The organism is Lachnotalea glycerini (assembly GCF_003201285.1).
In the GTDB taxonomy this organism is placed as follows: domain Bacteria; phylum Bacillota; class Clostridia; order Lachnospirales; family Lachnospiraceae; genus Lachnotalea; species Lachnotalea glycerini.
In genome coordinates this window covers 24678-255363 of record NZ_QICS01000001.1, presented here as the reverse complement: position 1 = coordinate 255363, position 230686 = coordinate 24678, and the positions used below count along the sequence as shown (strand labels likewise).

211 protein-coding genes (1 of these 211 running past the window's edge) are annotated in these 230686 nt (G+C 34.1%); 19 read left to right on the top strand and 192 right to left on the bottom strand.

The features are described 5' to 3' along the window. The 45 genes from C8E03_RS01160 to C8E03_RS00940 all read right to left on the bottom strand — a co-directional run. A protein-coding gene (locus C8E03_RS01160) for a hypothetical protein (protein WP_110290051.1) crosses the window boundary here: on the bottom strand, positions 1-196 show its 5' portion. Its footprint begins 59 nt before the window's first position; the window shows 196 of its 255 coding nt (coding positions 1-196); its start codon is at positions 194-196; its stop codon lies beyond the left edge, outside the window. A 146-nt stretch (positions 197-342) separates the two neighbouring features. Continuing rightward, complete coding sequence (locus C8E03_RS01155) at positions 343-1395, bottom strand: hypothetical protein (RefSeq protein ID WP_146212293.1); 1053 nt, start codon at positions 1393-1395, stop codon at positions 343-345. A gap of 121 nt (positions 1396-1516) precedes the next feature. After that, a complete protein-coding gene (locus C8E03_RS01150; RefSeq protein ID WP_110290049.1) occupies positions 1517-2245 on the bottom strand; it encodes a nitroreductase family protein in 729 nt (242 codons plus the stop codon). A gap of 135 nt (positions 2246-2380) precedes the next feature. Next, positions 2381-3694 (bottom strand): B12-binding domain-containing radical SAM protein, encoded by a 1314-nt coding sequence (locus C8E03_RS01145; RefSeq protein ID WP_110290048.1) that lies wholly within the window; start codon positions 3692-3694, stop codon positions 2381-2383. Positions 3695-3864: 170 nt separating this feature from the next. Next, positions 3865-5178, bottom strand: coding sequence for a coproporphyrinogen-III oxidase family protein (locus C8E03_RS01140; protein ID WP_170122854.1), 1314 nt, complete (start codon positions 5176-5178; stop codon positions 3865-3867). 5 nt (positions 5179-5183) lie between these two features. Beyond that, complete coding sequence (locus tag C8E03_RS01135) at positions 5184-6356, bottom strand: thiolase family protein (protein WP_170122853.1); 1173 nt, start codon at positions 6354-6356, stop codon at positions 5184-5186. A gap of 170 nt (positions 6357-6526) precedes the next feature. Beyond that, positions 6527-7426 (bottom strand): NHL repeat-containing protein, encoded by a 900-nt coding sequence (locus C8E03_RS01130; RefSeq protein WP_110290045.1) that lies wholly within the window; start codon positions 7424-7426, stop codon positions 6527-6529. After that, positions 7413-8318: an SDR family NAD(P)-dependent oxidoreductase gene (locus C8E03_RS01125; RefSeq protein WP_110290044.1), complete on the bottom strand. Its 906-nt coding sequence runs from the start codon at positions 8316-8318 to the stop codon at positions 7413-7415. Before C8E03_RS01125 ends, C8E03_RS01130 begins: the two co-directional genes overlap by 14 nt. Before the next feature lie 18 nt (positions 8319-8336). Continuing rightward, entirely contained in the window at positions 8337-8591 is a 255-nt protein-coding gene (locus tag C8E03_RS01120) for an acyl carrier protein (protein WP_110290043.1), read from the bottom strand. Between the two features lie 2 nt (positions 8592-8593). Next, positions 8594-10126, bottom strand: a complete 1533-nt coding sequence (locus C8E03_RS01115) for an NHL domain-containing protein (RefSeq protein WP_110290042.1) — start codon at positions 10124-10126, stop codon at positions 8594-8596. Beyond that, the gene (locus C8E03_RS01110) at positions 10083-11486 is read right to left on the bottom strand and encodes a B12-binding domain-containing radical SAM protein (protein ID WP_110290041.1); all 1404 of its coding nucleotides are present in this window, start codon (positions 11484-11486) and stop codon (positions 10083-10085) included. Before C8E03_RS01110 ends, C8E03_RS01115 begins: the two co-directional genes overlap by 44 nt. Positions 11487-11495: 9 nt before the next feature. Then, positions 11496-12083 (bottom strand): hypothetical protein, encoded by a 588-nt coding sequence (locus C8E03_RS01105; RefSeq protein ID WP_110290040.1) that lies wholly within the window; start codon positions 12081-12083, stop codon positions 11496-11498. Continuing rightward, entirely contained in the window at positions 12067-13383 is a 1317-nt protein-coding gene (locus C8E03_RS01100) for a B12-binding domain-containing radical SAM protein (protein WP_110290039.1), read from the bottom strand. The genes C8E03_RS01105 and C8E03_RS01100 overlap by 17 nt, the downstream gene beginning before the upstream one ends. After that, positions 13346-15796 carry a PEP/pyruvate-binding domain-containing protein gene (locus C8E03_RS01095; RefSeq protein ID WP_110290038.1) on the bottom strand — a complete coding sequence of 817 codons (2451 nt, stop codon included), beginning with the start codon at positions 15794-15796 and terminating at the stop codon, positions 13346-13348. Before C8E03_RS01095 ends, C8E03_RS01100 begins: the two co-directional genes overlap by 38 nt. Continuing rightward, positions 15797-16474: an HAD family hydrolase gene (locus tag C8E03_RS01090; protein ID WP_110290037.1), complete on the bottom strand. Its 678-nt coding sequence runs from the start codon at positions 16472-16474 to the stop codon at positions 15797-15799. A 16-nt stretch (positions 16475-16490) separates the two neighbouring features. Further along, positions 16491-17312 carry a DNA-formamidopyrimidine glycosylase family protein gene (locus C8E03_RS01085; protein ID WP_110290036.1) on the bottom strand — a complete coding sequence of 274 codons (822 nt, stop codon included), beginning with the start codon at positions 17310-17312 and terminating at the stop codon, positions 16491-16493. Positions 17313-17335: 23 nt separating this feature from the next. Further along, complete coding sequence (locus C8E03_RS01080; RefSeq protein WP_207657774.1) at positions 17336-17947, bottom strand: uracil-DNA glycosylase family protein; 612 nt, start codon at positions 17945-17947, stop codon at positions 17336-17338. A gap of 20 nt (positions 17948-17967) precedes the next feature. Next, positions 17968-19755, bottom strand: a complete 1788-nt coding sequence (locus C8E03_RS01075) for an ABC transporter ATP-binding protein (protein ID WP_110290035.1) — start codon at positions 19753-19755, stop codon at positions 17968-17970. Positions 19756-19776: 21 nt separating this feature from the next. After that, positions 19777-21549 carry an ABC transporter ATP-binding protein gene (locus tag C8E03_RS01070; protein ID WP_110290034.1) on the bottom strand — a complete coding sequence of 591 codons (1773 nt, stop codon included), beginning with the start codon at positions 21547-21549 and terminating at the stop codon, positions 19777-19779. 641 nt (positions 21550-22190) lie between these two features. Beyond that, positions 22191-22436 (bottom strand): phosphopantetheine-binding protein, encoded by a 246-nt coding sequence (locus tag C8E03_RS01065; RefSeq protein ID WP_110290033.1) that lies wholly within the window; start codon positions 22434-22436, stop codon positions 22191-22193. After that, the gene (locus C8E03_RS01060; RefSeq protein ID WP_110290032.1) at positions 22436-23395 is read right to left on the bottom strand and encodes an ACP S-malonyltransferase; all 960 of its coding nucleotides are present in this window, start codon (positions 23393-23395) and stop codon (positions 22436-22438) included. The genes C8E03_RS01065 and C8E03_RS01060 overlap by 1 nt, the downstream gene beginning before the upstream one ends. Before the next feature lie 22 nt (positions 23396-23417). Then, positions 23418-24737: a B12-binding domain-containing radical SAM protein gene (locus tag C8E03_RS01055; RefSeq protein WP_110290031.1), complete on the bottom strand. Its 1320-nt coding sequence runs from the start codon at positions 24735-24737 to the stop codon at positions 23418-23420. Between the two features lie 31 nt (positions 24738-24768). Beyond that, entirely contained in the window at positions 24769-25671 is a 903-nt protein-coding gene (locus C8E03_RS01050; RefSeq protein WP_110290030.1) for an alpha/beta hydrolase, read from the bottom strand. Continuing rightward, the gene (locus C8E03_RS01045) at positions 25668-27188 is read right to left on the bottom strand and encodes a diguanylate cyclase (protein WP_110290029.1); all 1521 of its coding nucleotides are present in this window, start codon (positions 27186-27188) and stop codon (positions 25668-25670) included. The genes C8E03_RS01050 and C8E03_RS01045 overlap by 4 nt, the downstream gene beginning before the upstream one ends. After that, complete coding sequence (gene fabG / locus C8E03_RS01040; RefSeq protein ID WP_094376755.1) at positions 27185-27922, bottom strand: 3-oxoacyl-ACP reductase FabG; 738 nt, start codon at positions 27920-27922, stop codon at positions 27185-27187. Before fabG ends, C8E03_RS01045 begins: the two co-directional genes overlap by 4 nt. 100 nt (positions 27923-28022) lie before the next feature. Beyond that, entirely contained in the window at positions 28023-28766 is a 744-nt protein-coding gene (locus C8E03_RS01035; RefSeq protein WP_170122852.1) for an enoyl-CoA hydratase/isomerase family protein, read from the bottom strand. Beyond that, the gene (locus C8E03_RS01030) at positions 28756-29940 is read right to left on the bottom strand and encodes a 2-hydroxyacyl-CoA dehydratase family protein (protein ID WP_170122851.1); all 1185 of its coding nucleotides are present in this window, start codon (positions 29938-29940) and stop codon (positions 28756-28758) included. Before C8E03_RS01030 ends, C8E03_RS01035 begins: the two co-directional genes overlap by 11 nt. 57 nt (positions 29941-29997) lie before the next feature. After that, positions 29998-30777 carry an acyl-CoA dehydratase activase gene (locus C8E03_RS01025; RefSeq protein ID WP_094376752.1) on the bottom strand — a complete coding sequence of 260 codons (780 nt, stop codon included), beginning with the start codon at positions 30775-30777 and terminating at the stop codon, positions 29998-30000. A gap of 2 nt (positions 30778-30779) precedes the next feature. Next, positions 30780-32942 carry a 2-hydroxyacyl-CoA dehydratase family protein gene (locus C8E03_RS01020; RefSeq protein WP_094376751.1) on the bottom strand — a complete coding sequence of 721 codons (2163 nt, stop codon included), beginning with the start codon at positions 32940-32942 and terminating at the stop codon, positions 30780-30782. A 10-nt stretch (positions 32943-32952) separates the two neighbouring features. Then, on the bottom strand, positions 32953-34260 hold the full coding sequence (locus tag C8E03_RS01015; protein WP_094376750.1) for a B12-binding domain-containing radical SAM protein: 1308 nt from the start codon (positions 34258-34260) through the stop codon (positions 32953-32955). Positions 34261-34484: 224 nt separating this feature from the next. Further along, positions 34485-35024 (bottom strand): hypothetical protein, encoded by a 540-nt coding sequence (locus tag C8E03_RS01010; RefSeq protein ID WP_110290027.1) that lies wholly within the window; start codon positions 35022-35024, stop codon positions 34485-34487. Positions 35025-35036: 12 nt separating this feature from the next. After that, positions 35037-36209: a beta-ketoacyl synthase N-terminal-like domain-containing protein gene (locus C8E03_RS01005; protein WP_110290026.1), complete on the bottom strand. Its 1173-nt coding sequence runs from the start codon at positions 36207-36209 to the stop codon at positions 35037-35039. After that, positions 36190-36660: a 3-hydroxyacyl-ACP dehydratase FabZ family protein gene (locus C8E03_RS01000; protein WP_110290025.1), complete on the bottom strand. Its 471-nt coding sequence runs from the start codon at positions 36658-36660 to the stop codon at positions 36190-36192. Before C8E03_RS01000 ends, C8E03_RS01005 begins: the two co-directional genes overlap by 20 nt. Next, positions 36657-36893 carry an acyl carrier protein gene (locus C8E03_RS00995; protein WP_094376746.1) on the bottom strand — a complete coding sequence of 79 codons (237 nt, stop codon included), beginning with the start codon at positions 36891-36893 and terminating at the stop codon, positions 36657-36659. Before C8E03_RS00995 ends, C8E03_RS01000 begins: the two co-directional genes overlap by 4 nt. 54 nt (positions 36894-36947) lie before the next feature. Continuing rightward, positions 36948-37925: a beta-ketoacyl synthase N-terminal-like domain-containing protein gene (locus tag C8E03_RS00990; protein WP_170122850.1), complete on the bottom strand. Its 978-nt coding sequence runs from the start codon at positions 37923-37925 to the stop codon at positions 36948-36950. Between the two features lie 5 nt (positions 37926-37930). Then, positions 37931-39142: a beta-ketoacyl-[acyl-carrier-protein] synthase family protein gene (locus tag C8E03_RS00985; protein ID WP_094376744.1), complete on the bottom strand. Its 1212-nt coding sequence runs from the start codon at positions 39140-39142 to the stop codon at positions 37931-37933. A gap of 79 nt (positions 39143-39221) precedes the next feature. Next, complete coding sequence (locus C8E03_RS00980; protein ID WP_110290023.1) at positions 39222-40541, bottom strand: B12-binding domain-containing radical SAM protein; 1320 nt, start codon at positions 40539-40541, stop codon at positions 39222-39224. A gap of 651 nt (positions 40542-41192) precedes the next feature. Next, positions 41193-42536 carry an amidohydrolase gene (locus tag C8E03_RS00975; protein ID WP_170122849.1) on the bottom strand — a complete coding sequence of 448 codons (1344 nt, stop codon included), beginning with the start codon at positions 42534-42536 and terminating at the stop codon, positions 41193-41195. A gap of 146 nt (positions 42537-42682) precedes the next feature. Next, the gene (locus C8E03_RS00970) at positions 42683-43141 is read right to left on the bottom strand and encodes a MarR family winged helix-turn-helix transcriptional regulator (RefSeq protein ID WP_110290021.1); all 459 of its coding nucleotides are present in this window, start codon (positions 43139-43141) and stop codon (positions 42683-42685) included. 114 nt (positions 43142-43255) lie between these two features. Further along, the gene (locus tag C8E03_RS00965; protein ID WP_110290020.1) at positions 43256-43477 is read right to left on the bottom strand and encodes a hypothetical protein; all 222 of its coding nucleotides are present in this window, start codon (positions 43475-43477) and stop codon (positions 43256-43258) included. 53 nt (positions 43478-43530) lie between these two features. Beyond that, the gene (locus tag C8E03_RS00960) at positions 43531-44409 is read right to left on the bottom strand and encodes an NrtR DNA-binding winged helix domain-containing protein (protein WP_110290384.1); all 879 of its coding nucleotides are present in this window, start codon (positions 44407-44409) and stop codon (positions 43531-43533) included. Between the two features lie 34 nt (positions 44410-44443). Then, positions 44444-46387, bottom strand: a complete 1944-nt coding sequence (locus C8E03_RS00955) for an NAD(+) synthase (protein WP_094376741.1) — start codon at positions 46385-46387, stop codon at positions 44444-44446. Positions 46388-46435: 48 nt separating this feature from the next. Next, positions 46436-47923: a nicotinate phosphoribosyltransferase gene (locus tag C8E03_RS00950; protein WP_110290019.1), complete on the bottom strand. Its 1488-nt coding sequence runs from the start codon at positions 47921-47923 to the stop codon at positions 46436-46438. Between the two features lie 17 nt (positions 47924-47940). Further along, positions 47941-48741, bottom strand: coding sequence for a ribose-phosphate pyrophosphokinase (locus tag C8E03_RS00945; protein ID WP_094376739.1), 801 nt, complete (start codon positions 48739-48741; stop codon positions 47941-47943). Next, positions 48738-49277, bottom strand: a complete 540-nt coding sequence (locus C8E03_RS00940; RefSeq protein WP_110290018.1) for a cysteine hydrolase family protein — start codon at positions 49275-49277, stop codon at positions 48738-48740. Before C8E03_RS00940 ends, C8E03_RS00945 begins: the two co-directional genes overlap by 4 nt. A gap of 261 nt (positions 49278-49538) precedes the next feature. Between C8E03_RS00940 and C8E03_RS00935 the strand changes: the two genes are divergently transcribed. After that, complete coding sequence (locus C8E03_RS00935) at positions 49539-49751, top strand: cold-shock protein (RefSeq protein WP_094376737.1); 213 nt, start codon at positions 49539-49541, stop codon at positions 49749-49751. 650 nt (positions 49752-50401) lie between these two features. Continuing rightward, positions 50402-53122, top strand: coding sequence for a X2-like carbohydrate binding domain-containing protein (locus tag C8E03_RS00930; protein ID WP_110290017.1), 2721 nt, complete (start codon positions 50402-50404; stop codon positions 53120-53122). Positions 53123-53285: 163 nt separating this feature from the next. Here C8E03_RS00930 and C8E03_RS00925 read toward each other — a convergent pair whose 3' ends face one another. The 15 genes from C8E03_RS00925 to C8E03_RS00855 form a co-directional block, all read right to left on the bottom strand. Then, entirely contained in the window at positions 53286-55004 is a 1719-nt protein-coding gene (locus C8E03_RS00925; RefSeq protein ID WP_094380020.1) for a S8 family peptidase, read from the bottom strand. A gap of 60 nt (positions 55005-55064) precedes the next feature. Beyond that, the gene (locus C8E03_RS00920; RefSeq protein ID WP_094380018.1) at positions 55065-56765 is read right to left on the bottom strand and encodes a S8 family peptidase; all 1701 of its coding nucleotides are present in this window, start codon (positions 56763-56765) and stop codon (positions 55065-55067) included. Between the two features lie 21 nt (positions 56766-56786). Continuing rightward, entirely contained in the window at positions 56787-57278 is a 492-nt protein-coding gene (locus tag C8E03_RS00915) for an HIT family protein (RefSeq protein WP_094380016.1), read from the bottom strand. Between the two features lie 52 nt (positions 57279-57330). Then, positions 57331-57669 (bottom strand): LysM peptidoglycan-binding domain-containing protein, encoded by a 339-nt coding sequence (locus C8E03_RS00910; RefSeq protein WP_094380015.1) that lies wholly within the window; start codon positions 57667-57669, stop codon positions 57331-57333. 150 nt (positions 57670-57819) lie between these two features. Continuing rightward, positions 57820-58458: a cytidylate kinase-like family protein gene (locus C8E03_RS00905; protein ID WP_094380013.1), complete on the bottom strand. Its 639-nt coding sequence runs from the start codon at positions 58456-58458 to the stop codon at positions 57820-57822. A 68-nt stretch (positions 58459-58526) separates the two neighbouring features. Next, positions 58527-59408 carry an L-serine ammonia-lyase, iron-sulfur-dependent, subunit alpha gene (sdaAA, locus tag C8E03_RS00900; RefSeq protein WP_110290016.1) on the bottom strand — a complete coding sequence of 294 codons (882 nt, stop codon included), beginning with the start codon at positions 59406-59408 and terminating at the stop codon, positions 58527-58529. Between the two features lies 1 nt (position 59409). Beyond that, on the bottom strand, positions 59410-60075 hold the full coding sequence (gene sdaAB, locus C8E03_RS00895) for an L-serine ammonia-lyase, iron-sulfur-dependent subunit beta (protein WP_110290015.1): 666 nt from the start codon (positions 60073-60075) through the stop codon (positions 59410-59412). A gap of 255 nt (positions 60076-60330) precedes the next feature. Next, entirely contained in the window at positions 60331-61248 is a 918-nt protein-coding gene (locus tag C8E03_RS00890; RefSeq protein WP_110290014.1) for an RluA family pseudouridine synthase, read from the bottom strand. Continuing rightward, positions 61235-61789: a signal peptidase II gene (gene lspA / locus C8E03_RS00885; protein WP_094380005.1), complete on the bottom strand. Its 555-nt coding sequence runs from the start codon at positions 61787-61789 to the stop codon at positions 61235-61237. The genes C8E03_RS00890 and lspA overlap by 14 nt, the downstream gene beginning before the upstream one ends. Then, the gene (gene aroB, locus C8E03_RS00880; protein ID WP_094380003.1) at positions 61782-62894 is read right to left on the bottom strand and encodes a 3-dehydroquinate synthase; all 1113 of its coding nucleotides are present in this window, start codon (positions 62892-62894) and stop codon (positions 61782-61784) included. The genes lspA and aroB overlap by 8 nt, the downstream gene beginning before the upstream one ends. 17 nt (positions 62895-62911) lie before the next feature. Next, positions 62912-63673 (bottom strand): YlmH/Sll1252 family protein, encoded by a 762-nt coding sequence (locus C8E03_RS00875; RefSeq protein ID WP_094380001.1) that lies wholly within the window; start codon positions 63671-63673, stop codon positions 62912-62914. A gap of 5 nt (positions 63674-63678) precedes the next feature. Further along, positions 63679-64194, bottom strand: a complete 516-nt coding sequence (locus C8E03_RS00870) for a cell division protein SepF (RefSeq protein WP_094379999.1) — start codon at positions 64192-64194, stop codon at positions 63679-63681. A 60-nt stretch (positions 64195-64254) separates the two neighbouring features. After that, a complete protein-coding gene (locus C8E03_RS00865) occupies positions 64255-64950 on the bottom strand; it encodes a YggS family pyridoxal phosphate-dependent enzyme (RefSeq protein ID WP_110290013.1) in 696 nt (231 codons plus the stop codon). Positions 64951-64965: 15 nt separating this feature from the next. Further along, positions 64966-66351 carry an HlyD family efflux transporter periplasmic adaptor subunit gene (locus C8E03_RS00860; protein ID WP_110290012.1) on the bottom strand — a complete coding sequence of 462 codons (1386 nt, stop codon included), beginning with the start codon at positions 66349-66351 and terminating at the stop codon, positions 64966-64968. Continuing rightward, the gene (locus tag C8E03_RS00855) at positions 66335-67309 is read right to left on the bottom strand and encodes a TIGR01212 family radical SAM protein (protein WP_242993329.1); all 975 of its coding nucleotides are present in this window, start codon (positions 67307-67309) and stop codon (positions 66335-66337) included. The genes C8E03_RS00860 and C8E03_RS00855 overlap by 17 nt, the downstream gene beginning before the upstream one ends. Before the next feature lie 166 nt (positions 67310-67475). On the opposite strand from C8E03_RS00855, the gene C8E03_RS00850 reads away from it, so the two are divergent. Beyond that, complete coding sequence (locus tag C8E03_RS00850; RefSeq protein ID WP_094379993.1) at positions 67476-67688, top strand: DUF378 domain-containing protein; 213 nt, start codon at positions 67476-67478, stop codon at positions 67686-67688. Between the two features lie 73 nt (positions 67689-67761). Here C8E03_RS00850 and C8E03_RS00845 read toward each other — a convergent pair whose 3' ends face one another. The 38 genes from C8E03_RS00845 to C8E03_RS00665 form a co-directional block, all read right to left on the bottom strand. Next, on the bottom strand, positions 67762-68181 hold the full coding sequence (locus tag C8E03_RS00845; RefSeq protein WP_094379991.1) for a twitching motility protein PilT: 420 nt from the start codon (positions 68179-68181) through the stop codon (positions 67762-67764). Positions 68182-68392: 211 nt separating this feature from the next. Further along, on the bottom strand, positions 68393-69373 hold the full coding sequence (locus C8E03_RS00840) for a D-alanyl-D-alanine carboxypeptidase family protein (RefSeq protein ID WP_242993327.1): 981 nt from the start codon (positions 69371-69373) through the stop codon (positions 68393-68395). After that, complete coding sequence (locus tag C8E03_RS00835; RefSeq protein WP_094379989.1) at positions 69357-69752, bottom strand: methylglyoxal synthase; 396 nt, start codon at positions 69750-69752, stop codon at positions 69357-69359. The genes C8E03_RS00840 and C8E03_RS00835 overlap by 17 nt, the downstream gene beginning before the upstream one ends. A gap of 13 nt (positions 69753-69765) precedes the next feature. Further along, positions 69766-70869 carry an FtsW/RodA/SpoVE family cell cycle protein gene (locus C8E03_RS00830; protein ID WP_110290011.1) on the bottom strand — a complete coding sequence of 368 codons (1104 nt, stop codon included), beginning with the start codon at positions 70867-70869 and terminating at the stop codon, positions 69766-69768. An 18-nt stretch (positions 70870-70887) separates the two neighbouring features. Continuing rightward, positions 70888-71160 carry a cell division topological specificity factor MinE gene (gene minE / locus C8E03_RS00825; protein ID WP_094379985.1) on the bottom strand — a complete coding sequence of 91 codons (273 nt, stop codon included), beginning with the start codon at positions 71158-71160 and terminating at the stop codon, positions 70888-70890. A gap of 14 nt (positions 71161-71174) precedes the next feature. Further along, positions 71175-71966: a septum site-determining protein MinD gene (minD, locus tag C8E03_RS00820; RefSeq protein ID WP_094379983.1), complete on the bottom strand. Its 792-nt coding sequence runs from the start codon at positions 71964-71966 to the stop codon at positions 71175-71177. Positions 71967-71999: 33 nt separating this feature from the next. Then, the gene (gene minC, locus C8E03_RS00815) at positions 72000-72668 is read right to left on the bottom strand and encodes a septum site-determining protein MinC (RefSeq protein ID WP_094379981.1); all 669 of its coding nucleotides are present in this window, start codon (positions 72666-72668) and stop codon (positions 72000-72002) included. A 27-nt stretch (positions 72669-72695) separates the two neighbouring features. Continuing rightward, complete coding sequence (locus C8E03_RS00810) at positions 72696-75545, bottom strand: penicillin-binding transpeptidase domain-containing protein (protein WP_110290010.1); 2850 nt, start codon at positions 75543-75545, stop codon at positions 72696-72698. Further along, a complete protein-coding gene (mreD, locus tag C8E03_RS00805) occupies positions 75538-76056 on the bottom strand; it encodes a rod shape-determining protein MreD (RefSeq protein WP_094379978.1) in 519 nt (172 codons plus the stop codon). The genes C8E03_RS00810 and mreD overlap by 8 nt, the downstream gene beginning before the upstream one ends. Before the next feature lie 21 nt (positions 76057-76077). Next, positions 76078-76920, bottom strand: coding sequence for a rod shape-determining protein MreC (gene mreC, locus C8E03_RS00800; protein WP_094379976.1), 843 nt, complete (start codon positions 76918-76920; stop codon positions 76078-76080). 13 nt (positions 76921-76933) lie between these two features. Continuing rightward, the gene (locus tag C8E03_RS00795; RefSeq protein ID WP_094379974.1) at positions 76934-77953 is read right to left on the bottom strand and encodes a rod shape-determining protein; all 1020 of its coding nucleotides are present in this window, start codon (positions 77951-77953) and stop codon (positions 76934-76936) included. Positions 77954-78026: 73 nt separating this feature from the next. Further along, complete coding sequence (gene radC / locus C8E03_RS00790; RefSeq protein WP_110290009.1) at positions 78027-78740, bottom strand: RadC family protein; 714 nt, start codon at positions 78738-78740, stop codon at positions 78027-78029. Between the two features lie 41 nt (positions 78741-78781). Continuing rightward, entirely contained in the window at positions 78782-79042 is a 261-nt protein-coding gene (locus tag C8E03_RS00785; protein WP_094379970.1) for a DUF4321 domain-containing protein, read from the bottom strand. A gap of 115 nt (positions 79043-79157) precedes the next feature. After that, complete coding sequence (locus tag C8E03_RS00780; RefSeq protein WP_110290008.1) at positions 79158-80444, bottom strand: methionine gamma-lyase family protein; 1287 nt, start codon at positions 80442-80444, stop codon at positions 79158-79160. Positions 80445-80495: 51 nt separating this feature from the next. Further along, the gene (miaA, locus tag C8E03_RS00775) at positions 80496-81443 is read right to left on the bottom strand and encodes a tRNA (adenosine(37)-N6)-dimethylallyltransferase MiaA (protein WP_110290007.1); all 948 of its coding nucleotides are present in this window, start codon (positions 81441-81443) and stop codon (positions 80496-80498) included. Between the two features lie 8 nt (positions 81444-81451). Beyond that, complete coding sequence (gene mutL, locus C8E03_RS00770) at positions 81452-83455, bottom strand: DNA mismatch repair endonuclease MutL (RefSeq protein ID WP_110290006.1); 2004 nt, start codon at positions 83453-83455, stop codon at positions 81452-81454. A 6-nt stretch (positions 83456-83461) separates the two neighbouring features. Further along, complete coding sequence (mutS, locus tag C8E03_RS00765) at positions 83462-86107, bottom strand: DNA mismatch repair protein MutS (protein ID WP_330410650.1); 2646 nt, start codon at positions 86105-86107, stop codon at positions 83462-83464. A 154-nt stretch (positions 86108-86261) separates the two neighbouring features. Continuing rightward, positions 86262-87920 (bottom strand): SulP family inorganic anion transporter, encoded by a 1659-nt coding sequence (locus C8E03_RS00760; protein ID WP_110290005.1) that lies wholly within the window; start codon positions 87918-87920, stop codon positions 86262-86264. A 183-nt stretch (positions 87921-88103) separates the two neighbouring features. Beyond that, positions 88104-88463 carry a YccF domain-containing protein gene (locus C8E03_RS00755; RefSeq protein WP_094379961.1) on the bottom strand — a complete coding sequence of 120 codons (360 nt, stop codon included), beginning with the start codon at positions 88461-88463 and terminating at the stop codon, positions 88104-88106. Positions 88464-88685: 222 nt separating this feature from the next. Continuing rightward, positions 88686-91793 (bottom strand): cellulose binding domain-containing protein, encoded by a 3108-nt coding sequence (locus C8E03_RS00750; RefSeq protein WP_110290004.1) that lies wholly within the window; start codon positions 91791-91793, stop codon positions 88686-88688. A gap of 385 nt (positions 91794-92178) precedes the next feature. Next, positions 92179-92334, bottom strand: a complete 156-nt coding sequence (locus C8E03_RS21820; protein WP_170122848.1) for a hypothetical protein — start codon at positions 92332-92334, stop codon at positions 92179-92181. 146 nt (positions 92335-92480) lie between these two features. Next, positions 92481-93887: a sensor histidine kinase gene (locus C8E03_RS00745; RefSeq protein ID WP_170122847.1), complete on the bottom strand. Its 1407-nt coding sequence runs from the start codon at positions 93885-93887 to the stop codon at positions 92481-92483. 34 nt (positions 93888-93921) lie between these two features. Next, complete coding sequence (locus C8E03_RS00740) at positions 93922-94629, bottom strand: response regulator transcription factor (RefSeq protein ID WP_110290002.1); 708 nt, start codon at positions 94627-94629, stop codon at positions 93922-93924. A 78-nt stretch (positions 94630-94707) separates the two neighbouring features. After that, complete coding sequence (locus C8E03_RS00735) at positions 94708-96132, bottom strand: urease accessory protein UreH domain-containing protein (protein ID WP_110290001.1); 1425 nt, start codon at positions 96130-96132, stop codon at positions 94708-94710. Between the two features lie 280 nt (positions 96133-96412). Next, positions 96413-97438 carry an alpha-hydroxy-acid oxidizing protein gene (locus tag C8E03_RS00730; RefSeq protein WP_110290000.1) on the bottom strand — a complete coding sequence of 342 codons (1026 nt, stop codon included), beginning with the start codon at positions 97436-97438 and terminating at the stop codon, positions 96413-96415. A gap of 433 nt (positions 97439-97871) precedes the next feature. After that, entirely contained in the window at positions 97872-98630 is a 759-nt protein-coding gene (locus tag C8E03_RS00725) for an N-acetyltransferase (RefSeq protein WP_110289999.1), read from the bottom strand. Between the two features lie 166 nt (positions 98631-98796). Continuing rightward, positions 98797-100536 (bottom strand): adenine deaminase, encoded by a 1740-nt coding sequence (ade, locus tag C8E03_RS00720; protein WP_110289998.1) that lies wholly within the window; start codon positions 100534-100536, stop codon positions 98797-98799. Between the two features lie 152 nt (positions 100537-100688). Then, entirely contained in the window at positions 100689-101933 is a 1245-nt protein-coding gene (locus C8E03_RS00715; protein WP_110289997.1) for a [Fe-Fe] hydrogenase large subunit C-terminal domain-containing protein, read from the bottom strand. A 356-nt stretch (positions 101934-102289) separates the two neighbouring features. Then, positions 102290-103270 (bottom strand): non-reducing end alpha-L-arabinofuranosidase family hydrolase, encoded by a 981-nt coding sequence (locus C8E03_RS00710; protein ID WP_110289996.1) that lies wholly within the window; start codon positions 103268-103270, stop codon positions 102290-102292. 357 nt (positions 103271-103627) lie between these two features. After that, positions 103628-104191 carry an alkyl hydroperoxide reductase subunit C gene (gene ahpC, locus C8E03_RS00705; protein ID WP_110289995.1) on the bottom strand — a complete coding sequence of 188 codons (564 nt, stop codon included), beginning with the start codon at positions 104189-104191 and terminating at the stop codon, positions 103628-103630. Between the two features lie 103 nt (positions 104192-104294). After that, positions 104295-105194, bottom strand: a complete 900-nt coding sequence (fba, locus tag C8E03_RS00700) for a class II fructose-1,6-bisphosphate aldolase (protein ID WP_110289994.1) — start codon at positions 105192-105194, stop codon at positions 104295-104297. Positions 105195-105229: 35 nt separating this feature from the next. Continuing rightward, entirely contained in the window at positions 105230-106009 is a 780-nt protein-coding gene (locus tag C8E03_RS00695) for a GolD/DthD family dehydrogenase (RefSeq protein ID WP_110289993.1), read from the bottom strand. A 17-nt stretch (positions 106010-106026) separates the two neighbouring features. Beyond that, positions 106027-107046, bottom strand: a complete 1020-nt coding sequence (locus tag C8E03_RS00690) for a zinc-dependent alcohol dehydrogenase (RefSeq protein ID WP_170122846.1) — start codon at positions 107044-107046, stop codon at positions 106027-106029. Between the two features lie 76 nt (positions 107047-107122). Continuing rightward, complete coding sequence (locus C8E03_RS00685) at positions 107123-108190, bottom strand: sugar ABC transporter substrate-binding protein (protein ID WP_110289991.1); 1068 nt, start codon at positions 108188-108190, stop codon at positions 107123-107125. 31 nt (positions 108191-108221) lie between these two features. Continuing rightward, the gene (locus C8E03_RS00680; RefSeq protein WP_110289990.1) at positions 108222-109202 is read right to left on the bottom strand and encodes an ABC transporter permease; all 981 of its coding nucleotides are present in this window, start codon (positions 109200-109202) and stop codon (positions 108222-108224) included. A gap of 29 nt (positions 109203-109231) precedes the next feature. After that, positions 109232-110725, bottom strand: coding sequence for a sugar ABC transporter ATP-binding protein (locus C8E03_RS00675; protein WP_110289989.1), 1494 nt, complete (start codon positions 110723-110725; stop codon positions 109232-109234). A 23-nt stretch (positions 110726-110748) separates the two neighbouring features. Further along, on the bottom strand, positions 110749-111693 hold the full coding sequence (locus C8E03_RS00670; RefSeq protein ID WP_110289988.1) for a sugar kinase: 945 nt from the start codon (positions 111691-111693) through the stop codon (positions 110749-110751). Between the two features lie 13 nt (positions 111694-111706). Continuing rightward, a complete protein-coding gene (locus C8E03_RS00665) occupies positions 111707-112576 on the bottom strand; it encodes a D-psicose 3-epimerase (protein WP_110289987.1) in 870 nt (289 codons plus the stop codon). 312 nt (positions 112577-112888) lie between these two features. On the opposite strand from C8E03_RS00665, the gene C8E03_RS00660 reads away from it, so the two are divergent. Beyond that, complete coding sequence (locus tag C8E03_RS00660) at positions 112889-113914, top strand: LacI family DNA-binding transcriptional regulator (RefSeq protein WP_110289986.1); 1026 nt, start codon at positions 112889-112891, stop codon at positions 113912-113914. 121 nt (positions 113915-114035) lie between these two features. Here the strand turns inward: C8E03_RS00660 and C8E03_RS00655 are convergent, their stop codons facing one another. Both C8E03_RS00655 and dpsA read right to left on the bottom strand, forming a co-directional pair. Further along, positions 114036-114626, bottom strand: a complete 591-nt coding sequence (locus C8E03_RS00655) for a dipicolinate synthase subunit B (RefSeq protein WP_110289985.1) — start codon at positions 114624-114626, stop codon at positions 114036-114038. Positions 114627-114645: 19 nt separating this feature from the next. Continuing rightward, entirely contained in the window at positions 114646-115509 is an 864-nt protein-coding gene (gene dpsA, locus C8E03_RS00650) for a dipicolinate synthase subunit DpsA (RefSeq protein WP_110289984.1), read from the bottom strand. Positions 115510-115812: 303 nt separating this feature from the next. Here dpsA and C8E03_RS00645 point away from each other — a divergent pair, with 303 nt between their 5' ends. Then, complete coding sequence (locus C8E03_RS00645; protein ID WP_110289983.1) at positions 115813-116016, top strand: cold-shock protein; 204 nt, start codon at positions 115813-115815, stop codon at positions 116014-116016. A gap of 103 nt (positions 116017-116119) precedes the next feature. Here the strand turns inward: C8E03_RS00645 and C8E03_RS00640 are convergent, their stop codons facing one another. The 7 genes from C8E03_RS00640 to C8E03_RS00610 form a co-directional block, all read right to left on the bottom strand. Further along, positions 116120-116767 carry a class II aldolase/adducin family protein gene (locus tag C8E03_RS00640; RefSeq protein WP_110289982.1) on the bottom strand — a complete coding sequence of 216 codons (648 nt, stop codon included), beginning with the start codon at positions 116765-116767 and terminating at the stop codon, positions 116120-116122. A gap of 21 nt (positions 116768-116788) precedes the next feature. Further along, positions 116789-117829 carry a sugar ABC transporter substrate-binding protein gene (locus C8E03_RS00635; RefSeq protein WP_110289981.1) on the bottom strand — a complete coding sequence of 347 codons (1041 nt, stop codon included), beginning with the start codon at positions 117827-117829 and terminating at the stop codon, positions 116789-116791. Positions 117830-117928: 99 nt separating this feature from the next. Further along, a complete protein-coding gene (locus C8E03_RS00630) occupies positions 117929-118891 on the bottom strand; it encodes an ABC transporter permease (RefSeq protein ID WP_110289980.1) in 963 nt (320 codons plus the stop codon). A 1-nt stretch (position 118892) separates the two neighbouring features. Continuing rightward, positions 118893-120386, bottom strand: a complete 1494-nt coding sequence (locus tag C8E03_RS00625; protein WP_110289979.1) for a sugar ABC transporter ATP-binding protein — start codon at positions 120384-120386, stop codon at positions 118893-118895. Continuing rightward, the gene (locus tag C8E03_RS00620; RefSeq protein ID WP_110289978.1) at positions 120383-121876 is read right to left on the bottom strand and encodes a rhamnulokinase; all 1494 of its coding nucleotides are present in this window, start codon (positions 121874-121876) and stop codon (positions 120383-120385) included. Before C8E03_RS00620 ends, C8E03_RS00625 begins: the two co-directional genes overlap by 4 nt. Positions 121877-121889: 13 nt before the next feature. Continuing rightward, positions 121890-122798, bottom strand: coding sequence for a glycyl-radical enzyme activating protein (locus tag C8E03_RS00615; RefSeq protein ID WP_110289977.1), 909 nt, complete (start codon positions 122796-122798; stop codon positions 121890-121892). Between the two features lie 26 nt (positions 122799-122824). Then, complete coding sequence (locus C8E03_RS00610) at positions 122825-125236, bottom strand: glycyl radical protein (RefSeq protein WP_094376923.1); 2412 nt, start codon at positions 125234-125236, stop codon at positions 122825-122827. A gap of 322 nt (positions 125237-125558) precedes the next feature. On the opposite strand from C8E03_RS00610, the gene C8E03_RS00605 reads away from it, so the two are divergent. Beyond that, positions 125559-126575 carry a LacI family DNA-binding transcriptional regulator gene (locus tag C8E03_RS00605; RefSeq protein ID WP_094376922.1) on the top strand — a complete coding sequence of 339 codons (1017 nt, stop codon included), beginning with the start codon at positions 125559-125561 and terminating at the stop codon, positions 126573-126575. 87 nt (positions 126576-126662) lie between these two features. Here C8E03_RS00605 and miaB read toward each other — a convergent pair whose 3' ends face one another. The 10 genes from miaB to C8E03_RS00555 form a co-directional block, all read right to left on the bottom strand. Beyond that, entirely contained in the window at positions 126663-128105 is a 1443-nt protein-coding gene (gene miaB / locus C8E03_RS00600) for a tRNA (N6-isopentenyl adenosine(37)-C2)-methylthiotransferase MiaB (RefSeq protein WP_330410648.1), read from the bottom strand. A 487-nt stretch (positions 128106-128592) separates the two neighbouring features. Beyond that, a complete protein-coding gene (locus tag C8E03_RS00595) occupies positions 128593-130668 on the bottom strand; it encodes a protein-arginine deiminase domain-containing protein (protein ID WP_110289976.1) in 2076 nt (691 codons plus the stop codon). Positions 130669-130737: 69 nt separating this feature from the next. After that, entirely contained in the window at positions 130738-131172 is a 435-nt protein-coding gene (locus C8E03_RS00590; RefSeq protein WP_094376919.1) for a hypothetical protein, read from the bottom strand. Between the two features lie 398 nt (positions 131173-131570). Then, positions 131571-132578 carry a protein-glutamate methylesterase/protein-glutamine glutaminase gene (locus tag C8E03_RS00585; protein ID WP_330410647.1) on the bottom strand — a complete coding sequence of 336 codons (1008 nt, stop codon included), beginning with the start codon at positions 132576-132578 and terminating at the stop codon, positions 131571-131573. Between the two features lie 13 nt (positions 132579-132591). Then, positions 132592-133407, bottom strand: a complete 816-nt coding sequence (locus tag C8E03_RS00580) for a CheR family methyltransferase (protein ID WP_094376917.1) — start codon at positions 133405-133407, stop codon at positions 132592-132594. A 57-nt stretch (positions 133408-133464) separates the two neighbouring features. Beyond that, positions 133465-135153 carry a methyl-accepting chemotaxis protein gene (locus C8E03_RS00575; RefSeq protein ID WP_094376916.1) on the bottom strand — a complete coding sequence of 563 codons (1689 nt, stop codon included), beginning with the start codon at positions 135151-135153 and terminating at the stop codon, positions 133465-133467. A 12-nt stretch (positions 135154-135165) separates the two neighbouring features. Next, the gene (locus tag C8E03_RS00570; protein WP_110289974.1) at positions 135166-135663 is read right to left on the bottom strand and encodes a chemotaxis protein CheW; all 498 of its coding nucleotides are present in this window, start codon (positions 135661-135663) and stop codon (positions 135166-135168) included. Next, positions 135660-137768: a chemotaxis protein CheA gene (locus C8E03_RS00565; protein WP_110289973.1), complete on the bottom strand. Its 2109-nt coding sequence runs from the start codon at positions 137766-137768 to the stop codon at positions 135660-135662. The genes C8E03_RS00570 and C8E03_RS00565 overlap by 4 nt, the downstream gene beginning before the upstream one ends. Positions 137769-137786: 18 nt before the next feature. After that, the gene (locus C8E03_RS00560; RefSeq protein ID WP_110289972.1) at positions 137787-138146 is read right to left on the bottom strand and encodes a response regulator; all 360 of its coding nucleotides are present in this window, start codon (positions 138144-138146) and stop codon (positions 137787-137789) included. Between the two features lie 314 nt (positions 138147-138460). Further along, entirely contained in the window at positions 138461-139759 is a 1299-nt protein-coding gene (locus C8E03_RS00555; RefSeq protein ID WP_110289971.1) for a TMEM198/TM7SF3 family protein, read from the bottom strand. 219 nt (positions 139760-139978) lie between these two features. On the opposite strand from C8E03_RS00555, the gene C8E03_RS00550 reads away from it, so the two are divergent. After that, the gene (locus tag C8E03_RS00550) at positions 139979-140278 is read left to right on the top strand and encodes a DUF6774 domain-containing protein (protein ID WP_094376911.1); all 300 of its coding nucleotides are present in this window, start codon (positions 139979-139981) and stop codon (positions 140276-140278) included. A gap of 103 nt (positions 140279-140381) precedes the next feature. Here C8E03_RS00550 and C8E03_RS00545 read toward each other — a convergent pair whose 3' ends face one another. The 16 genes from C8E03_RS00545 to C8E03_RS00470 form a co-directional block, all read right to left on the bottom strand. After that, positions 140382-142814, bottom strand: coding sequence for a glycoside hydrolase family 31 protein (locus C8E03_RS00545; RefSeq protein WP_094376910.1), 2433 nt, complete (start codon positions 142812-142814; stop codon positions 140382-140384). 232 nt (positions 142815-143046) lie between these two features. Continuing rightward, a complete protein-coding gene (locus tag C8E03_RS00540; protein ID WP_094376925.1) occupies positions 143047-144291 on the bottom strand; it encodes a glutamate-5-semialdehyde dehydrogenase in 1245 nt (414 codons plus the stop codon). 86 nt (positions 144292-144377) lie between these two features. Next, positions 144378-144944 (bottom strand): 5-formyltetrahydrofolate cyclo-ligase, encoded by a 567-nt coding sequence (locus C8E03_RS00535; RefSeq protein ID WP_094376909.1) that lies wholly within the window; start codon positions 144942-144944, stop codon positions 144378-144380. Then, on the bottom strand, positions 144922-145143 hold the full coding sequence (locus C8E03_RS00530; protein WP_094376908.1) for a DUF896 domain-containing protein: 222 nt from the start codon (positions 145141-145143) through the stop codon (positions 144922-144924). Before C8E03_RS00530 ends, C8E03_RS00535 begins: the two co-directional genes overlap by 23 nt. Before the next feature lie 13 nt (positions 145144-145156). Continuing rightward, entirely contained in the window at positions 145157-146008 is an 852-nt protein-coding gene (locus tag C8E03_RS00525) for a patatin-like phospholipase family protein (protein ID WP_110289970.1), read from the bottom strand. Positions 146009-146058: 50 nt separating this feature from the next. Continuing rightward, a complete protein-coding gene (gene proB / locus C8E03_RS00520; RefSeq protein WP_094376906.1) occupies positions 146059-146904 on the bottom strand; it encodes a glutamate 5-kinase in 846 nt (281 codons plus the stop codon). A gap of 65 nt (positions 146905-146969) precedes the next feature. Further along, positions 146970-148559 carry an NAD(P)/FAD-dependent oxidoreductase gene (locus C8E03_RS00515; RefSeq protein WP_110289969.1) on the bottom strand — a complete coding sequence of 530 codons (1590 nt, stop codon included), beginning with the start codon at positions 148557-148559 and terminating at the stop codon, positions 146970-146972. Between the two features lie 11 nt (positions 148560-148570). Beyond that, the gene (locus C8E03_RS00510) at positions 148571-149797 is read right to left on the bottom strand and encodes a BaiN/RdsA family NAD(P)/FAD-dependent oxidoreductase (RefSeq protein WP_094376904.1); all 1227 of its coding nucleotides are present in this window, start codon (positions 149795-149797) and stop codon (positions 148571-148573) included. Between the two features lie 238 nt (positions 149798-150035). Continuing rightward, entirely contained in the window at positions 150036-150641 is a 606-nt protein-coding gene (locus C8E03_RS00505; protein ID WP_094376903.1) for a hypothetical protein, read from the bottom strand. 71 nt (positions 150642-150712) lie between these two features. After that, positions 150713-152362 carry a putative polysaccharide biosynthesis protein gene (locus C8E03_RS00500; protein ID WP_110289968.1) on the bottom strand — a complete coding sequence of 550 codons (1650 nt, stop codon included), beginning with the start codon at positions 152360-152362 and terminating at the stop codon, positions 150713-150715. Positions 152363-152465: 103 nt separating this feature from the next. Next, entirely contained in the window at positions 152466-152963 is a 498-nt protein-coding gene (gene ybeY, locus C8E03_RS00495; RefSeq protein WP_094376901.1) for an rRNA maturation RNase YbeY, read from the bottom strand. Next, on the bottom strand, positions 152953-154146 hold the full coding sequence (locus C8E03_RS00490; protein WP_094376900.1) for an HDIG domain-containing metalloprotein: 1194 nt from the start codon (positions 154144-154146) through the stop codon (positions 152953-152955). The genes ybeY and C8E03_RS00490 overlap by 11 nt, the downstream gene beginning before the upstream one ends. A 2-nt stretch (positions 154147-154148) precedes the next feature. After that, complete coding sequence (locus tag C8E03_RS00485) at positions 154149-155135, bottom strand: PhoH family protein (protein ID WP_094376899.1); 987 nt, start codon at positions 155133-155135, stop codon at positions 154149-154151. Further along, on the bottom strand, positions 155122-156357 hold the full coding sequence (gene yqfD / locus C8E03_RS00480; RefSeq protein WP_094376898.1) for a sporulation protein YqfD: 1236 nt from the start codon (positions 156355-156357) through the stop codon (positions 155122-155124). Before yqfD ends, C8E03_RS00485 begins: the two co-directional genes overlap by 14 nt. An 11-nt stretch (positions 156358-156368) precedes the next feature. After that, positions 156369-156665: a YabP/YqfC family sporulation protein gene (locus C8E03_RS00475; RefSeq protein WP_094376897.1), complete on the bottom strand. Its 297-nt coding sequence runs from the start codon at positions 156663-156665 to the stop codon at positions 156369-156371. Between the two features lie 209 nt (positions 156666-156874). Then, complete coding sequence (locus C8E03_RS00470; protein ID WP_110289967.1) at positions 156875-158179, bottom strand: pyrimidine-nucleoside phosphorylase; 1305 nt, start codon at positions 158177-158179, stop codon at positions 156875-156877. Between the two features lie 271 nt (positions 158180-158450). Here C8E03_RS00470 and lexA point away from each other — a divergent pair, with 271 nt between their 5' ends. Both lexA and C8E03_RS21815 read left to right on the top strand, forming a co-directional pair. Continuing rightward, entirely contained in the window at positions 158451-159068 is a 618-nt protein-coding gene (lexA, locus tag C8E03_RS00465; protein WP_110289966.1) for a transcriptional repressor LexA, read from the top strand. 218 nt (positions 159069-159286) lie between these two features. Next, the gene (locus C8E03_RS21815) at positions 159287-160387 is read left to right on the top strand and encodes a hypothetical protein (RefSeq protein WP_170122845.1); all 1101 of its coding nucleotides are present in this window, start codon (positions 159287-159289) and stop codon (positions 160385-160387) included. A 120-nt stretch (positions 160388-160507) separates the two neighbouring features. On the opposite strand, the gene rsfS is transcribed toward C8E03_RS21815, so the two are convergent. The 30 genes from rsfS to C8E03_RS00300 form a co-directional block, all read right to left on the bottom strand. Continuing rightward, on the bottom strand, positions 160508-160858 hold the full coding sequence (gene rsfS, locus C8E03_RS00445; protein ID WP_110289963.1) for a ribosome silencing factor: 351 nt from the start codon (positions 160856-160858) through the stop codon (positions 160508-160510). Then, positions 160851-161453 (bottom strand): bis(5'-nucleosyl)-tetraphosphatase (symmetrical) YqeK, encoded by a 603-nt coding sequence (gene yqeK, locus C8E03_RS00440; RefSeq protein WP_094377291.1) that lies wholly within the window; start codon positions 161451-161453, stop codon positions 160851-160853. Before yqeK ends, rsfS begins: the two co-directional genes overlap by 8 nt. Positions 161454-161470: 17 nt before the next feature. Beyond that, positions 161471-162091: a nicotinate-nucleotide adenylyltransferase gene (gene nadD, locus C8E03_RS00435; RefSeq protein WP_110289962.1), complete on the bottom strand. Its 621-nt coding sequence runs from the start codon at positions 162089-162091 to the stop codon at positions 161471-161473. Between the two features lie 25 nt (positions 162092-162116). After that, positions 162117-162416, bottom strand: coding sequence for a ribosome assembly RNA-binding protein YhbY (gene yhbY / locus C8E03_RS00430; RefSeq protein ID WP_094377293.1), 300 nt, complete (start codon positions 162414-162416; stop codon positions 162117-162119). Between the two features lie 14 nt (positions 162417-162430). Further along, positions 162431-163714 (bottom strand): GTPase ObgE, encoded by a 1284-nt coding sequence (gene obgE / locus C8E03_RS00425; RefSeq protein WP_110289961.1) that lies wholly within the window; start codon positions 163712-163714, stop codon positions 162431-162433. 440 nt (positions 163715-164154) lie between these two features. Further along, a complete protein-coding gene (gene rpmA, locus C8E03_RS00420) occupies positions 164155-164445 on the bottom strand; it encodes a 50S ribosomal protein L27 (RefSeq protein ID WP_094377295.1) in 291 nt (96 codons plus the stop codon). 3 nt (positions 164446-164448) lie between these two features. Then, on the bottom strand, positions 164449-164778 hold the full coding sequence (locus tag C8E03_RS00415; protein WP_110289960.1) for a ribosomal-processing cysteine protease Prp: 330 nt from the start codon (positions 164776-164778) through the stop codon (positions 164449-164451). A 90-nt stretch (positions 164779-164868) separates the two neighbouring features. Continuing rightward, complete coding sequence (gene rplU, locus C8E03_RS00410; RefSeq protein WP_094377297.1) at positions 164869-165177, bottom strand: 50S ribosomal protein L21; 309 nt, start codon at positions 165175-165177, stop codon at positions 164869-164871. A 187-nt stretch (positions 165178-165364) separates the two neighbouring features. After that, on the bottom strand, positions 165365-166186 hold the full coding sequence (locus C8E03_RS00405; protein ID WP_110289959.1) for a PHP domain-containing protein: 822 nt from the start codon (positions 166184-166186) through the stop codon (positions 165365-165367). Further along, entirely contained in the window at positions 166180-167421 is a 1242-nt protein-coding gene (locus tag C8E03_RS00400; protein WP_094377338.1) for an Rne/Rng family ribonuclease, read from the bottom strand. The genes C8E03_RS00405 and C8E03_RS00400 overlap by 7 nt, the downstream gene beginning before the upstream one ends. Then, positions 167414-168127 carry a TIGR03936 family radical SAM-associated protein gene (locus C8E03_RS00395; protein ID WP_334294023.1) on the bottom strand — a complete coding sequence of 238 codons (714 nt, stop codon included), beginning with the start codon at positions 168125-168127 and terminating at the stop codon, positions 167414-167416. Before C8E03_RS00395 ends, C8E03_RS00400 begins: the two co-directional genes overlap by 8 nt. Continuing rightward, positions 168102-169967, bottom strand: a complete 1866-nt coding sequence (locus C8E03_RS00390; protein WP_110289957.1) for a TIGR03960 family B12-binding radical SAM protein — start codon at positions 169965-169967, stop codon at positions 168102-168104. Before C8E03_RS00390 ends, C8E03_RS00395 begins: the two co-directional genes overlap by 26 nt. Positions 169968-169989: 22 nt before the next feature. Then, on the bottom strand, positions 169990-171672 hold the full coding sequence (locus tag C8E03_RS00385) for a GGDEF domain-containing protein (RefSeq protein ID WP_110289956.1): 1683 nt from the start codon (positions 171670-171672) through the stop codon (positions 169990-169992). A 75-nt stretch (positions 171673-171747) separates the two neighbouring features. Next, a complete protein-coding gene (locus C8E03_RS00380) occupies positions 171748-172089 on the bottom strand; it encodes a hypothetical protein (protein ID WP_094377302.1) in 342 nt (113 codons plus the stop codon). 118 nt (positions 172090-172207) lie between these two features. After that, positions 172208-173488: a bifunctional phosphoribosyl-AMP cyclohydrolase/phosphoribosyl-ATP diphosphatase HisIE gene (gene hisIE, locus C8E03_RS00375; RefSeq protein WP_110289955.1), complete on the bottom strand. Its 1281-nt coding sequence runs from the start codon at positions 173486-173488 to the stop codon at positions 172208-172210. Positions 173489-173503: 15 nt separating this feature from the next. Continuing rightward, on the bottom strand, positions 173504-174094 hold the full coding sequence (gene hisB, locus C8E03_RS00370) for an imidazoleglycerol-phosphate dehydratase HisB (RefSeq protein ID WP_094377304.1): 591 nt from the start codon (positions 174092-174094) through the stop codon (positions 173504-173506). A 12-nt stretch (positions 174095-174106) separates the two neighbouring features. Continuing rightward, complete coding sequence (hisD, locus tag C8E03_RS00365) at positions 174107-175396, bottom strand: histidinol dehydrogenase (protein WP_094377305.1); 1290 nt, start codon at positions 175394-175396, stop codon at positions 174107-174109. A gap of 22 nt (positions 175397-175418) precedes the next feature. Beyond that, entirely contained in the window at positions 175419-176054 is a 636-nt protein-coding gene (hisG, locus tag C8E03_RS00360) for an ATP phosphoribosyltransferase (protein ID WP_094377306.1), read from the bottom strand. 20 nt (positions 176055-176074) lie between these two features. Next, on the bottom strand, positions 176075-177334 hold the full coding sequence (gene hisZ, locus C8E03_RS00355; protein ID WP_094377307.1) for an ATP phosphoribosyltransferase regulatory subunit: 1260 nt from the start codon (positions 177332-177334) through the stop codon (positions 176075-176077). A 122-nt stretch (positions 177335-177456) separates the two neighbouring features. Further along, positions 177457-177990 (bottom strand): Holliday junction resolvase RecU, encoded by a 534-nt coding sequence (locus C8E03_RS00350; protein WP_094377308.1) that lies wholly within the window; start codon positions 177988-177990, stop codon positions 177457-177459. 28 nt (positions 177991-178018) lie between these two features. After that, the gene (locus tag C8E03_RS00345; RefSeq protein ID WP_094377309.1) at positions 178019-178900 is read right to left on the bottom strand and encodes a putative ABC transporter permease; all 882 of its coding nucleotides are present in this window, start codon (positions 178898-178900) and stop codon (positions 178019-178021) included. Positions 178901-178910: 10 nt separating this feature from the next. Continuing rightward, the gene (locus C8E03_RS00340) at positions 178911-179876 is read right to left on the bottom strand and encodes an RluA family pseudouridine synthase (RefSeq protein WP_110289954.1); all 966 of its coding nucleotides are present in this window, start codon (positions 179874-179876) and stop codon (positions 178911-178913) included. A 10-nt stretch (positions 179877-179886) separates the two neighbouring features. After that, complete coding sequence (locus C8E03_RS00335; protein ID WP_146212292.1) at positions 179887-180477, bottom strand: hypothetical protein; 591 nt, start codon at positions 180475-180477, stop codon at positions 179887-179889. Positions 180478-180492: 15 nt separating this feature from the next. Next, the gene (locus tag C8E03_RS00330) at positions 180493-181212 is read right to left on the bottom strand and encodes an SDR family NAD(P)-dependent oxidoreductase (RefSeq protein WP_110289952.1); all 720 of its coding nucleotides are present in this window, start codon (positions 181210-181212) and stop codon (positions 180493-180495) included. A 15-nt stretch (positions 181213-181227) separates the two neighbouring features. Further along, positions 181228-183123 carry a YgiQ family radical SAM protein gene (locus C8E03_RS00325; protein ID WP_094377313.1) on the bottom strand — a complete coding sequence of 632 codons (1896 nt, stop codon included), beginning with the start codon at positions 183121-183123 and terminating at the stop codon, positions 181228-181230. Further along, positions 183116-183790 carry an HAD family hydrolase gene (locus tag C8E03_RS00320; RefSeq protein ID WP_110289951.1) on the bottom strand — a complete coding sequence of 225 codons (675 nt, stop codon included), beginning with the start codon at positions 183788-183790 and terminating at the stop codon, positions 183116-183118. The genes C8E03_RS00325 and C8E03_RS00320 overlap by 8 nt, the downstream gene beginning before the upstream one ends. Then, complete coding sequence (locus C8E03_RS00315; RefSeq protein ID WP_094377315.1) at positions 183784-184497, bottom strand: pseudouridine synthase; 714 nt, start codon at positions 184495-184497, stop codon at positions 183784-183786. Before C8E03_RS00315 ends, C8E03_RS00320 begins: the two co-directional genes overlap by 7 nt. A gap of 12 nt (positions 184498-184509) precedes the next feature. Beyond that, the gene (locus C8E03_RS00310; RefSeq protein ID WP_094377316.1) at positions 184510-185328 is read right to left on the bottom strand and encodes a GTP pyrophosphokinase; all 819 of its coding nucleotides are present in this window, start codon (positions 185326-185328) and stop codon (positions 184510-184512) included. 78 nt (positions 185329-185406) lie between these two features. After that, entirely contained in the window at positions 185407-186306 is a 900-nt protein-coding gene (locus C8E03_RS00305) for a M23 family metallopeptidase (RefSeq protein ID WP_094377317.1), read from the bottom strand. Between the two features lie 52 nt (positions 186307-186358). Continuing rightward, positions 186359-187819 carry an aminoacyl-histidine dipeptidase gene (locus C8E03_RS00300; RefSeq protein WP_110289950.1) on the bottom strand — a complete coding sequence of 487 codons (1461 nt, stop codon included), beginning with the start codon at positions 187817-187819 and terminating at the stop codon, positions 186359-186361. Between the two features lie 169 nt (positions 187820-187988). Between C8E03_RS00300 and C8E03_RS00295 the strand changes: the two genes are divergently transcribed. Beyond that, positions 187989-188831, top strand: a complete 843-nt coding sequence (locus C8E03_RS00295; RefSeq protein WP_110289949.1) for a transporter — start codon at positions 187989-187991, stop codon at positions 188829-188831. A gap of 176 nt (positions 188832-189007) precedes the next feature. Here C8E03_RS00295 and C8E03_RS00290 read toward each other — a convergent pair whose 3' ends face one another. Genes C8E03_RS00290 through C8E03_RS00270 form a run of 5 tightly spaced genes read right to left on the bottom strand, consistent with a single transcriptional unit; the run spans position 189008 to position 192294 of the window. Then, the gene (locus C8E03_RS00290; RefSeq protein ID WP_094377320.1) at positions 189008-189595 is read right to left on the bottom strand and encodes an ATPase; all 588 of its coding nucleotides are present in this window, start codon (positions 189593-189595) and stop codon (positions 189008-189010) included. A gap of 13 nt (positions 189596-189608) precedes the next feature. Continuing rightward, complete coding sequence (gene coaD, locus C8E03_RS00285) at positions 189609-190094, bottom strand: pantetheine-phosphate adenylyltransferase (protein WP_110289948.1); 486 nt, start codon at positions 190092-190094, stop codon at positions 189609-189611. Between the two features lie 20 nt (positions 190095-190114). Then, a complete protein-coding gene (rsmD, locus tag C8E03_RS00280) occupies positions 190115-190699 on the bottom strand; it encodes a 16S rRNA (guanine(966)-N(2))-methyltransferase RsmD (protein WP_330410686.1) in 585 nt (194 codons plus the stop codon). Next, on the bottom strand, positions 190686-191579 hold the full coding sequence (locus tag C8E03_RS00275; RefSeq protein ID WP_170122844.1) for a DUF3298 and DUF4163 domain-containing protein: 894 nt from the start codon (positions 191577-191579) through the stop codon (positions 190686-190688). Before C8E03_RS00275 ends, rsmD begins: the two co-directional genes overlap by 14 nt. Positions 191580-191613: 34 nt before the next feature. Continuing rightward, complete coding sequence (locus C8E03_RS00270) at positions 191614-192294, bottom strand: TraX family protein (protein WP_094377339.1); 681 nt, start codon at positions 192292-192294, stop codon at positions 191614-191616. Between the two features lie 480 nt (positions 192295-192774). On the opposite strand from C8E03_RS00270, the gene C8E03_RS00265 reads away from it, so the two are divergent. After that, the gene (locus C8E03_RS00265; protein WP_094377340.1) at positions 192775-192981 is read left to right on the top strand and encodes an alpha/beta-type small acid-soluble spore protein; all 207 of its coding nucleotides are present in this window, start codon (positions 192775-192777) and stop codon (positions 192979-192981) included. 124 nt (positions 192982-193105) lie between these two features. Here C8E03_RS00265 and C8E03_RS00260 read toward each other — a convergent pair whose 3' ends face one another. The 6 genes from C8E03_RS00260 to C8E03_RS00235 all read right to left on the bottom strand — a co-directional run bounded on the left by C8E03_RS00260 (position 193106) and on the right by C8E03_RS00235 (position 203352). Next, positions 193106-194578: an alpha-L-fucosidase gene (locus C8E03_RS00260; protein ID WP_170122843.1), complete on the bottom strand. Its 1473-nt coding sequence runs from the start codon at positions 194576-194578 to the stop codon at positions 193106-193108. A gap of 235 nt (positions 194579-194813) precedes the next feature. Beyond that, positions 194814-197051 (bottom strand): DNA gyrase/topoisomerase IV subunit A, encoded by a 2238-nt coding sequence (locus tag C8E03_RS00255; protein ID WP_094377325.1) that lies wholly within the window; start codon positions 197049-197051, stop codon positions 194814-194816. Between the two features lie 23 nt (positions 197052-197074). Further along, positions 197075-198997, bottom strand: coding sequence for a DNA gyrase/topoisomerase IV subunit B (locus C8E03_RS00250; RefSeq protein WP_110289945.1), 1923 nt, complete (start codon positions 198995-198997; stop codon positions 197075-197077). 48 nt (positions 198998-199045) lie between these two features. Next, positions 199046-201103 carry an ATP-dependent DNA helicase RecG gene (gene recG, locus C8E03_RS00245; protein WP_110289944.1) on the bottom strand — a complete coding sequence of 686 codons (2058 nt, stop codon included), beginning with the start codon at positions 201101-201103 and terminating at the stop codon, positions 199046-199048. A gap of 209 nt (positions 201104-201312) precedes the next feature. Then, positions 201313-202977: a DAK2 domain-containing protein gene (locus tag C8E03_RS00240; protein WP_110289943.1), complete on the bottom strand. Its 1665-nt coding sequence runs from the start codon at positions 202975-202977 to the stop codon at positions 201313-201315. Between the two features lie 18 nt (positions 202978-202995). Beyond that, positions 202996-203352: an Asp23/Gls24 family envelope stress response protein gene (locus C8E03_RS00235; RefSeq protein WP_094377341.1), complete on the bottom strand. Its 357-nt coding sequence runs from the start codon at positions 203350-203352 to the stop codon at positions 202996-202998. 282 nt (positions 203353-203634) lie between these two features. Here C8E03_RS00235 and rpmB point away from each other — a divergent pair, with 282 nt between their 5' ends. Further along, positions 203635-203823 (top strand): 50S ribosomal protein L28, encoded by a 189-nt coding sequence (rpmB, locus tag C8E03_RS00230; protein WP_094377329.1) that lies wholly within the window; start codon positions 203635-203637, stop codon positions 203821-203823. A gap of 324 nt (positions 203824-204147) precedes the next feature. On the opposite strand, the gene coaBC is transcribed toward rpmB, so the two are convergent. From coaBC to C8E03_RS00190, 7 genes are all read right to left on the bottom strand, one after another. Then, entirely contained in the window at positions 204148-205341 is a 1194-nt protein-coding gene (coaBC, locus tag C8E03_RS00225) for a bifunctional phosphopantothenoylcysteine decarboxylase/phosphopantothenate--cysteine ligase CoaBC (RefSeq protein ID WP_110289942.1), read from the bottom strand. 12 nt (positions 205342-205353) lie between these two features. Beyond that, positions 205354-205746, bottom strand: coding sequence for an aspartate 1-decarboxylase (gene panD / locus C8E03_RS00220; protein WP_094377331.1), 393 nt, complete (start codon positions 205744-205746; stop codon positions 205354-205356). 13 nt (positions 205747-205759) lie between these two features. Beyond that, a complete protein-coding gene (gene panC / locus C8E03_RS00215; protein WP_110289941.1) occupies positions 205760-206605 on the bottom strand; it encodes a pantoate--beta-alanine ligase in 846 nt (281 codons plus the stop codon). A gap of 24 nt (positions 206606-206629) precedes the next feature. Continuing rightward, positions 206630-207457, bottom strand: a complete 828-nt coding sequence (gene panB, locus C8E03_RS00210; RefSeq protein WP_094377333.1) for a 3-methyl-2-oxobutanoate hydroxymethyltransferase — start codon at positions 207455-207457, stop codon at positions 206630-206632. 305 nt (positions 207458-207762) lie between these two features. Further along, positions 207763-208176 (bottom strand): GerW family sporulation protein, encoded by a 414-nt coding sequence (locus tag C8E03_RS00200; protein ID WP_094377335.1) that lies wholly within the window; start codon positions 208174-208176, stop codon positions 207763-207765. A gap of 11 nt (positions 208177-208187) precedes the next feature. After that, complete coding sequence (locus C8E03_RS00195) at positions 208188-209252, bottom strand: DUF2953 domain-containing protein (RefSeq protein WP_110289939.1); 1065 nt, start codon at positions 209250-209252, stop codon at positions 208188-208190. Positions 209253-209261: 9 nt separating this feature from the next. Then, positions 209262-209576, bottom strand: a complete 315-nt coding sequence (locus C8E03_RS00190) for a hypothetical protein (protein ID WP_110289938.1) — start codon at positions 209574-209576, stop codon at positions 209262-209264. Between the two features lie 309 nt (positions 209577-209885). Between C8E03_RS00190 and C8E03_RS00185 the strand changes: the two genes are divergently transcribed. Next, positions 209886-211253: a citrate/2-methylcitrate synthase gene (locus C8E03_RS00185; RefSeq protein WP_110289937.1), complete on the top strand. Its 1368-nt coding sequence runs from the start codon at positions 209886-209888 to the stop codon at positions 211251-211253. A 91-nt stretch (positions 211254-211344) separates the two neighbouring features. Here the strand turns inward: C8E03_RS00185 and C8E03_RS00180 are convergent, their stop codons facing one another. From C8E03_RS00180 to C8E03_RS00165, 4 genes are all read right to left on the bottom strand, one after another. Further along, entirely contained in the window at positions 211345-212955 is a 1611-nt protein-coding gene (locus C8E03_RS00180; RefSeq protein WP_110289936.1) for a HAMP domain-containing sensor histidine kinase, read from the bottom strand. Then, positions 212945-213619: a response regulator transcription factor gene (locus tag C8E03_RS00175; protein WP_110289935.1), complete on the bottom strand. Its 675-nt coding sequence runs from the start codon at positions 213617-213619 to the stop codon at positions 212945-212947. The genes C8E03_RS00180 and C8E03_RS00175 overlap by 11 nt, the downstream gene beginning before the upstream one ends. Before the next feature lie 118 nt (positions 213620-213737). Beyond that, the gene (locus C8E03_RS22555; RefSeq protein WP_110289934.1) at positions 213738-214574 is read right to left on the bottom strand and encodes a methyl-accepting chemotaxis protein; all 837 of its coding nucleotides are present in this window, start codon (positions 214572-214574) and stop codon (positions 213738-213740) included. 99 nt (positions 214575-214673) lie between these two features. Beyond that, on the bottom strand, positions 214674-215021 hold the full coding sequence (locus C8E03_RS00165; RefSeq protein ID WP_110289933.1) for a hypothetical protein: 348 nt from the start codon (positions 215019-215021) through the stop codon (positions 214674-214676). 233 nt (positions 215022-215254) lie between these two features. Here C8E03_RS00165 and C8E03_RS00160 point away from each other — a divergent pair, with 233 nt between their 5' ends. Together C8E03_RS00160 and C8E03_RS00155 are read left to right on the top strand one after the other, a co-directional pair. Continuing rightward, positions 215255-215641 (top strand): response regulator, encoded by a 387-nt coding sequence (locus tag C8E03_RS00160; protein WP_110289932.1) that lies wholly within the window; start codon positions 215255-215257, stop codon positions 215639-215641. Further along, positions 215641-216537: a chemotaxis protein CheX gene (locus C8E03_RS00155; protein ID WP_110289931.1), complete on the top strand. Its 897-nt coding sequence runs from the start codon at positions 215641-215643 to the stop codon at positions 216535-216537. Before C8E03_RS00160 ends, C8E03_RS00155 begins: the two co-directional genes overlap by 1 nt. Positions 216538-216648: 111 nt before the next feature. On the opposite strand, the gene thrC is transcribed toward C8E03_RS00155, so the two are convergent. Both thrC and C8E03_RS22325 read right to left on the bottom strand, forming a co-directional pair. Then, positions 216649-218136 carry a threonine synthase gene (thrC, locus tag C8E03_RS00150; protein ID WP_110290381.1) on the bottom strand — a complete coding sequence of 496 codons (1488 nt, stop codon included), beginning with the start codon at positions 218134-218136 and terminating at the stop codon, positions 216649-216651. A gap of 123 nt (positions 218137-218259) precedes the next feature. Continuing rightward, positions 218260-219030, bottom strand: coding sequence for a cell wall hydrolase (locus C8E03_RS22325; protein WP_242993325.1), 771 nt, complete (start codon positions 219028-219030; stop codon positions 218260-218262). A 394-nt stretch (positions 219031-219424) separates the two neighbouring features. Between C8E03_RS22325 and C8E03_RS00140 the strand changes: the two genes are divergently transcribed. Further along, positions 219425-220222 (top strand): hypothetical protein, encoded by a 798-nt coding sequence (locus C8E03_RS00140; RefSeq protein ID WP_110289930.1) that lies wholly within the window; start codon positions 219425-219427, stop codon positions 220220-220222. Here C8E03_RS00140 and C8E03_RS00135 read toward each other — a convergent pair. The 3 genes from C8E03_RS00135 to C8E03_RS00125 all read right to left on the bottom strand — a co-directional run bounded on the left by C8E03_RS00135 (position 220202) and on the right by C8E03_RS00125 (position 225127). Next, on the bottom strand, positions 220202-220993 hold the full coding sequence (locus C8E03_RS00135; RefSeq protein ID WP_094379155.1) for a carbon-nitrogen family hydrolase: 792 nt from the start codon (positions 220991-220993) through the stop codon (positions 220202-220204). The genes C8E03_RS00140 and C8E03_RS00135 overlap by 21 nt on opposite strands. A 21-nt stretch (positions 220994-221014) precedes the next feature. Beyond that, positions 221015-222799 (bottom strand): aminopeptidase P family protein, encoded by a 1785-nt coding sequence (locus C8E03_RS00130; protein WP_110289929.1) that lies wholly within the window; start codon positions 222797-222799, stop codon positions 221015-221017. A gap of 237 nt (positions 222800-223036) precedes the next feature. Continuing rightward, complete coding sequence (locus tag C8E03_RS00125; RefSeq protein WP_094379159.1) at positions 223037-225127, bottom strand: elongation factor G; 2091 nt, start codon at positions 225125-225127, stop codon at positions 223037-223039. A 380-nt stretch (positions 225128-225507) separates the two neighbouring features. On the opposite strand from C8E03_RS00125, the gene aroF reads away from it, so the two are divergent. The 3 genes from aroF (at position 225508) to aroA (ending at position 228974) form a co-directional block, all read left to right on the top strand. After that, positions 225508-226521 (top strand): 3-deoxy-7-phosphoheptulonate synthase, encoded by a 1014-nt coding sequence (gene aroF, locus C8E03_RS00120; protein ID WP_094379161.1) that lies wholly within the window; start codon positions 225508-225510, stop codon positions 226519-226521. Then, a complete protein-coding gene (locus tag C8E03_RS00115) occupies positions 226521-227618 on the top strand; it encodes a prephenate dehydrogenase (RefSeq protein ID WP_094379163.1) in 1098 nt (365 codons plus the stop codon). The genes aroF and C8E03_RS00115 overlap by 1 nt, the downstream gene beginning before the upstream one ends. Positions 227619-227696: 78 nt before the next feature. After that, the gene (gene aroA / locus C8E03_RS00110) at positions 227697-228974 is read left to right on the top strand and encodes a 3-phosphoshikimate 1-carboxyvinyltransferase (RefSeq protein ID WP_110289928.1); all 1278 of its coding nucleotides are present in this window, start codon (positions 227697-227699) and stop codon (positions 228972-228974) included. A gap of 119 nt (positions 228975-229093) precedes the next feature. On the opposite strand, the gene C8E03_RS00105 is transcribed toward aroA, so the two are convergent. Both C8E03_RS00105 and queA read right to left on the bottom strand, forming a co-directional pair. Further along, a complete protein-coding gene (locus C8E03_RS00105; protein WP_170122842.1) occupies positions 229094-229447 on the bottom strand; it encodes a PilZ domain-containing protein in 354 nt (117 codons plus the stop codon). Positions 229448-229478: 31 nt separating this feature from the next. Next, a complete protein-coding gene (gene queA / locus C8E03_RS00100) occupies positions 229479-230504 on the bottom strand; it encodes a tRNA preQ1(34) S-adenosylmethionine ribosyltransferase-isomerase QueA (protein ID WP_094379170.1) in 1026 nt (341 codons plus the stop codon). Positions 230505-230686 lie beyond the last annotated feature (182 nt).

Here is a 230686-nt window from a genome sequence, read left to right as displayed (position 1 = left end):
ATTTTTCACCTGATCCAATTCTTGGATACATATCAAATAAATATTTATTCATCTTTGACTTATTTAATTGTATATAATTAGATAATACAAAATTCCAATTTTTATTTTCTGCTAATAACATTGCCAGAACTATGGAATGATGCATAAAATACTTTACGGGAGGGTCATAGCATAAGCTTAATGTTTTTTCTTCCATATCATTACTCCTCTTTAATTTAAAACTGGTAAGAAATGTGCGTATAAAACAATAGATTTTGTGATAAATAAGCAAAAAATTAATATAAATACAGATAAACCGAAAATAAATTTATTACACACTTATGAGTTATTATTTATTAAACGCTAAATCATCTTATCATATACCTGTTTAAAAAGTTTTGATTCTTCCTGACTAATTTGTAATATATAATTCAATAATTTAGATAACGTTTGCTCTTTTGGGATAATATTGTGCTTTAAAACAATGAGTCTTGCTTTATCGCAACTATGAATTAATTCATTTGTCTGAATGATTTCCTGTTCACTAATTGGATATTTCAACTCCTCTTTTAAATAAAGAAGTCTATCTGACATCAACTTCTTATGTTCATATAGAACATGAAAAATTCTATAATCAATTTTGTGTGTCCAATTGGTAAAATTGCTAATGTATTCTGTTATGCAATCATACACGCATATTCCGTAAACATTTTGAGGTTGCATATAAAGATCGTAATTTGGGTCATCTGTTACAAAATTGTCAATTGTTCTAATGTTATTTAGATAATCATAGAAAATACTCTTCATATTTTCCGGCTCTATTACATATTTTTTTTCTCTGCTAAAGTTTGGCGCTATTCCAAGGAGATAATTTTTTCCTCCATATTGGTCGTATTCCTTTGATAACAGGATTCCACTTTCAAAGGCTAAACGAAATACACTATATAGTATTGTATATGTAGTATAATTACCTTTCTTATCAAACCCAATCACATGCAGTAACTGCTTTATCTTGTCATAACCATAAATAGAGATGTCATGACAGTAATGCTCTTTTCCTTCAGAAATGGAATAATACTCATCTATATAGGTATAAAGGTAAAATCCGTCACTGATCTTATTTTCTATAAAACAAATTATATCTGTAGTACTTAAAAATTTCCTGTCATATTGTTTGCAATTCAACAATTTTCTTGGCTCTGTCCACCCTCCAAAAAAATCCAAAAAAACTTCGTTCTCATTCGTATTTCTTACTTTCTTCCCACTGGAAAAAAATAATTGAATGTAATTTTCATAAATCCAAGGCAACATATTTGGATAGGCAAGAATCAAGTTTAAAAAATAAGCATCGCTTGAATAGCAATTAATTTTTCTTTGTACGACCACATTCAGTATTTTTTTATTATTATCGTTCATAAGATTCCCCTTCTGTATTCGATACTTCTTTTTTTTATATTCTTCCATATTTCAATCTTCATAAAAATGCACAAACAAAACGTTCCCTTTGGACTTCAATGGCTCTTTGGCGATGAACCAATCATAATTTTTTATTAGCAAAATAAATAATCAATCTCTCTAATAGTTTATTTATCATTTTATGTTGATTGTAACCACTACTAAAATTTAATTGTATGCTTTGCAGTACAAATAATACCTTAGGATACTTAAATGCATCAAGACATTCTTTGTCATTTAATTTGTTTTTGGATAAAACACATTTCACAGAGTATTTTCTAACTCTACTTAGCGCTTGATTCACATCTCCATTGTAATGCTTAACTGTATGCTCAGAAATATAGTCTTTGGGATAACCCATTGCAATGTACCCGATAATATCATAACAGCGAGGAATATCCATGATTTTTTTTAAATAACTGGGTTTAGGCAATTTACATACCCAGCATGTACCTATTCCCATCTCATATGCAGTTAATAACATATTTTGAATAGCTGCTGACGCACTTTGAATATGATCCTTATAAATCAGGCAATTTTTTGATACATCATTACGATATAATACTAATATTCCTGTAGGCGCATTCATAATTAAGTTTTTTCCATATTGGATTCCTCCACCATTGTTATTACATATTTTTTCTTTTAGATCAATATCATCAATTTCAATAAATTTCCATGCTTGTCTGTTTGATGCTGACGGTGCATATGTAGCCATCTGAATCATGAATTCCAATTTTTCTTTTTCTATTTTCTTATCTTCAAAAGAACGTATCGATTTACGGCCAAGTATAGCCTCATATAATTCCATAACAACTCCTTTCCTTATTTCTTCTTTCCGTTAGTGCTCTTGAATTTCAACTGGATGACATGTCTTGTAAGAAACTGAATTGAAGCTTTCTCTTTTCCAAAATAGAATATGATCCATTATCACCAAAAGATTATATTACACATTTTGATTCCTCATAAGATTTGTATAAATTCTCTTAAAGTGGTTCAAACGCTTCATTCTGTTTTCAATCGAATAAACGGATGTCAGCACATATTCAAAACCATTTTCTAGTTCCTTAACTGACATTTTCTTCGGTCTTACAACAACATTCCATAAGGTATAATCACCCCAATACTTTGTTAAAATTCTATCCTCTTCTTCCAAACGCTCGTAAAGCTTAGAACCTGGAAAGGGTGTAGGTACAGAAATCATAGCTCCATATAAATTATTATCTAATGCAAAATCTACAACCTTTTGAAAAATTGAGCGTTCATCACTATCTAAACCAACTATGAAAGTTCCCCAAACACCCACACCATAAGATTGTATTTTGGCAATATACTCCTCATAATGCTTATATTTTTTATATTTCCACCTTTCAAGGTGTTTTAAAGAATTTGGCTCTATGCTCTCAAAGCCAATAACTAATTTACTGCATCCTGATTTATGTAACAATTTTAATATTTCTTCATGCTCTGCAACACCAATGTCTGTATGGCTCATCCAACGAATTTTCCTTTTGCATAGCTCTGTTAACAATTTCTTGGAAAATCGTTCATTTACAAGCATATTATCATCAGTAAAATATATTTGTATGTTTGGTTTTAAGCTAGTTACCAAATCAACCTCTTCTAATATTCTTTCAACACTCTTATGCCTATACTTTGGTCCATAAACCTTTGTAGATGCACAAAACTCACAATTATGTGGACATCCTCTGGAAATTTGAATTGGAATAGTTTTATAAGCATCTAATTTTAGTAAATCAAATCTTGGTACAGGTACTTTCTCCATATCAATTTCGTCTACATTTTGATAGATTTTCTTAGGACTCTGTCTCTTAAAATCTTCCATAAATTCTATCCATGTCACTTCACCTTCTCCAATAAAAACGGTATCAAAATATTTTATTGTCTCATCTGGAGAATTTGTTGGATGCATACCACCTGCACACGTATAGACACCCATTTCTTTATATTTCTTAGCCAGCTCAAATGCTCTAGAAGCCTGCTGTGTCATAAATGACATTGCTACTAAGTCATATGATTCATTAAAGTCGATTGTTTCAACTTCTTCATCAATAAATTTTATCTCTGTAAAATAATCTTGTACAATAGCTGCAATAGTTAACAATGGAGAATTTGGACAACTCATTAATTCTTCAAGTGTTTCCATACCAACTAATTTACTATAAATTTGTTTCGTTCGCCTTTGATTATCATCTGACCCCATGCAGACACCTTTTGGTGATATTAATCCAAGCTTCATACTCTCTCCTCCAATTTGTAAATAGCACTACAGTTCCTTCCTACCTAAAAAAATACCTAAATACTATCCCCTCTTTCCTATTTCTGACTTACAAATAATGTTGTACAACTCCAGTAATAAATACATTATTTATGTTTATCTTCTGTTATGCCTATAACTCAAGTATATTATTATATCTTCTGATTTCCAATTACCATTTTTTTATATAAGCGCGATTTACCCTCTAATATCGATTTCATAAATTTGACTGCAATATCCTCTTGCATATACATTCCCGGTTTCGTAAACTTTATCAGATTCTTCTCCCTATATGCCAATTGCTGATCAATTATTTCCTGCAAAGTCTCTTTATACATCTGCTCATATAGTTCGTTATATTCATCCTCCAGATATTTTGTATCAATTACCTGAGTACGTGACTGCAAGATAATATCTCGTTCCAATTTTTGTAATACCGTTACTTTTTCACTTATAGAATCTAAAGGAACTTTAAATTTTTGTAAATAATTTATATAGGTGTCTACATTGCATACATTTTGATATGTCCGTCCATTTAGGTAGCCATATGCTGACGCACCAAAGGAAAGTCTGTCTAATTGTGGATTGAAATTATCTTTCCAAAATACAGATTCTTTACCATATTTGCTGTATTCTGGTATAACAGTATTATAGAATCCCAATTTTTGTAATGTATCATCGGCCACATTAAACATTGCATATAACATACTCTCATCCGGCTGTACCCAATCAAATTGCTGCATCCTAGAAAATAGCTTTGTGCCTCGGATTACGCATAGTTGATATAACGAAATATGCGATATATTTAAGTCAGATGCTATCTCAATGTCCTGAATAATCTCTTCTTTTTCCTGACACGGTTCTCCATACATTACATCAATAGCCATAACTGGAAATTCATACTGTCCCATCATATTGATGAAATTTAATAAATCCTTTTGTTTTAAAGGTAACCCTAACGTTTCCCTTGTCTTCTCGCTAAATGTCTGAATACCTACACTAATTCGCTTTACCCTAGAATATTTAAACTGTTCTATCTTTTTTTCTGTTGCATTCAGCACATTTACTTCGACTGATATTTCTACATCTGATACAAGATTCAAACATTCCTTGCACACTGATAAAATTCTGTCAAATTGATTTACCGACAACATGCTCGGAGTTCCACCACCAAAATATATGGCTTTAATCGAAAGAGAACGCACATATGATTTTCGACTATACTCTTGAATCTCTCTAATTAATGCATTTGTATATTTTTCTATCTTGTCATTATTAACTACCTGTTCATGGCAGTAAATACAAAAGTCACATATCTCAGCACAGAATGGAATGTGTATATAAACTACAGCCTCTTTTTGTTCATTGCTATCTTGTTCCAATTCCTCTTCTAGCTTCTTTACATCTACTTTTTTATTGCAATATGGATAATTACTAATAGATACCTTGTATTCTCTTCTATACATACTCGTCACCGCCATAAATTCCTTAATAATACGGAATATCCCATACCTCCCCCTGCACACATTGATGCTATTCCATATTCTATATTTTTACGTATCATATTATATAATAATGTTGTGCATATACGTAATCCTGTGCTTCCAAGCGGATGACCGATTGCTAATCCCCCACCACTGATGTTTACTTTATCAATATCCCATTTCAGATATCTTTCACATAACAGCATTTGTGCAGCATATGCTTCATTACATTCTATTAAGCCAATATCCCCTAATTCCATAGAATAATGTGTTAGTAACTTATTAATCGCAACTGCTGCTACTTCACCGATATTCTTTGGATGTCTTCCTATTACTTCCATTCCTATTATTTCTGCTAATGGTTTATATCCTAAAATCATTGACTTTTCTTCTGACATAATTAACATTCCGGCTGCTCCGTCTGTAACAGAAGCTGCATTAAGCTTGCTGATATTACCATCTGCAAATAGAAATGGCTTTTCTTTCTTATACTCTTCCATTGTTGTTTCTGCATGAATATTTTCATCATAGGCAAGCGAGATTGTTCCATCCTCCAATGATACTGGAACAATTTCCCTATCGAAGTACCCTTTTTGCCAAGCCATGCTCGCAAGCTGGTTACTTCTTGCAGCATAATCATCCTGCATCTTTCTGGTAATACCACGTTCAATTGCCATCCATTCTACTGCAACACCTATGTTGTCTACAATTGAATCCATATAGCTTTTATCGCTTGTCAACGGCATTCCATATTTAATAGCTCTTCTTGCCTCTCTAATCAACTGCTTCATTACATGTGGACTTTTGCTCATATTCTCAACTCCGCCTACCATAATCTGTTCCTGATATCCTAACTGAATTCTATATAAAGCAATTGATAATGCTTCAAGAGAAGATGCACACGTACGGTTAATTGTTGCCGCTGGAGTTGCTATATCAAATCCTGCTTCAATTAGAGATTTCTTTGCCAGATTATCCGACTCATTTGGAAAACAGCAGCCTACGAGCACATCTTCCAATCCATCCTTTTTAATGTTTGTACGTTTTTGTATAGCCCGAAACACTTCGGACATCAATTGTACTTCTGTCGCATTTGCCAGTTTTCCATTTGTTTTACCAACGGGAGTTCTACCAGCATCTACAATTACAACTTTATTCATCTTAATTCCCTCCTTGGTCACACTGTAAACATAATTTAAAAACATCTTTAAAATAATTCATATGTATACATACGTTTACTCGAATTAGTCCTTTAATTCAACTCTAAATTTACTTAATCATACTGTTATGTAACTGCGATAGATAGATAAACACCTTTCAAGTAAAACACTCACTCCAACACCATCTCGTAAACCAGCCCTTTGATTGAGTCAACCAAATATATTGTGCCGAATGTCGGCGATACAATTGTGCCTGCATATGTAAGACGTGTATATAAGGAAAATTGACTTAAATATTTTGACCAATTTGTAGAATCAAGCATGAAAAGTAATTGTTCTCCATCACCAGTTATCCCCCATACTCTTCGTGGTTCACAGATAAACAAGTTCCCAGAACTATCGACAGTTAGAGCAATCGGTCTTGATAACATATATTTATTAAGCGGTAATTCTTTGACATGCTTTGTATCTAAATCCATTTTTATTATTTTGCTGCTGTCTGTATCTGTCAAATATAAAGCATCCTTATGGTAGAATAGTCCATAGCATCGCTTAATTGTCTGAAAGCTGCCTGATAGCTCCTCATACCTTGTTAATCCAAAATGAATCAGCTCTTCTACTTGTCCATCTTCATCTATCATACAGATTCGATTGTTTAAAAAATCATTTACATATATATTTTTTTTATTATCCCCTGTAATTCCACCCAGCATTTGGTATTTTTCTCTATGGTTCATTCTCACATATGAAATATCCTTCCATAACTTTTCCTTATCATTCCAAAATAGTATCTTGTCTTCTGCTACATCCGTTATAACCAGCCCATATTCTTCACGCCATGAAATTCCCAATGGTTTTTTCAAACAGGTTACCTTCCCATTTACGACAGCCTTATTTGAAAGAGTGTTTAGAACACCATTCTTTATATCATAACTGTGAACAACTCCATTATGTAAATCAGATAAATACAGCTTATTATCTTTTGCATTATGACATATACCCGATGGAAAGTTGAATTTCTCATTCATTCCAGCAACAATCTTAATACTTTTCCATTTACGATTTATCATACTTTTTTTGCTTTATGGCATCCTTAAAAATTCTTTTCGTCATCTGCATTAAACTTTTTATCGGTTTACCTGATGAACTATGATTAATACTTTCTATTTGTTCTTCAAAATGACCCTGCTCAAGATTAATTGTTTTTCCATCGTTTTGATATATATCAATTAGTGAATAAACACCATTAGATGCTAAGTATATATTTCCGCCTCTCTTTGCCGCATCGGAACATAAAATCAAAACAATATCTGCTACTTTTTCACAAGTAAACTCATCATAAAATGAACTCTGTAAAATTTCTTTTGTTAAATCAGTCTTCGCAAGAGGTGAAATAGCGTTACATATAACATTGTATTGAGCCATTTCTGCATCAATAGACTTAGTTAATCCCCATATTGCCATTTTACTTGCTGCATAAGAACTGCAGTTCACAGCTCCAAACATTCCCATTGATGACGTAACTAAAACAATCCTTCCATAGTTATTCTTAATCATTTCAGGACATATGTTTTGTAATAGATAAAATGTACCATTTAAATGGACATCCATAACGTCTTTCCAGTCTTCTTGTTTATGATCTAAAAATTGCTTGGGTACAATATTTCCTGCATTATGTATAAGAATATCAATTCTTTTATACTTTTTAATAATCTGCTTTGTTATCTCACTTACCGATGTGCTGTCTGCTATAGATTCTGTACAAGCTTCTGCTATGCCTCCCATCTCATTTATTTCTTCTGCGACTTTTTCTGCTTCAAATTCTCCATTATTATTTTGCAAAATGTCATTCACAATAATAGTTGCCCCGGCTCTTGCAAGAAGTTTTGCATATGAATAACCCAATCCCCTAGCTGCACCAGTAATTAGAGCTACCCTATTAGTTAAAATATCATTTCTCATACTTTTAGACTCCTAATTCTATTCTAAATATTCTGCAACTAAACTAGCAAAATTATCTACATTCCGGATTTTATCCATATTTAAATCACCATCATCAATTTCAATATCATAAGTCTCTTCAATCTCAACTAATATTGCTAATGCTAAAATAGAATCAATCCCTAATAATAATAATGGTGTATCATATGAAAATTCTTTTATTTTTTCAGAATTAGTCATTTTAGATGCAATAATATTTTTGATTCCCTCTTTAATTTCTTCCATACCTCTCATGATTATTTCTCTCCTTCATAATTTAATAAACAAATTCTGTTATTGGCTTCATCTACCACATAAAGTTTATTGTCTGCACCTAAACATACTGCATTTGGGTTAGCGAACCGAAAGGTATATGCTTGCTTTACACTTCCAATTCCCCATGATCCATCTCCTGCTAGTGTATAGATTTTGTTAGATTTTCTTTCTAATATTCGAATACAATGATTACCTGATTCAGCAATGATTATATTCTTCTTTCTATCAACACAGACAGCTACAGGTCTCGTTAGCTTTGCTTTTAGTGCATCATCACCATCTCCTTCATATCCTTGTATTCCACAACCAGCAACTGTGCATATCATATGAGTTTGAATGTCAATCATACGAATACAATGATTATGATAATCAGCCAGAAAAATTTCACCGGCCTCTCTGTCTATTCCCATACCATATATTTCACCAAAAGTTGCATTGCATGCATCAGTTCCATCTCCAGCATATCCATATTGACCCGTTCCGGCATATGTAGTAATAACACCATCCAAGCCTACTTTTCTAATTAAATTATTTGCTATATCATTGATATATATATTGTCTTCCTTATCAATAACAATTCCGCCTGGCTTATTTAACTTTGCCTCAATAGCAGGTATTCCATCACCCTCAAAGCCAGGAACACCATTACCTGCTAAAACTGTCATCCTCATAGAATTCATATCTACCTTCCACACAACATCATTTCCAGTATCGGTAATATATAAAAGCGTTCCCTTAACTGTTATACCAGTTGGCTTATTTAAACAAGCCTTATTTACACTATCTTTCGTAAGGTGATTTGAAAATTTTCCATTCCCAACGATACTATATACATGTATTCCATCAAATTTCACAATACTATGATTGTTTTGATCGGCAATATATATGTTTCCACGGCTATCAGCCGCAATACTTTGAGGTTCATCCAGCAAAGCAGCTTCGAGTGTTTTCTTATCGTTACAAAAACCCTTTATTCCACTTTTTCCAAACAAAATTGATAGTTCTAATTTTTTGTTAAAATACACTATATTATTATTTCTTACTGTCTTCTCTGGAAAGCATACAACACAGTTTCTCCTTAAAGCTTTTGCTTGGTTTAATGCTACAAGTGCCTTTTGTCTGGCAAATTTAATACCTCCTTCTTCTTTTTTGCACACAGAAATCCCTGCACTAAATGATAATCTTGCAAACCGATAATTATAATCAACATTCATTAAGAAATGCTGCTTGCGGAAATTATTCTTCAATAACTGTATATAATCTTGTATTTTCTTAAGATTACAGTTCTCATAAAACTCAAACATATATTCATCACCATCTGATTGATATACAAAAGCATCTTTCGTCTTATTTTTAAGAAAAAATTGGTTGATTTCATTAATGATTTTCTCAACTGCTTTCTTATCAAAGCGTTTGCAGTAACGTATAAAAAAATCTAAATCAATTATCACAACAAATTTAGGCAGCTCATTACAATTTGTACTGTTTCCCTCTAGTAGTTTCCAGTGCATCATTCTTTTTTCCCTCGTAGAAATTCTTTAAATTCTCATCTATATCTTTTGTTCCAAAGAATGTGATATATCTCATCATCTTTCTCCTAAGTTTTTTTGATATCCACGGTGTATTACACTTATCATATGTATAGTGAGACCACTCCTCTAATTCTTGTGGAAATTTCATCCCATATTTTTTTGCAACCTCATACATTTTTGTGCCACAATACGGTGTAAAAATAAAAAGTAAAATTTCACTTCTATCATAAATTTTTATAATCTGCTCAATTAGTGATACAGTACAGTTGAAATCCTTTTCCGAATTCCAGGGAAATCCAACCATAAAAGACAAGGATGGCATAATATTATATTTCTTACACTTTTCAATTACTGCAATTACATGCTTATTCTTATGCTTTTTATCTATTTTTTCCAAAACTTCTTCATCACCAGACTCAATTCCTATAATAACCCTATAAAACCCACTTGAAATCATCAGGTTCATAAATTCATCTGAAAACTCAAGAAACTGAAGCACATTACATGTTCCATCCCAACGGATACTAAAGTTTTCTGCCTGCAGTAATTCACAAAACCTTCTTACTCTTTTTGTATCAATAAAAAAGTTATTGTCAAAAAAATGTATTGCATCTACGTTATAATGCTCATATAAATATTTAACATCTACAGTCACCTGTTCTGCCGGCAGCCCACTCCAGTGATGACAATAGAGCGAGCCGATTGAACAATAAAGACAGTTCCAAGGACATCCCCGACTTGATTCATAACCTATAACCCTTTCGTTGTTCCATACCTTATTGACATATTGATTCATATCCAATAAACTATAACTATTTATTATACTTTTAAAACTTGTTATCGGTTCTATAGGCTTTCTAATTGTTTTCTGTATATTTTTATCTTTGTCCTTATAAACTAAATTTGGTATCTGACTAATATCGCGGTTGTTTTGTAAACACTTTATAAGTTCGGGAAATATTCTTTCCCCTTGACCTATAATTATGATATCTACCATATCATTTACAACCGTGGTATCTGGCATTAAGCTTGGATGCCAGCCTCCCCAGACGACATGCATATTAGGATATCTTTTCTTTAGTCTTTTTGCTAATTGTATCCCATCTGTAATCTGATAACTTGTAATGGCACTAATACCAGTTATCAGAATATCATCAGATATCCACTCATCAATTTCTACCTTTGTTTCTTCATAAAACCTGCCATCAACTATCTTTACATCAAATTCGGCTCGGTCTATCTGTGCCGCTATTGCCATTACAGATAGTGGTGCACCAATGTACAAATCACTTGTGTCTTCACTTCCACTAATTCTTGGATAATAAAGCAATACCTTATACATATGTTTCTCCTATTTTTCATTACATTTTATTAAACAACATAGCTGATTTACTATGATTTCCCTATTAATTTCCATATTATCTAATAACGACTGTATATGAATCCCATCAGATAGCACAACCATAAGCCATGCTAGCGAATTATCATCTCTGCTATTACCTTCATTGAAGTATAACTCGTTAAAAAAGGAAACATAATAATTATATATTTCTAATAAGCTTTTCTTTAACCATGCTGTATCAACAGATTGATTATACTTCCGTATTTTTGCCCAAATATCAATATACAATGATAGAGATTGTCCATATTCCTCCGTTCCAAATGCAAATTCTTTTACCACATAACACAGCTTCTCATTTGGATCATTAATAGATTCTGCATGTGAACGTATTTTATTTACCCATAGAAATGCAGCATATTCCATTGCTGACATTTTAAGCTTTAGGTCTGATGGGAATGTCTTTCTTATAAAAGTCTCATCTAATTTAGTCCAGTTTGAAAGTTTAGTAATAGTAACTTCTTCAAACCCATCTTTAACCATTAATGATATTGCCATTTTCAAAATATGTTTTTCCCTATTACTAAACTCTTGCTTCATTTCTATAATAATCCTTAATTCTTTTCTTTATTAATTGTGTCCTTCTTATTACATTTTCCTTTGAATAGAAATTACTATATACCCATGCAACTCCTTTTGATAATTCATCAGAAGTCAGATTATTTGGCTTGTATACAGTATCCCAAAATGTATAACGGCTCCAGTCATAGTCAATAATACGGTTTTGTTCTTTCATGTCATCATACAGTTTGGTTCCAGGCAATGGCGTTAAAATTGTAAAGCTACCAGAATATATACCGTTATCTAAAGCGAAATCTAATGTCTTCTTGAAAGTTTCATTAGTATCATTATCCCCACCAAACATAAAGGATGCCCATATATTTAATCCTGCCTTATGAATTTTTTCAATTGAATCTGTATAAGCCTCTAACTGTTTTGCCTTCCATTGTTTACGATCCAAGAATTTTAGTCCACTTTCTGAAACATTTTCAAACCCTATAAACATCCAATGACACCCCGCTTTATGAATCAGCTTAAGTAGCTCTGTATCATTTGCAACCGATATATCCGTTTGTGTTCCCCATTTAATATTCATTGTAGAAATTTTTTCTAAAAGTTCAAATGAAAAATCTCGATTAATAAACATGTTGTCATCTGCAAAAAATATAAAAGCATCTTTATCAACTTTTTTTATTGCTTTAATTTCATTTACAATTTGTTCAATTGTTTTATGTCTATATGTAGATCCATACATAATCGGCAAGGTACAATAATCACATGAACGTGGACAGCCTCTTGTTGTCTGAATACTGTAAGAAGTATATAACCTCTTATCTACTAAGTCATACCTTGGAACTGGAGATGTCTTTAAATCTATATAACCTTTACTCTCATATATCTCTCTACAGGTTCCGGTATCATAGTCACTTATAAATTCTTTCCAAAGCGCTTCTCCTTCCCCAACCATAACACTATCGGCATGCTGCTTTGCCTCCTTGGGTAATAAAGTTGCATGTATTCCTCCAATAACAACATAAATACCCTGTTCCCTAAATCGATCCGCTATTTCATATGTTCTGTTAATTTGTTGAGTCATACCTGTTAACGCAACAATATCATAAAACTGACTAAAGTCTATTTCCTGACCATGGTCTTCATCAATAAACTGAATGTCATAATTTTCAGGTAATATACCTGCAATAGTAAGCAGACTTAAATTCGGTGTTTCCCACATACCATAGAAATTATAAACAGTATCATTAACCTGTAAAAATTCTTGTAAATAGTTATTTTTTCCATACCTAGAACCTTTTGATACAATTAATGCTATTTTCCTCATAATTTACTCCCTGCTTATTTTTATTCCTTGTAATTCTCCCTGATGTTGCATCTAATACAATTACTTCCCCATCTTGAAAAACATCTGTTGCTAAACCATTAAATACAACTACCGGTATTCCATACTCTCTAGCCATAACCGATCCATGTGAAAGAATATTTCCATAATTCATCAACATGCCCCCCACATTTCGAAGAATCGGCGTCCATGAAGGATGAAATGTTGGTACAATTATGATGTCATTATTCTGTACTTTACACAAATCATTACAAGACCTTACGATTTTCACTCTGCCTTCTACATAGCCTGAACATATTACCGTTCCCTTGTACCTATTAGAATAACTTTCTTTTTGAATTTTAATATGCTTACCCTCCCGAATATAATATGGAGGTGTCATATAAAAATTCCTCTTCAATGCATTCTTCCTTCTTCTTATCAGTTGCTTCGAAACATTAAATGCCCCATCCTTTAAATATTCATTCACTTCACTGATTTGAAGATGAAAAACATCTTCTTTTTCTTTGATGTAATCATCTTGAATCAATAAATTTGCAACTTTTAAAAATATTTTTCGCATTAGAAGCCAGCTTTTGTCAAAATAATACCTTTGATCTTCACGTAAAGTCATATAACATGCAGTAAGATTTATCACCCTTTTTAATTCCTCTTGTTTTTCACTGCTTAGATCCTTATATCCCTCGGTTTCATTAAGCATAGTGTCTAATGATTTTACTGTGTTTTTATTAACAGATTGCTGATCCTTTACAAGCTGGCGTATGATTTCTATTACATTGGATGGATCCTCACTCCAGTGAGGATACATTAAATCATCACTAGATATACCTCTATGCCCATGATTACTTAGAAAGCTGTTAAACTTATTTGAAAGCTCTTTATCAGCCTCCACCCTTTTTAGCACCTCAATGCTATCTTCTATATCAATATATTTTAGTAAATTTGTATTCTGAGCAATCCAGGCTGCTAATTCTGCTAGTTCATGATTTGATTTCTCAGTCATATTTACTCTATTTGCACCCTGAATCAATAAACTTGCTCTACTTTTGGGATTATCAGTAAAATTAAGCATATTTATTAATTGATCATAACAAATATTTGCCATTCCAAGCATCCTATAATGTTCAATTCCAATAAAGCTACAGAAATTATTAAGAACAAGTTCTAGTAGACTTCCTATTTCACTTCTTGATATACATTTATCTAAATTATCTGCATATTTCTTGAGTCTCTCATGATATAATGGGAGCTTTTCGTACCATTGTTCATGTCCGCTTTTTACATAGAACTTCTTTTTCATTTCTTCTCCAAAACCAGCCATACTAAAATATTGGTGTTGATAATTAATGTTCCAGTATACTCTGTTATAGTAAATTAACAGCGGTTTTTCTTGAAAACTGTTTCCTATTTTATCTGACTCAAAGTCCAAGTACACTAATTCCTGCCAATGCTCTAATAAAGATAAGTATAGAATTGAAGCTGGAAGGGCATACCTATCTAGCAGACAACAATTGTTCGCGCTGTCTTTCAATGTTGCATATGGAATTTCACTTTCTTCACTTAACGTAGTAATTTTTCTCAATTGAAGAAATACGATTTCATCATTCTCAATCGTCCATTCCAAATCACATGGTGCTTTTACCAATTCTTCAATCTGTAAAGCCATTTTACATAACTTGTTACGCAAGTTCTCACTAAACACACGCTTAATGTTTGGTTTTACATTATGAGCCTCTTTTACTTCAAAATGATTGTATTCATCGCAGACTTTTTCAATACTATATGTAGATGCCTGCGTAATATTTGAAACAACATTCTCATTTAGTCCTTCTGCTACTTCAATTATCATTTCTTCCTTATTACATACAGGATTTATCGTAAATATAACACCAGAAACATTTCCCTTAGCCATTCTTTGAATAACGATTCCCATACCAGTGGAATTAATATTAAAATCTTTTCGATACTGTATGGCTTCTTTTTGGAAGAATGAATTCCATACTTTAATAACCGCACTTTTAAATTGCTCATATGTATCTACATCTAATATACTTTTGTATATTCCTGCTGCTGACGCTTTATCGGTATCTTCCCCAATAGCAGAAGAGCGCACAGTAATCTTACATGAATATGTATTCTTTATCTCTATCCATGTATCATACAATACGCTATTTATATGACTATTCAAAATATAACATTTTGTTTCATCGAATTTTTCAAATTTTAAATACAATCCGTTATCTACGCTGTACTCTTGAAATAATGAAATGGAAAAAGCATAACCATCTGGAACGCAATATCCCCACTCTATTAATTGATGCAGATTTTTTGCTTTCTCCCCATAATTGCCGTTTAAAACTTGCTTGTTTTTTAAATTAACCACTTCTTTATCCATTTACATTAACTCCCCTATTAAATCTTTTAAATCACTAAGTGTTGTTATAGGCGGAATAATTTCTTCTTTCAATTCCTCTAAATTTCTATTTATCCATATTGTATGTATTCCGGCTCTCCCCCCGGCAAAGATATCATCTACCTGCGAATCCCCTATATGTATAATTTCTTGTTTTTTACATTTTAATAATTGACAGGCATATTCAAATATTTCTGCATCCGGCTTATTACAGCCTACATCCTCAGATGATATAACAAAATCAAATTGAAAACCCTGTTTTTGTATTGACTCCCATAAAATATCATTGTCCGCATTTGTTAAAAGACCAACCTTATACTTCGTTTTAAGCTTTTCTATTGTCCATTTACTATCTTTATATGCCTTCGTATCTGTAAATAATTGAAAAAGAAATAGTTCAAACTCCCCTAACTTATTAACAAGAGCATATTTCACTGTTACTCTTTCTAACGCATCTGCAAGAAGTCTCTTACCTAATATATATTTTCTGGTAGCATAGAGCCTTGCATACTCACGCATAAATTTCTTAAAGATTATTTGATATCCTTGCTCAGTGTCAGAATACGTTCTTCTTATCCATTGCTCAATCTTCTTAAATGGTTTTTCTAGCTCTACAAGTGTCATGAAATAGTCAAAACTAATATATTTATACTCTTTCATTATTTTCCTCCATATATCAGAAAAGCACTTGACATTCCTGGCAAATATAAGAGGATGTACTTCCTGTTTTTACTTTTTGAATCGTACTATTACATTTTGGACATTTACTGTTTTCCTTATACGCAATTTTAAATTCTTTCTCATCATAATTTCCAAACTTACCATAAAAGTCTTTTTCATAATGAAGACCTTTCATACTCTTTATATATTTCATTTGTTCCTTGATTTGCATGTATAGCTGTTGGTATACTTCTTTGGGGATTTGATTACATTGTGTATCCGGATGTATCCTGCTTTCATATAGAATATCATGGATATAAGCATTCCCTATACCACTGACTACTCTCTGATCTAAAATAGCATTCTTTATTCTAGCCTTTCTTTTATACAATCTTTCGTAAAAGTAGTTAAAAGTAAACTCCAAATGATCTGGTAATAACCCGATTTTCTGATACTTCTTTGTTTGACCTAGCTCCTCATCACTTAGTAGGTGAAAATGTCCAAACCACCAAAAACGACATGTAAAACCTATGTTTTTGTCTAACATTAAATTGCATTGATAATTATCCGATGGTAATTTCTCTGTATCGTAATATAAAATGTCAGCTCCCATACCCAAACCAAGCATTATATTATATTCACTGTCTAAATGTAACCGAAGATATTTTCCCCAATTACTTACATAACAAATTTTCCTGTTACATACTTTTTCTCGAAAATCAGATACCTCTACATTCAGACACTTTTCCTGTCTTATATCAATATCTATTATAAGCCGTCCCACCAATTTATCTTGCATCTGGCTGGATAATTGACTTAGTTCAGGATATTCTGCCATGTTATTCCCTCCACTCTTTCTTACTATAGTAACTTTAAAATTCTTAGTCCCTTTTGTACATCTTCAACAATCATATTCATTTTATTTTTTTCAAGAAGAAGATTAGGCCCTGTCATAATATAAGAAGGGATAACTTGTATATCCTTATAAAAAAAATCATTTTGCCTGATCTTATACGTAGCTATAGAAGGAATTACATTTTTTTTCGTATTGCGCTTTGAAATAATGTTCATAGATTTTTTTGCTACATCACCCATTAGCATAATTACTTTCAAATCTCGAAACAACTTAAGCTCTTCTTCTAATAAAAAAGAATATTTTTTTACCATTTCACTAGGAATAATAGCTTCCTCCTTTGACCATTTTACAGCACTTGTTATATAAATACCCATATTTAAAATATCATCTACCCTGCTCACCTCTTCGCCTGCTTTATTGAAAATACTTACTGCTGACGCTGCATATTCTGCATTATTAGCTGAACTATAGAAATAATGATTTATATTATTTGGCATACTCTCATTTATCATTATCATTTTGATTTCATCTACATTCACATTAATATTTGAATGCATAAACTTTGGATGTTCCGGCAAATTATCTACTACTTCATCTAAATATTTATCAATAATCATTTTATTTCCTCCCCTAAACATTACGATACTGTTGTTTCATAATATTGTGCTTGAGTGGTAAATAGCTTACAATATCGCTTACCAAGTTTCATTAATTCATCGTGTGTTCCATATTCAACCACTCTTCCATTTTCAATATACGCAATCTTATCACAAAATTTTGAACTTGCTAACCTATGTGATATAAATATAGCAGTTTTATCACTTGCTATCTTTCCTAAACTCTTATACATTTTATATTCCTCAAACGGATCAAGCATGGAAGTTGGTTCATCCAATATAAGCATTCTCGGATTACGATAGTATGCCCGGATTAATGCAATCTTTTGCTGCATTCCACCAGACAGTTCAATTCCATTTACGTCATAGTCTCTAAGCATATAGGTATCAAGCCCATCTTTTAAAACCGCAACCTTTTCATAAAAATCAACTTTACGAATTGATTTCCATACTTCTTTTTCCTTTTCTTCATCAATAATTCCGTTATCTTCTTCACTCATATCTGACATTAAAATGTTATCTCTGATGCTAAAGGAGTAAATTTTAAAATCTTGAAAAACAGCTGAGAATCTCTTTCTATATTCCTCTAATTTATATTTTCTTATATCTACACCATTTAAGAGAATAGTTCCTTCTTCTAGTTTATATAATCGAAGAATCAGCTTAATTAATGTTGTCTTTCCCGCACCATTTAAGCCCACTATAGACAATTTTTTCCCATAATTGATTTGAAGCGAGAAATTCTTTAAAATATATTCATTTGTATTAGGATATTGAAAAGATATATCCTTAATCTCTAACGTAAAGGTGTCCATATTCTCAGGCATGTCTAAAGTTCCTTCTTCCACATCCTCCTCTCGTAGAAAATTATCATAGTTGTTTATAAACTTCGAATTTTTTAAAGCTGTTTGAAAACTCTTAGCTAATTTTGTCAAGCTATCCGATAACATGTTAACAGCTGTAATATACTGTATAAATTCGCCTATAGAAATTAAATTTAATGCTACTCTATATCCTAAATATAAATATACGATTAATACTTGTACATTTTGGCCAAAAGTATCTCCTATACTAGCCTTTGTTGAAGCCCTATAGTTCTCCTTTATTAGTCTTTCGTTGTCTTCAACAAAAAATCTTATTTTATCAGACAACCAAGTACTCAAATTATAGAGCCTTATCTCTTTACTATTATCTTTATCTCTACAAATATAATTTAAATAATCCCATTTTCTATTTAGAACTACGAAATTTCCCTGTAATCGTTCTTCTACCTTTATTTTTTGGTAGTTCAAAAAGGAGCTGAATAAAACAGTTGCAATTACAAGAAAGACTAATACTAAACTTAAGTGAAAGAGAAGGTAGCAAACATAACCAATTGTAAAGAGACAGGATATTTGAATATTAATATTTTCAACTAAATCAATTATGTTGTCAGCACCAACTTTAGCTCTTTCTTTTTCATCTAACAAACTAGATGTTTCAATCTTTTGATATTCCAAATCCATAAATTTTTTTTTTAATTTTTCATCAAAATGCTTCTTTACATACTCTTTCAGATTATCTACAGTATATGTAATAATTATTTTTATAGCAGCAGTTAGTACATTAAATATTAAAAACAAAATTGCCGTCTCAACTGCTTTATTAAAATCACCAATTATTACATAATCTACTATTTTTCTAGGAAATATAATTACATATATTCCCAATAATGATGTTAAAACACTATTTATTATATTTAAAAAAACATATAGCTTAATATCCTTTAAAATTACATAAGTTCGCATATTCCTTACAAATGTTGTCACTTTTTCAATCCTTCCGTAAGTTTAAGTGTAATATTGTGCTTGTATTAAGTACATATTATAGTACTCTTTTCTACTCTCCATTAATTCCTGATGTGTTCCATACTCGCATATTTCTCCATCCTTAAATACAACTATCTTATCGCAAAACTTTGTACTTGCCATTCTATGCGAAATATAAATTCCAGTCTTCTCATAAAGCATTTCGTTAAACTGCTGATAAGTCCTAAATTCTGCAATTGCATCAAGCGCACTTGTTGGTTCATCCATTATGACTATGCTTCCATCTCTATAAATAGCTCTTGCAATTACTATTTTCTGACATTCACCTCCAGATAATTTAATACCTGTATCTTCAAAATTCTTGTTCACATAGGTATCTAAGCCAAAGTTTGTTTTTTCAATCATAGTTTTTAAATCTACTTTATCCAATATTGTATTTAACCAGCAATCGCTTGATTCAATATTATCTGAAAAAACAATATTATCCTTTATCGTAAATGAAAATAAGCGGTAATCCTGAAATACTATTCCTATCAAATTATAATATTTTTCAAGTGGTATATCTTTAATATTTATATTTCCTAAATAAATATCGCCTTCTATTGGCTCATATAGTCTAATTAGTAATTTTATAAATGTCGACTTTCCTGCTCCATTATTTCCTATAACAGCTAATTTCGTTCTGTACGGTATCTTTATTGATACATTTTTTAAAACATATTCATCCTTTGTTGGATATTTAAAGCTTACATTTCGAAATTCAATGGTATAATCATTAAAGTTACATAAATCATCGCTTAATCTAGCAGTTTCACGTAAGTCACAATTCATTTCCATAAACGTTCGTATATCCCCTATTCTTAATCCCAACTTATTTATATTAATTATGCTTTCTGTAATATTATTTACCGAAGACTTAAACGTCTCCAAAGTAGATATATACATAGAAAAGTTACCTATCTTTATTCCTTTTGCAAAACTTTTCATTATAATATATATATATATTCCACCTTGTTGCAAATAATTTGCCATTTCAATGCAAAACTTGAATCCAGTAGTTTTCTGATTTGCTATTCTTTTCTCCTTTATTATACTTTCTTTATTTCTAGAGTAACGCTTCAGTAATATATCTCTCAAGGAATACAGCCTTATCTCCATTCCATATTCAAAATTATACATAATCTTTTCATAGTAAGCATGTTTTCGATTTTGATTAACTAACTTTTTGTCCAAATCATATGAAATCTTTAGTATCTTGTTTTGTAAGAATGTATTCAATACAACAACCAACAATATTGCAATTGCTACAAACCAATTTAGCGTAAGTAAGATTACCAAGGTTCCAATAACCTGTATTACATTTACCATACATTTTTTCACTGTATCCATGAAGAAACCAGCACCCTGTTCTAACGCCTGATTTGCCATGTAATATTTTTTAAATGTTTCAGGTGACTCCAAATCCTTTAAATCTATCTGCATGTATTTCTTTAATATTTCTCCTGTCAATTGAAAAAGAAAACAAGCTTGATAAACAATATCAAATTCAAATAATATATAAGTAAGAAAGCTTAATACAAACTTTGTCAAGCACATCAACAAAACTGTCATTAGTACATTTTCCCATATATCCTTAGCCACTAGCTGGTTAATTATTTTTGCTGGAAAAAAAATTACAATAAATGGATTAAGTGCCTCTACCAATATAATTAATGGAAATATATATAATTTTTTAGGCTGAAACTCGTACATCATCTTAAAAATAAATTTAAGATTAATTAATAGTCTTTTCATATAATCCCCTCTTAAATCAAAATATTAAAATAGTATATTTCCAAATCACACAATGAGGCGTGGATGATATATATGTTCCCTATTTTAGTTCCTTTAGATTCCCACTAATATAAATCTACCATAATTAATGTAGTCTTTTACGTTAAATAAACAATTCTCTATGTTATCATCTTAATATTTTTATTATTCAACCTTATTATTTCTATTTCATATTGATTTTAAATTAAATAAAAATAATAAAATTATCTGGTATTTATTTATTTTAATTCAATGTATCATATTATTAATTATTTATCAATATTATATTTATTTTTCTATTTATTTTTATTTAATACAACAAACAATACAGTAAACTAATGGTATTTTAAGATTTTTTAATTACAAAAATGCTTACACTAATATAATAATTGCGATTTTTATTAACATTTTTTAATTGTTTGTGCAATTATGGATATAATTTTGATATTTTACTCTGTAAGCCGCTTATTCTCACGATATTGATAATTTCAAAGTTATAATTCCAGCTTTATCACATATTTTAAATCATAGCTCTGTCATTAAAATTACCTCCTCACTAATTGAATACATTTAACGTTAGGAGTACAACCTAATACTATACAAAAATAATTTTTAACAAAGAGTTACTGATTAATAAGGTACAACGTGTAATGGACTAAATCCATTACTGTATTAAAATAGGAAATAGATAGCTTATCATCCTCAAAATTCAAATCAAAATAACTTTCAATTCCTACTATTATCTTGACAAAAGACATAGAGTTTATTCTAATCTCTTCCAAACGATTGTTAAGTTCAATTTCAATATTTGTTTCCATTGCTTGATGAATTATTTTTATAATTACTTCGCCTATTTCCTTATCGTCCATTATATCTCCTTCTTTTTATTTTCAGTTATAGCCTTATACGTCTTCACTACTTCTTCTAAATCACCAGGGCTATTTATCCAAGAATATTTTAACTGAGGATAATTTAATCTCATATTTCCACTTACAGTTGTTCCCGCACCAATTTCAACTATATGCCTTACCCCCGTTTTGTAAACATTATCACACAGCCTTTTCCACTGAATCATATTAACAATTTGATTAGAAATATTTCTTTTTATTATATCTGCTAATCGTGTCGATTCCCCTGTAAAACATGAAAACACATCAATATCGCTGTTTTGAAATTTATGCGAATCAAATTCGTGCTTTGCCATTTTCTGTATATCACTACACATTAAGCAGTGATATACGCTGTCTCCTGTTGGTATAATAAAATGTGCCGATTCCTGCTTTGCCATATTGCAAACACTATCTACCTTATCTTGCTTACCTGCTATAATATTTTGCCTATCTGATATATGTATTGCAATAGAAACCTCATTTCCAACCGGATCAACTCGTTTACAAAGTTCCTGTAACCTTTCATAGGAAAAATCAACTACCCGACACATTTTTCCGGTCAGCTTTTCTTGATTCTGCATTATGATTTTCTCTAATCTATATACCAAGTCCATTGTCACAAAAAAATCCATACCACTGCTTTCAGTAATAGCTGCAAATTCTCCCTGACTATATCCCAGCGTGAACTTTGGAAGACCAATCTGCTCCGTTAATATCTTTGTAATTCCATGACAATACAATAGTAAGCAGAGCATCTGCTGTTCAATTACCTGTGCCCTTTTAAAAGATGCCTTATAAAAGTCAAATTTGAAAAGGTATGATGCTTCCTCATATAACTTTCGAAAAGAATCGAACTGCTCATAAAATTCTATATTAAGACCTTTCTGTACCACCTCACGAGGCGGAAAGCCTATTCCATAACCATTCCAATTTTCCATTTACCCCTCCAACTACATTGCTTTATTTTTCAGCTAAGACTACATTGCGATTTTTAGCTAATTGCTTTAAATGTGCTAGTCTCTTTTTAATATTTTCCTCACTGTTAATTTTCTTATATAGCTGTACTAATCCATCCTCAATTTCCTCTTTAGTAAAATTAGTAAATTTCACAACAACGTCCCATAGTGTATAATAGTCCCATCCGTAATCCAATATTCTGCCTTTCTCTTGCATCTGGGTACGCATCTTTGTACCAGGTAATGGAGTAGGAACTGTTATATTTGCACTATAAAGTTGATTATCAATAATAAATTGTGCCGTATCCTGAAATATATTGATATTATCACAATCCAGACCTATAATAAATGTACCATATATCCCTATTCCAAAACTTTGTATAGAACGAATCAGAGCCGGATAATTTTTTGACTGCTTGTATTTCCAGTTTATATCATCCAATTCATACAAGCTGTTAACATTTACACTTTCAAAACCAATGACAACCCACTGACACCCTGCCTTTGCCATTGCTTTAAGTAATTCTGTTTTATTTGCTATAGAAATATCAACCTGTGCAATAAAACGAATCGATAACTCTTCCAATTGTTTTAATAACTCAATACTCAATGATGTATATACGAATGCATTATCATCTGCAAATAGAATTAGTCTATCTGGAAATAATTTTTTAACAAGTGTAAATTCACGTATAATCTGCTCATTACTCTTTCTTCTATACTTATTCCCAAAAACTTTAGACGCTGCACAAAAGGAACAATTATGAGGACATCCTCTCGTTGTTTGTACAGTAATAAGAGGATAGTTATAGTCCATTAATAAGTCATACCTTGGAATTAATGGTATTTCAAATTGATATACCGTATTTTTCTTCGGTATATAAATTTTCTTACAACTTCCTTTACAATAATCACTATAAAAATCAAACCATACATTCTCAGCCTCACCAGATAAAACTACGTCTACATGATGTTGTGCATCTTCTGGTAAAGTAGATACATGAATTCCACCAATTACTGTAAAAATATTTTTTGCTTTATAATAATCTGCAATTTCATATGCTCTTACAATTTGTTGTGTCATTGCACTTAAAAATACAATATCGTATTCCTTGGTAGAATCAATACTTCTATAATTTTCATCTATATAGGTGCATTCCCAGTCTTCTGGAAATAGCGCGGCTAATGTCAATAATCCAAGATTTGGACCTGACCATAGAAGTTTGAAACTCTCCATGTATTCTGACTCTTGTAAAAAATTTGACATTTTTTCATTTTTTCCAAAAATATTTCCTCTTGGATTAACCAGTAAAATATTTTTCACTCTATCCCTCCTAATATGATGTATTTTACTTTTATACGAACGTATCGTCTTCCCTAATGGCAACAAATACTTCTTTTATCTTCTTTATGTATTCTTCCTTTTTCAAAAAGTATCCAGTCAAATGCCTTGCGCCTTCCATCACCCATAACTCAATGTCATTGGTTTTTAAATATTCGATAGCCTGTTTGGCATCATCAAGACCAATTATATTATCTCGTGTTCCATGAATAAACAAGATATGTCTATCTCTAATCATGGCTAATTCCTTTTTCGTCACTCTCTCCATTTTCCTAAAACCTGCTATATACAGTTGATACCATATAAATAGTTTTCTCTCCAACCAATGATTTATCTTATTCGAATCTAATACATATTGAAAATATTTTTCGGTATTCATCAAAGGTCCACTGTCAATAACACCTGTAATAATTTCTGGGTAGTTTGCCATTCCATGAATAACAAGTGTGCTTCCCATTGAGAATCCAATAATTCCATATTTCATTGAAAGTTTTCGGCTTTGGATATATTTAAAAAACAAATCAAAGTCTTTCATTAATGTATACTTTGTTGAAAGACTATTGCTGCTGGCACCATGGTTTATATAATCATAACTGACGATTTGATATCCTTCTTCTATTAGAGGTTCTAACATAGATACAACTGCTTCTTTATTACCTCCCAGATAGTGACATACAATGATACTACCTTTTATTTGTTTTGGACTTATAATCAGACCTGACAAATCTGTACCATAAGAAGATTTTGTTGTAATTTTTTCAATATGATATTTTTCCTTTACCGTTAGTACTCTTGGATTTCTAACTGGATGGCATATTTTGTAAGAAAACTGAATCGCAGCTTTTCCTTCCAAAATCACATATGTGAATAATTTTAATATAATGATGATTAATACTATAATAAGTGTCTTTATCATAACATCCTTAGATTTACCCTCCTAACTGCATTATTTGCATAATCTGCGACATATAAAACTGCCGCTTCCTCATCCACCGCAACTCCTGCTGGAACATTAAAGCACGGCCACTCCTTTGGTCCGGCAGCATCTTTGTATCCGCCTTCTGTCATTCCCAACACTAATTTAATTGCTTTCTTATCTATATCATAAAAAACAATATGGTTTTTTACTCCATCTGCAATACACAAAATCTGATTTTTCCAAATATCTACCCAATATGGACCACCATATAGTAGCTTTTCATCATAATCGTTGAAATGAAAAACTGTGCTGACATTTTTCCTTTTTGTATCAATACAACGCACACAATAATTTTCATAATCAGGAATATAAACCTTCCTGCCATTCTTGGTAACAGTTACACCATATGGTTTATTAAACCTTATCGAATCAACTCCTTCACCATCCCCTTTATAGCCGAATTCAGAATTTCCATAAGCTTCTATTAACCTTCCAAATTGGTCTATTTTTAAAACACGGTTATTTCCATAATCATTTGTATAAACATAGCCATTAACATCCACCGCAACACCACCTGGTCTGCTTAATCTAACAACATCTGGATTCTTTTCCAATTCGGCTTTTCCTTCACTCCCATCACCTGCTAAAGTAGTAATTATACCGAATTTATCTACTTTTCTAATACAATGATTACCAGTATCTGCTATATAGAAATTTCCTCCTTTTTCATAGGCCACGCCGCTTGGTTTACTAAGAGTCGCTGATATTGCTGCTCCATAATCACCTGTATACCCTATCTTTCCGCAGCCAGCTACAGTTGATATTTTACCTCTTAAATCTACCTTTCGAATGCAATGATTTCCTCGATCTGCAATATATATTTCACCATTTTCTCCAACACTGACTCCATATGGCTCTGCAAGCTGTGCATGATATGCCTCTCCACCATCTCCTGAATATCCACGAAGGCCACTGCCGCACACAGTTGAAACAAAGTTTTTTTTGTCTTTCATAAAATACAATGATAAATCTGATATAACTTCAATTCGGTTTCTTCCTTTTTTCTTAGCCATGGCTAAAGCAATTTCTGCATTTTTTAATGCATAATTGACATTTTCTCCTCTCTTGGCAAAGGTTACACCATAGCTACAAGAAATTGGAACACGACAATACAATTCATTATTTTGAATAAACCTCTGTTTTCTCATCTTTCTTTTCAATTCCCTCATAATCTTTAAAACATTCTCTATTTCCAATTCCGACAAGGCAAAAATAAATTCATCACCGCCATAACGTCCAATTGTTCCCTTGATTTCTTGCTTTAAAAATTTTGAAATATTATAAAGAATACTATTTCCCTCTTCGTCTCCCACCTTTGCATTAATGTTAGCAAAAAAATCTACATCACATATAGCGATAAACATATCTTTATTCCTAAGATTATCCTTTAAATATTCAATCATAGTAAAACGATTGAAAAGCTCAGTTAATTCCTCATCCCTTTCATCTATCACAGTCCAAGTCCTCCGTCTAAAGGTATGGTAACTCCTGTCAGATATTGTGGACAAAGCTTTTGATCAGCTAAAAATACTACTATTTTTGCTACTTCATCCGGCATACAAAGCCTCTCCATTGGCACACCTTCTAATAGTTTCTTTCTCTCTGCCTCACTCATTTTCTGAGTCATATCTGTCTCTACACCACCAGGCGCAATACAGTTTACCGTAACTCCAAAATGCGCCACTTCCTTTGCAAGAGATTTGGTAAAACCTATTATAGCTGCTTTTGAACTTGAATAATTGCATTGTCCCCTCATTCCATTTATCCCGCTGGTAGAACTAATATTAATAATCCGTCCGTCCTTTTGGCGAAGCATTGGATAAATGCATTCCCTTGTCAGATTGTAAACACCATATAAATTCGTCTTAATTACCATATCCCATTCTTCATATGACATCATAGCCAATGATTTATCCTTGGTAATACCGGCATTATTAATCAGAATATCAATGTTACCCCACTCATTATTGATATCCTTTATCAATTGCTTGACTGCATTTTGATTGCAAATATCCACCTGATATCCTTTTGCAACCTGACAATTATCTCTTGCCATTTCATCAATCTGCCTTGCAAGCTCTTTATTTTCCTTATAGGTGTAGGCTACCTGATACCCCTTTTCAAGCAATGATGAAATAATGGCTCGTCCAATTCCTCTAGTTCCGCCTGATATTAGTACATTTTTCATTCTGCATACACTCCTTACTCATTCAAAGCGGATATTTACAATCCTCTTCTCTACACTCTATCTCTATTCAACGTCGACTTCCCAGATTAAAATCGTTCCTCTAATTCTTAATATACTTAGACATCTGTATATAAACATCCTCTGAATCAAAAATCTGATGTAACAGCTCCTCTTGATAGGTAATCCGAATCTGTTGATTTATTATTTTTTTAGTTAAACTCATGGATAATAAAGAAAATTCTTCGATTCTTATAAGTTCCTTTTGTATGTATAATTCCACTTCGTCTGTTTTACAAACCCAGTCAAAAACTCCATTATTCCTTAATTGTGCGGCATTATATCTACTATTTAAAAGACCTATACTATTTGCATCTGCGATTGAACTACGCTGCACTAATAAATCAATTCCACCATCTCCCAGTAATCCTCCATACCTGACATCAGGAAGCCATATCCAGCTATTATTTGTAGCACCCCTTATATCACACGCCAGCATAATAGAAACTGCCGAGCCTATTAATGCACCATTTGCAATAAAGTAATAGATATGTTTTGATCCAAGTATTTTCTGGTTTATCTCAAAAACCATTTTTACTGCTGTCATGATATTTTGTCTTGTTTTCTTACGGTCATCTTTTATAAATAATTCACCTAAATCCAATCCGGATGAACAAATTCCTTTGATAGCAGACTGGATTATAACCAAGCGAATCTCTTTTAATGTTTCAACTTCATCAATGCAGTTTGACAATTCTTTAAGAAATGATAAGTTTAAGGCATTTGCATTTTTTCTATGTAATTTTATATACGCTCTCTTATCATATAAAACGATATCAACATTCAATTTTTTTATCCTCACAAAGTATACGCATCATTGTTTCAATTTGTTCTTTATAATTTTTATCCCAGCTAGCTCTCTCAATTCCATCCCCACATAATTCTATTGCTGGGATACGAATATCAGAAAACGCTTTTTGAATCTTTGGAAACATAGGAGGAAGAAATTTACAGATTCGCTGCGAATAATGTACAATGCCATCTACCTGATAACGCTTAGCAATCTCCATTGTTTTAAAAACCCTCTTTTCCTCGGTAAAAAAAATTGAATCCATAATCCGTTTTACTAAATCTTGACAAAATGTATCGAAATGTATCTCTTTTGCACAAAATAGAAAAAGATCCTCACAAACAAATTTACAAGCATATTGTTCTTCTATCTTATCTATTAAACTCATACATAGCGGCGTTGTGCCAAGCCACATAAGTTTTTTCACACCTGGCTTCCATGAATAATTCTCTGTTTTAGAATGAAGATCATCTCTAAGCATCTGCAAAGCTTCAACAGAACTTTCTTTTCCAAAATCATTATATAAAGTAAAGATATTTAACATATCTTGTGTATCTATGATTCCTAAATACTGATTTCTTATGTCGTCAATTTCTTTCTTAATCAAAATCATCTGGTTTGATATGTTAACTACACTCTGTATACTTTTTTTTACAGAAAAATGGTCTTTTAAATATTGAAATATTTGCTCCATTTGCTTAACATGATCTTGATAAGCTTCTGTGCTTTCCTGCCGCTTCACCTTTAAATCCAGAAATGGTATTTGATACGTTTCAGACAATTCTTTGCAAAATTGATATGCACTATTGCATGGATAGTTCGATGCTACAATTAATTTTGGCAGTGGCAGTATCTTTTTCTTCAACATAGAATTCAAATAAATCTGGTACGAACACCTGGATGTGTATTGATCCGATTTCTTCCACTCTTCTTCCTTAAGCAGATTACAAGCCGCTCCAAAGCCTGCAATTCTATCGCTATAAATCACAGGCAAATCAAATGGTACCAAAAGCTCATTTGGTATGTAATAAGTTGCAAGGACATAATCTTCCCCTCCAAAACATCTGTCTAAGACATTTCGTTGTTCTGTTAAAAATTCGGCTAAATAATTTTTATTTCTTGCTTTTGCTAATCGAACGGATAAATCCAGATAATAGTGATACTGATTCATAACGGCCTCCATCATTTATTGAAAGCAGATATTAAAATCTACTTTTGCTGCTTGACTCTATTCCTTATTACTCTTACTTTTTGCAAATAAAGCTGCCCCCAGCGCCCCTATCATTTGTGGTTCCTCCGGAACAAAGATAGGTTGATTTAGTTTTTGGGAGATATAAAATACCATTCCCTTGTTCTTTGCCACACCACCTGTCATGGCAATCTTACTTTTTATTCCAATATGATAAATCATTCCTAGTATTCTTTCAGAAATAGAGCAATGGATACCTGCAACAATTTCCTCTAATGGTATTCCATCGGAAATTTTAGAAATCACTTCTGATTCTGCAAAAACAGTGCATACGCTGCTTATTGGTTCTTCTCGTTTTGCCCTGATTGCGATATCTCCCATTTCATGAATTGGTATATTTAGTACATGAGCCATGTTTTCTAAAAAACGACCGGTTCCGGCAGCACATTTATCATTCATTGTAAAATTTTCAATCATACCTCTATCACTGATTTGAATTACCTTACTATCCTGTCCTCCAATGTCAATTACCATTTCAATATCCTCTTTCATATAATGAATTCCCATTGCATGGCAAGATATCTCTGTGACACACAGATCTGCTTTTTCTACATTTTTCCTTCCATATCCGGTGGATACGATACACTTTACATCCTGACTTCTAATATTTGCATTCTGACAGCATCTTTCTATAATCTCTTCTACTGTTTCTTTTTGATTATAATTACTACGGATGATTTCTTTTGCTACAATTTCGTTTTTTTCATTCAGGAGTACTGCATCTGTACTCACTGATCCGATATCAATTCCAAGATACATTGTTACACTCCTTCCAAACTTTCCTTAAATGCTTCCAATCTGGTAAAATCCTGCTGGCTCGCATTTCCACGAGGATCGATACAGTCACCATGCAACTCCATATATGGTAAATGCCTTTCTAGCGCAAGCTCACGTATCAACCAGGCTGATCCTCCAATTGTCCTGCATCCTCGGTGCATGTAATGAATAATCCCATCAATCTCATACTCATTTATGATATCGTTAAATATGTTTTTTCTTCTCTTTTCATTTCCTATATAAAAATGTGATAGTAATCGTTTTGATACATCCAATATACCATCTTCCATTTTATATTCATTCCAATAAATGTAACTTACTATATCAGCACTCACTGAAAGTCCAAGATCCTCTTCCATGTATTCTAATAATTCATTTCGATAAAGTGGACTAAAATGAACCCATAAAATTCTTTTTCTTCTCTTCTCACCGGTCTTTTGCTTTTGTAGTCTTTGAATGTCTTTTTTATATTCTTCTACTACCTGAACTCCAATCTTTGAGCCAAACAAAAACGTAGTTCCAAATAAATTTCTAAGTGCCAGTCTTCCCTTAAAATCAGGTGTATCCTTTCGCATTCGGTTGGCCTCAATCCACCCTTTGCGTGACTGATTTGATAATTGCAGCGCCTCTTCAAACTTCTTCTTACTATATTTCATTCCTGTATTTTGCTCCAACCAATAAATAAGAGTTTCATACTGCTTACTAACAAACTGACAAGACTCCTCATTATCCTCATAAGGAACTTCGATAGAAAAGGTATTAGTGCCAAACCTCTGGCTGCAATATTCACCCAAAGCAAAGCCTCCATCACAAATCGTAGACGCAAAAACCATAGTTTTTGGATGAAGACATTCTTCTGAAATCAGCAGGCCTAAGACTGCTTTGTGATAGGAACAAACTGCACTTGCAATTCCCATACTTTCTGCCAGCATAATATAGTGTTTGGACAAGCCAAGTGAGGCAAGCCACCCCGAAATCAATTCAATATGTACCGGTATTAGCCCCATGGAATAAAACAGCTCAACCGGCATCACCATGTTCGTCCAAACTATTTTTTCGCTTTCACCCTTTAATTTATTTATTACCATATCTATTTGGTAAGATATTAATGTTTTCAGGCAATCATATTCCATTTTGCCAACGACTGCTCTTACATATCGAATTTTGGTCAGAAAAGTGATATTTTCTTTCATATCTGCGCGTATGGTTCCACTTTCTTGTAAGGATGAAATCACAGCGTCAAGACGCACATCTTGTTTTTTCGACTTAAACTCTTCGCTCGTTGATTGATACTGATAAATTTTTCTATTCTGTATTCCTTCCATAAAAGCTTCTACTCTGGTTGCCACTTGACCCATACCACTATAGTCAAAGCTGGTTTCCAAACAAATCTCGGGAATATTATATTTTCTCGCTGTTTTCCTTACATAGGGATACATAAATAAGGAAGCATCACAATAAGAGGAGGTTAGAAATATGATTCCATATAGTTTCTCTTGATTCTTCTGAAGTAGTTCTTCTAACCATTTCGCAAATTCAAAGCTGTGAACGCAGGGTTCTCTTTCCAAAACAGACGGATTCTTTTCTTCTTGATCACAAATCATCCTATGACAGCTTTTTATGATAAGTCTGCATGGCTGAATGATATCGTGAAATAGTTTCTCTATATGCGTCGGAATTATGTTTGCTATTACCAAAACTGCTTTTTCATCAAAATCGTTTTTCCACATCGGAATATTCCATCCAGCTTTTATTGTTATATTGTTTAAATTCTTTTGGATAGGAAAGTCATAAGCGATATGTTCTAATAGCTCCCGCACGCAATGGGTGTAGTACTCTTTGTAATCCTCTCTCTGTTTTCGTTCTATTTCAAGGAGGTACACCTTTTTTCCTTTATGGATCAGATAGTCGTATGCCCGTTGCATACTGTTACAGCAATTAGTAAAAATAAAGCCATCTAGATCACAAGCATCTATTACAGCGGTACTTTTTAATGCAAGACTACACAAGGTATTTAACATATCCTTATTTCCTGCTAAATTCTCCAACTCGCGCTCGCTGACTTTTATCATTTCCAATCCGGCCTGTTCCAATAAGCTGGACGGAACATAGGAGCAGGAATAACCGATTCGTATTTTTCTATCCATGTTACCTCTCCTATCCGTTTAGCCTTTTCTTGATTGACTCTTTCATAATATTCTTTCGAGCCATAACAGCTTCCGGTTCATGTATTTTTAACAGTAAGTCAGCATACTGATCTTGAAATACATCGGTTGGCATATTTTTTATACTAATCACAGGCTGAAAAATGGTATACTGACCCCAATCAAATGTTTGAATCCTATTATTTTTCTTCATTGTTTGAAACATTTCAGTCCCTGGAAAGGGCGTATTTACTGTAATGTTGACTCCCGACAAACCAGTGTTTTGTACAAATTCATAAATCTCAGAAAACGTTTCTTCGGTGTCTGCGTCTAAGCCTACGATAAAACTCCCTATTACTCCAATTCCTTGCCCCTGAATATTTTCAATTGCTTCTTCATAACAATCCCTGTGTTTACTTTTAAAATTATGTTGATCCAAATCGATTAAATTCGATCGATTCACACTTTCCAGTCCAATTAAAACTCTCCTGCATCCCGCTTTGGATGCTTTCTTAATTAATTCCTGATCCATACCAAATGACACATCTGTATTGGTAACCCATGATAATTTGTATTCCTGTAACATCTCCATCATGTTTGATGCTCTTTTTTTCACGCAAAACAGATTATCATCTGTAAAATAAATATTCTTAGATTGGTTTACCTGTAGTGTCTTTTCAATTTCCGACTGCACCTGTTTGATTGATTTTCCACGATATGAATTTCCATATAAACTTCTTAAATCACAGAACTGGCAGCCATGTGGACATCCCCTTGCCGTTTGAATCGGAATCATTCCATCATAATTTGATGGAATTGCTTCAAATAGAGGAATCGGTGAATCTTTCAAATTAACAGTTCCTGTTTCCTGCCTATATTCTCTTTGTGGAATTTCTTTTTGAAAGTCATCTAAAAAAGTATTCCATGTATATTCACTTTCCCCAATTAGTATGGTGTCTGCATGCTGCAAGGCTTCATCTGAAAATACAGTAGCATGAACTCCACCTAAGACTACATAGGAGTCAAGTTCTTTATATTTTTGTGCCAACTCATAACAACGGCATACATTTGGTGTAACTGTATACATAGCTACTATATCATAATGGATACTGTAATCTATATTGGTTATTTCCTCATCTACGATATCAACGTGTAAACCACGTTTCTTTGCAATTGCTCCTAATACCAGTACCCCATTCGCTATGGTATACCAATAATTATTCGTTACTATTTCCTCTAATTCCTCAGACCAAGAAGAATTCCACCTTTTTCCCAAAACAGGACCTGGGCTTTTGGGCACCAGCAGAAGTATATTACACATTTTGTTTTCCTCCTAAGATTTGAACAAAGCGGACAAGTCCCTATCAGCTTCATAATCCCTCACAATAACCGACTTGACCGTTTTGCCGCGCCGAATGATGACACGCAGTGACATTTTCCTCTTGCATTCGTGCGTATTGTGTTTTTATTTTATAGGAATCAAAACTTTTATACGTTAACAACAAGGTCTTTCCTATGAAATAAAATACTACAGTTCTTGTTATTCTAAAAATATATCTTTATATGATCTCCTCTTTGAATCGCAGTTTCTTCTCTTTCTGTCCAAATACAATATCCATCTGCTTGATCGTTTAAATAAACTGCAATCATATAATTACAGCGACCACTGTCTAACTGCATGCTCAGATATTCATAAATCTGCTCTTTTTCCTGTTTTTGACTTACCAATAATGTTGTACTGTTTCCATGTGCCCCGCTTTGTCTGGTACACCATGATAATACGGTACTCATCATAATATTAGGAAACAAAGACGGATTGATTTTTCTAAACCCAAGTTGAAGATAATCAGAATATATATTCTGAATCGAATGATAGGCGCCTGTCGATGTAGCAACTAAAACACCAAGATAATTTTTATCGATTTTTGAAGCATCCACCTCAATTAAAACCTTACTAACTCCCGCTATTGCACACTTTGTAAAATTATCTGTTGTTCGATATTGAATACTCTTAAATGTATCTTCATTCCATTCATTTCCTGCTATATTTTTATATACTGTAATTCCTTTTCGTTTCATTTTCATACCTAAATCTTTCTACTTTCCTACCAAAAGGACTACATTGCTTCCTCCAAAGGCAAAGCAATTGATTAAAATATATTTTGCTTCTATTTTCATACTTTCCCTATCAACCAACGGAATTGAAATTTCTTGGTCTTTATTAACGAGACCCGGTATAGCCGGAAGCATATGATATTGAAAAATCCCTATTGCATATAATAAACTAATTGCTCCAGATGCACCGCCAGTATGCCCAAACATTCCCTTTGGAGCTACAACATAAGGTATTTTCCCACAATCACGAAAAAAGCAAGAAATTTGTTTTGCTTCCACTTTATCATTCAATTTCGTTCCGGTTCCATGAGCAATCACCGCTGTTATCTGTTGTTTCTTTATATTTCCCATCGTAACAGCCTGTTCCATTGCACGTATGATTTGAGTACCTTGCGTATCCATTCGTACCACATCAAAAGCATCATTGGTTGAACCATAACCCATGATTCTAGCATAGCTTTTATCAATATTGACATGCATGCTTTCACTTGCTTGCAAGGGTGAAATGACAGTGTTAGAACTTTCAGACTCTAGGATAAAAAAGGCAGCTCCTTCACCAACTGAAATACCTTTTCTGCCTGCATCAAACGGATGGCAGCCTGTCTGATCCAGTGAACAGAGTCTCTCAAATCCTGCTTTTGCGATATTAGAATAAATATCAACTCCGCCAACAATAGCAATCTCTTTTTCCCCATATCCTATTAAGTCCGCTCCATAGCAAACTGCCTGACTGCTCGCAGCACATGCGTTAGAAAAATAATATACACTTCCTATAAACTCATAGGTTTTTTTTAGTTCATCACCAATTTCAGATAAAAAATTACTCCCAGTTAATTTATAACTTTGTTCTCCCAGCGCGTCTGTCAATCCTAATCCGGAACCAAGTATAAGAGGAACATCAAAAAATTTCATCCTGTCTTTTCCCCAGTCTGCAATCGCATTTTCAATTGCGTCCTTACACATACAAAGAAATAATTCTTTACAGGTAACCATAGAATGACTTCTGTTAATTACCATTTTGCTGATGCATTCTTGACCTCCCTCTTGAATTATCTGCAAGTCTAATACCTTTTCAAAAATAGATTCTAAGGAACACCCAAAGGGTGTCACTGCTCCTAATCCGGTAATTAATACATTATTGATATATTTCTTCATATTCTTTTACTCCAAAAGATAACTGCCCCTTTGCTACCAGCCTTTCCTCACAAGTAATCTCAACCTTTGTAATTGCCATTTGATTAATCTCTCTTACCATAAATACATGAACTTCTAAGCAATCACCTGGTGTCACAATATTTAAAAACTGAAACTGCGAAACATTTCCAAGCAAACCAAACTTGTTTTTTTTCTCCTTAATGTCCACCTCTTCATTTGAAAGAAGGAATAGCAATGCAGAGGCTTGTGCCGCTATTTCTATCAGAAATACTCCGGGATAAATAGCACACTCCCCAAAGTGAACATTGGAGAATTCTTCTGTTCCCGTTATATTTTTGTACCCTGCTAAACTTTTATGTACTTCATAATCAATTACTTTATCCAATAATAGAAATGGCGGACGCTGTGGTAATATTTTTCTAATCTGTTCAAAAGTTAATTTGTTTTTCATACATTAATATATTCCTTTGCAATTCTTACAACATTATCAACATTAACCATTTCTGAAAGTTTCTCCGGATCTATCACAATACCAAATTTATTTTCCACAGCTGCCAAAATTTCTAATGCTCGCAAAGAATCCAGACCATAATCATCCTGAAAAGATGCTTTTGTATCGATTTTATCCTCTGCAATGCCTACAATTTCACTAATAATTCCCTTAATTTCTTTTTCAATATTCATAATTTCTTTCTCCTTTTCTAATTGCTGCTTTATATTTTTATATTCAACTCCTCTTTAAGATACAGGGGGATTCCTTGATATGATTAAACAAGATAATATACTCTTGTTTAAATTTAATAATATTTGAAATGAACAATCTAATTTACTTTTTTTATAAATCTTATCAACCTCAACAACACCAGTAGCACCGAAATATATTTTATTGTTAAAATGTAATTCTATATCAAATCCACTTTTCTTGACTGCTTCTTCAAATAGATGTTTTTCATCCGTCTCATCCAGTAAAGAGCTAACAAATATTTCTATTTTTTGTTCATAATCCTTTAAATTTTCTTCTATTTGCTTTCGTAAAACTTCACTTATAATATCTGCCGATAAAATACAATCTTTTTTCACATTCTCCGAAACATAAGAGATAATTTGAATATAAGATTTTTGTCTGGCTTCATCCTGTTTGACCTCTTCAAGCAAAACAAGCCCGACTGCTTCTGCAACTTCTTTTTTACATTGGGTTCCATATGACTGGATTTTTCCCCATTCATCAACCCCTCCTGCAATCGCTATTTCAGTCGCTTTAGATAAGATACTTTCATATGCAATACCAATTGCATCCAAGCTAGCATTTAATCCATTTGATATTGTAAAATTTTCATTTTCCATTTTATACTCAATACTTAACTGGCTGGCCGGTGAATTGATTACCGTATCTGGAAAATGAATTGGGTTTACCGATAGTGGAGAATCATTCAAAGCTTTTGAATCAAAAGTATGAATACTATTACAGGAAGAGTACTGGGTTCCCAAATAAATCCCTGCAGTTTTCAGCTTTTCCATATTCAAGTTGTATTTGTCACAAAGCTTAGACATTCCTGTTAGCAGTATCTTACTTATTCTGTCAAAATGGCGGCTTTTATTTTCTCCTTGATAATATATGTAATAAGATTCGTCAATCACACATGCATGATCTCCTGATTTTTCTTTTCCAACATAACACTCTGACGAAGTAATACAAATCACATTATCTATATTCAAATACATCACTTTCCTTTCAATATAATACTTCCCACCTGTCCACCAAAAGCAAATGAATTTGACATAACATAGGACATCTTATTCTTTTGCGGAGTATTCGGAACACAATTAAACGTTACGCACTCATCTTTTTCTATTAGATTTACAGTCGGCAACATGATTTTCTTTTCCATCATTAGCAATGAAGCAATACATTCCAAAATACTTGCTGCCCCCATTGAATGTCCAAGCATTGATTTGATTGAGCTGGTTGGTGGAATGTTTTCTTCCCCAAACAATTGTTGCAACACATGGGCTTCAATCCTGTCATTAGAACTTGTCCCGGTGCCGTGGGCTGATATATAATCTATATCATCCTTACCTATCTGTGCTGTCTGTATTGCTTCTTTCATAGCTCGATAAGCACCATCTCCATCAGGATGAGGCGATACCATATGATATCGATCTGACTTCACGCCAGCGCCTAACAAGCATCCATGAATATCGGTTCTTTTCTTTGCCTGCTCCTTCTCTTCCATGACTACAAATCCACAACCTTCTCCAATCACCAACCCTCTTCTTTTTTTATCAAAAGGACGACAATAATCCGGTGATAACGTCAGTAACCTATGAAAACCAGTAAATGCGACTCTCGAGAAAACATCCACTCCTCCTGCAATAACAATATCTGCCTTATTTGCTCTTAATAATTTTTCTCCTAATGCGATTGCATAATTTCCACCGGAGCAGGCGGCAGGAATCATATAGTAATTTGCACGGATACCAAGCATATCACAGATTCCTTCTGCAATATTATCACTTGAATATCGATAAGCCATTTTCTTAATGTCTGGTAAATCATTTGCATCATCTTTCACCAGCAATTCTGATATGTTCTCTTCATAATCAACTTCACCCATTGTTGTACCAATACACAAAGCAATACGTGTATCCTTTAAAGACATCCTATCCAAGTTGGCATCTACGAATGCCCGCAACACAGCACTAGCTGCATATTGGCTGGCTCTTCCATATTCAAAAACATTCTCACAATCTGTTAGATTTTCTCTCCACATATTGTCTTTTATAACAGCACCAATATGTACTCGGTAGTTTGGATTATTAAATTCATCTACTACTCCATAGGATATATTTCCACCATATAGATAATTCCAAAAGTCTTCCAGTTCATATCCGGCTGTTGAAACAACTCCCATTCCAGATATTGCAATATCCAATTATTTTACCCCCCATCCCTCAATCTGTATTTGGTTTGTTTTACCAACTGGGAGGTTGACCGCACCTACAAATACAACTTTATTCATCTTGATTTCCTCCTTTGTCACACTGCAAACGTAATTTCAATATATTTTTAAAATAATTCAGCATTACGTACATTCGTTTACTCGAATTAATTCTTTGATTTAGCTCCATATAATTTTTTTCAAATTCCTCTAATGTCATTTGTTTTAAATGATGAGTTAATTCAAATCCGTTAAAACATGACCAATTTTTACTTATAATACGATTTTCTTTCACATATTGCTCATATAAATCAGTTCCTGGAAACGGTGTAAGTATCGTTATGTTAGTCGCATATATTTTGGTCTGTTCTACAAATTCTGCAATATCAACAAACGACTTTTCATTATCATGATCAAATCCCAATACAAAACTGCCTACAACTCCGATTCCAAATGATTGAACTTTTTCAACAGCAGAATAGTATTTGTTTTTTTGTTTCTTTTTCCATTGATTTTCATTAATTTCACAAAGACTGTCATCAGACATACTCTCAAAACCGATTAAAAGCTGACGGCAGCCTGTTTGAGCCAGTTGCTCCAACAATTCATCATCATCTGAAATACGAATATCTGAAAAAGCGTACCACTGCATTTTATACTTTTTCAATATTCTTAACAATCCTATTATGTAATCACGATTTATAAACATATTGTCATCTGTAAAAAATAAAAAAGCATGGTTCCATAAGCTCTGTATTGTTTTAATTTCTTCTTCAACAGAAGACAAATTTTTTTCCCGCCTTCTTCTTCCATAAACCTTTGTCGATGCACAAAATTTGCAAGCATGAGGGCATCCTCTGGACAATTGAACAGGTACCACATGATAGGAATATTTGCCCGCTAAATCATACCTGGGGCATTTTGTATCATCCAAATTTGGTTTTTCTGCACTTTCATAAAATTTCTTCACTGTCCCTACTTCCATGTCCATCAAAAACTGCTTATAAACAGGTTCAAATTCTCCTACAAATACAACATCTGCATGGTTCATAGCCTCCTCCTTACACACAGATGCGTGAATACCTCCGATTGCTACCTTTACTTGCATGTTTTTAAATCCATCAGCAACTTCATAAGCACGATTAATCTGTCCCGTAGAGGCAGAAATAAATACCCAGTCATATTTTTTATACTCTAATGGCTCTTTATTTAAATCAATATATGTGATATCCCATTTTTCCGGAAAATATCCGGCAATTGTCAAAAGTCCCAAGTTAGGACAGTCCCATAACTGTTCCCGCCTTTTATATTCTGCAAGACTTTCGATTATATTACGATAACTTTTTTCCTTTCGTATAATATTATTCTCAACTGACATCAATGCAACCTTCAAGTTAAACCACCTCTTTTAACATCCTCTCGTAAGTCTCTACAATCTATCATGCATCCGTCAGCCTATATTCTTCATGCTAACAGGATACTTTTCCATTTATGACATCCTTATTTGAAAGGCTGTTAATGGCAATTAATAGAAATCAATTATATGACAATTTAAATATAAATATATTGTTTTATTTTAATATTATGCATTTAACTATTTTGTCGTTTTTTTGTTTATATTTTTACTAAATTAAAAATATTTTGTCGTTAATCATTTTATTTTCTTATAATATATCATATTGTCTGTTTTTCATCAATATAAATTATAATTTTTAATTATTTTAATACATCTTTATTATTTATATATGTTGTAAAACTATTTAGATTTGAAGCACTCACTTTCTAGTATCCTAGCAAAGCTTGAATGCATAACCTTAGTGAGGCTCTTATAGATAGTTAGTTTGCTGTTACGCAGTGACATTTTCCACTTGCATTCGTGCGCATTGTGTTTTTATTTCAAAAAAAATGCGAGGCAGCCCCGCATTTTTCAAACAAATGTACTTTATTTTAATTATAAATTTTGCCAAACAGGCAAAATAAAATTCTGATCTTTTTTGCATATATTCTTATAGACATTATATTTATATGTTTAAATCCTCATTAATCATCTTAGTATTACTTTCCGCGGCACAGAATCGGCTCCAATGTTAACCTTATAATGAAGATCTAAATCCTTGAATTCTTTTTTGACCCTTTGCATTAAATTATCATCTGTCATGAGCTCATAACATGCACCCGCTAATGTCTTCGAGGCAAACAGCATACCGTGCATTCCTATACCAGAACCTGTACATGCTGTTGCTTGCCATGTATGCGTAAATACACCGATTGGCCATGTAGCACAGTAAAATGCACCAAACGGATATACCCAACTCAGATCCGCATCGCCAGAGATTGGTAATACCTTAACATTTGCTACTGGCACAACCTCATCCAGTAGATCTTTATCATAATATTCAGGTGGAATCTGGAATGCCTGTGCCCCCATAGATTTTTGTTCTGGTGTAAATTGCTTGTTTATTTCTTTAGCAAAAGAGTAATCCTCATCAGTAAAGGATGGACCATTAAGTTCATTCATGTTTTTTACGAATAGATCTGCCAGTGTTTGGTTCATGACCATATCATTACCTCCACCAAGTACCTCAACATTTTCCAATGTAGTTCCAGTCATCATAGCTGCACCTTTTGCCACATCAACCAGACGTGGGAATGTCTCATCAAGATATGACCGCTTTGGAGCCCTCACCATATACCAAGACTGACATCTGTCAGGTACGGTGTTTGGAGCGATCCCATTACCAAGAATTGAGTAATGGAACATGACCTCACGTGGAAGATGCTCACGCAGATAATTTGCGCCAACATTCATCAGTTCAACCGCGTCAAGAGCGCTGCGACCTAAATGTGCCTGCGGTGCATGGGCGGTTAGTCCCTTGAAGCTAAAAACTATGGAAGTAGACGCTAGACATGGCACACGCCATGGGGTATTGTTTGATGACGGATGCCAATACAGCAGTGCATCACAATGATTGAAATATCCGTCACGCAGCATAAATAGTTTTCCTACAAGCTCTTCCTCCGCCGGGCATCCATAATAACGAATTGTGCCATGAAGTTCTTTGCGTTCAATTGCTTTTTTGATTGCTATGACAGCACCAACACCAGCAGTACCAAGGAGGTTGTGACCGCAGCCATGTCCATGTCCACCTTCTACACGTACCTTTCTTTTCGATATAGAGTCCTGTGACAAACTTTCAAGCGCATCATATTCTCCTAATATGCCGATGACTGGTTTCCCATTTCCATACTCAGCTATAAGCGCCGTTGGTAATCCCTTAAGACCAAGTGTTACCTTTAAGCCAGCATCTTCAAGAACTTTTGCCTGTAGATTTGAAGCATATACCTCTTCAAGCGAGACTTCTGGATTTTCCCAGATATCCCGCGCCATTTTTGTTAACATTTGACTGTTTTTGTCTATACTGTCCCAAATTTCTATCTTTGACATAATACCTCTCCTTTTAAATCAGAGTCCCTTTACTCTATATTAATATGCATTAATATTTAATAACCTTGGAAATAACCGAAAAGCATTTCTTATTTCCTTCTTTCATATTTAGATACGTCACTTAAATTTATGCTTGCAGATTTTTCTGCCATAGTCTCAAGTCCTTTAAAAATCTGGTCTTTTGTTACTATATCCAATCCTTCTGTAGTATAATTCTCCCATCTTTCCAATATTGAATAAAGATACTTTTCATCTTTTTTCGCCAAGTCTGTTAAAAAAAGTTTTTTCGATCTTCTATCTTCTATTGCCACCTCCCGTGATATATAACCCTTTTCTTCTAATGATTTTATTGATCTTGCTATTGCTGCTTTATCAATAAAAAGAATAGACGATATATCCTCCTGATTGATTCCCTCATGGTTATACAGATTCATTAAAAGAATGTATTCTGAAAAGCTAATATTCATGCTGCTAAACGCTGCCGTAATATATGCCTGCGTTTGCCTATTGAATATACCAACATACCTTGCGAAAGATAATAAATTCATGCTCTTGCCCCTTTCGTTGATTGAATCAACTATATTGTAGCCCTAATAGTTGACTGTGTCAACCATTAGGGCATATTATTGTTGTTGATACGTAACCTATGCACAGTTATCATTTTAAATAGTACCACTATTTGAAAAAGCACCCAAAACAAATGCTATTTGTTTCGCACTTTTGCAAGTACAGAAAAAGTCGCTATATGGGTTTATGCAGTAAAAAAGTTGCAGCAACACTTTTCCGATACTTCCTATCAGTGCTAAAACAAGCCAGGGGATACAGTTCGTCATTTCAGCCGTCCCACCAAGCAGCATAATAAAACTCTCTAAGCTGCATTGCATAGAGCATGCCAGCTTCTCTTTTCATATTCATGTTTAAAGCAATTAACGCTTTTTTAATTAAATTGTTCTATATTTCTTTTAAATAGCTTTGAGGGTCTATGACCGGCTCCTTTCGTAATTTCATCTGTTTCAATAACAAAATCCGATATTTTACGTCTAAAATTTGCAGGCAGCAATTCTTCGTCCAATATAGCCTCATACACCTGCTGCAAGTCAGTCAGTGTGAAATATTTTGGCAGCAATTCAAATGCAAGCTTAGAACCGTTTAAATTTTCACGAAGATACTCCATGGCAAAACCAATTATTTTAGCATGATCAAAAGCAATACCTTGTATGTTTGTAATTTCATATTCCGTTCTCTGCTTTTTGGCTGTAAAATAAGTTTTTATATCTATGTTTGCTTCAAGCTTAATGTCAGAATGCATAAGCTGTAATTCAAATCTCTTTACCTTACATTTTCCTTGCATAATCTCTTCTGATTTTTCCTGAATAAGGTCATATTTAATTTGAAACCATTCCGCTGCCGCTGCATCACTGCCTGCCGTAATATGAAATTGCTCCTCTTCGGCCAAAGCCAGGTAAGCACATGAAATAATCCACCCCCTTGGATCTCTTCTTATATCACTAAAAGTTTGAAGCTGCATAAGCGCAATGTCAGAGACTCCTGCCTCCTCATTCAATTCACGGATTGCTGTATCCTCAAGTGTTTCATCTTTTCTGGCAAAGCCTCCTGGTAAAGCCCAGTAATCCTTGAATGGATATTCATTGCGTTTAATCATCAGAACAGATAGCTCCTTTTTTGAAAGCTTTCTATAATCATCTGTCTCTTTATTTTTTATTGTGAAAGCAACTATATCGGCAGCTACGGAAGGTCTATCGTAATTTTCTAAATGGTAATTCGTTAAAAATTCATTTTCCTTTTTTTGATTCATTTTTATACTCCATTTCACTTCATCCTTATTTCTTTCATAAACATTCCATATCCTGCAGTTCAGATACCCACAAATCATAAGCTGCGTCACTTGGCATTCTCCAGTCCCCTCTTGGTGACAAGCAGATAGATCCCACTTTGGGACCATCTGGAAGACAGGAACGCTTGAATTGTTGCTGAAAGAACCGTTTGTAAAAAATGTTCATCCAGTTAAGTATTACTTTCTCGTCATACTTATCTTCAAATGCCATAACTGCTAACATTAAAATCTTCTTAGGTGAATAGCCACAGCGAATCATATGATAAAGGAAAAAATCATGCAATTCGTATGGTCCAACTAAATCTTCTGTTACCTGCCTGATATTATCGTTTTCATCGGGTGGAAGAAGCTCTGGGCTGACAGGTGTATCTAATATATCCATTAAAGCTCTTGATATGTTATGATTACTGGCAGAATCGGCATACCACGAAACAAGATACTTTACTAATGTCTTTGGAATTGAGCAATTTACCGCATACATACTCATATGATCCCCATTATACGTACACCAGCCTAGTGCCAGTTCTGATAAATCCCCTGTGCCTACCACAAATCCTCCCTCTTGATTTGCAATATCCATAAGAATCTGGGTTCTTTCCCTTGCTTGCACATTTTCGTAAGTAACGTCATGTGTTTCTAAATTATGCCCAATATCTTTAAAATGTTGAATGCAGGCAGCTTTTATAGAAACTTCCCTGCTTGTTATTCCGAGTTCTTTCATCAATGTTATTGAGTTATGATAAGTTCTGCCAGTTGTACCAAAGCCTGGCATCGTAACACCAATAATATCCTCTAATGATTTACCGAGTTTTTGATATGCTTCTACCGTAACAAGTAATGCAAGAGTAGAGTCAAGTCCTCCTGAAATACCGATAACCGTCTTTCTGGAACCTGTTTTTTTCAATCTCTGATAAAGTCCTGTCGATTGAATAGCAAATATTTCTTTACAGCGAATTTCACGCTGTTCTTTTGAACCAGGAACAAAGGGATACGCATTATTATAATGCTTCAATGTAGTAATCTCATGTTTTAATTCAAACGTTACTGTAATGTAATCTTGTTTTTCCACTTTTCCCATAAACGTATTTTGTTTTAACCTATCATTCATAAGTTTTTCTATATCAATATCCCGGTAAATGATTTTATCTGTTTCAAACCGTGTTTCCGATACAATAACTCCATTTTCAGCAAGCATGGAATGTCCGCTAAAAACTAGATCTGTTGTAGATTCACTTTGTCCTGCACTGGCATATACATAACCCGATATACATCTTGCTGACTGTTGTGTAACTAGTTGTTTACGATAATCCATTTTTCCAACAATTTCATTGCTTGCAGATAAGTTTAATATGAGATTTGCCCCATACAAGCAATGTTGAGAGCTTGGAGGTATCGGCATCCATAAATCCTCACAAATTTCAGTGCCAATACAAAGTTTTGAATTTTTATCTTTCAATAACAGATTTTCATGAAAAGGAACCGTCTGCCCACACAGAACAATGTTGTTACTGATTCTTGACTGTGAAGACCTGTACCATCTTGTTTCATAGAATTCGTTATAGGATGGCAGATATGTTTTTGGAACTACTCCAAGAATTCTTCCTTGCTGAAAAAGGATTGCACAATTAAATAATTGATTGTCTGCTTCTATTGGCATTCCTACTGCAATTACAATATTTAATAAAGCCGTCTCTTCCATCAGCTTTTTTAAACTGTTTTCTGCCATTTCCCTAAGAATTCTTTGATGAAAAAGATCTGAACATGTATATCCGGTTAAGGATAGTTCCGGAAAAACAAGAACCTGCACTTTTTCTGCTGCTGCTTTAATACAAAGTTTTTTGATTTCTTCTGCATTGTATTCAGGATTTCCTATTGATAATGCCGCAACAGCAGCTCCGACCCTGATATATCCGAATTTATTTAATTCAATTTCCTTCATAATTGATACTCCTTTTTATATGATGACATTCTATTTATTAGTCTGCTATCAAAATCCGCCTGTCTTGGCATGTAATCTGTTTCTGATTTCTGATAAGGAATATTCTTTTACCATCTTTCCGTTTTTAAATACGGTTTCCAAAATATTGACTTTGTCCTTAGGGAAAGTATATTTATCAAATCCATCTTCATAGCTGATTTTACCAGATTCCTCTAAGAAAACGCGGCATAACCCTTGCTGGGATTTCTTGAATTTCGCTGTATCGGTCTTTGGATTTTTAAAAATCATATATGGTGTATTTTCTATTTCCGCATAGGTGGCTTTTACTGCAATACCAAAAGTATCACGGGTGAAAGGATTCAATTTGTCATCCTGCTCCAAACACTGCATGGAAAAACTTCCTACTCCAAGAGCTACATTATTACAGGAAAAACCATGTTGAATCAAAATATCAAAGATTTCTACAGCTCTTTGCGGTGTAATACTGTCACCATAAATGGCTTTAATATGAGGATCCAGTACTTTATAGCCTTTTGAATTCATTGAACCGCCAAAAATATCCCATAAGCGAAATACTGTTTCTGTTATAATTTTCACCGGATCACCACTATCTCCTCTTATAAGCAAAGTGCCATTATGATTGAGAATGTCTTCTTTACACTCTACTAAAATATGATTTACTAAATTCCAGTAATCATAACTGTCACTTACCATAGAAAAAGAATGATTTGGATAAATCTCATTTAATAAACGGCGAAGCATAGTTATTTCATCTCCGTCTACTGCAGTGTTACTGCACATAACAGAATGTTCTGTACTAATTGATCCAAAAGCAACGGGTTCTTTCGTGCAATCACAATTATAATAATGCTCTAGAAATAAAATTGACGGAACCGTAGCAGTATTTAGGAAAGATAAACAAAATGCTGCGCTGCTCCTAGTGGCACTTTCAAGGCTTTCTTGTCCTCGCATGCTAAAATCTCCCAATGCTCTGGCTCTTGAAATATTATCTTCTACACTGATTTGATAATATTTATTAACAATCATTCGATAATTATATCCTACATTAGCAGAAATCATCGAATGCCACAGAGAACAACTCATTAGTGTTTCAATTGTATTAACAAGCCATGCAAACTCTGGATGTGTATTACTAATCTCAATCATAGGTACTTTTACAGGCACTCTGGTTCCTTCTGCGATTGCTTTAATTTCTAAAGGCAAATAACCCAGCTCATACAGCTTGCTGATTTTTTCCTCTTGATAAGTGCCCTCCCCCAAGGTATAAGTAAGTATACGATTGTATTCTTCCAATATATCGTTTTTATCCTTCTGAAAAAAATTTTCATTAAAATATTCAATTAAATACTGCTTAATAAAAGCTTGTACTCCAAATACAATCAGTTTATCCTCGTTTTCAATTCTTGACATTCTTGGTGTAAAGTAAGAAACGAGCTTTGTCACGCCTTTTGGATATTGTTCACTGTGCACTGTTTTGTAAAAATCGCACAATAATAATGGTAATGTAGTATTCATAATATTTTCTCCTTCGTCTATAATATTTCTATTAATTGATGTTCTTTCGTAAAGATAGTTTTTGTGGTGAAAAACTTTTCAATCAAACCACTTCTTATCAACATACCCTTTTCTTCATCCAGTATGCTGTTTTCAATATGACTGGCATAGACATATAAGTTTTTACAGCCCATTTCCTTTAAACGTTTAGCACTGTAATATATAGAACCTCCATAAGCAATAATGTCATCAATAATCAAAAGGTTTTTATCTCTTACATCGGCCTTATCACCTATAATTTCAACACCTAATATCGTTCCGGTTTCCCAATCGCGTTTTTTATGCCCGTATACGGACGGGAGCTGAACCATATCAGAGTATCGCTTTTGTCCTCCTTCATCTACATAGAAAATACTGTCTGCCTGAATTCCTGACTGTTTTATTTTTTTTATGGTTTCATGAATATAAGATTTTGGACTTAAAACTTTAATTCGATTCACCGCGTATTCACTTACACTGGAATGAACATCCAATACGCTCACTTTGCTAAAGTTAAGTGAATTTATAATATCAACAAAATATTTTAACGTGAAAACATCTGTGTCTTGTTTTACTCTGTCCATTCTGGCATGTGGCAGATATGGTAGCAATAAAGAAATTTCTGCATTAGGATTCAGCCGCCTTAAATGGTTTGCCGTACAAATAAGTGCAAATAGTTCAGCATCAGATTCATAAATCCATTGAATTTCAAATGAATTACCTGTCATTGCAAATTTCATAAGTAATGTACCATCCGGATAATTTCCTAGCTCTATTGTTTGATCATTTATGCTTATCATTTTACTTCCTCCTGATCATTTATAATATAAATCTGACACATTTTCATAGCTTCAAGTGCATTTTTATGGCTATCTAAAGTTACACCGGCACAACAAGCTGCATCCACACTTACTTTTGCTTCCGGTAGAAAGGCTTTCAGCATTATAGCATTTGAAATCACGCAAATATCAGTACATAACCCAACTAATTCAAATTCTCTTTCAGGATAAAAATCACTAAGATACTTCATCAGCTCCACAGAACCAAAGGTTGGTTTATCAATAATGACTGCATCTATGGTATTTAATTTAGAAGAAATCTCCCAACCGCTTGTTCCTTTTATACAATGATATACTGGTAAATTTCGTCCTTCTTGAGTTTCTACGTAATTCTCGCCATGTGTATCTCTTGTAAAAATTACAGTATTCCCACCATCATGGTATGTTTTTATTTTTTCCTCTACATTTTTTACAATTGAAACTGCACGTTCACTCCCTAATGCTCCATCAATAAAATCCTTTTGCATATCCACGACTATTAATACTTTATTTTTCATTGCGATTCCTCCCTTGTAATTTTCATATTATCGTATTGTTATTATCAATATGATAATATCATTTTAATATTAAAATGTCAACTGTTCTATGCAAAAATATATTTAAAAAAATTAGTTGACTTATCTGATACAATATGATATTATAGATTTTGTAATCAATTTGTAAATTCGAGCTAGCTTGTATGTAAGTTATTTCAGAATAACTTGCAGATAATGTTAGCTTTTTTATATTTTGATACAAATAAAATTGGAGGTACTAAAATGAATACTGGTACAGTAAAATGGTTTAACTCACAAAAAGGATTTGGATTTTTAACTAATGATAATGGTGGAGAAGATGTATTTGTACATTTCTCAGCAATTATGACTAATGGATTTAAGAGTCTTGAAGAAGGACAAAAAGTTACATTTGACATCGAAACTGATCCTAAGGATAAAAGAAAAAGCAAAGCTGCTAACGTATATATAGCTTAATCCAAATTTTAAAACACAGATTGTTTTGAATTATTAATTTTATTGAAAAGTTTTTTTTCCAATTAATATTTGTATCATTTATAATCTAAATGTTTTAAGGTAGCCACTGGCTACCTTTTTTGTTTCTTTAATACTTTATAATTTTATGGTCTTTTACCTATCTTCTATTTCATTATTCTTTTAAGCAATTCTTTTGTTTCGTTCACTATTACTATACATTTTTTCATTATATTTCATATATTATCAGATAATTGTATTTATTTTCTAAATTATTATTTTATTTATTAATATTATATAGAGTTTTTAAATTATTAATGATATAATGTTATTTGATTGCATTATATCATTAATAATTACACAATAATTTTGTTCCATTTTTCAATATAACCATCATTAGGCTTTTATATGCACAATTCTAGCATAAAAACCAATTACATTTTATATGATGCACTTATCCTAAAATATAAATATTAAGTAAAGAAGAAAGGAGGTACTAGTTTTAGTCATACAGTATTTGGGGAGATTACAAACTATACTTGGGTAACAATATAGTGATGTGTTTTTAAGCTGATAGGTACAGCTTTACTTGAAAAATACAAAAGAAATTATTTTTGTAGTATGCAACATTTTTAGAAGGGAAGGTATAAATAATGAAAAATCGACATTTGTTTTTTACTGTACTTATTGCAATTTTATTTTTATTACTGCCATTTAGACAGGCTATGGCAGCTACTGAAACTGTATATCCTGGCTTTCGGGTGGATGGCCGCTTTCTTTACGACAATCAGGGAGAAAAGGTAATATTATATGGGGTCAATAAGATGATCGTCTGGTTAGATAAAGATGGGGTTCCTTCGTACTCTGAAATAGCAAAAACGGGTGCAAACTGCGTCAGGATTGTATGGTCACTGGATGAATCAGCGGAGGATTTAGATACTACAATACGCAACTGCCGTTTACAGAATATGATTCCTATTATTGAACTTCATAATGCCACAGGTGACTGGTCTAAACTTTCATCGCTAGTTGATTATTGGGTAAGTCCTGACATTGTTAAAGTTATTCAAAAACATCAGGAGTATCTTTTAATTAACATTGGTAACGAAGTCGGAATGCAGGTTTCAGAGACGGATTTTAAGACCGGCTACGAGACTGCTGTAAATAGAATGCGCGATGCAGGTATTCATGTTCCTTTAGTCATTGATGCCAGCAGCTATGGTCAAAACATTGATATCCTACAAAGCTGTGGACCTGATCTCATTGAAGCCGATCCAGATAGTAATCTTATGTTCTCAATACATATGTGGTGGCCTAAAGTATGGGGTTACACAGCACAAAAAGTTATCGATGAGCTAGAGGAATCAGTTGCTCTTAATCTCCCACTCATTGTTGGTGAATTTGGCAATCAGTGGGACGAAACCGAATCAGGACAAATAGCTTATAAAACTATATTAGAACACTGTTACAAAAATCAAATTGGATATCTTCCTTGGGAATGGGGTCCTGGTAATAATCCCCAGACTTTTTTGGATATGACTACGGACGGAACTTATGATACGCTCAATGGTTGGGGATTAGAGGTTGCTGAAACAGATACATACAGCATCCATAACATCGCTGAAAGACCTGTTTCCATGTTATCTAACCTCCCAGCCGTTTTACCAGCAAAACCTCTTTTGGCAGGCAATCTGGCTCTTGGTAAATCAGTTATTGCTTCTTCCTTTGAAAGCAATCTATATTTATCAAACGCTATAACCGATGGAAACCTTGACACAAGATGGGCTTCAAAAGTAACCGACCCAAACTGGGTTAGTATTGATTTAGGCTCAGTAAAAGAAATAAACAGAATACTCATTTATTGGGAAGCGGCTTATGCCACACAATATAAAATTCAAGTTTCCGATGATAATCTTACTTATACAGATATCTATAGCGAATACAATGGAAAAGGCGGTACAGAAGATATCAATCTTCAAGCCTCAGGACGATACATTAGAATATATGGAATGCAAAGATATAATAACAATTGGCCATATTCAATTTATGAAGTTGGAATTTATGGACCTGAATCAGAGCTAAGCGCTTCCATTAGTCCAACCACTGCCGTATTTGATAAGAATACAAATAATCAAGATGATATAGCGGTAACCCTAAGTTCTAAAAACAACACACTACTTGAGGTTAAAAATGGTGAAATCAGCTTAAACTCAGATACAGATTACGCTGTAGAAGATAATATACTGCGCATTAAAAAGGAATATCTTGAAAAACAGCCTGTCGGTACTATTTTGCTAACACTCAATTACAACGAGGGAGTAGCTCCAATGCTTGCCATTGCTGTTGGAGATACTACTTCCAGTCCATACATCCGACCAGGCAGAGCAGAATTTAATGAAACTAATCAAGAAGATATTGTGGTAACTTTAACAGAAAATGGTCATAATTTAATTGAAATTAAAAATGGTACAGACGCATTAATATCAGGTACTGATTACACAATTTCTGACGATCAGGTGACCATCAAAAAGGAGTATCTTGCGAAACAATCAGCAGGTATCACACGCTTGACTTTTGACTATAATTTAAACTTTAATCCTGCTTTAAAAATTAATGTTAGTAAAAATACTTCAAGTAACAACTCAGTCATTTCACCAGCTGCATCTGTTTATGAAAAGAACCTGTCTAAAGACATTACTGTAACCTTAACCTTAAACAGTAATACTTTACTCTCTATTCTTAATGGTTCCAATGCTTTAATTTCTGACAGCGACTATACGATGAGTGATAATGTGGTTACACTGAAAAAAGATTATTTGGACAGTTTACCTGTTGGTAAAAATACGCTTACTTTTATATTTAGTGAAGGGCTTAGTCAGGTGTTAACAATTAAGGTCACTGAACAAAAAGAAACCACCGAAGCTGGACTTTTAATTGAATCCTATCATGGTACGACAACAGATACAACAAATACCATTTCACCTAAGTTCAGAATAACCAATACTGGGGATAAAGCTATTTCACTATCTGATGTTAAGATTCGTTACTATTATACCAAGGATGGAGATCAAGAACAATCTTTCTGGTGTGACTGGTCCAACATAGGAGCCTCAAATGTTACAGGGACTTTCGTTACTATGGATAATAAAACGGAGAATGCTGATAATTACTTTGAGATTGGTTTTTCTTCAGAGGCAAATCAACTTGATGTAAATAAAAGTATTGAAGTACAAATACGTATTGCAAAGACAGACTGGTCAAATTATAATCAATCCAATGATTATTCTTTTCAAGATAACGCTAATAATTATGCTATTTGTGATAAGATAACAGCTTATATATCTGAAAGTTTATGCTATGGAATGGAACCATAGGCTTATCACAAACAACTTTTTATTCTATAAGAATTATTTACTTTATTATTAAAAACAAAGTATTTCCTATAGATTAACAAATGTCCTAAAAGTGAAATACCTAGTATCTCACTTTTAGGGTATTAAGAATTATAAGCTTATTTTTCAATACTACGAAAGCATTTTATATATTCTCTAAATCTGATCTTAGAAGGTTAAAGCTATTGTATACATCTATAATACCATAACCCCATTCTCTAGTTGGATATTTAAGCTGAGGATCCCTGCTAGCTCCACGTATTAAAAATTTCTTAATACCTACAGTATCTATATCAGGGTAATTATCTCTAACAATACTCCACTCAAGTATCATAGCAGTAATTCCAGTTGTATGAGCTGTAGCTGCACTTGTTCCGGTTAAAGTTGTGAATTTGTGATCCAGAGAAGGGCATTGAAGATTAACACCCGGCGCAGCTAAATCCGGATTCACTATATTGGAAGCAGAAAATCCTCTTCCTGCTTCCACATATAATTGACTATTACCAGAATTATAAGCTGTCATTGTAATAGGTACTATACAATTACCAGGTGAAGTCAGTGTAGTATACGGATCAGATTTTAAAAAATAGGTGCCTTTCGTAATAAAATCTCCCGAAGGCAGCCAAATATTTACATTTCCTTGCAAATCCCCACTACCAAATACTTGAAATAACCATATACCGGGCGCCGGACTTTTAAAGTGCAACACAATAACTTGTTTGCCAGATTCTAATTCTACCATAAAGCTATTAATGTTAATTACTGTATTCTCAGATATAAAAGTAATTTCTTGATTTTGTACGAGACTTACATATATCTTTGGTATGTATTCACCAGAAGGAGATAAAATATCTAAAGAATAAATGACAGGAGGATCTCCCCATAACTCCATTGTAAAGCCACTCTCATTTTCACTGACATTTAGTTCTACAGGGACAGGAGGACCAGTTGGATCAATTGTACTATAAAAATGCCGCCTTAATCTTCCTTCATTACCTCCTGACACTGAAATACATACTGAGGGAAAATCAGCAGCCACCGACACAATTGTATTAAGAAATCCGGTTGAATCATGTGCTCCTTGCGAAGTACCTAACCCAATACAAATAGCAACAGGACGCTTCATATTTCTTGCCATATTAACTATGTACTCTATTGCCCATGCAATATCATTTTCTTGATAACAGTCTATATTATTAGGAATGTAATAATAGTCTTTAATAATCTTCTTTGCCTGCTTTAGTTTTACGATGATAAGATCTGAACTCGGAGCAACTCCACTGAAATTATTTTGTACATCCTCAGATCCAGCTGCAATTCCCGCCAACTGCGTACCATGTCCATTCTCATCCATACTAGGAACAATTTGCAACGGATTTTCACTCTCAAGTGCCTGATTAATTTGTTCTCTTGTATATTCTGTACCAAAATACGCTGGAATAATTGTAGGATAACCATTTGCACTATCTATACTTTGATCCCATATAGAAATAATTTTACTTATTCCATCCGCTCGCAAAAAAACCGGATTTGTGTAATCAATACCAGTATCAATAATTCCTACCATAACACCTTCGCCTCTTAGGTTAACCACTGGGATTTCACGTAATTTAAGTACGCCTGAAGCATCAAGACTTTGTTCATCTGTTAAACCATAGCAAAAGGGAATGGCTGAATAGCCAAACCTTGCTGAAATTTCTCTTGTAACCTGACTCGCCGGCATATAGATAATAGCAAAATTATCATCGATAATATGAGGTGAAAATTCATTATACCGTTCCAAATTAGCCGGATTTCCATTGTATCTTACAAGTATATCCAGAAAATTATTGTCTATTATTTTAAATCTTTCTTCCGGGGTCATTCCTCTCTCCTTTCAAACAAATTACTTGAGCTATTTTTTATATTAGCGCAATGTAAGCATTTATTCTTCACCTCGAATGCTTCTAAATGTATTGTATATATCTAATATACCATAGCCCCATTCTTTGTTAGGATATGAAAGGCCTGCTTTTCTTCTCGCTCCGCGAATCATAAAAATTTTCAAATCCTGAGTACTCATTTCAGGATAATTCCTCTTTACAATTCCCCATTCAAAAAACATAGCAGCAACACCAGCTGTATGAGCTGCTGCTGCACTAGTGCCTGACACAGCCCTAAATCCATGTGTTAAAGTTGGGCTTACTATGTTCACTCCAGGTGACGCTATATCAGGCTTAACTATATCTACTCTAGTAAAGCCTTTACCCGCATTAATATAAAGACTTTCATCATCTGAATTGTAAGCAGTGACTGTTAAAGGATTTCGCGCACACGCCAGGGAAAGAAGTGTCGTAAATGGATCCGGTTTAAGAAAGAAAGTATCCTTTGATATAAATTCACTCATTGGCAGCCATATATTAAAACTAATCGGATAAATTCCCTTACTATATACTCGAAATTTCCATATTCCCTGTGATGGCATTGTAAAACGAAGTAACATTAACTGCTCACCACTTTGAGATTCAATCAGTGAGGAGTCAACAAAGATTGTTGTTGGTTCAAAAACAAAATCAATCTTTTTAGTTGTATTTAATCTTAAAGTAAATCTAGGTATGTATTCTCCTGATGGTGACGTAATATCAACCGAAAATAGATTGGGGGTATTTCCCCAAATCTCCATAGAAAATCCACTCTCATCGCTGCCTACTTTAAGCTCTACTTCATTATAGCTTGAAGCCTGCTCAATAAGGCCTAAATAATGTCCTTTCGCATTTCCTTCATTACCAACAGGAATAACGATTCCAATACCGGGCGTAACTGCTTTAATTGACAGCCAATTGCTTGTTGTTCCTCTTCCATCATGTGCATACTGTGCAGTATCAACTGAAATACAAATAACAATTGGCTTACTCACACTTGTAGAATAATCAAGCAAATATTGAATCCCAAATATCAAATCATTTTCCTGATAACAAATCTTGTCTTCCGGTATTCTAAAAAACTGTTTAATATTAGGCTTGGCTGGTTTTAGTTTTACGACTACCAATTGTGATTCAGTTGCAACACCGTAAAAATCATTATCAGGAACTTCATTACCTGCTGCAATTCCTGCAACTATTGTACCATGACCAATCTCGTCTCTGGTAGGAACCACACTAAATGGATTTTCGCTTTTTAAGGCTTCATTAATCTGCTCTTTCGTGTATTCAGTTCCATAAACCACTCCTTCCGGAGTTTGGTCACTTATAATTGTTTGATCCCAAATTCTATCTATTCTAGTAGTCTTATCGGCATTTTGAAATATTGGGTTGGTATAATCAATTCCACTATCTACAAAGCCAAGCAATACTCCCTTTCCTCTTAAATTAAATTCAGGAATATTTCGAATTCGTTGTATTCCCGATGTTTCTATGCTATCCGGATTTGTAAAACCAAATAGAGAAGGCAACACAGAATATCCAACTTTTGATATAACATCTTCTGTCAGAAAATCAGCAGGTAAATGCACTACAGCAAGATAAAAATTAATAATATTAATGCTGCTATTTTCATACTTCTCTAAATTTGAAGGATTTCCACCATAGCTTATTATAAAATCTGCATAATTATTACTATAAATTCTTTCTATATCTTCAGGCGACATGGCAATCTCGAAATAATAGTCTTACTCTATTATATTAATATTCTTCTCATTCATGACACTGTCAATTATCAATTCATTCAATTCATTCTTAAGTTTGCTTACCATTGATTTAAGTTCTTCTTCACTGGGCTTTTGGGACATATGATACATTTCTTCCCTAGGTAACAACCATACAGGTCCTTTCTTAGGCATATCATCAGAAAATCTTGGAAATATATGCCAATGGGAATGAGTATTGTCACAGTTTCCTAATAGCTCACAGTTTAATTTTTCCGCTCTAAAAGCTCTGAAAACAGCCTCAGCAACAACGCTCATTTCCTCAAGATATTTTATTCTGAATTGATAAGGCAACTGATGTAATTCAGCAACATGCTCTTTACAAATAAAAACAGTGTATCCCTTAAAGTGCTGATAATCTCCTATTACAACATAGCCAGTTTCTAATTCCTTAACAAAATAAGGATTTGTTTTCTCCTTAATCATTTTTATTCTTTTGCATGCAAAACATTCCATTTATTTATTCCTTCCATTTTAAAAGTTGTATATATCAATTACATACTACCCTTTAATCCAACCGTTTACTGGAATAATACGGAACAGTCAAATATTGTCCTTCATGAATTTTGTCACTTTCTAACGAATTAATATTTTTAACCTCATCAATATAATCATTATATGAATTATATTCTGATGTAATATAATTATCTGCCAACTCCCACAAAGTATCCCCTTTTTGAATTTGAATACTGGTGTAATACTTATTATATATTAATTCACTTTCCACACGATTCTTTGCTATTGAAATAAAGCTTCCATATGTAATTAGTATTGCTAATATTAGGCATACAGTTATCGTTATTATATAAAACTGTTGACTGTTTAATTGCTTTACTGTTCTATTCATAACCAATTCCCTCCATATCGAACGCATATTCCGAACACTAGTTCTTGTATGGTAATTGTATTATACGAACAGATGTTTGTCAATACCTTTTATATAAAAATCGAACAAATTTTCGATTAAAATTTGTTCGACTAAGCTTATCTTATGTATTTAAATATGTGGAGTATCTTTCTTCATAAATTCCAGATATTCTTTAATTATTTTAACGCTGCCTTCCACTCCGACAAGACTGCTGTCTAATGATAAATGATAACTTGTTGTATCGCCCCACTTTTTACTGGAATAATAGTTATAATAACTTGCACGGCTTTTATCTGTTTTTAGTATTAATTCTTTTGCTTTTGCATCTGTTAAATTATGCTTGAATGCTATTCTCTTAATCCTGTCTTCTAAATTTGCATGAACAAAGACATTCATACAATTTTTATAATCTGCCAGAGCATAATCGGCACACCTGCCGACTATTATACATGATTCCTGTTCTGCAATTTTTTTTATTGCATCAAACTGAGCTAAAAATATTTTGTGATTTAAAGGCATATCAATAAAAGCAGAGGAACTATAACCTAGAGAATACGTATCCATAACTAAGGAATATAAAAAGCTGTTTGAAGGCTTTTCGTCATGATTCTCAAATAGTTCTTCACATAATCCGCTTTCTTTCGCTGCCTTTTTAAGCAGTTCTTTATCATAATAATTAATTCCTAATTCCTTGGCCAGTATCTGACCAATTTCTCTTCCGGCACTTCCATACTGTCTACCAATCGTAATGATAGTGTTATTTGACATAATACCACATCCTTTCGTAATGTTTATGTTCTATTATTATACTATAAGGAAAGTAAAAATTAAAGTTGTTAATGATCGCTTTTATTTAACAATTTACTTACTATTTCTTGTGCTTTTGGTGTTCCGGCAACCCCTCCCTTTCCGGTTTCACGTAAAGATGCATCCATACTGTCGCCAACTTCTTTCATGGCATCAATTACCTGATCGGCTGGAATTTTACTTCTTATTCCTGCTAATGCCATATCAGCGGCAGCGAGTGCATTGACAGCCCCTATTACATTTCTCTTTACACATGGTACTTCAACGAGTCCAGCTACAGGATCACATACTAATCCTAATAGGTTTTTCAGTGCCATTGCAACAGAATTTGCAATTTGATCACTGTCTCCGCCTTTTATATGCACTAAAGCACCTGCCGCCATAGCAGAGGCAGAACCAATTTCTGCCTGACAGCCTCCTAGAGCACCTGCAATATATGCCCTCTGTGCTATAATCTGTCCAATCCCTGCTGCTACATAAAGTGCCTCTATTATTTTTGAAGATAGAATCCCCTTTTCTCTAAATAGTGGCAGCAAAACGGCTGGGAGAACACCACAGGCTCCTGCAGTAGGTGCTGCTACAATTCTTTTCATACAGGCATTTGATTCCCCCATTTGTAATGCCTGTGCAATGGCCTTAGAAATAAAATCGCCGCATAAGCTATCATTTGTCATATAATATTCTTCCATTAAGCCTCCATCTCCCCCTACCAGACCACTGGCCGAATGAGCCTTTTTATCATAGGTACTTCCGGCTAAGAGCATCGCATCCCATAATGACTGCATTTTATTCATAGAGCTTTCCCTTGATATGTTTCTTGAATTAATATCATCTTCCAAAATTGTTTCCCAAAACAAAAGACTTTTATCTTTGCAATTTTGTAATATTTCCTGAATTGAATGATAGCTCATTTTATTCTCCTTTTATGTTTAAATATGATACTTTTATAATTCCCTCTAAATGAGATAACCATGCTACTGATTCTTTTGGAATTTCTTGATCTGTTTCTATCACCATAACGGCATAACCTCCTCGTTTGTCTCGATAAAGCTGCATTGTAGCTATATTAACGGATTTGTGTGATAACGTGGATGTGACCTCTGCTACGTGTCCAGGTTGATCTATATTGTGGACAATTAACGTATGACTTTCTCCTGTAAAATTGACATCAATTCCATCAAGCTTATTTACCATAATTCTTCCTCCACCAAGTGAAGATGCCTGAATTTCCAGTTGTCTATCATCTTCTCCTGTCAGCTTTAATAAAACAGTATTAGGATGTGCATCCTTTAGGTTTATTTGACCGATTTTGAATTGAAGCTTCTTTTTTTCTGCAATTTCAAAGCTCTTTGGAATTAACATATCGTCAGGCTGCATCCCTAGAAGTCCGGCCACAATCGCTTTATTGGTTCCGTGCCCTTCTCCCGTAGCAGCAAAGGAACCATGTAGATAAATTTCTGCTTTCTTCGGCTCAATACCAAGAAGCTTTACTGCGATTAATCCTATTTTAACTGCTCCAGCTGTATGTGAGCTTGATGGCCCAACCATAATTGGTCCAAGTATATCATATATATTCATGATTAATTTCCTTTCTCTCTGAGTATTAAATGAATGATTAATTGATAGATCACCTTTCCCATAATTCTCAAAGTGCCTGTGAATATCACTATTTCCTTTCAATTAAAAGATCACAGGTATATTGTGTGATGAATGCAGTCGCTATGGGCAAATGAAAAGGAATGTACTGTTATGTACATTCCCCTTTGAATTGTATTATTATACTACATTTATAAAATATGATAATCAATACGTTAATATGTTAACTGCTATCTATTACTTTTTTCTTAATATGCTAAGAAGCTTTTCAAAATATTCTGGTAATGGCGCTTCAAATTCGACATATTTTCCTGTTCTAGGATGCAAAAACCCTAATATCATTGCATGAAGTGTTTGTCCTTGCAATTGAAATGGACACTTTGTTGGTCCGTATATACGATCTCCGAGCAGGGGATGATTGATACTGGACATATGAACTCTAATCTGGTGTGTTCTGCCAGTTTCAAGCTGACATTCTATATACGTATAATTACTTAAATGCTCCAATACTTTATAATGTGTGACTGCTTCTTTTCCGTTCTTATAATTAATTGACATTTTCTTACGGTCTGTTGGATGTCTTCCAATGGGTCCTTCGATGCGGCCTTCTTCATCTTTCATACAATTATGAACGATTGCACGGTATTTTCTGGTGATGGAATGTGCCTTTAATTGCTCCGTAAGTGACAGATGAGATGCATCATTTTTACAAACCACCAATATTCCTGTCGTATCCATATCAATTCGATGAACAATTCCAGGTCGAAGTACTCCGTTAATTCCTGATAAATGGTCTTTACAGTGATACATAATTGCATTCACAAGTGTGCCATCGTAATGACCCGCACTGGGATGCACTACCATACCCTTTGGCTTATTAACAATCAGAATATCTTCATCCTCATATAAAATATCAATTACAATATTTTGCGGTTCAATATTTAATACGGTAGCGTCTGGTATGGTAATCTCAACAAGGTCTCCTATACTGATTTTATAATTTGCCTTTACGATTTTACCATTTGCCAATACAAGATTGTCCTTAATCAGTCTTTGAATGTAAGAACGCGTCTGCTTCTCCAAGAGTTCACTTAAGTATTTGTCAATACGCTCGCCGCTATAATTTTCATCGACATAAAATTTATTTTGAATCATCTTTTTCTCCAGATGTCTTAGCAGATTTTCTCTCTATAAATTTAAAATCCTCTTCCTTATAAATAAACAGAATAGAAATAATGAGAAGTGTAGCTGCGATTGTGACATAACAATCAGCTACATTAAAAATCGGAAAATTAATAAGCTCAAAATATAAAAAATCAACTACATAATTATTTATAATACGATCTATCATATTTCCAATGGCACCTGCCGCCATTAATATTGCCAGAATTCTAAGAAGAATATATTTTTTATCTACAGGCATTTTATTGTAGACGTACGCAATTAAAGCCAAAATAATAATACCTGCTATCAGAAAAAATCCTTTTTGATTTTGAAGTATACCAAATGCGGCTCCTCTGTTTTCCAAATATCTTAATTGAAAAACTTCGTTCATAATAATAAATGGTTCTTTGTCCATAAGTTTATTAACAGCAAGTACTTTCGTCCATTGATCCAAAACAATTAAAAGAATCAGTGATGCTAGCCCCACTACATTATATATTACTCTTTGTTTACTCTTGATTAAATTATTCATTTTCTTCCTCATCATAATTTATAAAATTGATTGCTTCTAGTATTTCTTCATCCGAAACTGTATTATCCACTATAGCTTTTCCCATTTTCTTTAGAAGAATAAATTTAATTTGTCCTGATTCCATTTTTTTATCTAACTTTGTAGCTTCTAAAACTTCCTCCAGTGAAATATCCGTAATCGAAATTGGTAAATGAAACGCCACATATATATCTCGAATTTCATAAAATTCTTCTTTGGTCAAATAGTCTCTTTTCCATGAAATATAAGCAGCTGCAATCGAACCTAATGCGACACATTCACCATGCAGCAGTTGAAAGTTCTTCAGCTTTTCTATTGCATGTCCAATTGTATGACCGAAATTAAGAAGCGCCCGCTCTCCCTGTTCCTTAGGATCCTTTTCTACCACTGCACTCTTTATCAGACAGCTTTCGTAGATCATTTCTTCAAGGGTTTCCATATTCTTTTCATATATTTCATACAAATGCTCTATGAGCCAGATATAATAGCCTTCATTCTTGATTAAACCATGCTTTAAGATTTCTCCCATTCCCGAATAAAATTGTGCAGACTCTAGTGTATTTAATACTTGCAGGTTCATATATACAAGCTTCGGTTGATGAAAAGCCCCAACCATATTTTTATAGGAATCAAAATCTACACCTGTTTTTCCGCCAATACTGCTGTCAACTTGTGCTAAAAGACTAGTAGGAATTTGTATAAAACTGATTCCTCTTAAGTAAGTAGCTGCCGCAAAGCCTGTTAAATCCCCTACTACACCGCCTCCAAGAGCAACCAGCATATCTTTTCGATCAAATTTTTCAAGAATCAGCTTTTCATATAATTCACGTACTGTATTTAAATTTTTATTCGACTCTCCTGCCGGAAATGAAAATACAATTACACTGTCTGCAACCTTTAAAAGAATTTCCTCTAACTGTTTTGCATATACAGGATAGACATTACTGTCTGTTACGATACATAACTTTTGCTTAGACAAATTGAATTTTTCCAACTCGTCAGCCAGCCGATCAAAAGAATGTTCAATTACAATATCGTACAATTCTATTTTATTATTGTGTCCATGAATCGTTAAGCGTTTTCCCATAATCTAAATCCTTTCGATTATACAAATTTTTTTATTTCGATGTAAATTTTACCTTTTTTTGTTTCAGACAGCACACCAGAAAAAACAAATTTTCCAATTCCTCTGACGGATATAATATCATTTTCTTTTAATGATTCGCTGTTTGATTCAATTAACTTACCGTTTATAAAGACTTTTTTCGTCATAATATATTCTACCGCCTGACTCCTTGATGTTGCACAGCATATGGTTAATACGCTATCAATACGATTGGTAGCGACAGAACCCTTTAATATCTTATACTGCGGTTCATAATGAAATATACTTTGGCTGGCTAAAGCTGCTCTTACACTTGTATGCTTTATTCTTGTAATTTGTTCAATTAAATAATCCGTCATTCGTTCATGGCAAAACAAAAAGGCTTCATTCTCTTTTACCAAAATATCTCCAATCTTGCTTCGATCAATACCAAGATTGATGATTGCCCCCAAATAGTCTCTATGTATCAGTACATCCGCATATTTTTTATTTAAGGGTTCTATTTTGATGACTCTGATAGGGTATAATGACATCCTATCACAACAAAAAGCATCAGGAATAAATGCAATCATCTGACGCTCTGCTGTTTCATAGCCTCCATAAGCTTCAAACCGGGAAGTATAAAGCTCTTTTGATATGCTATAAAAAATATTTTGTTCATTTAAATTTAAAAAATCAGTAAATGTTGGTACATTTTTATGAAACGCAAGACTGGATAATTCAATAAAGCGTTTCTTCAACAATAATTCTTCTTTTGTCATAAAGCTTAAATCTCAGTATGCAAAGCCGGAACATCAAAGGCTCCACTTAATAAATCCTGAAAATCTCCAGAAATATCTACACTTGGAGGAGTAATGATAAATATATAGTTTGAAATCTTTTGTAAATTACCACTGATTGCAAAACATGAACCTGATGTAAAATCAATAATCCTTTGAGCAATGTCTACATCTAATCCTTCCAGATTAAGTATAACTGCTCGTCCCGTAAGTAATGTTTCTGTTACCTCCCTTGATTCTTCCATCGATGTTGGTTTGATTACGCAAACTTCCATTCCACCCACCTGCTTTCTTGAAGGACGCATTGGTGTTACTTTCGAATTGCCTGATTTAACTGCTTTTGGCTTAAATTTTGTATTAGAGTCAAAATCGTCATCTATGTCTTTCGAAGCAGTCTTCTTCTTTGGTTTTATGTCCTCATAATCATCATCATAAAAATCATCTTCAAAATCATCATCATCATTCAAACGCATGACATCTAAAAATTTATCCATTATTCCCATATCTACCTCCATCCGCATAAATTTTTATCAAAAAATATGCAGAGTATTTGTAATTTATATTTAATCTATATTATAATTTCTTTCACCAAAAATACCTGTTCCAACTCTGACATGTGTTGCGCCTTCTTCAATTGCAACTTCATAATCACCGGTCATTCCCATTGAAAGAACATTCATATTAACATTATCAATGTTTTTTGTTTTTATGTCAACAGATAATTTCTTCAATTCCTTAAAAATTTCTCTGTTTTTTTCTCCATTTTCTACAAATGGTGCAATTGTCATCAGTCCATTTATCTTCAAATTTGGCAGTTTGGAAACTTCTTCTATGAGTGGCAGCACCTCTTTGATACTCACACCGTATTTGCTTTCCTCCATTGCTACATTAACTTCAATCAAGATTGAGGCGGTTATGTTTTTCTTCACGGCTTCCTGACTAATTGCTTGTGCAAGCCGTAATGAATCTACAGAATGAATCATATAAGCCTGATCAATAATATATTTTACCTTATTTCTTTGAAGATGTCCAATCAAATGCCAATGTATTTTCTTTGGCAATATCTCACATTTTAAGGTAAGCTCCTGAACCTTGTTTTCTCCAAATTCTATAATTCCGGCATTCAAAACTTCTTCAATCATTGATATTGGCTTTGTTTTACTAACTGCAATTAATGTTACCTCATCTCTATCTCTGCCTGCTCTTTCACACGCCTTGCATATTTTTTCTTCGACTTCTGCTAAATTTTCTCTAATCATTTAAAACACTCCTCTTTAATATATGATATCGTCTTCATTCACTGAATTTCCATCCAAAACAATATGGTCATATACCGCTATACCATAGGTTGTACCTTCTTCTACAATATCATATTCTTCATTTTGGTATAAAACATTAATTTGCTTAAATACTGCGTACCCTTTATTAATATTATACACACCTGTTAATTTTGCTGTTTTTCCGATTGGATAACGGTCGGTAGAATCGGTTTTAACAATATAATTCCCGACCTCAAATTCATGAGTCTCAACATAGTAGTCATCATCAGTAGAATAATAAATGGTTGGCTCAACAAATTGCGTTGAACTCTTGCCATCTTGATCATATACCTCAAGTAAAAATCCTAATTGATTACTATCTCCGCCCTGCGTTGCATAATCAATAGGTATTGTATAGAAATCTTTCTCTACAACGGAGGAAACAGGTATTTTGAGTCCTTCTATACTACTGACCATTAATTCTATATCAATAAATCGATCTGTTGCGTATCGAATGCATGAATTAGTCAAATCTAATTTGGCATAAGGTTTGCTATTTATTCTTATAATGCTAAAGCCTGCATTGGCTATTACGCCATCTTTCTTGAATTTAATTTTCATGGTTTCTCTATCCGCATATTCGGTAGCTTTCTCTTCATCCAATGGGATGACAATTGACCAAGCCTCATCCGTTATAAGCTTGTAGACAACGTCTCCTGCATTAACTAAATCAGAGGATTTTAATGTTGTCTTTTTATAATTATCATAATTTAACATATCTTCTGTTAAATTGTCAATGGTAGCGTCCTCATAACCATCGGTAGAATATACAACCAAGCCTTCGCTCGGAGCTGTACAAGTGGTAAATAATCCTGCATTTTCACTAGTTAAGTCAGAAATACTGTTTAGCAAATTAATATTGACCAGCTCAAGAACTGTATTTTCAATGTCATATTTAAAATTATAAACACTTTTAAAATTATTGGTATCAAAATCATTCGAGAAACTGGATATTTCTGTTTTTAACGACTTAATATCATCATCAGTAAGTGTACTTTCACTGTTGGTAGAATCCGCCAGAAGATCCGCCAGCTTTCCTGTTTCATCTAATGTATAGACGGTTTGTCCCACTCCAATTTTTTCTCCTTCGCGGGCATAAAAATTGACATAACCGGCTTTGTCTGCTGTTATCTTTGTCTCCTGCCGTAAAATAAGTCCTTGGTATGTATTATTAGTGGATAATGAGCCTTTATTTACTTCATATACTGAGATATGTGGATTTATCATATACAATATGATACTAAATAGAACATAAATAAAAATAATTCCAAATATAATAATCCCAATATTAATATTTAAAGGCCTACGATATTTCGTAACCTTTTTATTTCTTGATGCCAAAACAATATCCTCCTCTAGCTAAAGCAGCACCATTTAAATAATCAAATGCAATTCCCTGATAGCTGTTTTTATTTTTCATAAGAGCAACAAATTCATCCTTTAGTTTCCACCAGCTTGTATTCCAATTTGAAAACTCACTGTCCTGCTCTGGTATTCTGCTGAATAGACGTTCTACCACAATTTCTGGTCTTAAGTGTTCTATAAAAATAATTAGTTTTTCTAAATACTCATCCTTGGTACATAAGGTAATTTTACCGGCTTCATATGCTGTGCACATTACGGTATCCTTAGGTATATAAAGTGAGTGAATCTTGACAGCATGAACCGGCAAGGCAGATATAATTTTTGCTGTTTCTAAAACATCTCTGTTATTATCATAAGGGAGATTTAAGATGACATGTGTACATATTTCGAATCCATATTGGCTGATCTTTAAAACAGCATCAATATATTCAGCAAGGCCGTGTCCTCTGTTTATTTTATCTAAAGTATGGTAATTAACCGTTTGCAATCCAAGCTCTATACTGATTTCAATATGATACTTCCTTTCTATGTTACGCAAAACAGAAAGATATTCATCATTGATGCAATCAGGTCTAGTAGATACAGATATTTCAACTATATTTTCAAGCAACGCCGCCTCGTACATATATTTTTCAAATAAATCAACAGGCATAAATGTATTCGTATAATTTTGAAAATATGCAATAAATTTCTTAGCCTTATATCGTTTACTGATATATTCCATATTTTCTAATATTTGTGATGAAACTGATTTTGTATTTTCTTGTGCTTCAAAGCCAGTTCCTTTCTCTGAGCAAAAGGTACATCCTGATGATTCTATTCTGTTTGGACATGTAATCGGCAGATTAATCGGTAATTTATATACCTTAGCTCCATACTTTCTAACCAAATATTCAGAATAGGAATAATAGATACGATTCATTTTTTCTTCCATGCCAGCTCCTTATATTCAAATTCCATCGCTTTTATTATATACAACTTGTCCTCTTATATCAATAGACCTTGAGAACTAATCGTTTTAAATATTTTTTACATATATTACCACTCATAATAATAAGAAAAAATATCAAACTATTAATATATTAAGGAGGGAATAAAAAATGGATTCACGAGGAATAGATTATACTTTATTGACAATTGCAATTATTGGTGCAATTAATTGGGGACTCATTGGCTTTTTTGGTTTTGACTTAGTTGCTTTTCTATTTGGAGAAATGACTCTATTTACAAGAATCGTTTATGGTATAGTTGGCATTTCGGGTCTATATATCATTAGTCTCTATGGTAGAATAGGCGCAATGAATAAAGCTTAATGAGAATATCTCAATCATCTAAAATGAGCTGTTGCACAAATTAACCAGTGCAACAGCTCCAATTCTTCTTAATTTATAATGAAACAACAATTAATGGTTTTAACTTTTCAGGAAGATTACTTTCATCATCCGATACACTGATTGTAAATGATATATTATATCTTTCACTTATCATAATCAATTTATCTATAGCCGTCTCAATTTGTTTACTGTCAAGATGAGCTATCTTAAAAAAACTATCAAGATATACTTCTTCCAAATCATAATCCTGTGAAATAATTCCGCAAATAAAACCAATAAACTCATCGCAATTTTCAATGGGATAATCCAATACATTTATTAATCTAACTTTATTACTAAGACCGTGAATGTTCTTAGTACTTTTGTCTAAGTAAACTATGTTTCCCGATGTTCCTTTTACTTTTTCATTAACCGAATCGAGTAGATACTTGGTCTTGCCTTTTCCTTTATTCCCTACAATTAAGCTTATCATTGTAATCTCCTCCTTAGACAGATTGTACAAACAATACAAAACACGAATAATGCTTTGTTATTGTTATGATTAGAAGTAACAATATTAAATTTTCAAAACCGTAAGTGAATTAATTTCATTATCTTTCAGTATAGGTACTTATTATAATAATATTTCACATCTCTTACAAGTTCAAGTTAATTATAGCCTAAATAAAGTCAAAAAACAACAATTAGTTGTTAATTTCGCCTAAAAGTTCTGTCATTTGTGTATACAATATACTCCTGTTTTCAGCTTTTAAAATGACAGAAATATATGGCTTACTGGATTCGTTTTGGCTCAACAAAATTAAACATGAACCTGCCGCATTGGTTGTTCCTGTTTTTCCTCCTATTACAGTAATACCATCTGGCGCATTCTCGTCGCCCTTTAAATATAAATTAGTAGTCTTAAAAGTAATATCCTTTGAAGAACCATCACTTAAAGTATATGTCGTAGTCCATGAATCTGTGTTAATGATTTCAAGAAATTTATCATATTTGATAGCTTCTTTAAAAATTAAATATAAATCATATGCCGTTGTGTAATGATCTTCGTCAGAAAGTCCATGAGGATTGACAAAATGTGAATTAGTAGCCCCAAGACTTTTTGCTTTTTCATTCATTAAGTTTGCAAATTCTTCAACACTGCCTGAAATATATTCGGCAATTGCCACAGCAGCATCATTTCCTGAATACATTAGCAAACCATGTAGTGCCTGTTCAAGTGTTATTTGATCTCCTGCTTTAAAGCCGCATAGCTGTGCTCCTGACTCTTTAATCTCTGAATTTGCTGAAACAGTAATGACATCATCTAAGTTACCCTTTTCAAGCGCGATTAATGCTGTTAAAACCTTAGTCAAACTGGCAGGATATAGTTTCTCAGTTGCATTGTTCGCATATAAAACTTCGAGTGAATCAACATCAAAAAGCGCAGCCGCCTCAGATAATGATGAATTAACTTGATCAGATGATACATTATCTGCTACAACACATATGTTAGATGCAAACGGTTTTACCGTCAAATTTTCTGATGAATTTATAATATTATATGCATAGTCACTACTATTTATATCATATTCATTTGTAAAATTTTTATCTTGGCAGCCTGCAAGTAAGAACAAAGCTGCTGTAATTGTAATTAACATGGTAATTACTTTATTTGTACATTTCACGCCACTCTAAGTCTCCTCTATCAAGAGATTTAATTAACAGCTCCGCAGTTGCTAAATTTGTTGCCAACGGAATATTGTGTGTATCACATAAGCGTACAACATTATTGACATCCGGCTCATGTGATTTAGGAGTCAATGGATCACGAAGAAATATAACCAAATCAATTTGATTATGTTCTATTTGTGCACCCAATTGCTGTTCTCCTCCTAAATGACCTGCTAAATATTTATGAATATTTAGATTCGCCACTTCTTCTATTAACCTTCCAGTTGTTCCGGTGGCAAATAGTTCATTTTTACTCAATATTCCTCGATAAGCGATACAAAAATTTTGCATCAATTTTTTCTTTGAATCATGTGCAATTAAACCTATATTCATACGATAACCCTCCTTAATATTTTTTGGGCTGAAGCCCTACATTTAAAACAAACCCCATTCCTATGAACAAACTAAGCAGTGAGGTAAGACCATAGCTTATAAAAGGCAATGGAATACCTGTATTAGGCATAAGCCCTGTTGCAACGCATATATTGACAAAACTTTGGCAGGTTACAAGTGCAGCCATGCCACAGCATATCAAAGTTCCTGATAAATCTTTTGCATTTTTGCCAATTCTAATACACTCCCAAGCGATTAAAGCCAGTAGTACTATTATAACACATCCCCCAATAAAACCAAGTTCTTCTCCTGCAACCGCAAAAATAAAATCAGTCTGAGCTTCTGAGATAAAATTGCCATTTTTAACTGAAGAGATAATATTATTATTTAATCCTTTTCCAAACAGTTGTCCTGAACCAATCGCTATTTTAGAGTTAGTTTGCTGATAAACTAAATCGTAATATAGTTCAGGCTGAAGCCAAGCCAATATCCTTTTCGCCTGATAGCCTTCAATAATTTTCTGTCCTGGCTGCAAAATAATACTAATCAGTAGGGCTGCCATAGGAATAACAATGGCGAATACACTTAATATTATTTTATAACTTAACCCAGCAACAAACAAGAGAATACAAAATATTAATGCTACTACTATACTGGTTGAAAGGTCTGGTTGTTCTTCTATCAAAACCAATGGAATTCCAATTAATATAACGGATGCTGCTAGTATTTTAACAGTATTAATCTGTTCCTGGTATTTCGTAAAAAACTTTGCAAAAAATAAAATTAAAATTATTTTACTAAGCTCTGAAGGTTGAAATCGAATGCCGGCAATCTCTACCCATCTTACTGCTCCACCCGCATCATCGCCAATCAATTGAACCAATAATAAAAGTCCAATATTAATAACGTACAAAATCCAGTAGAAATTAATCACATAAGAATAGTCCATTAATGATATTACTATCATAGCAATAATTCCGAGCACCAAACCCAGAATCTGTTTGCCTTGAACGGATTCTTTTGCACTTCCAATGATTAGTATTCCTAATGAAGATATTGCAATTAGTAAAATACATAATCTAATTTTATAATTTTTTAATTGATACTGTTTTAACATAGTTCTCTCCAGTTTATCTTACTCAGAAGTCTGTTTCAACTTTTTAATAGGTATATTAGCATATAAAGCCGGAACACCTTTGGCTCCATCAATATCAGTTTGTGTTATTTGAATATCCAAACCCTCGGCATCCACTTCTAAATATTTGGAAATGACCTTAATAATATCATTTTTTATCATTTCCATAACTTCAGGTGAGCAATTAGCTCTATCTGAAACTAACACTAGCTTTAAACGATCTTTCGCAACATCGCTTGAATTTTTCTTCCGGAAAAAATCCATAATGTTCATACTAACTGCCTCCTTTAGTTTTTCTTAAACAAACTTGCTATTTTTGCAAAAAAGCCATTTTCTGCTTTTAAATCCATTAAAGGAACTTCCTCTCCGATTACTCTATGACATATATTCATATATGCCTTTCCTGCTAATGTGTCAGAGCCTACAAGAGGTTCACCTTGATTGGTAGATATTACAATTGCTTCGTCATCTGGAACGGCACCAATTAGATTAATAGCTAATATATCAACAACATCATCAATTGACATCATATCTCCTCGTTTTACCATATCCATTCTTAAACGATTAACAATCAAATCAATTTTATCCATATTATTTGCTTCTAACAGCCCAATAATACGATCGGCATCTCGAATTGCAGATACTTCCGGTGTTGTAACAATTAATGCTCTGTCTGCACCTGCAATTGCATTCTTAAAGCCCTGCTCAATACCTGCTGGACAATCAAGAATTATGTAATCAAACTCTTCTTTTAATTCATCAGTAAGCTTTTTCATTTGTTCAGGAGTAACGGAAGTTTTATCTCTTGTCTGAGCGGAAGGTAATAAATAGAGATTGGAATATCTCTTATCTTTAATTAACGCCTGCTTAATTCTACAATTTCCTTCTACTACATCTACTAAATTATAAACAATGCGATTCTCTAAGCCCATTACAACATCAAGATTTCTTAATCCTATATCAGTATCAATCAGAACCACCTTTTTATCTAATTTAGCAAGTCCTGTACCCACATTTGCTGATGTTGTAGTTTTACCAACGCCACCCTTTCCCGATGTTACTACGATTACTTCACTCATACTATGTTTCCCTCCAAATTTTATAAGGTTTTGTTATAAATTTATATCATTTAGTACTGATTTTGAGATTGGTTCGATATAAATATTACCATCCTCCACATATGATATCTTAGGTTCATTACCTATATTTTTTCTTGTTTCATCTGAACTTCTTGCAATAACATCTCCAATTCGGATTTGAACCGGATTCATCTCAAGTGCTACTACAAAGGAAGATGGATTGCCGGTGGCACCAGCATACACATTACCTTTTAAAGCTCCAAGTATAATAACATTACCCTTCGAAATGACCTTGGCTCCAGGATTGACATCACCTAAAATAACTAGGCTTGTCTCTGCTTCTAAAATTTGTCCTGAACGCAAAGTTCCTTTGTAAAACTGTCCATCACGGGAATTAATTTCATTTAACTTTTCTTCTAATGTTTTTCTGAATCTTTGCTCACGCTTTTCATCTTCATCAATGATACAAACTATATGAATTTTAGAATTTTCTGATATAACATCTAAAATATCTCGTTCTTCATCTTCTGTAAGTTTTCTACCTTCAAAGGATAGAACCATTTTTGCATCCTTAAAGAATTTCTCGGATTCTTTAAACTTATTTGCAATTTCTACTAATAACTCATCATATGGAGTAGTTTCATCCAGTCTTACTACAATGCCATATTTATTACTCTTAATAACTACCGAGTTATTACTCATTTCATATTTCCTCCTTTACCAGAGTATCTAATCTCCTGCAACATACGAATCCAATTCCTCTGCTTTTCCTGTTATCACTTCAGAATCATCAGTAAGATTAAAATAATATTTTACTACATCTCTCCCTACTTCGGCAGCACTTGTTGAAGAATAACCGTTTGGTATCTGAACAGTGATAGCCACTTCTGGATTATCATAAGGTGCATAAGAAACAAATAGTGCATGATTGGGCTTTGTTGTAACCTCTTGAGCCGTACCCGTTTTACCTGCAACCGGAAGCTCTATACCTTTAAAAGCACCTAAATTTTCAACCACCATTCGCATACCTTCATGAATTGAAGTCCAAGTTGATGATTTTATATCATCTAAAGTATTATATACTGTTGGCTGATAATCTTCAATAACATTTCCGTTAGAATCTATAAGTTTATCCAAAAGTGTCAAATTATAACAAGTTCCGCTATTTGCAACCGTTGTAACATATTTTGAAAGCTGTACGTTGGTAAAGTTATTTGTACCTTGTCCGATGGATGAACGAATAGAATCTTCATCCGTAATCTGTGGTTCTGATTCAGTTATTTCAATACCACTTGTTTCTGATAAACCATATTTAGTTGCATATTCTCTTAACTTATCAAGCCCTGTCTGACTAGAATACTGATCAGACGAAGTTAAACTAAGCCGCCAGCCTACTTCATAGAAGAAATAGTTGCAGGAATCTCTTAATGCTTCTGAAACATTAATCTTTCCATGCGTCATATGAGATGATGTATATTTCCAACATTTGGGCGCTTTTGGAGGTTGTTCCACTTTCGTAAATACACCTAAATCATCAATCTGTTCCGTCGTACTGATCACGCCCTCTTCTAAGCCTGCTGTTGCAGTCACCATTTTAAAGGTTGAACCCGGTGCCGTTTTTTGCTGTGTTGCACGATTTAATAAAGGATAGGATTTATCATTTAATAATTTATTATAGTAATCTGCATCAATACTGTTCGCGAATTTATTGTTATCGTAGCTAGGATACGTAACGCACGCAAGCACTTCACCTGTATTTACATCCGTTACAACACAGGAGCCGGAGCATGGCCATAAAGCTAATTGGGCTGGTGTAATTTCCAGATCCTCAATTTTACTGACTATAAATTTGTAAGCTCCACCTGCTGCCGAAATAGCTAAACTTGGTGTTGTTGTATCTTCTGCCTTTAATATTCCCTGATCAAAAAGCATGAGACATATTTCCTGACCTGATAATATATTTTCTTTAATCATGTATTTATATAGTTTTTTATCAAATTCAGCATTACTGGTTAAGCTTTTCTCTACATAAGCTATCAAAGAATTAAAGATTTCATTTGTATCCGCATATCGTTTTTCAACATCTATTTTAGTAATATCAATCCAGTTTTTAGATATTGCATAGGATAGATAATCCTTTAAGCTGATTGTTTCATTTTTCCAAGCCTTGTAAGTATCGTCATCTGTGTCAATTGAACTCTTGAGCATAATACCATTATCCGTTAAAAAGGTTACAAGATAAGATACGTATACCTTCATTTCGTCGCTTAAATTTTTGTAAGCTTGTGAATTGCTGCCAGTTAATTGCTCCGCTATACTTGCAATAACAGATGCTTTTTTATTTTCATATTTTGAATAAACTGCACTTTCCGTAGCACTTGCATTTTCATTGGAGAAATGATTAATATCAATTACATTATTGTCAATTAATGCAAAATAAACATCATCAATCGGAATGATGATATCACTTGCAGAAGCATTGGAGGTTGGAACATATTCTTTGATATTTTGTATTTTGGAAACCAGAATACCTGCCAATTTTTGCTCAATAATTTTATAAACTGCTTCTTGTAAATCTTTATCTATAGTAAGCTGTACATTATTACCTGCAATCGGTTCTGTTTTAGAATCCGTTTCAATCACCTTTCCAAGGTTATCTACATATACCTGTTCAGTTCCTTTTGTACCTTGCAGCTGCGTTTCCATATATTTTTCAATACCTGATTTACCAACCACATCCGTTTGCTTATAGCTGTCATTTTCTTTTTTAAGAGAGTCCAGTTCCTCTTGCGAAGCTTTTCCAGTATATCCAATAATATGTGCAAAGTACTCACTATCCACATATCTTCGAATTGATCCTTCCTCTATACTGACCCCTTGTAATACATCTTCATTCTCCATTACCACAGCTACCGTTTCATCGCTTACATCGGTAGCTACTGTTGTTGCCAAATATTTCTGATAGCTATTAGCGGACATTGCAAAGCGAATTGTAATAATCTTAAGTGCTTCCTCGTTTGTATAATTATCACCGATGTCATATTTTTTTTCACCTCGAAGGTATTCTATCACCTCGCTTGCAGAATTATCTGCATTCTCTCCTATATCCTCTACATTCGCCTTACCATAAATATCAGCAAGAAATCTTAATAGTTGAGTATCTGAAACTGTATACGAATAATTTCCAGAACCATCCATTACGATATTAAAATCATTAATAATATCGTCTCCATTTGCTTCAATAATATTGATTAATTGATAAATGATATCATTTAAAGCTTTGTTTTTTTCTTTCGTAGATGAATAGTTACCGTTATCCTCAATCGTGACCGCATATGCTAATTCATTATAAGCCAGAACCTCACCATTTCGGTCATAAATTTTACCACGCGTACTTGGAATAGTTTTCTCTTTCTTTATTTTTAAAGTAAAATTCTCCAAATATGTATTACCATTTACAATTTGTAATTGAAAAATTCTTTGAATCAGAACTGCAAACATAATACCAAAAACAATTGTTAATATAAATAATCTGGAAGAAACTATACTCTTTAAAATTTCCTTTATATTTTTAAACAAACTTGCTTGCACTCCTTTTTTCATGTGATTCTAGTTTGCGGTTGATTGCCCTAATGATTCTGTATAATACAATTGTTACTACAACCGTATAAACAACTTCTGGCAAAATAATATGAACAAAATAATATCCAAAATCAAATCTTGATCGAAGTAAAAATAAAAATACATAAATGATTAATCCATATATCAAATCGCTTATAGTAATAAGGACTATTGGTAGTTTAATATCTTCATCATAAAAGAGTTTATTAAAAAATCCATTTACATATCCAATGTACATATAAATTAAAGCATAAAAACCTAATACATCTCCATAAAATATGTCGATTAGAAATCCACAAAAAAATCCGATTATCAATCCTTCTTTTTTACCTCTCATAAATCCAAACGATGAAGTAACAACTATCAGTAAATTAGGAGTTATATATGCCATAGATAATGCTTTAAATAAGGTGCATTGAAAACAAAAACACACAATCACGAGCAGAGTCACTACTATTTTTCTATTCATTTATCCCCCGCCTTTCATTGCTTATTCTTTTAAATCTGTAATTACCAATACCTCTTGTAAATGCTCAAAATCCACAACCGGAGTAACATATCCAGAGCTTGTAAGATTATTTGCATCGGTAGTTTTTTCACTTATATATCCAATTAATATACCTTGTAAATATTTATCACTAATATTAGAAGTTACGACCTTGTCGCCAACATTCACTAAATTATCCTGGTCATTTAATTGGCTAAATTGAATCATGCCCTGACTCATTAGTTTTAAATCACCAGTAATAATACACCGGTCAGATGTAGATAATATCATAGCACTCACATTACTGGAATCATCAATGATTGCCCTGACCGTTGACCAGTTAGGACCTACCTCTGTAATAATACCAACCAGCCCACTACCCGCAATTACATTGTTATCTACCTTAAATCCTTCATTAGAACCTTTGTCTATTGTAAATGTACTAAACCAATTACCGGGATCTTTTCCTATAATTCGAGCTGCTACCTTATTATAGCTTGGATATGTCTCATCAAGTTTATACAGTTCTCTTAACCGGGCCAATTCATATTTATCCTGCTGTAAGGCACTGTTTTCTATTGTTAATTCGTCAACCATAGCCTGAAGCTTAATGTTTTTATCCATTAAATCCTGAAGGTTTTGTAGCTGTTCTGCTTTACCGGTAAGGCTTGTACCAATATAATTGATGCCATTTTGTATTGGTATAAAAACATAACCTGATATCACTTTAAACGGCCCTGTAGCTAAATCAGTAGTAAACGTAATAAAAATCATGGCTACACAAAAAAAGGTAACAATTAGTAAAAGGTATTTACTTGGTAATGAAAATCTTGCTTTTCTTTTCATAATATACCTCTGATTATCTTACATTGTTTAAATTTTTCGTTGTGTATGCAAGTTTTCTATATTCCGCTTCATTAATCATTTTGCTAAAACCTCTCGCTACACTTTCTGCAGGCTTATCACAGATATTAACCTTAAGCCCTGTTTCTTTATGAAACATTTTATCTAAGCCCTGTATATTAGATGAACCTCCGGTTAAATAAATGCCTGCTCTTATAATATCCGCACCAAGTTCTGGCGGCGTTCTCTCCAAAATCACCTTCACCGCATCCACAATGCTATGAAGCGGTTCACTGATTGATTCGTATATTACTTTTGAACTGATTGCAAGCTCTGAAGGAAGTCCTGTTACAATATCCCTTCCATAAACTCCAGCGCTGGATTCATCAGGAGCTAATGCATTTGCCAATTCTTTCTTAATAACTTCTGCTGTTTTATCACCTATGATAAAATTGAAATTTCTCTTAATGTAATTAATAATTGCTTCATCAAATTTATTACCACCAATTTTAATTAATCTGCTCACTACAATTCCACCTAATGAAACAATTGATATTTCAGTTGTATCAGCTCCTATATTTACAATCATAATACCTTGTGAACTGGTCACATCAATTCCAAGTCCCAATGCATCTACAATTGCTTTTTCGGTAATGTAAACCCGCTTCGCCTTTACATTTGCATTTTCAACCAGATCATAAAAAGCTCTTTTTTCTACTTCTGTTATATCAGTAGGTACTGCGATATAGTAATCTCCATTTTTAAGATTACTCTTAGCTGCTTTCTCAAGCATTTTTTTAAGAATTAATTGCATATTCTTAATATCAGCAATTACTCCGTTACTCATTGGATAAGTAACTTTAATATTGGCAGGTGCTTTCTCATACATTTCAAAAGCCTCATCACCTACCGCAAAGAATACATTTTTATTTAAAATAGCAATAATATTTTTTTCATTTAATATTGTATCCTCATCTTCATTATATATTTTAATGTTACTTGTACCTAAATCGATACCAAAAATATTGCTAGCCAAATCATTGACCCCCTTCTTATTTCTTCGTTTTGTATTTATTAGATATTTTGCACTTATTTTGTTAAAAATATTTTTATAATATTCCCAGTTCTTTCAGACTGACAAATTTTCTATCACCTATAATAATATGATCCAAAAGCATGATTCCTATTAATTCACCAGCTTCCTTAATTCTTCTTGTTGCTAAAACATCTTCCTTGCTTGGAGTTGGATCTCCGCTTGGATGATTATGTATTAAAATAATATGAACAGCTTGATTATTCAGGGATTCAAGGAATATTTCTCTCGGTGATATCAGTGAGGAATTTACCGTTCCTTTTGAAATAACTTTATCATTAAGAAATTGGTTTTTGGTATCAACCATAATAAGTAGTGTAACTTCCTGATTTACAAATCGTAAATCTTCCATATAATAATCTGCTATTGTGTGCGGATTATTCATGCAAAGTTTGCTTTTTGCATTCGTTTTCGAAATTCTTCTGGAAAGTTCAGCTATGCACTTAATCTGAACTGCCTTTACCTGTCCTATTCCTTTTATACGCTGTAATTCCTTTAGCGATAATTTAGTAACAGCAAGCAAATTGTCTTGTGTATTTGATATATTAAGAACCTTTCTCGCTAAATCAATTGATCTTTCATTTTTTGTCCCAGTCCTTATTATAATTGCCAATAATTCTGCATCTGATAATGATTCTGCACCAGATTCTAAAAATTTTTCATAAGGCTGCTCTGATTTAGGCATTTGCTTCATTGTCAAGCTTGTACTCTCTTCAAGATGTTTATACATAGATACTCCTTTTTAACATCTCTCCAAAACTATAACTATCATTATAATGTAAAATATATGATAATAGCAACTATTACCCCAATAATACTTGCCATTGTTATTTTAATATTCAATCCGAAAGTAATAACCAGAATCCCTAAATTTAAAATAATTGGATTTTCTAAACCGAAGCTCTGTCCATAATTCAACCAACTCAGATAAGAAGTTCCCTCACCCAGCGTCCCGATAAATCCGCCTAGAACAATTCCAGTCAGAATTAGTAAAAACAATGCCCAAGAGTTCTTATTTCTACTAAAACTCATATAAACCTCCATACATTTTAGCAAGTAGTTTACGTAATAGTATTATGTAAACTTATTAATAACCATAACAAACAAATTCATTTTATCATAAATCGTTTTTCTTGTATACAAAAATTTATAGTTTCACTATTCCTGCATCCTTTAACTTCTGTAATGACATCATAATACCCATCTTGGCATGTTGCCAAGTAAGTCCACCTTGGAAGTAAACAGCATACGGTGGTTTGATAGGTCCGTCTGCACTTAATTCAATAGAGGAACCTTGTATAAATGCTCCCGCTGCCATAATAACATCACTGTCATAACCTGGCATAGCCCATGGTTCTGGTACAACATGGCTGTCAACTGGTGCGGCTGCCTGTATTCCTTTGCAAAACTCAATAACTCCCTTTGCTGATCCAAAGGTAACCGCTTGTATAATATCATGACGGCTTTGTGTACTATCAGGAACAACAACAAAGCCTAATTTTTGATAGATATTTGCAGCAAAGATGGCGCCCTTTAATGCTCCGCCCACCACCGTTGGTGCTAAAAACAAGCCTTGAAAAAAAGACTGTGTAACACCAAGAGTCGCTCCGACTTCCTTCCCTAGTCCGGGTGATGAAAGACGGTATGCTGCATTTTCAACACATTCCTTTGTACCTACAATATATCCACCAATTGGGGCAAGTCCACCTCCTGGATTTTTGATTAAGGAACCAACAGCCATATCAGCACCTACGTCTGTCGGTTCTATTCTTTCAACAAATTCTCCATAGCAATTATCAACCATACAAATAACATTAGGTTTTATTCCCTTAACAAAAGCAATCAATTCTCCAATTTGTTTAACTGATAACGTTGGTCTGGTTTGATAGCCCTTTGAGCGTTGTATGGTTATCAGCTTTGTTTTGGAATTGATTGCTTTTTTTATATTCTCATAATCAAAGGAACCATCCTCTAATAAATCTACCTGTCGATATGTAACTCCATATTCTTTTAAAGAGCCTTTGGATTCTCTGATTCCAATTACCTCTTCTAATGTATCATACGGCTTTCCCACAGGTGATAATAATTCATCACCTGGTCTTAGATTTGAAGAAAGAGCAACATTGAGTGCATGTGTACCGCATATTAGCTGTGGTCTTACAAGTGCCGCTTCCGTGTGAAAAACACTGGCGTACACTTCCTCTAGGGTATCCCTTCCCAAATCATTATAGCCATAGCCTGTTGTGGCGGCAAAATGTATATCACTTACCTTATTTTTTTGCATTGCACTGATTACCTTTAGCTGATTGTATTCAACTGTTTCATCAATTGCAGCAAAACGTTCCTTTAACGTTTGTACGATCTCTTCGCCAAAGGTATAAACCTCTTCATCTATTCCTAAATTTTGATACATTTTATTGATTTCTAAATTCATTTTCTATCATTACGGTGTTGATGCTGGTAAAAGCACCGCATTCCTTCCTAATTATTTAATTATATTTTTCTCTTGAATAAGGTTTCGCATCTGGGTCAGAACCAATTCCTTATTATATGCAAACTCTGGCAGATTAAGCCAAATTACATCCGACTCTCTTTTAAACCAAGTAAGTTGTCTTTTAGCAAAATGTCTGGTATCTCTTTTCAGAATGTAAATTGCCTCCTCAAAAGAAAGCTCCTCATCAAGATAGCTTAATATTTCCTTATAACCGAGTCCTTGCATGGAAACCATATCCTTTGTATAACCCTTTTCCTTTAATGTCTGTACTTCTTGAATCAGCCCATTAGAAAGCATTTGATCAATTCGTGTGTTTATTCGGTCATATAAAACTAACCTGTCATCATTTAGAACAAAATATGCGAACTGATAGGGTGACTCTTTTGTTCTTTGCTCCTCATTGTGTTTTGATATGCATTGACCTGTTTGCTTGTAATATTCCAAAGCTCTGATTACTCTTTTTATATTATTATAATGAATCTGACAAGCAGATGCTTCATCTACTTCCCTAAGCATATTATGAATATATATTGCTCCTTTTTCTAATGACAACGCCTCAAGTTCTCTTCGGTACGCACTGTCTTCCATGGTGTCTGTAAAATCAATGTCATAAAGGATTGCCTGAATATAAAAGCCTGTACCTCCTACGAGAATAGGAATCTTTCCCTTATCGTAAATTTCTTTCATATACCGTTTGGCATACTGTTGAAATTTTACCACATTGAATTCTTCATCCGGCTCCAATTCATCAATCAGATAGTGCTTTACACCATCCATTTCTTCCTTTGTTACTTTAGCAGAGCCAATATCCATGTATTTATACACCTGCATAGAGTCAGCAGAGATAATTTCTCCATTCACTGCCTTTGCAAGGGATATAGAAAGCTCTGTTTTGCCTACTGCTGTAGGTCCTGTTAATATAATGAGTGGTCTTTTCAAATAATCACCTACACAATACGTTTAAATTTTTTTTCTAATTCTGATTTAGTCATTGATATAATAGTTGGACGTCCATGTGGACAGTTATATGGATTATCCAAGGTTAATAATTCATCTATTAATGCTGTAGCTTCTAAGACAGATAATTTATTATTCCCCTTTACGGCTGCTTTACAAGACATCGAAGCAAGTTTTTCATCTATCATATCAGGATTAGATACGGTCAAATTCTCACTCAGACTGTCTATCATTTCAATCAGCAAATCCTTATGGGCAATGGAAAATAAATTTCCGGGAACGGCTCTTACAGAATATTCCTTACCACCAAATGACTCAATTTCAAAGCCGATTCTTGTAAAGCTGTCCATGTACTTTTTCACCAACTCCTCTTCCTGCATAGAGAGAGTCAATATGATTGGCGGACTGATTAATTGAGATGTATGCTCCTTGCTCTTTAAGGATTTAACCATCCGCTCATATAAAACCTTTTCATGAGCCGCATGTTGGTCAATTAAATACATTTTATCATGATATTGTACAATCCAATAGGTATCAAATACTTGCCCAATCATTTTATGCTCATATTTTGCTTCCTTGGTTAACAGCTTATCTTCAAATAAATCAAGCTGAACCGCTTTTGAAGCGATTGGCTCACCAGCTTCAATATCTGCTCTTATGATTCTTTCTGTTCCCTCTTCATTATTAGTTGATATTAATTCTTTATTGACATCTAGGTTTGCATTTTGGATAAAATCAGTTTTCGTATCCGGATATGGGCTAGCTGCCTCTTTAAACATCATATCTATTTTAGATAAGGGCTTATGAGAGGCTTCTATAACCGTTTTTTGTAAATTTTTGTATTCCTGTTTACTTTCGTTCCTATTTACATTTATATTTATATTTTCATTTTTATTATCATTTTTATAACCAAGTCTGTTTTTTTCAAATGGTTCGGGTGCTGACGTAAGTTTTACAGTTTCATTTGAATTTTCATCATTGCTAAGGCTAACCTTGGGAATCAGTTCACGTCTTGTTAATCCCTCCGAAATGGTGAGGAAAATAAATTGATAGATTTCTTCTTGATTGCTAAATCTCAGCTCCATTTTAGTTGGATGAACATTGACATCTAGTAAATCACCATCGATTGTAAAATGAAGTGCGGTAAAGGGATATTTATGCTGCATCATAAAGGTTTTATAACCTTCTTCAATTGCTTTTGATATAAGATTGCTCTTTACGTATCTTGCATTTACATAATAGTTTTCGTAATTACGATTTCCTCTTGAAATTACAGGTTTACCAATAAATCCAGTAATTTTTACACCTTCCATTTCGGTATTAAGTTCAATTAGATTACCTGCGATCTCTCTGCCATATACATTATAAATAATGTCTTTTAAGTTGGTATTACCTGATGTATGTATTTTGGTTTGATTATTATTAATGAATTTAAAGGAAATATCAGGATGTGATAGCGCCAGTCTTTCAACCAAATCATTAATATAAGAAGCTTCCGTAACCGCTGATTTCAAAAATTTTCTTCTGGCCGGAGTGTTATAAAAGAGCTTTCGAACCAAAAAAGTGGTTCCCTCTGGTGCTCCAATATCTTCTAGTTCTTTTTCTGCTCCACCTTCGATAATATATCGAATTCCCATTAAGCTTTCCTTTGTCTTTGTAATCAATTCTACCTGTGAAACCGCAGCTATACTTGAAAGCGCCTCACCACGAAACCCCAAAGAAGCCACACAAAGTAAATCCTCTACACGCTTAATTTTACTGGTTGAATGTCTTAAAAAAGCAAGTGCTGCTTCCTCCCTTGGAATTCCACAACCATTATCAGTAATTCGGATAAAGCTAATTCCACCTTCCTTTATTTCTACCGTAATCGCAGTTGCATTTGCATCTATCGCATTTTCCACTAATTCCTTAACAACGGAAGATGGCCTTTCTATGACTTCTCCCGCTGCTATTTTATCAATTGTATTTTGATCCAATAGAGCTATATTTGGCATTTTTCATCACCACCTGTTTTTAATCTTATTTTGCAGTTTGTAAAGTGTATTGAGAGCATCAATTGGAGTGAGATTTGAAAGATCTATACCCTTCAATTCCTCTAAGATATCATCATCTTTTACTGTATCAAATAAAGACATTTGTTCCAAATCAACTTCGTCAAGCTTTGTTGACTTAGGCTTTTTCAAATTATTGTCTACGGCGATATTCTTTACCTTTGCGGTGATATCGGCATCATTTAGTTCACTAACAATCTCTTTGGCTCTTGCAATGACACTCTCAGGTACTCCTGCCAGCTTTGCTACCTGAATACCGTAACTGTTATCTGCTCCGCCTTTTACAATTTTGCGAAGAAAGACAATGTCTTCTCCTTGCTCCTTTACTGCAATGCAATAGTTATTTACACTGTCAAGCTTACCCTCTAACTCCGTAAGTTCATGGTAGTGTGTAGCGAAAAGCGTTTTCGCTCCTAAAAGCCTTGGATTACTGATATGTTCTACCACTGCCCATGCGATGCTAAGGCCGTCAAAGGTACTGGTACCTCTTCCTATTTCATCAAGTATCAATAAACTGTTTGAAGTAGCATTTCTTAAAATGTTGGCAACCTCTGTCATTTCTACCATGAAAGTGCTCTGCCCAGATGCCAAATCATCCGATGCGCCGACTCTTGTAAATATCCTATCCACGATTCCAATTTTTGCAGAGCTTGCAGGCACAAAGCTGCCAATTTGAGCCATCAAGACAATTAAAGCTGTCTGTCTCATATAGGTAGATTTACCGGCCATATTGGGACCTGTAATAATGGATATTCGTTTATTGGTATTGTTTAAGTAGGTATCATTTGGAATAAACATATCATTGCTAATCATCTTCTCAACAACGGGGTGACGCCCATTTTTAATATCAATATCCCCCTTGCTGTTAATAGATGGCCGGCAATAATTTCCTCTCTCTGCCACAAGTGCAAGTGAAGTAAATACATCTATCTTAGCGATTGCTTTAGCAGTTGCCTGAATTCGAATTACCTCATTTGCAATTTGATCCCTCAGTTCACTAAATAAATCGTACTCAAGAGAAAACAACTTATCCTCCGCTCCCAGTATAATATCCTCTAATTCCTTTAATTCAGGAGTTATATAACGTTCTGCATTGGCTAATGTTTGTTTTCTGGTATAGTCATCAGGTACTAAATCCTTATAGGAATTTGTAACCTCAAGGTAATAGCCAAATACTTTATTGTATTTAATCTTAAGTCCCTTAATTCCTGTTCGTTCCCGCTCCTTTGCCTCTAAATCAGCAAGCCAGGATTTTCCTTCTGTCTTTGCATGCCGATATTTATCAATTTCCTCATGAAAACCTTCCTTAAAGATTCCGCCTTCCTTGATTGCAATCGGAGGCTCTTCTGCAATTGCACGATCAATGAAAGAGAAGATATCCTCTAAGGTATCTAGTTCCTCATAGATTTCGACTAACAACGGAGTCTTTAGCGTCCCCATAATATATTTTATATAAGGCAGCATAGACAGTGAACTTGAAAAAGCAATTAAGTCTCTTGGATTTGCTGATTTATAGCTTATTTTACTAATGAGACGTTCTAAATCATAAATCGGTTTTAAATATTCTTTAATTTCTTCTCTGGATATCGCATTTTTGTTTAATTCTTCAATTGCATCCAATCTATTTTCAATTTCATCTTTATCAATCAATGGCTGTTCTATGTAGCTTCGAAGCAATCTGGCTCCCATTGCCGTTTCTGTCTTATCAAGCACCCATAAAAGAGAACCTCGTTTATTTTTTTCTCTTAGGGTTTCCACAAGTTCGAGATTTCTTCTTGTAGAGCTGTCAATTAACATAAATTTACCCGTTGAATAAGGTTTAATTGATGTTAAATGTGACAGGGAGGTTTTCTGCGTTTCAAATAAATATTGTAACAGCGCTCCGGCACTTATCACTCCGCAATCGTAATCCTCTAGCCCAATAGCATGTAAGGAGCCTGCTTTGAAATGCTCCATTAATGACTTCTTACATAAATCATCTTCAAAATACCAGGAATCCAGTGAATAAATCGTAATTCCCAGACGGTTCTTCATATCCTCTATGTCAATTCCGCTTACGTAGAAAGAATTGTTGCAGATAATCTCAGAAGGCAAAAATTTATTAATTTCATCAATTAATTTTCGTGACGTATCTACTTCCGTTACAAGATAGTCTCCCGTTGTAACATCTGCTATTGATATGCCATATTGATCTTCCATATAGACAATACACATGATGTAATTATTCTTGGTTTCATCAAGGGCTTGTGTATTTAAGTTAGTTCCCGGTGTTACGATTCGAATTACCTCTCGCTTTACGATTCCCTTTGCAGTCTTTGGATCCTCTACCTGCTCGCCAATTGCCACTTTATAGCCTTTCGATACCAATTTATTTAAATAGCCATCTAATGCATGATGCGGTACCCCACACATCGGTGCACGCTCTTCTAAGCCACAATCCTTACCGGTTAACGTAATCTCAAGTTCTCTTGCTGCTGTAATTGCATCCTCAAAAAACATTTCATAAAAATCACCTAATCTATAAAATAGAATGCAATCCTTATATTGCGATTTCGTCTCTAAATATTGCTTCATCATTGGAGTTAATTCCGCCACTATATCTTCCTCTTTCTATCTAAAATTATATAACCTAACTTTTAAGGGACGCAACGATTAGAATATTCTAATTGTCTACGTCCCTATCCATTTTATCTTAATTCATTTTCACTTGCAAGTAGGTTATAAGAAATAGTACATCTTTCCTCAATCTCTACATATAGCTTTTGCTTAGCATTTCTGCTCTTTTTAATGCGGTATCTATATTTTCACAAAAATTTTCTTGTTGAATTAATTTATCAAAACCCGCTTTAGCCATAACTGACATAGGCTGATTTTGTACATGTGAAAATATTAAAGTAATATTATTTTTGGTACATTTTTTATGTATATCCTGAAGCATTCTAAGCGCTGTGGCATCTAATGCCGGCACACCCTTCATTCGTAAAATAATGGCATTAATCGATTGATCCGTAGGGATGTTTATGAATTTATTTGCTGCCGCAAAAAACATTGGTCCTACAATTTCATATACGAGCGTATTCTTTGGAACTTTTCTCAACTGAATACTATCCGGATCATTTTCTTCTTCTTCGCTGTCCTCGATGTATTTCCAGCTATCAACCATTGTAACCTCTGACATTCTCTTCATAAATAGTAAGGCAGCCAGAACAATTCCAATTTCTATAGCTACTACCAAGTCAAATATAATAGTCAATGCAAAGGTGGTTATTAAAACGATAATATCACTCTTTGGAGCAGTTTTAACTAATTGTGCAAACGTTCTCCATTCACTCATATTATAAGCAACAAGAAATAGTATCGAAGCGATTGCAGGCATTGGTATCAAAGCTGCATAAGGCATTAAAACAACCAAAATAAGAACCAGCGTAACAGCATGTACCATTCCGGCAATTGGAGTACGTCCTCCGTTTTTTACATTTGCCGCTGTTCTTGCTATTGCACCTGTTGCCGGAATACCTCCAAACAACGCCGAAACAATATTTCCTGTACCCTGTGCAATCAGTTCCATATTAGATCGATGCTTACTCCCAATCATGCCATCTGCAACCACGCAAGATAAAAGAGATTCAATCCCTGCCAGCACTGCAATTGTAAATGCATCCGGAAGCACATTCTTAATGGTTGCAAAAGTCATATGAGGTACCATCAAACTTGGCAGCTTATTACTAATTTCATAAAGTGAACCTATGGTATTAACATCCATATTCAATAATTTTACCAATACACTAGATACAATAACTGCTATTAAAGAGCCAGGAATCTTCTGACTTACTTTTGGCCATACAATCAAAATGCAAATACTGATGCATCCAATGATTAAAGCCTGATAATTTACTGTCTTTATGCTTGTTATACAGGCATTTAGCTTATCCATTGTTTCGACCGGCGCAGTTTTAAACTTTAGTCCTAAAAAGTCTTTCACCTGTCCAATGAATATAGTCACTGCTATACCCGATGTAAAACCCGTTGTAATCGTATAAGGTATAAATTTAATCAGACTTCCAAATCTTAATAATCCCATTATGATTAAAATAATACCGGCTAAAATCGTCGCAGCAATGAGTCCCTCCATTCCTGTTCTGGCTACAACTCCTGCCACAATGGTAGCAAATGCCGCAGTTGGTCCTGCAATCTGAACACGGCTTCCTCCCAGAAACGATATTACAAATCCTGCTGTAATCGCAGTATACAATCCTTGTTCAGGCCCTACCCCTGAAGCAAGCGCCAGAGCAATAGATAAAGGTAATGCAATAATGGCAACAATGATACCGGCAATCACATCCTTGACAAACTGCTCCTTTGTATAGGTTTTCATCACTGAAAACAATTTGGGTTTTATTTTTTCCATTTTTAAAATGAACCTCCATTAACTTAAAAATAGACGCCTCAATCCCAAGATTAAAGCATCTATTATCTTATACTATTCCTAAAAATATGTTTTTTCAAGATTATTTGAGTAATTTTGACATTTTTATCTATTATTCCTAATTTAATCGTTTTGTTACCATATTATTTGTGAAGTTTTAAATGTTTAATAAACTCTGGTACCAAAAGGCATTAATGCCAGCTTTGCTATTTTAAAATGCTGTAGCCCAAATGGAATACCAACAATCGTAATACAGCAAATCACACCCCAAAAGGCTGATTCAATGGCAAGAGGCACTCCTGAAAAAACAATCCAAAGTATATTTAATATAAATGATCCAATTCCTCCGCCGTAATCTACTTCTTTCCCAAAGGGGAATAAAACCAATCCTGCAATTTTAAAGCACTGAACCCCAATTGGAATACCAACAATCGTAATACACCATAAAGCACCTGCCAGCAACCAGCTAAGGCAGGTTATAAACCCCCCGCATATACACCAAATAATATTACCTAAACATCCCATTCGATAACCTCCTGTTTCATTGTCTTTTGTTAATATTAAATTTAAATCGGTTATTCTCAATACTCTTTCTCACTAAATTATTTAAACTATTATATAAATAATATGAATTTAAAAATAAATTATTGAAGAAATTGTATCATATATATTCAAGATGAACAAGTAATGTTTAGATAGAAATCCAGCCATACACAATTATGTGTATGGCTGGCAAAATTTTTACTATTATTTTTTTGTAATATTATTTAAAATGAAATTGGTAGGTTCACATGCTTCTTCACGAGAAGACACCGTAAATCCGATAATGATCGCCTGTCCTGGTTCAATATTTTGTTTAAATTCCTCATTTTCCAGAACATAGTGTCCATCCTCTGAGCTTACTAGCTTAGCTCCCCAGACATCATCAATTTTATCCGTAAAATCAAATTCCACTCTCCAATCCTCTATCGTCTCTTCTGTCTTATTAGTTAAAATAACGGAAGCATTATAGCCAGTCGTCCAGTCAGAATCTATCTGATATGTCGCCTGGTATGAATTTATATCTGATGAAGTCAGTTGATTTAACAGATAAAAATATGTGGGTATGTTAATCTTATCCGTAAACGTAGACATGTAAACAAACGATACTGTTTCTCCTGGTTTAATATCCTGATTGTATTTTGCATTTCTTATAACTGTACCGTCCTTGTTCTCATCAATAATACCGTCCCAGATTTTATCAATTTTATCTGTTGAGTCAAATGCTAAAATCCAGTCATGAATTGTCTCATCTGTTTTATTTTTTATAGATGTATTCACATGGTATATATTATCGTATTGATCTGTAATCTCGTATTTCACTTCCATAATATCTGAATTGTATACGTAAGAAGTATCACTTATTTTTTCCATCGTGCCATGACCTAAATAATTTCCTGAACTAAAATCATAGTCCACTATTCCATCGTTATTTTCATCAATATGAAGTGCCATATCAGACTGGTCTGAACCTGTTGTAATAACTGTATCCTCTGTAATAGGTAAATCAGTAAATTTATATTCATTTACCAGTTGATCCTCGCTGTCAAAGTATCTTATGGAATAGTCCATCGTACCCTTGCCGGTTCCATTCATTATGATATTGTAATCAGCAGCATCATCCAGACAAAGCATCTTAATGTCGCCATTTTCACCGATTAAGTCCAATACTCCATATGATGTCTGATTTTGAATATCATTTGAATCAGAGCTTAATGTTTCTCCATTCTTTGTAATATTCACATCTACAGGGCAGGCAATTCGAATAACAAGATGTCCTTTAGGTTTTACTGGATCATTAGCTACTTTACTGCTTCCCGTACTTAAAATATCTAAAATCCAATCAAAAGCTTTCACACTATTTTCGTCAGATGTATTTTTTGCTATTAATCCTGTATGAGATGTTGAAAAATAGGAAACTCGTCCATTAGGGAGGGATTCTAACTGTTTTATCATTGTGCTGGAATCATATGGTACTATGCCATCACCCTTTGTCTCATATACCAAATCATCTACTGAAAGAGAAGACAACGTAGTTGCGCTATTAAATACAATACCAGAAATCGTTTTCTGATTTATTCCGATTGCAAAATAGGAATCATCTAAATCAGCAAGGGCATCATATCCTGCATCATTTTTTATATCCTTATAAAAGGATAATGCTTTATCATAATTATCATTAAAAATAATACGATTAATCGCATGATATGAATCCAAATCTAGCGAATTGAAAATCTTGTTCCACTTTAAGAATCCAACTCGTTCTAGTTTTCCTGAATACTGGGTAAATAAAGTATCATTAGCTTTAAAATAGGACTCTGTTGGAGCCAGCTCCGCAAATGCGGGGAACGAAGCTTTACATGATTTTGTAAGTCCACCCAAAGACACCAATGCTAGATCTGCCAAAAAATTGTCTAATACCTGATAGGTCAGGACACTGGTTTGCCATTTTGGAGCACCTTCAAAAGGTGTACCTGCAGTTATGACTTTTCGAATCTTTTCAGAACCATAGTTTTTTACATAGCTTGATGTAACAAGACCACCCATACTGTGAGCTACAATATCCACCTGCTTAAATTCAGGATTATCGGCCAATATATCACTTATGTACTGGGAGAGTCCCTTGGCACTGTCTGTATTGCCATATCTAAAATCATAAGAATAAAAATATACGTTTCTTATATGATTTCCTTTTGTATCCGTAAATTTATCAATAATACCATCAACAAGATTTTTATACAAGGAAGTTGCACCATATTCACGGCTTCCTTCGCTTAATAACGCTTGATTAACCGGTGTAGCCTGTCCATTGGCATCATAATCGTAGTTATGTACATTTAATACCTTGTTTATTGACAAATAGTCATCTAAACGAAACAAGGGATTTATTACCTGTAGTAAAGATGGATCCCATACTTTCTCTGTATCAGAATACAACTGGCTTCCCATTTCCCCCGGAACAATAATAATTGGACAGTCAGTTTCTGGCTTTGTAATTTCTTCCGCAATATCCCCGAACGTAAACTCCAACTCATCCGCATTCGTTACCTGATAATAACCCTTATTTTGTATGTCTGATAAAAACTGTTTTACAAAGGGAAGATAACTGCTGCTGATGGAATGGAAGAATCCTAGCGCATATACATTATAATTATCCTGTAAATTATCAACATAATATTTGTAAGCATAGTTTGCATATGGGTAACTATATTTTGGCCCTATCGAATTATACTTACCATTTGCCTGTGATAAACCGGATTGTGGCAAACCATCGGTCAAAATAAGCATATTTTTTATTGCATCCGCGCTACTATAACTATCCATTATCGATTTTGCAGCAATTAATGCGCTTGTTATGTTTGTACCTCCAGAAGCCCCAATTGATTCGATAAAGGTAGTTAATTGTGATAAATCACTTGAAAAATTCATTCTTCCTTTAACATCTGATCCATATACAACGATGGCAACCCTATTCGCTCCGCTTGCCTCTAAGACAGTATTACAAAATTTCACAGCTGCGCTTTTCATCGTACTGACTGGTGTTCCATTCATACTGCCCGATGCATCCAAAATCAAAACTGTGTCACGTATTGTATCAGATTCTATATCAGATGATGCAGTTTGTGCAGCTATACTATCATCATCAAATCCGATATTTTCGCATTCGTATTCCTCTTCTCCTAATAGAGCTTCCAGATCTTCTTCTGCTTCTTCTGTTTTTGCATGAACCACTGAATCATTATTTGTCAAACTAAAAGACAATAGCAATGATAACGTAAGAATAAAACTAATAATTTTCTTCATTCCTTTTTTCATTATTATTCCCCTTCCTCATAATTGATAAGTCCACTTTTTCCATTATAAGCAATTTCATTTCATCTTTCGAGTACACCAATTTCACCTCCTTGCTTATTTTCATTTTTACAGCTTTTTGGATTGATTAATGTAAAACAACTGCCTATAATTTATTATATTGTCTCACTATATAGACGGATTGTCAATAGATTTTGTGCAATTTTACTAATATTTTCAATCAAGATGACAATATAATTGTATATATTCCCTAATATTATCTATTTCGACAAGGTCTATCCTATGAAATAATAAGAGCTTATTCAAGATACTTTTCATAAAGCTCTTGAATAAGCTCAAACGATTTATCATTATTATACTTCGCGATTTCTTAACAGAAACATAAAAGTTAGCGATTTTGATTTATCTTAGAAATTCCTTCCTGCCTTACATTATGGGTCTGATTTTGGTTCTCAGGCGTACTCTTTTGCGTTACACTGTTAAATTTATCGTGCTCTTTCTGTTTTTCATTTATTTCATTTTGCATATTATGATTGTTTTCCATCTTTTCTACCTCCAATATCTCATTTTGGTTATATTCATGTGACATTAATAATATGCTCTTTTTTGACCAAATTATGTGCAAATCGCAAAATGCCTGTAAAAAGAAACGCAAAATAAGTCAATCCTTATACTTTGCGTTTCAATACATCATTCACTATAATCACTCTCAATTGGCAGAATAATAGTAAATTTACTGCCCCGTCCCAACACACTTGATACGCTTATCTCGCCTCCATGCGCAGTAACAATCGCTTTAACCACAGATAATCCTATTCCAGAACCGCCCGTGTCACGGTTTCTTGATTGATCCGCCCGATATAAATGTTCAAAAATATTAGGAACATGCTCTTTTGAAATTCCAATACCCGTATCCTCAATCGAAAGGAAAGCATTTTGTTCTTTCATTCCTACCGCTATGCTAATTTTCCCACCATAATTTGTATATTTAATTGCGTTTGTTAGCAAATTAATAATTACCTGAATGATTTTATCCTTGTCTGCTTTGACATTAAACTGATTGAAATTTGTTTCAATCTGAATATTTTTTTCCTGAGCAGACTGCTGAAAATTCAGCAAAATCTCTTCTACAGTTTCAGACATACAAAACGTTGTTTTAGATAAAGCAAAGCCTTCGCTCTCTATTTCAACTAACTTATCAATATCTGCTATCATTCTGGTAAGTCTTAATATTTCTGTACGGCAACTATCTAATCGTTCCTTCGTAGGCTCCCATATTCCATCTATCATTGCTTCTAGATTGGATTGCAATGCGGCAAGGGGAGTTCGAAACTCATGAGCATAATCTCTTGCCATCCTTTTTTTTAGCATTTGCTGCTTCTCTAAGGTCTGTGCCAATGTATTTACGCTATGAATCAACTGGATTATTTCTTCTGTTCTTGATACCTCTGTAATACGGTCGGCATAATTGCCGATTTCGATTTGCTTTGTCTTATCAATCACCTTTTTAATCGGTCTGGCAATTCGATTTGCCATAAAAAAGCCCAGAATAATTGCAATAATAAAAAACAAAACGGCCACAATGATTAGAAACTGATTCAGTACCGTTAGAAATCGAACATCCTCCTCATTATAATAGAAAGGACCATAATAACCTAGCGTTACTGTAGCCACCTTTTTATCATTTTGCATGATATCATAACTTTTCTGAACGTATTCACCATTGAAATTAGGATAGACCCTTTGCATGTGAGACTTCATACTTTCAATCATATTATCACATAAACTACTGTTTAAAGTGCTCATACAAAATAATTCTTTTTCATTTTCATCACTTACCATTAAAATTACACCTTGTGATAGTGCTGTATTACCAATATTTTCAAGAATCGCCATGTTTGGAAGCGTTCCATCCTCGCCATATTGATTTCTTACTAAATTGACAAGATTTTCATTTCTTTTTTCCTGTGTATTAATGATATAATTTTGAAATTTAGATATCAAAAGATAATTGGATACACAAAAAAAAGAACCAATTAAAAAAACTGCCAGCAAAATATAGGACAGCGTAAGCTTTGTTTTAAGAGTTACTTTCATTTCTTTTCTCCCTTTTATCTTGTACTGCCTGGGCTTACAAAGAGCCGCCAAATTTATAACCAATTCCCCAAACGGTAAGAATATAAACCGGATTCGTTGTATCATCCTCTATTTTGCTTCGTAAATTTTTTACATGAGAATCGATAGTTCGTTCAAAGCCGTCAAAATCAATACCAAAGGCAGCCTCAATCAGTTCTTCTCTTGTAAAGGTTTTATTTGGATATTTAGTTAACGTACATAATATTTTAAATTCATTCGGAGTCAGATTAACCACCTCTCCAGCCTTTCTTACCGTATAGGTATTCAAATCCAGCTCTAAATCATCATAATTCCAGCTCATTGTTTGATATAGAGGAGTGCTTTTGTTATCTAGCCGTCTAAATAAGCTGTTGACTCTCGCCATCAATTCACGGGGACTAAATGGCTTAACAACATAATCGTCTGCACCAATATCAAAGCCGTTTATTTTCTCATTTTCTTCTACTTTAGCAGTCAACATAATAATTGGTACTCGAGATATTCTTCTTAATGCCTTGCAGACCTCTTCCCCTGATATCTTAGGAAGCATTAAGTCAAGAATGACTAAATCAGGATTTATTTTATAAAATAAATCAAGCGCTGATTCTCCATCGTAAGCTTGAAAGGCACCGTAACCGCTGTTTTCCAGATATGCCGCCACGACCTCTGCTATCTTCGTTTCATCATCAACAACCAGCACCGTCTTTTTTGCTTCATTCTTCATTATAACCCCTCCAATAAGTGTCTTTCCCTTATCTATAATCCTAATTCTATTGTACTTTATTTTACCACTTTTTATCCATTACCCACAGCAGCCAGATGGTAAGCCTGTATTATCAATATCGGTTTCACTGTTTGGATCGTATAATATATCCGGCTGGCTATCACCCGTCGTAACTGTAATGCTGCTTTTAATCATTCCCATCCAGCAGCTATACCCAAATTTTCCGCTTTCCGTTGGTGTAAATTGAATTACGTTTTCACCTTCTGATAGTTTTTGTCTAATATTATATTTAGGAATAATAATTTCATTGTTACAGCCGTTTAAACTTTGCTTATCGGCTTGAATAGTCCATACTACCGGAATTCCATCTTGTACAGTGATAGCCGGATAGCTTCCAGCTTCCAAAGTTGTATTAATTTCTTGTACGTCATCTTTCACCACACTTATATTTTCCTCTGAAACGGTACCGCTTGCAAGAGTTGTTTCCAGTGATAGCCCTGTAAATGCCACTCCACGGTTCATCATGACAAGTCCCAACAAAACTACAAGTGCAGCACTTACCTTTATCATATTTTTTGTAGATTTTGAGCTAAGCATGGAACCTAATACCCCAAAGGTAAACATAACAGGTACCGTTCCTAAGCTAAATAATAGCATAGATAATGCACCTGCCATAAAACTTCCTTTTCCCAGTGCATATAGCTGCATTGCCTGAAGCGGACCGCATGGCATAAATCCATTTAATAACCCAACTATAAAAGGACCTTTTCCCTTTTTTAATCCATTTACTTTTTTAACTAAACCCTTCGGTAAATGAGGATTTAATTTCCTTAGTCCTGGAAAGGCATTCAACATATTAAGTCCCATGATAATCATAAAAACACCTGCTAATATCGTTATAAGAGCACTTCCCATATTTGACATTTGAAATACAGAGCCAAGAGCTCCTACTAATCCACCAATTATGGTATAGGAAATCACTCTTCCTGCATGATACAAAAAGTTCGGTTTTAACTTAGCTAATTGATTATTCGCCGTATCCTTAGTTTCATATGATATGCAAAGAGACAGATTAATACCTCCGCACATAGCCACGCAATGAAGAGAGGATAAAAGTCCGACTACAAATAAAATACCATAACCCATATTCGCATTTACTTCGGGTATAAATGTAAAGCCTACGGTATTCTTTATAATGAAATAGCCGCTAAGCAAGATAATTCCAATTATAATAAATTGACGCTTCGATGCTTCCTTTATGCCTTCTGACCTTTGCTTTCGCTCCTCCCAAATTGAATATCCCATTTTTTCCAGTACATCCTTTATTTCATCCAAAGTTACCGATTCACTGTCAAATGTAATGAAAAGCTCACCGGTCCGATAACTGACTTGAACCTTATGTATTCCTTCAAGCTTTAATAGTCCGTTCTCAATCCTTGTTTCACAGCCACTACAAGATAGGCCTTCTACTTTAAATATTTTTTTTACTATCTTATCTTCCATAAGCGCCTCCAATCATTTCATCCATCCTTTCGATTGTTCCATCTCATTTTTTATTCATATCTCTTATCCTAAACTTTTTATATGGAGATTATATGGAGAAATTACTCTTCCTAATGCATTCTAGAGAAACCCACGCAAAGTGCTTTTCCTATAGTAGGAAATTTGGATGAATTTCTAAATGCAGCTATTCCTGAGAAAACCCTAGAAGATAATAGTATTTGTAATAATGAATGCTGTGTATTTATATCAATTTTTAATCCCTTGGGATTATGACATGGTGCTATCTAGCATATCTTACCATATCTGAAGTAATTTCCTTGATGCTATGAGCACCACACATTGCCATTGCATCTTCTAATTCACTTGCGATTTTTTCAATGTATATCTTAACGCCTTCCTCACTTCCACCATATAAAGCCGTAACAAATGGTCTTGCAATTAATATGCCATCAGCACCCATTGCCAATGCTTTAAATACATCAACGCCTGTTCGAATTCCTCCATCAACAAGGATTTTAATACCAGTTCCTTTCATAACGTCTACGATTTCAGGTAAAACCTCGGCTGTAGATGGGCATTGATCTAATACTCTTCCACCATGGTTTGATACTACAATCGCTGCTGCCCCTGCTTCTTTTGCTTTAATCGCACCTTTCACTGTAATAATGCCTTTTACAATAAATGGAATGGTACTATTATGAATGATGTCCTTTAATTCCATAATACTTTTACTGCCTGCTGGTGGTTCACAATTTTTTAGAAATGGAAGACCTGCTGCATCAATATCCATTGCCACGGCAAAAGCACCAGATTCTTTTACCATAAGCATTTTCTCCTGAATCACCTCTTTACTCCAAGGTTTTACCGTTGGCACTCCTATTCCATTCACTTCTTTAATCGCTTTTGTCGCACTTTTCATAACCTGTTCATTTGTGCCATCTCCTGTAAAAGCTGTAATTCCATTGTCTGCACATGCCTTTAGTAGTATTTGATTATAGCTTGAATCTTCATATGTCTCACCATAGTGAAGATTCACTGCACCAACTGGTCCTGCAAATACAGGCATACGAAACTTTTGTCCGAATAATTCTGTGGATGTATCTACCTTATCATTCTGACAAATAGTATCCATGTTAACTCGAATACTGCTCCATTTTTCATAGTTTCGTATCGCTGTATCTCCCACTCCTTTTGCTCCTGGTCCTGGAATTTTATTTGAACAGGCGACCCCATTACATATGTTACATGCCTTGCAATAGCTTCCTATTGTTTTTCTTGCTTCAACCAACAATTCTTGATAATTCATTCTTATTCTTTCCTTTCTTGTTCTTATAAATTTTCAATCAATACGTAATACCATTGTTACCTTACAACAGGCACTTTAAATCAATTATCGACTTTTATCTACCGTTTTACAGATATAAAAATTATATCATGTTCATAACTGTTTATAAATATTTTCATAAAAAAGAATACATTATTGAGAATGTCCCCAATAAGTAAGATCAAAAAATCTAACTTATCAATGATGACATCATTTCACAAATAATGTATTCTTTATTTATCATTTTAACAATCAACAGCTCGTTTCAAATAATAACCTGTATCAGAAACTATGAGAAATATATAAAATATTATCTTGTAAGCAAAATACCCGTGACTGGACTTACACCGCTGCTTTCAACTATTTGGGGCTTGACCAGTTTCGAACATTGGTTATAATAATCAATAATATTCTACTAATTTTCATTTACCTTTTCAATCATTTGTTCAAATTTCTTCTCTGAAAAAATTTCATTTGTTACAAAGTCACCGTTATAAAACATGCTATACGTTGTAAAAGGTGCCGGTGCCATCTTTGCCTGTTTGGCGCTATTTAAATGAATTGCCTCGAACTTTAATCCTTTATTCTTAGCTATGGCTTCAATTAAGGGAACATATTTGGCAATAAATGGGCATTGTGAAGAGTAATACAGCACAAAGCCTTCCTTATCGATATGAGGATTTTTTACATGCTTCATAAATTTTGGTGAATCTGAGTTTTTATCAAATTTCAAACATAATAATTCATAGTATGGCATTGCCGTATCCACTACCTCAAATCCCTTATATTTTAAGTATTTTGGATCACTTAGATATGGTCTTTTCTTGTCAGCGGATAGAATAACCAGTCCCTTTTTCCCCTGCTGTTTTGCATCCTCAATGCAAGTATTTAATAATTCGTTGGAATTTCCTTGACCCTTAAATTGACCGGATACCCAAAAACAATTAATGTAAATATAATTGTCAGCCTCAACCGGTGCCCATGCATATTCTGCCGGAATGTATTCAATGAAGCATTTCCCTCTTACATTTCCTTTTAAAAACACAAGTCCCTCTTTCAAACGTTCCTCAAGCCATTTCTTCTTTGAACTCACCTGTGAATCCTTATTATTAGCTATGGCACAGCAAATATGCTCCTGCTCTATGTTGTCTTTTGTTAACCTTACAAATTCCATAATACCTCCTCGTATTCCCCATAATCCACAACGGCTATGCATGCAGCATCTCATGATTGATATAGAATAACATATTAAACATGTCAACTGTATGTCATATTTATAATTTGAAGCAATTTTACATTGATTCAACTATTTCTTTTTCACTATTTGCTCAAAGTTGACCCTATTCTTTTGCTTCAACTGAAATAAAATTGAATTTGGTAACATCAAACAGTCCCATATCAGTAATCTTAATTTCAGGTATTACAGCAAGAGACATAAAACACAAAGTCATAACAGGCTCCACTTCTTTGCTGACTCCAAGCCTTGTACGAGCTATTTCATGTATTTGAGTCAGTCTTTCATTAACCCATTCTCCTGTTTGATCACTCATAATACCTCCTACCACCATAGGCATATGACAGATTATTTCTTTATCTTGAATCAGAATAATACCGCCGCTTTGTTCTACTAATTGTTCTACTGCAAATGCCATATCCTCATCATTGGTTCCTACTACGATAATATTATGAGAGTCATGTGCAATCGACAATGCGATTGCTCCTGCTTTTATTCCATAGCCCTTTAAAAGTGCAACAGAAACATTTCCAGTATTGTTGTGGCGCTCTACAACAGCAATTTTTACAATATCTTTCTCTGGCTGATAAACAAAACAACCTGCTTCATCCAAGGTAACTGTCTCCGTTTCTTTTTCAGTTACAACACCGCCCGGCAAAATATTGATTACATTAACACGATTTGAATTCAGTTGAAGCTTTAGCTTATCTATCGTAAAATTTCCAATTTTAAATCGACCTGCAACATTAGAAATATCAAAGCGTTCCACTTTTGGAAGATAGCAGCCCTCTCTTGCAATCTCTTTGCCTTGAATCCATACACGATTTGCACGAAAGTTTATCAAGTCTTCTATCATTACAATATCAGCCCGAAGTCCCGGTGCAATCGCGCCTCTGTCCTTTAACTCATAGCATTGTGCTGCATTGATAGTAGCCATCTGAATTGCCGTAATTGCATCAATGCCTTCCTCAACACAAATCTGTAGATGATTGTCGATATGTCCTAATTCCAAAATCGTCTTTGGCTGTCGATCATCAGAACATAGAAGACACCAACGGCTGTTTTCTTTGCTGACCCCTTTTAATAAGCTACGTAAATTATGGCAGGCGGAGCCTTCCCGTAAAAGGATATAAAGGCCACAGCGAATTCTTTCCTGCATTTCCTCTATCGTAGAACATTCATGGTCAGTACGGATTCTAGCGGCTGCATATGCATTCAACTTGTGTCCTGTTAAACCCGGACTATGGCCATCTACTATTTTGCCTTCATTTATTGCTACCAATAACTTATTAAGAACTTCCTCTTTAGCTTGTGTTACACCCGGATAATCCATAAATTCTCCAAGACCCAGAATATTATCATTTTTAATTGGTTCTATCATAGCTGTAGAATCAATGACAGCGCCAGAATTTTCAAATGGAGTAGCCGGTACACAAGATGGAAGCATATATTTTATATTAAGCTCGGTCTTTTTGGCTGCCTCCAACATATAATTCAAACCATCCATTCCGCAAACATTTACAATCTCATGTGGATCTGCAATGATAGTAGTTGTACCGTGAGGAACTAAAAGCCTTCCAATTTCTTCCGGTGTTACGTATGCAGATTCAATGTGAATATGTCCGTCAATAAATCCCGGGGAAACATAATTTCCTTTTGCATCAACTTCACGTTTTCCTCGATAATCTCCTATTCCGGCAATGTAGCCATCTACAATTGCAATAGCCTTTCCATCTATGATGGATGAATTATATACATCAACTATTTTGCAATTTTTAATTACTAAGTCAGCATCTTTTCTATTTGCTGCAACATCAATTATATTTTTCAATATCTTTTTGTCCATCGAAAGCTCCTTTGGGTTATCTTTATCGTATTTTCAAAATAATATAAGCCTAATTATAACCGATATGAGAATAAAAATAAATTGGTATTAATAAATAAAGCACCGGCTAAAACAAATATTGATTTATTCGGTACTTATTTCCTTTTATTTTATTAAAAATGTCTTGTGAATATATCTGAATTTTCCAAAAGACTTTCGATTGTGTCAAAACCCAGCCGATGCAATAATTCTATTACATAGGGATTTTCCACAGGATTTTGAAAAGGTGAATCTTCTCCATATTTATTTACCGCTTTCGTTCCTGCTTCCACACTTGTAATAGATCTTGGTCCTCCGACACATCCTCCCCTACACCCCATACCTTCATAAAAATTAGCATCTGATTTACCATCCAAAAGCTCATTTATCATAGCTTTACAAGCTGGCACCCCATCGGAGCGCTTCGTCTTTACGGTTATTTTACGATTCGGATTAATGCTTCTTACTGTGCTTTCAACTGCCTCACTGACCCCACCTGCTCTTGCATAGATTCTACCAGCTTTAGAGGAATGATCTTTATCGCTTTCTTCCAATTGCTCAGGATGAATTCCCAATGCATCAAAAATATTCTGAATTTCTTGAAATGTCAACACATAATCTACATCACCTGCTAAATCATGTTCTCTGGCTTCTGCTTTCTTTGCAAGACATGGGCCAATAAAAACAGTCATTGCTTGTGGATGCAATACCTTTATTGATCTGGCACATGCAATCATTGGTGATACAGCTCCTGGTACATGAGGCATCAATTCATGATATATCTTTTTAATCATTGCAATCCACATAGGACAGCAGCAACTGGTTAATTGAAAGTCGCTTTCTTCCTTTATATTTTTATCAAACTCTAGAGCTTCCTTTAAGGTTAAAATATCAGCAAATAGCGCAACCTCTACCATTCCATCAAAGCCTACCTGCTTCATTGCAGTTCTTAGTTTACCCGGTGTTACCTGCTCACTGAACTGACCTAAAAAGGCGGGTGCTATCATAGCGTAGACAAGTTCTTTAGAAGAGCGGACAGCTCTTAAAGCCGGTATAATATCAGTACTGGCCTTTAATTTTTCACTTGCGCAGCCATCAATGCATTCAGAACACCCCATACATAAATCCGGATTAATATCAATTCCACTTTTTGGCTTGATACTAATTGCATCAAAGGGACATCTTTTGATGCATTCACTTTGATTTTCACCGGTGCACTCACAGATTCCTGTCTGAATTACAATTGGATGTTTCATTGGGTTTAATAAACAGTCCAATTGATGGGGATCATATTCTTTCTCTGACTTTTCTATTTTCTCTATTTCATTGTTTAATGCTGCTTTAACAACATGTTCGTATAGCTCTTGAAAGGTTTTCATAGCAAAATCCTCCTATGTGAATAAATAATTTGATATCATTTCACTTTAAATTAGTAATCAACATTATTATACCACGCAATTTCTTTTTTAAGCTATACTCCAATATTTTGGTTAAATTTATATATAGAAAAAAGTGTCTGCTTTGCAGACACTCTCGCGCCCACGCGGGTTGCGTAGCAACAACTTTCTATCCACGTGGTGTGCCCCCAAGAGGGTTTCTATAATAGGAAATTCTCGGAATTTCCTATTATAGAACAAAGAGGACAAGTCCGCATCAGCGACATATGTATCATCCTATTTATTTCTATATTATTTATTCAAATGCAATATACCATATAGGTAAAGAACAGCTAATCTTATTTATAATTTTTGATCACACCAAGATCCCAAATTAGCTGTTGGTATTGTCCTGATAAGCTTGTAGTACCCTGAATTAGAAAATCTACTCGATTAATATTGTTAATTTCAAGCTTTTGGTTATAGCCTGAACGAATGATTTCCCCATGAGAAACATTAGTAGTCCACTTATCTGCGTTATATTTAAGATTTCCACGGTAAGCCCATTTCTCTGCAACTTGTGTCCATGGTCCTCCTGCACTTGATGATGTCCATAATTCATAATATCTGCCATCCTTTAAATCCTCAACGGTAAGATAATATTTTCCATCAGCAAGTGATTTGTAAACATTAGCCCCTTCAAAAGTGTTCTTTACTGCCACTGAAGCAGAACCCCATCCATATGGGAAGTTCTTCAATGCCGTCTTACGAACATACAAATTACCTGATCCGTCGCTTGGTGTATTATACATATAAGCATAAGAATCATCACAAATTATATAATAATCCCATCCCATGTTTCCTGAAATTCCAAATGATTTCGGTCCAGACCAAGAAGTAGGATCAGCAATGTTTTTTGTTGTTGCATAAGCAGCTCCATGAGTTCCATCCTGATATACAAGATACCATAAACCTTGTGGCTCATAGTAAAAAACTTCTGGTGCGCAAAAATAAGCTTCGCCAATTTTGCTTAAATATGTACGGTTAGCTGTTTTAAGTCCTGCTATAGTAGTTGCAGATGTATAAAGCATCTGCCAGCCTCCGCTTTTATTTGCTCCTGTGTAAAATACATGATATTTACCACCATAGTACACAATCGTAGGATCCTTTGCTGCATAATAATCATATGGATATGCTTGTCCATGATTAATTACAGTCGAATCTACATACCAAGTTGGATTGGCATTTGCTGCTGCTTTCGCATCAAGACTCATTGTCAACGGTAACATTAAAACTAAACCCAAAATAATTACAAACCCTTTTCTTATTAATTGCTTCATAATTAATCCTCCCATTTCATTTAAAGTTTATTCTTAATCTCTTATCCAACATTATTCTCAATATTCATTCATCAGTCAATACGTATATGTTTGCTTTATAAATAATATAAGACAAAATAAATAGGATGATGCGTATATCGCAGATACAACAAATTAGGCACATCAGTTTTTTGTTTTATATTATTAATTGTCAAGGAGCAAAATTTTTACTTATTAGCATTATTTCGTCTATTGTTATAGTGTTGTTACTATTATATATGAAAATTACAAAAATTGATACTATAATTTTACAAAAAAAGAGAATTTTACTAATTTTTTATAGTAAAATTCTCTTTTTATAGTAAATATTAATTTTTTCTATAGTATACCCACAAGCTCAAGACCCGGTTTCAAAGTTTTTGCTCCTGGCTTCCATTTTGCCGGGCACACTAAGTCCCCATTCTTTGCTACAAACTGTAATGCCTGTACTCTTCTAAAAAGCTCATCCGCATTTCTTCCTACATTCCCAGCGATCACTTCATATGCTACAATTTTTCCTTCAGGATTTATAATAAAGCTTCCTCTTTCTGCAATTCCCTCATTTTCAATCATAACCTCAAAATCTCTTGAAAGTTTTCCGGTTGGATCAGCAAGCATTGGATAATTTATTTTTCGAATCGTTTCAGATGCATCATGCCAAGCCTTATGAACAAAATGCGTATCACAGGATATACTGTAAATCTCACAATCAATTTCTTTAAATTCCTCATACTTACTCGCCAAATCCTCTAATTCGGTCGGGCAAACAAAAGTAAAATCAGCCGGATAAAAAAAGAAAACGGCCCATTTACCTAAAACATCTTCTTTCTTTATCTGCTTAAATTCATTTTTAACAAATGCTTGTACAGCAAAATCCTCTATTTCTTTATTTATAAATGACATAAAAAACCTCCTTCTAATTTTAGTTAGTTTTAAATAACCTATAATCAGAATACTATTTTTTATGTAATATGTCAATAACGATAACGATAACTTTTATCGTTATCTAGATGATAAACTTTTTATTCATAATAAGTGCCTGCTTACAGACATATGCTTTTCCTTGGCTATTACAAATTTGCATCTTTTCTTTTACCAATTTTTTTACCTCTTCACGACCAGCGGCATTATACTTTTTGGGATCAATCAAAGTATTATCATTTTCAATTACTTTTCGCACTCCTTTTGTGAATGCTGCTCTCAATTCCGTAGCATAATTGACTTTGCAAATTCCTAATTCGATTGAATGGCGTACCATTTCATCCGGTATTCCAGACGCTCCATGTAAAACCAATGGTATAGTAACAGCCATTTGTATTTCCTTTAGGCGTTCAAAATCAAGCTTTGGGATTCCTTTGTAAAATCCATGTGCCGATCCTATTGCAATTGCCAATGATTGGATTCCTGATTTTTCAACAAATTCGACAGCTTGTTGCGGATTCGTATAAAGGATATCTTTTCCTGTAACTTCATGATTGTCTTCTTTGCCACCTACTGTTCCAAGTTCTGCTTCAACTTCGACACCAGCTTTGGCACTAAATTGCACTACGCTTTTACTCAATTCAATATTTTCTTCATACGCAAGCTTTGATCCATCAATCATAACCGATGTATAGCCAGCTTCAACAGCTTCTTTGCATAATTGAAAACTGTTTCCATGATCTAAATGCAAAACAATAGGAACTGTTGCATTTTCGGCTTCTGCTGATACCATATTGTAATACATCTTAAGACCTGCATAAGACACAGATGAGGGTGTTGTCTGTATAATCACAGGTGATTGCAATTCTTCTGCAGCTTCTATAATTGCTTGTACCATCTCCATATTTTCTGCGTTAAACGCACCAACCGCAAAGTTACCTTCCTGTGCCTTTTTCAATATTGTTTTAGAACTAGCTAATTTCATAATACTCCTTCACTAATATTCATTTTAACTTTGTATTATACGATTGTATATCCACCATCAATTACTAAATTAGCACCATTAAATAAACTAGCTGCATCACTGGCCAGATAAACAGCACAGGCAGCTACTTCTTCAGGGTATCCAAACCTACGAGAAGGTATCGTTTGTCTAAACTCGTCACCTTTTTCATTATTCCAGTTCATCTCACCCATCTGTGTAAGTATAATCGTAGGGGAAATTGCATTAACACGGATGTTATACTTTCCCCATTCCGCAGCAAGCTGTTTTGTCATTTGTATGATTCCTGCTTTCGCTGTTCCATATGCCAAATGACGTTCTAACGCCACAACACCCGCTTGTGAAGCTATATTTATAATGCAGCCGCCTTGATTTTCAATCATTGTTTTTCCTACCGCCAATGCCATTCTTGCGCTTCCTGTTAAATTAACCGCTAATGTTAAGTCCCATACTTTTTCTGTACTTTCCGATGCCATTTCCAAAAATCCAACTCCTGCACAATTGATCAATATATCAATTGTTTTAAACTTATTTATGGCACTATTCACTAAATTTTCAATATCGCTTGTCTTAGTGATATCACCTTCCATTGAAAGATAATATCTTCCCTGGTCTTTTACATATTGTTCAAGCTCTTTTGATTTTTTCAAATCAAAACTAACAATATTTGCTCCTTTTCTTGCAAACATTTTTGCTATTTCAAATCCTATTCCATTTGTTGCACCTGTTATGATTGCTGTTTTATTTGCCAATGAAAAATTCTCATCAAAATTTCTGTACTTGTTATTTACTATCATAGGCCTGACCTCACAGACTACATTTCTATTAATATTTTTAAACTCGTATCCTTATTCTGCTCAATATATTGAAACGCCTTTGCATAATCATCGAATTTAAAAGTTTTAGAAATTAATGGTTTCATGTTGATTTTTCCTGCTGCCATATAATCAATTGTGTCCTGAAAATCCTTATCGACATACATCAAAGAACCAATAATTCTAAATTCACGATCCTGTACCCATGCTAAATTAATTGACGGAGTCGAGCCAAATACTCCTACAATCACAATGTCATGACCTTTCTTTGAAAACTCAATTGCTTGATTTACCGTTTCACCTACACCAACACATTCAAAGAATATATCAGCACCTTCTTCGCCAAAAGCCTGCTCAATTGCGTCTTTCATAGAAACTTTTCCTGTATTTGCAACATGCGTAATCCCGCAGCTTTTCGCTACTTCTAATCGATAATCTGATAAGTCTGTTATCAGTACACTTTTTGCACCTTCTGCAATCGCGGCCTGTGCAGTTACATTTCCTATTGTACCAGCTCCCATAACAACAACATTCATATTTTTAACATTACCACTTCTCCTCACAGCATGAACGCCCACTGCCGCGGGTTCAACTGTTGCAGCAATTTCATCTGTCATTCCTTTGGGAATTTTCTTAATTAAAGCTGAATCAACATTAAAATACTCACACGCAGCACCGGGAGTTTGGCATCCAATTACTTCCAATGTATTACAGATATTGTATCTTCCGTCTTTACACGGCTCACATTCATGACAAAATTCCTGTGGCATAACCGTTACGAGATCACCAATTTCAATATCCTTAACTTCTGAACCAACTTCAATCACCTCTCCTGCCATTTCATGTCCTAAACGGATTGGAAAAGACATGAATGGATGCTCTCCATAATATGCATGAATATCTGACCCACAAATACCAATTTTTTTAACTTTCATTAAGATTTCATTTGCTTTCATTATTGGTTTTTCTATTTCACTAAATTCAATTGTCTTTGGATGTGTTAAAATTGCCTGTTTCATTTTCATTCCTCCATGTTATTGTATGTATTCCCAGCATATGCCGGAAATACATACCAAAATATATAACAATAATTATTTATTTCGTAATCATACCGTTATCTGTATATCTTTCGATATATTCAGCAACATTATCTTTTGTAATAAGCGTTACAGGTATCTGAATTTTCTCAAATCCTTCACTATTTTCTCCTGTTAGAATTTCATGGCATATGCCAGCAGCATCCAAAGCCATAACCTTAGCATCCTGTAATGCGGTAGCTGTCATTTCACCATTATCAATAGCAACTGCTGCATCAGCAAGTCCATCTACTCCAAAGAACTTTATGTTATCTGCAACTCCTGCAGCTTTTGCTGCCTCATAAGCACCAATTGCCATCGCATCATTCATTGATATAACGGCATCAATTTTGTCACCATGAACCTGAATCCAGTTCTCCATTAATTCCATGCCCTTTGATTTTTCCCAATCACCAATCTGTTCATCTAAAATAGTAATATTCGTCTTTGAAAAAAGAACCTCTTCATAAGCTCTGCGGCGTTCAATTGAATCTGTATTTCCGGATGGTCCTAATAGTACTACAACATTAGCATCATCTGCCAGCTGTGTCATAGCATATTGAGCAACAATTGTTCCTAAATCAAATGGATTAGCAATAACACTAGAAGCATTCTCTACACCAAAATCATCCAGATTGATCATCATGACAGGAGTACCTTGTTCAATATAGCCTGCTACAATATCATCTTCTGCTGCTGGTTCAAGAGGTAATAAAATAATGTAATCATACTCTTGAGAAACGCATGTTTCTAAATTACTAAGCTGTGTTTCCAGTTCACCTTTTGAATCCATAACAGTCAAACTCATGTCATCATAAGTTTCAAATGCTGTCTTTAATTCTGTAGCCAGCCATGATGCAAACGTAGCCGACATATCTGTAGGGAGAAAAGCAACCTTAAAGCTATCTCCACTCGTACTTGCCTCTTCGGTTTTTGACGAATCGGCATCCTTGTTTGCATCGTCACTTGTGGTTGTTGACTTATCTTCACTTGTAACAGATGCATCCTTGTTGGAACTACATCCTGCAATCAGACTTACAGACATAGCTACAGTCAAGAACATTCCTAAAATTTTTTTCATTTTCATAAATAAATCCTCCTTTTTATTATCTATTCTTTCACTTTTTTACATCAAAAGTTGATGCCATTATTTTAATGCTTGACTTTTGCTTTTTAGAAAAACTATCTGCAAGAACCGCAATGATTATAATAAATCCCTTTATAATCATCTGCAAATAGGAATCGATACCAAGTAAGTTCATAATATTATTTAATACACCTATAATGAGTGATCCTAGAAATGTACCAAATGCAGTACCTGCACCACCAGAAAAGCTTGTACCGCCTATCACCGTTGCTGTGATGGCATCCGTCTCATAGCCACCTCCTTCACTTGGTATACCTGCATTTAATCTTCCCATCATTACCATTCCTGCAATTGCTGCAAACAAACCTGATACAATAAACGCTGCCCATTTCATTTTACAAACTTGAACCCCTGCTGCATTTGCAGCCTCCGCATTTCCACCTATTGCATATAAGTATCGTCCAAACTTAGTATACTTTAATAAAATGTGCGTAATAACAAGCATAACAATCATAAAAAACACAGTAATTGGTATGATACCCAATAATTTGCTTTGTCCCAATACCTTAAAATTACCAATTTTATAAATATTTTGTCCTCCAGTATACAAACAAATAATACCAAAACAAACAGTCTGCATCGCTAAGGTAACTATAAAAGAAGGTAATTTAAAATATGCTACAAATAAACCATTCACTGCACCAACCGTCGCTCCTAATAACAATCCAAACATAAAAGCAAGAAAAAGATTACCAGTTGCCACAAACATAATACAAGCAAAACTTCCTGCCATACCAGCTAAAAATCCAATAGATAGATCAATTTCACCGCTGATTATGATTAATCCTTGAGCAAATGCACAAATTGTTACAATACTTACCTGTTTCAAAATGTTTGTAAAATTTGTAGCAGTCAAAAAGCTACTTGATAAAATTGAACAAATACCAATCATACCGAGCAAAATTAATACCAAAGAGTATTTCCTTAAATTCGGTTTTATTATTTCTTTCATCTTGGTCTCCTTTATTTATATCCTGTAATCTACTTTTCACTTCTCGTGGCTAACTGCATTACCTTTTCCTGTGCAAAATCTTGACGATCCAGACAGCCTGTAATATAACCTTGACTCATTACATAAATTCGATCGCACATACCCAAAAGTTCAGGTAATTCTGATGAAATCATTAAGATTGCATACCCCTTTTTAGCCAAATCTGTCATAATATTATAAATTTCCAATTTTGCTCCAATATCAATGCCTCGAGTAGGTTCATCCAAGATTAGCAAGTCACTTTCAAGCATCAACCAACGTGCCAATAATACTTTTTGCTGATTACCACCACTAAGAGAGCCGATCGTAGTTTCAATACCAGCAAATCTTACCTTTAACTTATCAGACATTTCAGTTGCTTCTTTCATTTCTTTCTTCAGATTCATAAATATTCCGCTGCGCACACGATGACTGGCAAGCGTTATATTTTCGCGGCAGCTTCTAACTCCTATAATTCCCTCTTTTTTACGATCCTCTGTAATCATTAAAACTTTATTTTTTATTGCATGTGAAACATTTTTAGGAACATATGGTTTTCCACTTAACGTGATTTCCCCTGAATCCAATGGATCTAACCCAAATATTGAACGACAGACTTCACTTCGTCCTGCACCTACCAAACCAGCCATTCCTACAATTTCACCTTTTTTTACATGCAGGGAAACATCTTTAAATGTTCTTTCACTACAAAGCTTCTTTGCTTCAAAAACAATTTCACCGATTGGAACTTTCACCTTTGGATATATGTTTTCAATGGAGCGGCCAACCATATGTGCAATAATCGAATCCTCTGTAAATTGACTAATTGGCCCTGATATAATGCTTTTTCCGTCACGGATAATTGTAAGATCATCTGCAATTTTAAAAATTTCATCCATCTTGTGACTGATATATAAGAAACTAATTCCTTGTTCTTTCAGCCGCACAATTGTATCAAACAGCATTTTTACTTCTTTGTCTGATATTGATGATGTAGGTTCATCCATTATGATAACTTGTGCTTTAAAAGCAACTGCCTTTACTATTTCTAACATTTGTATATTAGCAATAGGCAGATCTTTTATTTTCATTTTAGGGTCATATGACAAATTATTATAATCTAATATTTTTTGAGCCTGATCCATCATTTCTCTCCATTTTACATATCCAGCTTTACTTGGCTGACGCTTCATAAATATATTTTCTGCAATTGTAAGTTCAGGAAAATAATTTAATTCCTGATAGATCATAGCAATTCCTGCTTCAGAAGATTCCATGGGTCCGGAGAATGAAACTTCTTTTCCATCCAGAAGAATCCTACCTGTATCACGCTTGTACAACCCATTAATAATTTTCATCAACGTCGATTTTCCTGCACCATTTTCACCTACAATAGCATGTACCGTACCTGCTCTTAGAGTAATATTAACATCATCCAAAGCTTTCACTCCTGGAAAGGACTTTGAAATATTCTCTAATTGCATCTTATATACTTTTTCCGTCATCATTTCACTCCTTTCTTTGCTTTTTAATTAACATGACTACTTTCTATCATATCAAGTAATGTCTCGGGGCTGATTTTACCTTCCATTGGTCCAAATGCTGCTGCATTTAGTGCTCCTGCTGCTGCGCCCATCCTTGCAGCTTCTTCTACATCTTTTCCCTGTACCAAACCAGCGATAAATGCTCCGTCAAAACAATCTCCTGCCCCCGTTGCATCTAGCTGCTCTACTTTATATGCATCAATTTTTTTCACACCATTGCGTGTATATATTTCACTGCCCTTAGAACCATTTTTAAGTATTAGTATTTCTAACTTTGGATTTTCAAAACATTTTTTTATTGCAATTTCTATATTTGATTCTCCTGTAGTCATTAATAGCTCTTCTACACCTGGAAGTAATACATTTGTGTATCTCATCACTTCCTTAACAACATTATGAATGGAATCATCTGTATAAAGCTCTTTTCTTATATTGGGATCAAATGAAATTTTTGCTCCCTTTCGAGCCATCATTCGCATTGTTTTTAATATTTCCTGCGCAAAATTTGTGTTTGCCATTAAGGAACACCCCATAATATGCATAAACTTTACATTTTTAAATTCATTTTCTTTAGGTGCCCTTGCTTCTACAGCAGGTGTATTCCCCATATGAAAAATAAATTTTCTGGAACCATTTGAAAAGTAAGTAACAAATGCTACACCAGTAGCTGTTTTTTCACTTTCAATTACATGACTGCAATCAACACCGTCTTTTTTTAATCTCTCTAACAAACATTTGCCAAAATCATCTTTCCCAACACCTCCGATTATGGCTGTTTTACAACCGATTCTGGCTGCCGTATCAATAAAAATAGCAGGTGCACCACTTGGGAATGGTCCTCGAAATAATCCCTGATCATATAATTGGACATCATCCTGTGTTCTCATGATTTCAACAAGCATTTCTCCCATAATTAAAATGTCTGCCATTTTCTTTCCTCCTTTAACCAAGACAACATTTTTTTAGATATATCAATGAATCTTTTATATATTGATCCAACTGCTGTGGTGTTGCGTGATTACTTAAATCTCTCCAAACGCGGATATCTCGTCCAACCTGTCCACCTTTTAATAGAAACGGTTCCATAACCACTGCTTTTTCGTAATTAATTTCACGAAGTGCCTTACCTATTTCATCCCAATCAATACTATGGTTCATTCCTGGCAATTTGCGGTTACATTCACCTACATGAAGATGTCCTAAAAAATTACCTGCTTTACGAATTGCATCATACATATTGTCTTCTTCTATATTCATGTGGTACGTATCTAAAAGAATATTAATCTTCTTGCTTCCTACTCTCTCTACATACTGAATCGCTTCCTCACAATCTGTTAATATGTAAGTTTCATTTCGGTTTAACACCTCAAGTGCACATTCGATATCTAATTCCTCAGCGGTCTTACTAAGTTTCTGTAAATAATCAATACTTCTTTCCCACGCAGCTTCTTTATCTACATTTACAAAATCCGTTGGCCAAAAAGAATAGATTGCTCCTACTAAAGATTTGGATCCAAGCTTTTTCATGTTTTGCAACACTGTTTCAAAATATTTAAGACCGTGCTCTCTTACTGCCAAATCTTCAGATGCAAAATCATTCTCTTTTGATGGTCCACTATTTGTAGTAAATTCAATACCATTTTCATTTCCTGTCTCTTTCAGTTCTAATATTTCTTTATCTGACATGTGATATAAATGATCAGCACCTATTTCAAGTATATCAAATCCTATTTCAGCAACCTTTTTTGTCATAGCAATATAATCACATTCCCAATTTGTTCCCCAATAAGCATAGCCTGTACCAAATTTCATTTTATTCATCCTTTCTTTTAATGTGCTCGTGTGTAAATATAATTTTATCATTAATTATTATGACGATTTTTTTATACATTTCGCATCATTGTGCTCGTGCACTATTTTATATTTAAATTTTATCATTCTATTTTTATTATTGCAATGTGCAAATTCATAGATAATAATTCTTTTTTTTGTGCACAATTCACATATTTATTAATTATGCGATCTAAATTTATGATTTTAGTGCTCGTGCACATTTATAGACATTTAAAAGTTTCTATGCTATAATGTAGTCTAATAATATTTATGTATGAAGGGGTACTTATTATGGCCGTGACAATCAAACAAATTGCTAAACTTGCTACTGTTTCAAGAGGAACTGTAGACAAAGTTCTAAACCACCGTCCAGGTGTAAAAGAAGAAACACGTCAAAAGGTATTGAAAATAGCAAAAGAGCTTAATTATCAACCAAATTTTCTAGGCAAAGCATTGGTTCAAAGTAAGGATCCTATAAAAATCGGAATTATATTAACACCTGAATACAATCCCTATATTCAAGAAATGTTGACCGGTGTTAAAAGTGCTCAAAATGAATTTTATGCTTTTGGAATAGATATAAGAATCAAAATGCCCATTTCTCTTGAACCTGCTGAACAGATTAGTATATTAAATGAGCTTGAAGCAGAAGGGGTTAACGGAATGGCTGTTTTTCCCATAGATGACAATATGGTAAGAAACAAAATTAATCAGCTAGTCGATAATGGAATTGCAATTATTACTTTTAATTCCAAAATAGAAGGTACCAACGATTTTTGTTTTGTGGGACAAGACCACCGTAAAGGTGGCAAAACAGCAGCCGGCTTGTTAGCTAAGCTTCTTCCTTCTGGAGGAGATGTAGGAGTTATCATTAGTTCCTACCGTTTATCCTGCCATCAGGATCGTCTGAACGGATTTTTAGATAAGTTACAAGAGGCATCCTCTTGCATTAACGTTTTGGAGGTACAAGAAAACCAAGATCGTAAGGAAGAAGCTTTCAAAATTACACTTGAATATTGCAACCAGCATCCCCAGCTTAAGGGACTATATATAACCGGAGGTGGAATTGCTGGTGTTGGAAGTGCACTCAGTCTATTGAATCTTTCTCATAACGTTGCTGTGATTTGTCATGACTTGATACCTGATACTTTGGCATTACTTCAAGATGGAACTGTGGATTTTGCTTTGGGCCAAAGTCCCGAATTTCAAGGATATCAGTTAGTAAAAATACTATTTGAATATTTGGTAAAGAAGCAAAATCCGGCTAGTAGAGACATAGAAATACCTATCACGATTGCAACACAGGATTCAATATAATCATCATAAGATTAGAATTAATTTTCCTTAACAGAGGTTATAAGATCCTTTATATACTATAAAAGCAGACCTGCAATCGGTCTGCCTTTTATTTATGTGATAGAAAAAGCTTAGACAAAGTTTACTTTAATATATTATTTAAAATGGGCTGTATTTGTTTACCATCCAGTGCCATTTCTAGTGTTTCTATTATTCGGGTTGTATCTGCCATCATAGACTTAGGCTTTCCATTATAATTGTCCTGACCAAACGGAACAAAATAAACACCTTTTACATTCAGCATTGTACCAATATTTTTTAAATTTAATCCCAATGCATCATTTGTAGAGATTGAAATGACCAACGGCTTATTGTTACGCATATGTGCTTTTGCCGCCATTAATACCGGTGTATCCGTAATTCCATTGCTTAATTTTGCAATTGTATTACCGGTACAAGGAGCTATGATTAATATATCTATCATGCCTTTTGGACCGAGTGGTTCTGCTGTTTCAATGGATATGACCGGTTCATTCGATGTAATTTCGGTTATTTCACTTACAAAATCAAATGCCTTACCAAAACGTGTATCAATGCTCATTGCATTATATGAAAAAATTGGAATGACATTTGCTTCTTTATTAACCAAATTAACAATTTCCTTTTTTACTTTGTCTAAGGTACAAAACGACCCTGTTATTGCAAATCCTATATTAATGCCACTTAATTGCATAAAATTACTCCTACTTTTATTAATGCGGCAGCAGATGACGGATGGATTGAATCAATATTTCTGCTGAAGTTCTAGGCGAATATTTTCCCGGAAGACCTAATGACAGAGTTGCCTTTAACCCAAGTCTCTTACATTCTTCAAAATCAGTTCCACCAGGTTTGGAAGCAATATCTACGATAACTGCTTCTTGCTTACATAATTGAAGCCATTGCGCGGTAAGTATCATTGCTGGTATTGAATTAAAAATAAAATCAAATTCAGGAAGTTTTATGTGAATATCTTTTAAATTGATTGCTTCCAAAGACTCATTTCTTGCCAAAAGTCTTTGTTCTCGATTACGTGCTGCTATAGTGACATTGGCACCCAACGATTTTAATCTGGCAGCTAAAGCTTTTGCACACCGCCCATAACCCAGAATTAAACATTTACTTTCATATAAATTAATATCACTTAATTTAATGGCTTCTGCTATTGTCCCCTCAGCCGTTGCAATTGCATTTTTTACTGCAATTGAATCCTCTTTCATAAAATCGAAATATCTTCCATTTTGCTCTTTTACTCTATCTATTATTTTGTCATTCATGTTCCCACCTATAATAATATGATTAGAACGAATGAAACGATTAAATTCGTTCAATGCTATATTAGGATTTACATTAGAAAAAAAATGAATACCATCTCTGCTAAAAGGAATGGGACCAATAATAACATCACATAGTTCCATTATTTGCTCAATAGATTCTGCTATCGTAACATCTAATACAGCTTCTTTCATATCTACACCAAAGCTATCAACCATAATATTATCTTCCGATAATAATTTGCACATATAAAACTGCCTTTTATCGCCGCCTATCACTGCTACATGATTGCTCATTGACATATGCTGCCTCCTTTCGTTATAGTATATGTTCTGTCAAAAAAAATGTGATTTATCAGTATATCTTATTTTTCATTTGATCTTAAATCCTGTACATAATCACAAAACTACAATCTTAGATTAAATAAAAGTTGTTTAACTTGACATAATTCACTTTTGCTATTATACTAAGTAAGTATTTATAATGAAATTTTGATTTCACATGTTTTTGTAAGTCATTATTTGATTCATGATTTACAAAAGCATGTGATTTTTTAATATAGTTATGAAATACATTAATATATTATTTTATAGGAGGTATCTTTTATGAACAAAGGTACAGTTAAATGGTTTAACTCAACTAAAGGATTTGGATTTATCACTAACGACGAAGGCGGAGAAGATGTATTCGTACACTTTACCGGAATCGTTTCAGATGGTTTTAAATCTTTAGAAGAAGGCGCTAAAGTTACATTTGATATTGTGGACGGAAATCGTGGACCACAGGCAGTTAATGTAACCATAGCTTAATAAATTCATTAAACGCACATAATTAAAGAGGGTTTCCTAACGGATTCCCTCTTTTTTTTATTTCTACTGCTTCGTCTAATATCAGTTTCTGATCAATATTTGACTATTTGTCTTGTCCATAATGATTTTTTACAAAATCTTTCATTGCCATTACATTTTCTTCTGAGATTATCGTAGCCTTGCAGCCTGTCGCTTCAATCATATAATTGATTTGTGCAGTTGCTTCCAATACTGTTGCTACCTTAAATGCCGCATCCATATCAGCACCAATACAAACCGCACCATGTGAATGAAGCAGACAAGAGTTAGCCTCTTTTCCTAAGGCTAAAACGCACTCCTGTGCTAATTCCAAAGATCCTGGTAACTCATAGTTTGTGCTTTTACATACATCTCCTAAAGCCTGTGCCGCCTCATCAATGATTAATGGTATTACTTTACCTTGGCATGCATATATCATTGAATAAACAGGGTGTGTATGTACGACTGCATTTACTTCATTTCTTGCTCGATAAATTGATAAATGCAAATCTTTTTCAATAGTAGGCTTGCGTATACTTTCTACTATTGTCCCATCCAAAGAACACACCACAATATCTTCTTCTGTAATTGTATTATAATCCATAGCACTTGGAGTCATATATACCAGTCCCGTTTCTTTATCACGACAACTGATATTTCCCCATGTTTCTACTGTTAATCCTGATCTTATCATTCTTAGTCCGTTTTCTACTATAAGCTTACGATAATTCATTTTAATTCTCCTTTGTTTAAATTATTCTCCAATGTATGGAGTAATATATTCGATTTGTTTGTCCACATTGTCTGCTGTAATGAAAGAAGAACCTGTATCTAAATATTGCTCTACTTCTTCACCATTTAATGCTTTCACTGCATTTTCAACTCCAAGTTTACCCATTTGTACCGGATCTTGAGCAACGGTTCCGATAAATTCACCCGACTTAACCATATTTAATGCTTCTGATGCACCGTCAAAACCAATAATCTTAATCTGATCTCCCAAACCAGCTTCCTTAACTGCCTTACTTGCCCCAATTGCCATACTGTCATTACAGCAATATATTAATTGAAGATCTGGGTTTGCAGTAATGATATTTTGTGCTGCATCATAGCCTTGATCTACTTCCCAATTTGCAGATTGAACAGCTACTACTTCAATTGCATCTCCTGCTCCGTCCATAAAACCATCCCGTCTGTCCCATGAATTTTGCTGTGTTTCAATACCAGTCAATATAGCAGTTATTGTGCCTTTTGGGAAATTCTCCTTCACATACTCTCCTGCTTTTTGTCCACCTGCCTTATTATCTGTACCATAGAAAGGAATATCCATAGATACTTTGCTTGTTACGGATTCATCCAGTATGGTATCAATATTAAACACAAGTATTCCTGCTTCCTCGCATTTTTTTAATGCTGTTTCAAGGCCTTCTGATGATGATGGTACAATACAAATTGCATTCACGCCAGAAGTAATCATGTTTTCTACAATGGTAAGCTGATCGGCTGCACTGGCATGTGAATCTGCTGCCTGAATCTCTAGTTTTACACCAAGTTCATCTGCTTTTTCCTGTGCCCCATTACACATTGCAATAAAATACTCATTATTCAATGTCATTGGTACAAAGCCAATGGTGTAGTCAGATGATTCACTTTTTGTTTCTTCTGTGCTGTCGCTTGCACTGTCAGTTGTACTTTCTTTAGTACTTTCGCTGCTGCTTTCTTTTTGTCCACACCCCGCAAGCATAACCATAATCATTGATACCACCAAAAACATACTAATAAAACTTTTTTTCATACCTTATCCTCCTTATGTTTTGAAAGTTGTTAGAAATGAAAGCATTTCTTAAGGCTTTCATTCTTCTTATATTAAAAACCCATTTGGGTATTAATATCTTTATTCTGCCTTTCTATCATTTGCTTTATCTGCGTATACAGCAAGTATAATTACAACACCGATTATAACAGTCTGCCAATAGGTTGCTACATTTAGTATCTGAAGTCCGCACTTTAGTATGCCCAAAACCAAAGCTCCCACTAAAGTATTACCAACCTTTCCTTTACCGCCTGATAATGCAATTCCTCCCAGTACAGTTGCCGCAATCGCATCCATTTCATATCCAGAACCTGCATTCGGATCTGCATAAGATAATCTGGATAGTAAACATATTCCTCCAATGGCAAAAAACAGTCCTGCTATTGCGTATGCTGAAATTTCTATTTTACGAATCTTAACGCCTGAAAGCTTTGCTGCATTCGGATTACCACCGATTGCATATAGCCTTCTTCCAAATTTAGTTTTGAGTGTAACAAATATCATAATTGCATACAGTATAAATACATAATATACAAGTGCTGGTATTCCAAAAACCTTGCCGCTCGTCAGTGCTGCCAGACTATCCTCAAAGCCAGAAACCGGCTTACCATCCGTCAAAACCTTTGTAAAACCCCTGAATATTTGCATTGAACCTAATGTAACAATAAAAGCAGGAACCTTTCCAACACTGACAAAATAACCATTAAATAATCCAATCAGCATACCTATAATCAGACATGCGATTATAGTAATTGGAAGCGGCACACCTGCCTTTAATAACAGCCCTCCCGAAATTCCAACAAATGCAATCACCGAACCAACTGATAAATCAATACCGCCGGTCAAAATTACAATTGAAGCTCCAATTCCTGTAATTCCAATAATAGCTGACTGTTGGATGATATTCATAATGTTTTGTACTGAAAAGAAATCTTTTCCGTTTATTTTACAAATTATTGTAAAGGCTAACAGGATAATGATTCCTCCAAAATAAAGAGTGAATGCCTGTACATCAATTTTTTTGCCTTTCATAAATTTTTCCATTTTACTTTCCTCCTGTTAATGCATAAGATAGTATTTTTTCCTGTGTTAATTCCGTTGTATTTTTTACATCTGCTGTTATTTCTCCATCTTTTAACACCAAAACCCTATCACACATTTTCTGAATTTCTGGAATATCCGACGAAATCATAATAATTGATTTTCCTTCCTTTACCAGCTTACCCATAATCTGATATATTTCATCTCTGGCTCCAACGTCAATTCCTCGTGTCGGTTCATCAAATATAAAGATTTGCGCATTTGTTAACAGCCATTTGGCAATTACAACTTTTTGTTGATTCCCCCCTGACAAATTTTTCGCCTGTATATCAGTTGAATGAGCCTTAATCATTAACTTTTCTACTGATTCTTTTGCAGTACATTCCATTTTACTTTTACTTAACATAAACTTACCAAATAAGGAAAGGTTAGGAAGTGCAATATTATCCTTTAATGAGTGCATTAAAACCAGTCCTTCATCTTTTCTGTCCTCACTTAAATAGACAATTCCATGATCAATTGATTTACATATGGAAGCATTGCTATACTCATTTCCATTCAAATAAACGGTACCTGAACTTTTGGTATATGCCCCAATAATGCATTTTGCCAGTTCTGTTCTACCTGCTCCGACAAGCCCTGACATTCCTAAAATTTCCCCTTTGTGGAGATGAAACGAAACATTTTTTAGGAGTTTCTTATAATTCAGGTTTTCAACCTTTAGAACTTCACTTTTGGTATCTAACGCTTTATTTTGATATCTTTCAAAGCTTACACTTCTGCCTACCATCATTTTAGTAAGTTCTTCTACCGATGTTTTACTAAGTTCAACCGTATCGATATATTCGCCATCCCTCATAACACTACATCTGTCTCCGATTTCAAAAAGCTCACTCATACGGTGCGATATATAAATAATTCCAATTCCCTTTGCCTTTAATTCTCTAACAATTGAAAAAAGTCTTTCTGTTTCTTTGTCTGTGATTGAGGCTGTTGGTTCATCTAGTACCAGAACCTTTACATCCATTGAGATGGCTTTCGCTATTTCTACCATTTGCTTTTGAGCAATACTCAGATTTCCAACCAACAGATCAGGTTCACAATCGAGTCCGATTAACTCCATATATTTTTTTGCCTCGGATTTGCTTTTGCTGCTATCTATAATTCCATGCTTGGTAAATTCTTTACCCATGAATATATTTTCCCATATAGAAACATGTGGATTTAAGTTAAACTCCTGATAGATGACGCTAATCCCTTTATCAATTACCTCCTTTGGCGTCAGTATCGGTAATTCCTCACCATTTAGATAAATTTTTCCTTCTTCTCTTTTATAGGCTCCTGATAAAATTTTAATCATTGTTGATTTGCCCGCTCCGTTTTCACCCAGCAAAACATGTACTTCTCCTTTTCTGACTTCGAGCTGGGCGTTTTTTAAAACCTGTACGCCAAAGAAGCTTTTTGATATTCCTTCCATTTGCAGAATTCTGTCACTCATTGAATCATCCACTCCTTTTCTGATAATTTTTTATAACAATCAACTAAATAGGAAGTATCTTTATTTGTACTATAACTTTTCATATGAACAGAATTCTTTACAATTTTTCTTATGTCTTTTACACCAAGGGAAGTGTCAAAATATTTAAGCTGAGCTGCTATATTACCCATTGCAGTACTCTCGCCTATACATGCAATTACCTTTTTACCTGAACAATCGGCTGTCATTTGATTAACAATTTCATTTTTGGCACCCCCACCAACAATGTAAATAGAATCAAAGCTTTTCTTGGTCACATTTTGCATATCATTAACCGTAATTGCATAACTGCAAGCCATAGAAGCATAAACCGCTCTAACAACTGTATTCCACAAAAATTCTCCATCCGCCTGCTTTGTTTCCTTTAAGTAACTCCATATTTCTTTTCCCATTTTCCTTGGATGAAAGAATCGAATGTCATTAATATCAATTAGCGGAGTATGTTCCTCTTGATAAGAATTGGAAAGCTCCATAATATCCGTCCAACTCACTTCCTTTTTAACATCAAGCTCATATTCCTTTTTAATCTTTTGAATCATGAACATTCCGGCACCGTTTTTTAAAAGTGTAATAGTATGAAAAGCGCCTAATTCATTGGTTAAATTCGCCTGATACACTTCATCGGATAAAATCGGCTCCTTTAATTCGGTTCCTATTAAAGACCACGTACCAGAGCTGATAAAAGCAAAATGCTCCTCCATAGCCGGCACTGCTAAAACCGCTGCTGCCGTATCGTGAGATGGTACACAAACAACTGGAATATCATAATCAACTCCGATTTCTTCTTTGATATCCTCTAATAGAACACCAATCAGTTCACCATGCCTGCCAATTTCTTGAAACAATTCTTTTTTTATGTTTCTCTCATGACAGACAAATTCACTAACTTCCTTACTTTTAACATTCATAAGCTGCGTTGTACTGAATTCACTTGGCTCATTAAAAAACCTACCCGTCAGCATATAATTCAAAATATCAGGAATCATTAATAGTTTATCTGACAATTCATAAATATCTGGCATTTCTTCTTTCATACCTTCCAGTAAATAGACTGAATTAATTTTGTCACATAAAATTCCGGTATTTTGAAACATGTCTTTTCTATCCTTTGTTGTCAGTTTCGAAATATATGCTTCTCCAAACACATTTCGATATGCCAACGGGTTATTCAGCATATTCCCTTTTTTGTCAAACAGCGCAAAGTCAACACCCCAAGTGCAAATTCCAATTGAATCTATTTTTTCGCCCTGTAAAACCAGTCTTTTAAGAATCTGTTTAAAGTCGGAAAAAATCCGTAGTATATCCCAATAATAGTAATTTCCCACCTTAATCATATCATTTGGAATTTGGTCAATTACTTCTGTAATGATGCGTTCACCATCATATTTTCCAAGCACTACACGATAGGACGAATTCCCGCAATCAAATCCCAATATAGTTTTTACTGCCACGTTATCACCCCAATTATTGTATTTTTATCTTTAAATCATAGTCTTTGGCAATTTCATACAAATGTTTCATTTCCGCTTTCTTTAACGACTTTCTCTCACCCATTTCATAAGTTCTGCCTAAGCCTTGGTATTTTGGAAGTCCCAATCTATGATAGGGAAGAAATATAATTTCTTTGACATGATTTAACTCTTTCATAAATCGTAAGAAACCTTGTATTGCTGCATCATCACTGTTACAACCAGGAATATATGGATACCTTACTGATAAATTCCCTTTATATTTCTTGTCAAGCAAACGCAAATTGTCCAATATCAAAGTATTATCATAACCCGTTAACTCTTTATGCCTCTTTGTATCGTAATGTTTAAAGTCGTAGTAAATATAATCCAAGTCCTCCATTGCTGCTTCTATTTTAGCCCACTGAACCTGCCCACAGGTTTCAACTAAAGTATTATAGCCTCTTGCTTTCATCTCTTTTGCAAGTTCTTGTATCGTTTGGGAATAGTAAAATGGTTCTCCTCCGCTAAAAGTGATGCCTCCACCAGACTTTTTATAATACTGCTCGTCCTTTAATATAATTTCCAGCAATTCCTGAATACTATATTGTTTACCCATAAGCGTTCTGGCATTCAGGTAACATTGTGTAATGCATATTTGGCAAGCGGTGCACCGATTAAAATCGGATATATAGCCATATCCTTCCTGATAGGATATTGCATGACTAGGACATACATTCATACATTTTCCACAGGATATGCAAGTATTAATATTGACTAAAACCTGCGGTTTGAATTCCTGTGACTCTGGATTGGCACACCACCTGCATCTTAGTTGACATCCTTTAAGAAAAATAACAGTGCGAATTCCCGGACCGTCCTCCGTGGCATATCGTTCTATATTGAAAATATTTGCCTCTTCCATTTCGCCATACCTTTCTTGTTTTCTAGTTATAGATCAAGCTCCGTCCTGCTGATTACATCAATTTGGCAAGAAGGTGACAGTGATGTAAACAACGCACTGTAGCCTGAAACACGAACCATTAAATCTTTATATTGATCTGGATTTTTCATAGCATCCTTATAAATTTTGGTATCAACTACATTAAACTGAATTTGCTCACCATAGTTATCAAAGAACACCCGAATCATATCAATTATTTTTTTCTTATTTTCTATTGTTTCCAATGCTGCCTTAGTTAATCTCATATTAAAAATGCCACCTTTTTGAATATAAATTGTAGGAAGCTTCATAACGGAATTACATGCAGCAGTCGCACCGCTTTTTTCCGAACCGTTTGCCGGCGAGACACCGTTATTTACAGGATCTCCTGATTTACGACCGTCTGGTGTTGCACCAATACTGGCACCAAAAGCAACATTTCCCGTTACAGGACTTTGGCTATAGGAATAACAGCAAGGGATAGGGCCTTTTCCATATTTAGAGCTTCTACATTCATAGCGATAGGTATGTCCAATAAATTCCTCGATGGCAACCACCCATTTATCTGCCCTGTCATCATCATTACCATATTTGGGAGCTTTCGTTAATAAAATTGCTCTTATTTCTGCTCCTGTCGGTATGGTTTGATTATCCTCAAAATTGGTTGCTAATGCATGTAATAATTGTTCCAAGGTAATAATCTTTTGTTCAAATACAATGTGATCAATGGCTGCTAACGCATCTCCTGCACTAATGCTTCCTGCCGTTGGACCTCCGTCTGCTGAATAGATTGAACCGCCTTCTACCAAATCAAGACATCTGCCGATACAGTCATCCACTAACGATGCTCTAAATGCGTTAATATCTTGTTGAACATGTAACTCATCATTGATATGTTCTGTTTCTACCTGTAAATCGATAAAAAATCTTAGCGCCTTCTCATATACTTCTAATATTTCTTCTGTAGATGTATATTCTTCTATTCTTTTATCCAAATCAAAGAAATGTTGTTTCGTTCTAGGGTCAGTTCCATTATTAAGCACAATTTCCAATACCTTTTCTACATTTAACCAAGGACCCTTAGCAGCAAAGTCCCATTTGCCCGGTATCGACGCTTCAATGCAGCCATCTGGAACCCAATTATGCAAATCCTCTTTCGCAATTCCCATATTTTCTAGTGTCCTGATAAATGCTTTATCATTATAAAAGGCTGGCTGTCCTCCTTTATGCATCTCCATTGCGTTAAGTGCTTTCATTAAAAATTCATCAGTGGTTGCATCACAGCATTTTACAGAGATAGAAGGAGTAAACAATCTAACATTTTCACAAGCCTCAACACATAATTCAGATATTGTATTGGTTGCATCACTTCCATCTGCATGCTGACCCGCAACAGCTAAATTAATAAACATTTGATAACCCAAGAAAAACTCTGTATCCGGCCAGCTTCTTAATTTGTTTAATTCGTTACATTTAATAAAGAAAGCTTCTATGATTTCTAATGCTTCTTCTCTGGTAATTCTGCCCTCTTCTAAGTCTTTCTTATAAAGAGGATATACATATTGATCAAACCTGCCAAGGGAAATGGCATGACCATTGGATTCCAGATGCACGGTCAATAAAATCATATATATGGCTTGCACTGCTTCATGAAAGGTTCGTGCTGGATAGCGTGGTACATGTCTGCAAATTTCTGCAAGCTCATTTAGCTCTTGCTTACATTTTTCATCCTTTGCAGTAAGTGCCTGTCTTTCGCATTCCTCTGCGATACGATTAGAAAAATTAACTACTGCCTGATTCCCCTGTAGTGCAGCGTCTAGAAACCAGCTTTTTTTCACATTGCCTGGCTCTTTTAAATCAAGAGAATTTCTTCTTTCTTTAATTCTTCTCATGACATCCTCTAAGCCTTTGTTTACTACTAATTCATAATCAACCACTTCATTTCCAAGACCAGCAGCTGATACCCATGTATCATCTATTACATTGGCATCCCATGCTGCATTAATATAGTCAGGAAGCGTTTTTCTCAAATTTTCATAAAGGGATTTGCCTTTCCAGTAGCTGACACAATCCAATATATTTTCTTTATCCTCTTCATCATAATAGAACTTATCACCTGGCCGCTCGTGCGGATAAAATGGTTTTCCGTTTAATTCGTTTTCTAACCACTCAGTTGAATACTCAGGAAAAATAGGTGAAGCTTTTGGCCATCTTGCCTGATTGCCGACAATGAGTTCATCTTCATTCACATACACTGTCATCTTGTCCAATACATCATAAAACGCTTGTGATCTTCTAAGAGCAATTGGCTTTCCTTCGGACTTTTTCATTGAATTTGTGAAAATTACACAACGTTGGGAACAAATTCTTGGTTCCTGATCGAAAAGTCTATTTCTTAATCGTTGTATTCGTTCATTCATAGAACAACCTCCTCTGCAAATGTAACTTGTTATAATTACATATTATACTATGATTTGTTTTTTGTCAATACAAATGCATACTATTTGTACACTATTTTTACTTTTTTATTTTATTCTTTGTATTTATTGACCCATTTCTATTTTCATTTCACAAATTCCCTGGTATTTTTAAACATTATTTTAACTTTTCACCACTTTATAATGTATCTTATTACATTTTTTCTTCAAAGTACTTTACACATTCCCCTTTTCATATTATAATAATTTTACAAATAAAGGTTTTATTCTTTAGTAAAAACCTTGTAAAAAGGTAGGTTAGAGTATGAAAATTCCAGAAAATCACAATAGTTTTATCGGTATAAGAGAAATCGCAAAACTCGCAGGGGTTTCAACGGCAACGGTTTCCAGAGTCATCAATACGCCTGATAAAACTTCCCCAAAAGTACGGGAAAAGGTTGAAAAAATAATAAAAGAATATAATTATATTCCAAATCAAACGATTAAAAATATTTTTTCAAAGACCTCAAATTCGATTGCGATCTTTATATATGACATGGAAAATCCATTTTTCATTAACTTAATTAAGGATTTAAATAAGATATGCTTAGATAACAAATATACATTATTGATTCTAGATACAGAGAACAATCCAGACCTTGAAACTAGTTACATTGAATATTGCATTTCAAATCGATGTGCCGGAATCATCTTAACAGAAGGCTTAGATTATAACCTGTTTGAACCTTATAAAAATCAAATCCCTATTGTTTCACTGGACAGAAGTACAAAGGGGGTTTATTCAACTGTCCACTCAAACAACAGAGAAATGATACATAAGGTGATTGATTATTTATATAATTTAAATCATAGAAAAATAGGTTTTGTCGGAAGTGAAAAAACCTTTGATTCAATTGAATCCAGATTATGTGGCTATAAGGAAGCTTTAACAAATAAAAACATTCCTATTAACCCTGAGTATATTTATTTCAGCAACGGTCTAAATATCGAATCGGGTCAGGCAGCTCTTGGATACTTTTTATCACTTTCCAATCCTCCTACCGCCATTATATGCAGTAACGATTTAGTTGCGTTAGGACTTATAAATGATGCAGTTTTTCGAAACATTCGGATTCCTGACACTTTTTCCATTGTAGGATTTGATGGTGTTTTGGATAAAATACATTACCCTCAAATCACAACCGTACGACAAAACATCCCTATTTTAGCCAAAGAGCTTTTTGATTTAATCACAAATCCGCCAGAATCTTCTGAAACTAAAATTGTTGAAGCAACTTTCGTACAAGGCTGCACTTGTATGCAAATAAAATTAACAAGTTAAGCGATTTTCCAAAGAAGGAAACAGTATTGAATCAATTGTCTTAAATCTCAAAAGACTCCTAGCGCTTTAACGCTAAGAGCCTTCCTTTTATACAAGCTTAGCCATGTAATAAAATCCCCTGCACTCTTCAAGCTTTACTTCGACTATTTTACCAATTAAGCTTTTATCTCCCTCAAAATGAACAATCGTATTATGACTCATTCGTCCTGTCATTAAACTTTGGTCTTGTTGATTTACCTCTTCCACGAGCACTTCTACTACTTGGCCCAAAAAACGTTGTGTCTTTTCTTTTGATACTTGTTGTACAGCCTCAAGTAATCGTTCAAATCGAACTTTATTAACCTCTTCAGGTACCTGATTCTCCATTGATGCAGCCGGTGTACCTGTGCGTTTGGAATAAATAAAGGTAAAGGCAGAATCATATCTTACCTTACGTACTACGTCTATTGTCTCTTCGATATCTCTATCCGTTTCACCCGGAAAACCAACAATGATATCCGTAGTAATAGAAATGTCAGGAATAGAAGTTTGAATCTTATTAGCTAAGTTCAAATAGCTTTCTTTTGTATAATGTCTGTTCATCTTCTCTAATAGCTTAGTGCTTCCTGACTGCAGCGGCAAATGTAAATGCTTGCAAATCTTTTTGGAATTTTTCATAACCTCAATCAAATCATCGGATAAATCCTTGGGATGAGAAGTCATAAAACGAATTCTTTTTATTCCTTCCACTTTCTCAACTTCCTGCAATAACTGCGCGAATGTCATCGGTTCTTTTAATGTCTTTCCATAGGAATTTACATTCTGGCCAAGAAGCATTATCTCTACAACACCTTGGCTTGCCAAGTCCTCAATTTCTCGAATGATATCCTTTGCATTACGGCTTCTCTCACGTCCCCTCACATACGGAACAATACAATAACTACAGAAATTATTACAGCCAAACATGATATTTACCCCCGCCTTAAAACCATATTTGCGCTCAGCCGGAAGATCCTCAACAATGTCATTTGTTCCTTTCCATATATCAATTACCATTCTTTCAGATTGTAATCTCGTATATAAAAGCTCCGCAAACTTGAAAATATTATGCGTTCCAAATATAATATCTACAAAGGAATAGCTTTTCTTAATCTTTTCTACTGCTTCCGGCTCTTGCATCATACAACCGCAAAGTGCAATCAACATATTGGGATTTGTTCTCTTTACGCCATTTAAAAATCCCAAGCGCCCATATACCTTTTGATTTGCATTGTCTCTAACCGTACAGGTATTGTAGATAACAAAATCGGCTTTCTCAGAATCTGCCTGTTCATAGCCAATAAGCTCTAAGATACCAAGAAGCTTTTCAGAGTCCTTTTGATTCATCTGACACCCAAAGGTCGTCACCATGCAGGTCAAAGGGCGACCTAGCTTTTTTGATTTATCCTTTACAAGCTTTCTTGCCTTAGCGATAAAATAATACTGCCTTTCCGGTTCATGAATCGGTTCTTCCTTTGATATATCTATATTATTAAAATCAATTTTAATCACGTTCTTCTCCATCCTTTTCTTTCATTCATACCATAAGAGTATAGATGAAAGAACGAAATGTGTCAATTTATAATTCTATTTAAATGTAAAGTACTGCTTTTATTAAAAAATGCTCTTACCTACAGCTTTTGCCATAAGAAAGAGCATTCATTCTCTAAATTTTAATTGTTCGATGCATTTTATATATTAGGATATTCAGAAAAAAATCTTATAAGGTTTTGACCCTCTTTGTACTGCCCATACAAGCCAGCCTCATAATAATCCGTCATCATCCTTTGACACATCTCTATCCAATTTAATTTAGTATTTATGAAAGATTCAAAAGTATTTTCGGAACTAATATATCCATTATCGTTCGCATTAATCTCATAATACTTAGCAGCATTATAAGAACCTTATATCCTCCTATTTTATCTTATCATTTAATTGTATATTTTACGTGGCTATTTCGTGATATATTGTTTTATTAATATGCAATTAATTTTAATTACATAGGTATATAGCTCCACCAATCATCTGAATAGGGCTTACGCAGCATATTCGTACCGCAATGTACTTCCCCATCTTGAATATGATATGCATTCCAGTCATCTATGAAGTTACATTTTAAATTCAAATTTTTTGTCTCAAGTCTGCTTTTTACATATTCCTCCATACAGCATTTTCCATTCACCTCTGCTCCAAAGGGTTTTGCAATTAATAATTGATTTTCCCATACTACTAAGTTAACCATTCCTGGCATATAAGCTGATGCCTTATTATCTTGGCTGTTAATGTCAGGGTAATAAAGAGCTGGAATGTCTATAATATCATTATTTAATTCTTTAATATCTAAATATTGCAATTCCTTTATTAATATACTTCTGTTATAATCCAGATACTCCTGGCACTTTATATTAAATTGTTTCAACTCTTGATTATTTTTCAAATTTTTTACTGTTGTTTCTACCTTATCACCTTGAATATTACATAAATCCTTAAAGAAAATACTATTTTCATCTTTAATCGAATTCAATATTTCATAAAATCGATTTGGACTTGATAGTAATATTTTAAATCCATATTTACTAATTTCTTTAGGTGCAGGTATGATACTCATCATTTCATCTACATGTCCAACCAATAGCCAGTCGGTATATAATTGAAAGGGCTTTTGTACAATTTGTGCATCTAAAAATTCACGCATTGCTTGCATCATTCTTCGGCCATTTGTATTATCTTTACAACCACCATAATAAATACGACCGAATTTATAGTCACCAAAAGGTGGTGTAACATCTAAATTACCAAAGGAATCCAGTGAAGATTTTTCTCCTGTACCACCGCAGGTAATGTACCCTTTGTTTTCAAGCTCAAATATATTATATATTGGAAATACATCTAATCCTCTATTTCTAGGAGAATTTAATATAATGTCCAAATTTTGTTTATTTGGCATTTCCGAATATCCAAACTTTGTTTCATCCTGAGCCCATGGGTCATTCCTCGTGAATTTTTCTGGAATTACCTTTACTTTATCATCACCAATTACTTGTTTTAGATTATCAATAAATTTTTGATTGCTTATATATCCCTCTTGACTAAAGTATGAGTAAGGCACTTCACTTACATAAAGATTTCGAGGTGACTGTGTGTTTGCAGTCATAATCCAAGGAGATACTCTGAATTGAACACTGGCTACAAACGGATATTTGGAAGTGTTTTTGGTGCTATCGGAAACCTCTTGATAAATTGGAATAAATATTTCCTTTTCATTCTCAATAATCTTGATTGCAAAATTAATTCCTATTCTTATTAGTCCATCAAAATTCCGATCCGGATGCTGCGTTGCATAAGCATAAAAATCTAATGTATCGTTTTTCGTTTTAAACTGAATCACAGACCAACGAACATTACTGCCTCCAATAATTAATTTTCCATCCCCATTATATATCATAACTTTTTGAGGATCAATCGCATGATGTAATTGTAGAATCAATACTACCTTTCCTTTTCTTGAGTCAGGATAATTAATCGGAGAATCCATATTTTTAATTTGGAATTTACCACGATATTCTGGGATTTCTTCTTTGGAGCATTGTGGCATTATAACAGGACCTGTGTTTTCATTACCCCAATTCCAATCCGTATTGGAAGATTCTGAATCAGTTAGGATTCCTTTTCTATAATAATCCGCTAAAATCGAAAATCGATATACATAAAATCCAAAGTCTTTTTTACGACCTTGCGAGTCAATTATCTGTATTATTTTTTTATCATCCATATCTTTACTAACTAAATTTGATTTTATAGTCAGGCCTCCACTTGTCCATATTTTAAAATAGTCAGCAGTCGTATACCTCTTATTTAATTCTACAGGTTTATCGCCCCACTTGACTGAGAGACATTTGTCTATTTCAGTGAACATAATAAATGCTGGTTTGTAATCTAAATACCTCCATAAATCAAAATTCACTTCTTGATTATAAATTAAAATATTCTCAAATGTATCAAAATCTTTTAGGCCAGTTGCAATTTTTTCATTTGGTAGTAACACTTGATTAAAATCTGCTAGATTATACATAAAGAACCTCCTAATATCTATTCAATAAATATTATTGATAAAAAATCTCTAAGTATACATAAAAAATCATTAATCCCAATAAAATTTATTTGCTTCTTTTTCGCAATTACGTTCCATATAATAATCATATAAAAATTTTTTTTGATTTTTAGTAATTCTGCAATTTCTACTTCTTGTTGCAAATGCAATCCCTTGTGATGGATTATGCAATAATATCCACCCTTTTTTTACTAAATAATCTCCTGCCAATAAAGTAAAGCCTGTTCCATATAAATATTCATTCTCTGGAATATTATTCCTGATCCATTCATCAGCCCACTCTTGATGTTCTTCCCATTCCACTGCATGAAATGTACCATTTGGTTCTAGCCACCCATAATCATTTTCTGTATCTGACATTTTTCTTTTGATAAAACTGCATAACATTGAATTTTTGCTTGAACTATCTTCAATAATGTATTTGGGGCGTCCAGGAACATATGATCTTGTTTCTGCATTTCCCATCTTCTCACCTGCTTTCTTATATCTTCACTAAATGCTAATTTTTTTGCGTTAAGGTCTTGTATATAAAGACTTCTTATAATATTAAAAACTTTTCTTTATTTTAAACTTTCCCCATTTTTACCATTCTTAAACATTTATTTCGTTCACCAATTACGATTCGTTTGGGAAGTAATTACTTCATTATATGCGTATTTGTAATTCCCTACTGTGTTCTACACTAGGAAATTCATTGGAATTTTCTAGTGTAGAATCACCAAAGAGTGGGATTTCTCCCACTCTTTCTCTTAACTACTCTCCTCTTTGCTTAATAAATTTCTAGCCATCTCATTATCCCATTGAAGCCAAGCCACTTCATATTACCATTGAACTTCCCCAATACAAAACAAATCAGCATATTACTAATTCAAATATCTCATCATAAAGCTACCCATCAGCTCTAAGGAAGCTTGCTTTGTTATCCCATTTAATTCAAAAGCTGCCTTTGGCATTCCGTAAACTACGCAAGATTTCTCATCTTGTCCAAGTGTTATTGCTCCCTTTCTCTTCATCATTGCAATTCCCTTCGCACCATCATAGCCCATACCGGTAAGAATGACACCTATCGCCTTATCCCCCACTTCATTTGCAATTGATTCAAACAAAACATCCACAGATGGACAATGCCCGCTGACCTTTTCTCCCGAGAATACCTTTAGACTATAACCTTTTTCTGTATGTCTTAACTGCATATGCTTATCACCAGGAGCTAAATACACATGATTTTTTTCTATTAAATCCCCATTATCGGCCTCTTTCACTTTGAAATGAGTCTGCTTATCTAACCGTTCTGCAAACATTTTAGAAAAAACAGGAGGAATATGCTGTACGATTACAATCCCGGGAAGTCCCTCTGGCAATTGCCGAAGCAACGAAAAAATTGCTTCTGTACCGCCGGTAGAAGCTCCTATCCCGATCACTTCATGTTTTTTTATAAGCTTAGATGAATTCTTATTAACTTTAGCTGCTTCACAGGGTAATATTTTTGCTTTTGATGCTTCTCTAATTTTATTTATTAACTCTAATATAAAACGTTGAACGCTATCTGGCGAGGTTGCATTTGGTTTCGCTACAAAGCCTACTGCTCCTGCATCCATGGCATCAAAAACACTTTCACTAATCGAGCTTACTACAATAACAGGGATTGGGTATTGAGGCATTAATCTTCTCACAAACTCAATTCCATTCATTTTCGGCATTTCAATATCACATGTAACCACATCCGGTTCGTACTCTAGAATCTTATCTCTCGCATCAAAAGGATCGACTGCTGTAGCAACTACTTCTATGCAACTGTCTACCTGAATTCCCTTTTCTAATATTTTTCTAAACACTGCACTGTCATCTACGATTAACACTCTGACACTCAATCTAATACCCCCATCAAATCTTTCTATAGACAGCCGGCTTTATATATTTAAACCTTGTTTTTTCTCTATTAATAGATTCCGAATGTCCAATAAACAAATAACCTCCATAATCTAAGCTATCATAGAGTTTATTAAGCAAAGCTTCCTTGGTAGGATTATCAAAATAAATCATGACATTTCTACAAAAAATAACGTGAAACTTTTTTTTAAAGGGAAAAACACTCTCAAGTAAATTAAATCTACGATAAATTACTTCTTTTCGCATTTCATTCTTAACCTGATATTCTGTCTGTGAAATTTTATCAAAATAATTTAAAACCCATAGTTTAGGCAGCGAACTAATATGTTCATAGTTATATATTCCCCTTTTGGCATCCTCTAAAGCCTTTAAGGATAAATCCGTCGCTAGCAACTTTTTATCCCATATCTCACCGGTTGGCTTAAAAAATTCATCCAGTAAAATAGCAAGAGTATAAGGTTCTTCTCCTGATGAACTTGCAGCACACCAGATTCTAAAATCTCTGTCCTTTATTGTTTTTCGAAAATAGGGTAAAACCGTTTCTGTAAAATAGTTGAAATGCTCTGCTTCTCTCATAAAAAAAGTATGATTTGTAGTTACCTTGTCAATCAGCTTACTTAACTCTTCGCCCTGTGTATTATTTTGTAAATATTTATAATAATCCATAAAATTATCCATACCCAGTTCAAGCAACATATTATTTAAACGCCCAACCAGAAGTGCTTTTTTTTCTTTGCGAAGATTAATTCCACTATTTTCTTTGATATAAAAAGACAATAGTTTGAATTCTTCATCTGACATATTAATCATTGCTACACCTACTTAGGAAAGGGAGAAATCTCTCCCTTTCTAATAAAACTTGGTCAATTAGTATTTTTCAAAGTCCGAGTCGCTTAATGAAATTTTCTTACTACTTTTCATTGTTTTCTCTGATTTTTTCATTCCTTCCAGCATTTTTAATACCTCAGGGTCAACCCCCTCATTATTATAAGATTTCAGACTCTTTATTTTTTTTAGCTTAAAAGTTGCTACCTGTGTTTTTAACATGTCTGCCTGACCTGATAATTCTTCACTTGCTGATGCTGTTTCCTCCGCTGTCGCACTTGTCGTTTGTACTACGTCTGATATTTGGGTTATGCCTTGATTTATTTGCTCTACCGCAACAGCCTGCTCTCCAGAAGCAGTGGCAATTTGACCAACCAACTGAGTTGCCGACGAGATACCCTCAACAATTTTATTGAGTGCCTCTGCCGTTTCATTTGCAATCTTTGTACCGTCTTCTACTTTCACTATAGAACCTTCAATCATGGCGGTCGTTTCTTTGGCGGCACTCGCAGACCTGGCTGCCAGATTTCTTACTTCCTCTGCAACAACTGCAAAGCCTTTTCCATGCTGTCCTGCTCTTGCCGCTTCAACTGCTGCATTTAATGCAAGAATGTTAGTTTGAAATGCAATATCATCAATTACTTTTATAATTTTCGAAATGTTATTGGAGGAATCGTTAATTTCAGCCATCGATTTTAACATATCAGCCATTTGCTGATTTCCTCGCTGCGCATATTTTTGGGCAGAGGTTGCCATTTCTTCTGCTTTTTCTGCATTCGCCGCATTTTGTCTCGTTTGAGATGCAATTTCTTCTATGGAAGCCGTCAATTCTTCAATAGAACTCGCCTGCTCAGTTGCCCCCTGAGACAACGACATGCTAGAATCCGATACTTGTCTGGAACCAGAAGCCACCTGTTCAGAAGCCGAATTAATATTCGTCATGACTTCATTCATATTATCCGACATCATTCGAAATGCCTTAGCCAGTGCCCCTACCTCATCCTTTGTATTTATTTTAATATCAATATCCAAATTACCCTCGGCAATACTATTTGCAGCATGCAGCATGACTTTTAAAGGATTTCCAATCACACGAGAAATTACAATTCCTAATGTAGTTGCCATTATTACGGCGAAAATAATCAAAACTATCATTGATTGAACAGAGCTGCTGCCTACGCGAGAATTATCCTGAGCTTTTTGAGCGGCAGCATCCACTTTTATGGTTACCATTGCATCAATTGCCGCTTCCTCTGCATCTCCTGCCATCTTCATGTCATTATGCAAATAGGTATTCGCTTCCTCATCCTTATTGCTTACGCAAAAGTTATAAAAGGTTTCCAAGCAAGTTCCATAGCTTTTTCGAGTTGCCATAAAATTATTGTATGAATCTTGCGCTTCTTGTGTTGTTGCTGTCTTTTCAAAGGATTCGCACAATGTGTTTAATTCTTCGATAATGGATTGTATATCCGCATATGCTTCATCAACTTTTTCTTTGTTTGAAGCTAACAACATTTCTCTCGTATTTACCCTGACCTTCTGATAAAGCTTAGCCATCTCTGCAGTCTGTGAAAGGGGAACTGTCATATTTTCATACATCTCCTGGCTATTATCAGATATTGTTTCAATATTTACCGTACCTACTACACCCACTATTGCAGCAATAATTGCCACAAAAATAAAGGAAATTGTTAATTTAGCTGAAATCTTCATATTTAAAAACCATTTCATATTTTTATCCTCCTACTCGTTGGCGATCATTAGCTCATCCAGCTCATTTTCATTTAAAAGCTTCTCACAATCGAGAATCAATGTTACATTGTCATTGCTTTTTGCCACACTTTTTATATATTTACGTCCACCCGAGTTTAAATTTGGCGGAGGAACTATATTATCTTCACTAATATTTAATACCTCAGCCACAGCATCCACAATGATACCAATTGATAAATCCAAAACATCCACTACTATAATACAGGTGCGGTCATTGTATTCCTTGGGGTTTTTCTTGAATTTTAATCTTGCATCCATCACCGGAATTATCTTGCCGCGCAGATTGATAATTCCTCTTATGAAATCAGGTAGTTCAGGAACGACAGTTATTGGCTGTATTCCAACGATTTCGGTTACATACATAATATCGATCCCATAATATTCATTTCCAAGAGAAAACGTTAAAAATTTACCTTTCTGCGTATCCTCTTCCATTACATCCAGTACATTGTTCAGTTCTTCATTCATGGTTTCACCTCTTTATTATTGTATTTTTCCTTTACACTTGAAAGGTCAAATTCGCCAATACTTAGTATCAGACTGATACTTCCATCTCCCAATAAAGTACAGCCTCCCAATCCTTTTATTTGCTTATAGCGTTTTATAAAATCCGGTAAAGTTTTAACTACAACCTGCTGCTGACCTAGTAATTCATCTGCAAAGATACAACAGCTTCTTTCGTTTTCCTCAACCATAATCAAGATTCCTTCATCATATGTATTCACTTGAGTAGGTATTTTATAAAATTCACTCAGTCTTATAATCGGATAACAAAGCCCCCTTACCATTATCATTTCCTGCCCTTCTGTATCCTTAATAATGTCCATTTCTTTCGCGCGAAAAGATTCCTTAATTGCTACAATAGGAAGTGTAAATCGTGCTTCACCCACCTTAATGTTCATACCTTCAATAATAGCCAGAGTCAACGGAATCTTTAGTATAATTGTAGTACCAAAGCCATATTCGCTTTCTACAATTACATTTCCTCCAATACTTTCAATATTTTTAGAAACAACGTCCATCCCCACGCCTCGTCCTGAGAATTCAGTTACCTCCTCCTTAGTAGAAAAACCTGCCTTTAAGATAAGGTTATTGATCTCTCTGTCACTCATATCCTCAAACGGTCGGTTTAACAAACCCTGGCTTGCCGCTTTATTGTATAGTTCTCTTTTATTCAGTCCTTTCCCATCATCTCTAACGATAATCAAAACGTCACTGCCGGAATTTTTTGCCTCTAATACCACTGTCCCCTGTGTGTCCTTACCTGCCAGTTTTCGTTCGTCCTCGCTTTCTATTCCGTGATCCACGCAGTTTCGAATGATATGCATTAATGGATCTGCAATTTTTTCTATTATGTTCTTATCTACCTCTGTCTCTTCCCCCAAAACATCAAGTGCAACATTTTTTCCTAATTTCCGATTCATATCTCTGACTATACGGTGCATTTTCATAAATGTGGTAGATAATGGAACCATTCTGATTGCCATAACCAAATCTTGCATTTCCCCAGTAATCTTATGCAATTGTCTTGATGCCTTTTCAAAACTTTCAAGCTCCAGTGATAAAATTTCAGGATTTTGAGTCACCATTGCTTCTGCAATAACAAGTTCTCCCACCATATCCATAAGACTGTCTAATTTTTCTACATTAACACTAATTATACTTTGACTTGAAGACATGGTAACTTCATGCTTTGCCTTTTTTTCAATCTGCTTTGCTTTCTCTTTTAAGCTGTTTTTATTTTTATTCCACTCATTTTCCGTACTAATTTTATCTTGAAATTTTGTTGTTAACTGCTTATATTCCTCTGATTCTATTTCATTAAACTCAAGACTGTCCAAAAATATTGTATTTTTTAAATAGTTTTTTAACCGTTCTTCCTCTTCTTTTATTTTGCAGATAATCCAAAAACCATTTTTTCTTATTTCCTCAGATGCCTCATCATTTTCCATAACATCACTTGGTTTATAATAAACCTCTTCGACTAGTTCATTCATATTATGTATAACAGAAAATGATCGAATATTTTCCATATCAGCATCTTTTTTAAAACGTAGGTTTGCTTTAAAATATTTTGTGCTAACTCCCGTTTCTTTAACTGTTTGATTCACTTTATTCTGTTTTTCAGTCTGTTTAGCAACAGCTTTTTCATTATTTGTGCTGCATCCTTTAATACTTTCTAAATACACAGAAACTTTTGCCAGAATATCTGTATTATCTCCGTCTGGCCTTTCCCCTTCTTTAATCTTCATTAATTCGATTTTAAAAAAGTCAATGCTTTCCAAAATAACATCAACAAGCAAAGTAAAATCATATTTTACCTGCTCGTTTTCCCTTAAAACAAAAAAAACATCTTCCATACGATGGGCTAAAGTACTAATATCATTGAACATCATCATAGCAGAAGAACCCTTTATTGTATGCATAAACCGAAAAATGGCATTAATATTTTCTTCAGAAAATATGCCGACGCTCTCACTTGAAATCATTAATTGTTCTAATGTATCAATAATTTGAGTCGTTTCATATACATATGCTTCAGTCATTGGTTCATCTATAAAAGAGTTACTCACTTTATACCCTCCTTCCCATTATTTGGTTAAGCCCTCAAGTACTTCCAATAGCTTTTCACTTTGAAAAGGTTTTACAATAAAGGATGTTGCTCCGCTTATAATAGCTTCCTTTATCAGTACCTCCTGTCCCATTGCAGAAACCATTACAACCTTTGCATTGCTATTAATCTTCTTAATTTCTCTTAAAGCTTCAATTCCAGACATAACAGGCATCGTAATATCCATAGTAACGATATCAGGATTATGCAGTTTGTACATTTCAACTGCTTCCGCACCATTTCCTGCTTCTGCTACTATTTCATAATTCTTACTTTCCAACATCTTTTTGATGGATATTCTCATAAATGAAGCATCATCAACTATCATGAGTTTTTTCAAAAATATTCCTCCTTTGTAAAATTTTAACTAAAAATATTTTAGCATAAAAACTTTATGAAATAACACAATTTATCCTTATTTGCTTTATATTTAATATATTTGTATTTTTGATGTTAGTTATCTATCCTTTGTATAAATACTTATATATATTTTGTTAAATATCTTTAATTATTCCAAAGAGCATTAACATATTTTTAAATTTATATTAAAAATTTATTGGTTAAATAAACGTGTTCTTTCTTACTAGACAAGAAAAGCCAAGGTTGATTTAATTAACCTCAGCTTTTCTTGTTTTTTTTCATTTTTTTATATATTTAATCTATATTTTTAATCGTTTCTTTAATAATCATTTTGGTTAATTCTTCTTCTTCATCCTCCTTGATTCTATGATTCAATTCTTTTTCGAGCCCTTTACTAATTTCATCAAAGTTAAATTCCGGTATACTAATATCTTCTGCCTCATTATATCTAACCATATTCTCATTTCCTTGCCAATTATTTGAAGAGATTTCATTTTCCATAATGATAACGTTCTTATTCTCTATACTGTGTCTACTGTTTTCATACTCCATACTAATTTTTTTCTTATTCTCTTCTGATTTTACGATATCCTCTTCTTGGGCGTTCTCTTCTTCATAATCTTTTTCTTCGTATTCCTCTTCTCCGTAGTCCTCTTCCTCATAATCCATACTCTCGTACTCATCTTCACGATCCAGTCCATCACTGCTAACTCGATTCATGATAAAATCCTTAACTTTTTGAGCTGCATAACTTATAATTTCCACCAAAAAGAAATCCGATTTGTCGCTACTCTTCTTGTTCTTTGCTGACTTTTTAATTTTCTTCTTTGTATTTGTTTTTTTAATTTCTTTTTTACTAGATTGCTTTTTAGTCTCTTTTTTCTTCTCAGCATCATGTTTTTCAGACTTTTCATCTTCAGCAGCATTCACTTTTTCATCTTCCTGTTCATCATTATCTGCTTTTTTTCTTTTATGAAGCAGCAAAGTAACGTATTGAAAAATAATTCCAGCAGCACAAAAACCAGCACCAAGCTTTAAAATAAAAACCGGATCATCATTATTTAGTATAACTGCCAAACAGGCAGCTCCTACTAAACCTCCGTTTACACTCGTCAAAATGATGACCACATGCTTATATAAATCAATCGCCAACAGTCCCATAAGTAATCCGCCTATGACTCCGGCTATTACATATTCATCCTTTCCAATCAGCTTCATAATCACTATACCAAGTGTCATACCAGTAATAAAGCCCATGCAAAAAGCTCCAGCCTTATATAGCTTAAAGGATAAAAATCCTAAAACAATTGCTCCCATGACAGATGTAAAAGCAATCATTGCAATACCAGGCATACTCTTTCTTAACATCACAGTAATTCCAATATAGATACCTGCACCCAACAAGGCACCTATGAACAAACCTGCCAGTCCGACTAATATTTTAAATATTCTGTGTCCAAAAAAACAGTTTATCATAGCAGCTATAAAAATTGGAATTGCTATAATGGTGAAATATTTTGAAAGAATCTCCATGTAATTACCTGACAGCAAATCCATAATATCTGATATATTCAATAATTTTATTAAATCCATTTTGCAATTCCTCCAAATATTTTGAGAATTATTTTATCATATCGCAAAAACATTAACATTTAATTACAATATCATTAATAATTCATGATAGCAAAGTATTGTGAAGTTATTATGTATATTACATAATAAACATATAAAAATATTTGTCAATGTATATTTTTAATTAAATATGAATCACTCAATTTTAATTTTAACATATAATAGAAAAGGGGTGTTCAAATGAAACCATGTGAACTTGTTACATACGTTACTGCAATAGCATGCTTTATTTCTGAAACATGTGAAGAGGAAGAACTTCCCATTATTTGTGCTATGCTCGCCCAATTAAAAGAAACGCTTCAAACCATGATTGCACAGCAAATTTTATGTAATGATCAGGGAAATTTACGTCTCGAAAAAGAGGTAGAAGAAATTGAACTTGCTAAGTTATCTCTATTTGACGAAAATGAGACTTCTCACGTTAAAAATATGAAATTAGATTTTGAAACGAATCAATTCAAAAAAGATGCTGAGTCATAATCAGCATCTTTTAATGTAGCAAATTAAAATTACACAGCATAAATCATATCGCTTTTATGTCTCTCCTCTTCATACACAATGCCATAATCCTTTTTATGATCCTCTATAAGCCTATTTTCATAACTTTTCCTTCATACTTGAATTCTTTTGTTTGATTGTTGAAAATGACGCGACAAATCCGATTTCTCATGCTCTGAGCAAAATCATATTCTGCCGCTCCAATCGTAAGTTCATTCTTTGCGTCCTCCCAAGTAATTTCAATTAGGTTATACTTGCCTTCCTCATAAGCGTATCCTTCCCCATCGTCTTCATATAATGTGAAATAGGCATCTTCTCCCGGATAAATATGAAGTTCTAAAGGTGATGTAACTACTTCCTGAGCATATTGTAAATTATGTTCCATTGGTATAACAGAACCGGCTTTTACAAATATTGGAATCTGCTCAATTTCTGCTGCTGCTACAACTTCAATTCCTCCCTTGTATTTTTTTCCTGTATAAAAGTCATACCAATCTGTTCCTTGCGGCAAATAGCATTTCCATATTTTTTGTGTTTCTAATTTCTTATTTTCTTTTTCATAATACATTGGTTGGGTAACAGGACAAATCAAAAAACTTTCTCCAAACATAAATTCATGACTCATTTCTGCTGATAACGAGTCACCTGGGAAATCAAACATTAGACTTCGAAGCATCGTATAATCGGAATACCAAACTTTTCCCGCCATGGAATAAATATATGGCATTAAACGATATCTCAAAGCTATTGTCTTAGCAATCGCATCATAAAACATATCACCAGGCTCACCAAAATTCCAAATTTCTCTTGGCGTATCTGTTCCATGAGAACGAAACATTGGAAGAAATGCGCCATACTGCAGCCAACGTACATACAATTCCCGGTATCCGAGATCGTTAACTCCTTCCTCATAATCACCTCTCCAAAACCATTTTGGAGTTGGATCTTCATTGCTAGAGCATCCTCTGTTCTTCCAATTTTCATTGACTGTAAAAAAGCCTCCTATGTCAAGTGTCCAATAAGGCATTCCACTCATACACATATTAAGTCCTTCTGTAATCTGCTTACAAAGAGTATTCCATGTAGCACTTGTATCACCTGACCAAAACATAGTTGCATACTTCTGGCTTGAAGCATAGCCTGCCCGTGTCAAGTTGAGCACACGTTTGTTCCCATCTTCTTTACGTTGATTCTCATAAATGCCCTTTGCATGAGCAACCGGATAGATGTTTGCACAGTCTGCACCTAAAAATTTCTTATGCTCTTCTCCCACAATCGAAAATCTTTCCCATGGTTCCCTACGATGCTCTCCATTCCAATCGGGTCCCGAAAAAGGTTCAGCAGAATCGCACCACCATGCATCAAATCCTCCACTAAACAGCTCTTCTCGTACTTGTTTCCAATATAAACTTCTTGCTTCCTCAATAAAGGCGTTGTACGTTGTATTATCATTAAAAAGAAATCCCTTTTCTTTCATTTCTTCATGGTTATCTGTGCCAGCAGTCATAACAGGCCAGATTGATACCATAGAATGAACATTCATTTCATGAAGCATTTGATTCATCTCTTTGATATTAGGATATCTTTTCTTATCAACCTTCTTATTTCCCCATGCACCACTTTCCCAAGTATTCCAATCCTGAACAATACAATCCAGCGGTATTTTCCTCTTCCTATATTCTTTGGCAACCTCCAATAATTCTTCCTGTGTGTGGTAAGCCTCCTTTGACTGAACATAACCATATGCCCATTTTGGAAGCATAACTGCCTTTCCTGTAAGCCTTCGATATCCAGCTATCCGTTCATCTACACTCTCTCCTGCAATAAAATAATAATCCAATTGATCCACCATGTCCATATATAAGTAGGACCCTCTTGCATCATCGTTAAAGGTCATTAAGCAACCACAATCTACTAAAATCCCATACCCTTTATTGGATATAAAAAATGGAATCGGAATTCTCATATTGTGCTGGTAAAGATATTGTACATTACCACGATAATTATAAATCCCTTCCTCTCCCTGTCCAAGTCCATGTATGCTCTCATCTGATTGCCATAGAAATTTTAATTTCCCCTTATAAGCCATATGATCGATGGTTTCCTTTAAATTTTCTACAAAGTTACGTTCACCATCTACCGTTTGAACTGTTTTAATCACCGGTTCTTCCTCTCCGGTTGTGTATACCAAAAAAGGAGTTTTTATGAGCTCTTTTCCACCCTCTCTTAATAAAACTTCTCCCGAATTTTTACACTTCCATGTGAAATTCCCATTTTTTTTATTTAGCTCTATCAATAATTCTTTGGTAGAAATGATATAGGATATCTCATTTTCGCATAAATTAAGTGCAACATGTGAATGTTCCTTGATTCCTATGTAGGATTTGTCAATATAAGTTTCTTTTCTAGTAAAGACGCAGCGAATTATTTTCTCTGAAATACCTTGAAGTAAGAATTTATCTTCACCAATCACCCCCTCAATTACTTCTTTTTCGCACTGATTAGCTTTAACTATCATCGCACCCTCCATTTTCTTTTTACTAATTATATGATTCAACAACTCTTTATAACCCCTTATAATATTAGTTGTTTCATGCTGGATTAATTTATATACATTACTAAAAGACTTGATGTTTTAAATCCAGATTGTTTTAAGATAGTTGCAAGACTTACTGAATGGTATATTATCATTATCACTATTTATAACTTAAAGGACATATGAGCCGCAGCTTTTAATGTCCTTCAATTACTTATCGAATCTGCCCATTTCCATATATTATATATTTTATAGAAGTTAATGCCTCTAGTCCCATTGGCCCTCTTGCATGAAGCTTTTGTGTACTGATTCCAATTTCAGCCCCGAAGCCAAATTCTTCTCCATCGGTAAACCTTGTAGATGCATTAACGTAAACGGCAGCCGCATCTATTTCGTTTAAAAACTTTTGTGCATTATCATAATTCTTTGTTATAATTGCCTCTGAGTGCTTTGTATTATATTTGTTTATATGTGCAATTGCCTCATCAATATTTTTTACTGTTTTAACAGAAATAATATAATCTAAGTATTCAGTTCCCCAGTCTTCGTCTGTTGCCTGTATAATAGATGGGACTGCCTTTAAGGCTCTTTCATCGCCACGAATCTCAACCTTTTTCGTCTCCAGTTTTTCCTTTACCAACGGCATAAATTCATCTATAATACTTTCATCAATAACCAACGATTCACATGCATTACAAACACCAATTCGTTGCGTCTTGGCATTAAATATAATATTAAGTGCCATGTTAAAATCCGCTGATTCATCAACATAAATATGACAATTTCCCGTACCAGTTTCAATAACCGGTACGGTAGCATTTTGTACTACTGCCTGAATCAGTCCACTGCCTCCTCTAGGTATTAAAACATCCACATATTCATTCATCTTCATAAATTCTGCTGCGGTTTCACGGCTCGTATCCTCAATTAATTGAATCATATCTGGTTGAATTCCAATCGAATCAAGTGCTCCTCTGATACATTTTACAATTGCAGTATTAGAATTAATTGCATCACTGCCTCCCTTTAATATAACAACATTTCCTGTTTTAAAGCACAAACTAAATGCGTCAGATGTAACATTAGGACGAGCCTCATATATGATTCCAACCACACCTAAAGGCACGCGTTTTTTTCCAATCGTTAAACCATTTGGACGTTGCTTCATGGATAATACTTCACCAATTGGATCTTCTAAACCTTTTACCTTTCTTAAACCATCCGCCATTCCTTGAATTCTATCTTCCGTCAGTAAAAGTCTGTCTATCAGCCCCTCTTTCATACTGTTTTTTCTTGCGTTTTCAATATCAAATGCATTTGCATCCAATATATCCTGTGCATGCTTTATCAGCATTTTTGCAACTACTTCCAACGCCTGATTCTTTTTTTCAGAACCCATATTACTTAGCTGTGGAACTGCTGCCTTTGCCTTTTTCCCAATTTCTAATATTTCTGACATGACCTGCTTCTCTCCATTCCTTTGAATCAAATATTTTATCCTCTTACTGATTTATGTTAATGTTTCAATGGAAACTCTATCAATGATTATTTCATTGTGCTATTTACAATAATGATACGTTCCTCTGTAATGATCCTATCCATTAACACATCATGTGTTTCATGCGGTATCGTATCTAAAACTTGAAGTTCAAACGCCAGAGCTACCTTTTTAAATTGTTCGTGCTGATGAAGAAATCGGTCATAAAAACCTTTCCCATAGCCAATTCGATGACCTTTTTTATCAAAAGCAACACCTGGAATAATCATAAGGCTGTTCTTCTCTTTGGCAAGCATTATCGGATCTGGCTCTCGTATCCCAAAATATCCTGATTTTAAATTTTCAATATCATCAATATAATAAAAATCCATTATATCATCTATAATTTTAGGAATTGCCACTTTTTTTCCATCACAAAGAGCATCCTCAATCATATGTTTCGTAATCACCTCATTTTTAAAATCCATATAAACATAAATTACACTTGCCTGCTTATATATATCTAACAGCTTTAATTGATCATAAATTGCAAAACTTTTTGATTCAAGCTCTTTTGCTGTTAATTGATTTCTTCTTTGTAATACTTCTTTTCTAATGTCCGCCTTTGCCTGCATATTTCTCACCTAAATTTTCAACTGAACCATCCTCATTTTGGATATTAATATTATTTAATTGACCTCTTAGATTACCTCTGATATTTTCAATATATTCTCTTCTTAGGTCAGCTTGCTCCTTCTTTTCTGATTCCGTTAAGCCTTCTGCCTTTGATTTTCTATAAAGTTCATTAATTCTAACTATTTTTTCCTCTAACATTTTTTCCTCCAACCTATTCTTCTAAATATTTAAGCAGCTTAGGATAACATTGTTTTGCCAATTGATAACCATGCTGATAAAAACTTTGTAACACCTCTGGATTTGTTTCTGCCTGCTTTACAACAGGTATTTGAGGGCGTATGACAAACACCTTACCCGCCTTTTGAAGTCTTTCAATATATTCTATTGTTTTATTATATTTCTCTGGTCTTTTCTTAATTGCATTAACCAAATTAGGGTATTCCTTGTATACAATTTTTGATACCCGATTTGTTTTGGGTGTAATTTTTTTAATATAACCTTTATTTCTTGTCAATATGATTACATTCTTCGCGCAACCGTCCTTTAATGCCTTTTTAATTGGAATGGAATCCGCCATACCACCATCCATCATGGGAATATCATCCACCATTACTACGGGTGCCACAAGCGGCAAGCTGCTGGACGCTCTGCAAATAGACATAATTCTTTTTTTATCCTTTTTCTCACTTAAATATAACGCTTTTCCATTCAGGCAATTGGTTGCTGTTAAAATACAGGTCTGCTCTGACGCAAAAAATGTTTTATAATCAAATGGAATTTCACTGTTTGGAAAAACATCAAAAATTAGATCCATATCGAATAAGCTTCGTTTCCTGATTAGATACTTAAGTCCTGCATAGCTTCCCTCTCTTAAATAATCAATCATACATTTCTTGCTTCTTTTTGGCTGATGTGCAACATAATTCACTGCATTGCACGCACCTGCTGATACTCCGATTACATAGGGTAGATATAAATTATTCTCCATAAAATAATCAAGCACTCCAGCAGTAAATACACCTCTTGTTCCTCCACCTTCTAATATTAAGCCTGTTTTATCCATTTAACCGCCTTACCCTTTCTACTTGTAAGAAAACTATACTTATTCATTAATTATAGATTTTCTTCAATAAAATCGATCAGATAAAAGTCTTCATTCTTATGCTGAACGAATAATGTTCCAACCTTTTCCCCCTCTATGATTTTATGTATAACTCCCATGTCCTCTCCATTTGCAATCACCATATCTGTTCCTGATTCCGTCGCTATTCTTGCAGCCTGAAGCTTGGTTGCCATTCCCCCTGTTCCTACTTCACTTCCGGAAGAACCTTTTGCCATATCTAATAAATTTTGATCAAGTGTTAAAACACATTCAATAAATTCCGCATTTTCATTGGTATTGGGATCATCTGTAAATAAACCATCAATATCTGATAATAAAATAAGCAAATCAGCCTGAATCAAAGAGGCTACAATAGCCGACAAAGTATCATTATCTCCAAACTGCATTTCATAAGTTGACACAGTATCATTTTCATTGACTACCGGGATTACTCCCATTGTCAACAATTCATCAAATGTATTTTTTGCATTCATCCTGCTTAAATTATTTACCATTGTATTCTTTGTCATTAAAATTTGTGCTGTGTTTTGATTATATTCCGCAAAGAGCTTTTGATAGGTCATCATTAGCTTTGCCTGTCCAACTGCAGCACATGCCTGCTTCATAGATATGGTATCCGGCCTTTCCTTAAGACCCATTGCAAATCTTCCTACCCCAATTGCACCAGATGATACTAGTACTACATTTTTGCCCTGATTTCTCAAATCACATAATTCTCTTACGAGTTTTTCAAGCTTGATTAAATTTAGATTACCTGTTTCATTGTGTATTAAAGATGAAGAACCTACTTTCACAACGATAGTCTGTTTATTTTTCAGTAATTCTCGCGTATTCATTTTATTCCCCTTTAAATGGTATAATATGTTAATGCAGCCATTTAAGTCTGCTTTTATATGCTATCTTAACCGAATTTATATTGTTTTGCAATAGCTTCAGCAACCTTCATTCCATCCATTGCTGCAGAAGTAATACCTCCTGCATATCCGGCACCTTCTCCACAAGGATAAATCCCCTTAATATTGCTTTCAAAGGTATCATCTCTTGTTATTCGCACCGGTGAAGAGGTTCTGCTTTCAACAGCAGACAAAATAGCATCCTCACGACTAAAACCCTGTATATTGTTCTCAAACTGGTCAATACCTTGTATCAAAGCTTCCGAAACAAAATCCGGGAATATATTTCTTAGATTAGACAAATTATACTGGCCCTTAATTTGTGGAGTTACCGCTGTAAGTTCTGTACTTCTTCGATTTTCCTTAAAATCCTTATAAAGCTGAACTGGAATAGCTCCTTGTCCTTCCTCAAAAGCCTTCTCTTCCAATTGTCTTTGAAATTCCAAGCCAGAAAGCGCAGAGGCAGAGGGAAAATCATCTGGCTTTACACTTACAATAATCGCACTATTTGCATTCTTTCCATCGCGTCTGCTATAGCTCATTCCATTCACAGCAAGCCTATGCTCCTCCGAAGATGCATTCACTACATAACCTCCGGGGCACATGCAAAAGGAATAAACTCCTCGTCCATTGTCTAAGGTCTTTGCCAACTTATATTCAGCATTTGGAAGATACTTGTGTGATTTTACACCATATTGAGACTCATTTATCATTTCTTGTGGATGCTCCATTCGGACTCCGACTGCAAATGCCTTTGCGGACATATTTAACTCTTTTGCTAAAAGCATTTCAAAGGTATCTCTTGCACTGTGGCCAATTGCCAGTACTACAATATCTGTCTCTATTATTTCATTTGCATTAACTGTAACAGAGGTCACTTGCTTCTTTTCAATTCCTATCTCTGTTACCTGACTATTAAAATGTACCTCACCGCCATAAGAAATTATTTTATCTCTTATATTTTTAACCACCTGTGACAAAATATCTGTTCCGATATGTGGCTTGTTGATATAAGTGATTTCTTTAGGGGCACCTGCTTCCACAAATGTTTGAAGCACCTTTTTATTTCTCCCGTATTGATCCTTTACGAGTGTATTAAGCTTACCATCAGAAAAGGTACCTGCCCCACCCTCTCCGAACTGCACATTTGATGAGGTCTTTAGCTTACCCGTTTCCCAGAATTGTGTAACTGACTTTATTCTTTCTTCTACACACTCTCCACGTTCCAGAAGAATCGGACAGAAACCATTTTCCGAAAGCAATAATGCACAAAACAAACCTGCCGGACCACTTCCTATAATAATCGGTCTCTTTGACAGACTTTTCTCTCCTGTATTTGGAAAACGATATGGAATTTCTTTTGATGCCGTAATGTTATTATCATGCACATGTTTCAACACTTCCGTCTCATTATCAACCGTAACATCTATTGTATAAATTAATTTAATCTCACTTTTTTTTCTTGCATCTATTGATTGCTTTATAATATTATATTCTTTGATTAAATCTTGTTTGATTCGAAGAGCCTTACTTGCTTTCGTTATCAACTCTTCTTTTGTATGACCAGGATTTAATTTTATTTGTTGTATTCTAATCATGCTTTTTCACTCTATCCTTTACTTGCATTTTGACCTGCTACATACCCACTCGACCAAGCCCATTGTAGATTATAGCCTCCACAAATACCATCAACATCCATTATCTCTCCTGCAAAATACACACCTGCTACCCTTAAGGATTCCAACGTTTCCTTGGAAATCTCTCTTGTGTCAACCCCTCCCATACATACCTGCGCCTGATCAAATGAGTTATAAGAAACTACTTCTGTTAAAAAGCTCTTAATCCAGTCAAGTAAAACATCCAACTGTTTATCTGTTATCTTTTTGACCACTATTTTATTTGCTAATCCTGCTTTTTTTATCATAACAGGCACTAGCTTTTTATTCAAAAATCCAATAAGTATTTGTTCAAGACTCTTTTCTGGGAACCATTCCATCTGTCTTTTTATCAATTCTTTAAATTCTTCATATTCCAGATCCGGCATAAAATCAATCTGTGCGATAACTTTTTTCCCCTCATCAAGTGCTTTCACCGCATATCTGCTGATTTGAAAAGTTGGAATTCCTGATATCCCATAATCTGTAAGCTGTAACTCACCTTTGTCCGAAATTGCTTCTTTTCCATTAATCAATAGGCTAAGTCCAACTTCACATCTTACTCCTGTAACGGCTTTAAAATAATCCCCTGCACATCTTAGCTGAACCAAAGCAGGTAATGGCTTAATGATACGATGCCCCAGTTTTTTTGCTATTTCATAACCACTTCCGTCAGAACCGGTTTTGGGGGCAGCCTTTGAACCTGTAGCAATAATAACCTTGTCACACAGATAATCACCCATATTGGTTTTTATTTGAATAATTTTATTCGTTTTACAGATTTTATCAACTTTTATATTATATATGATTGAGATGTCCAAACGCTCAAGCTCCATCTTCAAAATATCTAATACTGTACCAGCCTGCTCTGAATACGGATATACATATCCATTCCTGCTCTTTGTATAAAGGCCCAACTGTTGGAATTGCTTTAAAGTTTGTTCTTGTGTGAACTGTTTAAGAATATGTCTTGGAAATTCTTTGCAACTGCATCGGTAAAAAAGTTCAGACTGTTCTAAATTGGTTAGGTTGCATCTTCCATTACCTGTCGATAAAAGCTTTTTGCCGCAACGGTCAGTATGCTCCAATATTATTACATGAGATTTATTTCTGGCTGCTGTTATCGCCGACATCATCCCTGCTGCGCCTGCACCAAGTACAATAATTTTTTGACTGTTCATTCGTACCTCCCGTGGAACTCTTTAATCTATAATTATATCATACCCTCTTTTACTTTTCTAGAAAGGAATCATATTTCTTGCATTCGTGCGCATTGTAGCACATAGTGCCTTTTATTTGATATGGATGTTCGTAAAATTTCCCAAATAAATAAAAAAGGAGAAGTACCATAGATAGTTAATAGTATGGTAATTCTCCCTTTCATTTAACACACTTATAATATCTATTCAAACCAGACTATCAGCTTGAATAGTTCTCTAGAAAATTATAAAGTTCATTCATCGTAGACATATATTTACCAGTCACAAGCTCTTCCTGCAAATCCTCTGGAAGACTATCCACTGCAATATTGGTATATTCATATATGGTGCTTTTATCAATATAATAAACGGTCACATAGCCATTTTCATCCTTTAGATAATATTTATAATCATCTGCATACGGATGGTAGGTTTTTCTAAGAACGATCTGATCCTTAGAAAAGGATACTAATTCAAAACTTTCAAAGCCTAGTTGCCTGTCCTCTAAGGATGGTGCTTTTTCGTATTCGGTTAAATAGTCAATCAATTCATCCCTCGTAAGTCCCATAAAATCAGCCGGTGTTGGAAGTGTCTCTTCATTTAGTGTATATTCTTTTGAATTATAATGCTCCAGAACATATTTGGTCGTGTTTACTACAGTTTGTTCATTATTTGTGTCAACCGAAACTACAGGTTCATCCTGCGTTTCCTCCACTGTATTGCTATCTTTTTCTAAAATATCCTTTGATAATTTATATGTTAAAAAATAAACTGAAACAGACAAAAGTAAAAATAAAAACAAGCTGACGGCATATGTTTTTTTCATTTTATCACCCCTCCATAAAAGGTATCTTTTTACATATAGTATCAGCTTATTTTATAAATTTATTCAATTGTTTACAGTAAATGAAACTTCTCTGCAATATTTATCAGCAGATACCCTTTAGGCATATGCTCTAAATCATCAATGGATATCCCTTTAAGCAACAATAATAAGATAAAATAAATGACAGAACCTGCCCCTATTGCCAGTAATACAGCAATGCTATTACTAACAAGTTTAAACAACAAGAAATAAATCAAAAATACAGCAACTCCCATGAACAACGCAGCAATGCTTGGTATAATAAACGTTCTTTTTATTTCCTGTTCGTAATCCACACTTTTTCTTATTGCAATTGCATTTAATATGCACATTAATAAAGCAAATAATATATTTGCATATACTACTGCATAAACACCCCATTGAAAGAAGTAAAGCATAACAAACAAAGCAGCTAAGTGAATCACAAGCGAGATTGCAGCATTTCTTACCGGTACATTCATTTTATTGATACCTTGCAAAATACCATTCGTCAATGTTGATAGAGCATAAAGAACTGTCGAAATTGAACCGATCTGTAATAATCTGGCAGGAAGCACACTAGAATCATGAAATAGCAATTGCAAAATTGGTGATGCGATTACAGTAAAACCAACTGCACATGGTATAACTACTATCATTGTAAAACGAATGGATGAGCTTATTTTTCTGTTTACAGCACGATCATTATATTCTGCCAAGGCTCTTGCCAAGGTGGGAACTGTGGATGCAGACAAAGCATTGGCTATCGCTAAGGGGACATTGGTAAGCAATTTATATTTACCGCTGAACACCCCCCAAAGCTCAGCTGTATCACTGGAAGATGTTCCTTGCAACACCATGATTTTATTAAACAAACCCTGATCTAAAATGGAATTGATATTATAAATCGCAGTACTTAGTATAACAGGAATAATAGTTAAAATTAATATTTTAAAAATCTCAGAATATTCTTCCCGATATCTTGTTTGGTCTCTGCGGATTTGTCTATTTATAACACGTTTATACATCATTGCCAAGAGTAATAAAAATACCAGACCAAATAATACTCCAGCTCCGGTACCTAATGTACCCCCTGCTGCTCCATAAGCTGGAGCATAGCCGGATGTATAAAGCAGTGCATCTAATTTTTTTCCATAAGAATATAAGTAATAAGCAGCTACCACGCTGACTACCGCATTCATAATTTGTTCAATAATCTGCGAAAATACAGTCGGAATCATTGTACCTAGTCCCTGGAAATATCCTCTTATTACTCCCATAATTGCGCTAAGAACAAGAGTAGGTGCTAATATTTTTAAAGCAAACGCACTCATCGGCTGTGACATTAATGTACCCGACAAAAAATCTGCCCCAAAATATGTAACAAGTGAGACTGTAACACCTGCAATACCCGCAAATATTAACGAACCCTTATAGATGCGATAGGCATTTTTCCTTTGTCCCTTTGCAACTCTTGCTGATACAAGCTTTGACACTGCAATTGGCAAACTATACGAAGATAATAATAGCATAATAGAATAAACCTCAAAAGCACAGGAATAATAACCATTACCTTCATCGCCTATAATATTCGTCAATGGTATCCGATATAAAATACCGATTAATCTACATATTACCGATGTTACTGCTAATATACTTCCTTGTATAATAAAATTAGACTCACTATTTCTTCTCTTACCCATTATGCACCTCTATTTTTGATATCAGATAGAAAATATATCTTTCTATTGATGTTAATCTAAGAATCAGCTAAACTTTATTGATATTGGTAATTTTATAAAAATTTTACCTGTTAATACCTAATTCCGAAAGAATTTGACTTTGCTTCTCTTCCATAATATTTGCCTCAGCCTTCTCCATATGATCATAACCGCACAAATGAAGCATACTATGGGTAATTAAAAACGCAAATTCTCTTACATCAGAATGATTATAGCATTTGGCCTGCTCATACACCTTATCAACTGATATAATTATATCACCTAATATTAATTCACCTGTCTCGGGATTAAAATATTCTCTCTCATTCTTTTCAACAATAGAAAAATCTGATGGTGAAATATAATCAATCATTGGAAAAGACAAGACATCTGTAGGACTGTCAATTCCTCTGTATTCCATATTGATCGAGTGTATTTCTTCATCATCAGTCAGTACCAGATTAACCTCCGTCTCATAAGGACAGTTTTCAAATTCCAATACTTTATTTATCACTTCATCTATGATTTTTTTATAATCAAAAGAAAGTTGTTTTTTAGTTTCCACTTCAATATTAAATGTCATAAATAGTTTCCTCCTGTTTAAAACATTTCTTTATATCACGAAACATTTTTAATGTAAGACCTGATTCATCAAGCATATCCTTATCAAGCTTTGCATCAATCACCTGATCAATTACAATATCTCTATCATAGACTAATTCATTTTGTTTATCATTCAAATATTCAAATGCTGATATAATTGTATCAGACAGCATAACAACGGCTGCCTCAATTGTTTTGGGGCATTGATGACGTCCTGTATGCTGTTTAATTATATCTACTACTTCTTCCGGAAAAGAATAACTTCTTGCTATTTCAATTCCATAGCTGACATAATCCTTTCCCTCAAGCTTGCCAATCTTATGATAATAGCCACCAGCCTTAGCCAGAAGAGAATCTGCTCCCAGCTTATAAGCGACACGTTCGGAAAGCTTGGCCACTTTTAGAGAATGGTCGTACAAATCCTTGGAATAGTTTTTTAACATTACAATCAACTCATAATTAGGATCACTGATTCGAAGCAGTTTTGCCCTGATTCTGTTTTCTACTCTATAATAAATATATGGAAGCATTAATATAATAGCAACAATACCCCCTATCGTGCACAAAAAGGAGCTTACTATATACTGATTAGTAATATTTTTATTTTTTATATATTCCAGTATTCCAGATAATGCCAAATTAGTGGTAAGCATGATAACGATAGCATACACAAAAAATTTCTTCTGTGTAAAGTATTTTGCAACCGCACAACCAATCAAACCAGACAATAGATAAAATACGATCACTTCAATCGAATCAGCGGATATCAAAGTAATCATAACTGAAAAATATATTTGAAATAAAATTCCCATATATTCATTCGTAACCAACGTCATTATGATTCCAACAATAAACATAGGTCTGATATTACTCGGTATCAATGTTAGAATAAAAGAAGTTATAAACAAAATCCAATATACATTGATTATTCTACCATAGCTTGACATCTGTTTGGTAAAATGTGTTTTATTAATTCTTACATTATTAATATAGAAAATAATAATAGTAACACAAACCAAGCCGATAAAAATGTTTGCTATAACACTGCCGATACTCTTGCTTTTTAAAAAGGATGCCCCGCTAACCAAAATAATGGTTTCTACATACATAATGATAGTCATTATGCCATAATATGCTTCCGTATGATTATACTTGTCTTTCATTCTTATCTCTTTCTCGTCTTTTGTATTGTATTATATTTGAGCTCATACTCATCGTATGCCTTTACAATTTTTTGTACTAATGGATGTCTAACAACATCTTGACTAGTTAAATTACAAAACCCAATTCCTTCCACCCTTTTTAGAATCTTAGCAGCCACTTCAAGTCCAGACTTTGCACCTGATGGCAAATCCTTTTGTGTGTTGTCTCCAGTTACAATAACCTTTGACCCAAATCCAATTCTTGTTAAGAACATTTTCATTTGAGCTGGTGTGGTATTTTGTGCTTCATCCAAAATAATATATGCATTATCCAATGTTCTTCCACGCATATAAGCAAGAGGAGCTACCTCAATTAATCCTTTTTCCATGTTTTTAGCAAAACTATCAGGTCCCATAATCTGGTATAATGCATCATACAAAGGTCTTAAATACGGATCTACCTTACTTTGCAAATCACCAGGCAAAAATCCCAACTTTTCACCAGCCTCAATGGCTGGCCTTGTCAAAATGATGCGATTTACCTCATTATCCTTAAAAGCACTGATCGCCATCGCCATTGCCAAATAGGTCTTACCTGTTCCTGCAGGACCAATTCCGAATACAATCATATTATGCTTAATTAAATCGATGTAGCTCTTTTGTCCCAACGTCTTAGGCTTAATTGGTTTACCATTTATCGTATGACATATGACTTCCTTATCAATCTCAACCAAAGCCTCTTCATTTTCTTCAAAAGATAAGGATATTGCATAGTTTACATTCTGCTCATTTATGATATTCCCTCTTTTGGATAATTCAATAAGCTGTTCAAAAATATTCTTTGCTTTTATTGTAGAGGCCTGTGAACCCAATATTTTGAGTTCACCATCTCTTGCAACTATTGTTATATTTAAAGCTTTCTCTATTTTCTTAACATAAAAATCAAATTGGCCAAATACATTTTTTGCATGTTCAACAGGCATTTCAATAACAATTTCATTCAAGCTCATCTGTATTAGTCCTTTCCTCTGGGATTGTCAAAATCTCTGTATTTACTCTTATACCTGTCTTTTCAATTACGGTAAGATATCCATCAACAATACAAGATTTTTTTCCTATATGTATTTTAACATTATTTTCTACAATTTGAACCCCTTTTTCAATTAAATTTTCACAAAATTCTCTCAGCTTCTTGTTTCCACGCTCTATAGCTTCTTCTTCTGTATATTGTTTCTCCTCAGAAACATACTCTTTTACCTGGATTTTGCCCAAAACGAAAGGAAGGTAAAAATTCTCTCCTATTTTTAAAGGTGTTTCATTTGTGAACGTGTCGTACTCATTATATCTGATTTTTCTACTAAATATGTTTATTTTTTTATTAAGGATTTTTAAATAATATCTTAACTTTTGATTATTTGTGTAATTTTTCTGTATATAAGTTACATCAAATTCATCATTATAATCAATTATCGTTTTAGCATATATATCTGCATCCGCTGCATAGTACTGGTAATCTGCAATTTCACCATTATCATTATATACATCTACTCTGCCAGATACAAGGATATCTCCTTTTTTTACGATAGACCCTTCTTCTGCCATAGGTGTACCCTTTCTGGTTATAATACTGCTAATCATGCAATCCTTTGATGCAACAATGTCACTTGGTGTGGTATTTTCTTTTATCGTGCTGACATCCGTGTTTTCCTGAACCTGTATTAAAAGCCTTGTACCTTTTATTTGTGCTGACGCCCAAATAATATCATCGTATTCACTTCGAAGCATTTGTTCGACCTGCTCGCTATCAATTTCACTTTTCATCATGCCATGATAGATTTCATTATTTTTTAAAAAATCTAATATTACATTATCTGTTCTGGAATAATTGCCACTAATATTAATATCCCAGATAAACATTGATAATATGTAAATGATTGTTGCGAATAATATGATACCGCAAAAAAACATCTTTCTCTTTCGGTATTTATGTAAAAAAAAAGGAAGTCCATGCCTTTCCATTATTTTAAGTTTTGTATTTGTCTTTTTTAGAATTGGTTTCAGTCTTCGAAAGTCACTTACGCTCAAAAACATCTCATACTTGTTTTCCCGATTTTCTAATCCCCATATTAAAATATTGCGGCTACTACACAAATTGATAAATCTTTCAGGTGAAAAGCCATAAATGCGTACTTTCAAATAGCCTCTTATGAATTTCATAAGATTAATTAACATGTTAACACTCCCTAGTGCTGATATTTTATTTCATCTATTTGACCTATTATTTTCATCTCATCATTTGTGTAATAGACTATTTTTAAGTCTTCACCACATATTTCAATTCTACAGTTTTTTGTCTGCAATTTTATTTTCTTTTCTGTGTATTCTATTATTCCATTATAATTTTCTACATACGCTTCACTTTGACCAGTAACGGTCAGAATGGCTGCGCCTAAAAGCAAATCTTTAGGAAGCTTCAGTGTATCTGCAACGTTTTCCATTAGTCGAGTGTTTTTTTGACTCGCTTCAACCCTTTTTCTCATTGCGTAATAGACCTCCTGTCTGCTTTCAACATACTTACTGAAAACTATTATAATCAGTCTCTGACCAAGCATAGGTAGTTTCTATCTGTATGTAGCTAATGCTAATATATGCAAAATTGTTATGAAAAATTCAATGCTGCCTAAAATTAGACCAAGAGTAACTATATCTTTTCTTAAAGGTTACAGCAAAGCAAATATCATAATTGGCATTACTCAATGATACCCTTAATGAACTTTGGCTTTTCTCTCTTTTCGCTGGTAAAAGAATAAGTCTTTATAAATCTTTCTTTTGCTGCCTTTAATTTTTCTTTATCATTTGCATAAATAGTAGCAAGGCTTTCACCCATTTTTACATAATCACCAACCTTTTTATGTAATACAAGACCAACGGCTAAATCAATCTCACTTTCCTTTGTTTCTCTTCCTCCTCCCAGAATCAGAGAAACAATTCCTATTTCATCCGTAATAATATGTTCTACATAACCCTCCTTTTCCGATACTATTTCCTCTATAATCGAAGCCTTGGGAAGAAGGGATGTATCATAAATCGGAGCAGCATTGCCACCTTGAGCCTTCACAAACTGCGCAAATTTAGCCAATGCACTTTTATCCTCGATTGTGCCGTATAATTTTTCTCTTGCCTCCTCTATAGATTTGGCATTATTGGTTCCAAACAGCATGTATGAGCCAAGTGTCACACACAGTTCAAGTAAGTCCTTAGAGCCTTCGCCCTTTAAGGTTTCAATTGCTTCCTTTACCTCCAGTGCATTACCTACAGCAAAGCCAAGGGGTTGATCCATATCCGACACAATTGCTACTGTATGCTTTCCTGCTCCCTTTCCTATCTGAACCATTTCCTTAGCCAATGCAACAGAATCTTGTTCCGTTTTCATAAAGGCACCACTGCCCGTCTTTACATCCAGCACAATGGTATCGGCGCCCGCCGCCAGCTTCTTACTCATAATACTGCTTGCAATCAAAGACATATTGTCTACTGTTGCCGTTACATCTCTCAATGCATATAGCTTTTTATCAGCCGGTGCCAAATCCGCAGTTTGTCCAATAATAGACATCTTAATTGAATTCACATTATGAATAAATTTTTCTGTCGAAATATCTACCGAAAACCCTTCGAAGCTTTCCAGCTTATCAATGGTTCCTCCTGTATGTCCCAGACCTCTTCCAGACATTTTGGCTACAGGGACTCCAAGTGCCGCCACCATAGGTCCTAATACAAGAGAAGTCTTATCCCCCACTCCACCGGTACTATGTTTATCAGCCTTCAAGCCATTTATATCAGAGAGATCAAGTACATCACCACTATGAGCCATAGCCATGGTAAGGTTCAAGGTTTCCTCCTCGTTCATACCTCTGAAATAAATTGCCATCATCATTGCAGACATCTGATAATCAGGTATGCTTCCATTTGTAAAGCCTTCAACCATAAAATTAATTTCATCCTGCTCTAAAGCCCTGCCATTTCTTTTCTTCATAATCAGATCATACATTCTCATAACGAATACCTCTCTTCTCTTTTAAATTTTATCAATATCGATATATTATTAGTAACATTCTTAATTAAACTCTATACTTATTATCTTATCAGGTTTTTACTACTTTATTTTTTAGATAGATTATAATTATATCATACTATAGATTGATTCACAGCCTATTTTTTCCCAATTTATACCCTGATTTATTGTTGCTTTTCACGAACATTCGTTTGCAATAGCAGAACATATGTGTTATTATATTAAAATAATAACAATTAGGAGGTAATTGCTAATGGCTTATGGCAAAATTACAGCTAAGCAATCAGAAATACTTGAATACATAAAAAAGGAAATACTCAGCAAGGGCTATCCGCCTGCTGTTCGTGAAATATGTGAAGCTGTTCATTTAAAATCTACATCCTCCGTTCATTCTCACCTTGAAACACTTGAGAAAAACGGTTACATACGACGCGATCCTACTAAGCCTAGAGCAATTGAAATTATAGATGATACCTTTAATTTGACAAGACGCGAAGTTGTTAATGTTCCTGTAGTAGGTACCGTTGCTGCTGGTAATCCAATTCTGGCAGTCGAAAATATTAATAACTACTTTCCTATTCCGGCTGAATTTATGCCTAATACGGAAAGTTTTATTCTGACTGTAAAAGGAGATAGTATGATTAATGTTGGGATTTTACATGGTGATCAAATCCTGGTATCAAAGCAGTCAACAGCCAGCAATGGAGATATTGTAGTAGCTTTGGTTGATGATTCCGCTACCGTGAAGACCTTTTATAAAGAAAAGGGGCATTATAGACTTCAGCCTGAAAATGACACCCTTGAACCAATTATCGTGGATAAGGTCGTGATTTTAGGAAAAGTATTCGGAGTGTTTCGATTATTCCGTTAATCATTATATATTGTCTCAACTAAGTTTAATTTTTTGATAATCACTTTTTATTATTGACTAACATATAATATTTAGAGTTATTGTAATTATTTATTTAGAATTATGCCGCACTTTGAAGTCCTATTGATTATTTTGCTTTTATTCATAGGCAAATACTGTAAATGTGCAATTGGCAAAGACCTCTAAATGATATAATTCAAAGTTAGTGAGGTGATTATTTGAGCAATATAGCATTACAAATTGAACGTTTATCTGCAGGGGTAATACCGGATGTAAGTAATGTAATTTTCGACACCATTGTATATTCAGATGGAAATATTATTTATGATAGTAATTCAGGACTAATTACTTTTAACGAACCTGGAAGATATACTATTAATTGGTGGGTAGCAACACAATCTTCCCCAACAACAAATGTAGCAGTTTTTACGTTATATTCTTCACAAGGCGATATTTTGAAAGGTAATTCACCAAATATAGCAGGACAGGTGGTTGGCTTTAACATTATAAATACTACCTCAGCTCCTGTTACTGTTTCTTTGAAAAATAACAGTGCTGCTCTCATTAACTATCCAGATAACGTACCAGTGAAAGCAACACTTACTATTGTGCAGGATAACGGCTCCAGCATTGGACCCACCGGACCTATGGGGTTAACTGGTATTCCTGGTTTGCAAGGTATTCCTGGCATTCCTGGACCTCCTGGACCTCCGGGACCGCAAGGAACATTTGGCAACACTTCCTATTGTTTTTCCATCGCTCAGTTATCCTATACCTTAAATCAACTTATTGATTTATATTCTGGCAACACTTGGTCAGTTTTTACCACCAATGTCTACACTGTCACAGGAGTACCGTCTAATCTTTATACCTCTTCTAACGCCACCGACGCAGGAATACTAATACTGCAAAATGGTACTCAATACGAGGCTATCCCGCTGAATGCCATTTGTTCAATTTATGTTGGCGATGGTACTGTATACAATGATTCAATCAAATATCTTGATACTCTTTCTCCTTTGCCAGTTGGTTGTGATACAAATCTTTTAACCGCCATTCAAAGTTATCTCCCATTATTAACAGATGTTCTAATTATGTTGGGCGTTTCAATTCAAGCATCAGGATTGGTTTATAAGAATGAGTTTGGCATGTTGGTTTTATCTGATAATGACGGAAATACACCTGTTTTTATTGTTTCTAATCATATAGCGAGAATCACTACAGATTCTCTACCATCATTGAACAGTCGGAGCAGCTCTACAAGCAAAACAAAGGTAAGTATTAAAAGCCTAAAATCAAACAAAAAACTAAAATTTTAAAAAGATATATTTCTTTTAAATAATATACAAATAATGCAGCCTCTAAAACAGGGCTGCTCAGCAAAAAAGGTACCAAGTTCTCAAGAACTGGTGCCTTTTTTGCCGTGCTTCCATCTTTAATTACAAATTATCAATCTCTATATTCTTACCATCTCTCCAGATTCTTTCAAGATCGTAAAATAAACGATCTTCTTTCGAAAATACATGAACGATAATATCTCCATAATCTAACAATATCCACTTTCCCGTACGGTAGCCCTCCACTTGTTTTGGCTCATAGCCTGCTTTAAATAATTCTTCCTGTACATTATCTACTAAAGCTTTTACTTGATTCTCATTATTACCATTTGCAATAATAAAATAATCTGCTAAAACCGATACGTTGCCTATGTCTATTATCCTAATATCTTCTGCTTTTTTATCCTCTAACGCACGATACGTTGTCTTGACCATTTCTTTCGAACTATTCATTTATTGTATCCTCCTTCGTTTCGATCAGCTGTTTATAATATTCATATGCTTTTTGTGTTATAGGGTCAATATCTCCAGCCTTTTCTTTCAAAAATTCTAAAGTGTCACCTAATATTTCATACATTACCCTATCTATATCTATAAACGCTGTTTTTCTACGTTCATCTAAATGAGGTGCTTTATCTCGTCTTGGTTCAATATAATCAGCAACAAAAATTATTTTATCCAGCAATTCCATATTTGGCTTTCCCGTCGTATGGTTTAATATCGAGCTGATAATTTCCTTATCTCTAATCCGATATTTATGCATGACGAGAAATGCTCCTAACTTTGCATGCAGCAAAAATGGATTTGACCGCTCTAAATCCGTAATATTAATATTATGTTTTTCACATAATGCTATCTTTCTATCATTTGGAATGCACTTTGCACAATCGTGCATAAGACCTGCAAGCATAGCAGATTTTACATCATATTCATAACGCATCGCAAGAGCTCCTGCTGTATACATTACTCCAATTGTATGCTCATATCTTTCTTTATCTAATTTAGTTTTTAATTTTTTTTGATATCTTTCTAAATTAATCTCTTTCATTTGCAACACACCCTATTTTAATAATGCTTATATAAATTATTTTTGTAAATATAACGTTCTACATCACTTGTAACATAATATTTTATAGATTTTCCTGCACTTACAGCAGTTCTAATATAGGTAGAAGATAAATCAATATTCGGAGTGTCAAGTAAATATATTTTAGCATTATATTTCTTTGTAATCTCGTCTATTTTTTTATTCAATTCCTTTGATTTTAAATTGTATCTGGTAGCAACTAGTATCGTACAATCCCTGCAAATCTTTTCAGGTTCTTTCCATTTATGCAATTCAAGTAATGAATCTGCTCCAATAATAAAATAATATTCTATGTTTGAATTTTCTTTTGTCAGATTTTCTAAAGTTTCATACGTATATGTATAGCCACTTCTTTCAACCTCTATTAAAGAAAGTTCAAAATGCTTATTTCCTTCTATGGCCAACCTTACCATTGAAACCCGATGCTTGATAAGTGCCGAAACTTCATTGTCTTTATGTGGTGGATTTCCCGCAGGCATAATGAGTACCTTGTCCATATTGAATTTATCATAAGCTTGCTCTGCAAGCATAAGATGTCCAACATGTATCGGATCAAAGGTACCTCCCATAATTCCTATTCTTGTCTTTCCCTCACTCATAATTGTTTCATCTCCCTAAATAATTTTATTTATTTGGTAAAACAATCTTTTGTTTTTCTTTCTCTTTCGCCGGTTTATATAATACTATCTTTTTCCCAATTACCTGTACGACTGAAGATCTGGTTCTTTCTGCGATCATCTGTGCTATTTCCTTTGGATCATCTGCGCAATTATTTAGTATACTAATCTTAATTAGTTCTCTAACCTCCATTGCTTCTTCAATTGCCGCTGTTACTTTTGGTGTAACACTTGCCTTTCCGACTTGGAAAATAGGCTCCAGAGTGCTGGCTAAGCCCTTTAAGTATGCTCTTTGCTTACTTGTCATATGGATTCCTCCTTTTATTTATAATAATCGAACTCAAGACCATACATTCTAACAGTATCGCCTTCTTCAATTCCTGCTTTTTCTAGTTCATCTAGAATACCGTTATCTTTTAAGAAACGTTGAAAAAACGCAAATCCCTTTTCGGATTCCAGATTTGTATATCCGAGCATTTTATCAATTTTGGGTCCTTCTACTACATAAATCCCATCTTCATCAATTTCAATTGTATATGGTTCATCTGCTAAACGGATTTCTTCTTCAAAGAATTCCTTTTCAAAAATGATAGGTTCAGGATCCAAGCTTTCCAATAATTCATTGACATAAAAGAGTAATTCCTTTAAGCCTTTACCGCTTACCGCAGATATAGCAAATACTTTTATTCCCTTTGGTTCAAACTCATCTCTAAGTTTTTGAACCGGGTCTTCATCCTCTGAGTAAATAACGTCAATTTTATTTGCAGCAATCACCTGAGGCCTCATTGCAATTTGTTCATTATAATTGGATAATTCCTGATTGATTGTATAAATATCCTCAATCGGATCTCTTCCTTCTGTTGAAGCAGCATCCACCATATGAATAATGACTTTTGTACGCTCAATATGTCTTAAGAACTCATGTCCAAGCCCTATTCCTTGTGAAGCACCTTCTATTAAACCTGGAATATCCGCAATTACAAATCCTTTTCCTTCTGTTAAATCGACCACACCTAAATTGGGATTTAATGTAGTGAAATGATAGTTGGCAATCTTTGGCTTGGCATTTGTGACTCTAGACAAGAGTGTAGACTTTCCAACATTTGGAAAACCTACCAGACCTACATCTGCAATTACCTTTAGCTCTAACGTTACCTCTAGTTCCTTGGATGGTTGTCCAGGCTGCGCATATTTAGGAGCCTGCATTGTTGGAGTAGCAAAATTCATATTTCCAAGTCCACCTTTGCCACCCTTTAAAATAATTTCCCTATTATTTCCATTTGACATATCGGTAATAACTTTACCAGTTTTCTCATCCTTTATAACCGTTCCAGCCGGCACTTTTATAATGATATCCTGTCCATCTGCTCCGTGACACTTTTTCTTTCCGCCTTGTTGACCATCTACGGCACAGTATTTCCTTTTATGACGAAAATCAGTCAGTGTATTTAAACCTTCATCCACTTCAAAAATTACGTCTCCGCCTTTGCCGCCATTTCCGCCATCGGGTCCACCGTTTGGTACAAATAATTCCCGTCTAAAACTTACATGTCCATCTCCGCCCTTACCAGCACGAATATATATTTTTGCTCTATCTGCAAACATTTTTTCACCTTCTCTAAATTATCTTAATTGTTATATAATCAAGCATATTCTCTTTCGTATTTTTATTCATATTTGAGTTTTCGTATTTTTTTCAACTAATTATATCATATCAATTTAATATTTTTTTATTCTAATTGAAAAAAATACGAAACATCAAATTAATATAAAAACAAACTGACAGAGCGGACAAGTCCACATCAGCTCCCTTATCCCTCACTCACGAGGGACTTGACCGCTTTGCCGCGCCGAATGCTGTTACGCAGTGACATTTTCCACCTGCATTCGTGCGCATTGTGTTTTATTTCATAGGAATTAAACTTTTTACGTTACCACAACAAGGTCTTTCCTATGAAATAAAATAAAGCCATTCTTACTCTCACGATAAAAGCGAAACCTTAATCTGTGAGAATAAAAACGGCTTATGGTTCTTACTTGTACTCTTATTCGTTAATAGCTACAGGATGAATAGAAACTTGTTTCTTATCTCTGCCTTTTCTTTCAAATCTTACTACGCCATCAACTAAAGCGAATAATGTATCATCTCCACCACGACCTACATTTGTACCAGGATGAATCTTAGTACCACGCTGTCTGTAAAGAATATTTCCAGCTTTTACAAACTGTCCATCTGCTCTTTTAGCACCTAATCTCTTAGATTCTGAATCTCTACCATTCTTAGTAGAACCAACACCTTTTTTATGAGCGAAAAATTGAAGGTTCATTCTCATCATGACCTACACCTCCTTGAATTTAATTCTAATATATCCGTCGTTATAATCTCTTTCAATTCCTTGCAAACCAAGTTCCAAGGCTTTCATAAGTAACGTTGAATTCTCGCTGATATCATCTACAAACTTAAATTCAATCATTCCTTTTTCTTCATCTGTCTTTATCTTTAATCGATCCTCAGTAAATGCTTCTATTGAATTTATCGTATTAATCACTAAAGCCGAAACGGCAGAGCATATAATATCATAACCCATATCTGCATAGCCAGCATGCCCTAAAGACTTCAGACCAGCAAAACTGCCTTTTGAATTTTTATAAATTGTAATTTTAATCATAACAGACCTTTTCTTTGCATATCAACACATATGATTTCATTGCTTATATGAATATAATCACAGTGTCAGGGTGAAAACTTTTATTTCAGCCTAAGCATTAATTTTCTCAATTTTTACCTGAGTAAACGCTTGTCTATGACCGTTTTTCTTGTGATATCCTGATTTTCTCTTATACTTGTAAACAATCACTTTTTTTGCTTTGCCTTCTTTTACTACTGATGCAGTAACACTGGCATTTGCTACTGTAGGCTCGCCTACCTTTAAGCTTCCATCGTTTACAGCAAGAATCTGATCAAATGTAACAGTTTCTCCAGCTTCTACTCCAAGTTTTTCTACTCTAATGATATCGCCTTCAGCTACTTTGTACTGTTTACCACCTGTTGCTATAATTGCGTACATATGGCACCTCCTATTATCATTACTCGCCAGCTGCGGTGAGCTTACGCTGCTTAAACCTCGCTGTGCGGCATACTGGTATATGATAGCACATATCTTTTATATCGTCAATCATTTTGTATCTAATATTTATGCTTCAATAAGTTTTATAATCATATTAATTAATAAGTTTATAGAAGCTTTGTCCTACTTAACTTATTGTAAATAAATCTTCAACTTGGTTCACTTCAATATAATAATCACCAATATTGCCACCGCTTTTAGATAATATACCATGACAATCGCTGCCACCTGTCATAAATAAATGATATTTATCCGCATATTTCTTTATAAGTTCTCTGTGCTTGACATTATTAGAAGGATGAATCAATTCGACTCCGCTAAGTCCAGCTTTCACTAAATCCTCAATTAAATAAAAATTATTCTGCTGTCCCGGATGCGCAAGCACCGCAAAGCCTCCGCCTTTTACAATCGCTTCTACTATTTGTTCTGTCTTCGGATACTCAATTGTTTTATAAGCAATGCCACCCTTTTTAAATATTTTCTGATTAAATTCTCCGAACAACTCCCGTATCATACCCTTTTTCCAAAGGACATATAAAATATTTTGCGTGTATAAGCATGGCTCCTCAGTAGATTGAGTTACTTCCTCTACACTAATATCATAACCTGATTTTTGTAATATTTTGATTTGGTTTATTGTATTCTCATTTCTTTGTTCTATTACAGAATCACATAATTTTTTTATATAAGAGTAATCTTTTATTCGATATCCAAGAATATGGGCGGCATTTCCTGTTTCATAATCCATCCACTCACATTCAATACCTGAAATAATAGTAATTTTATATTCTTTAGAAAGCTGCATTTCCCTTGCTATATTAGGAATTGTATCATGATCTACAAAAGATAGAATATCAATTCCATTACGAAGAGCTGATTGAATTGTATCAACAGCAGAGTTAGAGCTGTCTGATCTTAATGTATGAGTATGCATATCTGCTTTTAACATATCTCACCTCTTTCGTATAGATATCCACTTCCATTACAATGAATACAAGGTTTTGCCACCTGCTCACGAAGCGACTTTCTTACCTTCTTTCTTGTGATTTCAACCAGATTTAATTTGCTCATTCCAATAACATGAGTGGTAACAGGATCTTTTTTTACAATCTCATCCAGTTCTTTAAGAAGTTGTTTTTTTGAAACTGAATTTTCCATATCAATAAAATCAACTACGATGATTCCTGAAATATTTCGAATCCGAAGTTGTCTTGCTATTTCCTTTGCGGCTTCCAGATTGATTTTTAGAAAAGTTTCCTGTAATTGCTTTTTTCCTGTAAACTTACCGGTGTTAATATCAATCACAGTAAAAGCCTCTGTTGGCTGAATCACAAGATAGGCTCCGGATTTTAACCAGACTCTTTCTTGCAGCGCATGCTTAATTTCTGATTCTAAGTTCTTAAGCTTATATAAAGGAAGCAAGTCATCCTGATACCGCATCAGATATTGATCAGGCTCCATTTTATTTTCTATTAAAAACGTCTTTACCTTATTATATATCTCATCATCGTCCGTTACAATTTGCTCCAGCTTTTCCTCATAAAATCCTCTTAATATCGTAATATAACTCTCTTCTGAATGATACAATACACTGTAGCAGGTACGGTGTTTTGCATTTTGTAAAAGCTCTTGAAGCTTCCTACTCAGTGCTTCAATCTCCTCAAAAATTTGCTCATCCGTTGCATTTTTTGCATTTGTTCTTGCAATAATTCCTACCTCTTTCGTTTTATCATTAGAAAGCAACTCTTTCAGTCTATGTCTTTGTTTAGCATCCAGCTTGTTTGAAATTCCGACCTTTTTATTCCCCGAAGAGACTACGACATACTTTCCTGTCAATGTAATATTTGAGGTTAAAACCGGTTGTTTCGTTTTTATATTTTCCTTTGAAACTTGTACTACCAGTTCATCTCCGATATTAATCTTATTATTTTTTTTGGGCTTTACAAAAACAGGATTTTTATTATCTTCAAGAGAATAATAACATTCAAGCCCCTTTTCTATTTCTATGAAAGCCGCCTGAATATTTTGAACTATGTTTTTTACCTTACCAATATAAATATTATTTAAAATAGATTGTTTATTTGTGTTATCGCAATCCAACTGAACCAACTTATCCTGATCGAATTGTGCAGTAATGATAAAGTGATCCAAGGAAGGTATTTTAGTTATAATCATCCTACTCATATAGCTCTTCACCCAAATTCTCCAGCGCAAGGAATTCTTTTTTACTCTCATCTCCAATATTGACATATAGCTCCTTACGATGTATTAAGAGTGCAAATTCCCTTGGTTCAAAGTCAATAAATTCACAAAAAGCCTGCATAACAAGCTCCGGTTTTAAATTATTGGCACTACCGGAGGCAATTTGCATAGAAACTTTTCCATTACTTACATTAAGCGAATAAATCATTGGCTTAATATCTACTTCCTTCTCACTTTTTTTCGTCTTTTTTGTTACAGTAATTTCTTCTTGTGTAAAGAAATCTTTTAATCTTTCTTCCCACAATTTAGGTTCATAACCCTCTCTGAATTTGATTTCATAATCGGCCGCTTCTACGATTGACATTGCATTCTTACTGTCCTTTGGAAGTTGCCGAAAGGATAAAATCTCAATTCCCTCTACCATAACCTCATTTAACTTGTGCATTGCTTCTTTTGAAGATATCCTGTTTTTTATTTCAATATCAATATATTCTCCATCACTTGTTATTCCAACTCCCAACGGTGAAGCGAAAGACATAATCTGGTGCGGACTGTAGCCTTCTGAATATGCAATGTCAATATCGGCACGACGCATCGCTTTTTGAAAATATCTCATAATATCCAAGTGTCCGATAAATTTCATAGAATCCTCTTTTTTAAATTTAATTCTTATCTTCAAAGCATACACCTCCATTAAAAATCATAGCTCCGCAACCTGAACATGCCATTTTACAATTCAAGGTAATTAATCCATTCTTCGCATTTTCCCATTCTCGTTTCAAAAACTCCTTTGTGACACCTGTATCGATAAAATCCCATGGAAAAATCTCATCCAAAGCTCTTTCTCTTGTCGTATAAAAATTAATATCAACTCCTGTATTTTCAAATGCAGCCAGCCATTTTGAATAATCAAAAGTTTCCGACCATGCATCATAAATACAACCATTTCGATATGCCTGCAAAATAACCTTTGAAACTCTTCTGTCACCTCTGGCTAAGACGCCCTCTAAAACTGTCAGATCAGCCTCATGCCAATTATATTTTATACTCTTTTGATTAAGCTGAGACTTAATTGCCTGTTTTACAATTCTTGCCTTTTCAATAAATTCTTCCTTGGTACTCATTGTAGCCCATTGAAACGGAGTAAATGGCTTAGGAACAAAAAATGAGGTACTCGCAACAATTTGTACTTTTCCGTTTCTTTGATCCTTTGGAATCTCATAATATCTTCGTGCAATTTTATCAGACAGCTCTGCAATTCCCACCATATCCTCAAGCGTTTCTGTTGGCAAACCCAACATAAAATACAGCTTAACCCGATTCCAGCCACTCTCAAAAGCCTTTCCGGCACCTTCTATAATTACCTCTTCCGTCAGTCCTTTATTAATGACATCCCTAAGTCTTTGTGTCCCAGCCTCCGGTGCAAAAGTTAAACTGCTTTTTCTAACATCCTGTACCTTACTCATAACATCCAAAGAAAATTCGTCAATACGCAGCGATGGGAGCGAAATATTCACACCCTGCTCCTTAAATTCCTCAATCAAAAAATTCACTAATCCCTGTAACTGAGAATAATCACTTGAACTTAAAGAACTAAGCGATATTTCTTCATATCCTGTATTATGAAGCATCTCATAAGCATACTCTTTTAGCATATCCAGACTTCTCTCTCTTACAGGCCTGTATATCATACCTGCCTGACAGAATCGGCAGCCTCTTATACAGCCTCTTTGTATTTCAAGAACAACTCTGTCCTGAGTAGCCTTGATAAAAGGCACGACTGGCTTTTTGGGGTAAAAAGTTTCACTCACATCCATTACAATTTCTTTTCTGATTGTTTTGGGGGCTTCTGCCACATTTGGCGTAAATTCTTTAACCGTACCGTCTTCCTTATATTTGACATCATAAAATGACGGCACATAAATTCCTGGAATCTGTGCCGCTTTCTTAAGAAAATCTAATTTATTCCCACCATTTTTCTTATTTTCACGATATGCTTCTAATAGCGGGAAATAGGAAGTCTCTCCTTCTCCAATATAAAACAAATCAAAAAAGTCTGCCAATGGCTCAGGGTTATAGGTACAAGGTCCTCCACCAATTACAATTGGAAATTCTTCACCTCTTTCGCTTGCAAGCAAAGGAATCTGACTTAATTCTAAAACCTGTAATATATTGGTATAGCACATTTCGTATTGAATCGTAATTCCAAGAAAGTCAAAAGCTTTAATCGGATCCTGAGATTCAAGTGCAAAAAGTGGAATATTTCTTTCTCTCATAATTTTATCTAAATCTGTCCACGGCGAATATACCCTTTCGCAGTACACATCTTCCATTTGATTGAACATGTCATATAAAATCTGAATTCCCAAATGAGACATTCCAATTTCATATACATCTGGGAAGCACATAGCAAAACGAATATTAACCTGAGTCAAATCCTTAATAACACTATTAACCTCATTTCCAATATATCTTGCCGGTTTATCTATACTTAAAAGTATTTCATCTGTTAGCGCTGTTTTTCTCATATATTACCTTTCTTTTCTTTATTTATGTTGTAAAATCAGCTAAGAATATTTTATTTTCTTTATATATGCTCTTATTTTTATACATATTTTTATCCGCCTTATCAATTAAATCCTTTAACGACTGATACTTACCAGCTTCAAACACTGCATAACCATAGGCTATTGAATACTCTAGCTTAGATGTCTCATTTTCCTTTACAACCATATTGTTGAGTTCCTTCATTGCCCTTAAATAATCATCAAAACTACGATCATTTATGATAACTGCAAACTCATCTCCACCTATTCTATAACATTTTCCTACTTTTTCAAAGGCTTTTTTAATTATTTTTCCGGTGGTTATAATATAATGATCCCCTACACCATGTCCATGAAAGTCATTCATTACCTTTAAATCATTTAAATCAAAAATAACAAATATCAAATTTAGTTTCTGGGGCGCAAGTTTCAAAAGCTTTTCACAGTCTCTAATATCTTCAATATATGCAGTTCGATTATATAAGTCCGTCATTACATCCTTATAAGCTAATTTTGCCATCAATTTTGTTTCTGTATATTCCTTTGACTTTTTAATTATTTCCTGAACATAACCAATCAGTATATAGGACATAAAAATCAATATACTAATGCGAGTAAATTTAGCTTCATCCTTAGCCGTCATATTATAATAACGATACAAGTCGACAAGTATTGTTATCATAACAATAAACATTATCCTTATTGTTGTGCAAGTGATAGACTTACATAAATCTTTATAATTCTGGTTTAGTAAATAGAATATATAAAAAAATTCTGACACAATTAAAATATGAATGATCAAAAAAATGTCTCTCATGTCTATGATTTTAAGTAGTTGCAATAAAATACAACAAACGAAATTAATGCAGAAACAAGCACTTAATAAGATTAAACCTTTATCTTCATAAAACTGAAATAATTCTCGTATGTACATTGTCATTGCGATAGGCATAATTAAAAATGCTACATATTGCATAAACATAAATGTTAAGTTATTTTCAAAAATAAGCTGTAAAACACAAGACTGAAGAATTGACCACACAGAAAATAAAAGAGTAAACATACCAATATAGAGAGTCTGTTTTATTTTGTTTTTTTTCGTAAATATGATAGCAAATATGATAAAAAATACGCCTAAAACAAAAAGAAGCAAGCTCATCATTAAGGTTGGTAAATTTTCAGCAATTGCTAATTTTGTTAAGTCCTGAGTAGAACCAATATAAAAATCAAATATCTTTTTGCTTCCAACGTCTGTTATTGATTTATATTGAAGCTCAATTTTTTTACCGGAAAAAGAGTTGTCCAAATCTACGATATGATAAGAAGAGCCTGGCGTATTTGTGAAGCATACTTTATCATTATCTCCATATTCATAGATTACTTGTTCATTTACAATTACCTTAACGCATTGATGATAAGTTCGAAATAAGATGGAATCGTGATTCAGATTTTGCGGTAAAACATTATAAACAGAAAATAGTTTATTTGATACAACTAATTTTTCATTACAATTCAGCTTTTGCTTTTGTTGATTAAGTAAAGCATACCAGCCATCATATTTCCTCACTTCTGAGGAAATGGATGGATTTTGCAATCGATATGTAATATGAACAATTAAAATAAAAATTATGCCTGAAGCAATGCAGACCCAAAATAAAGATTTCAATAAATCTTTTTTTCCACTCATTTCATCACCCAACCGTTTCTGTGGTGCATTGGTATTATCGTAACGTTACCGTTACTCCCTTATAGCTGACTCACACTACTCAGACTTTACAGCATTTGTTAATTGAACGTTCACTTGTTCTAATATTTCCTTATAATCAATATTATACGCTATCATTTTATCAATAGCTTTCGAATCATATCCCATACATTGCAGATTTTCTATGGCTAACAAAACATATATGCCAAACATTACAGATGCAATTAACATACGATATTTAAATTTATTTTTGCTTTTGCTTTTCGTTGCAACAGTGTCAGTTGAAAAAGAATTTCCTATTATACCATGTATGTTACTCATTGTTCTTTCATTATTGGCTGATATTTCTCTTATATTCTGAATCATTTCAACTCTTTGTTCCAAAGATGAATTACGCATCTTAATTCCTCCAACAAAAAAAGTGATAGCATATAATCTTATTGATATTATATGCCGCCACTTCATCGTTTATGACCATTTGAATCATGATATTTTATGCTATAGAAGCTCCCCATGATTATCTATTTGACAATTCTTTCGTTATATCCTCCCATGTAACACCCTTCTCAACCATTAATACCATAGCATGATATAAAAAATCAGACATTTCATATTTTATTTCTTCTGGGTCTGGGTTTTTAGCTGCAATAACAATTTCAGTTGCTTCCTCTCCCAGCTTTTTAAGGATTTTATCGATCCCTTTCTCGAATAAATAATTCGTATAAGAGCCTTCTTTTGGATTTCTTCTTCTATCCTCAATTACACCATATACCTTTTCAAAAACCTTTAAAGGATTCGTTTCTTTATATTCCCTTTCAACAACCTTTTGGAAAAAGCAGCTTCGTTTCCCTGTGTGACAAGCCACCCCAATCTGTGACACCTTGGCAAGCATCGTGTCATTATCACAATCCATTATTAAAGATTTTACATATTGGAAATGCCCTGAAGTCAGCCCTTTTGTCCATAATTCATTTCTGCTTCGGCTCCAATAGGTCATTTTACCAGTCTCAATTGTTTTAAGAAACGCCTCTTCATTCATATAAGCCAGCATTAACACCTCATTTGTCTTATAATCCTGCACAACAACTGGAATCATTCCATCCGAATTTAATTTAAATTCTGACCATTTCATTTCACTTTCAAATAAATCCACATTAATATCAGCAGCTTTACATGCGGCTTTCACACGAAGCAAATCGGTTTCTGTGCTATTTATTAACTCACCGCTAACCCCTTCTACGATATCCAAATATAGTGTTTTTATCAAATAACCTAAATCAATTGTATCAAGCAAGGCAAATATCTTGACCGGAATAATTGCCTGATTTTTCTCTAATTCAATTTCCTTTATAGCCACAAGCAAGGACACAAATTCTTCTATTTGAGCTTTATTTTTGTAAATTTGCTGGGCAGAATCCACACATACTGCAAGCTTTTCTTTTCCAAAACGCTTTGATACTTCCTCCGTTAGTGCAATGTTTTCCTCCTTTGCATAGTTAAGCATTGCTTTTGAAGCTCCTGCATAAAGAAGCTTTTTCACATCCTCTGCACGTTTAATATTCCCCCCTGCAATCATTGGTATTTCAATTACTCTTGCAATTTCTTTGATGATTCCGATGGACTGTTCATGCTCAAAATCAGATACCGATAAGTCAAAAATTATAATTTCATCTGCACCGTTATCACTATAATATTTTGCCAGGCGAATGGGATTATCACTCACTATTTCATTACTATGTAAACTCTTTACCGCTTTTTTATCCTTTAAATAAATACAGCTTACTATTTTCTTAAACATACGCAATCTCCTTAATTATAGAGTTCCCTTTGTTGATAACACATCTCTGATTCTGGCATCTATTATAGTAGCTTCGTCCAATGCCTTTGCAAATGACTTAAACATTGCTTCTATAATATGATGATTGTTGGTTCCTGACATTACTTTAAGATGAAGATTCATTCCCGCAGAATAAGAGATTGCATAAAAAAAATCTCTTACCATTTCAGTATCCATGTATCCAACACGATCCGTTGTAAATTCATGCTCAAAAGCTAAATAGGGTCTACCTGATAAATCGATTGAGCAAAGTACCAAAGCATCATCCATAGGCAAAATACAGCTTCCATAGCGCTTAATTCCTTTTTTGTCACCTATCGAATCCTTAATTGCATTACCAAGAACAATTCCTGTGTCCTCTATCGTATGATGGCAATCCACTACCAAATCGCCCGTTACTAGAACAGAAAGATCAAATAAACCATGTCTTGCAAAGCCATCTAGCATATGGTCAAAGAAACCGATACCTGTTTCTATATTTGAAACTCCTGCTCCATCAATATTTAATTCTAAGTCAACTTCAGTTTCCTTTGTTTTTCTATTTATAGTGGCTTTACGTTCCTCCATTTTGTAATCCTCCTACTCAAATCTAACTTTTATCGAATTGGCATGTGCTGTAAGCTGTTCTGCTTCTGCAAATTGAATAATATCTTTATGAATCGGCTCTAAAGCTTCTCTTGAATAGGATATAATACTTGATTTTTTTATAAAATCATCTACCCCAAGCGGTGAAAAGAATTTAGCAGTTCCATTGGTCGGTAATACATGATTTGGTCCGGCAAAATAATCACCCAAAGGCTCTGAGCTATATTCACCAATAAAGATAGCACCTGCATTTTTAATTTTGGTCATCACAGTAAATGGATCCTTTGTAACGATTTCCAAATGCTCAGATGCAATCTCATTGGCTACTGAAATTGCTTCCTCTAATTCCTTTACCAATAAAATATATCCATAATTTTCTAAAGATTTTTCTAATATTTCTTTTCTAGATAAATTAGATACAAACTGCTCTACTTCCCTTGATACTTTCTCTGCTAATTCTTCACTCGTAGTAACCAATATAGCCGAAGCTAATTCATCATGCTCCGCCTGTGATAAAAGATCGGCTGCAACAAATCTTGGATTCGCCGTCTCATCTGCTATAACAAGAATTTCACTAGGTCCTGCAATGGAATCAATATTCACATACCCATAAACCGACTTTTTAGCCAGAGCAACATAAATATTGCCGGGTCCCACAATCTTATCCACCTTTGGAATGCTTTCTGTACCAAAAGCTAAAGCTGCAATGGCTTGTGCTCCTCCAACCTTGTATATTTCATCTGCTCCGGCTTCCTTTGCCGCCACTAACGTGTTCGGATTCACCTTACCATCCTTGTCTGGAGGAGTTGTCATAACAATCTTTGACACCCCCGCTACTTTTGCAGGTATAATATTCATAAGCACCGAAGATGGATATACGGCTTTGCCTCCCGGTACATAAACACCCACTTTTTCAAGCGGAGTTACTTTCTGCCCCAGTATGGTTCCATTTGGCGTACTGTCAAACCAACTGTATTGACGCTGCTTTTCATGATAACTTTTAATATTCAACAGTGCCTTACGCATCACATCGATCAGACTTTGATCTACTAAACGATAAGCCTCTTCTATTTCTACATTTGTAACCTTTATATTCTCTTCACTAATTTCTGCTTTGTCAAATTGCTTTGTATACTCAAAAACAGCCTGATTTCCTTTGTTTTTTACTGTATTTATTATTTCATTCACCGATGCTGTATAAGAGTCGTAATTATTGGGACTTCTTTTTAATAAATCATCCAAAAGATTCTTCTTTGTCTTTTCATCCATTCTTATTATTCTCATCTTATTCCTCCAAATAAAAACATTACAAAATTGAGCGTAAGTTAGTTATCAGCTTTGTAATTCTCTCATTTTCCATTTTCATACTCACTTGATTGACTACCATTCTTGCAGATAGGGGACATATTTCTTCCAAGACATCCAACCCATTTTCCCTTAGCGTAACCCCAGTCTCAACAATATCTACTATGACTTCCGACAAACCAACAATGGGAGCCAGTTCAATGGAACCATTTAATTTAATAATTTCTACTGTTTGGTGCTTTTTATTATAGAAGTAATCCTTGGCTATATTTGGATATTTCGTCGCAACCCGTATTAATTCATGATGCTGCAATAATTCCCTTGCAGTCTTTGGCCCTGCTACACACATTTTACATTTTCCAAAGCCTAAATCCAATACCTCAAAGAGACGTCTACCCTCTTCTAATATTGTATCTTTACCAACGATTCCAATATCTGCTGCCCCATATTCTACATACGTAGGTACATCAGGCGCCTTTGCAAGGAAAAATCGAAGCTTTAACTCCTCATTGACAAAAATAAGCTTTCTGGAATCCTTATCTTTCATTTCCTCACATGTAATACCAATTTTTTCAAACATACCTAATGTTGTTTTAGCTAAACGCCCTTTTGCAAGGGCAAATGTTATATATCTCATATGCTCTCCTTATATTTTAGTTACCCTTGCAAATCAGTCCTTAATATCTTCCGACTATCACCTGTTTCTATATCTATCTGGATTATTTCATCATCTTTGTCAAGAAAAAGAATTACTGAGTTTTGATTTCTTTTACCATATTCTACACAGTCTTTTAACGTTTTATCAGAAGGCATTGAGACTAACTCCACATTCTTATTTTTGTTTCTTAAATAAATTGCTAACTCAATCGCCCGCTTTTGCTGCTCACTCTTATACAATATCATGGTATGATTATTATTGTATGCAATACTAATATTTTGTCTCATTAATGCAGACATTAACGCATCAACAATAATAACGAATCCGATTGCCGGAGCCTCTTTTCCAAACCAGCCTAACAGATTATTATATCTTCCTCCATTAACAATAGCTTCACCTGTTCCAAAGGTATAAGCCTTAAATATAATACCTGTATAATACTTATATTTACTTAGCATGCCTAAATCAAAGGAAATGTATTGTTCCAGTTCATATATTTTTAGAACTTCATAAAGCCTTTCCAATCTCTCAATTGCTTGAACTGCGCATAAATTATCTGTTAAAGCTTTCGCTTCTTCTAAAATTTCTATAGATCCAAACATCTGCGGCAATTTTAAAAATACCTCTTTCAATTCCTCTTTTACTGAAAGATTTGATACTAATTCTTCAACACCAAAATAGTTTTTAATTGATATTAGCTCCCTCAATTCAACTTCTATTTCCTCATCAATACCAGCTTCCTCCAAAATTCCCTTAAAAAAATCAATTTGTCCAATTTCTACCTGAAACTTTGTAAGCCCTGATTTTAATAAAGCTTGAATAACAAGGGTTATCATCTCGGCATCAGCATCCACCGTATCATCACCAATTAATTCTGCTCCCATCTGCGTCGATTCCTTAAGCTTTCCTTGATATTCTGAGCTGTTTATAAATGCATTTCCCTCATAGCACAAACGAAGGGGCATATCTTCTTGCATATAATATTTAGCCACACATCTTGCAATCGAAGGTGTAAAATCAGGTCTTAAAGCTAATGTATTTCCCTCCCTGTCAAAAAATTTGTATAATTCTTTTGATGAAATTGTGCCAATCTCACGACTAAATATGTCAAAATATTCAAAGGTTGGTGTCTGTATATCTTTAAAACCATATAGTTTAAACTTATTATGCAAAATTTCCTGCAAAGCTAATTTTTTTTCACATTCAGAATTATATATATCTCGTACACCCTCTGGAGTATGTAATAACTTTCTATTCATAAGCTACATCCTTTCTGCCATTTAGTATATAAGTCCTAATTGTTGGTGCTTTATCACTTTAGTGTGCTACCATGCTACCTTGTTATCAATTTGAAATATTATAATTCATTGTATCGTTATTGTCAATCCCTCAAGTCCAAATCTATTTGCAAAACCTCCAGAAAAGGAACGAATACTCCATTCCCAGATATAAATAAAAATTTTTTATCAAGCTCATCATATCGAAAACTTTTTCTTCCTCCACTTAGCATTCTATCCCAAAATTCTCTTAACTTTTGATAGGTCAAATAATAAAATTCATTTTTAGATGCATAATAAATTAATATAAAAGAAATTCCACCTTGTTTTTCAAATTCTTCCATAAACTGTACCTGATGTTTATGGATATTTTGCAGCGAAAACGTATCCTTTATACACTCTTTCGCATCGAAACAAATTGGAATTCCTTGTACGGCTCCGATGTAATCCACCGTACTCTTTTGTTCAAAATAGGCAAGAGTAATGTGTCTGTTTTCTTTATCAATCTTAATCGGAGTAATGGGAGTTGGTATCTTTTGTATCAGACATAATCCCGACTCTCTATATTTTTCTATTGTTCTGTTGATTAATTCTTCAAGGGTAGAGCCCCTAAGTCCTCTTGAGTTCCAAGACGGCATATCATCACCCTTTCCATTTTACTTTAGACTATTTATTCTTTCTCTTAAAGTCAATATGTTCTTTTACATTTTCAAGAGCTTCATAAAACTTTTTAGAAGTTGCTCCCGGATTACGCTTTAAAATCCATATACTTGTTGATGTGAATTTTTCAATCAATGATTGGTATTTTGTCAATTCTTCATCCAGTTTAGCCTTAATATTCTCAGTATCAACTGCACTTTGCAAATTACCTTTAAGCGATTGCAGCAAAAAATCCTTTTTCGCCTGCCAATCCTCTACCAGCTCTTCCTTTTTATCAACAAACTGTTCCGTAATTTGTACTTTTTTAAGCTCTAGCTGATGTTGTAGCGCAGCAATTTCCCCTCTGGCTTTGGTAAGCGCAACTAAAACAATTCTTAGATTCCATGCTTCCTTTGCAGACGTTACTACATCCGTAATAAAGATTGTGGTCACCACCAAAGCAATTACAACTAACACTGTGTAATCTAATGATAGAACGAAACGTTCAATCGGAAGATGAATCACCTCTGCCATCAAAACAGACAGCGCCCCCCAGCATATCGAACTGCTTAAGCAAATATAGCCTTTGATATGAAAGTGTTGATTACTGTAATCCCAGTATTTCACCTTAAAAACAGATTCCATTAAGGCTCCAACAACGTATTCCAGTAAGGTCGCACCAATCATTCCCATGACAAATTCTAAGACCAGATTACCCTGTACTGGAGTAGTTGCCACAAGCATCATAATAGCACCTTCTCCATAGATTGGTATCATTGGTCCTTTCATAAATCCTCGATTAACGAATCTTTTGGATTTTATAGAAACATAAGTAGATTCAAAAACCCACCCTAAAAAGCAATAGATATAAAAAAATAATATCCATTCAAAAATATGATAAGATAACATACAATTCCTCCTATAGTATTTTCTCTTTTTGTATCTTTTCAAAAATTATCGGAAGTTCTGCAACAATCACCATTTCTGACATATCTTCAAATGGAGGGGGTAGTTTGGGAAATTCTAAACGGTAGGAATGCAATAATTGAGCTTCGACATTATATTTTTCCTTATAAAACTTATTGATGGCTTGATTACCATACTTATAATCACCTATAATACTATGCCCAATGGATGCTAGATGTGCACGAATTTGATGGGATCGGCCTGTCAACAGCTTTACCTCCAGCAAGGTAATATCCTCACCATGTGCAATCGGAGCATATTCTGTTTTGATATAAGAGGCTCCGCCTTTTTCACTGTTTAAAATTGATACCTTATTTGTTCTTTCATTCTTATATAACCAGCCATCTATTAGTTGCCTATCGGTTACGTTTCCATTTACAATGCACCGATAATATTTATTCATATCTCTGTCTCTTAATAGTCTGGACATTTCCTGTAAGCCGGCAAGCGTTTTCCCCGCTATTACAATGCCACTCGTATTTCTGTCCAACCGATTACAGATAGAAGGCTTAAATGTCTTAAGCTCTTCTTTTGTAATTTTCTTACTTTCAATCAGATACGATAGAAGATATTCATTCAAAGAAATATCAAAAGCTTTTGCTTTTTGTGACAGCATACCTGCAGGCTTATTCATAATTATAACATGTTCATTTTCAAATATAATATTAAGCATAATCGCTTCTACCTGTTTTATATGCTGCTCAGAGAATTTCTCTATCGTTTCATCTGCTAAAAAAAGCTTTACTTCATCCCCAAGACAAAGTTTCTCACTGCCATCTGCTTTCTTTCCATTTAATGTAATATTTTTTTTTCTAAGCATTTTATATAAGAAGTTCTTAGGTGCTTTATTTAAGTATTTGGCCAAAAGCTTATCAAGTCTTTGTCCTTCTTCATTCCTATTTATTTTTATACTTTGCATATAAACCTCACTAGATGGAAATTGCCAATAAAGTTTCCACCACCTTATCCTCTTTATTCTTATCTCTATCTTTAGCTGTATCACTCTTATCTTCTCTATTTAAGTTACTGTTTATCTCATCTATTCTAGCTAAATAAGTATCCACATCTTCAAATATTTTAACAGATGTACTACACCCATTGTTTACTAATATGTTTTTTATATATTTGGATGCATGATCATGATTTAACCCTTTATCCGTTGAATAAGCACACAGAGTATTTCCTTTGATAGCAATCGAATCTATCTGCATTATTTTTTCATAAGAGGTAATGACCAAATCATATAGAATTATCATCCCATCCTCTTTTTCTTTAATCTTATTGTAATGCTCTTTCGGCATTGGTTTATGAGGCCATGCCACAATAAATTCTACAATTGTTTTACCAACCGGCAGAGCACATAATACTGATGCAAAGGTAAACCAGTTCAACCTTGTTTTGGTTATCACTAACCCCAAAACAAATATCACAAGTATGATTCCTAAACCACTAAACGATTTCATCATAGAAATCCTCTTATTGCTCTCGATATGCCCATAACTGCCTTTTTTTATCCTCATTACTTTACTCCGTTCTTATAAAAATCTAGTTAGTAGCCTTAAAAGTTGGATCGATATTCCATAAATAGAAATGTTTTTTTTGCGTTTAGAATCTCTCAACGCCTTTTGTACTACCCTGTCAGCCTTTGCCAAAAAAAGCCTCTTATAAGACGGCATAATTCCCCCTGCATCGGAAATTCTAAAAAATTCCGTATCGACTGGTCCGGGACATACGGCAGTAACATAAATTTTCCTGCATCTTAGTTCCTTATTTAATGCTCTGGAAAAGCTAAGAACATACGCCTTACTTGCAGAATAGATGGCAAAATCAGGCTGGGGCAAAAATGCAGCCGCAGAAGCAATTTGAATAATTCTGCTATTTTTATGCATATAAGGAATGCAAATATAAGTTAATGCAGTCAGACTCTTACAGTTGATATCAAGCATCCCCAGTTCTTCCTCATAAGTTCCGTCAATAAAACTTTTACGTATACCATAACCAGCGCAATTTACTAAAAGCTTAATATTTGGCTTATCATTTGATAAAAGCCATTTAAGCTTCTCTATATTATCCTGCAAAATTAAATCCAATGCAACTACTTTTATCCTTTTATTTAAGATCTTTTTTAAATTCTCCAGCTTCTCTTTTCTTCTGGCAATTACCCATATTTCATCAATCTTTGAATATTTTGATATTTGCTTTACAAATTCTTCACCAAGACCTGATGAAGCGCCTGTTACTATAGCTATTCTCATTCATCTCTCCCTATACTATTTTGTCTTTTTCTTATGCACATTTCGTATGGTTTTCTTTTTCACGAGCTTTTTGTCCTTTGAATTAGCGTTTGGATTTTGGTAAGCTTTATCACCCTTTCTTGGTCTGATCAGACATTTTTTGTCAAACCCAATTAAATCCATCCGGTGAGCTACACTCAAGGCTTCCACCACCAAATCATAATTCTTAGGATTTCTATATTGAATCAAAGCCCTTTGCATCGCTTTTTCGTGAGGATTAGTTGGAACATAAACCTCCTCCATCGTTCTTGGATCTAAGCCAGTATAATACATACAGGTTGATATGGTAGAAGGGGTAGGATAAAAATCCTGTACCTGTTCTGGCATATAGCCTAAATCTCGTAAATACTCCGCAAGCCTAATTGCTTCTTTCATCGTTGACCCAGGATGTGAGGACATTAAATAAGGAACAACAAATTGCTTTTTACCTAGCTCCATATTCATTTGCTTAAATTTATCTAAAAACTTTTCATAAACACTATTTTCAGGTTTTCCCATCCTACTAAGTACAGCATCTGCAATATGCTCCGGTGCGACCTTTAACTGCCCACTAACATGATGTTCACAAAGCTCATGAAAGAACTCTTCATCTTTGTCATGGATTAAATAGTCAAATCGAATTCCGGAACGTATGAATACCTTTTTAACATTGGGCAGCTCTCTTAATTTACGAAGTAGCGCTAAATAATCCTTATGATCAATCTTTAAATTGTTACAAGGTTTCGGAAACAGACATTGTTTATTTGTACATACTCCCTTAGTCTGCTGTTTATCACATGCCATATGCCTAAAGTTAGCAGTAGGTCCTCCCACATCATGGATATAGCCTTTAAAATCCTTGTCCCATATCATTTGATTGGCTTCTGCAAGTATTGATTCATGACTCCTTACCTGTATCATTCTTCCCTGATGAAAAGTAAGTGCACAAAAGCTGCAGCCTCCAAAGCAGCCTCGATTACTTACAACGCTAAATTTAACCTCTTCTATTGCCGGAACTCCTCCAAATTTTTCATAAGATGGATGATAGGTACGCATATAAGGCAAGGAGTAAACTCTGTCCATATCCTGTGATGATAAGGGTTTTGATGCCGGATTTTGAATGATATATAAATTATCGTTATATTTTTCTACTAATCTCTTACCTGAAAAAGGGTCTGTATTTGTATATTGAATATAAAAGCTTCTTGCATAATTTGCTTTATCCTTTAATAACGCCTGATAATCCGGCAATTCAATCGCATCATAAACACTATCCTTACTCTTTGCTTTGTAAACACTACCTTCAATAAAAGTAATGTCCTTAATATCTATTCCGCTATTAAGTGCATCGGCAGTCTCGACTATAGAACGTTCACCCATACCGTATAAAAGCAAATCTGCTCCTGAATCCAAAAGTAAAGAACGCTTCAAGCTATTTGACCAATAATCATAATGTGCTAAACGTCGTAAACTTGCTTCAATTCCTCCAACAATAATTGGTTTGTTCTTATAAATTTGCCTAATCAAATTACAATATACTAACGTTGCGTGATCTGGCCTTTTTCCCATAATTCCACCTGGTGTAAAAGCATCATTCGTACGCCTTTTCTTGGATACATAATAATGATTTACCATAGAATCCATATTTCCTGCCATAACCAAAAAACCAAGTCTTGGTTCCCCCAAAACATTGATACTGTTCTTATCTTTCCAATCTGGTTGTGCAATGATCCCGATCTTATATCCATTTGCTTCTAAAACACGGCTGATAATAGCATGACCAAAGGATGGATGATCTACATATGCATCTCCAATCACATATACAAAATCTAGCTGGTCTATCTTCATTCTGTTCATATCATCCTTACTGATAGGCAAAAATCCTTTACTCATTTATTAATACCTCATAGGTTCCTTCTAATACTTCATAAAATGTATTTATGTAATAATCAGCCAATTCACGCTTTTTTGAATCCTGATTTTTAGAAAAGTCATCGTATATCGTACAAACTTTCATGTTCGCATTCTTGCCGGCTAAAATCCCCATAGGAATATCTTCAAATACAAGACATTCTGTTGGTTTTACATTCAATCTTTCTGCCGTCTTTAAGTAGATATCCGGGGAAGGCTTACCTGCATTTACTTCACAGGCAGTCAAAACTGTATCAAAAAAATGACTAATCCCTTTGGCATTCAATACACCCTTTACTAATTCAATCGAATTACTTGTAGAGATACCTGTTTTAATATTGTTTTCTTTTAGATACTGTAAAAAACTTACAACCCCATCCTTTAATTGAACGGTTGTTGTATATTCTTCATAGGCCATTTTATTCCAGATACTCTTAATCTCTTCTATTGATTCTTTAAAATGAAAACGCTCTTTAAAATAAAAAGCTGTTTCCGTAAAGCTCATACCTTCGATACTGCTTTGCAAATCGTTTGGAAGCTCCAAGCCATAGTCAGCCAGAAACTCTATATCTATTGATTTCCAAACTGACATGGAATCAATTAAAGTACCATCCAAATCAAACAGTACTGCTTTTATATTGTTTAGCATTGTATTCTCCTTAATAAATCAATTTCGTCCTTTGTTAAGCATCTATACTCACCAGGCATTAGCTTTTCATCAAGCTTAAGCCCTCCCATTTCAATTCTTTTTAAAAACAAAACCTTTTTACCTACCGCTTCAAACATTCTTTTTACCTGATGAAAGCGTCCTTCTTGTATGGTAAGTTCTATTTCTGAAAGTGTATCGCTCTTTAATATTGTAAGCTTTGCCGGCAGGGTTGGCTTATCATCTCCGATATCAAGCCCCTTTTCAAACATTTCTTGATCTTGATTGGAAATCAGACCACTTATCTTTGCGTAGTATGTCTTATTCACATGCTTTCTTGGAGAAAGCATATTGTGAGAAAGCTCTCCGTCATTCGTAATAATCAACAGACCTTCGGTATCCTTATCAAGTCTCCCTACCGGGAATAAATCATCTCGTTTACGTTCCCTAATAAGTCCAACTACCGTTTCAAATACATTATCCTTAGTTGCCGAAACCACATTTTGAGGCTTGTTTAACATAAAATATTCAAATTGTGTGTACTCTACAACGCTCCCATTATATTGTACCACATCATTTTCTATATTGATTTTAAGCTCAGGCTGGCATACCTTTTCCTGATTAATCGAAACTAGTCCTTTTCTAATATATGTCTTGACCTGACTTCTGCTGCCAATTCCTGCTTCTGATAAAAATTTATCTAATCTCATAATTACTCCATATTAATAATAAAAATCTTTAGTAATTGCCTGTGCCCGATATCCTTCGGATATGATATCAAGTTGCTTGTTAAAGCGTTTCAACTGATCGACATCTTCCGTTCTGTATATTTTATAAAATTCATCCTGTATTTTACTTACTTCTCTCTTATTTGCCACTTTATACAAATTCTGTATATTATTTAAAATATCAGCTACAACATTTGCCTTAATCTGAAAGGAGTTTTGTGCATCCATAATTTCGCTTCTAACCGAAGACATTTCATTATCCAACAAAAGTACTGCACTGGCAGCACTGCTTAATCGCTGCTTAATATGTTCTGGCATATTTTTCTTGTACTTATATTGTAACGAATGCTCAATGGTTGCCCAAAAATCCATTGCCAACGTACGAATTTGTATTTCTACCTGTATCTTTTTTGGACCTCTGATTGTCTGAACATTGTAAAAAATGATAATATGATAGCTTCGGTACCCGCTTTCCTTAATATTATTCAGATAGTCTTTCACTACCTTGACTTCCATATCACCTCTATTATTAATTAATTCTACTACCTTAAATATATCCTCTACAAATTGACATATTATTCTTATTCCTGCTATGTCTTCTATTTTATCCTCAATGTCCTCAAATATTATTTTCTTCTTTTGCATTTTTTCTAAAATACTGGAAATAGTTTTTACTCTCCCTGACACTTGTTCAATTGGTGAATAAAGTCCATTCTCTTTGTGCTCCTTTATTAAATGGCGAAACTTAAGAGTTAGTTCATTTACTGCTAATTCATATGGATTTAGCAGTTCTCTCCATAATTGTATTTCCATTAATCCCTCTCCTTTACATCCATTATGCCCCTTATTTATTATAACACACACACAATTTGGTGTCTATTTCAAACAATGCTAATAAGAATAGCTTAATTTGTTATCCTCCAAATACTTCAATATCCAATATGGATTGATACTTAGTTCATTGTAATTTTCAGTCTTAATATAAACACCTACATGTAGATGCACATCGAATTTTCCTGTTGTACCCTCTTCACCATATCCGGAATTTCCCATATATCCAATTAATTGTCCTGCTGTCACATATTGCCCCTGCTCCAAGCCCTGCGCATAAGAGTCCAGATGCGCATAATAAAAATAGGCACCCCGATTCCCTCTGATACCAATACGCCAGCCACCCTTTTCTAGCCAGCCTAATTTTTCAATTATTCCATCACTCATACTGACTACAGGATACAAACCAGGCTCGTTAATACCCGCCATTATATCTGTGCCTTCATGAAATCTCTTTCCCCCATAGGTACGTTCTGCCAGCCAAGAATTTTCATAGCTTACAATAGCATTATCATTTTGGGTTGATAATGGAACTGGAAAATATACTAAATCAGACCAAATTGTTTTATATTTTTGAATTAGATTTTCTAAATCCTCAGGTCTTTTATTATATTTGTAGAAATAACTTTTTTCATAATCACGGGTGGAATATGTATGAAAGCTGCAATTGGTTAAATCATAATTATTATCCAGCATAAAAATGGTTAACATGTTAGGTATTTCATCGCCATTGTCTTTATTCAACTCCTTCAGTTTATTTAATGCACCCTCAGATAAATTCATACTTCGAAATTCTATCGTTTCTTCTATATTTTCTTTTAAATTTCTTATGCCTGTCATATTATATATTTCTTTTTCAAAGGAAATGATATAGACACAAACAAGCAAAATAAAGAGCATTAATATATAAATTAATTTTACCCTTAGCTTTCGATTTGAAATACATGAATATGGTTTCATAAATCTATCCTAAAGTATCATCATTTATATATATGCTCTTTTTTTTAAAATATTAATCTTCTATTTCTTTAAAGCTTGATATTACACTTCTGATAAACTGCCAATATCTTGCAACTGACTCTACATTCATTCTTTCCTTTGGTGTATGGATATCAAATACCTCAGGTCCAATTGAGATTGTATCTAAATTCTTTATCTTCTCACAAAACAAGCCACATTCAAGTCCCGCGTGAATCGCCTCAATCTTTGGTATGATACCAAACTGCTTTTCGTATATATGAACCATCAATTCACGAAGCTTAGAATCTTTTTTATAAGGCCATGACGGATATTCACCGCTCACCTGATATTCACCGCCTAAGAATTCAGTCATATAGCAAAGCTGATCACTGATTGCCTGCTTTTCTGAATTCTGAGCACTTCTTATTGAAAAAGTCATTTCACACTTTTCCTGGTCCAACATTAATATTCCAAAGTTTAGAGAAGTCTGAACAAGACCCTTGATATCACTACTCATATTCTGAACACCATTTGGTGTATTCATAAGTAAAAACTGAACGCATTCCTTACTTTTTGGTGTCAGCATTTTTTCTTTTTGAATATCATTTTTCTCCAATAAAACAGCAATGCCCATATCGTTAGTCATATACTCATTTTTTACAATTTTATCAAAGCTATGAATCAGTTCCTCTAATTGACTGCAATCCGTTTCCTCTAGTAAAATCTCAGCGATAGTCTCTCTAGGGATTGCATTATCCTTAGAACCTCCATTAAGTGAAACAATACCATAGTTTAATTCTTTGCTTAGGAAATACATCAGTCTTCCCATTAACTTATTGGAATTGCCTCTGTATTTATCTATTTCAGATCCTGAATGTCCTCCCTGTAAGCCTGTTATCTTAATGGTATATTTCATCATTGTTTCATCCTTATAATTAACAGGTATACTACATTTGGCTGTCATTCCACCTGCGCAGGAGGTCAAAAACATCCCTTCTATGTCAGAATCTATATTAATCATATACTTACCTTGCAGCATCGATACATCAATTGCTGCTGCGCCAAGTAATCCAATTTCCTCGTCTGTTGTTAAAACAATTTCCATTCGTGGATGATTAAGCGTATCATCGGCCAACAATGCCAACGAATAGGCAATAGCCACACCATCATCTGCACCTAGTGTTGTTCCTTTCGCGCTTAAAAATTTACCATTTAGTTCAAGCCTTAATCCATCCTTAGTAAAATCAATTTCACAATCTGATTCCTTTTCACATACCATATCCAAATGTCCTTGAATAATAACTGCAGGCACATTTTCATAACCCTCACTTGCTTCTTTTATTATTATGATATTGTTATGCTCATCCTGAACATAATTTAAATTATGCTTTATAGCAAAGGCTGCACAATAATCACTGATTCCTTTGGTATCTTTTGAGCCATGAGGTATTGCCGCTATATCCTTGAAATATTTATAAAATTCCTTTGGTTGTAAATCTTCTATTGTATTCATTCATTCCACCTCCATGATACATAATATTTGTATTGTTTTAATATATTGTTAAAAACCAAGAAAGTCTCAATCATTGAAAAAAACGATATATTCTATCATAATTATTAGTATATTCCTATTTATTTTTATATATCCATTAGAGTCGGTCAGTACAGCGAAAGGTGGTTTGATGCTTTGGTTCAATGTCATCATTCCAAACCTTTTGCCCTTTATGATTCTCTCCAACCTAATTATATCACTTAATGCAGCCTCTTATATTACATTCCTATTTGCGCCTCTTCTTAAATTCTTGTTTGGGATTAGTAAAGATGGCTGCTATGCTGTTATTACTGGTTTTTTATGTGGTTATCCTATGGGCGCCAAAATAACTGCTGATTTAGTTACCAGCCATAAAATATCAAGATCAGAAGGCATTTATTTATTAAGCTTTTGTAACAATGTAAGTCCCATTTTTATCATCAATTATATCATTAATGAAACCTTTCATTCACAATCCTTACTAAAGCCTGTATGTATTATAATTTATCTTTCGCCTATATTATGTGCAATTGTTATAAGACCATTAATTCGAAAAAATGCTATGAAATATAATGATTTTTCTTTCTCAACCTGTGAGGCCGCCGTTGATTTTAAATTAATAGACAACGCAATTTTAAATGGCTTTGAAGCAATCACAAAGCTCGGCGGTTATATTATATTATTTGCTCTGCTATCCCAGATGCTAATACATATTCCATTACAACACACTTTCTTAAAATATTGGATGATATCACTCACAGAGATAACAAATGGACTTTCCATCGTCTCTGGGTCATCTTTATCCTTTGCATGCAAGTTCATTATTGTGCTGACCTCCGTCTCTTTTGGCGGTTTATCCTGTGTAGCTCAAACACAAAGTATGATTAAAAGCTCTGGCTTGCCAATTTACTATTACATATTGTCAAAGCTGCTTAATCTGTCTTTCACTTTATTTTTATCAATTATCTATTTATTCATACTCAATAGATCTTAAATGGCTCGCAGACACTTTTGCACCCGAGCGGATTGCGAAGCATTAACACTCCTTTTAGCGAGATGCGCATTTTGGCACGTAGTACCTTTTATTTAACATGGTTGTTCGTAGAACTTTTCTATAAACTAACAAAGAGTGTGTTGTTTAACGCACTCTTTATACAATAAAACTATTTATTATTCCTGTTCCTCCTGCACCAAAGCCTCCGCTACTTCTTCCTCATCCTCTTGCGGCGCTAACTCAACTCTATTCGCGTTGACTATATCATAACAATCTTGCAACGATTTTACTAAATTCTCATATTTTGCTGTACTACTATTTATTGCATGGCTAATAATTCCTTGCATATTGGCAAGCATATCATCTGTGTATTGTATTGCTCCATATCGTATATTGTTAGCATCTATTGTGGCTTTATCCAGTATTTCCTGTGCCTGGTTGGTTGCAATTAAAACAATTTCATTTGCTTGGGCATAAGCCTGCTGCATAATCTCATGCTCATTAATTAACTCATTGGTATGTACAGTGGCCTGTGCAATTATAGCATCCGCCTTTGCCTGCGCATCAGCCAGAATCGCTTCCTTATTATTGATTATTTTTTGATAACGTTTAATCTCATCAGGAGTCTTTAAACGTAATTCTGTAAGAAGCTCATCTATTTCTTCTTTGTTCACAACTATTTTAGTATTTGATAATGGCTGATATTTACAGCCATTGATATATTCTTCTATTTCTTCAATAATCTGTTCAATTTTACTGCTCACAAGTCCACACTCCTTATTTTACAATATTGTATTTCGCATACATTTCTTTGGCTATCTTATCCGGAACAAACTTAGAAATATCCCCGCCGAATCTTGCGACCTCTCTCACTATTGTTGAACTTAAATAAGAATACTCCAATCCAGCAGTCAGAAACATGGTATCCGCACTTGGACATAGTATATGATTGGTTTGAGCTAGTTGCAATTCATATTCAAAATCTGTAATAGCTCTTAGCCCACGAACTACTACCGACGCTTTTGTTTCCTCAACAAAATCTACCAAAAGCCCACAAAAAGATGCAACTTTGATGTTTGAAATATCTGCAGTTGCTTCCTTTAACATATTAACACGTTCTTCCACAGAAAACAATGGACTTTTTGTAGTGTTATTCAATACCCCTACGATTAATTCATCAAACAAATTTGCTGAACGCTTAATAATATCTAAATGTCCAAAAGTAACTGGATCAAAACTTCCCGGGTAAATCGCTTTATTCATCTTTCCCTCTTTTCTAGTCTTTACTGCATTTGGAGAAACAAATGCATATTCGTCTTGTATTCTTTTCTCTTTATAATCTGAAATCCCAAATTTTCTAAATAGTCAAACTTTGTTTCCAAAGATGCTTCTACAATTATAACACTATCGCTGTCAATAAGTGAAGAATTTTTTAAATATTCAAGAACCTGTTTTTCTAAAAAAACATGATATGGCGGATCCATAAAAACATACTCAAAATGGTAATTTCCTTCCAATCGCATTAATGCAGGTATTACATTTTGGCAAATCACCTTACTCTTATCCTTCAACTTTGTAAGTTCCAAATTTTGTTCAATACAAGAAACAGCACCTTTATTACTTTCAACAAATATTGCCTGCTTTGCACCTCTGCTTAACGCTTCTATTCCCATTTGTCCACTCCCTGCAAATAAATCCAAAAAGCAAATATCCGTTAAATAAGAATGAATCATATTAAACAATGTTTCTTTTATTCTGTCACTAGTAGGTCTTGTATCCATTCCCGGTATTGTCTTTAAATTAATTCTCCTTGCCTGTCCTGCTATTACTCTCACTTTATTCTCCCTTTCATTTTTAGTCTTTTTGATTCAATTCTAATTTAAAAATACTCTCCGAATTTAAAGGAATACTTGTGCTAAATGTTCCTTCATAATAAGGAGCAATCATATTTGGATTATAAAAAAAATAAATATTATTTTCCTCAAGATAAAATTCAACATATTGTGTATTAGCCATCAATTCTTCCTTGTATTGATTTTTTAAATTCTCTGTAATATTGTCAGAATTTAAAAATGCCTGTCCTATAATTTGTGCCGCTTCTTCCTGCGTTCCAATAAAAATATCACTTATATTCAGGCGCTCTCCTGAATTAAGATCAAAGACATAGCCTGTAGAGAAAGTATTTTTATTTTCTGCACTATAACTTTCACTAAAATTTTGTAAAACAGAGAAAAGTCCATTTTCGTTATATTTGATGTCTATCATTACAAAATACTCGCTGTAATATTCTCTCACCGTATTATTAATCAAAGTCTCCTCTGTCATTGCCTCCACATTATCAAGAGCATACGTATTATTCTCTTCATACAACGCCTGTGCTGACTCTTGAAAAAAGTTATTGATTTCCTTTATGCTTTCATTATCTGTATCATTTTTTATGACAGGATATTGAATCTTAACATGAGATACAATTTCATTCTGATTTTCATATTGGCTTTCCAGTGTTTCTATCGTTACGTCTACTGATTCTAATTTACTTATTTCTTTGGAGCTTTTTGTATCCGTCAGATTTTCATCTGACGCAGCTTTCTCATCCTCTGCTGTCATTGTACTTTCATCTTCAGATTCATTTGTATTTTCCAAATCAGTTTGTGGATTATCAACATTTTCAATCACCTCTTGATCTACAGTGGTAGAGCATCCAGTTAACATCATACATGTAATCATACATATAATAAGCCTTTTCATACTAAACCTTCCTCCATTACTCCCTATTTCCAAATTATAGTAATCTTGAAATAGCATAAATCAATAATAAATGTACAGGATAAAATAAATAGAAGAAATACTTCATTTTAAGTCCTCTTTCACCATTGTATAGTGTAATCGGAATAAACGCAATTGGTGCCGTAATTTCCCACGCAATAGCGAGTGAGCATACAAAATTTCTTAGTTTAATATTATCATGAAGCATATATAATAACACTATAAAAACAACACCAAATCCAGCGTAATCTGTATTTAAAATATATGAAACATAAAAGCCTGCAAACATACACACCAATCTAAGTAAGCTGCTGCAATTGAAATGATCAATTGCAACTAAAGTAATAAGACCTATCAACAAGGTAAAAAAAACATTTTGATGTGTTGTTATAAATACTGTATGATAAAATGCCAAGTCAAAAGGAATCTCAGAAATAATTGCAAATATAAATAATCGAATTGCATATTTCTTAACATTACTCGTATGTAAATAACCCTCAACCAATAGAAAACAAAAAATAGGAAATGCGATTCGACCTATATACCTAAAAACATAATACGTGTAATGCAAAGAAGATTGACTTTCTAAACATCCAGGCAAATTCTCCAATATACCAGCTCCGATATGATCAATAAGCATTGTTATAATAGCAATGACTTTGAGCGAACTGCCGCTTAATTGTTTTTTCTTACTCATTATTTCCACTATGTTATCCCCTCCAAAATTAATTGCTTTTATATCCTAACACTATGCGTCGAAACATACAACTGTTTTAACCTATTAAATGATGTTGGGGTTCCAAAGTCATGTTTTTCATGCAAGTATAAAACGTATGACTTTTTGACCCCAGTATCATAATATCTGAGTAAAACAATTCTATCCTAATTATACTATATTATAAAATAAATTGTTAAGCATATTATATCATTTTAAAGAAATAAGTGAACGCTTTTTTCACATTTTAAACTCATTTGAAAATATTGTAAAAAATTGAAACAACTTCTAGTTTATTGCTTTTTGATTTGCACATAATATGATTGTAACCACTTAACAAATTCAATCAAATTAAATAATTTGTTAGGTTAACAAAAATCAATTAACTTTCGTTTGGTAATATAAGTATTGTAAAACACAGTGTTGATATTACCAATATGGCGAAAGCAAAATGGAGGTCTTATTATGACAAGTTCAAGTAATTCTGCATCAGTACCTGAAGCAAAAAGTGCATTAAACAAATTCAAGTATGAAGTAGCAAACGAATTAGGTGTTCCATTAACAGATGGATATAATGGTAACCTTACTTCAAAACAAAATGGTTCTGTAGGTGGTTACATGGTTAAGAAAATGATAGAAGAGCAAGAAAAACAGATGGCTGGTAAATAAGCATTTATTTTAAATGACAGATATCATTTATTAATCAAAGCAGCATAGAAAAAGGGGTAAAGTCTTTATGGCTTTACCTCTTTTTTTATGCTGTTAAAAAATAATATTTTAATATATTTATGAATTATGCTTTTAGGTTAACTTTCATAGCATACGCACTCTTTAATCTTAAGTTCCAGTCTAATGGTAGATTGATTTCTAAGCCTGATTGTGTCTGCTTATATTCCAATCTTGTGTTACCGTCCAATAAAATGATTTCACATACGTTTTGAATATCTAGAACATCGCTTTTTAGTGTTTGAATACATAGAGTATCCTTTGTCGGTTTAACCAAAGGTAAAATGTAAAAGGTTGAATCACTTTTACTTTTTGTAAAGCGAATGTCTCCTTCCGTAAATTCTAAGCCTGAATCCGAATAATAGCTTCCTGGGATCGTTACACCTTCTCCAAACTTAATCCACGGCCTCGTATTATATATGGCTTCTCCATTAATATTTAACCATTCTCCTATTTCAAGTAAAATCTGCTTCACTTCTTCCGATATACTTCCATCTGCCTTGGGTCCAATATTTAATAGCAGATTTCCGTTTTTACTTACAATATCAATTAGTGACGAAATAAAGAAATCTGCATTTCGATAAATATCTTCTTCGATATAGCCCCAAGATTTTGCACTGATCGATGTATCCGTCTGCCAAGGAAGCGTACGAATGTCTTTAAGCTGCCCGCGTTCCACATCAAGAACAGCTTCTCCCTCTTCAAAAGCTCCAAACTTATAGAAAAACAGTACTCCATTTGGATTATTTTCCAATGCAGAATTATAATAATGTGCTGCAAATTCTTTTTTTACAAACTGAAATGTATTATTAGAAAGTGCTGCATCAAAATAAGTCATATCAGGATGATACTTATCTATTATTTCATTTGTCATTGAAAGCCATCTTTCAGCCTCTTCCTCTTTTGTCAAATGTGATCCATATAACATTCTGGTTTCATATGGATCATTTTCTTTGTCAGGGTTGGTATCATACTCATCCATATGTGGAATCCACGTAGCGTTCTCAGCTAAATGATTGGATATGCCAAAATACATTCCCTTCCTCTTTGCCGCTTCTTTGAGTTCTTTAATCAAATCCCTGCCCTGCCCATTTGTAACCTTCCAGCCAAATTTATCAGTACCCAAGCCTTTATTCACGCTGTTCCACGGAGTGATGTCCGATTGATACAGGGCAAATGAATCATGATGAATTCCAACAGGCATAACATATTTTGCTCCGGCCTTTTCAAATAAATCAATCCATTCATCAGGATTGTAATTTGTGATATCCCACATGTCAATGAAATTCTTATACCCAAAAATTTCTAAAGGACCATATTTTTTAATGTGATGCTCTTTTATAGTAGGCTTACCCTTATCATAGCCTTGCGTCATTGCCCAATGTTTATCCCCATTGTACATTGCTCTTGCATACCACTCGTCTCCATAAGCCGGAATAGAATAAATTCCCCAATGTATAAATATTCCAAACTTTGCATCTTGAAACCACTCTGGTACACCGTTTTGTTTTAAAACCTCTGATTCTGTTGTATAATGCATAGCAGCAGTCATCCCCTTTTTTTATTATCTATTACTAGGTTCAAAGGCATGTGTTTCATGTTTACATGTAAAAGCATGCCTTTGAAACCCGCAAAACATGAGAAAGTAGCCCTATAGGGCTGATTTTAAATACTTTTAGGATTGTGAAAACATAACGTGCCAAACAATCCACAGGCAGCAGAAGGCAAAATATCTTTGACCCCAACATCATTATATTAAGATAGTAATAGCTGCCTTATACCCTGGCTTTCGTTCCTTTCGTATCGCGACCTGCTATTTTAAGCCGGTTTAAAGAAATTTCTTTTTCCTTATACGTAATATTAATAGATGTGTTTTCATAAAATTTATATATTTCTTCAATATAATCATCCTTGCCTAGCTTAATTCCCCTAACTCCAATTGCGCCTCGCTTCTTTTGTGGAATTTCTTCAGACATAAATCTAAGGAATACGCCCTTATACGTTTGTATTACAATATTTTGATTTCCATCCATAATATCAATAGAAATCAGCTCATCTTCCTCGTTAAGTTTTGTAGCTGAAATGGTGCGTTTTGCAACATCAAATTCATTTGCGTCCACTTGCTTCATCATTCCCATTTTAGTAGTAAATAACAATTGCCTGTTTTTGATATTACCTAAGCTTGTTACGTAAATCAGATTTTCTTCACTACTGTTATAATTACACGCATTATCAATGGGAATGCCTTTATCTCTAAATTTCCCAAATGGCAGATCGATTATTTTTACACTGTGAAGCATTCCCTTATCTGTAAAAATACATATTTTATCAGTATTCATACAGGTAAACACATATCGGTTTTCACTCAAAACAGCTTCCTTATTTCGTTCAAATGCTGCAGTATCAATTGTTTTCGTATAGCCGAAACGATCCATTAAAAAAATAACTTCCTGCTCTTCAATTTTCTTTTCCTCGTATACTGCTTCTGCCGCATTTTCAATCACTGTTTTTCTTGGAACTGCATATTCTTTTTTAATTGCTTCAAGTTCTTTTTTAATAACCTTAAGCATGATCGAACGATTGCTAAGAATATCCTCATAAAGAGCAATATTTTTAAGTGTAGCTTCATGTTCCTTTATAAGAGCTTCTATTTCTAAACCTATCAGCTTATATAATCTCATTTCTAAAATAGCGCTTGCCTGCCTTTGGGTAAAACATAGTTTGCCTGCACTTTTTTCAGAAGCCTTACTCTTAAACTTAATATTAGCGGTATTTCCATTTATAAGACAGTCCTTAGCGTCCTTAATATTTTTACTTCCTCTTAATATTTCTATAATTAAATCTATGACATCACAGGCTGTAATAAGACCTTCTTGTACTTCTTTTTTATCCAATTCTCTGGCTAATAACGTTTTATACTTTCTTGTTGTAAGCTCTATCTGAAATTCTACATTTCTCTTAATAATTTCCTTAAGACCCATTGTCTCAGGTTTATTATCTGCCACAGCGAGCATGTTTACCCCAAAGGTATCCTCCAGCTTAGTCTTTTTGTATAGCATGTTAAGAAGATGTTCAACATCTGAATTTTTCCTCAGATCCAATACAATTCGTATTCCGTCCTTTGAGGATTGATTAGATATATCAACGATTTCATTTGCCTTTTTGCTTTCAACCAAAGTGCATATATCATTTAGGAATTTGCCTATATTTGCACCAATCATAGGATATGGTATTTCCGTTATGATAAGCTTATCCTTACCGTTTTTACTAGATTCTGTTTTTACCGTGCCTCGTATTTTAATCTTTCCCTGCCCGGTTTCATAAATGGATAGAAGCTCATCCTTATTCACAACACGGCCTCCTGTGGGAAAATCCGGTCCTTTAATATATTTCATCAACTCCTTGGTTGTAATATCAGGTTTTGATATATAAGCTTGCACACCCTCAATAACCTCCCCTAAATTATGAGGAGGAATATTGGTTGCCATTCCAACGGCTATGCCGTCTGCACCATTAATTAACAAATTAGGTATCTTTACCGGTAAAACCGCCGGTTCTTTTTCCGTTTCATCAAAATTAGGAATAAAATCTACAACATCCTTATCCAAATCACCTAAATAGGCCTCTTGCGTCACTTTCTGAAGACGAGCCTCTGTGTAACGCATTGCAGCCGCACCATCACCCTCTATAGAACCAAAATTACCATGTCCGTCAACTAACGGTAATCCCTTTTTAAAATCCTGCGACATTACTACCAGAGATTCATAAATAGAAGAATCACCATGAGGATGATATTTACCCATGGTATCTCCTACGATACGGGCGCATTTTCTATATGGTTTATCATATTTTATGCCTAGTTCATACATATCATACAAAGTACGCCTTTGTACCGGTTTTAGTCCATCTCTGACATCTGGTAATGCTCTTGCAACAATTACGCTCATGGCATAGTCGATATATGATTTTTGCATGACGTCAGAATATTCTGTTTTTATAATTTGTTCTTCCATAATACTAAATTTCCTCCGCTCTTTTATATATCTAATTCTGCTGTTTGTGCATATTCATATATGAATGCTTTTCTAGGGGGAACTTCACTTCCCATCAGCATTTCTGTTACTTCGGATGCCATTCTTGCATCTTCTATTTCTACAAGCTTTAGCTTTCTTGTTTTAGGATTTAGTGTCGTTTCCCATAATTGCTCTGCATCCATCTCTCCAAGACCCTTGTATCTTTGTAAGGTAAAGGATCCTTTATGCTTTTTTTTGTATTTTTCCAGAGCTTTGTCATCATATAGATATTCTTCTTGTCCTTTTAATGGCATTGCTTTATATAAAGGAGGCATAGCAATATAGACATGACCCTCATAGATCAATTGTGGCATAAAGCGATAAAATAACGTTAATAACAAGGTACAAATATGTGCACCATCTACATCCGCATCCGCCATGATTACAATTTTATTATATTTTAATTTTGTAATATCAAAATCATTTCCATAACCTTCTGAGAAGCCACAACCAAAAGCGTTTATCATTGTCTTAATTTCTGCATTTGCCAACACTTTATCAATACTTGCCTTCTCTACATTCAAAATTTTTCCACGAATCGGAAGAATCGCCTGATAATTTCTATCTCTGGCTGTTTTTGCAGAACCTCCAGCAGAATCTCCTTCCACTATAAATATTTCGCATTTGTCTGACTCCCTGCTTTCACAATTCGCAAGTTTTCCATTGGAATCAAAGGAATATTTTTGTCTGGTTAAAAGATTGGTTTTCGCCTTTTCCTCTGCTTTTCGAATCTTCGCTGCTTTTTCTGCACAGGAAAGAATTGCCTTTAAAGTATCTAAATTCTTGTCTAAATAGCGTGAAAGTTCCTCTCCTGATACCTTGCTCGTCGCTTTAAGTGCATCTTGGTTATCAAGTTTCGTCTTTGTCTGCCCTTCAAATCGAGGCGCTGGATGCTTAATGGATATCACTGCCGTCATTCCATTTCGAATGTCTACTCCTGTAAAATTTGCATCCTTTTCCTTTAACACTCCAAGCTCTCTTGCATAGGAATTCATTACACTTGTAAAAACTGTCTTAAAGCCGGTCAAATGCGTGCCGCCCTCTGCATTATATATATTATTACAAAATCCAAGTACGTTTTCGTGAAATTCATTAACAAACTGTACAGCTCCTTCCACTGTAATTCCTTCCATTTCACCCTTAAAATAAATCGGATCATGCACCTGTTCTTTATTTTTATTCAGATCAAGCACAAAACCAATAATTCCATCTGGTTCGTGATATTCAATATACTCTTTTTCTTCACCACGCCTGTCTTCAAATATTATCGTAAGTGTCGGATTCAGATAAGCAGTCTCATGTAATCTACTTTTCACCTCACTTGCCTGAAATCTTGTCTTTTCAAATATTGTATCATCCGGTAAAAAATTGATCATTGTACCGGTTTCTTTTGTCTTACCAAGTATAGGCAAAAGACCATTGTCCAGCTCTAATGCCGGTATCCCTCTTTCATATCGGTCATGGTGAATATAACCTTCTCTGCTAATCTGTATATCTAAATAAGCAGACAGTGCATTGACTACAGAAGATCCAACACCATGAAGTCCCCCACTCGTTTTATAAACAGAGTCATCAAACTTACCGCCTGCATGCAATGTTGTAAATACAATTCGCTCAGCAGATACTCCCTTTTCATGCATTCCTACCGGAATACCTCGTCCATTATCAGAAATAGTGGCAGAGCCATCTTGCTCTAAAATAACAGTAATTTTATCACAATAACCTGCCAAATGCTCATCCACTGAATTATCTACAATTTCATATACCAGATGATTCAAACCTTTTCTAGACACACTTCCAATGTACATACCAGGTCTTTTTCTTACTGCCTCAAGCCCTTCCAATACAGAAATACTTGAAGCATCATATTTTACTTGCTTTGCCATCTTTTCTTCCTCTCATACCCTGAATAATTTTATTCATTTTCAAAAGTTTTACAGACTTAGATTGCTAAGTCCAAGCTTCATATATTGATCAATCTTTTCCCGTAGCCGCTTGTTTTCAGGCATTTCCAGATTTCTATCCTTGTCTAAAATGACAGTGGCGGCTTCACTTGCATTTTGCAATACAGATGCATCTGTAAATACATCTCCTATTTTAAATTCAAGTAATCCACTCTGCCGGATTCCAAATAAATCGCCAGGTCCTCTAAGTTTTAAATCTTCACTTGCAATAAAAAAGCCGTCATTCGACTTATTTAAAATCTCTAATCTTTTCTTAGAAGCTTTACTGTCGGAACCGTTCACTAAAATGCAATAAGACTGGTGCTTTCCTCGACCGACACGCCCTCTTAGCTGATGAAGCTGAGCCAGTCCAAAGCGTTCAGCATTTTCAATCATCATGACAGTTGCATTTACTACATTTACTCCTACCTCAACTACAGTAGTACTGACAAGCACCTGTATTTCATTAGCCCCGAATTGCTCCATAATATTATTTTTATCTTTTGCTTTCATTTTCCCATGTAAATACTCTATCCGAATATTTGCGGGCAGTTGAGTTTTTAAAAGCTGGGCATATTCCACAACATTTTCTACTTCAATATTCTCACTTTCTTCTACCATAGGGCATATAATATAGGCCTGACGACCGCTTTCCACTTCTTTTTTTATAAACTGATAAGCAGTTTGCCGGTAACCACTATTTACTACACAATTTTTAATAACTTGCCTTTCAGCCGGAAGCTCATCAATAACCGAAACATCCAAATCCCCATATAATATAATAGCAAGAGTTCTTGGTATCGGAGTAGCACTCATAACAAGGACATGTGGATCTTGTCCTTTCTTTGACAATGTTTCCCTTTGCCTTACGCCAAATCGATGCTGTTCGTCGGTCACCACTAACGCTAAGTTCTTATATTGAACCTTTTCCTGAATCAGCGCGTGTGTGCCAACGATAACCTGTGCCTCCCCTTTTTCAATTTGCCGATATACCTCTCTTTTTTCTTTTGCTGTCATTGATCCGGTTAGCAATACCGCTTTATATGGAAATTGATAGAGCATAAAAAGCTCTGTTATTGAATTATACTGTTGCTTTGCAAGCACCTCTGTAGGCACCATAAACGCCCCTTGATAGCCGCAGCTTATGACCATAAGAATACCCAGTATCGCAATAATTGTTTTACCTGAGCCTACATCTCCCTGCACCAGACGGTTCATCACTGTTTCACCTATTAGATCTTGTTCGATTTCATCCCAGACCTTTAATTGAGCATTAGTAAGCCGATATGGCAGCATTTGAATCAGTTTCTGCGTGTCTGATACTTTAAATAACTCAAAATGATTAATTGCTGCCTCTTTCTTTTCTTTTAATTGTCTTATCGCCAAAATAAATAAGAAAAATTCATCAAAAACCAAGCGATTTCTTGCTATAATCAAATCTTCCATATTATTAGGAAAGTGAATATTTTCAACTGCAAAATTATATTCGGCTAAATGAAACTGTTTCCTTATATATTTTGGTAAATACTCTACAACTGTTATGTTTTGCTCCATTGCCTGCCTTACAGCTTTGGTAATTGTATGATTAGTAATTCCTGCAATCAGACTATATTTTGGCTGCATGACTTTTAAAACACTTTTGTATTCCTCCAATTGAAATATTTGAGGCTGCTCCATTGTTAATCTTCCATTTTTGTTATTAATTCTTCCTCTTAAAATCAAGTGGCTTCCCTGCTTTATTGCATTTTTTAAAAAGGGCATATTGTACCACGTAATATTTAATGCTCCGCTTTCATCCTTTATTGCCGTTGTAACAATTGTAAGTGAACGAATCTTCTTTATTTCTATATTTTTAATTATAATCCCTTCTACTGCCACTGTTTCATCTGACTTTATCCCAGAGATTAAAACCGGTTCCTTATAAACATCATAATCTCTAGGATAGTATGATATTAAATCTTCTACCGTATCAATACCTATTTTATGAAATAAAGCACTTGTTTTTTCACCGACACCTTTTAAATTAATAATTAAAGAATCTTGATCCATTGTCCATACACCCTATTGATTTCATTTTATTCGTATTATTAGTTATTATAGTAACAAGATTTATAACGATTCAGCATTCATAATACAAGAAGCGTATCATATTTTCTAATTGACAAAAGAGAGAATCTAAAAACGGATTCTCTCTTTATTTGCCTTTCACTCAAGCTTCTCACTTAAATGTCTCTTCACTTTAAATGTATAATCTATTGCTATTCGACAGAAACAATATAATAATAAATTGGCTGACCGCCGAAATGAATTTCTACTTCACAATTCTTATATTCGTTTGTAATTTCTTCTGCCAACTTGTTTGCAATATCTTCTGAAATATCTTCACCATAATAAATACTGATTAACTCAGACTCATCATCCACTAATTCTTTCAACATATCTTTGGTAACTTTTTCAACTGCACGGCCTACCGTAAGAATAGAATGATCCCCTATTCCCATAATATCGTTTTCTTTGATTTCTTTACCATCTATATTTGTATCTCTAACCGCATAAGTTACCTGACCTGTTTTAACTCTAGCTATCTCTTCAAGCATACTTTTTTCATTATCTTCCACCGATTTATCCAAAACGTAATTAATGACCGCAGTAATACCTTGCGGTACTGTTTTAGTTGGAATAACAATTATATTTTTATCCTCTATCAATTCTTTCGCCTGATTTGCCGCCAAAATAATATTTTTATTATTGGGTAATATAAATATATTATCTGCGTTTACTTTATCAATTGCATTCAACATATCCTCGGTACTCGGATTCATCGTCTGCCCACCTTCAATCAGATAGTCAACTCCTAATTCCTGAAAAATCTCATTGATTCCTTGCCCAATCGAAACTGCAATAAAGCCCACCTCTTTTTTAGGTGTCTTCTCCATTTCCTGAGCCTGAATCTTGGCAAGCTTTTCGGCATCCTTAATTAATCTCTCATGATGTTCCTCACGCATATTATCTATTTTCATACTGGTTAGAGAACCATATGTTAAGCCTTTTTGTATCGCTAAACCAGGATCATTCGTATGTACATGAACCTTAACGATATCTTCATCTGATACTACAACTAATGAATCTCCAATGGAACCTAAAAATTCTTTAAATTCATGCTCCGTATCCATGGTATATTCTTTATTAAGCATAACAATAAATTCTGTGCAATAACCAAATTTAATATCTGCTGTCTCTTCCACAGTTGCCGAACTCTTATTGATAACAAAATGGTTAGAACCTTGTATGGACAAATCAACTTCTTTTCCAAGAAATGCATCAAATCCACCTTTTAAAACCTGCATTAAGCCTTGTCCACCCGAATCAACAACTCCTGCCTGTTTAAGAACAGGTAGCATTTCAGGTGTCTGGCTGAGTATATAATCTCCATGTTCAATTACCTGTCTTATAAATTCTTCTAAATCCTCAACTTCATCTACAATTTCTACGCATTTATCTGCCATCCCCTTAGCAACGGTTAAAATTGTTCCCTCTTTTGGCTTCATAACCGCTTTATAAGCAGTTTCTACAGCCTTAGAAAAAGCATTTGTAATAGTAAATTTATCTATTTCATCATATTCCTTAATTACCTTAGTGAACCCCCTGAAAAGCTGTGAAAGAATAACTCCCGAATTACCTCTGGCGCCTCTTAATGAACCAGAAGAAATAGCCTTTGCCAATTCTGCCATTGATGGATTATTAAGTGTACTCACCTCTCTTGCGGCTGCCATAATTGTCAACGACATATTAGTACCTGTATCCCCATCAGGAACCGGAAATACATTCAACTCATTAATCCATTCCTTCTTAGCCTCTATATTCTTTGCGCCTGCCAAAAACATCTTTGATAGCATTTCGGCATCTATTCTGTTAATTGTCACAATAAGTTCCTCCTTAAATTAATCTATTACACGAACGCCTTCTACAAAGATATTTATTTTATCTACTTCCATACCAGTAAATTCTTCAACCTTGTATTTTACGCTACTCACTAGATTATCTGATACTGTTGATATGCTGACTCCATATGCAACAATAACATGAAAATTTAAAATTAATTTATTCTCAAGAATATCCACTGTTATCCCATGTGTCAAACTATCTCTTCTCAACAGCTTAACTAAACCATCTTTCACATTCACCGCTGCCATTCCCACAATTCCAAAACACTCGACAGCCGTTGAACCTGCATAGTTTGCAATTACTTCTGTATCTATAAGCACTTCGCCATAACTATTATTCATGCGTCCTTTCATCATTACTACCTCCATTTATATTTTCAATCCGAGTTACGAATTATTAACTATAACAATCCGTTCTTATATTCTATGAAGAAATCACAGATATTACCATAACTTAGAATTGCTAAAATAGCAATAGGATATTGATATTATAACCTTTTTTTTACAAAAATGAAATATGTTTTTTGTATTTATAAAAAATTAGTACAATTTCGATAATTTTAATTTAACACTTGCAAAGTATATCCTTATCTGATAAAATAGTTTTGTTATGATTTTATATAAGGAGGTGCTAATATGGCAAAATGTTCAATTTGTGGAAAAGGTGCTCACTTCGGAAACAACGTGAGTCATTCTCATAGAAAAACAAGTAAAATGTGGAAATCTAACGTAAAATCAGTTAGAGTTAATTTAAGTAATGGTGGCGTTAAGAAAATGTACGTGTGTACTTCTTGTTTAAAGTCAGGCTTAGTAGTTCGTGCTTAATTCTATAATAAGAGAAAAGAACTCATATAAAGAGATTTGTATAAACCTTTTTATATGAGTTTTTTTTATCAATATTCTAATTTATTAAATCTATAACAAGAAAGGTTTGCAACTGCTATGAAACTGATAACAACTTTAACAGCAAAATAAATTATATCCTATTAATAATAATATACAAATAATTAATAATCCTAAAAAGCTATTATGGAGTAACAGCATTATAAACATACCAATTGCAATCCAAAAAAGCACAAATCCAATTAATCTTATCATTACTCCAACACCAACGTCTTGTTTCTATATATTATATGCTTATTCCTTCTATTAAATTAACAATTTTAAAATTTCATTAATAATATTTTCCGCCACTTCTTCTTTTGACATAATTGGCAACTCTATTGTAGTATTTTCAGATATAATTGTAACAATATTGGTATCAGTACCAAAACCTGCACCTACCATCTTTAAGTTATTAGCAACTATCATATCAACATTTTTCTTTCTAAGCTTAATCCTTGAATTCTCTATTAAATTTTCTGTCTCCATAGAAAAACCACACACAAATTGATTGCTTTTTTTATTGTTGCCTAAAAATTGTAATATGTCTATTGTTCTGATTAATTCTATCTGCATATCAGCATCCGACTTTTTAATCTTGTGCTCGCTTGTCACTGCCGGTGTATAATCAGCAACTGCTGCGCTCTTTATTATTATATCCATATCCTTATAATTTTCTTTAACAGCTTCAAACATATCTCCGGCGCTTACAGCCTCAATCGTTTTAACAAATAATGGAGGGTTAATATCTGTCTTTCCTGTAATTAGTGTAACCTCAGCACCTCGAAGCATACAATGTTTAGCAATTGCATAACCCATTTTTCCCGTTGAATGATTTGTTATAAATCGAACGGGATCTATACTTTCTTTGGTTGGTCCCGCAGTAACAAGAACTCTTTTGCCTAGCATATCTTTTTCAAAAGCAATTTCTTTTAGAATGTATTCAAATAAAACTTCCGGAGACGGCATTTTCCCTTCTCCTATATCTCCACATGCTAAATATCCACTATCTGCCTTAATGACTTCAAAGCCATATTCTTTTAGCCGATCTGTATTATCCATTACAATTGGATTTGTGTACATATTTGTATTCATTGCAGGTGCAACAATTTTTTTGCATTTACAAGCAAGAACGGTTGTTGTCAGCATATCATCTGCAATTCCATTTGCCATTTTGCCAATAACATTGGCACTGGCCGGAGCAATCAGGCATACATCCGCCTTTTTTGCTAAAGCTACATGTTCCACATTGTATTGAAAATTCCTGTCAAAGGTATCAACCAAACATTGATTACCTGTTAACGATTCAAATGTAATTGGGTTAATAAAATGAGTTGCATTTTTCGTCATAATTACGTTTACATCCGCATGCTGCTTTACAAGCATGCTGGCAAGACTTGCTATTTTATAAGCTGCAATACTTCCTGTCACTCCCAGAATAACTGTCTTATTTTTTAACATAGGCTTTCTCCTCTAATCCATATCAGCTAACTTTCCATGTCTTTCATAATTTGTAACTCTTACAATCTGATTCTCATCATCCATAAACAAGACTTTAGGTCTGTACTTCTTTGCTTCCTCTGCGTCCATATTTGCAAAACTCATAATTATAATATGATCACCGAGTTGAACGCATCTTGCCGCCGCTCCATTCAGGCAAATCATTCCCAAGCCGCGCTCTCCGGCTATTGCATAGGTTTCAAAGCGATTTCCATTTTCAATATCAACAATCTGTACTTTTTCGTATTCCAAAATACCTGCTTCCTCTAACAATTCTTGATCAATTGTAATACTACCAATATAAGAAAGATCTGCCTGCTTTACGACAGCTCTATGTATTTTAGATTTTAGCATTGTAAGATTCATATCACTTCACCTCCTATATTTTCAAGATAAAATTATCAATCAGCCTCGTCTTGCCAATGTAGGAAGCAACCGCCACCAAAACAGTTCCCTCCAGTAACGAGATAGGCTCTATCGTTTCAAAATCTACTACTTCAATATAATCAATTCTGGCAAGTGGTTCTGCTTCAATCACCCTTTGAATAAGATTTTTTACCTTGTCAACACTTTTCTCCCCTTCTGAAATGAGAACTCTACCTTGTGTCAGCGCTCTATTCAATACCGTTGCAGCCTCTCTTTCCTCAACAGAGAGATAGGTGTTTCTAGAGCTTTTGGCAAGACCATCTTCCTCTCTTATGATTGGACAGCCTACTATTTCAATGTCAAAATTTAAATCTCTAACCATTCTTTTAATAACAGCAAGTTGTTGCGCATCTTTTTGTCCGAAATAGGCTCTGTCAGGATTTACAATAAGAAACAGCTTGGAAACTACTGTGCATACACCCCGAAAGTGGGTAGGTCTTGATTTTCCGCACAGCTTATCGGTTAACCCATCCACATTAACATAGGTACATGCAAAAGAATCATACATTTCTTCTGTTTCAGGATGAAAAATCAAATCCGCACCTGCTATGCTGCATACTTCACTATCTCTGTCTATATCTCTTGGATAGCTGCTAAAATCTTCATTGGGTCCAAACTGTGTCGGATTTACAAAAATGCTTACTACTACTTTCTCGTTTTCCTGACAAGCTCTCTTAATCAGACTTTGATGTCCTTGGTGTAAATATCCCATAGTGGGAACAAAGCCCACACTTTTCCCCTCTATTTTCCACTTTTTTACCGTAGTTCTTACCTCTTCTATTGTTTTTACAATTTCCATATGATTGTCCTCTCTTAAATATTGTTAGTAAAGTTTGTTTAAAATGCTATCATCCATTGTAAAGCTATGCTCCATCGCTGGAAATACAGATGTACTTACTTCTTTTCTATATTCAGCAAATGCTTTTTTCATTTCCTCTCCTACATTACCAAACTTCTTAACAAATTTAGGAGTAATATCCGAATACATACCAAGCATATCCTGATATACCAATACCTGACCATCACATCCTGCTCCTGCGCCAATACCAATCGTAGGAATAGAAATTCTTTGTGTAATCAGTTTAGCAAGTGACTCCGGTATACATTCCAAAACCACGGCAAATGCACCTGCCTGTTCCAGTAAAATGGCATCCTCGATTAGCTTCTTAGCTGCCTTTTCATTTTTTCCCTGAACCTTAAAGCCACCAAAAGCGTTGATTGATTGTGGTGTGAGTCCCAAATGCCCCATAACTGGGATTGAAGCTTTCACTATTGCTTCCACCTGAGGCAGCACTTCTCTTCCGCCTTCCAGCTTAACCGCACCTGCCCTGCCCTCTTTCATCAGACGACCTGCATTAACAACTGCATCATAAACAGAAGTCTGATATGACATAAAAGGCATATCTGTTATAACTAATGCATTTTCGCAACCTCTGGAAACTGCTCTGGAATGATGAAGCATATCTTCCATTGTTACTGAAATTGTATCATTATAACCTAAAATAACCATACCCAGTGAATCACCAACTAAAATGGCGTTCACACCTGCTTCATCTATCAACTTGGCAGTTGAATAATCATAAGCAGTGAGCATGGCTATTTTTTGATTATTATTTTTTGCTTCCTGAAAAGTTACTGTTGTATTTTTCATAAAATGACCTCCAAAATTTACTTTGGAGTTGTATTACCAAAACCATTTGATGATTTAACCTTACTTTAAATATAAGATTCTTAAAATAATACCATTTGTATATTATAAAGCCCGGTATTTGAAAGTCTTGTTCCTTAGTATGATACAAGCTCTCACTTTTCTCAATTTGACTTAATACAATTGATTGTATGGTAATGTTTATCATCAGATGCAGTTTCAAAGAATACCGCTCCGTAGAAAGAATAGCACACTGTTTTTCATTTTTCAAGTAGGTGCATCACTTTTAATTAATAGTACAATATGTCTTAGTTATCTTTTTCGTTAACACTGGATTTGATTGCTTCTTCAATATCATTGCTCATGTTCACTTCTTCTTTTTTCGAGCCTCCTGTAAACTTATTGACTAAATCAGGTACCATATCAAGTATTTTAGTAATTCCATCCTGATTTTTAATATTAACAAGCTTTGTATTTCCGTTTTGTATCACTAAAACTGCACTTGGAGACATCTTACCACCCATACCGCCTCCACCGTTATTCTTCTTGCCTTCTTCACTAAATGCTCCTCCCGCAACTCCAAAGGATACATCTATAAGAGGTAATACAATGGTATCTCCCACCTTAATTGCGTCACCTACCACTGTTTTACTTGTAATAAAACTATCCATTCCTTTAAATAGTGAACCCATAGTTGCACTAAAACTATTATCTGCTGACATCTTCGTTCCTCCTATTCCATTATCATTTTATAGCATCGTTTTATATTTTTATCCCGATATAATTTCCATCCAATCCATAATATCTTCGCAAGTGTAATTCTTCCTTTCAGTAATATTTCTCCATCCAATATAGCTACTTCAAAATCAGGAACTATATGAACGTTATTTTTATAAATCGGTATTAATAATCCTAATATTCCCAATATCTGTCCGGTTAAAGCAGGATCTCCGGTTCCGTACTTGAGATTTATTCTGTACTTTTTAGGTTTAACATGCCTAAGTACTTTTATCAATTGCTTTTTACACAATAGAAAAGCCTTTTTATTTTTTTCATCCTGTAATAATTTTTTTATTTCTTCTATCTTATCTTTTGCATTTTTAAATATTAATATAAGTTTTTTTAATAAGTTCTTAAGCTTTTGCTTTGAATTTTTAATCCAGGTTAGCATTTTTAAATACCATTTTGACAAAGGAAAGATATTTTTTTTCTTTTGAAACTTTTCTTTGTGAGCTGTACCGTTTGTATTCAACTCATTATCTGTTAAGACTTTTTTTGTTTTTTCTTTAGCTTCTGTACTTGAATTTACTTCTGTACTTGAATTTACTTTTGTACTTGAATTTACTTTTGTACTTGAATTTACTTTTGTACTTGAATTTACTTCTGTACTATTAGACTTAAATTCTTTTTGAACATCTAAACTACTAACTAATTGTTTGTTTTCCTTTTTCACTATTTCTCTTTTATTCTTTCTGTATATCTTATTGCCGGATTTTTTGAAAGAGAAAATATGTTTTATATTTTGTAAAAATTTTTGAAACGTAACAATTAATATACCAAAAATTCTAAGACTTTTTTTTAATTCATTCTCTTTATAATTGCAGCTAAAATGAATGATATGAAATAGCCATGAAGCACTTACTTTTGCATATACCTTTGATGATTTATTGACATATGCATACACCCGATATCGAATTGGCACAAACAAAACCAGCATTAATAGCAAAAGCAAAACAAGTAATATTGATAATATTACGATACCCACTACTTTTAGTATAACCAATAAAACATGCAGCATATTCCACTCCTACCGTTCGTTTGTTAAATATTGTCTAATTTTAAAATCACCTGTTTTTTTATAAAGTGTTTCTATTATACGAGTCGTTAACTCAAGTGCCTCATCATAACCGCAAGCAATTCCTACTATAAATATATCTTCTTTTTCGTAATAAGGCTGTATGAGCATAGAGGAATCTATAATGTCAAGAAGATTCTCCTGATTAGAGGATAATGAAATAAGATACACTCCAAGCATTCCTGCTTTGTGTTTAACTTTCCAAACAATTTCATGTTTTCTCTTTCTCGCTGTTTCACCTACATATAAATTGCGATACCATATCATTTTAATAACCTCACAGCCGATACTTCTTTATATATACACTAACCTATACAATACATATATTACCACATTCTATCTTAATTTAACAATGTTTTTTTATTCTTAAACTTTCTATATAATATTAATTGAATTTTTATTATGAATTAAAATATTTGTTTTGTGTAATCATAAACTGAACACAATTTTAATTTACAATATATTTAAAAGTTGTTTTATATTTTTTTCTTGTAAATATGTACATTATTATGCTATCATTATAAAAATATAATTTTGAAACTTGATCACACGAACAAACAAAGGGGGAACCAAAGCATGAATAATAACAGTTTATCAGTAATAACAGACAAAATATTAGACCTATCCAAGCTTTGTACCAGTACTGGTCAAATAGACCCAAACCTATATACAAAATATGAAGTCAAAAGAGGGCTTCGTGATATTAATGGAAAAGGTGTTTTAGCCGGCTTAACCGATATTGCAGAAGTAAAGGCCTATACAATTGAAGATCATGAGCTTGTTCCATGTGAAGGAAAATTATACTACCGTGGTATTGATGTTGAAAACATCGTAAATGGCTTTATTGAAGATGACCGTTTTGGCTTTGAAGAAGTTACTTATCTACTTCTATTTGGAAAATTACCTACTAAAAAAGAACTGATTGATTTTACAACTGTTCTGTCAAATTACAGAACTCTTCCAACAAGTTTTGTAAGAGATATTATTATGAAAGCTCCAAGCCAAGATATGATGAACACCCTCGCACGAAGTGTATTGACCTTATACTCTTACGATGATAATGCAGATGACACTTCACTGCCAAATGTTCTTCGTCAGTGTTTACAGCTTATTAGTCTTTTTCCTGTTTTATCTGTTTATGGTTATCAGGCTTACAGCCATTATCATGATGGTAACAGCTTATATATCCACTCACCACAGCCTGAACTTTCTACTGCTGAAAACATATTGTATATGCTTAGACCAGACAGTAAATATACTCCGCTCGAAGCGAAAATACTAGATATTGCCTTAGTACTTCATGCAGAGCATGGAGGTGGAAATAATTCTACCTTTACAACTCATGTTGTAACCTCTACAGGTACAGATACGTATTCAGCGATTGCAGCATCACTTGGTTCCTTAAAGGGTCCACGTCACGGTGGTGCTAACATTAAGGTAATAAAAATGTTTGAAGATATGAAAACAGAGGTTAAGGACTGGTCCGATGAAGATGAAATATCAAACTATCTGGCTAATCTTCTTCACAAACAGGCTTTTGACAAAGCAGGTCTTATCTATGGTATTGGTCATGCAGTCTATTCCTTGTCCGACCCTCGTGCGAATATTTTTAAAGGCTACGTAGAGAGTCTGGCAAATGAAAAGGGACGAAATAATGAATTTCAGCTCTATTCAATGGTAGAAAAGCTGGCTCCTGCTGTTATTGCTAAGGAACGTCAAATGTATAAGGGTGTAAGCGCAAATGTTGACTTTTATAGCGGATTTGTTTATAGCATGCTTGATTTACCACTTGAGTTGTATACCCCTATTTTTGCTATATCCAGAATTAGTGGTTGGAGCGCACACCGAATAGAAGAGATAATTAACAATGGTAAAATTATACGTCCTGCTTATAAGAGTATTGCCAAACATACTCCTTATGAATCATTAAAGGACCGTAATTAAGCAGATATTATTTGAGACAAAACAGATATTATTAGAAACAAAAAAGAGCTATCAATATTTTACGTTAAATAGTAATAGCTCTTTTTTTCGTTTAATTAAATACTTTTATATGATTTAGTTCAAACCAAAACGTACTGCCCTGATTAACTTGACTCTTTACGCCGTACTTGGCACCGTGAAGTTCTAAGATATTTTTTACTATAGATAGACCAAGTCCTGTTCCCATAACAGCTCTTTTATGTGTTTTATCAACCTTATAATATCTCTCCCATACATATTTGATATCATTTTCCGAAATACCAATTCCTGTATCAGTAACTTCAATTCTCACTCTATCCCCTGATACAATCTGCTTTACAATTACCGATTTATCTTTCCCTGTATAATTAATCGCATTATTAATCAGATTATATATAACCTGGTATATTTTAAATTCATCAGCCTCTACTATAACACTTTCATTATATTCAAAAGATACCATATATCCATCTTGCTCAATCAATTTTGCATATCTTGTAATGACCAATTTAATACTTTCCGTCAAATTATATTCTTCCACCTTACTTTCCACTACCCCTGCCTGAAGCTTGGATATATCCAGCATATCATTTACCAGATTGGTCAGCCTTCTGGACTCATCAATAACAACTTGAATATTCTCAGATGTATTTTCATCCGGAAGATCTCTCATCACCTCTGAATATGCTATAATCATTGTCAGGGGTGTTCTTAGGTCATGAGATACATTTGCAATTAATTCTCTTTGTAAATTCTCTGCTCGTCCCAATTCCTTGGCCGTAGAATTTAATGTATCAGATAATTCTGCTATTTCTTTATAATCTTTACCATTAAATATAACCTGAAAGTCACCCTTGGCAAGCTGTTTGGCTGTTTGATTTACCTTTACAATAGAACGTGATATTTTCTTTGACACAAGTAAAGCAATGATTAACGAAAGGATAATCATAATAACAGAAATACAAATCAATTGAACCTGTATAGTATGTACAGTAGCATCTACCGGTGTAAGCTGTGCATTCACCATTACTATGCATTCTTCACCATCCAGTGTAGCAATATCAGCATATGTCACATTTTGGTAATCGTCGTTACTTTTAAAATTGAAAAATGGCTTATTCCCAAAGTCTTTTGGTCGGTCAGACAAATCAGAAGATGGTATATCAGATGGTTTATTAGATGGTGCATCTGAACTCCGTTCTGATTCACTATCAGAGCCTTGATCTTCTTGACCTTCCTGATTTTCAGATTCATCCGCAGAGGAATCATTTGGCAAAATATTCTCATCTCCCAATTCCATGTTGCTTGGAGCCTTATGATTAATAACTATTTTTTCTCCAGTTTCCTTACATTCTTTAAAATAATCCTTAATTTTATCCTTAGATATTACATTATAAGAACGTGAGTATTCTGATGCATATAGTTTTGAACCGTCCGATTCACTAACTAGTATGTAAATTTCATAGTCGCCACTAATTGTATCTATTGTAGATTGTAAATCCTCATCATCCATATGCTCCTTAAGAACTCGTAAAGCCTGATCTAATTCATTTTTTTTAATCGCAGTATAAAATGTGTCTAAATATACAGTTTGAAACATCCATAGCAAAACCAAAAGTATAGCAGTAAAGCCTAAAAGATACTGGAACACTTTCCATTTCAGGCTTATCTTCTCATACTTCAAATCGATATCCCACCCCTCTTAATGTTATTACGAATTTCCGGTATTCTCCAAGACTACTTCGTAATAATTTAACATGTGTATCAAGGGTTCTGTCCTCTCCAAAATAATCATAACCCCATACATCTGTTATCAGTTTATTTCGTGTAAGTGCGATATTCCTATTTTTAACCATATAAAATAATAAATCATACTCTTTTGGAGTCATGTCAATCCTTTTTCCGTCAATCGTAACTGTTCTTCCTGTAAAGTCGACCTCCAACCCTTCTGCAACAAATATTTCCCTTTCTGAAGTAGGATTATCTTTACAGTTTCTGGAAATTACAACCTTTACCCTCATCATTAATTCTCTAGGTGAAAAGGGCTTTACAACATAATCATCGATTCCTAATTCAAAACCATGAATCCTATCATACTCTTCTCCTCGTGCAGAAAGCATAATAACTGGTATCTTTTTAAATTTATTTATTTCTCTACAAGTAGAAAATCCATCTAATTCTGGCATCATAATATCTAAAATGATTACATCAAAATCCTCATTTTTACACTTCTCTACAGCTTCCATGCCATTTGCAGCCTCTACAATTTGATATCCCTCAAATTCAGCATACTTTTTAATGATAGCTCTGATTCTATCTTCATCATCGACCACTAATATTTTGTCCATATGCAACCTCCGTTTTACATTTTAATAATCTAAATATAAGGTATTATTGTGTTAACTGTGTGTTGGTATGATAAAGTAATTGTAAATAAGAGAAGAACTTCCTTGATTAGGTTTTGCTCTAAAGGCTATTCCCAATATCCTCCAATAACTTTGAAGTATTATTAATCTCGGTAATAGAAGCTGCCATTTCTTCTAATGAAGCAGATTGATTTTGAGAAATATCATTAAACTGTACTATTTTACCATTTATACTCTGTGTAGATTTTGTTATATTATCAATTACTTCTCTGATTTTTTTCATTGATTCGCTTGAGGAATTAGAAAGATTTCTTATTTCCTGAGCAACAATACTAAATCCTCTTCCATTTTCTCCTGCTCTTGCTGCCTCGATTGCAGCATTTAACCCCAATAGATTTGTTTGTGATGCAATTGCTTCAACCACTTTCACCACATTTTTTATTTCCTCTACCTGATCATTTGTTTTGTTGCTCTCTACAAGAAGTTCTTCATTCATTAATGCCAATGACTGGACTGCCTCGGCGATATGATTTATGGCACCAGACATTTCTGTAAGCGAATCTACTACCTCTTTGGTTATTCCAGTTAAGGAATTTTTCTTTTCCAAACTTTTGCCAAAAACAACAATTCCAATCACATTGTTTGCATCTTTGACTGGTATTGCAAACGATTTAAAAGGTGTACCATATACTTGCTTTGGAACTTCTTTAATAACTTCTCTTTTATTATTAAGTGCATCACGAATCGCACCGCCAGCTGGTATCAAATCACCAGACTGTGATTTTAAATCTAATTTATCACAATAATTTACATAAACGAATTTCTCCTGATCCGTTATTGCAACCGAAACCTCACTTTCAAAAAGTATCTTCAAATACGGTTGTAAATTCTTAAATGCTTCTACCAGCTTCTCAATAATAATATTTTGATCTCCCATTTATTTATACTCCTTTATGTTTAATAAATTTTAATAAATCTCTTTTGTGAATTTAGTTAACCAATACGCAAACGACATCTAGTAAATTAAGAAGAGCCTTTATACAGACAAGTAATTTTTACTGGCCTTAGTAGAAACATAAGCAAACCATATTACAATTATAAAAAATGTAAAAAACGTTATGGTTTGTATCAAACCTAAAGTATTGATATAAGTACTATAAACACCAATCATACCATAAAAAATAGTGCAAATAGAAAAAACCAGTACCTTAGGATACATATAATGTATATATCCGGGAATATCCTTACTTTTTTCAAGATTAATATTCTTGCTCACCAGCCATCCTGCTTTCAATTCACCCTTTGTCTTCATTAGATAGGCAGAATACAACATATAGCTCCCACACGCTAGTATAATAACATCAATCAAGCCCCCAAATTCCATAATCGTTCCTCCGTGTTAATGATTAATTTTGTATTAGCTAATTAGATTATACCCACATTCTTTTACATTTACAATAGTTAAAATGATTTATAAAGTTTCAACTTTATTATTATTTTCGAATAATTTAATACTTTTATTTTTTATATACGTTGAAACATTCCCATATTTGTTGTAAAATAAGAATAAAAAATGTATAATTATAAAAATACTATGTAAAAATAGGAGGAATTGATATGAATTTAAATGGGTTAAAAGTACTGATATGTGATGATTCCATCTTATTTAGAAAACAAATGAAAGATTTCTTTACAGCTAATGAATGTTCTTCTATTCTCGAAGTTGCAAGTGGTCAAGAAGCGATTGATGCATATAAAGAACATCAACCTGATATTGTCTTTCTAGATATTATAATGCCAAACAAAACTGGTATAGAAGCTATTAATGAAATAATGCATTATGATCCGATGGCTTACATTATAATGTTTTCTTCTGTTGGTACTCAACAATATTTAAAGGATGCTATTTTTGCCGGTGCTCACGATTTTCTTCAAAAACCTTTTGATACGTGTACGGTTGTGAATGTTATAGAGAAATATTTGTCTGTAAAAGGAGGAAATTAATGTACGCTCAGTTTTTTGGTAACTATCTGCTCAATAAAGAATTAGTTACCCCCGAACAACTAATAGATGCAATTCAATGCAAGCAAGATATTCATCTTAAGCTTGGCGTCTTAGCAATTCATCGAGGCTTCATGACGGTCGAAGAAGTAGAATTTGTTCATGTTAAACAAACTCAAGTAGACAAACGTTTTGGTGAAATTGCTATTGAGGAAGGTTTTTTAACAAAGCAGCAGGTAGATATACTGTTGAATGAACAAACCCCTGATTTTCTCCTTCTTAGTCAAACTCTCGTCGATAAAGGATATTTAACTATGGAAGAGTTTCAAGCTTCTATGATAGAGTATCAGTCTCGTTTTGAACTCACCGATTTAGACTTTGCAAATGAACAAAGTAACAAGGTTAATGCTCTAATACGAGAGTTTTTTGAGTTTGATGAAGTTAATGATGATTTAAAGGAAATGCTCTATTGTTACATTATTTTACTATTTAATAATATTATCCGATTTGTCGGAAATGATTTTACTCCTTTTCCTATTGTCAAAATTGGTGCATATCCTATCACTTGGTGTGTATCTCAAAAGATAACCGGTGATTTTTCCTTACATACTGCTATGGACATGGATGAAAGTACTCTTATCTCTTTTGCCTCCAGGTATGTAGGAGAGGATTATAAAGTCAATGACGCATATGTTAGATCCTCTATGGAGGATTTCATTAATCTAAATAATGGACTATTTGCAGTAAATGTGTCTAACGACAATGCAAAAACTCTTTATTTACAGCCAACTCTTACAGAGAATGATGTATTATTTGTGCCAGAGGCTCCTATTTACTACATTCCTATTCAATTTACATTTGGTACAGTAAATGTAATGTTTGTTTTATTAGATCAATAATTTGGAGAATTAATGTATTTTTCAATGATTATTATAGGTTTTAGCCTGTTCATACATATAGAGAAAAAAAAGAAAGCCAAAGCTTTCCTTTTTTTTCTCTATATGTATGATCTACATTTCCAGAAATTCTTTTACCACTTTCTGCATTTCGACCACTTCACAAACAGTATTATGAAGAATTTTTGCACTTCTAATATCTTCAATTGCCTGTGGTACTTCTACTCCTGAGATTTTGTTAAGTTCATCCACCAAATCAAAATCAGACATTGAACTATATTTGTTATCTATGGCACACATAACACTTCTTGTAAATTTATATGGACTTGCAGTGGATACCACAATTGTTTTTGTCTTATCCTTTTTATCAGTTTTGTACTTCTTGTAAACACAGGCAGCAACTGCTGTATGTGTATCAATAATATAATTGGTATCCTGATATATCTGCTTGATTACCTGAGCCGTTTCTTCCTCTGTCGCATAATTTCCATAAAAATCAACCAATTGAGACTTCATCTCTTCTGTAATTTCATATTTGCCATTTTTGCTCAATGCTGACATTAATTCATGATTTTTATTTGCATCACAATCTGCAATTTTATAAATCAGTCTTTCCAAATTACTGGATATCAAAATATCCATTGATGGTGAAGATGTTAATATAAAGTCTCGATTACGATTATATTCTCCTGTTATAAAAAAGTCATACAAGACTTTATTATCATTCGATGCGCAAATCAACTTATCAATCGGTAATCCCATATTTTTAGCATAATAAGCAGCTAGTATATTACCAAAATTGCCTGTAGGTACTACTACATTTATTCTTTCATTTTCGCAAATCTCTTCATTTGCTAATAATCTTGAATATGCATATACATAATAAACCACCTGAGGTATTAGTCTTCCAATATTAATTGAATTAGCTGAAGAAAACTGATACCCTGATTGATTCATTTCATCTGCTAATCCTTTATTGTTAAATATTGCTTTTACACCAGTTTGCGCATCATCAAAATTACCATTAATTCCTACAACAAAAGTATTTTCACCCTTTTGTGTAATCATCTGCTTTTCCTGTATCGGACTTACTCCATCCTTAGGATAAAATACTATAATCTTTGTACCAGGAACATCTGCAAAACCTGCTAAAGCAGCTTTCCCAGTATCTCCTGATGTTGCTGTTAGTATTACTATTTCATTCTTAACCTGATTCTTCTTGGCTGCGGTAGTCAATAAATGTGGCAAAATTGACAAAGCCATATCCTTAAACGCAATGGTAGCACCATGAAATAACTCTAAATAATATGCTCCGTCAGCCTTTACAATAGGGGTAATCTCTTCTGTATCAAATTTCGCATCATAGGCTTTATTAATACACGCTTTTAACTCTTCCTCTGTAAAGTCAGTAAAAAATAACTTCATAACTTCAAAAGCCAGTTCCTGATAAGTCATTTTAGATAATTCTACAATGCTTTTATCAAGCTGCGGAATGCTTGTAGGTACAAATAATCCTCCATCCTCCGCCAAACCTTTTAGAATAGCTTGTGAAGCTGTAACTGTTTTACTTTCACTTCTTGTGCTTTTATAAAGTAATTCCATAATATCTATCATTCCTTTTCTATAATCTTTTACATACAAGTTCAATGTCCACTGCAAAAAATTATAACATACCTTGTTTTACACTACAAGCTTATTTTAAAATCGCACTGTATTTCTAGATTATTAATATAGAGTGTAAAACTCATGACCTCCATAAATAAACAGCCATTTTAAATTATTATCAAACCAACTCATATTGTCTGGATCTGCCTTATCTCTGGCAGAAAAAAACAACGCACCCTGTGAATAATCTTCACCAGCTAACACATGGTCTACAGCTTCTACAGTCTCATCGGTTATCTGTACATTTTGATATCTTCCGTCTGCTGTAGGTGAAAACTGAACATGTCCCTCTACCTTTTGCAAGATAACTTCCTCAACTGTATCGGGAAACTGATCACTGCTGACTCTATTCATTATCACATTTCCAACTAAAATTTTTCCTTTTAAATCTTCTCCGGTAGCTTCCGCTTCAACTATTCTAAGCAATGCATTATAGTCTGTACTGGATAGCTCAATTTTGGGCACTGTCTCACTCGTGTTTACTTCTATGTTCTCTTCAGCTGCTTCATGTGACATAACAGAACAGATTATGTTCTGATTTTTCGAAAATTCCGCTGAATTCTCTATAGTTGATAACACCTCTTCGATTCCGGCTTGTATTTTTGCTTGGGTATCTGTCTCTTCTTCATCAGAATCATCTTCTGATGTCAATACATTTCTTAAAGTCGTGGTTTTATTCTTTCCGCTGCCTCCAAAGGAGGTGGAATTAAATGCTATAACTGCAATTGCTACAGTACCAGCCATAACTATTGCACAGCTTCTATAATTTTTTTTCGTAAGCTTAGTCAGCATTTTATACACGCCTTGAAGAAATGAACGTATTCCTAGCATACATACTCCTCTTTTCTTATTATTTGATTTCAATGTCCGAACATGATTAGCATTATATTAAAAACTATTTATAGTGTCAATAACTATTAATCATATTTGGCAATTATTCTTTTAATTTTTTTATTTTATTTATAATATAATGTAATAATAGATAAATTTTAAATTACTATTTTATCTATATTATCCAAAAAATACCAATACAAATTTTATGCATATGTTAAAAAGTTATTAATTATTTTTTACACTTTTTTTAATTTGTATACCGTTTATGCCTGAAAAGTTTTAATATTTTAATAAAAAATAGATTTTCACCCCTATCCTGACTCTTTTTGGGAATAAGATATGATATAATGTTTCTTATCAATACTTATAAAAATAGCTTTATGGAGGAGTTATGTTAACGTTACCTGGTGTTTATACCGCATATAAAAAAGACGGTACAAAGTATTATCGTTCTTCTATTACCTATAAAAGCAAACACATCAGCCTTGGCAGCTTTTCTGAGGAATCACTGGCACATAGGGCTTATTTAGAAGCTTCTCAAATACTTTTAGATGATTCTTTAACAATTATTTCCTATTCATCAAAAAAAAATACATTAAATTTCCATAAATGGGTATGTTTGATAAATTTTAGAGATAATAACCTCTATATTAAGACCCCAATTTATTTAAGGAAGAATTATTTTTCCTACTATTTAAGCAACAAATTAGAATTAAAATTTGATATCGACGATTTATTCTATTATTCCAGTCACAAAATAATGAAACGTCAAGGCCATCTTTTTGTAGCTGATTATGGAATGCAGGTAAATATTTTATCGAGATATGGTATAAAAAGTTATGCTATACCAGGCAAGGATTATTTATTTGCAAACAATGATTTCAACGATTACAGATACCATAATATCATTATTATCAATAAATACTATGGTGTAGAAAAAATAAGACGAGGTAATTATACACTTTATCAAACCAAAATACATATCAATGGCAACTTTATTGTTGGTATATATAATTCTGAAATTATGGCTGCAATTGCATATAATAAGGCGGTTGATATCATAAAAAAAGCTGGCTTGGATAAAAATTACCAAACCAACTATATACTCGATATCACTGCAAAAAATTATGCAGAAATCTATAGTAATATTAAAATATCGAAAAAGCTTTTAACATGGAAGCCGTCCTAGATTCTGATACAGTTCTTCTCTCCGGTCTTTTTTTAAGTGAAAGCTTTCTCTATATTTTAAGACGATTTCTTTATCAATCTCTGCACTGATTAATCCTTCTTCTATATTAAATGAGATAATTTCTCCATACGGATTAACAATTATGGAATCACCCCCATATAAAATATCATTTCCGCATCCGACTCTATTTACTCCTGCTATGTAGCATTGATTTTCAATTGCTCTTGCTCTTAAAAGAGTCAGCCAATGCTCTCTTCTTTCAATTGGCCAATTCGCCGCCACAGTAATAAGCTGTGAATGCTTAGAAGCAATTTGAAAGATTTCGGGAAATCTTAAGTCATAGCAGATAAAGGGGGTTGTTGTAAATTCCTCTACGACACAAAATTCGATTTCTTTTCCTCCTGTATAATAATTACTTTCTTCTCCATAGGAAAAAGGATGAATCTTTGCATAATCTGCAACTACTTGTCCCAATCGATTTATTATAGCAAATCGATTTAGTGCCTTATCAAAACCCTTTTCCACATAGCCAAAGCCAAGCCATATTTGATTCTTTTTAGCAAAATCAGAAAGGATACCTATTGTTTTTAACTCCAGTTTACTTTCACCAATGAAAGCTGTATTCATAGAAAATCCAGTAAAACTCATTTCAGGAAACAGTAAGTAGTCTATCTTAGCCTTTGCTGCTTCTCCTATTATTTTTTCAGCCTTTAAGATATTTTCCTCTTTTTTTTCCCAAACAACATCCATTTGAGCCAAGCCAATCTTCATACACTTTCACCCCTTTTGTTTTTATATTTCTCTTGTATACTTTTTAAGCCATTCAACCTCTTCCTGATTCATATAAGGTGATAATTTTTCAAAAACATCTTTATGATAAGCATTCAGCATACTTTTTTCCTTAATTGACATAAGCTCTGGTTGAATGGCATCCAAATCAATCGGAGCAAAGGTCAGATTTTCAAAAAACATAAATTGTCCATGTTGATTCTTGGTTCCTTTTCTACATACCAGTTCGTTTTCAATACGTATTCCATGACTTCCTTCTATATATATGCCTGGTTCATCGGTCGTAATCATACCTTCTTCAAAAATGCAGTTCATCTCATTGTTCTTTAACAATCTCGGTCTTATGCCATTTGGTCCTTCGTGAACATTTAATATGTGACCAACTCCATGACCTGTTCCACATTTATAATCAATGTCAAGCTCCCAAATGGGCGCTCTTGCAAGAATATCCAGATTAATACCTCTACTGCCATACAAAAATCTTGCATTCAGCAGATTCAGCATACCTATTACGACAGCCGTAAAGTGAACCTTTTGCTCATCGCTGATAACACCTAGAGCCATCGTTCTTGTAATATCTGTTGTTCCTTCGTAATATTGACCGCCCGAATCCACTAACAGCAGTCCTTCTGCCAAAAGCTTTGCATTGCTGCTTTCATTTGCCGAATAATGCATCATTGCCGCATTTTCCTTATAGGCACAAATGGTATCAAAGCTAACCTCAATAAAGCCTTCTTGTACAGAACGCATATGATATAAATAATCAGAAACACTTATTTCTGTCATTTCTTGCTTTCCAACATTATTTTTAAGCCAATACATAAATTTGGTAAAAGCTACTCCATCCTTGATATGTGCATTCCTCGTATTTTCGATTTCTACTTTGTTTTTTACTGCTTTTAAAAGAGTTGTCGGATTTATTTCATTGATGATGCCAGCCTTTATCAGCTTTACTATGGAATAATTCACCTTGGTTTGATCCAAAAGAACCATTTTATCTCCATCAATTTGTTTTACATATTCATAAATATCCTGATAATCTTTAATTATAATGTTATTTTTCGTTAATTCAGCACCTACCTTTTGGTCTAAGACACTTTCATTTAGAAAAAGCATTGCCTCCGTGTCTGTAATAACTGCATAGGATAATACAACAGGATTGCTGTCAATATCATTACCCCTTATATTAAACAGCCATGCTATATCATCCAGACTTGTAATGATATGGGTATCCGCCCCTGCTTTTATCAGCTTATTTCTTATCTGCTCTATCTTCCTGTTGGTTGACATGCCGCTGTATTTTTCTTCTATTATAAAAGCCTTCTCATGGGCAAGCTTTGGTCTGTTCTTCCATATAAGATCTACTAAATCCTCATCGTATTTAATAAAAGCTTCCTTTTTATCAACAATATTCTCTAATTCCTCTCCTAATTCACAGCTAACCACACGACCGTCAAAGCCAAGCGTCTGTCCTTTAGAAATAGTCTCTTCAATAAATTCCTTTACAGTAGGAACTTTTTCTTCTCCCATTTTAAATAATTCAATAGAAGAATCCTGAAGCTGCCTCTCTGCCTGTATAAAGTATCTTCCATCTGCCCATAAAAAAGCCTGCGTTAAAGTTATGACCAGATTTCCATCCGATCCGGTAAAACCAGACATATAGCTTCTACATTTGAAGTACTCTCCTACATATTCTGATTGATGAAAATCAGATGTCGGAATAAAATATATGTCAACATTTTTTTCTTTCATTAAAGCTCTTAAAGCCTGTAATCTATTTTTAATCATATTCTTCCTCCATTTTCAGTCTAAATAAACTTTTCTAATCAAAGACAAAACTATACATTTTATTGTATCACAAAATTGAATTCGTACCTAGTATAACTCTATTTAATTAAAATATAACCTTAACAAATGTTAATATTTCTATAACAATTACCAACTCAATAAATACATGTGAAAACAAAAAACAGGAGCTGTTGTATTAAATTGACTAATGAGTCAACTGACAGCAGCCCCTGTTTTTTATTCTTCTATTGTAGTTACCTTACTGGCTCTTTCTATAATTTCTCTTTCAGCCACATCGGCCGGTGCAGGCTCATAGCGTATAAATTCATAAGAATAGTCACCTCTTCCGCCTGTCATTGAGCGAAGCTCTGTCGAATAACCATAAATTTCTGTCATTGGAATTTCCGCTTCAATGATTTGTCTTTCTCCCTCTGCTGGTGTCATTCCCATAACTCTGCCTCTGCGTTTATTCAAATCTCCCATAATATCCCCTGTATAACGATCAGGAACGTTTACCCTTAACGAGGCAATAGGCTCAAGTAGAATCGGAGCAGCCTCTAAAAATCCCTTTTTAAATGCCATCATAGTAGCCGTTTTAAATGCCATTTCGGAAGAATCAACCGGGTGATAAGAGCCGTCAATCAATGTAGCTTTAACTCCCACAACTGGGTAAGCCGCCAACGGTCCCTTAATAACGCTTTCCTGAACTCCCTTTTCTACAGCCGGGAAAAAGTTTCTTGGTACGGCACCTCCAAAAACCCGCTCCTCAAATACATAGGGCCGCTCTAAATCTCCTGACGGTTCAAAAACCATCTTAACATCACCATATTGTCCGTGACCGCCAGACTGCTTTTTATATTTTCCCTGCACTTCTGCGCTTTTCTTAATTGTTTCTCGAAATGCAACCTTAGGCTTTGACAATTCAATCTCCACCTTGTATTTATTATATAGTTTACTTACAATAATTTCTAAATGCTGATCACCCATTCCATAGATTAAAGATTGTCTGTTCTCTGTATCATTGACGATCTTAACCGTTTGGTCTTCATCCATAACTTTGGCAAGAGCCTGTGAAACCTTATCCTCATCGCCTTTACTTTTAGCTTTATATCTCATATATGTGTACGGAACTGGCATATCTACCTTTTCATAAATAATCGGTACTGCTTTTGTTGATAATGTATCCCCTGTTTTGGCATTCGTCAATTTTGCTATTGCGCCAATATCTCCTGCCGATAACTCTTTTACCTCAAAAGGAGTCTTTCCCTGAAGAATATACAGCTTATTCAATTTTTCTTCCATATCCTTATCACAATTATAGACCACTGAATCGTTTTTCAGCACACCTGAACACACTTTTATTAAAGAATACTTTCCAATAAACGGATCAGCAATTGTTTTAAATATATAAGCTGACATCGCCTTTGATTCATCATAATTAGCTTCAAATATTTGATTTGTTTTTCTATTTGTTCCAACTCTCTCAATCTTATTCGGACTTGGAAAATACTTAACAATATCATTCAATAAATTAAATACTCCACGAATTTCTAAATTGGAGCCCATAGCAACCGGAATAATTGATCCATCAATCACATTATTTCTAAGTGCCTGACGAACCTCTTCATCACTAAATTCTTCGCCATTAAAGTATCGTTCCATATACTCATCACTTGTTTCAGCAACTGCATCCAACAATTTTTCTCTGTAATTATCATAATAATCCTTTAAATAATCAGGAATTTCGCAATCGATTTTTTCAGCTAAACCATTAAATTTTCTTCCACCCTTTTTTACAATGTTTACATAGCCTACCAGCTTTTCATTTTCCCGAATCGGCATAAAAAACGGTGCTATGCGTTTCCCGTAAAGTGCCGTTAAATCATCAACAACTTGTCTGAAACTTGCATTATCATCATCCATATTTGCTACAAAAAACATCCTTGGCAAAGAATATTTCTCACAAATTTCCCACGCTTTTTCTGTTCCCACTTCAACACCAGATTTACCAGAAACAACTATTATAGCAGCATCTGCTGCATTCGCTGCTTCCTCTACTTCACCTACAAAGTCAAAATAACCAGGAGTATCCAAAATATTAATTTTACATTCATTCCAAGGAAGCGGTACCACTGACGTATTGATTGAAAATTCTCTTTTGGTTTCTTCCTTATCAAAGTCACTTAGAGTATTCCCTTCACTAACATTACCAATTCGATTGATAAGACCTGCTAAATGCGCCATGGCTTCGACTAACGACGTCTTGCCACAGCCACCGTGCCCTAAAAGAACTACATTACGAATTTGTTCGGTCTTGTAAACGTTCATATAAATTCCTCCTATTCATGCTTAATCGTACTGTTCATGCAGAAACTCTGCATTGTAGGTTTAAAGTTTCAAGCAAATATAAGCTTTGTACATATTTTACTAAATATTTTGCATTTATACAAGATTATCGTGTAAATTGTACATATAAATTTAATATTAATTAATATATGAATACTCTCCAATTCTTTATTTATGCATTATAAGTTTAATATTCTTTATTTCTGTAAAATTTTATTAAATTATACTATAAATAATCAATAACGATTTAGGCTTTAAAGCGTTACACTTTAAAGCAATACAGTATTGACATATCCTTCTAACTGTTATAAACTTATACTCAATAAGCAACGCATTTTATTAAAAAGATTGGGGATAAAAAAATGATAATTGTAATGAAACCAAATGCACCTCAAAGCTCTATTAACAATGTAGTAAGAATTATAGAGTCAAAGGGTCTCGAAACACACATTTCTGCAGGTAAAGAAGTAACTATTATTGGAGTTGTTGGAGATAAGAGCAAGCTTCAAACAGAAAATCTTGAAATAGCTGCCGATGTTGAAAGAATCGTTCCAGTAACAGAAAGCTATAAATTGACTAATAAAAAGTTCCATCCAGAACCATCTGTTGTTAAAGTTGGAAATACTCAAATCGGAGGCAGCACCCTTACAATTATGGCAGGTCCTTGTGCTGTTGAAACCGAAGAACAGCTTTTGTCCATCGCCCATGCAGTAAAAGCGGCAGGTGCCAATATTGTACGTGGAGGTGCATACAAGCCAAGAACCTCTCCTTACTCCTTTCAAGGGCTTGAAGAAGAAGGTCTGCGTTATATGCAAAAAGCAAAAGAAGAAACTGGTCTTGCTACCATTTGTGAAGTTACTAGCTTAGATGCCATTAATTCAGCTGTAAAATATATAGATATGATACAAATTGGTGCAAGAAATATGCAAAATTTCTATCTTTTAAAAGAGGCAGGCAAAGCAGGACTTCCCGTTTTATTAAAACGTGGTTTAGCTGCTACAATAGACGAATGGCTCAATGCGGCTGAATATATTATAGCAGAAGGAAATCCCAATGTTGTGTTGTGTGAAAGAGGTATTCGTACCTTTGAAACAGCAACCAGAAATACTTTGGACATTAGTTGTGTTCCTGTTTTAAAAGAGAAAACTCATTTGCCAGTAATTGTAGATCCAAGTCATGCAACTGGAGTACGAGCTTATGTTAAGCCGCTTGCCAAGGCTGCTATTGCTGCCGGTGCAGATGGTTTAATGATTGAAGTACATAACGATCCGGCAAAGGCACTTTCTGACGGTCCGCAATCATTAACCTTTGAGCAATTTAATTTACTTGCTGAAGAAATACGTCCATTTGCAAAACTTTCGGGGAGGAAATTTTAATGAATGATTCACAGGTTGGCTTTATTGGCCTTGGCCTTATAGGGGGTTCAGTTGCCAAAGCTATAAAAGCCAAGTATCCAAATACAAAAATTACAGCCTATGATCCCAATACAAAATCAATTCATTTTGCACGGCAAGAAGGAGTCGTAGACACCATTGCGGCTTCTATAGATGATGCTTTTAGCTGCTGTGATTTTATATTTTTATGTGCCCCTGTTTCCTATAATATTACATACCTCACTTCCCTAAAAGCTGTCATAAAGCCAGAATGCATTTTGACCGATGTGGGAAGTGTGAAAACATCAATTCACGAAAAGGTGATTGAGCTTGAATTGGAGGAAAACTTTATTGGCGGACATCCTATGGCGGGTTCTGAAAAAACAGGATATGAAAATTCAGTATCTCATTTAATTGAAAATGCTTATTATGTATTAACTCCGTCCTCCAAGATAAGTGAAGATAAAATTATGCATTACATTGATTACGTAGAAACTCTAGGCTCGATCCCTATTGTTCTTGACTACAAGGAACATGATTATGTAACAGCGGCTATTAGCCATCTTCCACACATCATTGCTTCCAGCTTGGTAAATTTTGTTGAAAAAAAGGATTCTAGTGAAAAAATAATGAAGAATATGGCAGCGGGAGGGTTTAAAGATATTACTCGCATAGCCTCCTCATCTCCTACTATGTGGCAGCAAATTTGCTTGACCAACAAGGAAAATATATCTTTACTGCTAAATGATTATATTGAAGAATTGAGTCATTTCAAAGATTTAATTGATAGTGCTTGTGAAAATGACCTTTATCATATATTTGATGATGCGCGTGAATATAGAAATTCGATCGCAAATTCATCACTTGGACCAATAAAGAAGATATATGAGCTTTATTGTGATATAATAGACGAAGCTGGAGGAATTGCAACGATTGCAACCATTCTTGCAAGCAACAATATAAGTATTAAAAACATTGGCATTATTCACAATCGTGAGTTTGTAGAAGGCGCTCTTAGAATAGAATTTTATGACGAGGATTCATCCAAACGTGCTTTCGCCTTGCTGGTAAAATACAGTTATCATATATACGAACGCTAATACTGTTTTTTTCGCTGCTTCCGTTATTGTATCGTTCCAGCAAATATTACATATTAAGTAGAAAGGATGATATTCCATATGCATTTTACAAAAGTTTCTAAATTAAATGGAGAAATAACTATTCCGGGTGATAAATCCATATCACATAGAGCAATCATGCTTGGAGCATTGTCAAAGGGAACCACAGAAGTTAGTAATTTCTTACAAGGCGCAGACTGCCTTTCAACCATTGATTGCTTCAGGAGAATGGGAATTGACATTAATAATACTGCAAATTCTGTCACTATAAAAGGGAAAGGGCTACTCGGACTAACCAAACCTTCTCAAATCCTTGATGTTGGAAACAGTGGAACAACGACTCGAATCATGTCAGGTATCCTTGCCGCTCAATCCTTTGAAACAAGTCTGACGGGTGATACTTCTATTCAAAAACGCCCAATGGGAAGAATTATAGAACCTTTATCTTTAATGGGCGCTTCCATTACAAGTATAAACAATAACGGATGCGCTCCTCTTCTGATTCGCGGCTCTAAACTAAATGGCATTCATTATATTTCAAAGGTAGCTTCTGCACAGGTTAAATCTGCCATCTTACTTGCCGGTTTATTTGCAGAGGGAGAAACAAGTGTTAGCGAGCCTTCTGTTTCCAGAAATCATACTGAGATTATGCTAAAATATTTTGGCGGAAGTATTAAAACATTGGGAACAACAGCCACAGTAACACCAAACCCGGTCTTAACCGGGCAAAAGGTAACTGTACCAGGCGATATTTCTTCTGCCGCATATTTTATTGTAGCAGGTCTTATCGTTCCAAATTCTGAACTGCTCATTAAAAATGTGGGAATCAATCCGACCAGAGATGGAATCATTCGGGTATGCCAGCAAATGGGAGGAGATATTACTCTGCTTAATATCAACGATAAAAATGGTGAAAAAACAGCTGATATTTTGGTAAAATCCAGCGAACTAACGGGTATAGAAATTGGAGGCAGCATCATACCTACGCTAATCGATGAGCTTCCTATCATATCAGTATTGGCATGCTTTGCAAAGGGCAAAACAATGATAAAGGATGCTGCCGAGCTAAAAGTTAAGGAATCAAATCGAATCGACGTATGCGTAAACAACTTGTCTGCCATGAATGCAAATGTCAAAGCAACCGATGATGGCATGATTATTACCGGCGGACGAAGCTTACACGCCGCTGTGCTAGACAGTAAACTAGATCACAGAATTGCTATGTCATTTGCTGTTGCAGGCTTGATGGCAGATGGAACTACAACAATTAAAAATAGTGAGTGCGTTAATATTTCCTATCCTACATTCTATTCAGACCTTGCCAAGCTACATGCATAAGATTTTTATCAAAACCATATACGAATAGAACATATTTCTGCTTGTATATGGTTTTATTATAAAATAAAAATGCTGGAGATATATATGAAAACCGCATACCCCAACATTTATTATAGAACCTATGCCTGACCTTTTTCTAAGTTTTCCTCTACGCACTGATAAACATCAATCCGAAACTTTTCGGCTTCCGATAAACCAATAAATTCACCACCATAGGACATTTTTTCTTTATCAGGCTGCTCTGTTTTACGAACTATCCTCAATACAACCTTAATTACTTCTTTTGTCCATATGACAATTTCTGTATCAAAGTACTGGCCTATTTTTAAATCTTCATTTGAATAAAATCCCAGACCTTCTCTTGATAAATCTTGCACATCGACCAAAAATCGATTATGTTCTGTGCTATCACAACGTCTTAAATGAATTGTAACTTTAAGGTCACTTCTTTTGTATTTTCTCTTTTCACTCATCATTTTTCTCCCTTGTACATGCTTTCACAAGCTATCTTATGAACATTGCATCACCAAAGCTAAAGAATCTGTAACGCTCTTTTATTGCTGTTTCATACGCATTTAAAATATTCTCCTTGCCAGCCAGCGCCGAAACAAGCATTAATAATGTGGATTCAGGTAAATGAAAATTAGTAATCAAGCCATCAATTACTTTAAACTGATAACCTGGATATATAAAAATCTCTGTCCAACCCGAGGCTGCTCTTACCATACCACTGTCATCTGCCGCTGATTCCAATGTTCTACAACTTGTAGTTCCTACTGAAATAACTCTCTTACCATTTTTCTTTGCATTATTTATTTTAAATGCTTCCTCTTCTTCAATACAGAAAAATTCGGAATGCATATGATGTTCTAATATATTCTCCACCTTAACCGGACGGAATGTTCCAAGTCCAACATGAAGTGTCACCCTTGCTATATTCACTCCTTTTTCTTGTATCCTCTCAAGTAATTCATTTGTAAAATGAAGCCCTGCTGTGGGCGCAGCTGCAGAACCTTCATGTTTTGCATATACTGTTTGATACCGATTCTTGTCCTTAAGTTCATGCGTAATGTAGGGAGGCAAAGGCATCTGTCCTAATTGATCCAAAATCTCTTCAAATATTCCATTATATTCAAATTTAACTAATCGGTTCCCTTCCTCAACAATTTCTATTACTTCACCAATCAGTAAACCACCACCGAAGCTTATCCTTGTTCCTACTTTTGCTTTCTTTCCAGGTTTTACCAATGTTTCCCATATATCTTCTTTTTTTCTTTTTAAAAGCAATACTTCTATTTTAGCCTCAGTTCCGACACGACTTCCTATTAATCTTGCAGGTATTACCTTTGTGTCATTGATTACAAGACAATCACCTTCCTCTAAATAGTTAATAATCTCTTTAAAAATATGGTGTTGTATCTCTCCTGTTTTTTTATCTAGAACAAGAAGTCTTGAGCTTGATCTATCTTCAATCGGATCTTGCGCAATCAGTTCTTGCGGCAAATCAAAATTAAAATCTTCCAGTTTCATTATAATCTCCTATTATACTTTGTGATAACTTTCTGATAACTCTCGGATACTTCGTTTCCTCGTTAACTTATCGGTAAAAACAAATACTCGCTTTGCTCGTGCTTGTTTTTCTTCCGATAAGTTCTTCTTACCAGAATTACTTATCTCGGATACTTCGTTTCCTCGTTAACTTATCGGTAAAA

What these genes read in the sequence shown, in the direction of transcription:
- C8E03_RS01155 (WP_146212293.1), bottom strand. Translation starts at nt 1,395, where the DNA reads ATGAACGATAATAATAAAAAAATACTGAATGTGGTCGTACAAAGAAAA.
- C8E03_RS01150 (WP_110290049.1), bottom strand. Translation starts at nt 2,245, where the DNA reads ATGGAATTATATGAGGCTATACTTGGCCGTAAATCGATACGTTCTTTT.
- C8E03_RS01145 (WP_110290048.1), bottom strand. Translation starts at nt 3,694, where the DNA reads ATGAAGCTTGGATTAATATCACCAAAAGGTGTCTGCATGGGGTCAGAT.
- C8E03_RS01140 (WP_170122854.1), bottom strand. Translation starts at nt 5,178, where the DNA reads ATGTATAGAAGAGAATACAAGGTATCTATTAGTAATTATCCATATTGC.
- C8E03_RS01135 (WP_170122853.1), bottom strand. Translation starts at nt 6,356, where the DNA reads ATGAATAAAGTTGTAATTGTAGATGCTGGTAGAACTCCCGTTGGTAAA.
- C8E03_RS01130 (WP_110290045.1), bottom strand. Translation starts at nt 7,426, where the DNA reads ATGATAAATCGTAAATGGAAAAGTATTAAGATTGTTGCTGGAATGAAT.
- C8E03_RS01125 (WP_110290044.1), bottom strand. Translation starts at nt 8,318, where the DNA reads ATGAGAAATGATATTTTAACTAATAGGGTAGCTCTAATTACTGGTGCA.
- C8E03_RS01120 (WP_110290043.1), bottom strand. Translation starts at nt 8,591, where the DNA reads ATGAGAGGTATGGAAGAAATTAAAGAGGGAATCAAAAATATTATTGCA.
- C8E03_RS01115 (WP_110290042.1), bottom strand. Translation starts at nt 10,126, where the DNA reads ATGATGCACTGGAAACTACTAGAGGGAAACAGTACAAATTGTAATGAG.
- C8E03_RS01110 (WP_110290041.1), bottom strand. Translation starts at nt 11,486, where the DNA reads ATGTATAAGGTATTGCTTTATTATCCAAGAATTAGTGGAAGTGAAGAC.
- C8E03_RS01105 (WP_110290040.1), bottom strand. Translation starts at nt 12,083, where the DNA reads ATGAAGCAAGAGTTTAGTAATAGGGAAAAACATATTTTGAAAATGGCA.
- C8E03_RS01100 (WP_110290039.1), bottom strand. Translation starts at nt 13,383, where the DNA reads ATGAGGAAAATAGCATTAATTGTATCAAAAGGTTCTAGGTATGGAAAA.
- C8E03_RS01095 (WP_110290038.1), bottom strand. Translation starts at nt 15,796, where the DNA reads ATGGATAAAGAAGTGGTTAATTTAAAAAACAAGCAAGTTTTAAACGGC.
- C8E03_RS01090 (WP_110290037.1), bottom strand. Translation starts at nt 16,474, where the DNA reads ATGAAAGAGTATAAATATATTAGTTTTGACTATTTCATGACACTTGTA.
- C8E03_RS01085 (WP_110290036.1), bottom strand. Translation starts at nt 17,312, where the DNA reads ATGGCAGAATATCCTGAACTAAGTCAATTATCCAGCCAGATGCAAGAT.
- C8E03_RS01080 (WP_207657774.1), bottom strand. Translation starts at nt 17,947, where the DNA reads ATGATTATTGATAAATATTTAGATGAAGTAGTAGATAATTTGCCGGAA.
- C8E03_RS01070 (WP_110290034.1), bottom strand. Translation starts at nt 21,549, where the DNA reads ATGAAAAGACTATTAATTAATCTTAAATTTATTTTTAAGATGATGTAC.
- C8E03_RS01065 (WP_110290033.1), bottom strand. Translation starts at nt 22,436, where the DNA reads ATGGACGATAAGGAAATAGGCGAAGTAATTATAAAAATAATTCATCAA.
- C8E03_RS01060 (WP_110290032.1), bottom strand. Translation starts at nt 23,395, where the DNA reads ATGGAAAATTGGAATGGTTATGGAATAGGCTTTCCGCCTCGTGAGGTG.
- C8E03_RS01050 (WP_110290030.1), bottom strand. Translation starts at nt 25,671, where the DNA reads ATGATAAAGACACTTATTATAGTATTAATCATCATTATATTAAAATTA.
- fabG (WP_094376755.1), bottom strand. Translation starts at nt 27,922, where the DNA reads ATGAAAAATGTACTAATATCAGGCGGAACTAGAGGAATTGGACGAGCC.
- C8E03_RS01030 (WP_170122851.1), bottom strand. Translation starts at nt 29,940, where the DNA reads ATGAATCAGTATCACTATTATCTGGATTTATCCGTTCGATTAGCAAAA.
- C8E03_RS01025 (WP_094376752.1), bottom strand. Translation starts at nt 30,777, where the DNA reads ATGTATCTTGGAATTGATATCGGATCAGTGAGTACAGATGCAGTACTC.
- C8E03_RS01020 (WP_094376751.1), bottom strand. Translation starts at nt 32,942, where the DNA reads ATGGATAGAAAAATACGAATCGGTTATTCCTGCTCCTATGTTCCGTCC.
- C8E03_RS01015 (WP_094376750.1), bottom strand. Translation starts at nt 34,260, where the DNA reads ATGTGTAATATACTTCTGCTGGTGCCCAAAAGCCCAGGTCCTGTTTTG.
- C8E03_RS01010 (WP_110290027.1), bottom strand. Translation starts at nt 35,024, where the DNA reads ATGAAAATGAAACGAAAAGGAATTACAGTATATAAAAATATAGCAGGA.
- C8E03_RS01005 (WP_110290026.1), bottom strand. Translation starts at nt 36,209, where the DNA reads ATGAAGAAATATATCAATAATGTATTAATTACCGGATTAGGAGCAGTG.
- C8E03_RS01000 (WP_110290025.1), bottom strand. Translation starts at nt 36,660, where the DNA reads ATGAAAAACAAATTAACTTTTGAACAGATTAGAAAAATATTACCACAG.
- C8E03_RS00995 (WP_094376746.1), bottom strand. Translation starts at nt 36,893, where the DNA reads ATGAATATTGAAAAAGAAATTAAGGGAATTATTAGTGAAATTGTAGGC.
- C8E03_RS00975 (WP_170122849.1), bottom strand. Translation starts at nt 42,536, where the DNA reads ATGGCGCGGGATATCTGGGAAAATCCAGAAGTCTCGCTTGAAGAGGTA.
- C8E03_RS00970 (WP_110290021.1), bottom strand. Translation starts at nt 43,141, where the DNA reads ATGAATTTATTATCTTTCGCAAGGTATGTTGGTATATTCAATAGGCAA.
- C8E03_RS00965 (WP_110290020.1), bottom strand. Translation starts at nt 43,477, where the DNA reads ATGCAATGCAGCTTAGAGAGTTTTATTATGCTGCTTGGTGGGACGGCT.
- C8E03_RS00960 (WP_110290384.1), bottom strand. Translation starts at nt 44,409, where the DNA reads ATGAATCAAAAAAAGGAAAATGAATTTTTAACGAATTACCATTTAGAA.
- C8E03_RS00955 (WP_094376741.1), bottom strand. Translation starts at nt 46,387, where the DNA reads ATGAAGGAAATTGAATTAAATAAATTCGGATATATCAGGGTCGGAGCT.
- C8E03_RS00950 (WP_110290019.1), bottom strand. Translation starts at nt 47,923, where the DNA reads ATGAATACTACATTACCATTATTATTGTGCGATTTTTACAAAACAGTG.
- C8E03_RS00945 (WP_094376739.1), bottom strand. Translation starts at nt 48,741, where the DNA reads ATGATAAGCATAAATGATCAAACAATAGAGCTAGGAAATTATCCGGAT.
- C8E03_RS00940 (WP_110290018.1), bottom strand. Translation starts at nt 49,277, where the DNA reads ATGAAAAATAAAGTATTAATAGTCGTGGATATGCAAAAGGATTTTATT.
- C8E03_RS00935 (WP_094376737.1), top strand. Translation starts at nt 49,539, where the DNA reads ATGAATACTGGTACAGTAAAATGGTTTAACTCACAAAAAGGATTTGGA.
- C8E03_RS00930 (WP_110290017.1), top strand. Translation starts at nt 50,402, where the DNA reads ATGAAAAATCGACATTTGTTTTTTACTGTACTTATTGCAATTTTATTT.
- C8E03_RS00925 (WP_094380020.1), bottom strand. Translation starts at nt 55,004, where the DNA reads ATGACCCCGGAAGAAAGATTTAAAATAATAGACAATAATTTTCTGGAT.
- C8E03_RS00920 (WP_094380018.1), bottom strand. Translation starts at nt 56,765, where the DNA reads ATGTCGCCTGAAGATATAGAAAGAATTTATAGTAATAATTATGCAGAT.
- C8E03_RS00915 (WP_094380016.1), bottom strand. Translation starts at nt 57,278, where the DNA reads ATGGAATGTTTTGCATGCAAAAGAATAAAAATGATTAAGGAGAAAACA.
- C8E03_RS00910 (WP_094380015.1), bottom strand. Translation starts at nt 57,669, where the DNA reads ATGAATAGAACAGTAAAGCAATTAAACAGTCAACAGTTTTATATAATA.
- C8E03_RS00905 (WP_094380013.1), bottom strand. Translation starts at nt 58,458, where the DNA reads ATGTCAAATAACACTATCATTACGATTGGTAGACAGTATGGAAGTGCC.
- sdaAA (WP_110290016.1), bottom strand. Translation starts at nt 59,408, where the DNA reads ATGAGCTATCATTCAATTCAGGAAATATTACAAAATTGCAAAGATAAA.
- sdaAB (WP_110290015.1), bottom strand. Translation starts at nt 60,075, where the DNA reads ATGAATATATATGATATACTTGGACCAATTATGGTTGGGCCATCAAGC.
- C8E03_RS00890 (WP_110290014.1), bottom strand. Translation starts at nt 61,248, where the DNA reads ATGATTCAAAATAAATTTTATGTCGATGAAAATTATAGCGGCGAGCGT.
- lspA (WP_094380005.1), bottom strand. Translation starts at nt 61,789, where the DNA reads ATGAATAATTTAATCAAGAGTAAACAAAGAGTAATATATAATGTAGTG.
- aroB (WP_094380003.1), bottom strand. Translation starts at nt 62,894, where the DNA reads ATGGGAAAACGCTTAACGATTCATGGACACAATAATAAAATAGAATTG.
- C8E03_RS00875 (WP_094380001.1), bottom strand. Translation starts at nt 63,673, where the DNA reads ATGACAAAAGAAGAATTATTGTTGAAGAAACGCTTTATTGAATTATCC.
- C8E03_RS00870 (WP_094379999.1), bottom strand. Translation starts at nt 64,194, where the DNA reads ATGGGAATAATGGATAAATTTTTAGATGTCATGCGTTTGAATGATGAT.
- C8E03_RS00865 (WP_110290013.1), bottom strand. Translation starts at nt 64,950, where the DNA reads ATGATTAGAGAAAATTTAGCAGAAGTCGAAGAAAAAATATGCAAGGCG.
- C8E03_RS00855 (WP_242993329.1), bottom strand. Translation starts at nt 67,309, where the DNA reads ATGGAAGAAAAAATGAATCGTATCTATTATTCCTATTCTGAATATTTG.
- C8E03_RS00850 (WP_094379993.1), top strand. Translation starts at nt 67,476, where the DNA reads ATGGATTCACGAGGAATAGATTATACTTTATTGACAATTGCAATTATT.
- C8E03_RS00845 (WP_094379991.1), bottom strand. Translation starts at nt 68,181, where the DNA reads ATGATAAGCTTAATTGTAGGGAATAAAGGAAAAGGCAAGACCAAGTAT.
- C8E03_RS00835 (WP_094379989.1), bottom strand. Translation starts at nt 69,752, where the DNA reads ATGAATATAGGTTTAATTGCACATGATTCAAAGAAAAAATTGATGCAA.
- C8E03_RS00830 (WP_110290011.1), bottom strand. Translation starts at nt 70,869, where the DNA reads ATGTTAAAACAGTATCAATTAAAAAATTATAAAATTAGATTATGTATT.
- minE (WP_094379985.1), bottom strand. Translation starts at nt 71,160, where the DNA reads ATGAACATTATGGATTTTTTCCGGAAGAAAAATTCAAGCGATGTTGCG.
- minD (WP_094379983.1), bottom strand. Translation starts at nt 71,966, where the DNA reads ATGAGTGAAGTAATCGTAGTAACATCGGGAAAGGGTGGCGTTGGTAAA.
- minC (WP_094379981.1), bottom strand. Translation starts at nt 72,668, where the DNA reads ATGAGTAATAACTCGGTAGTTATTAAGAGTAATAAATATGGCATTGTA.
- mreD (WP_094379978.1), bottom strand. Translation starts at nt 76,056, where the DNA reads ATGAATAGAAAAATAGTAGTGACTCTGCTCGTGATTGTGTGTTTTTGT.
- mreC (WP_094379976.1), bottom strand. Translation starts at nt 76,920, where the DNA reads ATGAAAAGAAAAGCAAGATTTTCATTACCAAGTAAATACCTTTTACTA.
- radC (WP_110290009.1), bottom strand. Translation starts at nt 78,740, where the DNA reads ATGTATAAACATCTTGAAGAGAGTACAAGCTTGACAATGAAGCAAATG.
- C8E03_RS00785 (WP_094379970.1), bottom strand. Translation starts at nt 79,042, where the DNA reads ATGAGTTTTAGTAGAAATAAGAACTCTTGGGCATTGTTTTTACTAATT.
- C8E03_RS00780 (WP_110290008.1), bottom strand. Translation starts at nt 80,444, where the DNA reads ATGAATTTAGAAATCAATAAAATGTATCAAAATTTAGGAATAGATGAA.
- mutL (WP_110290006.1), bottom strand. Translation starts at nt 83,455, where the DNA reads ATGCCAAATATAGCTCTATTGGATCAAAATACAATTGATAAAATAGCA.
- C8E03_RS00760 (WP_110290005.1), bottom strand. Translation starts at nt 87,920, where the DNA reads ATGGAAAAAATAAAACCCAAATTGTTTTCAGTGATGAAAACCTATACA.
- C8E03_RS00755 (WP_094379961.1), bottom strand. Translation starts at nt 88,463, where the DNA reads ATGGGATGTTTAGGTAATATTATTTGGTGTATATGCGGGGGGTTTATA.
- C8E03_RS00750 (WP_110290004.1), bottom strand. Translation starts at nt 91,793, where the DNA reads ATGAAAAAAGGAATGAAGAAAATTATTAGTTTTATTCTTACGTTATCA.
- C8E03_RS21820 (WP_170122848.1), bottom strand. Translation starts at nt 92,334, where the DNA reads ATGGAAAACAATCATAATATGCAAAATGAAATAAATGAAAAACAGAAA.
- C8E03_RS00745 (WP_170122847.1), bottom strand. Translation starts at nt 93,887, where the DNA reads ATGAAAGTAACTCTTAAAACAAAGCTTACGCTGTCCTATATTTTGCTG.
- C8E03_RS00740 (WP_110290002.1), bottom strand. Translation starts at nt 94,629, where the DNA reads ATGAAGAATGAAGCAAAAAAGACGGTGCTGGTTGTTGATGATGAAACG.
- C8E03_RS00735 (WP_110290001.1), bottom strand. Translation starts at nt 96,132, where the DNA reads ATGGAAGATAAGATAGTAAAAAAAATATTTAAAGTAGAAGGCCTATCT.
- C8E03_RS00730 (WP_110290000.1), bottom strand. Translation starts at nt 97,438, where the DNA reads ATGAATTATCAAGAATTGTTGGTTGAAGCAAGAAAAACAATAGGAAGC.
- C8E03_RS00725 (WP_110289999.1), bottom strand. Translation starts at nt 98,630, where the DNA reads ATGGAATTTGTAAGGTTAACAAAAGACAACATAGAGCAGGAGCATATT.
- ade (WP_110289998.1), bottom strand. Translation starts at nt 100,536, where the DNA reads ATGGACAAAAAGATATTGAAAAATATAATTGATGTTGCAGCAAATAGA.
- C8E03_RS00715 (WP_110289997.1), bottom strand. Translation starts at nt 101,933, where the DNA reads ATGAAAACCTTTCAAGAGCTATACGAACATGTTGTTAAAGCAGCATTA.
- C8E03_RS00710 (WP_110289996.1), bottom strand. Translation starts at nt 103,270, where the DNA reads ATGAAGCAATTAATAAGAAAAGGGTTTGTAATTATTTTGGGTTTAGTT.
- ahpC (WP_110289995.1), bottom strand. Translation starts at nt 104,191, where the DNA reads ATGTCATTTATAAATAAAGAAATAGAGGATTTTGCTGTACAAGCATTT.
- fba (WP_110289994.1), bottom strand. Translation starts at nt 105,194, where the DNA reads ATGAAATTAGCTAGTTCTAAAACAATATTGAAAAAGGCACAGGAAGGT.
- C8E03_RS00695 (WP_110289993.1), bottom strand. Translation starts at nt 106,009, where the DNA reads ATGATAGTAAATAACAAGTACAGAAATTTTGATGAGAATTTTTCATTG.
- C8E03_RS00690 (WP_170122846.1), bottom strand. Translation starts at nt 107,046, where the DNA reads ATGAAACAGGCAATTTTAACACATCCAAAGACAATTGAATTTAGTGAA.
- C8E03_RS00685 (WP_110289991.1), bottom strand. Translation starts at nt 108,190, where the DNA reads ATGAAAATGAAAAAAATTTTAGGAATGTTCTTGACTGTAGCTATGTCT.
- C8E03_RS00680 (WP_110289990.1), bottom strand. Translation starts at nt 109,202, where the DNA reads ATGAAAGAAATAATAAAACCGAATTTAAGGAAATACTCTTTGGTATTA.
- C8E03_RS00675 (WP_110289989.1), bottom strand. Translation starts at nt 110,725, where the DNA reads ATGACGGAAAAAGTATATAAGATGCAATTAGAGAATATTTCAAAGTCC.
- C8E03_RS00670 (WP_110289988.1), bottom strand. Translation starts at nt 111,693, where the DNA reads ATGGCAGACATTTTAATTATGGGAGAAATGCTTGTTGAAATCATGAGA.
- C8E03_RS00665 (WP_110289987.1), bottom strand. Translation starts at nt 112,576, where the DNA reads ATGAAATTTGGTACAGGCTATGCTTATTGGGGAACAAATTGGGAATGT.
- C8E03_RS00660 (WP_110289986.1), top strand. Translation starts at nt 112,889, where the DNA reads ATGGCCGTGACAATCAAACAAATTGCTAAACTTGCTACTGTTTCAAGA.
- C8E03_RS00655 (WP_110289985.1), bottom strand. Translation starts at nt 114,626, where the DNA reads ATGCAATTAAGTGGCATTAATATAGGATTTGCAATAACAGGGTCGTTT.
- dpsA (WP_110289984.1), bottom strand. Translation starts at nt 115,509, where the DNA reads ATGTCAATGAGCAATCATGTAGCAGTGATAGGCGGCGATAAAAGGCAG.
- C8E03_RS00645 (WP_110289983.1), top strand. Translation starts at nt 115,813, where the DNA reads ATGAACAAAGGTACAGTTAAATGGTTTAACTCAACTAAAGGATTTGGA.
- C8E03_RS00640 (WP_110289982.1), bottom strand. Translation starts at nt 116,767, where the DNA reads ATGAATTATCGTAAGCTTATAGTAGAAAACGGACTAAGAATGATAAGA.
- C8E03_RS00635 (WP_110289981.1), bottom strand. Translation starts at nt 117,829, where the DNA reads ATGAAAAAAAGTTTTATTAGTATGTTTTTGGTGGTATCAATGATTATG.
- C8E03_RS00630 (WP_110289980.1), bottom strand. Translation starts at nt 118,891, where the DNA reads ATGGAAAAATTTATGAAAGGCAAAAAAATTGATGTACAGGCATTCACT.
- C8E03_RS00625 (WP_110289979.1), bottom strand. Translation starts at nt 120,386, where the DNA reads ATGAGTGACAGAATTCTGCAAATGGAAGGAATATCAAAAAGCTTCTTT.
- C8E03_RS00615 (WP_110289977.1), bottom strand. Translation starts at nt 122,798, where the DNA reads ATGGAAGAGGCAAATATTTTCAATATAGAACGATATGCCACGGAGGAC.
- C8E03_RS00610 (WP_094376923.1), bottom strand. Translation starts at nt 125,236, where the DNA reads ATGAATGAACGAATACAACGATTAAGAAATAGACTTTTCGATCAGGAA.
- C8E03_RS00605 (WP_094376922.1), top strand. Translation starts at nt 125,559, where the DNA reads ATGAAAATTCCAGAAAATCACAATAGTTTTATCGGTATAAGAGAAATC.
- C8E03_RS00595 (WP_110289976.1), bottom strand. Translation starts at nt 130,668, where the DNA reads ATGTATAATCTAGCAGATTTTAATCAAGTGTTACTACCAAATGAAAAA.
- C8E03_RS00590 (WP_094376919.1), bottom strand. Translation starts at nt 131,172, where the DNA reads ATGGGAAATGCAGAAACAAGATCATATGTTCCTGGACGCCCCAAATAC.
- C8E03_RS00580 (WP_094376917.1), bottom strand. Translation starts at nt 133,407, where the DNA reads ATGATTAATATGTCAGATGAAGAATTCAAACTATTGTCTTTTTATATC.
- C8E03_RS00575 (WP_094376916.1), bottom strand. Translation starts at nt 135,153, where the DNA reads ATGAAATGGTTTTTAAATATGAAGATTTCAGCTAAATTAACAATTTCC.
- C8E03_RS00570 (WP_110289974.1), bottom strand. Translation starts at nt 135,663, where the DNA reads ATGAATGAAGAACTGAACAATGTACTGGATGTAATGGAAGAGGATACG.
- C8E03_RS00555 (WP_110289971.1), bottom strand. Translation starts at nt 139,759, where the DNA reads ATGGATTTAATAAAATTATTGAATATATCAGATATTATGGATTTGCTG.
- C8E03_RS00550 (WP_094376911.1), top strand. Translation starts at nt 139,979, where the DNA reads ATGAAACCATGTGAACTTGTTACATACGTTACTGCAATAGCATGCTTT.
- C8E03_RS00545 (WP_094376910.1), bottom strand. Translation starts at nt 142,814, where the DNA reads ATGATAGTTAAAGCTAATCAGTGCGAAAAAGAAGTAATTGAGGGGGTG.
- C8E03_RS00540 (WP_094376925.1), bottom strand. Translation starts at nt 144,291, where the DNA reads ATGTCAGAAATATTAGAAATTGGGAAAAAGGCAAAGGCAGCAGTTCCA.
- C8E03_RS00535 (WP_094376909.1), bottom strand. Translation starts at nt 144,944, where the DNA reads ATGCAGGCAAAGGCGGACATTAGAAAAGAAGTATTACAAAGAAGAAAT.
- C8E03_RS00530 (WP_094376908.1), bottom strand. Translation starts at nt 145,143, where the DNA reads ATGTTAGAGGAAAAAATAGTTAGAATTAATGAACTTTATAGAAAATCA.
- C8E03_RS00525 (WP_110289970.1), bottom strand. Translation starts at nt 146,008, where the DNA reads ATGGATAAAACAGGCTTAATATTAGAAGGTGGAGGAACAAGAGGTGTA.
- proB (WP_094376906.1), bottom strand. Translation starts at nt 146,904, where the DNA reads ATGAATACGCGAGAATTACTGAAAAATAAACAGACTATCGTTGTGAAA.
- C8E03_RS00515 (WP_110289969.1), bottom strand. Translation starts at nt 148,559, where the DNA reads ATGATTAGAATACAACAAATAAAATTAAATCCTGGTCATACAAAAGAA.
- C8E03_RS00510 (WP_094376904.1), bottom strand. Translation starts at nt 149,797, where the DNA reads ATGAACAGTCAAAAAATTATTGTACTTGGTGCAGGCGCAGCAGGGATG.
- C8E03_RS00505 (WP_094376903.1), bottom strand. Translation starts at nt 150,641, where the DNA reads ATGAAAAAAACATATGCCGTCAGCTTGTTTTTATTTTTACTTTTGTCT.
- C8E03_RS00500 (WP_110289968.1), bottom strand. Translation starts at nt 152,362, where the DNA reads ATGGGTAAGAGAAGAAATAGTGAGTCTAATTTTATTATACAAGGAAGT.
- ybeY (WP_094376901.1), bottom strand. Translation starts at nt 152,963, where the DNA reads ATGACATTTAATATTGAAGTGGAAACTAAAAAACAACTTTCTTTTGAT.
- C8E03_RS00490 (WP_094376900.1), bottom strand. Translation starts at nt 154,146, where the DNA reads ATGAAAGACAAGTATAATCATACGGAAGCATATTATGGCATAATGACT.
- C8E03_RS00485 (WP_094376899.1), bottom strand. Translation starts at nt 155,135, where the DNA reads ATGAGCTTGAATGAAATTGTTATTGAAATGCCTGTTGAACATGCAAAA.
- yqfD (WP_094376898.1), bottom strand. Translation starts at nt 156,357, where the DNA reads ATGTTAATTAATCTTATGAAATTCATAAGAGGCTATTTGAAAGTACGC.
- C8E03_RS00475 (WP_094376897.1), bottom strand. Translation starts at nt 156,665, where the DNA reads ATGAGAAAAAGGGTTGAAGCGAGTCAAAAAAACACTCGACTAATGGAA.
- C8E03_RS00470 (WP_110289967.1), bottom strand. Translation starts at nt 158,179, where the DNA reads ATGAGAATGTATGATCTGATTATGAAGAAAAGAAATGGCAGGGCTTTA.
- lexA (WP_110289966.1), top strand. Translation starts at nt 158,451, where the DNA reads ATGGCTTATGGCAAAATTACAGCTAAGCAATCAGAAATACTTGAATAC.
- rsfS (WP_110289963.1), bottom strand. Translation starts at nt 160,858, where the DNA reads ATGAATAGTTCGAAAGAAATGGTCAAGACAACGTATCGTGCGTTAGAG.
- yqeK (WP_094377291.1), bottom strand. Translation starts at nt 161,453, where the DNA reads ATGAAAGAGATTAATTTAGAAAGATATCAAAAAAAATTAAAAACTAAA.
- nadD (WP_110289962.1), bottom strand. Translation starts at nt 162,091, where the DNA reads ATGAGTGAGGGAAAGACAAGAATAGGAATTATGGGAGGTACCTTTGAT.
- yhbY (WP_094377293.1), bottom strand. Translation starts at nt 162,416, where the DNA reads ATGACAAGTAAGCAAAGAGCATACTTAAAGGGCTTAGCCAGCACTCTG.
- obgE (WP_110289961.1), bottom strand. Translation starts at nt 163,714, where the DNA reads ATGTTTGCAGATAGAGCAAAAATATATATTCGTGCTGGTAAGGGCGGA.
- rpmA (WP_094377295.1), bottom strand. Translation starts at nt 164,445, where the DNA reads ATGATGAGAATGAACCTTCAATTTTTCGCTCATAAAAAAGGTGTTGGT.
- C8E03_RS00415 (WP_110289960.1), bottom strand. Translation starts at nt 164,778, where the DNA reads ATGATTAAAATTACAATTTATAAAAATTCAAAAGGCAGTTTTGCTGGT.
- rplU (WP_094377297.1), bottom strand. Translation starts at nt 165,177, where the DNA reads ATGTACGCAATTATAGCAACAGGTGGTAAACAGTACAAAGTAGCTGAA.
- C8E03_RS00405 (WP_110289959.1), bottom strand. Translation starts at nt 166,186, where the DNA reads ATGTTAAAAGCAGATATGCATACTCATACATTAAGATCAGACAGCTCT.
- C8E03_RS00400 (WP_094377338.1), bottom strand. Translation starts at nt 167,421, where the DNA reads ATGAGTAGGATGATTATAACTAAAATACCTTCCTTGGATCACTTTATC.
- C8E03_RS00390 (WP_110289957.1), bottom strand. Translation starts at nt 169,967, where the DNA reads ATGAGAAAAACAGCGCTAACAGATGAAATACTTTTAAGTATAGATAAA.
- C8E03_RS00385 (WP_110289956.1), bottom strand. Translation starts at nt 171,672, where the DNA reads ATGAGTGGAAAAAAAGATTTATTGAAATCTTTATTTTGGGTCTGCATT.
- C8E03_RS00380 (WP_094377302.1), bottom strand. Translation starts at nt 172,089, where the DNA reads ATGCGTAATTCATCTTTGGAACAAAGAGTTGAAATGATTCAGAATATA.
- hisIE (WP_110289955.1), bottom strand. Translation starts at nt 173,488, where the DNA reads ATGTTTAAGAAAATAGTAAGCTGTATTTATTTAAAGGATAAAAAAGCG.
- hisB (WP_094377304.1), bottom strand. Translation starts at nt 174,094, where the DNA reads ATGGAGGAACGTAAAGCCACTATAAATAGAAAAACAAAGGAAACTGAA.
- hisD (WP_094377305.1), bottom strand. Translation starts at nt 175,396, where the DNA reads ATGAGAATAATAAGAATGGATGAAAAGACAAAGAAGAATCTTTTGGAT.
- hisG (WP_094377306.1), bottom strand. Translation starts at nt 176,054, where the DNA reads ATGAGATATATAACATTTGCCCTTGCAAAAGGGCGTTTAGCTAAAACA.
- hisZ (WP_094377307.1), bottom strand. Translation starts at nt 177,334, where the DNA reads ATGAATAGAAAGTTATTACATACTCCAGAGGGTGTACGAGATATATAT.
- C8E03_RS00350 (WP_094377308.1), bottom strand. Translation starts at nt 177,990, where the DNA reads ATGCCGTCTTGGAACTCAAGAGGACTTAGGGGCTCTACCCTTGAAGAA.
- C8E03_RS00345 (WP_094377309.1), bottom strand. Translation starts at nt 178,900, where the DNA reads ATGTTATCTTATCATATTTTTGAATGGATATTATTTTTTTATATCTAT.
- C8E03_RS00340 (WP_110289954.1), bottom strand. Translation starts at nt 179,876, where the DNA reads ATGCAAAGTATAAAAATAAATAGGAATGAAGAAGGACAAAGACTTGAT.
- C8E03_RS00335 (WP_146212292.1), bottom strand. Translation starts at nt 180,477, where the DNA reads ATGAGGATAAAAAAAGGCAGTTATGGGCATATCGAGAGCAATAAGAGG.
- C8E03_RS00330 (WP_110289952.1), bottom strand. Translation starts at nt 181,212, where the DNA reads ATGAGAATAGCTATAGTAACAGGCGCTTCATCAGGTCTTGGTGAAGAA.
- C8E03_RS00325 (WP_094377313.1), bottom strand. Translation starts at nt 183,123, where the DNA reads ATGAGTAAAGGATTTTTGCCTATCAGTAAGGATGATATGAACAGAATG.
- C8E03_RS00320 (WP_110289951.1), bottom strand. Translation starts at nt 183,790, where the DNA reads ATGCTAAACAATATAAAAGCAGTACTGTTTGATTTGGATGGTACTTTA.
- C8E03_RS00315 (WP_094377315.1), bottom strand. Translation starts at nt 184,497, where the DNA reads ATGAGATTAGATAAATTTTTATCAGAAGCAGGAATTGGCAGCAGAAGT.
- C8E03_RS00310 (WP_094377316.1), bottom strand. Translation starts at nt 185,328, where the DNA reads ATGGAAATACAATTATGGAGAGAACTGCTAAATCCATATGAATTAGCA.
- C8E03_RS00305 (WP_094377317.1), bottom strand. Translation starts at nt 186,306, where the DNA reads ATGAAACCATATTCATGTATTTCAAATCGAAAGCTAAGGGTAAAATTA.
- C8E03_RS00300 (WP_110289950.1), bottom strand. Translation starts at nt 187,819, where the DNA reads ATGAATACAATAGAAGATTTACAACCAAAGGAATTTTATAAATATTTC.
- C8E03_RS00295 (WP_110289949.1), top strand. Translation starts at nt 187,989, where the DNA reads ATGCTTTGGTTCAATGTCATCATTCCAAACCTTTTGCCCTTTATGATT.
- coaD (WP_110289948.1), bottom strand. Translation starts at nt 190,094, where the DNA reads ATGAATAAAGCGATTTACCCGGGAAGTTTTGATCCAGTTACTTTTGGA.
- C8E03_RS00275 (WP_170122844.1), bottom strand. Translation starts at nt 191,579, where the DNA reads ATGAAAAGGCTTATTATATGTATGATTACATGTATGATGTTAACTGGA.
- C8E03_RS00270 (WP_094377339.1), bottom strand. Translation starts at nt 192,294, where the DNA reads ATGAGTAAGAAAAAACAATTAAGCGGCAGTTCGCTCAAAGTCATTGCT.
- C8E03_RS00260 (WP_170122843.1), bottom strand. Translation starts at nt 194,578, where the DNA reads ATGCATTATACAACAGAATCAGAGGTTTTAAAACAAAACGGTGTACCA.
- C8E03_RS00255 (WP_094377325.1), bottom strand. Translation starts at nt 197,051, where the DNA reads ATGGAAGAACAAATTATAAAAACAGAATATTCTGACGTCATGCAAAAA.
- C8E03_RS00250 (WP_110289945.1), bottom strand. Translation starts at nt 198,997, where the DNA reads ATGGCAAAGCAAGTAAAATATGATGCTTCAAGTATTTCTGTATTGGAA.
- recG (WP_110289944.1), bottom strand. Translation starts at nt 201,103, where the DNA reads ATGGATCAAGATTCTTTAATTATTAATTTAAAAGGTGTCGGTGAAAAA.
- C8E03_RS00235 (WP_094377341.1), bottom strand. Translation starts at nt 203,352, where the DNA reads ATGAAAGGACGCATGAATAATAGTTATGGCGAAGTGCTTATAGATACA.
- rpmB (WP_094377329.1), top strand. Translation starts at nt 203,635, where the DNA reads ATGGCAAAATGTTCAATTTGTGGAAAAGGTGCTCACTTCGGAAACAAC.
- coaBC (WP_110289942.1), bottom strand. Translation starts at nt 205,341, where the DNA reads ATGTTAAAAAATAAGACAGTTATTCTGGGAGTGACAGGAAGTATTGCA.
- panD (WP_094377331.1), bottom strand. Translation starts at nt 205,746, where the DNA reads ATGAATCTTACAATGCTAAAATCTAAAATACATAGAGCTGTCGTAAAG.
- panC (WP_110289941.1), bottom strand. Translation starts at nt 206,605, where the DNA reads ATGGAAATTGTAAAAACAATAGAAGAGGTAAGAACTACGGTAAAAAAG.
- panB (WP_094377333.1), bottom strand. Translation starts at nt 207,457, where the DNA reads ATGAAAAATACAACAGTAACTTTTCAGGAAGCAAAAAATAATAATCAA.
- C8E03_RS00200 (WP_094377335.1), bottom strand. Translation starts at nt 208,176, where the DNA reads ATGTCAGCAGATAATAGTTTTAGTGCAACTATGGGTTCACTATTTAAA.
- C8E03_RS00195 (WP_110289939.1), bottom strand. Translation starts at nt 209,252, where the DNA reads ATGCTGCATGTTTTATTGGTTATACTAAAAGTAGTGGGTATCGTAATA.
- C8E03_RS00190 (WP_110289938.1), bottom strand. Translation starts at nt 209,576, where the DNA reads ATGATATGGTATCGCAATTTATATGTAGGTGAAACAGCGAGAAAGAGA.
- C8E03_RS00185 (WP_110289937.1), top strand. Translation starts at nt 209,886, where the DNA reads ATGAATAATAACAGTTTATCAGTAATAACAGACAAAATATTAGACCTA.
- C8E03_RS00175 (WP_110289935.1), bottom strand. Translation starts at nt 213,619, where the DNA reads ATGGACAAAATATTAGTGGTCGATGATGAAGATAGAATCAGAGCTATC.
- C8E03_RS22555 (WP_110289934.1), bottom strand. Translation starts at nt 214,574, where the DNA reads ATGGGAGATCAAAATATTATTATTGAGAAGCTGGTAGAAGCATTTAAG.
- C8E03_RS00165 (WP_110289933.1), bottom strand. Translation starts at nt 215,021, where the DNA reads ATGGAATTTGGGGGCTTGATTGATGTTATTATACTAGCGTGTGGGAGC.
- C8E03_RS00160 (WP_110289932.1), top strand. Translation starts at nt 215,255, where the DNA reads ATGAATTTAAATGGGTTAAAAGTACTGATATGTGATGATTCCATCTTA.
- C8E03_RS00155 (WP_110289931.1), top strand. Translation starts at nt 215,641, where the DNA reads ATGTACGCTCAGTTTTTTGGTAACTATCTGCTCAATAAAGAATTAGTT.
- thrC (WP_110290381.1), bottom strand. Translation starts at nt 218,136, where the DNA reads ATGGAATTACTTTATAAAAGCACAAGAAGTGAAAGTAAAACAGTTACA.
- C8E03_RS22325 (WP_242993325.1), bottom strand. Translation starts at nt 219,030, where the DNA reads ATGCTAGGAATACGTTCATTTCTTCAAGGCGTGTATAAAATGCTGACT.
- C8E03_RS00140 (WP_110289930.1), top strand. Translation starts at nt 219,425, where the DNA reads ATGTTAACGTTACCTGGTGTTTATACCGCATATAAAAAAGACGGTACA.
- C8E03_RS00135 (WP_094379155.1), bottom strand. Translation starts at nt 220,993, where the DNA reads ATGAAGATTGGCTTGGCTCAAATGGATGTTGTTTGGGAAAAAAAAGAG.
- C8E03_RS00130 (WP_110289929.1), bottom strand. Translation starts at nt 222,799, where the DNA reads ATGATTAAAAATAGATTACAGGCTTTAAGAGCTTTAATGAAAGAAAAA.
- C8E03_RS00125 (WP_094379159.1), bottom strand. Translation starts at nt 225,127, where the DNA reads ATGAACGTTTACAAGACCGAACAAATTCGTAATGTAGTTCTTTTAGGG.
- aroF (WP_094379161.1), top strand. Translation starts at nt 225,508, where the DNA reads ATGATAATTGTAATGAAACCAAATGCACCTCAAAGCTCTATTAACAAT.
- C8E03_RS00115 (WP_094379163.1), top strand. Translation starts at nt 226,521, where the DNA reads ATGAATGATTCACAGGTTGGCTTTATTGGCCTTGGCCTTATAGGGGGT.
- aroA (WP_110289928.1), top strand. Translation starts at nt 227,697, where the DNA reads ATGCATTTTACAAAAGTTTCTAAATTAAATGGAGAAATAACTATTCCG.
- C8E03_RS00105 (WP_170122842.1), bottom strand. Translation starts at nt 229,447, where the DNA reads ATGAGTGAAAAGAGAAAATACAAAAGAAGTGACCTTAAAGTTACAATT.
- queA (WP_094379170.1), bottom strand. Translation starts at nt 230,504, where the DNA reads ATGAAACTGGAAGATTTTAATTTTGATTTGCCGCAAGAACTGATTGCG.